This is a genomic window from Pelomonas caseinilytica, assembly GCF_021353235.1.
Taxonomy (GTDB): Bacteria; Pseudomonadota; Gammaproteobacteria; order Burkholderiales; family Burkholderiaceae_C; genus Pelomonas; species Pelomonas caseinilytica.
In genome coordinates this window covers 222,578-447,595 of record NZ_JAJTWT010000001.1, presented here as the reverse complement: position 1 = coordinate 447,595, position 225,018 = coordinate 222,578, and the positions used below count along the sequence as shown (strand labels likewise).

Genomic DNA, 225,018 nt, shown 5'->3' with positions numbered 1-225,018 from the left:
GTCGCCTGCAAAACCTCGCTGGGCAACTCGCCGCTGTCGATTCCCTACAAGCTGACGATCGCCCCAGGTGTGAGACTCGCCGACTCGTCACCCATCACGGTCGAGGTGCCGTTCGGCGCCGTCCTGGCGGATGCGTACGGCGCAAATGCGGTGAATCGGCCGGTCACGCTGAACGTTCCGTCGGACTTTGCCGGCGTCGGCAGCATCCCGCCGTTCGAAACCGACTGGTCGTCCGCCCAGGCGAACGCCCGGCTCGCCTTGCTCCAATATGGCGCCATCGTGCCGGGGCAGGCCGTTGCGGGCGCATTGCTGTTCCCGCCGGCACCCGTCGGCAACTACTCGGCCAAGCTGAAGCTGTCGTCCATCGTCGGAAACAGCTCCATCGCCGCGGAAAGCGCGGTCGACGTCAACTACGTCGTCAAGGATTCCGGCCAGCGGATGCTCTATCAGCCCTCCACCATGTCGGTCCAATCCTCGTCGAACGGTGACATAGGGCTGAGCGTCGTCGCCGCCGATGGCGCGAAATACACGCGGGTCGGCCACATCGCTTATTCGGCAAGCTCCGGCTCGGTCCGGTGGCTCTTCCTGCAGCCGGCGTCGGCCGGCGCGTTCTCCATGGGGACGGTGTTCCTCGTCTCGCCCGATGCCTGCGGCGTTGACTTGCCGAGGGTCAGTTGCCTGACGCGAGGCGCCTACACGGCGGATGTCTTCCTGGCGACGGATGCGGGCGTCGAAGCGCCCGTGCCGTATCGGGTCCAGCTGATGGTGCCCTGACGGCACCCCTCCTCAAGCTGCCAGAGCGATCACGCCCGCGCCGATCAGCGCCGCGCCGGCCAGCCGCCAGCCGCGTTCGCCTTCGCCCAGCAACTGCCCGCCCAGCAGCGCGGCGAACAGCATCGACACCTCGCGGGCGGGCGCCACGCGCGACAGCGGCGCCTCGCGCACGGCCAGCAGTACGAGGATGTAGGCGAGTGGGCCGAGGCCGGCGACGGCCAGCACGGCCCGCCACGAGCGGCGCAGCTCGGGCATGAAGCCGGCCGGGTCCCGTAGCACCACCGGCAGCTGCAGCGGCACGCGCAGCACGTTGCCGAAGTAGTCCATCATCAGCGGAGACACCGCCAGCATCTTCACGGCATAGCCGTCGAGCACCGTGTAGCCGGCGATCAGCGTGCCGGTGGCGGCGCCCCAGTACAGGCCGTGGCGCCGCCGCCGTGCGGTGGCGGCGTCATGCGCCACGCCGCGGCCGATGAGGCGCGGGCCCATGGTGATGAGCAGGATGCCGCCCACCACGCCCGCCAGCCCCAGCAGGCCGGCGGCGCCCAGCGTCTCGCCCAGCAGCAGCACGGCCGCCACGGCCGACAGCAGCGGGCCGCTGCCGCGGGCCACGGGGTGGACGACGGTCAGGTCGCTGGCCCGGTAGCCGGCCAGCAGGCAGTTGAAGTACAGCAGGTGGACCAGGGCGCTCGCGCCGACGCAGGCCCAGGCGGTGGCCGTCCAGTAAGGCAGTTCGGCGAAGCCCACCCATAGCACCGCGGGTAGCCACAACACCGTGACGCCGGCCGAACAGGCCAGGACGAAATGCGGTCCGCCGCCCCACTTCTTGGCGGCGAGGTTCCAGACGGCGTGCAGGAGGGCGGCGGCGAGGACGAGGGCGAGGGCCGACGCGGGCATCAGTAGATGAGGCGGTCCGGCCGGATGTCGCGCAGGATGGTCGTCGCGATCTCCTCGATGGACTTGTGCGTCGACGACAGCCACGAGATGCCCTCGCGCTTCATCATGGCTTCGGCCTCGTTGACCTCGTAGCGGCAGTTCAGCGCGTCGGCGTACTTGCTGCCCGGGCGGCGTTCGTTGCGGATGGAGGCCAGGCGCTCGGGGTCGATGGTCAGGCCGAAGCACTTGCGCTTGTGCGTGAGCAGCGGCGCCGGCAGCTTGCGGCGCTCGAAGTCTTCAGGGATGAGGGGGTAGTTGGCCGCCTTGATGCCGTGCTGCATGGCGAGGTAGAGGGAGGTCGGCGTCTTGCCGCAGCGGCTCACGCCCACCAGGATGACCTCGGCGGCATCGAGGTTGCGGGCCGACTGCCCGTCGTCGTGGGCCAGCGAGAAATTGATGGCCTCGATGCGGTCGTGGTACTCCTGGCTCTGCGCCACGTCGGAGAAGCGGCCGACGCGGTGGTTGCTCTTGATGCCGAACTCGTCCTCCAGCGGCTCGATGAAGGTGCCGAACATGTCCATCACCTTGCCCTGGCAGTGCTCGCGCACGATGCGCAGCACGTCGCGGTCCACCAGGGTGGCGAAGACGATGGGCCGCTGACCTTCGCGCACGGCCGTCTCGTTGATCTCGCCGACGACGGCGTGGGCCTTCTCGGCCGAGTCGATGAAGGGCCGGCGCACGTGGCGGGGCTTGATGGCGAACTGCGCGAGGATGGAGTTGCCGAAGGTTTCGGCGGTGATGCCGGTGCCGTCAGAGACGAAGTAGACGGTTCTGGCGGTCATGACGGTGTCCGTGGAGTCGAGGCGCGGCCATGATAGCGAGCGCCGCCCGCCCCCCGTGCCTGGGGGTGGTGGGCGCGGGGGCGGACATAGTGCACGGGCTGGCGCAGTTACACGCCGGTACGCAGCGCCTAGAATCGCCGCCAAATCCTCGCGACCCGCCCATGCGTGCCTCCCTCCTCCGACAAGAATCCAGAAATGGATGGAGCCGCGCCTGCCTTGAGCCCCCTGGCTCGGCGCCACCCTCCATGGGCACGGACGACGCGATGGCCCCGGTTTTTCAACCTCCTGGAGCTTTCCCATGTCCACCCTGTTCGAGGCGACCGCCCTGGTCGTACCGTTTGAGAACCTGAGGATGACCGACGTCGAGGTCGTTGGCGGCAAGAACGCCAGCCTCGGCGAAATGATCTCGCAGCTCGCCGCCAGCGGCGTGCGCGTGCCTGGCGGCTTCGCCACCACGGCGCATGCCTTCCGGCAGTTCCTGCGCCACGAGGGCCTGGACGCGCGCATCGCCTCGCGCCTGGCCACGCTCAACACCGACGACGTCCGGGCCCTGGCCGAGGCCGGCGCGGAGATCCGCGGCTGGATCGAACAGCAGCCCTTTCCGGCCGACCTGGAGGCCGAGGTGCGCGCCGCCTACGCCAAGCTCACGGCCGACAACCCCGACGCCACCTTCGCCGTGCGCTCCTCCGCCACCGCCGAGGACCTGCCCGACGCCTCGTTCGCCGGCCAGCAGGAGACCTTCCTGAACGTGCACGGCATCGACGAGGTGCTGCACAAGATGCGCGAGGTCTTCGCCTCGCTGTACAACGACCGCGCCATCAGCTACCGCGTGCACAAGGGCTTTGCCCACGGCGACGTGGCCCTGTCGGCCGGCGTGCAGCGCATGGTGCGCAGCGACCTCGGCTCGGCCGGCGTCATGTTCACCATCGACACCGAGAGCGGCTTCCCCGACGCCGTCTTCATCACCTCCAGCTACGGCCTGGGCGAGACGGTGGTGCAGGGCGCCGTCAACCCCGACGAGTTCTACGTCCACAAGCCCGCACTCAGGGCCGGCAAGCTGGCCATCATCCGCCGCAACCTCGGCTCCAAGCTCATCCGCATGGAGTTCGCGACGCCCGAGGAGAAGGCGGCCAGCGGCAAGCTGGTCAAGACCGTCGACACGGCGCCCGAGCAGCGCAACCGCTATTCGCTCAATGATGCGGAAGTGACCGAGCTGGCGAAGTACGCCCTCATCATCGAGGAGCACTACGGCCGCGCGATGGACATCGAGTGGGGCCGCGACGGCGTCGACGGCAAGCTCTACATCCTGCAGGCCCGCCCCGAGACGGTGAAGAGCCAGGCTGCCGGGCAGGTCGAGCACCATTACAAGCTCAAGGCCCACAGCGCCGTGCTGGCCGAGGGCCGTGCCATCGGCCAGAAGATCGGCACGGGCCCCGTGCGCCTGGTCGAGAGCGTGGCCGAGATGGAGCGGGTGCAGCCCGGCGACATCCTCGTCACCGACATGACCGACCCCAACTGGGAGCCGGTCATGAAGCGCGCCAGCGCCATCGTCACCAACCGGGGCGGCCGCACCTGCCACGCGGCCATCATCGCCCGCGAGCTGGGCATCCCGGCGGTGGTCGGCTGCGGCGACGCCACCGAGAAGCTCAAGGACGGCCAGCTCGTCACCGTGGCCTGCTCCGAGGGCGACACCGGCTACATCTACGACGGCCTGCTGGAGACCGAGATCAGCGAGGTGCACCGCGGCGAGCTGCCCTACTGCCCGATCAAGATCATGATGAACGTCGGCAACCCGCAGCTGGCCTTCAACTTCGCGCAGATGCCGTCCAGCGGCGTGGGTCTGGCCCGCCTCGAGTTCATCATCAACAACAATATCGGCGTCCACCCCAAGGCCATCCTGGACTATCCCAACATCGACGCCGACCTCAAGAAGGCCGTCGAGTCGGTCGCCCGGGGCCACGCCTCGCCGCGCGCTTTCTACATCGACAAGCTGGCCGAGGGTATCGCGACGATTGCCGCGGCCTTCTTCCCGCGGCCGGTCATCGTGCGGCTGTCGGACTTCAAGTCCAACGAGTACCGCAAGCTCATCGGCGGCACCCGCTACGAGCCGGACGAGGAAAACCCCATGCTGGGCTTCCGCGGGGCGTCGCGCTACATTAGCGGCGACTTCTCCGATGCCTTCGCGATGGAGTGCGAGGCCCTCAAGCGCGTGCGCAAGGACATGGGCCTGACCAACGTCGAGATCATGGTGCCCTTCGTGCGCACGGTGAAGCAGGCTTCGCGCGTGGTCGAGATGCTGGCCGAGCGCGGCCTCAAGCGCGGCCAGGACGGCCTGCGCGTCATCATGATGTGCGAGGTGCCGAGCAATGCCATCCTGGCCGAGCAGTTCCTGGAGCATTTCGACGGCATGTCCATCGGCTCCAACGACCTGACCCAGCTCACCCTGGGCCTGGACCGCGACTCGGGCCTGGAGCAGCTGGCCGGCGACTTCGACGAGCGCGACCCGGCCGTCAAGGCCTTGATCTCCCGCGCCATCCGCGCCTGCCGCGCCACCGGCAAGTACATCGGCATCTGCGGCCAGGGCCCCAGCGACCATGCCGACTTCGCCGAATGGCTGGCCGAGGAGGGCATCGTGTCGATCTCGCTGAACCCGGACACCGTCATCGACACCTGGCAGCGCCTGGCCGCCAAGTAAGCCTTCGCGCCTGACGGCGCCCGACCGGCCCGGGTTCTCCGCAGGAGAGTCCGGGCTTTTTGTTGCCGATGATCGCGGCTGTGCCTGTCCATCTTCCGCCCCGTCGCCTGCATCGCCGCTACGCGATCTTCGCGCTGAGCTTCATCGCCCTCGTCATCGGCCTGGCGCTGGCCGAGCGCCAGGGCCTGCCCAAGGCCTGGATCGGCTACACCTTCCTCGGCACGACAGTGGCCGTCTACGCCGTCATCGGCATCCTGTGCCGCACCACCGACCCGGCCGAATACTTCGTGGCCGGCCGGCGCGTGCCGGCGCTCTACAACGGCATGGCCGCGGGCGCCGACTGGATGAGCGCCGCCAGCTTCATCGGCCTGGCGGGCACCCTCTACGCCAGCGGCTACGCGGGCCTGGCCTATGTGCTGGGCTGGACGGGCGGCTTCTGCCTCGTGGCCCTGTGCATCGCGCCCTACCTGCGGCGCTTCGGGCAGTTCACCCTCGCCGACTTCCTGGCCGAGCGTTTCGGCGGCCGGGCCCTGCGCCTGGTCGGCGCGGCGGCGGCCATCCTGGTCTCCTTCGTCTACCTGGTCGCCCAGATCTACGGCGTTGGGCTGATCACCACCCGGCTCACCGGCCTGGGCTTCGAGGTGGGCGTCTTCGTTGGGCTGGGCGGCGTGCTGGTCTGCTCCTTCCTCGGCGGCATGCGGGCCGTCACCTGGACCCAGGTGGCCCAGTACCTCATCATGATCCTGGCCTATCTGGTGCCGGTGATCTGGCTCAGCGTCAAGCAGACCGGCTGGCCGCTGCCCCAGCTCGTCTACGGCCAGCAGCTGCACCAGCTGGCCCAGCGCGAGCAGGAACTGATCCACGACCCGGCCGAGCTGCAGGTGCGGGGCATCCACCAGCAGCGGGCCGATGCCGCCGCGGCCCGCCTGGCCGACGTGCCGCGTGCCCTGGCCGACGAGCAGGCCAAGGCAGCGGCCCGCGTTACGGCTCTCAAGACCGCCGACGCGCCCCTGGCCCTGATCCAGGCCGCCGAGAAGCAGCGCGCCGCCCTGCCGCGCACGCCCGCCGAGGCCGAGGACCGCTGGCGGCGCGAGCGCGACGGCGAGACCCAGCTCGCCCAGCCGCTGTCCGGCCTCGTGCCCCACATCCAGCCCTTCGCCGGCAACCCCGATGGCGGCCCCGCCGAGCGCGAACAGGCCAGCGCCGGACGACGCAACTTCATCGCCCTGGTGCTGTGCCTGATGATCGGCACGGCCGGCCTGCCGCACCTGCTGACGCGCTACTACACCACCCCCTCCGTCGCCACGGCGCGCGAGTCGGTGGCCTGGTCGCTCGTCTTCATCAGCCTGCTCTACCTGACGGCGCCGGCCCTGGCGGTGATGGTCAAGACCGAGGTCTTCAACAGCCTGGTGGGCAGCAGCTTCGACCAACTGCCCGGCTGGATACGCCAATGGCAGCGGGTCGACCCGGCGCTGCTGTCCGCCGTGGACCTCAATGGCGACGGCCGGCTGCAGCTCGGCGAGCTGCGCCTGCACCCCGACCTCGTCATGCTCGTCATGCCCGAACTTGGCGGGCTGCCCTACGTCATCTCCGGCATGGTGGCCGCCGGCGGGCTGGCGGCGGCGCTGTCCACGGCCGACGGCCTGCTGCTGGCCATCTCCAGCGCGCTGTCGCACGACCTCTACTACAAGGCCATCAACCCCGAAGCCTCGCGCACGCGGCGCGTGACCCTGTCCAAGGCGCTGCTGCTGGCCGCGGCGCTGGCGGCGGCGGCCATCGCTTCCAGCCGGCCGGCCGACATCCTGGCCGTCGTGACGGCAGCCTTCTCCATCGCCGGCTCGACCTTTTTCCCGGCCCTGGTGGCCGGCGTGTTCTGGCGCCGCGCCAACCGCGCCGGCGCCCTGGCCGGCATGCTGGCCGGCCTGGCCACCTGCCTGGCCTATCTGGCGGCGGCCCATCCCGGCCTGAGGGCGCTGGTGGGCCTGCCAGGGCCGCCCATGCTGATCTGGGACATCCAGCCGGCGGCAGCCGGCCTCTTCGGCGTGCCGGCCGGTGCGCTGGTCCTGGTGGTCGTCAGCCTGGTGACGGCGCCGCCCAGGCAGCGCGAACGCGAGTTCGTCGACACGCTGCGCAGCCGCCCGCCGCGCTGAAGCCGGCTGCCGGCGGGGCCCGAAGTCCACCGAGCCCCGCCCGATTTGGCCGTTTGCAGCTTCCGGGCTAGAATCCTGGGTTCCCCCTTGCCGCAACCACGTGTCGACGCCGTGGAGCGGCTTCCACAGACCCGGGAGTCCCCGGGCCTGGAATCCACAAGGAGTACTCATGCGTCACTACGAAATCGTTCTGCTGATCCATCCGGATCAAAGCGAACAGGTTCCGGCCATGCTGGAACGCTACAAGGGCCTGATCACCGCCGGTGGCGGTGTCGTGCACCGGGTCGAGGACTGGGGCCGCCGCCAACTGGCCTACCAGATCCAGAAGCTCGCCAAGGCCCACTACCTGTGCCTGAACATCGAAGCCAGCAAGGAAATCCTTGCCGAACTCGAGACCGGCTTCCGCTTCAACGACGCCGTGCTGCGCCACCTCACCGTGGTGCAGGACAAGGCCGTCACGACCCCCTCGGTCATGATGAAGGCAGTCGAGCGCGAAGAAGCCCGCAAGGCTCCGCAACAGGAAGCGGCCTGAGCACCGCCCATCGCTAGAACCAGGTTATCGAGCAGCAACGCACCGACGGCGTGAACCAGCTTTCACTGTCGGCGCAGATCCAGCAACTCGGTCAAGTCCGCTACACCCCCGCCGGGCTGATGGCCCTGGACGCGAGCCTCAAGGCCGAGTCCGAAGTCATCGAAGCCGGCAAGCCGCGCAAGGTCTCCCTGGAGATCAAGGCGGTCGCGGTGGGCGAGGTGGCCAAGGAGCTGCAGAAGCTGGGAGTCGGTGGCGTCGCGGTCTTCCGCGGCTTCCTGACCCACCAGCGCAATGGCCGGGGCTTCATCGCCCACGTCACCCTGATCGAACCCGCTGCCTGACGAGCCTGGATGTTTTGAATCCGGATAGATATTCAACAGAGGTCCACTATGCCCCCGCCCCGTGGTAAAGGTCGCTTCTCCAAGGACAAGAAGCCCAAGCGCAACCAACAGTCGCTGCTGTTCCGTCGCAAGCGTTTCTGCCGCTTCACCGTCGCCGGTGTCGAGCAGATCGACTACAAGGACATCGACACCCTGCGCGATTTCATCGCCGAAAACGGCAAGATCACGCCCGCCCGCCTGACCGGCACGCGCGCCTTCTTCCAGCGCCAGCTGACGGTCGCCATCAAGCGCGCCCGCTTCCTGGCCCTGCTGCCGTACAGCGACCAGCACAAGGTCTAAGGAGCTGACGACATGCAAGTGATCCTGCTCGAAAAAGTGGCCAACCTCGGCAACCTCGGCGACGTCGTCAAGGTCAAGGACGGCTATGCCCGCAACTTCCTGATCCCGACCAAGCAGGCGCGCCGCGCCACCGAGGCCGCGATCAAGGAATTCGAAGCCCGCCGCGCCGAACTCGAAAAGGCTGCCGCCGAGAAGCTGGCCGCCGCCCAGAAGCTGGGCGAGACCCTCTCCGGCAAGACCGTCCGCATCGCCCAGAAGGCCGGTGTGGACGGCCGCCTGTTCGGCTCGGTGACCAACGCCGACATCGCCGAAGCCCTGACCAAGGCCGGCACGCCGGTCGCCAAGGCCCAGGTGCGCCTGCCCAACGGCCCGCTGAAGGCCGTCGGCGAGTTCCCGGTCCAGGTCGCCGCCCACACCGACGTCGTCGTCGAGGTGACGGTCCAGGTGGTTGCCGAAGCGGAGTAACGCTTCCCCTGATGTGCGTCGCCGTCCGGCGCCGCAACATCGCTGAACGAAGGCCGAGGCCCCGAGGGTTTCGGCCTTCTGTCTTTCAGGCCCGCGTTTTCCACTGCTGCCCACCGGCTGCCCCCAGCCCGTCCACAGCCTTATCCACAAGCGATGTCCGCGATCTTTCCTGCCTCCTCATCCGCGCCGCAAGACGACGAGGTCGCGCGGCTGCGCGTACCGCCGCATTCGGTGGAGGCCGAGCAGAGCGTGCTCGGCGGCCTGCTGATCGACAACTCCGCCTGGGACCGGGCGGCCGACCTGCTGACCGACAGCGACTTCTATCGCTTCGAGCACAAGCACGTCTACACGGCCATCGGCAAGCTGGTCAATGCCGGCAAGCCGGCCGACGTGGTCACGGTCTTCGACGAGCTGACCTCGCTCGGCCGCGCCGAGGAGTGCGGCGGCCTGGCCTACCTCAACGCCTTGGCGCAGAGCGTGCCGAGCGCCGCCAACCTGCGCCGTTATGCGGAGATCGTCCGGGAGCGGGCCATCCTGCGCAAGCTCGTCGCCACGAGCGACGAGATCGCCACTGCCGCGATGAACCCGCAGGGCCGCGCCGTCACCCAGATCCTCGACGAGGCCGAGGGCAAGATCTTCCGCATCGGCGAAGAGGGCTCGCGCAGCCGCCAGGGCTTCCAGAGCATGGACCAGCTCGTCGTGCAGCTCATCGACCGCGTCAACGAACTGGCCGAGAACGGCGCCCAGGACGTGACCGGCGTACGCACCGGCTTCTACGACCTCGACCGCCAGACCGCCGGCCTGCAGCCTGGCGACCTCATCGTGCTGGCGGCCCGCCCCTCCATGGGCAAGACCGCCTTCGCCGTCAACATCGCCGAGAACGTCGCCATCAATGAAGGCCTGCCCGTCGTCATCTACTCGATGGAAATGGGCGCCTCCCAGCTCGCGCTGCGGATGGTGGGCTCCATCGGCCGCATCGACCAGAGCCACCTGCGCACCGGGCGCCTGGCCGACGACGAATGGGGCCGGCTGTCCGAGGCCGTCGACAAGCTCGGCAAGGCCAGCATCTTCATCGACGAGAGCCCCGGCCTCAGCCCCTCCGAGGTACGCGCCCGCGCCCGCCGCCAGGCCCGCATCTGCGGTCAGCTCGGTCTCATCGTCATCGACTACCTGCAGCTCATGACCGGCAACGGCGGCGGCAGCGAGGAGAACCGCGCCACCGTGCTCGGCGAGATCTCCCGCGGCCTCAAGGCCCTGGCCAAGGAGCTGAAGTGCCCCGTCATCGCCCTGTCGCAGCTCAACCGCTCCGTGGAACAGCGCCCCGACAAGCGGCCCATGATGTCCGACCTGCGCGAGTCCGGCGCCATCGAGCAGGATGCCGACATCATCATGTTCATCTACCGGGACGAGTACTACACCAAGGACGAGTGCAAGGAGCCGGGCGTGGCCGAGATCATCATCGCCAAGCAGCGTAACGGCCCGGTGGGTACGGTGAAGCTGGCCTTCCAGCGCATGCACACCAAGTTCGAGAATCTCGCGCCCGGCTATGTCGGTGTGGAGCGGGACGAGTACTAGCGGAGCCCCGCGGCGCTCAGCCCCATTTCATCTCGCCCTTGGCGACCTTGGCGCCGATCTCCAGCGCTGCAGCGAGCCCTGCCGAGGGGTAGCGCTGCTTCATGGCGGCGATCAGCGCGGCGGCGTCTGCCGCCTTCGCCAACTCCTGCTCGAAGGCCAGCAGATAGTCGCGCGTGTAGTTCACGGCCGCGACGCCCAAGGCGCCGTCCGGTGCGAGGTGCCCCGGCACAACCACCGCCGGCTGGCGGGCGGCGATGGCCTCGAGGTTGCGCACCCAGGCTGCGCGGGCCGCGGGCGTCGCGGTGTCGGCCGTCCACACGTGCAGGCCCGAAAACACCAGCACGCCGCCGAACACGGCCTGCAGCGAAGGCACCCAGAGGTAGCGCCGGTTCTCCAACCCTTGCGCCGGGACGATCTCTATGGCCTGGCCTTCGAGCTGCAGGGCCGGGCCGTCGAAGGGCTCGGGCATGACGATGTCGGCCAGGCTCTGCGGCCCGTTCTCCTTGAGCTGCGGGCCCCAGATGGCGATCTTCTTGGCCACGTTGGCCTGGATGGCGGCAATGGTGGCCGACGCGGCGATGACCCGGGCATCGGGGAAGGCGGCGCGGATCGGCCCGAGGCTGAAGTAGTAGTCGGGGTCGCTCTGGCTGATGTAGACGGTGGTCAGCGTCCTGCCCGAGGCCTTGATCGCCTCCACGGCGGCGCGACCATCCTGCAGCGAGAAGCCACCGTCGATGAGCACGGCCTCCTTCGCCCCGCTCAGCAGCACGGGCGCGCGGAAGAAGCCCCGCTCGCCAGCGGGCAGGTGCCGCCACTGCAGCGGGGCTGCCGCCTGACTGGCGGTGGAAGCAGTCACGGCCAGCGCGGCGGCGGTCTGGACGAAATCTCGGCGGGTCATCATGGGAATCCTTTCGGTGGGCAGGGGTGAGGAGGGAGGGGCCCGCTTTCAGGCCGCCATCAGTTGCGCCGCGAGGGCACCGGGGTCGCCATAGGCGCTGCGGCTGTCGAGCAACCGCTCGTGGCCGCCGGCTTCGCGGATGAAGGTCGGCACGCCGCGCGCACCGTGGCGTTGCATCAGGGCCCGCGCCTGGGCGATGCGGGCGTCGGCGGTGGCCTGGACGGCCGGGTCGGCGGCCTGGAAGCGCCGTGCCGCCTGGGTCAGGCCCAGGGCGGCCAGGGTCGCGGCCAGGACGTCTGGGCTGGTGACGTCCTGTCCGTCGACATAACGGGCACGCTGGATGGCCGCCAGCGCCTGCACCTCCTGCTCGGGCGCCGTCAGGGCGACGGCGCTCAGCGCCAGCGTCGCGGGGCCGCTGTCGAAGCGCTGCCGGCGGTCGGCCAGCACGCCGTCGCGGTAGCGCTGCGAGAAAAGCTGGCCCGTCAGGTGCTGGATGCGCTGGTCGTTGGACCAGGCGTAGGCGGCGAAGTTGTCGTCCATCGGGCGCGCACCGTCGCCCTGGAACAGGCCGCTGGGCAGCAGTCGGAGCTGGGCCGCGCCGGTGGCGGCGACGATCCCGACCGCCAGGCTGGCGCCATAGCACCAGCCGCAGAGCGGATCGAAGACGTAGTGGAGGGTGGGTTTCATGGGACGGCGATTCCTGTCTCGGATGCCCTCATCCTAGGAAGCGGAGATCACAAGAAAAATCCATACTCTGTAGACTTTCTGTATGCCAACAGCAAACAGTCGGCGGCCATCCGGCCATGCCAATCTGGCCAACCTGAAACGGCTGGCCTACTTCGCCGCCGTCGTCGAGGCCGGCGGCTTCACGGCCGCCGCCGAGCGCCTGGGCATCACCAAGGCCGTCGTCAGCCAGCAGGTGGCGCGGCTGGAGGCCGAGTTCGGCGCCCAGTTGCTGACCCGCACCACCCGCCGGGTCGTGCCGACCGAGGCCGGGCGGAGCTTCTACGAGCGCTGCGCGGTCATCCTGAGGGAGGCCGGCGATGCCTTCGACGAACTGGCCGGCGTGCCGACGGAGCCCACCGGCACCCTGCGACTGACGGCGCCGCTGGACTACGGCCTGACGACGGTGGTCGGCGTCGTCGTCGAGTTCTCGCGAGCCTATCCGCAGTGCAAGGTGGAGATGATGCTCAGCGACCAGTTCCTCGACCTGCACGCCGGCGAGGCCGAGCTCGCCATCCGCGTTGGCTGGCTGACGGACCTGGGGCTGCAGGCGCGGCAGATCGGCAGCTTCAGGCAGCTGCTGGTCGCAACGCCCGACTGGGCCCGCCGGCTCCACCGCTCGGGTGGGCCTGAGCAGGTGGCTGCGCTGCCCTTTGTCGCCAACTCGGCCTTGCGGGCGCCCGAGGACTGGGCGTTCACCGATGCGCATGGAAAGCAGTGCCGGGTGAAGGTCGACGCCGCCATCCGCCTGGACGCGACGCTGGCGGTGCGCGAAGCCGTCTGCCAAGGGGCCGGCCTGTCCGTCCTGCCCGACTACGCCGTGGCGGCGGACGTGGCGCAGGGCCGTCTCGTCCAGTTGCTACCCGAGTGGACCCTGGCGAGCGGTGGCGTCCACGTCGTCTATCCGGCGGCTCGCTTCCGGCCGGCCAAGGTGAGGCGCTTCGTCGAGATGCTGGCGGAGCGCCAGCGGGGCTGAGCGGGCCGACCCGCGCCGGCCCGCGGCGCCACGCTGAACGCCACATGAACGGCCGGTTCAGCAGGCGTTCAAGGGCGGTTTTCGATGATGGCTGCGCCTGCTCGAGGACTGCCCATGAGACTGAAACCTGCCCTTGCCCTGCTGCCTCTGCTGGCCGCCGCTGCGCTGCCGGCGCTCGCCCAGGCGACTTCGCCTGCCCGGCTGCAAAAAGCTTACGAAGCCGCCGCGGACGCGCCGGCCCAGGCCGAGCGTGGCCGCTCCTTCTTCATCAGCCGCCACGGCGCCGAGTGGTCCTGCGCCTCATGCCACGGCCAGCTGCCCGTCGATGCCGGGCGCCATGCCGTCACGGCCAAGCCCATCGATCCGCTGGCTCCCGCCTTCAACCCCAAGGCCTTCACCGACGAGCGCCGCGTGGAGAAGTGGTTCCGCCGCAATTGCAAGGACGTGGTGAAGCGCGAATGCACCCCGGCCGAGAAGGCCGACGTGCTGGCCTGGCTGCAGTCGCTGCGCTGAACCGGGGAGGCCGCGATGAACTTCCACACCTTCCTCTCCCGTGCCGCGCTCGCCCTGTCGGCCCTGCCGCTGAGCCCGGCGGTCCACGCCGATGATCACGAAGGCCGCACCGCCGTCGCCTGGCCCAAGGCCTACGTGCAGGAGTGCGCGGCCTGCCACGTGGCCTACCCGCCGCGCATGCTGCCCGCCGCATCGTGGGCCCGTTTGATGGGCGGGCTGGACAGGCACTTCGGCACCGACGCCTCGCTGGACCCGCAGGACGTCCAGCGCCTCGGCCAATGGCTGCAGGACAACGCCGGGCGCGACGCTCGCGCCACCGTGCCCGAGGACCGCATCACCCGCACAGCGCGGTTCGAACACAAGCACCGGCACATCGAGGCGGCCACCTGGCGCCTGCCCAGCGTCCGTTCGGCCGCGAACTGCATGGCCTGCCACAGCGGTGCCGACCAAGGCCGGTACAGCGAGCACGGCCTGCGCATGCCCGAAGGCCTCAGCGCCCGCCAGCGCGCGGCCTGGGACGACTGAACCCGATCACGGAGCCCTCCATGAGCCTCACGACCACCCCTGTCCCCGAAGCCGCGGGCCGCGCGGCCACCGCCCGCCCCGGGCGGCTGACGATCGACGCCCCGGTGCGGGCCTTCCACTGGCTGTTCGCGCTGAGCTTTGCCGGCGCCTGGATCACGGCCGAGTCCGAGCGCTGGCGCGGCGTCCATGTGACGCTGGGTTATGCCTTCGGCGGCCTGCTGCTGTTCCGGCTGGTCTACGGCCTGGTCGGGCCGCGCCAGGCCAGGCTGGCCCTGCTGTGGCACCGCGTCAGTGGCCTGGGCGACTGGCTGCGCAATGCCCGGGCCGGGCAGGTCGACCTGCCGCGTGCGGCCACGCTCGGCATGGGCGCGGCCATGGGTCTGCTGGTGCTCGTCGCGGCGCCGCTGGTGCTGGCCGGCTACGCGGGCTACATCGAATGGCTGGGTCTGGAGGACGCCTGGGAGGAGGTGCACGAGTTCTTCGCCAACTCGGCCATGGCCCTGGTCGTCGCTCACCTGGCCCTGATCGTCGTGCTGTCGGTCCTGCGACGCAGGAACCTCGCGGCCCCGATGCTGACGGGGCGCACGCCCGGCGCGGGTCCCGACCTCGTCAAGGCCAACCGCGCGTGGCTGGCCGGCCTGGTGGTCGCGGCCTACCTGGGCTTCGTGGGTTGGCAGACCCTGCAAGGCGGCACCGAGGGCACGTCGGCGACCCAGGGCGAACGCCGTGATGGGCATCACCGCGACCACCACCACGACGACGATGATTGAAGCCGGCGGCCGGCTGCTGCGCCAGGCGTTCAGCTCGGCTTCAGCCTGGGTGCGGACACTGGGCCGCCGACCTCACGCTGACCCGGCCGATGTCCAACGTGTTGCCCTACCTGGTGCTCGCTGCGCTCGCCGTCAGCCTGCACCTCTACCTTCGCCACCGCCGTGAGCGCAAGGGTGCCGCCGTCAAGGCCGAGGTGCTGGCCGCCGGCTTGAACGAACCCCCGTCCCTGCATCCCATCGTCGACCCCATCCGCTGCATCGGCTCGGGGGGCTGCACCCACGTCTGCCCGGAGGGCGCGCTGGGCATCGTGGCTGGCAAGGCCGAACTGATCAACGCCGCGGCGTGCATCGGCCATGGCGCCTGCGCGGCGGCCTGCCCGGTGGAGGCCATCCAGCTCGTCTTCGGCACCGAGCGCCGGGGCGTGGACATCCCGCGGGTGGACCCGCACTTCGAGTCCAACGTGCCGGGCCTCTTCATCGCCGGGGAGCTCGGCGGCATGGGGCTGATCCGCAAGGCGGCGGCCCAGGGCGTGCAGGCCGTGGACAGCATCCGGCGGCGGGGGCGGGCGCCGGCGGACCGCTACGACGTCGTCATCATCGGCGCCGGCCCGGCGGGCCTTGGCGCGGCGCTGGCCGCTCAGGCGCATGGCCTGCGCTACGTGGTGCTGGAGCAGGAGGACTCGCTCGGCGGCTCCGTCTACCACTACCCGCGCGCCAAGATCGCGATGACGGCGCCGGTCACGCTGCCCCTGGTCGGGCAGGTGCGCATGTCGGAGGTGTCCAAGGAGAAGCTGCTGGCCTTCTGGCAGGAGGTCGTGGAGCGCCACGGGCTCAAGCTCAGCTTCAAGGACGCCATGCAGCGCGTGGAGCCCGATGGCACCGGCTTCGTCGTGCATGCCACGCGGGGCGACTACCGCACGCAGTCGGTGCTGCTGGCCATCGGCCGGCGGGGCAGCCCGCGCAAGCTGGGCTGCCCGGGCGAGGAGCTGCCCAACGTTGTCTACCGCCTGATCGACGCCGAGCAGTACCGCGGCCGGCGCGTGCTGGTGGTGGGCGGGGGCGACAGCGCGCTGGAAGCCGCCGTGCAGCTGTCGGAGCAGCCCGGCACGACGGTGCGCCTGGCCTATCGCAGCGCGGCGTTCAACCGTGTCAAGGTCAAGAACCGCCAGGCCCTGGAGGCCGCGGTGGCCCGCGGGCGCGTGGCGTTGCACCTGAACACGGAGGTGGCATCCATCGACCTCGGCCACGTCTCGCTCAGCTCGGCAGGCACCGCCGAGACCGTGGACAACGACGACGTCATCGTCTGCGCCGGCGGGGTGCTGCCGACGCCGCTGCTGCAGGCCATGGGCATCGCCTTCGACACCAAGCACGGCACCGCCTGAAGGCGGCGTCAGCGCACGCGCGAGGCGATCAGCACGTCGAGGTCGCTGCGGCCCAGGGCCACGGCCTGCGTGGCGCCTTCCAGGTCGCCGGGCTGGGGCTGGGCCTGGCCCGAGCGGCTCACGCGGGCCGTCACCACCACGCGCTGGGCGCTGGAGAGGCGGGCCGCGGGGTTCATGGCCTGGCTGTCGTCCAGCTCGAAGCGCAGCGGCAGGTCGCGCACGCGGCGTTGCAGCAGCGCGAGCGGCATGCGTGGCCCCTCGGCGGCGCGGGCGAAGACGAAGACTGTGTCGTCGGGTCGGGCGTCGCGCGCCAGCTCGGGCGACAGGCGCACCGTGCCGCCCACCTTGGCCGCGGCCACCTGCTGCGCCTGGGCCGGCGCCGCCGGCACCGGGCTGGCCGCGCCGCCGCCTTGCGCCTTGCGGGCGTCGTCGAGGCCGTTGCGGGCCTGCTCGACCAGGCCGCTGCCCGCCGGGCCTGCGGCCACCACCTGCTCCCAGTAGCGGATCGCCGCGGCCATGTCCTGCCGGTCGAAGGCCTCGGTGCCGGCCAGCAGCAGGGCCTTGGGCTGGCGCGGGTCCTGGGCCAGGGCTTTCTTCACCCAGGCCAGCGGTTCGCCAGCGAGCCGGCGGCCCTGCTGCAGGGCCAGCGCGTCGGCGTAGTCGGCCATCAGCTCGGCGTCCTTGGGGGCCAGCTTGAGGGCCTGGGCATAGGCCGGCAGCGACGCGGCCACGTCGCCCAGCGTCGTGTACGAGCGGGCCAGCATGGCCCAGCCTTCGGCATCGTCGGGCTTGGCTTTCAAGCGCTCGGCCAGGGCCTGGACCATGCCGGCCATGGCGTCGTTGCCCAGGGCATGCGGCGCGGAGGCCGCGGCCTGCGGCGCTGCCGTCGGGGCCGGCCACGCGGCGGGCGCCGCCGCGCCGAGGCGGGGGCTGCCCTTCCAGGCGTAACCGGCGCCGCCGATGGCAAGGGCCACGGCGGCCAGTACCGCGCCCTGGCGCGTCGCCCAGCGGGTTCTCCGTGCGGGCGGTGGCGCCGCCGGCGTGGTCGGTGCGGGCCCCACCGCCGCCATCAGCAAGGCATCCAGGCGCTGGCGAGCCTCGGCATAGAGGTCCGCGGGCAGCACGCCCTGGCGGTGGGCTTGTTCGATCTGCTCGATCTGCGCGAGCACGCGTTGGAGTTCAGCCGACATGGGCGTCCTCGGAAGTCTCGGGGGTTTCGGGATCGGGCTCGAAGTCGGACTCGGCCCATTGCTGACGCCGGCGCAAATGCCACAGCAGGCCGGCCAGGCCGCCGAGGGCGAGCACCGCCGGCCCCGCCCACAGCAGCGCCGTGCGGCCCTGCAGCGGCGGGCGGTAGCGGACGAAGTCGCCATAGCGGTCCGTCATGTAGCGCATCACCTCGTCGTCGCTCGCGCCCTTGCGCAGCATCTCGCGCACCTGGTTGCGCAGGTCCACGGCCAGGGCGGCGTGGGAGTCGGCCACGGTCTGGTTCTGGCAGACGAGGCAGCGCAGCTCGGCGGTGAGGGCCAGCATGCGGGCCTCCAGCGCCGGGTCGTCGGCGGTGGGCTGGGCCTCTTGGGTCTGGGCCTGCGCCCGGGCTTGCAGCACCAGGCTGGCCAAGGCCAGCAGCGCGACGACTGCGGCGCGCAGCCACAGGGCCTGGCGGCCGGTGATCGCGGCCTTCATGGCGTGCCTCCGGCGGCTTCGGCCTGGAGCTGGGCGAGCAGGGGTTCGATGCTGTCCTTCAGCACCTCGGGCGTGACGGGCCCGATGTGCTTGTGCCGCACCACGCCGCGCGCGTCGATGATGAAGGTCTCGGGCACGCCGTAGACGCCCCAGTCCAGTCCCGCGCGGCCGTCCTCGTCGAAGGCGGAGGCCACGTAGGGGTTGCCCAGGCGGCGCAGCCAGTCCTGGCCGGCGTAGCGGGTGTCCTTGTAGTCCAGGCCGTAGATGGGCACGGCCTGGCGCTTGGCGAAGGCCACGAACATCGGATGCTCCTCGCGGCAGGCGCCGCACCAGCTCGCCCAGACGTTGAGCATCCACACCTTGCCCTTCAAGGCCTCGCCCGAGACGCGTGCGGCGGGGTCGTCCAGCCGGGGCAGCAGCAGCGGCGGCGCGGGCTTGCCGATGAGGGGGCTGGGCACCTCGCGCGGGTCGCGGTTCAGGCCCACGGCCAGCACGGCCACGAGGGCGCCGAACGCCACCAGCGGCAGCAGCACGGGCCAGAGACGGCGGCGTCGCGCGGTCATGCGAGTTCCTCCTTCAGCGGCATTGCCGCGGGCGCCGGCTGCGCGGCCCGGCGCCGCCGGCGGTAGCGGGCATCGCTCGCGGCCAGGGCGCCGCCCAAGGCCATCAGCAGGCAGCCGCCCCAGATCCAGTCGACGAAGGGCTTGACGTAGACGCGCAGCGTCCAGCCGCCGTCGGGCAGGGGCTCGCCGAGGGCGACGTAGAGGTCGCGCGTGAAGCCGGGGTCGATGGCGGCCTCGGTCATGGGGTTCTGCTGCACGCGGTAGACGCGCTTCTCGGGCGCGAGGAAGGCCACGGGCGCGCCGTCGCGCGTGACGCTGACCCCCGCCTGCACGGCCTGGTAGTTGGGGCCGGCCAGGTCGCGCGTGCCATCGAAGCGGAACTGGTAGCCGGCCATCGTCACGGTCTCGCCGGCATGCACGCGCACGTCCTTCTCGACCTCGTAGCCCTTGACCATGGTCACGCCGATGATGAACACGGCCACGCCGGCATGGGCCAGCGTCATGCCCCAGGTGGCGCGGCCGATCTGCCCCAGGTGGGTGGACAGGCGGCGCCAGCCGCCGTGGGCGGGCCACAGGTCGGCCGCGAGGTTCAGCAGGATCCAGCAGGCCGCCGCCAGGCCCGCAGCGCTGGCCCAGCCGATGCGGCCGGCCGCCCAGCTCGCGAGCACGCCGGTGGCGACGGAAACGCCCAGGGCCCAGCGCAGCCGGCGCAGCAGGGGCGCGGCCTCGGCCTGCTTCCAGCGCGCCAGCGGCCCCAGCGCCATCAGGAAGAGCACCGGCGCCATCAACGGCGCGAACACGGCCTCGAAGTAGGGCACGCCGACGGAGATCTTGCCCAGGCCCAGCGCGTCCAGCACCAGCGGGTAGAGGGTGCCCAGCAGCACCGCGCCGGCCGCGGCCAGCAGCACGACGTTGTTGACCAGCAGCAGGGTCTCGCGCGAGAGCAAGGCGAACCGCGCCCCCAGGCCCACCCTGGCCGCCCGCCAGGCATACAGCCCCAGCGCGCCGCCCACGGTGATGCCCAGCAGCGCGAGGATGAAGAGGCCGCGCTTCGGGTCCGAGGCGAAGGCGTGGACCGAGCTCAGCACGCCGGAGCGCACGAGGAAGGTTCCCAGCAGCGACAGCGAGAAGGCAAGGATGGCCATCAGCACCGTCCACGACTTGAAGGCGCCGCGCTTCTCCGTCACGGCCAGCGAATGCATCAGCGCCGTGCCCACCAGCCAGGGCATGAAGGAGGCGTTCTCCACCGGGTCCCAGAACCACCAGCCGCCCCAGCCCAGCTCGTAGTAGGCCCAGCCGCTGCCCAGGGCGATGCCCAGCGTCAGGAAGACCCAGGCCGCCGTCGTCCAGGGCCGCGTCCAGCGCGCCCATTGCGCGTCCAGCTCGCCACTGAGCAGCGCGGCGATGGCGAAGGCGAAGGCCACCGAGAAGCCCACGTAGCCCATGTAGAGCATGGGCGGGTGGATGACCATGCCCGGGTCCTGCAGCAGCGGGTTGAGGTCGCGGCCGTCCGGGGGCGCGGGCCACAGCCGCTCGAAGGGGTTGGAGGTCAGCAGCATGAACAGCAGGAAGCCGAGGGCCACCCAGGCCAGCACGGTCAGCAGCCGCGTCACCAGCGCCTCGGGCAGCCGCCCGCTGGCCAGCGCGACGGCCACCGTCCAGACCTGCAGCATCAGCAGCCACAGCAGCAGCGAGCCTTCGTGCCCGCCCCACACGCCGGCCACCTTGTAGGCCAGCGGCAGCGCCGTGTTGGAGTGCTCGGCCACGTAGAGCACCGAGAAGTCGTCCTGCACGAAGCACAGGGTCAGGCAGGCAAAGGCGAGCGCCACGAGTGCGGCGGTGGCGAAGGCCACCGGCCGCGTGAGGGCCAGCCAGTCGGCCTGCCGGCGGCGCAGGGCCCATAACGGCACGAACGCCTGCAGCGCGCAGGCGCCCAGGGCCAGCCACAGCGCGAGATGGCCGAGTTCCGCCGTCACGTGCGGCCTCCGCGGGCGGCCGAGGCCGCCTTCATGGCTGCCGCGGCTTCGGGCGGCATGTAGTTCTCGTCGTGCTTGGCGAGCACCTCCTGGGCGACGAACCGGCCGTCCACCAGGCGGCCCTGCGCCACCACGCCTTTGCCCTCCTTGAACAGGTCGGGGAGGATGCCCTCGTAGGCGACGGTCATCGTCCGCGCGGTGTCGGTGACGCGGAAGCTCACCTTCACGCCGTCGCGCTGCAGGCTGCCGGGCTCGACCAGGCCTCCCACGCGGAAGACGCGGCCGTTCGGTGCCTCGCCGGCGCTCACCTGGCTGGGCGTGTAGAAGAACACCAGGTTGCTGTTGAAGGCGCGCAGCACCAGCGCGGCGACGACGCCCAGCGTCAGCAGCAGGCCGGCGGCGGCGGCCAGTTTCCAGTGGCGGGGCTTCACGGCAGCTCCTGCGGCGCTCGGGTCGGGCCCCAGGCGGAGGCACCGTCGTCGTCGGGCTCGGTGGTGCGCCACTGTTGGCGGGCCAGGGCGCGCGCACGGGCCATGCGGCGGTGGATCAGCCAGGGCTCGGCCAGCATCCCGGCCAGCATGGCGGCATAGGCGGGCCAGACGTAGATGCCGTAGCCGTGCAGGTGCAGCAGCTCGGTCAGCGGGGAGGGGTTCATCGGCGGGACTCCGAATCCAGGTACTCGGCCACCCAGTGGTGGTCGGCATCGCGCTCGATCACCGCGGCGATGGCGCGCGCGAAGACCGCCGCGAAGGCGTAGGCCCAGCAGGCCAGGGTCATGAGCAGCATGGCCGTCAGCATGGTCGAGGCCATCTTGGGTGCGGCGGTCAGGCTGACCGAGGCGCCCTGGTGCAGGGTGTTCCACCAGCGCACCGAGAAATAGATGATGGGCACGTTGACGACGCCGACCAGCGCGAGCAGGGCCGAGGCGACGTCCGCGCGGCGCGGCTCCTCGAAGCTGGCGGCCAGGGCCATGAAGCCGACGTAGAGGAAGAGCAGGACCAGTTCGCTGGTCAGCCGCGCGTCCCACACCCACCAGGTGCCCCAGGTGGGCTTGCCCCAGCAGGCGCCCGTCCACAGCGCCAGCACCGTGAACAGCGCCCCGGTGGGCGCGATGGCCTGGGCCAGCACCGAGGCCATGCGCACCTTCCACGCCCAGCCGAGCACCGCCCAGAAGGCCATGGCCAGGTAGAGCACCATCGACAGCCAGGCCGCCGGCACGTGGATGTAGATGATGCGGTAGGCCTCGCCCTGGGTGGCATCGGTCGGCGCGACGACGAAGCCGACGTACAGGCCCGCCAGCGCCAGCAGGGCGCTCGACGCCCAGAGCGCCGGCAGCGCCCGCGCCAGCACGCGGCAGAAGGCCGCCGGGGAGGCGAGGGCGAAGGCCCGCCAGCGGTGCGTGGAAGCGGGGAGGGCAGGGGTGATGTCAGCGGCAGCCATGGGTCACTCGCAGGCAAGGCGCAGGGCCTTGGAAATCAGGAAGGGCGCCAGCCAGGCCATGACGAGCAGCTGGGCGGCGATCAGCCCCAGCGGCGCCAGCGGCGACTGGCCGGCCTGGGTGGCCTGCACGGCGCTGCTGCCGAAGACGAGCACCGGCACGGCCAGCGGCAGCACGATGAGCAGGATGAGGGCCGCGGCCTGGCGCAGGCCCACGGTCAGGGCCGCGCCCACGGCGCCCAGCAGGCTGAGCACGGGCGTGCCCAGCAGCAGGCCCAGGGCCAGCGTGAGGATGGCGCTGGCGTCCAGCCCGTAGAGCACGCCCAGCAACGGCGACATCGCTACCAGCGGCGCCCCCGCCCAGCACCAGTGGCCGGCGACCTTGGCGGTGGCCAGCAGCCAGAGCGGGGCGGGGCTGAGGCACATCTGGTCGAGGCTGCCGTCGGCCTGATCCTGCGCGAACAGCGCGGGCAGGGGCAGCAGAGCGGCCAGCAGGGCGGCCGACCAGATCAGGCCCGGCGCCACCTGGCGCAGCAGTGCCGGCTCGGGGCTCAACCCCAGGGGCTGCAACGCGGCGCTGACGAGGAAGAAGCCCAGCGGCAGCAGCGCCTCGCCGCGGCGGCGCAGGGCCAGCCGCCAGTCGCGCCGCCACATCGCCCGGGCCGCGCGCAGGGCCTGGTAGGCCCCGGCGTCGCCGCTGGCAGCGGGCGTGCGGGCCATCGCATGGCTCATGCGGCGGCTCCGCCGTCCAGCCACAGGGCCTGGACACCGTCCAGTTGTGCCGGCAGGCCCTGGTGGCTGCTGAGCACCCAGCCGCCCTGGCGCAGGCGGTGGCGCGTGAGGGCCTGGGCCAGCAGGGCCTGACCCTCGTCGTCGAGGGCGTCGAAAGGTTCGTCCAGCAGCCACAGCGGGCGGGCTGCCGCCAGGTCCAGCCGCGCCAGGCTGACGCGCCGGCGCAGGCCCTGGGACAGGCGTCGCGCCGGGTGGTGGCGCCGCTCCCACAGCTGCCAGCGCACCAGCGCCCCCTGCAGGGCCCGCGGGCGCGTCTCCAGGGCGCTCAGCTCGGCCAGGCATTCGAGGTTCTCGGCGACGCTGAGGTCGTCCTTCACCGCCAGCGTGTGGCCCACGTACAGCAGGCCCTCGGCGCCGTCGCGCCAGACTTCGCCAGCGGCCGGCTCGAGCAGGCCCGCCAGCGCCCGCAGCAGCGTCGTCTTGCCGGAGCCGTTGCGCCCCCTGAGCCAGAGCCCCGCGCCGCGCGACAGCGTGAGCCGCCGCAGCGACAGCACCCGCTGCCCGCCGCGGTCGCAGGCCAGGCCCTCGGCGCGCAGCAGCTCCTGGCCTTCAGAGGTCATAGCGCAATCCGACGTAGTAGAAGGTGCGGTGCGAGCTTTCGTTGCGGTTGGCGCTCTGCGACTTGCTGAACTCCATGCTGAGCTCGCTTTCGGCCACCCAGCGGGCCAGGAAGCGCTTGCTCGCGCGCAGGCCCGGGGCCCAGCGGCGCGTGCGCAGGCCGCTGTCCTCCGACTGCTGGTACAGGCGCAGCGACGGCTCCAGCAGCCAGCCTTCGCCGACGGCCGAGGCGTTGTTGTAGGAGAGCAGCTCGCCGTGGTAGGTCGGCCCGCGCAGCAGGGTCAGCAGCACGACGTGGGTGTCGCGGGCCGAGTACAGGTTGGTGCCGATCAGTTGCGCCCCCATGCTCCACACATTGCCGGTGCCGGGTTGGCCGTTGGGCAGGATGTCGGCCACGGGCGGCAGGGCGCCGACGTTGGTCAGGCGCAGGTCCGCGCCGGCCTGCCAGTGGGCGGTGACGGGGTGGGTGACGCTCACCATGGCCTGGGTGCTGAAGGCGGTGGTGCTGCGCACCTGCTGGCGCAGCACCGGCAGGCTCTGCGTGAGCAGCAGTTCGTACAGCGTGCGCGCCTGCACCTGGGCCACGGGGTTCTGGAAGAAGAGCGCGTTGCCCAGCATCAGCATGGGCGTGGCGCGGCGGTCGTAGAGGACGTTGACGATGGTGTTGTCCGCGCCCTGCCAGGTGCTCTGCGTGGAGACGATGTTCCAGCCCTTGAGCTGGGGGTCGTAGTCGAGCGAGCCCAGTGCGGTGAACTGGCCGGCCAGCAGGCGCAGCTCGGCGCCGAGGCCCCGGCGGTCCGACTGGCCGTCCAGGGTCTGCTGGATCCAGTACAGGCTGCCGCCGAAGCCCTTGGCGATCTCGTCGGCGTCGACGGAGACGCCCCAGAAGCGGCGCTTGGTGTCGAGCAGGGCGTCGGTGGGCGCGCCGGCCACGGCGTTGACGCGCCAGCGCGGCGCGAAGCGGTAGCCCGCCTGCACGCCGTCGAAGCGGCCCATCACGCCGCCGCCGGTGGGCGACTGCCGGCCCAGGCGCATCTGCACGCCCGGCGTCGTGAGCTTGTAGTCCACGTAGAGCGCGGTCAGCTTGTTGCGGCTCTTCTCGGGCCGCATCAGGTCGTTGGTCTTGGTGTCGCGCAGCACCAGGCGCAGGTCGCTGTCGGCGTCGCGGCGGCGCCAGTTCACGTCCACGCTGGAGAGGAGCTGGCGCTGGTCGGTGCCGGACAGGGTCGCGTCGTTGACGAGCTGGGGCAGGCCGCCGATCGGCGAGTCCTGGAACTCCTGGGTGCGGACCTTGGACTGGCCGCCGTAGTACATCAGCGCGAGCGAGCCGGCGAGGGTGGTCGTGACGGCCGTGCGGCCGGGCTCGCGGCCCGCCTGGATGGCGGCTTCCACCACGGGTGGCGCCAGCGTGAGCAGGGCTTCGCGCGCCCGCGCGGCGCCCGGCCCTTGCGGGTAGAGGGCCAGGTAGCGTTCGTAGTCGGCGCGCGCGCCTTCCGGGTCGCCCTGGCGCCAGCGCGCCGTGGCGCGCAGCTCCAGTGCGTCGATGCGGCCCTCGTGCGGCGGCAGGGCCAGCACTTCGTCCAGCCGCTCCAGCGCCTGGCCATGCTCGCCTTGCTCGATGAGCTGGCGCGCCGCCGCGAGCGCCACGCGGGAGCGTTCGCGCTCGGCGTCGGTCAGCGGGCGCGCCTCGGGCTCCGGGGCCACGGGCGTGGGCGCGGCGGCCGAGGCGGCAGCGGCCGGTGCCGGCGGCGACAGGGCCTCCGCCTGGTTGGCCAGCACCAGCTCGATGCTGCGGTTGCCCTGGCCGGGCCGGGCGGTGAAGGCCGTGGCCGTGCTGAAGCGCAGCACCAGCTTGCGGCTGCGCTCGGCGGTGCCGCTGGCTTCGTCGGTCAGCAGCACGAGGTAGCCGCCCCGGGGCAGGGGAACGCGGCGTTCGCTGGCCACGAGATTGAGCGCATCGCCCGTGGCGAGCACGTCGTAGTAGACCTGGGCGAGGTTGCCGTCGCGGGCCGACACCGTCCGCACCAGTTGCACCGGCGCCGCGAAGCGCACGGTGACGATGGCGTTGCGGCCCTCGCGCCGGGCCTCGACGTCGTCCAGCACCTGGGCCTCGGCCGGGAGCAGCGTGGCGCCAAGGAGGAGGGCCAGCGCGACGGCGTGCAGGCGGGAGCGGAAGGCGGCAGTGCCGCGGCCGGTGAAGTGCATTGTTGTCAGTCCCATTTCGTGTAAGGCGATCCCTTGCTGCCGAGCGGCCGGTGGCAGCCTGAGGTGGAGCAGTCGGTCGGTACCGGCGTCTTGGTGCGGTGGGTCAGCGACATGCGCTCCATCGACCCGAGGTAGTTGGTGCCCGAGGCATGACAGGCCTTGCACCAGCCGGCGCCGCTGCCCTGGCTGCCGTTGTGGTTCATCTTCTGGGCCCAACTGGTCACGCTGGTGTGGCAGGCGTTGCACTCCATGGCGGCGCCGTTGAGCAGCTGCGCCTCGGGGATGTGGTTGCTCGGCTTGGCGGTGGCGCCCTGCGAGGTGTAGCTGCCGCTGTGGCAGGTCTTGCACTGGCCGGTGACGCTCACGTTGGCGTGGAAGCGCCCGCCCGCCCAGGAGGCGTAGCCGGCCTTGTGGCAGCTGTCGCAGTTGGTGATGACGACGCCGGTGAGCGTCTGGTAGGGGATGTGGCCGGCCGGACGGCCGTCGGCCGGCGGGTAGGCGCCGCTGTGGCAACTGGCGCACTGGTTGGCCACGGGCAGCTGGGTGTGGTTCCACTTGGTGGGCTTCCAGGCCGTGGTGCTGTGGCAGGCGATGCAGTTGGTGGCGCCGACCGGCATGTGGCTGGCGGCCTTGCCCGTGGCCGCGCTGCCGTTGTGGCAGCTCGAGCAGTTGGTGGCGACGGTGAAGCTGCTGTGGTCGACCTTGGCGCCGGTCCAGCTCGTCGTGCTCTTGTGGCAGTTCTCACACACCGTCTGGCCCGCATGCACCGCGGTGGCTGGGCGCACCGAGAGGTGGCATGACGAGCAGCTCGTCGTCACCGTCACGCTGGCGTGCAGCCGGGCGGGCGTCCAGGACGTGTAGCCGGCCTTGTGGCAGCTGTCGCAGTTGGCCGAGGCCAGCGTCGCGACGAGCTGGTAGGGCGTGTGCGTGGCGGGCTTGCCGTCGGCCGGCGGATAGGCGCCGTTGTGGCAGCTGGCGCATTGGTTGGCCACGGGCAGCTGGGTGTGGTTCCACTTGGTGGGCTTCCAGCCCGTGGTGTTGTGGCAGCTGATGCAGTTGGTGGCGGCCACGGGAATGTGGGCCGAAGGCTTGCCGGTGGCGCTGCTGCCGTTGTGGCAGCTGGCGCAGTTGGTGGCGACGGTGAACGTGCTGTGGTCCACCTTGGCGCTCGTCCAGCTCGTGGTGCTCTTGTGGCAGTTCTCGCAGACCGTCTGGCCGGCATGGATGGCCGTGTTGGGCTTGATGCCGGCATGGCAGCTGGCGCAGCTGTTCACCACCGTCACGCTGGCGTGCAGCCGGGCGGGCGTCCAGGACGTGTAGCCGGCCTTGTGGCAGCTGTCGCAGTTGGCCGAGGCCAGCGTCCCGACGAGCTGGTAAGGCGTGTGCGTGGCCGGCTTGCCGTCGGCCGGCGGGTAGGCGCCGCTGTGGCAGCTGGCGCACTGGCCGGTGACGGGCAGCTGGGTGTGGTTCCACTTGGTCGGCTTCCAGCCCGCGGTGCTGTGGCAGCTGATGCAGTTGGTGGCGGCCACGGGGATGTGGGCCGCCGGCTTGCCGGTGGCGCTGCTGCCGTTGTGGCAGCTGGCGCAGTTGGTGGCCGCGGTGAAGGTGCTGTGGTCGACCTTGGCCGTGCTCCAGCTCGACGTGCTCTTGTGGCAGCTCTCGCAGACGGTCTGGCCGGCATGGATGGCGGTGTTGGGCTTGCTCGACGCGTGGCAGCTCGCGCAGCTGTCGACGACCGTGACGCTGGCGTGCAGTCGCGCCGGCGTCCAGGACGTGTAGCCGGCCTTGTGGCAGCTGTCGCAGTTGGCCGAGGCCAGCGTGGCCACCAGCTGGTAGGGCGTGTGCGTGGCGGGCTTGCCGTCGGCCGGCGGGTAGGCACCGCTGTGGCAGCTGGCGCACTGGCCAGTCACCGGCAGCTGCGTGTGGTTCCACTTGGTGGGCTTCCAGCCCGAGGTGCTGTGGCAGCTGATGCAGTTGGTGGCCGCCACGGGGATGTGGGCCGCCGGCTTGCCGGTGGCGCTGCTGCCGTTATGGCAGCTGGTGCAATTGGTGGCGGCGGTGAAGGTGCTGTGGTCGACCTTGGCCGTGCTCCAGCTCGACGTGCTCTTGTGGCAGCTCTCGCAGACGGTCTGGCCGGCGTGGATGGCGGTGTTGGGCTTGCTCGACGCGTGGCAGCTCGCGCAGCTGTCGACGACCGTGACGCTGGCATGCAGCCGGGCCGGCGCCCAGGCCGTGTAGCCGGCCTTGTGGCAGCTGTCGCAGTTGGCCGAGGCCAGCGTGGCCACCAGCTGGTAGGGCGTGTGCGTGGCGGGTTTGCCATCGGCCGGCGGGTAGGCGCCGCTGTGGCAGCTGGCGCATTGGCCGGTCACCGGCAGCTGGGTGTGGTTCCACTTGGTGGGCTTCCAGCCCGAAGTGCTGTGGCAGCTGAAGCAGTTGGTGGCGGCGCTGGGGATGTGGGTCGCGGGCTTGCCCGTGGCGCCGCTGCCGTTGTGGCAGCTGGCGCAGTTGGTGGCGGCGTTGAAGCTGCCGTGATCGACCTTGGCCGTGCTCCAGCTCGTCGTGCTCTTGTGGCAGTTCTCGCAGACGGTCTGGCCGGCGTGGATGGCGGTGTTGGGTTTGCTCGACGCATGGCAGGTCGCGCAGCTGCCGGTCACGGCCACGCTGGTGTGCAGCTTGGCGGGCGTCCAGGCGGTGTAGCCGGCCCTGTGGCAGCTGTCGCAGCCTAGCGAGGCCAGCGCGGTGACGCTGGTGTAGGGCGTGTGCGTGGCGGGCTTGCCGTCGGCCGGCGGGTAGGCGCCGCTGTGGCAGCTGGCGCACTGGCCGGTGACCGGCAACTGGGTGTGGTTCCACTTGGTGGGCTTCCAGCCCGAGGTGGCGTGGCAGGCCGCGCAGTTGGCGGCGCCCACGGGGATGTGGCTGCCGGGCTTGCCCGTGGCGGCATTGCCGTTGTGGCAGCTGGCGCAGTTGGTGGCGGTGGTGAAGCTGGCGTGGTCCACCTTGCCGCCGGACCAGCTCGTCGTGCTCTTGTGGCAGCTCTCGCACACCGTCTGCCCCGCGTGCACGGCGGTGTTGGGCTTGGTGGAGGCGTGGCAGGTCGCGCAGCTGTCCGTCACGTTCACGCTGGCGTGCAGCTTGGCGGGTGCCCAGGCGGTGTAGCCGGCCTTGTGGCAGCTGTCGCAGCCCAGGGAGGCCAGCGCCGAGACGTTGGTGTAGGGCGTGTGCGTGGCCGGCTTGCCGTCGGCCGGCGGATAGGCGCCGCTGTGGCAGCTGGCGCACTGGCCGGTGACCGGCAGCTGGGTGTGGTTCCACTTGGTCGGCTTCCAGCCCGAGGTGGCGTGGCAGGTCGCGCAGTTGGCGGCGCCCACGGGGATGTGGGCCGCGGGCTTGCCGGTGGCCGCGCTGCCGTTGTGGCAGCTGGCGCAGTTGGTGGCCGTGGTGAAGGCGGCGTGGTCGACCTTGGCGCCGGACCAGGCGGTGGTGCTCTTGTGGCAGCTTTCGCAGACGGTCTGGCCCGCGTGCACGGCGGTGTTGGGCTTGCTCGACGCATGGCAGGTCGCGCAGCTGTCCGTCACGTTGACGCTGGCGTGCAGCTTGGCGGGCGTCCAGGACGAGAAGCCTGCCTTGTGGCAGCTGTCGCAGGCGAGGTTGGCCAGCGAGGCGACGGCCGTGAAGGGCGTGTGGTTGGCGGACTTGCCGGTGGCCTTGACGCCGTTGTGGCAGCTCGCGCAGCTGCCGGGCACCACGCCCGCGTGGTTGAACCCGGAGGCCGGCTTCCAGGCGCTGGTGCGGTGGCAGCTGTCGCAGGATGCGGTGGTGGCGATGTGGTCGGCCGGCTTGCCGGTCGACATGACGCCGTTGTGGCAACTGGCGCAGCTGCCCGCGGCGATGCCCTTGTGGTCCATCTTGGCGCCGGTGAAGCTGCGCGTGCCGTGGCAGCTGTCGCAGCTCTGGCTGGTGGGAATGTGGGTGGCGGGCTTGACGATGTTGGTCTTGGCCAGGCGCGCGCCCGAGGTGTGACAGGACTCGCAGTCGCGCGGCGTGCCCTTGAAGACGCCGGCCTGGTGGCAGCTCTCGCAGCGCTGGTTCTGGTGGGCGCCCGTCAGTGCGAAGCCGGTCTTGAGGTGGTCGAACTCCGTGCCGCCGGTCGCGGCGTGTGCCACGCGGGATGCGTGCAGGCCCATCGCGAGCGCCACGAGCAGCAGCGCGGCGATGAGCCACGGGCGCAGGAGACCGAGGTGTCGTCTTGGCATCAGGAGGCTCCCACAGGGCGCGCGCTGCGGCGCGTGTCGAGGTCACGCCAGCCGCTGGGCTGGTGGCATTGGTCACAGCGCACGCCGAAGCTGCGCTCATGCACGTCGTCGCGGGCGTGGCAGGCCACGCAGATCGTGTCCAGAGGCGCGGCGCGCTTGCCGGCCGGCGCCGCTTGCGTGTGGCAGCTTTCGCAGGCGGCACTCAGGTGCCTGCCCTCCAGCACGTAGCGGGTTTCACGGGCATGGTCGAAGCGCCAGGTCTTCCAGCTGCGCGTGCCGTGGCAGGACTCGCAGGCCGTGCCGAAGCGGGCCTTGTGCCGGTCGTCCTTGAGGTGGCAGCCGACGCAGGCCCGCGGCGCGTCGCGGAAGCGCCGGCTGGCATGGCAGGCCTTGCACTCGGTGGTCTGGTGGGCGCCCGTCAGCGCGAAGCGGGCGCGGCGATGGTCGTAGTTCTCGACCTTCCAGCCCGTCTCGCCATGGCAGGCCTGGCAGCGCTCGCCCAGCTGGGCCTCGTGCTTGTCGTCCTTGCGGTGGCAGTCGATGCAGGCCGTCGGCGTGCCGCGGTAGCTGCGCAGGTCGCGGTGGCAGCTCTCGCACTTCAGCGTGGCGGCCGCGTGGGCGCCGCGCAGCGGGAAGCGGGTCTGGGCGTGGGAGAAGCGGCGTGCCGCCCAGTCGTTCTCGGTGTGGCAGTCGGCGCAGCGCTCGCCGAGATGACCCTCGTGCTTGTCGTCCTTCCTGTGGCAGCCGATGCAGGTGCCGGGGGCCTCCCGGTAGACCAGGCTCTGGTGGCAGTCCTTGCAGCCGGCCTTGACGTGGCGGCCCAGCAGCGGGAAGGCGGTGCGGTCATGGTCGAAGCGCCTCACCTCGCGCCAGCCGCGCTCGCTGTGGCAGCTGCTGCATTCGGTGCCGAGCGTCGCCTTGTGCTTGTCGTCCTTGCGGTGGCAGGCGATGCAGGCGGTCTCGAGCTTGTCGCGGTAGAGGTTGCCGGCGTGGCAGCTGGTGCACTTCACGTCGCGGTGCCGGTCCCGCAGGGGGTAGCGGGTGTCCACGTCGTGGCGGAAGGCGATGTCGCGCCAGCGCTTCTCGCCATGGCAGCTCTCGCACTTGTCGCCGAACTGGCCCTTGTGCTTGTCGTCCTTGCGGTGGCAGCCGACGCACTCGCGCGGCGTGTCCTTGTACTCGCGCGTGCGGTGGCAGTCCTCGCACTTGGCCGCGTCGTGGGCACCGAGCAGCGGGAAGCGCGTCGTCGAGTGGTCGAAGCGCGTCTCGCGCCAACCGCGCTCGTCGTGGCAGCTCTCGCATTTGGTGCCGAGCGAGGCCTTGTGCACGTCGTCCTTGCGGTGGCAGCCGTTGCAGTCCTGCGGTGCCGCGCTGTACTTGCGGCCGGCCGCATGGCACTTCGCGCAGTCGGTGTCGCGGTGCTTGCCGCGCAGGGCGTAGTCGGTCTGCGCGTGGTCGAAGGACTTGGTGTCGAGCGGGGCGATCCTCATGTCACGCCCCTTGTGCTCGGTGTGGCAGGAGCGGCAGCTCTGCCCGGCCTTCATGCGGCCGTGCAGGCCGGTCCGGGCCGACAGGTCGCGGCCGATGTCCTTGTGGCAGTCGGCGCAGAGCCGGTCCTGGTCCTTGCGGTCGAAGGGCGTGTGGCAGCTGCGGCAGGCGTCGTCCCACTTCGCATGCGCCTGGGTCAGCACGCCGGGCGACAGCGCGGACTCCATCGAGCCCGCGGCCAGCGCCGCCTGGCCGAGCCACAGCAGCGCCAGGGCGGCGGCCCAGCGCGCCAGGGCGCCGATGCGGCGGGCGAGCGCGCGCGGCGTCATCCGCGCCGTCCCTGGTGGAGGTGGGGTTGCCCATGGGCCATGGCCTCAATAGACGTGGACCGCCACGATGTGCACGACGGCGCAGACCACCATCAGGTACACGAAGGGGATGTGCAGCACATGCCAGAGCTCGAAGAGCCGCGTCGCGCGCCCGTACTGCGCCACGCGCAGCGCGCCGGCATAGGCCTCGGCGATGGCGGCCAGGCTGTGCGTCCTCTCGCCGCGGCGCTCCAGCCGGCGCAGCGCCTTGCGGACGGCATGCAGCTCAGCCCGCCGCCGCCAGGGCAGCAGCACGAAGGCCTCGAAATGACCCGCGAGGTCATGCCCCGGCCGTGCGGCGAGCTGCCGGGCGGACGTGGCGAAGCGGTGCAGCGGCGCGGTGACCGTGGGCGTGTCGCTCCAGACGGATTCCCCGCGGGCCTCCGCCACACCCAGGCCCTGCAGCAGGCGGCCGAGTTCCTCATGCTCGCCGTTCAGGCCGCGGTGGGTCAGCAGGTAGAGGAAGCGGCCGACGACGCCGCTGCCGGCCACGATGAGCATGCTCCACAGCGCCACGCCGGCGTTCAGTGAGCCGATGCGAAAGCCGGAGTGCAGCAGGATCAGCAGCGGCCCGGCCACGCCCAGCACCATGTGGACGACGAACCAGGGCTTGGCGGAGCCGAGCTGCTGCAGGGCGCGCACCCGTTTGCGCAGCGGATATGCAAAAAGTAACAACATCGCCACGCCGCCGGCGATGCCCAGGCCATAGCCCAGGTCCGAGGTCGCCTGCAGGTTTGCCAGCCGCACGACCACCCAGGCCGCGGCCACCAGCAGGGCGATGGCAAGGCTGATCCAGCCTTCGCCCAGGGAGTAGCGCCCACCGCGTGTTGCTCCGCCCGACTGGCGTGGGGAGCTTGTAGTTGTCATTTCCGCCATGCCTCAAGGGTGTCAGTGGCCTCTTATGGCCACATGAAGTACGTAATGAAATGTTGCTGCGCTTGAAATCTTGGGCGGACGTTGGCCGTCCCGGCTGAAGCCCGCCTTAAGCTGGCTGTCGGGAGCCTGCGAGCCTTCGGATTGCGCGAAGTTGCACCGGCTTGGTTCATGTCCGCTTAAGCCTCCCCGCCAAAGCTCGCGGCCCATGCGGACGAGCGGCGGACACCTCCTGATGCTGGCTGTGCACGGCATGCCGGCCGAGGCCTGCGCGCTGCTGAGGGCGTTGGCGGCCGCGCGCGGCTGGTACGTGCGTTGCGACGAGCGGCCCGCGCCGCGCGTGCAAAGCGGCGACGTGGTCGTGGCCATGGCCGCCCAATGGCAAGCTGCACCCCAGCGCCGCCGCCCGCGCGGCCTGCTGCTGCTGGCGCCGCCGCCGGGCGACGACGCGCAGCAGTTGCCGGAGCTGCCGGGCGACGTGCCCGGCGCCGTCCTGCCCTGGCCCTGCGAGGCCTCTGCGCTGCTGGACCAGCTGCTGCAGCTGCTGGCGCCCGCGCCGCTGCAGCTCGACGCCGCCAGGCGCGCGGTGTGCCACCGCGGCCAGACGGTGAGGCTCACCCCCAAGGAATGCCGCATCCTGCAGGTGCTGCTGGCCCACGCCGGCCAGGCGGTGGCCCGGGAGACGCTGGAGGCCGAGCTGCACGCCTGGGGCCAGGAGTTCGAGAGCAACACCCTCGACGTGCACGTCCATCGCCTGCGGCACAAGCTGCCCGATGCGGGCATCCGCGCGGTGCGCGGCTACGGCTACGTGCTCATCGCGCGGCGCTGAAGACGGCCGCAGACCTAACGACAAGAGTGCTTGCCTGCCCGGCCGCTTCCGCCGGGGCTTCAGCCGTGCTTAAGGGCTGGCTTCCACACTCGAATTTCCACCCCCTGATGCCACCGGACCGACCCGTTTGGCAGGCCGGCGCCGGCATCCCTGCCGAGCGCGACGCGGCAATCCAGGCCTGATTTGGAGTACGCCTGTGTTTTCTCTTCGTCGGCGCAGCATTTGGCTCGCCCTGGTGTCCGCCCTGGCGGGCGTGGCCGCATCCGCATCCGCGGCGCCAACAGCGGAATTCGCCGTCGACCCGGCGCAGTTGCAGGCGCTCGGCGTCGCCACGCAGAAGCTGACGGCGCCGTCGACTGCCGTCGGCGCGCCGTCGCCGGCCCGGGTCGTCCTGCCTCCCGAGCTGGACACCGTGGTCAGCGCCCCCGTCGACGGCGTCGTGACGCAAGTCCTGGTGAGCGCGCAGGACGCGGTCAGGCCGGGCCAGCCCCTGCTGCGCCTGACCAGCCCCGCCCTCGGCGAGATGCAGCTGCGCCTGATGGAGGCCGGCACCCGGCTCCAGCTGGCCCGGCAGACGCTCGACCGCGAACGCCGCCTGTTCGACGAAGGCATCATCCCGGAGCGGCGCGTGCAGGAGGCCCAGGCCGCGCAGCGCTCCGCCGAGGCGGGCCAGCGCCAGGCGGAGGCGGCGTTGCGCCTGGCCGGCGTGGGCGACGCGACGATCAAGCGCGTGGTGGCCGGCGGCCCGTTGGACGATGCCCTGACGGTGCCGGCGCGCGCCGCCGGCTGGGTGACGGCGCTGGAGGTGCGCCCCGGCCAGCGGGTCCGCGAGGCCGACGTGCTGGCGCGCCTGGCCAACCCGCGCGAGGTCTGGCTGGAGGCGCAGCTGCCGGTGGGCTCCGCGGTGGCGGCGGGCCAGCCTGTTGCCGTGGTGGGGCGCGACGTGTCGGCGGTGGCGCAGGCGCTGGGGCCGCTGGTGGGTGAAGGCCAGACGCAGACGCTGCGCGCCCGGGTCACCCGCGGCGCCTCGCTGCTGCGGCCGGGCGAGGTCGTCCAGGTCAACGTGTCGCGCACGGCTGGCAGCGGCTGGGCGCTGCCCCAGGCCGCCGTGGTCCATCACGAGGGCCAGGCCTATGTCTTCGTGCGCGGCGCGCGCGGCTTCGTCGCGACGCCGGTGCAGCTGCTCGGCGGCGCGGCCGGCGTCGCCCAGGTCACGGGCGATCTCAAGGCCGGCCAGGAGGTGGCCGTGCGCGCCGTCGTGGCGCTCAAGTCGGCCTGGCTCGGCCACGGCGGGGGCGAGTGATGCTGGCCGGTCTCGTGCAATTCGCGCTGTCGCAGCGCCTGTTCGTGCTGCTGGGTGCGGTGTTGCTGGGCGGCTTCGGGTGGTGGTCCTTCCGCGACCTGCCCATCGACGCCTTCCCCGACGTCTCCAGCACCCAGGTCAAGATCATCCTGAAGGCGCCGGGCATGACGCCCGAGGAGGTCGAGACACGCATCGCCGCGCCCATCGAGGTGGAGATGCTCGGCATCCCCCGGCAGAAGATGCTCCGCTCGGTCTCGAAGTACGGCATCGTCGACGTGACGGTGGACTTCGAGGACGGCGTCGACATCTACTGGGCGCGCCAGCAGGTGGCCGAGCGCCTGTCGGGCATCCAGGGTGAGCTGCCCGCCGGACTGAGCGGCGGCATGGCGCCGATCACGACGCCGCTGGGGGAGATGTACCAGTTCACCGTCGAGGCGCCCGACATGAGCCTGGAGGAGCGCCGCGCGCTGCTGGACTGGGTCATCCGCCCGGCCCTGCGCACCGTGCCCGGCGTCGCCGACGTGAATGCGCTGGGCGGCAAGGTCCGCGCCTTCGAGGTGGTGCCCGACCTGGCCCGGCTCGCGGCCCTGGGCCTGTCGACGGCGTCGCTCAAGACGGCCATCGAGCAGAACAACCGCAACGACGGGGCCGGCCGGCTCGGCGACGGCGACGAGGTGCTGCTGGTGCGCGCCGAAGGCAACCTGCGCACGGCCGACGACGTGGCGGCCACCGTGGTCACGCGGCGCAATGGCGTGCCGGTGCGCATCAGCGACGTCGCCGAGGTGCGCCTGGGCAGCCTGACGCGCTACGGCGTCGTCACCAAGGACGGCAAGGGCGAGGCCGTGGAGGGCCTGGTGCTGGGCCTGGCGGGCGCGAACGCGCGCAAGGTCGTCGAGGGCGTGGCCGGCAAGCTGGCCGAGCTGCAGGCCACCCTGCCCAAGGGCGTGGCGCTCAAGCCCTTCTACAACCGCGCCCAGCTCGTCGACAAGGCGGTGGGCACGGTCTCCAAGGCCCTGCTCGAGGCGACCGTGCTGGTGCTCGTGCTGCTGGGCGCCTTCCTGGGCAACCTGCGGGCGGCCGTCACCGTGGCCCTGGTGCTGCCGCTGGCCGCGCTGTGGACCTTCATCGCCATGCGGCTGTGGGGCATGTCGGCCAACCTGATGAGCCTCGGTGGCCTGGCCATTGCGCTGGGCATGCTGGTGGATGCGGCCGTCGTCGTGGTCGAGAACGTGGTGCAGCACCTGGCCCACGAGCCCGCGGCCGGCCGCCTCCCGCGCCTGCACGTGCTGCTGCGCGCGGTGCGCGAGGTGGCCTCGCCGGTGGCCGCCGGCGTGCTCATCATCGTCACCGTCTTCCTGCCGCTGCTGACGCTGCAGAACCTGGAAGGCAAGTTCTTCGTGCCGGTGGCCCTGACCATCGTCTTCGCGCTGGCCGGCTCGCTGCTGCTGTCGCTGACCGTCATCCCCGTGGTGGCGAGCCTGCTCATCCGCCAGGCCTCTCACGGGGAGCCCTGGCTGGTGCGCCAGCTGCAGCGCCTGTATGCCCCGGTGCTGGGCCTGGCCCTGCGGCGCGAGAAGGCGGTCTACCTGATCGCCGTGCTGCTGCTGGCGCTGGCCGCGGCCGTCTACCTGCGCGTGGGCAAGACCTTCCTGCCCACCATGGACGAGGGCGACCTCATCGTCGGCATCGAGAAGCTGCCGTCGATCGGCCTGGAGGAGTCGGCCGCGCTGGACCTCAAGCTGCAGCAGGCGCTGCTTGCCCGCATCCCGGAGATCCAGGGCATGGTGGCCCGCGCGGGCGCCGACGAGATCGGCCTGGACCCGATGGGCCTGAACCAGACGGACACCTTCCTCGTGCTCAAGCCGCGCCACGAGTGGCAGCTCGCCGACAAGGACGCGCTGATCGCCCGCATCCGCGAGGTGTTGGACGGCATGCCCGGCATCCGCTACGCCTTCACCCAGCCCATCGACATGCGCGTCTCCGAGATGATCCTCGGCGTGCGGGGCGACCTCGCGGTCAAGGTGTTCGGCCCCGATCTCACGGTGCTCAACGAGCTGGCGGGCCGCATCGAGACGGTGCTCAAGACCGTGCCGGGCAACCGCGACGTCTACACCGTGCGCAACGACGGCGTGCAATACCTGCGCGTGGTCGTCGACCGGCTCGCCGCCGGCCAGCACGGCCTGACGGTGGAAGACGTGCAGGACGCCCTGCGCGCCCAGGTCGAAGGCCAGCGTGCCGGCCAGTTGATCGAGGGGGTGAGGCGCACGCCCATCCTGCTGCGCGGGCCCGAGTCGGTGCGGCTGTCGCCGGCCGAGTTCGAGGCCCTGCAGATCGCCACGCCCGACGGGCGCTCGGTGCCGCTGCGCAGCCTGGCCACGCTGTCGCGCAGCGGCGGGCCGGTGCAGGTCAACCGCGAGCTCGGCAGCCGCTACAGCGTCGTCATCGCCAACGTGGAAGGCCGCGACCTGGTGGGCTTCGTGGAGGACGCGCGGCAGAAGGTCAGCGAGCAGGTCAAGCTGCCGACCGGCTACCGGCTGAGCTGGGGCGGCCAGTTCGAGAACCAGCAGCGCGCGGCGGCGCGGCTCGGCCTCGTCGTGCCGCTGGCGCTGGGCATCATCTTCATCATCCTGTTCTCCACCTTCGGCTCGTTGCGGCAGTCGCTGCTGGTGCTCAGCAACATCCCGTTCGCCCTGGTGGGTGGCGTCATCGGCCTGTGGGTCACGGACGAATACCTGTCGGTGCCGGCCTCGGTGGGCTTCATCGCGCTGCTGGGCATCGCCGTGCTGAACGGCGTCGTGCTCGTCAGCTACTTCAATCAACTGCATGCCGAAGGCCTGTCGCTGCAGGAGTGCGTCGTGCAGGGCTGCCAGCGGCGCCTCAGGCCGGTGCTGATGACGGCCTCGATCACGGCCTTCGGCCTGATCCCGCTGCTGCTGGCCACGGGCCCCGGCTCCGAGATCCAGCGGCCCCTCGCCATCGTCGTCATCGGCGGCCTCATCACCGCGACCGCGCTCACGCTGGTCCTGCTGCCCGTGCTCTACCTGCGCCACGGCAAGCCGGCCCCCGCCGGCCTCGCCACCCCGGAGATTGCCCATGAGTGACTGCTGCCTGCACCTGCTGTGCCCGCTGGCCGTCGAGGAACGTGTCGTCGACCTGCTGCTCGCCCTCGGCGAGTCCGGCGTCTTCACCAGCGCGCCCACCCATGCCCACGGCTTCGCCCACGGCCGGCTGAATGCGGCCGAGCAGGTGAGCGGCCGCAGCCGCGCCAGCCTGATCCACCTCGTGCTGCCGGCACGGGAGGTCGACGGCCTGCTGGCCGAGCTGAGCCGCGAGCTGCCCCACAGCGGCGTGCGCTACTGGGTGACCGAGGTGCAGCGCCAGGGGGAACTGGCATGAGGCGCATCCTCACGGCCGGCCTCGGCCTGCTGCTGTCCGCGGCGCTGCAGGCCCAGCCCGTCGCCACACCGGACTGGCTGCCGGGCACGGCCCAGGCGACGGCCTGGATCGAGGGCGATGCCAGCGTCGCCCTGGCACGCCATGGCACGGCGGCGGCAGGGCATGCGGCGCAGGCCCTGTCCGCGGGCCCGCATGAGTGGGCCCTGCGCCTGCAGGCCCAGCGCCGCCAGATGCAGGACGGCGGCTCGCCGTCGCGCGAATGGCAGGCGCACCTGGAGCGGCCGTTGCGCATCAACGGCAAGGCGGCGCTGGACACCCAGCTCGGCGACACCGAGCGCGAACTGGCCCGCGCCCTGCTCGGCGAGGCCCGGCATGAATCGGCGCGGGCCCTGGCCGAACTGTGGATCGGCGAGCTGGCCGCCCGCCGCCGCGAGGCCCTGGCCGCCGCCCAGGTGGGCCTGGCCGAGGCCAACCTCGCTGCCGTGCAGAAGCGCCGCCGCGCGGGCGACGCCGCCTTGCTGGACGAGCAGCAGGCCCGGGCCGACCTGGGCGAGGCGCAGCGCGAGCAGGCCCTGGCGCGCACCGTGCTGGCCAAGGCGCGTGCGGCGCTGTCCACCCGCTTCGGGGCCGAGTTGCCGGCCGATGCGGCCCTGGGCGAGGTCGGCGAGCCGGCGCTGCCCGAGGCGGCATGGCATGCCCGCGTCATGGAGGAGTCCGACGCGATCAAGGCACGCGAGGCGGAGCTGCGCCGCGCCCGGCTGACCGCCGCCCGCGCCCGGGCCGACCGGGTGGCGGACCCGGTCGTGGGCGTCTTCACCGCCAGCGAGGCGCGCGGCAACGAGCGGCTGCTGGGCCTGAGCCTGACGCTGCCGCTCGGCGGCACCCATCGCGAACAGCAGTCGCTGCGGATGGCCCGCGAGGCCGACATGGCTGAGGCCGCGCTGGAGCAGCTGCGGCGCGAGGTCGACCTGCAGGCCCGCGAGGCCTGGGCCGATGCCGAGGGCAGCCGCGAGCGCTGGCGCCTGAGCCGCGAGACGGCGCGGCTGGCTGGCGAGAACGCCCGCCTGGTGCAGCGCGCCTATGCCCTCGGCGAGGCCGACCTGCAGACCCTGCTGTCGGCCCGCCGCCAGGCCGCGCTCGGCATGACGGCGGCGCTGGAGGCCCAGGCCGAGGGGCTGCGCGCGCAGGCGCGGCTGCTGATCGACGCCCACCAGGTGTGGGACCTCGAGCATGACTGAGCGGGCGGCCGATGCAGGAACGACACTTCGGGGTGGCGTCGGGTGACGCCATCGCGATGAGGACGACATGCGTTTGCTTTTGCTAGAGGACGACGCCACGCTCGGCGAGGCGCTGAGCGGCTTCCTTCGACTGGAAGGCCATGTGGTGGACTGGTTCCAGCGCCTCGGCGATGCGCGGGCCGTGATGGGCGAGCCCTTCGACGTGCTGCTCATCGACTGGCAGCTGCCCGACGGCTCCGGCGTGGACTGGGTGCGCCAGCTGCGGGCGCAGGGCCGCACCATGCCCATCTTCGTGCTGACCGCGCGCGACCTGCTGCAGGACCGCATCCACGGCCTGGACAGCGGCGCCGACGACTACCTGGTCAAGCCCTTTCCCCCGGAGGAGCTGGTGGCGCGGCTGCGCGCGGTGCGCCGGCGGCAGCTGGCCCAGGGAGCGCCCCGCCTCGGCCTGCCCGGCGGCGTCAGCGTCGATCTGCCGGGCCGCGCGGTGTGGCGGGATGACGTCCAGGTCGAGCTGACGGCGCGCGAATGGTCGCTGCTGGAGGCCCTGGCCTCGCGCGCCGGTCGCGTCGTGACACGCTCCGAGCTGGAGTCGCTGTCCCAGGGCTTCGACGGCGACGCCAGCAGCAACGTGCTGGAGGTCCATGTGTCCAACCTGCGCCGCAAGCTCGGGCGGGACCTCATCGAGACCGTCCGCGGCCTGGGCTACCGAGTGCCGAAATGAGCGCAGCGCAGGGCCGCCCCCAGCAAGCTCGCTCCCGCCTGGCGGGAGTAAGCCCGGACTTGAGATGCCCTGAGGGCATCTCATGCCTGGCGAACGCCTGGCCGATCCGTCGGACAGGCAAGGCCGCAGGCCGAAGGGTGCCCCAATGACCACGCCCCGGGTCTTCCCTTCCTTGCGCAGGGAACTCCTGCGCGTGACCACCGCCGTCGCCATCGGCTGGCTCATCGTGCTCGGCTTCACCGTGACCTGGGCCGCCCGCCATGAAGTGGACGAACTGCTGGACGAGGCCCTGCGCGAAGCGGCCGAGGTCATGTACGGCGTGCTGACGACCGCGCCGCAGCTGGCGGACAGCGGCAGTTCGCTGCCGCAGGTGCTGCCCGCCCCGCCGCACGACGAGAAGTTCGTCTGGCAGCTCGTCGACGCCCGGGGGCGGGTCATCCGCCGTTCACACAAGGCCCCGGTCACCCCCCTCAGCGACGTGACGCGGACGGGCTGGTTCGACCATGCCGGGCAGTGGCGGGTGTACGGCGTGTCCGTGGGCGGGGAAGCGCCACAGATGCTCTACGTGGCCCAGGTCGGCGCGGAGCGCAACAAGGACCGCCTCGAAGCCATCAGCACCGTGCTGCTGGCCGCGCTGACGGTCAGCCTGCTCTGGGCCGCGCTGCTTCGCCAGCGCGTCGACCGCGCGCTGCGCCCGCTGGTGCAGCTGACCCGGCAGATCGAGACCTACGACCCGCTGCGGCCGGCGACCGAACCGGCGGCGGGCCACCGCGAGGAGACGGCGGCCATCTCGGAGGCGGTGCGCTCCCTGGGCCGCCGGCTCGCTCACAAGGTGAGGTTGGAGCAGGCCTTTGCCGCCTGCGCGGCGCACTCGCTGCGCACGCCCCTGGCGGGCATGGATGCGCAACTCGCGCTCGCCCAGCGCGAGCCGGCCGACGCCGTGCCGCAGCGCCTGGAACGCACCCGCGCCGCGCTGACGCGGCTGACGCGGGTGGTGCAGTCCCTGCTCGCGCTGTTCCGCGCCGGCGAGGACTGGGGCCTGGAACTGCGCCTGTGCCGGCTCTCGGAGCTGGTGGCCGAGATCCCGGTCGAGGGGCTGGCCGTCACCGTCGAGGCGGACGTCGACTTCATGGCCGACCCCAACCTCGTCACCATCGCCCTCGTCAACCTGCTGGACAACGCCGTGCGGTTCAACGCACGCCACGTGCGGCTCTACGGCTCGATCGACTTGCATAACGTCTGCCTGCGCATGCAGGACGACGGCACCGGCATGACGGAGGCGCGCTGGCAGGAAGTGCAGAAGGCGCTCAAGGCGGAGGAGGTGGGTTCCGGCCTCGGGCTGGGGCTGCGCCTGGCCACGCTGGTGGCCGAGGCCCACGGCGGGCAGCTCAGGCTGCCCCGGCCGCTGCCTGACCAACTGGGTTTTCTCGTCGAGCTCTGGTTGTCGACTCACCTTCCGGCCAACGCCGGCACCGAACGGGGCCAACCAGGCTGAAGCCGGCCGGTTCCGCGATTTTGGGGATGACCGGCGCCTGCCGGCTGCCTAGAGTGCGCCGCCATCACCAGACCGAAAGGGGCGGGCATGGCGTGGGTCGAGACGATGCTGGGCACCGGGCCCGCCATGGCGCAGGAAGACGACCGCGGGACCGAGGTCATGAGCTGGCTGGCGGGCGGCACGGTGCTGGTGGCCCTGGTGTTGTTCGCGCTGGCCCAGTCGCTGCGGCTGCCGGCGCACTTCGGCGTCGAGGATTGGCTGGGCTGGAAGAACCCGGCAACGCTGGCCCGCACGCTGGACGCCTGGCGCCTCGTCCACGGCCATGAGCGCATCCCCGCCGCCACCGCCTACCTGCTGATCGACACGGCCCTCTTCATGCCGTTGTATGGCCTGGCCCTGTTGTGGGCGACACGGCAGCTGCGGCAGACGCTCAAGGGCGGCGGCTTCGCGGGCTTCATCGACATCCTCTACGCCCTGGCGGTGCCGGCGCTGCTGGTGCTGTGGGGCCTGGACCTGATCGAGAACCTGGGCGGCTTCACCCGCCTGGGCGTGAGCATCGGCTGGGGCCTGGCCGCCCTGGCGGCGGCCCTGACGGCCTTCTGGCTGATGCGGCGCTGGGCCCGGGACCCGCAGACGGGCAGCGGCCTCGTGGCCATCGCCTGGCTGACCGTGGTGCTGCTGCTGGCGGGGTTCGCGTCCTATCACATCGATGCGGGGCAGCCGGCCACGCCGAGGCCTTTCGGCGGCTGGGCGCACGAGGGCAAGCGCTGGGCCACGCTGGCCGCCCTGGCGCCCCTGGCCGGCCTGTGGCTGGCCTGGTGGTTCGGGCTGGACCTCGATCCGCGTGCGGCCGACCGTCCCGGCGAGATCCGCTCCGCCTGCCGCCAGGTGGCGATGGGCGTCATCGGACGCAGCCGTTACGTCCTGGCCCTGCTGGGCCTGTTCGCGGCCTTCACGCTGATGCTGGATCAATGCCGGGACGTGCTGCTGGCCCTGGCGACGGCGGAGTTCAGCTGGTGGTGGCTGTTCATCATGGCCGTGGGCGCGATGGCGCTGGGGATGCTGTCGCACGCCTGCTGGCGCTGGGCGCGCCTGATCGGCCGCATCAAGCGCAGCGGTTACGACGTCTCGGGCCTGGATGGCGTCGCCGCCTGGGCCGGCGAGTGGGCACGGACCTGGGCACGGCTGCTGATGCTCCTGCCCCTGCTGCTGACGCTCACCCTCATCGCCAATGTCGCCGGCGATGCCGTCATCGCCGCCAAGGACCACGAGCCCCCCGGCGGCCTGCTCTGGACCCAGGCCAAGCTGGCCCTGTTCGCCCTGCTCATCGTCGCCTTCGCGCTGTGGCTGCTGCACCAGAAGCGCAAGAAGGCCCTGAAGCGCCCGCAGGACTACTACAACAGCGTGGAGGACGTGCGCATCCTGCTGCACGATCCCGACTGCCCGCCGACGGCCCTGCGGCGCGCAGCGCAGGCGCCGGCCGAGACCACGCCGCCACCCGAGGCGCCAGCCCCGGCATCCATCGCCCGGCTGCGCCATCCCGTGCGCCTGCTGGGCGAGGTCGTCGACGTGCTGGCGGCCCCCGTGCGCCAACCCCTGTTCGCGCTGGCCATGCTGGGCGTGGTGAGGGCCTGCATGCTGCTCGACCCTGACATGACGGCGGCCGCGCCGCCCGCCCTGGCCGTGCTGGCCCTGTCCATCGTGTGGTGGCTGGGGCCGCTGGGGCTGATCGCGATGTCGGAGCAGCGCGCGGTCTTTCCCTGGGGGTTGCTGCTCCTCCTGGTCGCCGGCCTGGTCGGCTTCTGGTCGGACAACCACACGCTGCCGGCGCTGGTCATCGACGATCTCGCCGCGGTGCAGCCGACGCTGCAGGCGCTCGCCCGCGTCGCGCTCGCCGGCTTCACGCTGCTGGCCGTGCTGGGCGGCCTGGCCTGGCTGATCCTGGCGCTGCGGTCGCGCGACCTGCTGCGGCTTCTGCGCCGGCGAGTCGACCCCGAACGCCGCCATCGCGTGGCGGACTACTGGCGCACCGGCCTGTGCCTGGGCTGCCTGGTCCTGCTCTGCGCCGGGCTGATCGGGCTCGACCGCTGGGCGGCCAGCGCCATGCCGCAGCCTGCCGCCACGGCAGCCGAAGGCGAGGCGGCGCTGGCGGCGCCCGGTGCCGACCCCGTGCTGCTGGTGGCCAGCGAGGGCGGCGGCGTGCGGGCCGCCTACTGGACGGCCATGGTGCTGGCCGAGGTGGCGCGCACCAACCCCGGCTGGGACGGCCGCATCGCGGCCATGAGCGGCGTTTCCGGCGGGTCCATGGGCATCGCCGTCTGGCGCGCCTGCGCCCGCGACCCCTCGCATGCGCTCGACAGCCAGGGCAGGCGCCCCGGCCTGGAGGACTGCATCAGGAAAGGCTTTCGCGACCTCGACCCCCTCTCGCCGCTGCTGGCCGGGCTGATGTTCGAGGACGTGTGGATGCGGCTGCTGCCGACCGACACGCTCTGCCATCCCGACAGCGGCTGCGGCATGCGCAGCCGGGCCATGGCCTTCGAGCGCGAGTGGATGCGCGCCTTCCAGGGCCTGGCCCAGCCGCTGGGCATGCGGCGGCCCGGCGAGCCCGACCTGCTGTTCAACAGCACTGTCGTCGAAAGCGGCAACCGCGGCGTGCTGAGCACCCACCGCTTCGATGGCAGCGGCCTGCCCGGCGCCGAGGACCTCCTCGCCTCGGGCCGCATCCCGCGCTCGCCGGCCCTCGTCACCGCGGCCCATACGTCGGCACGCTTCCCCGGCACCAACCCGCTGGCCTCGCTCCCGCACCAGGCTTCGGGTCCGGCGGCGGCCCATCTGGTGGACGGCGGCTATCACGACAACAGCGGCACGGCCAGCGTCGCCAACGTGCTGGCCCTGCTGCGTGCGACCGGCCCCGAGCGGCGTGTTCAGCTGGTGCTCATCCGCAACGGCCAGGTGCCCACGCGCTGCCTGCCCCAGGCCATCGAGGAGAACGGTGACGAGCCGCCGGAAACCTGCTTCGACCACAACAACTCCGACGACCGGGAGCTGCTGCCCCCTCGCGACGCCCAGCGGCTCAAGCTGTATGCCGACCTGTTCGGCCCCGCCGTGACCGTGCTGAACAACCTCGGCACCGGTGCCCACGGGCGCGAGCCCGTCGCGGCGCTGGCCGCCCTCGCCGCCAGCGCCCCGCTGCAAGGCGGCATGGGCTGCGGCCCGGCCTCGGCCGTCTGCCTGCTCGACCAGATGGAAGACGCCTCCCTCGTGCCGCTGGGCTGGTCGCTCTCCGAAGCGGCGCGCACGGCCATGGACACGCGCGCACGCGACCGAGCCGAGCAGGTGCGCTGCCGCCTCGCCGGCGGCTGCCCCGGGCAACCGTAGCGGCTTGCCGCGGCCCCTGGCGCGCTCAGGAGACGTGAGGGTGCAGCGCGTCTCTCTGCGCGAGCGCGGGGAAAAGCTTGAACCACAAAGCCACCACCGCCAGCACCCCGAAGCCGCCGAGCAGCACGGAGCCCACGGGGCCGAGCAGGGCGGCGGTGGCGCCCGATTCGAACTCGCCCAGCTGGTTGCTGGCGCCGATGAAGACCGAGTTCACCGCGCCGACGCGGCCACGCATCTCGTCGGGCGTTTCCAACTGCACCAGCGACTGGCGGATGACGACGCTGACCATGTCGGCCGCGCCGCTGACGGCCAGCACGACGAAGGCCGGCACGAAGGAGCGGCTCAGCGCGAACGCGATCATCGACAGGCCGAACACCGCCACGGCGCCGAGCAGCCACAGCCCGGCGCGGCCCGCGATGGGGCGGCGCGCCAGCCACAGGCCGACGCCCACCGCGCCCAGCGCCGGCGCCGAGCGCAGCAGGCCGAGGCCCGCCGGGCCGGTGCCCAGGATGTCGCGGGCGAAGATGGGCAGCAGGGCCGTCGCCCCGCCCAGCAGCACGGCGAACAGGTCCAGCGAGATGGCGCCCAGCACCACGGGCCGCTGGCGGATGAAGCGTATGCCCGCCGTGAGCTGGGCGAAGCCGGGCGAGGCCCGCCGTGGCGCCACCGGCCGGTGGCGGATGGTCAGCACCGCGAAGACCGCCGCTGCCAGCATCGACAGCGACACCCCGTAGACGACGGCGGCGCCCCAATGCGCGGCGGCGCCGGCCGAATCGCCCTGGCCCAGTCGTCGCGCCGTCCAGGGGCCTAGCGCGTAGAGCGCGCCGCCCAGGGCCGGGCCCGCGATGATGGCGGCCTGCATGGTGGAGCTGGCCGCGGCCACGGCGCGCGGCAGCAGGGCGGCCGGAACCAGGGCGGGCATCAGCGCCTGCTGGGCCGGCATCTGCAGGGCTCGGGCGCAGCCCAGCACGACGGACAACAGCAGGATCAGCGGCGCGCCGATCCAGCCGCCGCCGCTGGCCAGGCCCAGGCAGCCCGCCGTCAGCAGTTGCAGGGCCAGGCTCAGGCACAGCAGCAGGCGCCGGTCGTGCTGGTCGACGAGGTGGCCGGCCGGCAGGGTCAGCAGCAGGGCGGGCAGGAACTGGGCCAGGCCGACGAGGCCGAGGTCCCAGGCACTGCCCGTCAGGTCGTACATCTGCCAGCCCAGCGCCACCATCAGCATCTGGTTGGCCGCGCCGCCGGTGATGCGCGCGGCGAGCAGGCGCAGGTAGTCGTGCTGGTCGCGCAGCTGGAGCGCGGCGGAGGCGGGGAGGGCGGTGGTCATCGGCGGGGCGCAGGCCCGATTATCCCGGCCGGCGTCATTGGGATTGGTGGGTTAGCAAAATACTGTATATATTCACAGTATGTCGCCGTCCCCCACCCGCATCGCCGCTGCGCAGCCCGCCCTCGTCCCCGTCGACTCCATCAAGGGCCGCGGCAGCGCGACGGCCATGCCCCACCGCTTCGAGCAGCGCCAGCGCGAGCAGGTCGATGACGGCTGGGGTTCGCTCGACCAGGAAGCGGCCGAGGAGCACCTGCCGCCGGCCACCCAGGTCATCGAGGAGCTGGCGAAGAAGATCGTCACCACCAACCAGTCGCCCGACATCAGCTTCGACTACTCCGTCAACCCGTATCGCGGCTGCGAGCACGGCTGCATCTACTGCTTCGCCCGGCCCACGCACAGCTATCTCAACCTGTCGCCAGGGCTGGATTTCGAGACGCGCATCGTTGCCAAGGTGAATGCCGCCGAGCGCCTGCGCGAGACCCTGGCCTCGCCGCGCTACGAGCCGCGCTCGCTGGTGCTGGGCACGGCCACGGATGCTTACCAGCCGGTCGAGCGTAGGCTGGGCATCACGCGGCGCATCGTCGAGGTGCTGGCCGAGACGCGCCACCCCTTCTCGGTGGTGACCAAGTCCAGCGGCGTCGAGCGCGAGCTGGACCTGATCGCGCCCATGGCCGAGCAGGGGCTGGTGTCGGTCTACCTCTCGGTGACGACGCTGGACAACGAGCTGGCCCGCATCCTCGAGCCCCGCGCCGCGGCGCCCGCGCGGCGGCTGCGCACGATCAAGGCGCTCGCCGAGGCCGGCGTGCCGGTGGGGGTGAGCGTCTCGCCCGTCATTCCGTTCATCAACGAGCCTGAGCTGGAGCGCATCCTGGAGGCCGCCGCCGCCGCGGGCGCCAGCAGCGCCTTCAGCATCCCGGTGCGCCTGCCCTGGGAGGTCAACCCGCTGTTCCAGGACTGGCTGCAGCGCCACTTCCCGGACCGCGCCGACCGCGTCATGGCCCGCATCCGCGACATGCGGGGCGGCAATGACAACGACCCCCGCTTCGGCACGCGCTTCACCGGCGAGGGCGTGTGGGCCGAGCTGCTGCAGGCGCGGTTCGTTCGTGCGGTCAACAAGCTGGGGCTGCGCGACAAGCGGCGGCCGGTGCAGCTGGCCCTGTTCCAGCGGCCGGTCAGGCCCTCGGCCCAGGGCAGCCTGTTCTAGCCGCCCGCGCGGCAGCCGGCCAGCAAGTCCCACTCGGGCTTGTAGACATCCGCCCGCGCGCCGACCCAGCCCATCACGGTGTGGAAGAGGTTGTCGTGCGAGGCCGGCTTGTCGCGCAGGGCTGCCAGGCAGCCGGGCTTGAGCGACGCTGCCAGGCCGCCGCCCTCGGGCACCCACAGGATCATGGGCACGCGGGTCTGCTCGGCCGGCGCCATGGCGTAGGGCATGCCGTGCAGGAAGAGGCCGTTCTCGCCGAGCGACTCGCCGTGGTCGGAGACGTAGAGCATGCCGGGGTCGAAGCGCGTCGCCTGGCCCTGCAGCCAGGCGATGGAGCGGGCCAGCAGGCGGTCGGTCGTGGCGATGGTGTTGTCGTAGCCGTTGACGACCTGCTCGCGCGGGCACTGCTGCAGGGCGTTGCTGCGGCACTCGGGCAGGAAGGGCTTGAGGTCGGGCGGCGAGCGCTTGAAGTAGGCCGGGCCGTGGCTGCCCATCTGGTGCATCACGAGCACGACGCCGCGCTTGACGCGCTCGGGGTCGAGGGCGGCGATGCGCTTGTCCAGCCCGTGCAGCAGCGCCTCGTCGAAGCACTCCTCCTCGCCGAGCTCGTCCTTGGTGCACAGGCCCGGCGGCAGGGGCGCGGCGCCCTCGGGCAGGCGTGCGGTGGAGCTGTTGGGCACGCGGTCGCACAGGCCCTTGCAGCCGCTCTGGTTGTCCAGCCACAGCACGGCCAGGCCGGCGCGCTGCAGCACGTCGAGCAGGTTCTCCTGCGGGCCCTTGAGGTCGCCGAAGGCCGAGCGGCCCAGGGGCGAGAACATGCAGGGCAGTGAGGCGGCGGTGGCCGTGCCGCAGGACGTGACCTGGCGCAGGCTGAGCACCGGCAGTTTGGCCAGTTCGGGATTGGTGGGCCGCTCGTAGCCGTTGAGGCTGAAGTTCATCGCCCGTGCCGTCTCGCCGACGACGAAGAGCAGCAGGGGCGGCTTGGCGCCGGCGGGCTGAGGCAGCAGCCGGGCGTCGGCGCCGATGACGGCGGGCGGGCCGCTCGGCGCGGCCTGGCGGCGCGCACCGGCGCTGGCCAGCGAATAGACGGCGTTCAGCGGCGTGACCATGTAGCGGAGGGTCTTGTAGTTGCGCATGGTCGACGACAGCGTCGCGAACACGCTCAGCGCCAGCACCACCATCGCCACCAGCGCCAGGGCGAAGGCCGCGAGGTTGCCGCCCAGTCGCCGCGTCAGCGGCTGGGCCGGCGCGGCGGGGCGCCGCAGCAGCCAGGCGGCCGGCAGGGCGCCCAGCAGCAGCAGGCTGGCGAAGAGGCGCCAGCTGAGCAGGTCGCGCGTCTCGCGCACGTCGGTCTGCAGCATGTTCACGACCATGGTCGGGTCGAAGACGATGCCGTAGCTGCCGATGAAATGCGCCAGGGCGGCCGACGCGAGCAGCAGCACCACGAGCAGGCCCTTGATGAAGCGCGGCCAGGCCAGCAGGCTGAGCAGGGCGCCGGTGGCGGCGGTGACCATGCCGGCAAAGACCACGGCGAACCCCGGCCCCGCATCGGGCATGGAGGACAGCTGCCGCCACAGCGGCCAGTTCGCCAGCAAGCCCATCCAGAGGGCGGCGAGCCAGGCCTGGGTGAGCGGGCGGGTGGTGTCGGGGCGGAACCAGGTCAGCAGGCGCTTGGGCAGGGACATCGGAACGGTGGGCAAGGTCGGTGCAACCGCGCATTGTCGCGGGCAACCGCGGCCGGCGCTGGGCTGCGGGTTCAGGTGAGGGTCGCGCCGGTGCGCAGGGCGACACCGCCGGTCTCGCGCGACTTGGCGGGTCCGCCGCCCATGGGCTTGACGAAGCGGTTGTGCAGGGTCTCGATCTGCCCGGCCAGCGCCTCGGCGTCCTCGATCTTCTCGGCGTGGCGTTTCAGGACGAGGCTGGCCATGTCGATGAGCTTGGCGTTGCGGGTGGCTTCACCTTGCTGGATGAGCAGTTCGACGGCGGTGCGGGCGCTGCCGCGCATCGAATGGCGCATGGCGGTCTCGGCGACGTTGAAGATCTGGTGATGGCAGTCGCGGAACTGCTGGGCGGCGCCCGCATGCGCTTCGGCCATGGCCACGAGGATCTCGGTGCTGGCCTTGGTCGTGCAGAAGCGCAGGCCCTGCCTGCGCAGGACGGGCATCATCTCCTCGAGCTCGACCTCCTGGCTCGACAGGCGTATCCACAGCGCCGTCAGCAGCGAGGCGGCCTCCAGGTCGAAGTCGCCGGCCTCGGCATGCTCGGTGAACTCGCGCGCGACGACGAGGGCCTGGCCGACGCGGCGCTCCAGCAGGAAGGACAGGCCGCGGAAGACGAGGTCGAAGCGTTGCAGCCGGATGGAACGCGGGGCGCGCTCCAGCGCGCTGCCCACCGCGTCGTGGGCGTACTTGAAGCCCTTGTAGTCCTTGGCGTCGAAGCGCATCAGGCCGATGAGCACGAGGCTGAGCATGTCGAAGAGCTTGGAGCGCAGGCCCTGCGACATGGCCCGCTCCAGCATGCGCAGGGCTTCGGTGCGCTGGCCGGCGTAGAAGCCGAGCGTGCCGCAGCGCTGCAGGCGCAGCAGGCAGCCGGGCGTCAGGGCGGCGGCGGTCTGGTAGGTCTTGAGGGCCTCGGCGAGGTCCCCTTGCTCCATCTGCACATGGCCCATCAGGTCGTGCGAGTCCGCGTAGTCGGGCAGTTCGCCGATCAGGTTCTCCAGCGTGCGGCGGGCCTGCTGCAGGTTGCCGCTGGCGACCTCGGTGCGCGCCACGCCCAGCCGTGCCCAGGGGACGGTCTTGGCGGCGATGATGGCCTCGTACAGGCGCCTGGCGTCGGCGAATCGCTTCAGGCGCAGCAGCAGCTCGGCGCCGATGCGGGCGGCGTAGAGCCAGTATTTGTCCTTGGCCTCGAAGCGTGCCAGGCACAGGTTGGCGGCGGTCTCGAAGTCCTGGGCCTCGATGGCCTCGAAGATGTCCTTGAGGATGCGCTTGCGCTGGCGGGCGCTGGCCAGGCGCTCGCCGAGGTTGGCGCTGGTGTAAGGCTTGATGAGGTAGGCGTCCAGCGCCGCCTCGGCGGCCTCGGCCACCTTGGCGTAGGTGGCCTCGCTGGTCACCATGACGAAGACGGTGGAGTAGGGCAGCAGGCCTTCGCGGCGCAGTTCGTCGAGCAGGTCCTGGCCGGAGGAATCGCTGCTGTCGAAGTGGTAGTCGCACAGCACGATGTCGAAGGCCTGGTGCTCCAGCATCACGCGCGCGTCCTTGACGCGCGGCGTCTGGCGCACGGTGCCGACTCCGAGGTCACGCAGCTGGGCCGACATCAGGCTGCGCGAATTGGCGTTGCTGTCGATGATCAGCGCAGAGGCGTCCTGGATCTGATCGTCCATCAGGAACATGCGAACTCCCGCACCGGCGCGGTGGCGCCAGGATTGAGCGGAGGTCGCGGTTCGGGCATCACTTATGAGGCATGGCTGTGACAGTCCATGGACTTTAGGGTTTCCGAGTCGGAAAGGGAGGGGTGGTTTACGTGCGATGGGGCGGCGATCCGTGACGCTTTCCGCCGCGCGGCCTTCTGCGGCGGCCGGCGGGTGCCGGACGTGAAAAAGCCGCAGGCCCGGGCGGGCGCTGCGGCTTCGTGCGAGCGGGGACTTACTTGAAGAGGTCCTTGACCCGGTCCGTCCAGCTCTTGGCGTTGGGCGAGTGGCGTTCGCCGCCCTTCTTGAGCGACTCGTCCAGCTCCTTGAGCAGCTTCTTCTGGTGCTCGGTGAGCTTGACCGGCGTCTCGATGGCGATGTGGCAGTACAGGTCGCCCGGGTAGCTGGAGCGCACGCCCTTGATGCCCTTGCCGCGCAGGCGGAAGGTCTTGCCGTGCTGGGTGCCCTCGGGCAGTTCGATCTCGGCCTTGCCGCCGAGGGTGGGCACCTCGATGGTCCCGCCCAGCGCGGCCGTGACCATGGACACCGGCATCGTGCAGTGCAGGTCGTCGCCGTCGCGCTCGAAGATGTCGTGCTGCTTGATGCGGATCTCGATGTAGAGATCGCCGCTCGGGCCGCCGTTCACGCCGGGCTCGCCGTTGCCCGCGGAGCGGATGCGCATGCCCTCGTTGATGCCGGCGGGGATCTTGACCTCCAGCGTCTTCTGCTTCTTGACCTTGCCCTGGCCGTTGCAGGTGGTGCAGGGCTCGGGAATGATCTTGCCGGTGCCGTGGCAGTGCGGGCAGGTCTGCTGGATGCTGAAGAAGCCCTGGCGCATGTGCACCGTGCCCGAGCCGCCGCAGGAGCCGCAGGTCTTGGCGCTGGTGCCGGGCTTGGCGCCGGAGCCGCCGCAGGTCTCGCAGTTCTCCCAGCTCGGGATGCGGATCTGCGTCTCCTTGCCGCGGGCGGCTTCTTCGAGCGTGATCTCCATGGCGTAGCTGAGGTCGCTGCCGCGGTAGACCTGCTGGCCACCGCCGCGCCGGCCACCCCCGCCGCCGCCGCCGAAGATGTCGCCGAAGATGTCGCCAAAGGCCTCGGCGAAGCCGCCGAAGCCTTCCGCGCCCGGGCCGCCGCGGCCGGCGCCCATGTTGGGGTCGACGCCGGCATGGCCGTACTGGTCGTAGGCCGCCCGCTTCTGGGCGTCGGTGAGCATCTCGTAGGCCTCCTTGGCCTCCTTGAATTTCTCCTCGGCAGCCTTGGCCCCGTCACCCTGGTTGCGGTCAGGGTGGTATTTCATGGCCAGCTTGCGGTAGGCCTTCTTGATGTCCTCCTCGGTCGCGTTCTTGGCGACGCCGAGGACTTCGTAGTAATCACGCTTGGAAGCCATTGCTCTTCTCTTCAAGGGCAAAGGCCCGGCGACGCTACACGAGCGCCGCCGGGCCGGAACGTCGACGGCTTTACTTGCTGTCCTTGACTTCCTTGAACTCCGCGTCCACGACGTTGTCGTCGGCCGGGCGCTTGGCGTCGCCCTGCGGCGCCGCCTGTGGCTGCTCGCCGGCACCGGCCGCCGCGGCAGCAGCGGCCTGGGCCCCCTGCTGGTCGGCGTAGATCTTCTCGCCCAGCTTCTGGCTGGCCGTCATCAGGGCCTCGGTCTTGGCCTCGATCGCGGCCTGGTCGTCGCCCTTGATGGCTTCTTCCAGGTCCTTGACGGCGGCCTCGATCTTCTCCTTCTCGCCGGCTTCGAGCTTGTCGCCATGCTCGGAGAGCGACTTGCGTACGCTGTGCACCATGCCGTCGGCCTGGTTGCGGGCCTGCACGAGCTCGACCTTCTTCTTGTCCTCGGCGGCGTTGGCCTCGGCGTCCTTCACCATCTTCTCGATCTCGGCCTCGGAGAGGCCCGAGTTCGCCTTGATGGTGATCTTGTTTTCCTTGCCGGTGCCCTTGTCCTTGGCGCCGACGTGCAGGATGCCGTTGGCGTCGATGTCGAAGCTGACCTCGATCTGGGGCACGCCGCGCGGGGCCGGCGGGATGCCTTCGAGGTTGAACTCGCCCAGCGACTTGTTGGCCTGGGCCAGCTCGCGCTCGCCCTGGTAGACCTTGATGGTCACGGCCGGCTGGTTGTCCTCGGCCGTCGAGAAGGTCTGGCTGAACTTGGTCGGGATGGTCGTGTTCTTCTTGATCATCTTGGTCATCACGCCGCCCAGGGTCTCGATGCCCAGGGACAGGGGGGTGACGTCGAGCAGCAGCACGTCCTTGCGCTCGCCGCCCAGGACCTGGCCCTGGATGGCGGCACCGACGGCCACGGCCTCATCGGGGTTGACGTCCTTGCGCGGCTCCTTGCCGAAGAACTCCTTGACCTTCTCCTGCACCTTGGGCATGCGGGTCATGCCGCCGACGAGGATGACGTCGTCGATGTCGCCCACCGACACGCCGGCATCCTTGATGGCGATGCGGCAGGGCGCCATGGTGCGCTCGATCAGCTCGTCAACCAGGGACTCCAGCTTGGCGCGGGTCAGCTTGACGTTGAGGTGCTTGGGGCCCGAGGCGTCGGCCGTGATGTAGGGCAGGTTGACGTCGGTCTGCGAGCTGTTGGAGAGCTCGATCTTGGCCTTCTCGGCAGCTTCCTTCAGGCGCTGCAGGGCCAGCACATCCTTGGTCAGGTCGACGCCCTGCTCCTTTTTGAACTCGGTGACGATGTAGTCGATGATGCGCTGGTCGAAGTCCTCGCCGCCGAGGAAGGTGTCGCCGTTGGTGGACAGCACCTCGAACTGCTTCTCGCCGTCGACGTCGGCGATCTCGATGATGGAGATGTCGAAGGTACCGCCGCCGAGGTCGAAGACGGCGATCTTGCGGTCACCCTTGCCGTGCTTGTCCAGGCCGAAGGCCAGGGCCGCGGCGGTGGGCTCGTTGATGATGCGCTTGACGTCCAGGCCTGCGATGCGGCCGGCGTCCTTGGTGGCCTGGCGCTGGCTGTCGTTGAAGTAGGCCGGCACCGTGATGACGGCCTCGGTCACTTCCTCGCCAAGGTAGTCCTCGGCGGTCTTCTTCATCTTGCGCAGCACCTCGGCGCTGACCTGCGGGGGCGCCAGCTTCTTGCCACGCACCTCCACCCAGGCGTCGCCGTTGTCGGCGGCGGCGATGGTGTAGGGCATCAGGTCGATGTCCTTCTGGACTTCCTTCTCGCCGAACTTGCGGCCGATCAGGCGCTTGACGGCGTAGAGCGTGTTCTTGGGATTGGTGACGGCCTGGCGTTTGGCCGAGGCGCCGACGAGGATTTCGCCGTCTTCCTGGTAGGCAATGATGGACGGCGTGGTGCGTGCGCCCTCGGCGTTCTCGATCACGCGGGTGGTGTTGCCTTCCATGACGGCGACGCACGAGTTCGTGGTGCCCAGGTCAATGCCGATGATCTTTCCCATTGTTGTGCTCCTGATGAATGCTTGATGCTGTTCGATTTGTGGATAACTCGCCGCGCTTCAAGAGGCGGCGGGCTGTGAATTACTTCGGCGCACTGACGGTGACGAGGGCCGGGCGCAGCACCCGGTCGGCGATGAGGAAGCCTTTTTGCAGCACCGCGACGACGGTGTTGGGCTCCTGCTCCGCCGGCACGACCGAGATGGCCTGGTGCTGGTGGGGGTCGAACTTCGTGCCGGCGGCCGGGTTGACCTCGACGACCTTGTTGCGCTCCAGCGCGCTGGAGAGCTGGCGTCGCGTCGCGTGCACGCCTTCGAGCACGGTCTCGACGGCGGCGCCGGGCGTCGCGATGGCGGCCTCCAGGCTGTCCATCACCGGCAGCATGGCCTCGGCGAAGCCTTCGATGGCGAACTTGCGGGCCTTGGCAACGTCTTCCTCGGCACGGCGGCGGATGTTCTCCACTTCGGCCTTGGCACGCAGGTAGGCATCGCTCATCTCGGCCAGGCGGCCTTCGAGTTCGGCGATCTTGATCTCCGGGTTGAGGTCGGCGGCCGTGGGCTCGGAGGCACCGGCCGGATCTTCGGGCAGGGGGGTGTCGGTCGTCATGGCAGAAAAAAGGGCTATCGCGCGGACATGGGGCGCCATGCCCTGGTTTCAAGAGGGGAGATTCGAAAAGATGAAGGGATTCAGCCCGGTTCGTCGTCCAGGTCGTCGACCGAGGCGGACCAGCGGTCCCAGTCGGCCAGGCGGCGGCGGTCCTGCTTGGTGGGCCGGCCCTGGGTGATGGTAGCCGCCGGCTCGGGGGCCAGGCGGCGGGCCTCGGCGGCGGCTTCGCGGGCCGTGATGCTGGCCGGCGTCTCGGCGTAGAGGGCCTGGGCCTGGGGCGCCGGGCCGCGCTGGTTGGACAGTCCCTTGACCTCGACCTCGCGGACCAGGGGGCCGATGCGCACGCTGATCAGGTCGCCGACCTTCACGTCCCGCGCCGGCTTGACCGGCTGGCCGCCGATGCGCACCCGGCCGAGGTTGATCTCCTCCACGGCCAGGGCGCGGGTCTTGTAGAAGCGTGCCGCCCAGAGCCATTTGTCCAGGCGCATGCTGGCCGGCGCCTCGCTCATTCGCGGGCTCCGGCGGCCAGGGCGCGCTGGCGTTGCAGGGCCAGGGTGTCGGCATGGGGCGCGTCCGTCGGCCAGCCCTGCAGGTGGCGCTCGGCCAGGGCGGCGATGGCGCGGATGCCGGCGGGATGGTCGTTGAGGCAGGGGATGTAGGCGAAGCGCTGGCCGCCGGCGGCGAGGAAGGCGTCGCGGGCCTCCTGGGCGATCTCCTCCAGCGTCTCGAGGCAGTCCGCCGCGAAGCCGGGGCAGATGACGTCCACCGACTTGGCGCCGCCCCGGGCCAGGGCGACCAGGCTGGGCTCGGTGTAGGGCTGCAGCCACTTGGCCCGGCCGAAGCGGCTCTGGAAGCTCACCAGCCAATCCCCCTCCTTCAGGCCCAGCGCCTCGGCCAGCAGGCGGCCGGTCTTGAGGCACTCGCAGTGGTAGGGGTCGCCCAGGTGCAGGGTGCGCTCGGGCATGCCGTGGAAGCTCATCACCAGCTTCTCGCCGCGGCCGTCGCGCTGCCAGTGCTCGCGCACGGTCTGGGCGAGGGCGGCGATGTAGCCGGCGTCGTCGTGGTAGCGGTTGACGAAGCGCAGCTCGGGCAGGTGGCGGGTCTTGAGGGCCCAGCGGGCCACGTCGTCGACGACGCTGGCCGTCGTGGCGCCCGAGTACTGCGGATAGGCCGGCAGCACCAGCACGCGCCGCACGCCTTCGCGCTTGAGGGCGTCGAGCGTGGCCGCGATGGCGGGCTGGCCGTAGCGCATGGCGCAGGCCACGCGCACGCGCAGGCCGCGCTCGCCGAGCAGGCCTTGCAGCAGCTTGGCCTGGCGTTCAGTCCAGACCTTGAGCGGCGAGCCCTCGGGCGTCCAGACGGTGGCGTACTTGGCGGCCGACTTGGCCGGCCGCACGCGCAGGATGATGCCGTGCAGGATGAGCGCCCAGACGAGCCGGGGGATCTCGACGACGCGCGGGTCCGACAGGAACTGGGCGAGGTAGCGGCGCAGCGCCGGCGCGGTGGGGGCGTCGGGCGTGCCGAGGTTGCACAGCAGGACGGCCACGTCGGTGGCCGTGGAGGCGGCGCCGTGGCGCTGCGGCGGTTCGGGCAGAAAAGGCATGTCAGTTGTTGATGTTTGCGGGCTGAGCGCTGGGCCGCTCCCGAGCCGGCCCGCACGGGCGATGTGCCTGCGGCTCGACGCCGCGGGCATCGCCGTCCCCTCGGGGGCTGAGGCCGGACACGGCAAGTCCAGTGGACTTGCCGTGCCTGCCGAAGGGCAGTCGCTCTGTCGGCTGCGCGGCCTGCAAGGCCGGCCAAGGTACTCCTTGGACGAGGGGCTCCATCTCTAGCGCCGCGAGCGCGGGCTGCCGAAGGGCTGGGGTTCGGTGTCGGCGAAGTGCAGCACCTCGAAGCGCACGATGGGCGACTGCTCATCGCTGGGCAGGCCGCCCAGGCTGATGATGCCGCTGCCGTGCAGGGTGCAACTGCCCCGCTTGAGGCTGAGCAGCTCGCCCGAATCGCCGAAGCGCACATAGGTGCCGTTGTAGGAGAGGTCGGTCAGCTCGAAGCTGCTGCCCTGCCAGTCGATGCGGGCATGCGAGCGCGAGACCCGGGCGTCGGTGATGCAGTAGGTGGCCTGTACGCTGCGGCCGAGGATGATGGGCATGGCGTCGATGTCGAAGACGCGGTCCAGGTCCTGCCAGATCAGCCGCATGCCGTCGGGCTCGACCGAGCGCATGGGTTCGCCGAACTGCGTGGCCGCCGCATCGGCGCTCATCAGCGGCGCGGCGTCCAGCCGGTAGACGTGCACGGGCTCGACGCGGCCGCGCACCGAGATGCGGTCCAGGCTGCGGAAGCGCCCCTTGGAGGCGTGGTGCAGGCCGGCCAGCACCTCGGCGGTGATGAGGATCTCGCCATCGCCCGCGTGGTCGATGAGCCGGGCGGCGACGTTGACGGCGTCGCCGAAGCAGTCGCCGTTGAGCTCGACGACCTCGCCGCGCGCCAGCGCCACCTGCAATCGCATGGCCAGCATCGCGGGGTTGTTGAGGCGGCGGGCGCGCTGCACGGTGCGCTCGAGCAGTTCCTGCATGCGCTGCGCGGCGCGCACGCCGTCGCGGGGCGTCTCGAAGGCTGCCATCAGGCCATCGCCGAGGGTCTTGATGAGCTGGCCGCCGCTCTCCAGCACGGCCTCGCTGATCTGCCCGACCGTCTGCGTCACCAGGGCGCTCGCCTCGGCATTGCCCAGGGACTCGTAGAGCCCGGTGCTGCCACGCAGGTCGGCGAAGAGGACGGTGCGCTCGCGGATCGCGGTCATGGGGTCAGTGTAGGACGTCAAAAAGGCCGGAGTGGCCGGCCTTTGCGTGGGTTCGCGCGCAATTTGTGCCGTGCCTCGCTGAGCGAGTCACGGCGCAAACTCCGTGCAGGCTGCTGCGCAGCCCGCGCCGCCTTGCGGCGGCCATGTTCATGGCCAACCTTACAGGTTGTCCAGGTACGTGCGGAGTTTGTCACTCCGGCTCGGGTGCTTGAGCTTGCGGATGGCCTTGGCCTCGATCTGGCGGATGCGCTCGCGGGTGACGTCGAACTGCTTGCCGACTTCCTCCAGCGTGTGGTCGCTCTGCATCTCGATGCCGAAGCGCATGCGCAGCACCTTGGCCTCGCGCGGGGTCAGCGAGTCGAGGATGTCCTTCACCACGTCGCGCAGGCCGGCCTGCATCGCCGCCTCGATGGGCGCCGTGTTGTTGGTGTCCTCGATGAAATCGCCCAGGTGGCTGTCGTCGTCGTCGCCGATCGGCGTCTCCATGGAGATCGGCTCCTTGGCGATCTTCATGATCTTGCGGATCTTGTCCTCGGGGATCTCCATCTTCTCGGCCAGCGTGGGCGCATCGGGCTCGTAGCCGAACTCCTGCAGGTGCTGGCGCGAGATGCGGTTCATCTTGTTGATCGTCTCGATCATGTGAACCGGGATGCGGATGGTGCGGGCCTGGTCGGCGATGGAGCGCGTGATGGCCTGACGGATCCACCACGTGGCATAGGTCGAGAACTTGTAGCCGCGGCGGTATTCGAACTTGTCGACCGCCTTCATCAGGCCGATGTTGCCTTCCTGGATCAGGTCCAGGAACTGCAGGCCGCGGTTGGTGTACTTCTTGGCGATGGAGATCACGAGGCGCAGGTTGGCCTCGATCATTTCCTTCTTGGCGTCGCGCGAGGCCTTCTCGCCCTCGTTCATGCGCTTGTTGATCTCCTTGAGATCGTCCAGCGGCACGACGGCCTTGGCCTGGATGTCGATGAGCTTCTGCTGCAGCTCCTGTACGGGCGGCAGGTTGCGGCTGAGGATGACGCTGTAGGGCTTGCCCGCGGCGACTTCCTTCTCCGACCACTTCAGGTTCAGCGCATTGGGCGGGAAGGTCTTGATGAAGTGCTCTTGCGGCATGCCGCACTTGTCCACCACGATCTTGCGCAGTTCGCGCTCGTAGCGGCGCACGTCGTCCACCTGGCTGCGCAGGATGTCGCAGAGCTTCTCGATGGTCTTGACCGTGAAGCGGATGGTCATCAGCTCGCTGCTGATGGCCTGCTGGGCCTTGTTGTAGGCGGGCGACTTGTAGCCTTCCTTCTCGAAGGCCTTGCGCATCTTGTCGAAGCTGGCGGTGATGAGGTCGAACTTCTCCAGCGCCGCGGTCTTGAGCTCCTCGAGCTTCTTGGTCAGGGCCTTGGAGCCGCCGTTGCCGTCGTCGTCGTCTTCCTCGTCGAACTCGTCGAAGTCTTCCTCGGCCACGTAGTCGTCGGCCTCGTCCTCGGCCACGAAGCCGTCGACGACGTCGGAGATCTGCATCTCGCCGGCGCGGATCTTGTTGGCCATCTCCAGGATGTGGGCGATGGTCGTGGGCGAAGCCGAGATGGCCAGCATCATGGCCTGCAGGCCACCTTCGATGCGCTTGGCGATCTCGATCTCGCCCTCACGCGTCAGCAGCTCGACCGTGCCCATCTCGCGCATGTACATGCGAACCGGGTCGGTCGTGCGGCCGAATTCCGAATCCACCGTGGACAGCGCGGCTTCGGCGGCTTCCTCGGCCTCCTCCTCGGTGGAGGTGGTGGTCGTGTTGCCCTGGATCAGCAGCGTCGCGGCGTCAGGTGCCTGCTCGTAGACGGCGATGCCCATGTCGTTGAGCATGGACACGATGGCCTCGAGGATTTCCTCGTTGACCAGCTTCTCGGGCAGGTGGTCGTTGATTTCCTGGTGGGTCAGGAAGCCGCGCGTCTTGCCCATCTTGATGAGGGTCTTGAGCTCCGTGCGGCGCTTGACGGCCTCCTCTTCGGTCAGGGCGGTCTCTTCCAGGCCGAACTCGCGCATCAGCGCGCGCTCCTTGGCGCGGCTGACCTTCATGCGCAGCGGCTTGGCCTTGACGGCTTCCTCTTCGACCGCGACCACCTCCTCGGCTTCGGGCTCCTCGCCCCCGACCTCGGCGTCGATGTCGGAGAAGTCCTCTTCTTCCTCTTCGGTCGCCTTCTTGCCGGCCTTCTTGTTCTCGGTGGCGGCCTTGGGCTTGCGGCCGCGCTTGGGCTTGTCTTCCTCGGTGGCGGCCGGCTTGGCAGCCTTCGCCGCGGGCTTGGCCGCAGCCGCCTTGGTGGCCTTGACCGGCGCTTCGGCGGCGGACGCCTTGGCGGCAGGCTTCTTCTTGGGCTCTTCGGCGGGAGCGGGGGCGGCCTTGGGCGCGGTCTTCTTGGCGGTCATGCAGGTCCTTCGAGGGGTTTGCGCGGTCAATTCACAAATGCAGCAGCCACCGCTGCCGGCCCGGGCTCGGCGTCAAGCCGGCGGGGCTGGGGGCGGTGGCTTTCGTCGCCAGGTATCACTCGATGATCGGGCGAGGGACCGGGCGTGGCGCGAACAAGCTGGCGTGATCGTTTGGAGTGCAGAGGTGGCGGATGGTTTGGCCTTCAAAACCTGTTCGGTTGCCCAGTGTCGCTGGGTGGCCGGGCCCGGCATCTCTCTGCCGTCACTCTTGTTGACGCGCGCGGAAAACGTTGAATTATCTGCCAAATTCATCGGCAGGTCAAAAATGGCCCCCAAAAGAGCCGATCAGGCTGCCTTGGCGCCACCCCGGCCCCGGAGCTCGTCGGCACGTTCGCGCAGTTGGCGGTAACGCTGCCGGTCGGCATCGCCGAGCGACGGCCGGGCCAGAAGGGCGGCGATTTCGGCCTCGATCTGGGCCAGCCAGAGCTGGCGCATCACCGCGGCCAGCTCGCTGGCGGGCTCGGCTTCGCCGCCGAGGTCGCGGGCAGGGCGCATCAGGCGGGCCGCCGTGTCGGCCAGGCCGTCGGCGGCCAGGCCCGCCTCGACGGCCGCCCAGGGCGTGGCGCCGTGGTGGGTGAGCTGGCGTTCCAGCCAGTGGATGAGTTCTCCATGGCTGCCGCTCAGGTCGTGCAGGAGGGCGTGGTCTTCGGCGGGCAGGCCTTCCCACAGTTCGCTGTGGAGCAGCAGCAGCCGCACGGCATGGTCGGCCGCGGTGGCGGGCGTGGCGCGCGGGCCGGCGGGGCGTTCCTCCTCGTCGCGGCGCTTCCATCCGCCCTTGCCCTTCCACTCTCCCTTGGGCTTCCATTCGCCCTTGGGTTGCCAGCGGGGTTTCTCGGGCGGCGGGGGGGCGGCGGGTGCTCCCGCGGACGGAGCCGGCGCGGCAGCCTCGCCCAGCCACAGGCCCTGTAACTCGCCTTCGGGCATCTGGCCCTGGCGGGCGATCTCGCCGAGCAGCTGGCGGCGCAGCAGGCCGGCCGGAAGCAGGGCCCACAGCGGCCGGGCCTGGTTGAGCATGCGGGCGCGGCCCTCCGGCGTGCCGAGGTCGCAGCCCTCGCCGGCGACGGCGATGAGCTGGCGCGACAGCGGCACGGCGCCCTCCACGCAGCGCTCGAAGGCCTCGGCGCCGAGCTCGCGGACGTAGGAGTCGGGATCGTGCTCCGGCGGCAGGAAGAGGAACTTGACGGTGTGGGTCTCCGTCGCGTGCGGCAGGGCGGCCTCGAGCGCGCGCACGGCGGCGCGGCGGCCGGCGGCGTCGCCGTCGAAGCTGAACACCACGCTGTCCGTGAAGCGGAAGAGCTTGTGCACGTGGTCGGCCGTGCAGGCGGTGCCGAGCGTGGCCACCGCATTGCCGAAGCCGTGCTGGGCCAGGGCGACGACGTCCATGTAGCCCTCCACCACCAGGGCGTAGCCGCGCTGGCGCAGGGCCTGGCGGGCTTCGTACAGGCCATAGAGCTCGCGGCCCTTGCTGAAGACGGGCGTCTCGGGCGAGTTCAGGTACTTGGGCTCGCCCTTGTCGAGCACGCGCCCGCCGAAGCCGATGACTTCGCCCTGCACGTTGCGGATGGGAAACATTACCCGGTCGCGGAAGCGGTCGTAGCGTTTGCTTTCCTGACCTGGCTCGGCCTCAGGCGCAATGACCAGGCCCGACTCGACCAGCTGCGGGTCGTCGTAGGACGGGAAGCCGCTGGCGAGCGACCGCCAGCCCTCCGGGGCGTAGCCCAGGCCGAAGCGGGCGGCGATCTGGCCCGTGAGGCCGCGGCCCTTCAGGTAGGCGACGGCGCGGGACGACTTGCGCAGCTGGGCCTTGTAGAACTCCGCCGCCCGGGCCAGTACCTCGGTGAGGCTCTGCTGCCTGGCCTTCTCGGCCTGGGCGCGCTCGCGCTGCTCGGGGCTGCGCTCGTCCTGCGGCACCTGCATGCCGACCTGCTGGGCCAGGTCCTCCACGGCCTCGACGAAGCCGGCGCCGGTGTGCTCCATCAGGAAGCCGATGGCGTTGCCGTGGACGCCGCAGCCGAAGCAGTGGTAGGTCTGGCGGCTCGGGCTGACGATGAAGCTCGGCGACTTTTCGCCGTGGAAGGGGCACAGGCCCTTGTGGTTGATGCCCGCCTTCTTCAGCTCCACATGGCGGCCCACCACGTCGACGATGTCGACGCGGGACAGCAGGTCATGGATGAAGCCTTGGGGAATCACCCCGGGAGTTTACGGATTCACCCGCGACGGCGCCTTCAGCTGCTCCGCCCAGTCGCTGCCGGCGAAGGACTCGATCCAGCCGGGCAGGGCCTTGGCCGGCATCGCCGCCCCGATGCCATTGCCCTGGCCCAGCCGGCAGCCCAGGCGCAGGAGTTCGCGCGCATGGGCGCGGCTCTCGACGCCCTTGGCCAGCACGGCGCAGCCGATGTTGCGCCCCAGGCCGATGACGCTCTCCACCAGCGACAGGTCCTGGGCGTCGCCGAGCATGCCCTGCACGTAGCTGCGGTCGAGCTTGAGGGTGTCGACCGGCAGCTGCTTGAGAGAGGACAGCCGCGAGTAGCCGGCGCCGAAATCGTCCAGTGCGACGCCGACGCCCAGCGCCAGGCAGCGCTGGATCAGCGCCTGCGCGGCCAGGGTTTCGGCCAGGGCGTCGGACTCCAGCACGTCGAGCTGCAGCAGATGAGCGATCTCGGGCGGCTGGCGCTGGATGAGCTCCTGCAGGCGCTGCGGGAAGTCCGGGCGGCTCAGCTGGCGGGCGGCCACGTTGACGCTGATGGGCAGGCCGCGGCCACCGTTGAGCCCCTCCTGCCGCCAGACCGCCGCCTGCACCAGGGCCTGCTCGATGACCCAGTCGCCGATCTGGACGGTCAGGCCCGTCGCGGCGATCAGCGGCAGGAAATGGGCCGGCGCCAGCAGGCCGCGATCCGGGTGCTGCCAGCGCAGCAGCGCCTCGGCGCCCACGACCTGGCCGGTGCGCAGGTCGATCTGGGGCTGGTAGTACAGCAGCAGCTCGTCGTGGTCCAGGGCCCGCTGCAGCCGGGCGACGGCGATCAGGCCGGCCTCGTCGCGCTGGTCCAGCGCCGGGTCGTGGAATTGCACGGCCCGGCGGCCCGCATGTTTGGCGCGGTAGAGGGCGTGGCCGGCGTGGCGCAGCAGCGTTTCGGGATCGGCATCGTCCAGCGGATACAGCGTCGCGCCCATGCTGGCGCCGACCTCGAGCGCCAGGCCGTTGCCGATCCGGCTTTCGCGGATGGCCACCGGCGTGGACAGCAGGCCCAGCAGGCGGTCCACGGCGCGCTGGGCTTCCTCGGGCGTCTGCACGCGCAGCAGCACGGCGAATTCGTCGCCGTGCAGCCGTGCGAGGTGGTCGGCCGTGTCGGGCCAGGCGCCGCGCGCGCCGCGCAGCGTGGCCTGCAGCCGGCCGCTGAGCTGCTGCAGCACGGCGTCGGCCACCAATTGGCCGTGCTCCGAATTGACGCGGCCGAAGTCATCCAGGTCGATGACGCCCACGACGAGCTTGAAGCCGTCACGGTTGGCCGCTGCCATCGCCTCCTGCATCAGGCGCATGAATTCGTCCCGGTTGGGCAGGCCGGTGGTGATGTCGTAGCGCAGGCGGCGGCGCAGCAGCTCCTGCTGGCGCAGGGTCTCGCCGAGGTCGGTGAGGCTGAGCACGCGCCAGCGCGGGCTGGCGGCGTCCGGCTCGGGCACGGGGCTGAGCTTGGCCGCGAAGACGTGCCGGCCGCCATCGTCCAGCTCCACCTGCAGCTGGCCGCTCCACGGCTGGCCGGCATTCAGCTCGGCCTGCAGCTCGGCCGGGTCGAGGCCGCTGCGCTGCAGGTTGGCCAGGCTGAGCGGCGCGGCGGCGCGGCCGATCAGGGCTTCGCGCGAGGCGTGCACGATCTCGCAGTAGGCCGGGTTGACCTCGACGATGCGCCATTGCGTATCGATGACCGCCAGGCCCTCTCCGGCCTGCTGGAAGAGGGTGGCCGACATGCGCTCGCGCTCCTCGGCCATGTGGCGCCAGCTGACGTCGGCCAGGGTGGCGACGAGGCTGCGCGCGCGGCCCCGGCGGTCGCGTTGCGGGACGTGGGCCTGCAGCTCGTGCCAGCGCCAGTCGCCACCGTCGGCGGCGATGCGCAGTGCCAGGCCGAGCTGGTCCTGCCCCGGCCGGGCGAGCAGTTCGCGCAGGGCACGGCGCACGGTCTCGCGGTCGCGCGGGTGGGCGACGCGGACCCAATCCAGCGGCGCACTGCCGGCGCGGGCGGCCGGGTCGACGGGGGTCGTCAGCGCGAGCCAGCGTGCCGAGGCGTGGCGGCGGCCCTCGGGCAGGCGCCATTCCGCCAGCGCCAGGCCCAGGGCCTCCAGGGCGATGCGCCAGCCGTCGCGCTCGCGCACCTGGTGGCGCGTCAGCGCGATGAAGGCCAGCGGCAGCAGAGCCAGCAGGGCGCCGGCGCCAACGGCAGCGGGCTCGGCCGGTGCGCCCAGGGCCCACAGCGCCAGCAGGCCGGCGCCGAGCCGCGCGTTGTGGCGGGGCGTGGCCTGCAAAGCGTGCAGGCACAGCAGCAGATGGGGTGCCAGCAGCAGGTCGCCCGCGGCGGGCCGCCACGCCAGGGCGGCCTGCGTGGCGAGGGCGGCGACGGCGATCAGCCGGGCGGCCCAGCGACCGTTGCGCCGCGGGCGCTGAGTGCTGGCCTGCAGGGCGGTGCCGGCGCTCAACAGGGCCAGGGACCAGGCGCCGGCCAGTTCGAGCGCGCCAGCCACGGCGCCGGACCGCGTCAGGCCCAAGGCCAGCAGCACGCCCACGGCCAGCAGGCCCGCCAGCACAGGCGCGGCCACGCCTGCCAGCAGCGCAAAGCCGGCGATCTCCCGGCGGCTGGCCAGGCGGCCCGGCAGCCCGAGGCGGCGCATCAGGCCGCGGTTCAGCACAGCGGCCAGCAGGGGCAGGGCCAGGGTGCTCAGCAGAGGCGCCGAGGCGAGCAGGTCCAGCGGGTCGGCCCGGGGGTCCAGCAGCAGCGGCACGCCGCAGCCCAGCAGCAGGCCTGCCATCACCAGCGGCAGCACCCAGGCGCTCAGCCGCCACAGGGCCGCCAGGCCGATGGCGGCCAGCAGCAGGGGCATGAAGAGATCCGTGGCCGGGATGGTGCCCGCGGGCTGCGGCAGGCGCAGCCAGGCCGGCAGCGCCGGGCCCGTCAGGGCCCAGGCGGCCACGCCACCCCCGGCCAGGCCGGTCAGCCCCGCCAGCAGGACGCGGCGCATCCGCCGCCAGCCGCGTCGGTCATGGATGCGGCGCGGCCCAGGCGGCAGGGTCGTGGAGGGGGGCGGATCCGCGGAGAGCCCGGAGGTGGTGGAGCGGGCGTCGAGGGCGTCCGTCGCCGCAGTGTTCAGGCCCATGGCTTGGCCCGTGCCGCAAGGCCCGGCCCGCGTGCGCTCGGGCGGCAGGGGCGGCGATGCGGGGACATGCCCCGAATCTCGCGGCAGGCCGGCAGCGCCAAGCCTGGGTCAAACCCGGGGCGATGGGGGCTGGACGGCGTGGCGACGGGCATGCGCCGAGTTTAGGCGGCGAGCCGGCGATAAAAGAAAAGGGCCATCCCGGGGATGGCCCTGATTTGAGGGGAGGCCGCGCAGCCAGCCGCCATTTGGCGGCTGGCGGGTTTAGACGGCGAAATCGGTCAGCTTGGCGCCGCCGGCAATCGCGGCCTTCAACCATTTGGGCTGCAGGCCACGGCCGCTCCAGGTTTCGCCGGTGGCCTGATTGCGATACTTGGCCGCCACCTTGGACACCTTGGCCGGCTTGGGCGTGCGCATGCTGAGGTCGGCCACGGTCAGGCCATATTCGCTCATCAGGGATTTGACCTTGGCCACGGCCTCGGAGCGTTCGCGCTCCTTGGTTTGGTTGATCTGTTCATCCAGCGCGGCGCGTTGGGCCAGGAGTTCCTTGAGACTGGACATGCTGCTATTCCTCTTGCGATTTGGGCGTTGAGACTCGCGGCTCGGCGGCTGCGGCCTCGGAGGCTCCAGGGGCGACGCGCCCGCGAGTATCTCCGTGGCCGAATTAAAACGCGGCCGGTGGGTTTGATGCAAGAGTTTTCGTTGGCGGGTTGCGACGAGTTTCAATCCGGCCCGCCTCAAATTGACTATTGGCCCGCTGGCCGGCCCTGTGGCAAGAGTGCCCCGCCCATGTGGCAAGGGCCGGCGACTGGCGTCCCGGCCCTGGGCTAATTCGTGTCCGAATGCGCGTTTGGCGCGCTGTTAATTCGGTCGGCGTTCCCGTGGCTCGGGGTTTTACCCGAGATCGCGCTCAGGCCGTGGGCGGGACATAGCCCGCCACCGTTTCGGCGCCGGCGCCGAAGAAGAATTGCTCGGCCTGACGCATCAGGTATTGGCGGGCGCGCAGGTCGGCGAGGTTGAGGCGGTTTTCATTGACCAGCATGGTCTGGTGCTTCATCCAAGCGGCCCAGGCTTCCTTGCTGACGTTTTCCCAGACCTTCTTGCCGAGTTCGGTGTGGACGGGATAGGGCGGGAAGTCCAGCCCTTCGGCTTCCTTCTTGAGATAGGCGCATTGGACGATGCGGGGCATGACGGACTCCTGGAAACGCGGGAAATGAAAACAGCCGGCACTTTAGCGCGCCGGCCGTATCGACAGGCCCGTGGGGCCAAGGGAGGGTCTGCAAAACCCCTGTGGGCCGCGGCGAGGTCTTTGCCGGATGCTGGGCAAGGCGCGGACCGCCGCCCAGGCTCGTGCCTGGTCCAGGTTCGCAACGCCGCCCAGCGCCGGCAAAGCCACGCCCCTACGGGTTTGCGAGATAACCGGCCCGCCAGGGTGTTGCGTCGCAAAGCTGGGGCGGCAAGCCCCAGCTTCACGCCACGCCTACTTGCGGGCCGGTTCTCTCGCAAACGCGACCCGCAGGGGTTTTGCAGACCCTCCCCGGCAGGTTCAATTGAATTTCTTGACCAGCACCAGCGAGCGGCGGTCCCAGTTGTATTTGCGCTTGCGCTCCTCGGGCAGCCATTCGGGGTCGACCTGCTGGAAGCCGCGCTTGATGAACCAGTGCATGGTGCGCGTGGTCAGCACGAAGATGCTGTCCAGCCCCATGGCCTTGGCGCGCTGCTCGATGCGCTTGAGCAGCCGGTCGCCGTCGCCCTGGCCCTGCACCTCGGCCGACACCGTCAGCGCCGCCATCTCGGCCGTGCGCGCCTCGACGTAGGGGTAGAGGGCCGCGCAGCCGAAGATGACGCCGTCGTGCTCGATGACGGTGTAGGCCTCGATGTCGCGCTCGATCTCGGTGCGGCTGCGCTTGACCAGGGTGCCGTCGCGCTCGAAGGGTTCGATCAGCTTGATGATGCCCGCCACGTCGTCGGAGCTGGCCTCGCGCAGGCTCTCCAGCTTCTCGTCGACGACCATGGTGCCGATGCCGTCGTGGGTGTAGACCTCCTGCAGCAGCGCGCCGTCCACGGCGAACGGGATGATGTGGGAGCGCTCCACGCCGGCCCGGCAGGCCTCGGCGCAGTGGCGCAGGTAGAAGGCGGCGTCGGTGGGCGCGGGGTAGGGCGTGGCCTTGGCCAGCATGCGCTCGGCGTCGGCCAGGGCCAGTTCGGTGTCGATGCCGCTGTCGGGGTCGTCGGGGTTCTCCAGCACGCCGGCCGATTCGCAGACGAAGAGCAGCTTGTCGGCCTGCAGGGCGATGGCCGTCGACGTGGCCACGTCCTCCATGCCCAGGTTGAAGGCCTCGCCGGTGGGCGAGAAGCCGAAAGGCGACAGCAGCACGATGGCGCCGATGTCGATGGCGCGCTGGATGGCGGCGCCGTCCACCTTGCGCACCAGGCCCGAATGCTGGAAATCGACGCCGTCGACGATGCCGACCGGCCGGGCGGTCAGGAAATTGCCGGAGACGACCCGCACCGTGGCATTGGCCATCGGCGTGTTGGGCAGGCCCTGGCTGAAGGCGGCCTCGATCTCGAAGCGCAGCTGGCCGGCGGCCTCCTGGGCGCAGTCCAGGGCCACGGCGTCGGTGATGCGCCGGCCGTGGCTGAAGCGCGGCGTCTGGCCCTTGGCGGCCAATTGCTCGTTGACCTGGGGCCTGAAGCCGTGCACCAGCACGATCTTGATGCCCATGGCGTGCAGGATGGCCAGGTCCTGCACGAAGGCGTTGAGCTTGCCCGCCGCGATCAGTTCGCCCGGCATGCCGACGACGAAGGTCTCGCCGCGGTAGGCATGGATGTAGGGCGCCACGGCGCGGAACCAGGGCACGAAGGTGTGGGGAAAGACGAGGCCGGTCATGCCCGGATTGTCGCCGTGACCGGGCGCACTTGACGCTGTCATCGTGGCCGCTGACCATGGCCGCCCCACCACCCCCCGGAGACCGCGATGCAGGACTACAACGACGTCTACATGACCCCCGGCGCCTTCAGCTGGAACGAGCTCTCCAGCCCCGATCCCAAGGCGGCCTGCGACTTCTACCGCAGCCTCTTCGGCTGGAGTTTCGACACGATGAACATGGGCCAGGGCGACTACCACGTCATCAAGGTCGGCGAGACCGCAGTCGGTGGCGTCATGACTCAGCAGCAGCCCGGGCCGGCCATGTGGGGCGCCTACGTGACGGTCGAGTCCTGCGACGCCAGCGTCGAGAAGGCCAAGGGCCTGGGCGCCACGGTCTGCGCGGGCCCCTTCGACATCCCGACGGTCGGCCGCATGGCCGTGCTGCAGGACCCCCAGGGCGCGGTCATCCAGGTCATCAGCTACTTCCCGCGCACCGAGTAGAGGCTTGCGGGACAATCCCGCCGCAATGACAGCTTCGCATCCCGAGAGCCGGCGCCAGCCGGCTCTCTCCATTTCGTTTCCCGAAAGCCTGCCGGTCTCCGCCCGCCGCGACGAGATCATGGCGGCCATGGCCGAGCACCAGGTCGTCATCGTCTGCGGCGAGACCGGCTCGGGCAAGACCACGCAGCTTCCCAAGATCGCGCTGGCCCTGGGCCGCGGCCGGCTCAACGGCGGCGGCCTGATCGGCCACACCCAGCCCCGGCGCATCGCCGCCAGCAGCGTGGCCAAGCGCATCGCCGAGGAGCTGGACACGCCGCTGGGCGAGGTCGTCGGCTACAAGGTCCGCTTCCAGGACCGCCTCTCCCGTGACGCCTCGGTCAAGCTGATGACCGACGGCATCCTGCTGGCCGAGACCCAGAGCGACCCGCTGCTCAAGGCCTACGACACGCTGATCATCGACGAGGCCCACGAGCGCAGCCTCAACATCGACTTCCTGCTCGGCTACCTGCGCGAGCTGCTACCGCGCCGGCCGGACCTGAAGGTCGTCGTCACCTCGGCCACCATCGACGCGGAGCGGTTCGCGAAGCACTTCGAATCGGCCAAGGGGCCGGCGCCGGTGTTGATGGTCAGCGGCCGGCTCTACCCAGTCGAGCAGCGCTACCGGCCCTTCGAGGAAAGCCGCGAGTACGACCTCAACAACGCCATCTGCGACGCCGTGGACGAACTCTGGCGCGAGGGCGGCGGGGACGTGCTCGTCTTCCTGCCCGGCGAGCGCGAGATCCGCGAGGCGGCCGAGGCGCTGCGCAAGCACCACCCGCCGGGGGTGGAAATCCTGCCGCTGTTCTCGCGCCTGTCGGAGGCGGAGCAGAACAAGGTCTTCGAGCCCCACGGCGCGCGCCGCATCGTGCTGGCCACCAACGTGGCCGAGACCTCGCTCACGGTGCCCGGCATCCGCTACGTCGTCGACCCGGGCCTGGCCCGCGTCAAGCGCTACAGCTACCGCAACAAGGTCGAGCAGCTGCTCATCGAGAACATCAGCCAGGCCGCGGCCAATCAGCGCGCCGGCCGCTGCGGCCGGGTCAGCAACGGCATCTGCGTGCGCCTGTACAGCGAGAAGGAGTTCAACGAGCGCCCGCGCTTCACCGACCCCGAGATCCTGCGCAGTTCGCTGGCCGGCGTCATCCTGCGCATGAAGGCCCTGCACCTGGGCGAGGTGGAGCGCTTCCCTTTCATCGAGGCGCCCCGACCCAAGGCCATCGCCGACGGCTACCAGCTGCTCAACGAGCTGGGCGCCACTGACGACGCCAACGAGCTGACACCGCTCGGCCGGGAACTCGCCCGGCTCCCGCTGGACCCGCGGGTGGGCCGCATGATCCTGGAGGCGCGCCAGCGCCAGGCGCTGACCGAGGTGCTGGTCATCGCCTCGGCGCTGTCGGGCCAGGACGTGCGCGATCGCCCGCAGGAGCAGGCCCAGGCCGCGGACGAGAAGCACAAGAAGTTCGACGACGAGAAGTCGGAGTTCATGGGCTATCTCAAGCTCTGGAAGTGGCTGGACGAAAGCCGCGGCGGCCATGGCACCGAGCACCGCCTGTCCCACCGCAAGCACGAGCAGCTGCTGCGCGAGAACTTCGTCAGCCCGCGCCGCGTGCGCGAGTGGCGCGACGTGCACTCCCAGCTGCAGACCGTCGTCGCCGAGCACGGCTGGAAGCCCAACGCCAGCCCGGCCACCTACGAGCAGGTCCACCTCTCTATGCTGGCCGGCCTGCTGGGCAACATCGGCCAGAAGAGCGACGACGAGGACTGGTATCTCGGCGCCCGCGGCATCAAGTTCTGGCGCCACCCCGGCGCCCACCTGAGCAAGAAGCCCGGCCGCTGGATCGTCGCGGCCGAACTCGTCGACACCTCGCGCCTGTACGGCCGGGGCCTGGCCAACATCGAACCGCAGTGGCTGCCGCCCATCGCCGGCCACCTGATCAAGACCCAGCTGCTGGAGCCCCACTGGGAGAAGAAGGCCGCCGAGGTCGTCGCGCTGGAGCGCGCGACGCTCTACGGCATCGTGCTCTACAGCAACAAGCGCGTGAACTTCGGCCGTGTCGACCCCAAGGCCGCGCGCGAGATCTTCATCCGCGAGGGCCTGGTGGACGACGAGCTGCCCGAAGACCTGGTGCGCCAGCTGCCCTTCATCGGCCACAACCGCCGCCAGATCGCCAAGGTCGAGTCGCTCGAACACAAGTCGCGCCGCCAGGACGTGCTGGTGGACGACGAGCTCATCTACGCCTTCTACGACGACAAGCTGCCCGCCCACGTGTTCTCCGGCGCCACCTTGCTGAAGTGGTGGCGCGAGGCGAGCAAGGCCGACGACAAGCTGCTGCAGCTCAGCCAGGACGAGCTGATGCGCCACGAGGCCGCGGGCGTGACGAGCGAGGCCTTCCCCAAGGTCATCCGCCTGGGCGGCGTGGACTGCGCCGCGAACTACCTGCACCAGCCCGGCGACGCCCGCGACGGCCTGACGGTGACCGTGCCCATCTTCGCGCTCAACCAGGTCAGCGAGGAACGCGCCGAATGGCTGGTGCCGGGCATGCTCGCCCAGAAGGTGACCGCCTTGCTCAAGAGCCTGCACCAGAAGCCGCGGGCGCGCCTCACGCCACTGCCCGACTTCGTGGCCGAGTTCATCGAGCTCAACCCCTTCGCCCAGGGCAGCCTGATGGACGTGCTGCTGAAGGCCGTGCGCGACCGCACCCAGCTCGCCGTGCAGCGCAACGACTTCAAGCTCGAGCAACTGGCGCCCCATCTCTTCATGAACTTCCGCGTCGTCGACGAGCATGGCCGCCAGCTCGGACAGGGGCGCCAGCTCGCGGCGCTGAAGGCCGAGCTCGGCGGTCAGGCACGCTCGGCCTTCCAGGCGCTGGCGGCGCTCAAGCTGCCGGCCGCCGAGGCGCCCAAGGCCGCGCCCGCGCCCGTGGCCGGCAAGGGCGTGCGGGCCGAGGTCGTGAAGAAGGCAGAGCCGGTGCGGGACGCTGCCCAGGCCTACACCGACTGGACCTTCGGCGAACTGCCCGAGCTGCTAGAGGTGAGGAAGGGCGGCCAGACGCTGATCGGCTTCCCGGCCCTCATCGACAAGGGCGCTCACGTCGAGATCGAGGTCTTCGACGAGCCCGAGGTGGCTGCGGCGAAGCACCGTGCCGGCCTGCGCCGGCTGATCGCCCTGCAGCTCAAGGAGCCGCTCAAGTTCCTCGAGAAGAACATCCCCGACCTGCAGCGCATGTCGGTGCTCTTCATGGGCCTGGGCACGGCCGAGGAACTGCGCGACCAGGTCATCGGCGTGGCCCTGGACCGGGCCTTCCTGGCCGACCCGCTGCCCACCGATGCGATGTCGTTCAAGAAGCGCATCGAGGAAGGCCGCAGCCGGCTCAACCTGATCGCCCAGGAGGTCGCCCGCGCCGTGCACGCCGTGCTGCAGGAACTGGCCAACGCCACCCGCAAGCTCAAGGACTCGCGGCCGGCCAAGGACGTCGCCGACGACATCGCCGCTCAGCTGCAGCGCCTCGTGCCCAAGCGCTTCGCCCTTGAGACGCCCTGGGGGCAGCTCCAGCACCTGCCGCGCTATCTGAAGGCCATCACGGCGCGGCTCGACAAACTGCGCGCCGATGCCGCGCGCGATGCCAGGCTGATGGCCGAGATCCGCCCGCTGGAGCAGCGCTACACGCGCCGGCTTGCGGAACTCAAGGGCGTGCGCGATGCTCGCCTCGATGATTTCCGCTGGCAGCTGGAAGAACTGCGGGTCAGCCTCTTCGCCCAGGAACTGCGCACGCCGCAGCCGGTGAGCGTGAAGCGGCTGGACAAGGTCTGGGCACAGATCGTGAGTTGATGCACGCCGGCAGGAGCTTCCAGCGCCCCGGCCTGGAAATCCGTCGCATTTCGACGTTTGGCAGCAAGCTCGGCCCCGCTAGGCTGGGGTCCAATGCAGGGATTACAACTGTTACAGCCCCGTTAGCGCCGCCGTGCCTGATCCCACCCCCGCCGCCACACCGCTGAGGAGTTTTGGCCGCTTCGAGCTGCGTGCCCTGCTGTCCAAGAGCAGCCGCAGCCTGATCTGGCGCGTCTTCGACGCACGCCATGGCCAGGAGCTGCTGCTGTGCATGCCGCGCGACAAGCCCAACAGCCCCGCCGCGCTGGAGCACTGGCTGCGCATGGCCCAGGCCGGCGCGCGGGTGCAGCATCCCAACCTGGCCGCGGTCTTCGAGGTCGGCCAGGTCGAAGCCTGGCCCTACGTTGCCTATGACCGCGCCCTGGGCGAGACCCTGGACGAGCGTCTGGCCCGCCAGCCTGCGCCCCTGCCCATCGACGCCGCCGGCTGGGTGGCCCAGCTGCTCGAGGGCCTGGCCTTCGCCCACGAGGCCGGCCATGCGCACCGCGACATCCAGACCGCCAGCGTCCTCATCGACGCCGCCGACAAGGTGCGCCTGATCGGCCTGGAAGTGGCCCAGGAGGTTTTCCCCGCCAACGTCGACTACAGCACCGTCACGCGCCGCGCAGTGCGCGAGTCGGCTGAGGAGGACGTGCTCTGTGTCGGCCTGCTGCTCAACCGCCTGCTCGGCGGGCGGCCCGTGCTGGAAGAGAACGACCTGCAGCTGGTGGTGCAACAGATGCAGCCGGTCGGGCGCGAGATGGTGCGCCTGGGCTGGGAGACGCCCCACCCCATTCCCGATCCGCTGCGCGCCATCTCCAACCGCGCGACCGACCGCCAGACCCGCCAGCGCTACCACCTCGCGCGCAGCTTCTGGCGCGCGCTGGACGGTTGGCGGCAGGCCGCCTCCTACGACGACGGCGGTCCCGTCGTGCTGCTGCTGGACAAGCTGCAGCGCGTCGGCCACCTGCCCACCACGACGACGGGCATGCACCGCTTCACCGGCGGCTCGGGCCTGGAGGCCCAGCATGCGAGCGCGTTGTCCGAGCTGGTGCTGAAGGACATGGCCCTGAGCCTGGAACTGGTCCGCCGCGTGAACAACGCGCTGAGGCAGGCCGGCCACCAGGGCGGCACCATCCTGAACATGCAACGGGCCGTCCAGATGATTGGCCTGGAGGGGCTGCAGCAGGCGGCCAACGCCCTCAAGCCCTGGCCCGGCCCGCTGCAGCCGGTGGCCGCCGAGATGCTGCGCCAGCTGATGGCCCGCGTGACCCAGGCGGCCCGTGTCGCCCAGGCCCTGCGGCCGGCGGGTTATGACGAGGAGGTGGTCTACCTCATCACCATCATGCAGAACCTCGGCCGGCTGCTGCTGCAGTACCACTTCCCCGACGACGCCCAGCAGATCCGCCAGCTGATGCAGCCGCCGGAACCCACCGAGGAGCAGCCCAACCCGCCCTCGATGAGCGAGCAGGCGGCGGCCTACGCCGTGCTCGGCTGCGACCTGGACGCCCTCGGCGCCGCCGTGGCCCGGCATTGGGGCCTGGGCGACGAACTGCTGCAGATGATCCGCCGCCAGCCGCTGGACGCGCCCGTGCACACGCCGCGCAGCGACACCGACACCTTGCGGCTGACCTGCAGCCTGGCCAACGAACTGGTTGATGCCCTCGGCCTGCCTGAGCACCGCCGGCGGGCCGGCGTGGAGGCCGCCACGCGGCGCTACGCCAAGGCCCTCGGGGTCGGGCTGCGCGAGGTGATGGACGCAATCAACCCCGGCGCCCAGCGGCCAGCGGGGGGCGGCGCGCCAGCCCCCCAGTCCGAGCCTGCTTCGTCGTCGCTGCGTGAGCGGCTGTCGGGCCGCGGCCCGTCGTCGTCCTGATCGCTGACGCATGGCCGAAGACCTGCCCCCCCAGCTCGGCCGCTTCCGGCTGCTGCAGCGCCTGGGCGAAGGCGCGCAGGCCACGGTCTGGCTGGCCCACGACCCCCTCCTGGACCGTGAAGTCGCCGTCAAGCTGCTGAAGGCGGCCAACGAGCCCGGCAGCGTGGACGAATGGCTGCACGAGGCCCGGGCCGTCAGCCGGCTCACCCATCCCAACATCGTCCCCGTCTTCGAGGCCGACACCCAGGGCGGTCGCTCCTACCTCGTCTTCGAATACGTCAGCGGCGGCACGCTGAGCCAGCGCCTGCGCGCAGGCCCCCGGCTGACGGCCGCCGAAGCCGTGCGGCTGATGCTCGGCGTGCTGGACGGGCTCACCGCCGCCCATGCGGCCGGCCTGGTGCACCGCGACCTCAAGCCCAGCAACATCCTGCTCGACGCCCGCGGCCGGCCGCGGGTGATGGACTTCGGCATCGCCGCCCGGGTCGTGCCCGGTTCCGACACGCCTTCGCGCATCGTCGGCACACCGGGCTACATCTCGCCGGAGGCCGCGCGCGGCGCGCCGCCGCATCCGCAGATGGACGTGTTCGCCGCCGCCGTGATGCTGGCGGAGATGCTGTCCGGCCAGCGGCTCAACCATGACCCCGACCCCTGGCGGGCCATCCAGCGCGTGCAGACCACCGACCTCGTCCTGCCCGAAGGCCTGCCGGCCGACGTGGACGACGCCCTGCGTGCCATCGTGCAACGCGGCCTGGCGCGCGAGCCCGCAGCGCGCTGGCCCAGCGCCGCGCTGATGCACGATGCCCTGGCCGCCTGGCTGCGCCCCGTCACCGAGCCCGACGCCGAAGCCCAGGACGCGCCGGTGCTGGACTTCCTGCTGCGCCGCATGCGCCACAAGAGCGACTTCCCGGCGCTGTCCGACGCCATCACCCGCATCCAGCGGCTGACGCAGTCCGAGCACGAGAGCCTGGCCAGCCTGTCCAACGAAATCCTCAAGGACGTGGCCCTCACGCAGAAACTGCTGCGCTTGGTGAACACGGCCGCCTACCGGCATGCCAGCGGCGGCCAGAGCGGTGCCGGCATCAGTACCGTGTCGCGGGCCGTGGCCGTCATCGGCTTCGCCGGCATCCGCAACCTGGCGTTGTCCCTGGTGCTGCTGGAGCGCATGGAGAACAAGGGCCATGCCCAGCGCCTGCGCGAGGACTTCCTGCGCTCGCTGATGGCCGCGTCGCTGGCGCGCGAGCTGTGCCTGAATGCGCGCGACGCCGAGGAGGCCTTCCTCGGCGCCATGTTCCATCACCTCGGCCGCACCCTGACCGAGTTCTACTTCCCCGAGGAGGCCGAGGCCGTGCGCCGCCTCGTCAGCCCCGCGGACGACGGCCCGCCCGCGTTGAGCGAGGCCGCCGCCTCGGCCCAGGTGCTGGGCATGAGCTACGAGGCCCTGGGCCTGGGCGTGGCCCGCCAGTGGGGCCTGCCGGAGAGCCTGCAGCGAGCCATGCGCCGGCCGGTGGGCGAGGCGCCGCCCAAGCTGATCGAGGACGCCGGCGAGCGCCAGCGCTGGCTGGCCCGCGCGGCCAACGACATGGCCGACCTCATCCTGCAGACCCCGCCCGAGCGGGCCCATGCCAAGGTGAGGGCCCTGGCCCAGCGGAATGCCCGCGCCCTGGGCATCAGCGCCGATGCTTTCGAGCATGCCGCCGACACCGCGCGCCAGCGCCTGGCGCAGATGACCGAGGCGCTGGAGCTGCGCCTGCCCCAGCACTCGCGCGCCCGGCGCCTGCTGGCGCCTCTGGCCCCGTCGGTCGGCGACTCCCTCACGGCCCATGAACTCGCGCCGACTCTGGTGTTGGAACGCACCGACTCCGCGGGCGCCGTGCCCGGCCCCGCCCAGGCCAGCGAAATCCTGGCAGCCGGCATCCAGGAGATCACCGACGCCATGGTCCAGAACGCCCAGCTCAACGGCGTGCTGCGCATGATCCTCGAGACCATCTACCGCGCCCTCGGCCTGCGCCGGGTGATCTTCTGCCTGCGCGATGCCCGCGGCCAGACCCTCACCGGCCGCCTGGGTGTGGGCGACGACGTCGAGCGCCTGGCGCCGCTGCTGCGCGTGGACCTGACCCAGCAGCCGCCCGACCTTTTCGCCGCCGTCTGCCTCAAGGGCGCGGACACCCTCATCCAGGATGCCCGCGCCGCCAACATCGCGGCCCGGCTGCCGGCCGCGTTCAAGGGCGAGCTGCAGGCCCAGAGCTTCCTGCTGCTGCCGCTGATGCTCAAGGGCGCGCCCCTGGGTCTCATCTACGCGGACCATCCCAGGGCCGGCGCCGTGCAGCTCGACGACAAGCAGCTCTCGCTGCTGCGCACGCTGCGCAACCAGGCCGTCATGGCCTTTCGCCAGGCCGCCGGCTGATGTCCTCGGGCCGCCTACCGAAGGTGTAGGGCGAATCCCACAACGCGTGGTGCCGGGCGCTGACCGGGCGGTCCTGCGGCCTCTGACCGGCCGCCCGCCGGCCGTGGCGAATACTGGTTTGGCATCCTGAAAAACAACCGGGTTCCGGCGAGGCGCATGCGCTGCTGCCGGGGCCAAGCCAAACCACAGGAGTCCGTGATGAATCCGCATTCGTTGAAGGGTCGGGCCGCTCTCTCGATGGCCGCCGCACTCGCCTTGGCGGCCTGCGCCTCGACCGGCGCCCCGAAGGAACAGATGGCAGTCGCCACGTCCGCCGTCGACCAGGCCACCGGCACCGCCGCCGATGCGCCTGCCGAGCTGGCTACCGCGCGCGACAAGCTGGCTCGCGCCAACCAGGCCATGGCCCGCAAGGACTACGTGCAGGCCCGGCAGCTGGCCGACGAGGCCGCCGCTGACGCCGCCCTGGCCCAGGCCACGGCGCGTTCGGCGCGCTCCAGCCGTGCGCTGTCGGAGGTGCGCGAAAGCATCCAGCAGCTGCAGTCCCAGCTCAACCGTTCCTGATCGCCCGTGATCGCCGAAAGGACCGCCATGCGAACCACTGCCTCCCTGTCCGCACTGGCCGCTGCCGCCCTGCTCGCGGCCTGCGCCAGCGCCCCCACCGTCACGCCCGGCCTGCAGCAGGCCCGCTCCACTGTGCGCAGCGCCGAGGCCGATCCGGCCGTCGTCAAATACGCGCCGCTGGAGCTGAAGAAGGCCTCCGACTCTTTGCGCCGTGCCGATGAACTGAGCGTCAAGCGCGAATCACCGGCCGACATCGACTCCGCCGCCTACGTCGCCGCGACGCAGGCCAAGACCGCCATGGCCCTGGCCAAGGCGCAGAGCGACGAAGAAGCCATCAAGGCCGCCGAGGCCGACCGCGAGCGCGTGCGTGCCGACGCCAACGCCGCACGCGCCAACGCCGCCCAGGCGCAGGCCGCCAACGCCAGTGCCGACGCCAACGCGGCTCGCGCCCAGGCCGCTGTCGCGCAAGCCGATGCGGCCAGCGCCCAGGCCCAGGCCGCGGCGCTGCAGCGCGAACTCAACGACATGCAGGCCCGCCAGACGGACCGCGGCATGCTCGTGACCCTGGGCGACGTGCTGTTCGAGTTCGGACGCGCCGAGATCAAGCCCAACGCGCAGGGCGCCATCGCCAAGCTCGCCCACTTCCTCAATGAGCACCCCGATCGCCGCGTGCTGATCGAAGGCTTCACGGACAGCGTGGGCAGCGACGCCGCCAACCTGGCGCTGTCGCAGCGCCGCTCGCAGGCCGTCGCCGACGCGCTGCGCGCCCAGGGTGTCGATCCGACGCGCATCGCCACGCGCGGCTACGGCGAGCAATACCCGGTGGCGAGCAACGCCAGCACCTCCGACCGCGCCATGAACCGCCGTGTGGAGGTCTACATCTCCAACGACAACCAGCCGGTCCGAGCCCGCAGCTGAACGAGGAGAACGACATGAGCTTCCAACGCACCCATCGACGTCGCGCCGCCGGCGCCTGGCTGGCTGCCGGGCTGCTGGCCCTGGCCGGCGCGGCCCAGGCCGTCGGCCCCGCGGCCCGCAACGTCGACCCGCTGCGCCTGCAGTACGAGCGCGAGAAGGCCGACTGCCTGACCGGCCGCACGGCCGAGCCCCGCAACGTCTGCCTGCGCGAGGCCGCTGCCGCCTACGCCCAGGCCCGCCAGGGCAAGCTGGTCTCACGCGACGACCGGCCCGAGGTGTGGGCGGCCAACGCCCTCAAGCGCTGCGACGCCCAGCATGGGGAGGACCGCGACCTCTGCCGGCAGCGTGTGGAGCACGGCCACACGGACGGCAGCGTTGCCGGTGGCGGCCAGATCACCTCACTGACCGTGCGGTCCACCGATGTCCCGGCGTCGCCGGGACGCTAATCCTCGAATCGGCCGGGGCCTTCCCGGTCGGCCCGGTACCGCCGGGTGCCCGGAAACTCCGGGAGCCAGGCTTCGCGCCGCGTGCACCAGAGCTCGTAGGTGGGCTTGAACTGGTCGGGCGCGTCCAGCGCGCCGAGATTCACCTCGACCTCATCGCCGCTTCGTCCGAACACCGACGAGCCGCAGCGCGGGCAGAAATGCCGCCCGGCATAGGCGCCGGTCTCGCCGGTGACCGTGACGGCGTCCTCCGCAAAGATGGCCGAGGCATGGAACAGGGCGCCGTGGTGCTTGCGGCAATCCAGGCAGTGGCAGATGCCGACGCGATAGGGCCGTCCCGTGGCGACGATGCGCACGTCACCGCACAGGCAGCCACCGGTGAATCGGTCCATGGATGCCTCCGGCTGGAGGGAGAAGGGAGAGGGGAGGGTGACGAGCCTGACCCCGGCACTGGTTGCAACGCTTAGGGCTGCTTGGTTCCCCACCTGACCCGGTTGGGCGCGCTTCCATGCGGGGAGGCCCGTCGAGCGTGATTCTAACCGGGGCGGTAGACCCTGCCCGCCGCGGGCCTAACCCGGCAGGAACTGGCGGTTGATCGACAGGTCCATCGCCAGCGCAAGCAGGGCGACGGCGGTGAGATAGCCCAGCAGGTGCAGGCGCGATTGGCTCATGGCCCAATGGCCGCAGGCCACGTAGCCGACGAGGGCGACCAGCTTGACGCCCAGCCACCAGTCGCGCAGCGGGTTGTAGCCCAGCGATCCCCACAGGCTCAGCCCGGTGACGACGAGGCAGGCGTTGATGCCGAAGACCAGCACCATCAGGCGAGCGTCCTTGGCGATCTCCTGCAGCCGCGGGGCGCCGAACTGGAACATCAGGCCGCGCGTGAAGAAGATGGCCACGCTGCACCAGGCGAGCAGCACGTGCCACTCGAGCATCTGGGTGTAGAACCACGTCATGGAGCCCCTCGTCCGGTCTCGCACTGCTGAACGCAGGCGAGCCCAGCCGGTCCCCCGAGGGGACGGCGATGCTTGCGGCATTGAGCCGCAAGCACATCGCCAACGCGGGCCGGCTCGGGAGCGGCCCAGCGCTCGGCCCGCGAAGGCAATGCGGATTGCAGACGTGACATCAGCGCAATGCGAGGTCGTCTTCGCTGAAGCGGATGCCCAGCGGCTCGATCAGCAGCTGCTTTTCGCCGGCCTCGACCGAGCCGGCCACCCAGGCCTGGACGCCGCAGTCGCGGGCCACCTGGGCGGTGCGCTCGGCGTCTTCGGCCTTGACGAAGATGGCGAAGCCCGCGCCCATGTTGAGCGTGGAGTAGGCCTCGCGGTCGTCCTGGCCCGCCTGCTGCTGGATGAAGGCCAGCACCGCCGTCTTGGGCGGCACGGTGTGGATGCGGTAGGTCAGGGCGCTCGGGTGGCGCAGCAGCTTGCGCCAACCGTGGCCGGTGATGTTGGCGCAGTAGTGGGGTGCGATGCCCGCCTTCCACAGTGCTTCCGTCACGGGAGAGTAAAGGGCCGTCGGCGCGAGCAGGGCCTCGCCGTAGGTCAGGCCGGGCTCGATCTCGGTGAGGTAACCCTGCGGCAGCCGCTCGGCCAGTTTGCGGGCCAGGCTCAGGCCGTTGGCGTGGATGCCGCTGGACGCCAGCAGCACGATGGCGTCGCCCGGGCCCAGCTTGTCGCCCACCGACAGGCGTTCCTTGGGATTGACGAGGCCGGTGCAGGAGGCGGCCAGGTCGATGCGGCCGTCTTCCACGATGCCGGCCAGGGCCGGCGTCTCGCCGCCGCCCCAGGCCACCTGGCAGGTGTCGCAGGCCGCCTTCCAGCCGGCCACCAGGGCCTGGGCGCGCTGGGCGTCGCCGAACCAGTCGCTGCCGCCGGCGGCCCAGTAGGCCTGTACGACCAGGGGCGTGGCGCCCACCGTGATCAGGTCGTTGATCGCCATCGCGATGGTGTCCTGCGCAATGCCGGCGAAGAAGCTCCTGCCGGTCAGCTTGGCCATCTCGTCAGCGACCAGGGTCTTGGTGCCCAGGCATTCGACGATGGAGGCCATGTAGAAGGGCCCCACGTCGACGACGTAGGCCGACTCGCCGCGTGAGGCCTTGACCTCGCTGAACCCATAGCCGGCAAGGTGGGCGGCGGTGGCGGCGGCGGCGCGCTGCGCGGTGACTTTGAGCGGGTCGATCAGGTCGTAGTTGACACCGGCCTGGTCGTAGGTGAGGGGGGCTTGCGAGGTCATGGGGCGGGATTATCCCCGGCAGCCCACCCATAGAATCGCCGCCCATGAGCTATCAGGTCCTGGCCCGCAAATACCGCCCGCAGAGTTTCGAGCAGCTCGTCGGCCAGGAGCATGTCGTGAAGGCGCTGGCGAACGCGCTGACCCAGGGCCGGCTGCACCATGCCTACCTGTTCACCGGCACCCGCGGCGTGGGCAAGACGACGGTGTCGCGCATCCTCGCCAAGAGCCTGAACTGCACCGGCCCCGACGGCAGCGGCGGCATCACCGCCCAGCCTTGCGGCGTCTGCGCGGCCTGCCGGGACATCGACTCCGGCCGCTTCGTCGACTACGTCGAGCTGGACGCCGCCTCCAACCGCGGCGTGGAGGAGATCTCACAGCTGCTGGACCAGGCCGTCTACAAGCCGGTGGTCGGCCGCTTCAAGGTCTACATGATCGACGAAGTGCACATGCTCTCGAACACCGCCTTCAACGCGATGCTCAAGACGCTGGAGGAGCCGCCCGACTACCTCAAGTTCGTGCTCGCCACGACCGACCCGCAGAAGGTGCCGGTCACCGTGCTGTCGCGCTGCCTGCAGTTCAACCTGCGCCCCATGGCGGCGGCCGACGTGCAGATGCACCTGGGCAATGTGCTGGGCGCCGAGAGCGTGCCGGCCGAGCCCGGCGCGCTGCGCCTGCTGTCCCGCGCCGCGCGCGGCTCCATGCGCGATGCGCTGTCGCTCACCGACCAGGCCATCGCCTTCGGCGCCGGCTCGCTGACCGAAGCCGGCGTGCGCCAGATGCTGGGCAGCGTGGACCGCGGCCACGTCGTGGCTATCGTCGACGCGCTCGCGGCGGCCAGCGGCGAGGCCGTGGTGGCCCAGGCGGATGCGCTGCGTGGCGCCGGCCTGTCGGCCGCCGGCACGCTGGAAGACCTCGCCACCCTGTTCCAGCAGATGGCCCTGGCCCAGGCCGCGCCGGCGGCCCTGGACGACGCCGATGCCGAGACCGCGGAGATCCGCCGCCTGGCGGCCCTGCTGCCGGCCGACGAGGTGCAGCTGATGTACAGCATGGCCCTGCACGGCCGGGCCGAGCTGCACCTGGCGCCCGACGAATACGCCGGCCTGCTGATGGTGCTGCTGCGCATGCTGGCCTTTCGCCCTGCGGGCACACAGCCCAAACCGATGAAGGCGGCGGCCCTGGTTCGTCCGCCGGCCGTGGCCAAGGCCGTGGTGGCCGTGCCCCTGCCCAAGGTGGCACCCCCGGCACCCGTGGCGGCGCCTGCAGTGGCACCCGTGGAGGCACCCGTGGAGGTGGCCACGCCCAAGGCGGCGGTGGCGGCGCCGGCCGTGGTGTCCCGGCGGGCCGCGCCGGCCGAGCCTGGCACCGCCAGCTTCAGCGACCGTCTGCGCCCCCGCCCCGTCGAGCACGCCAGCGCCGATGACGAGGACATGGCCTTCGCCGACGGCCCGCCGCCCGACGATGCGCCGCCGCCCTGGATGGACGCCGACGACGTGCCCGCGGTGTCGCCCGGTGCCGCCGCCGCCCGTGAGCCCGAGGTGCCGCGCCGCGCCGCGCTGCGCGAGACGCCCGAGGGCGCCGAGTGGGCCGAGCGCATCGCTGCGCTCAATCTCGTCGGCATGACCGGTGAGCTGGCCCGCCAGGCCCAGGCCCTGTCCCGCCGCACGGTGGACGGGCGCGAGGCCTGGACGCTGCGCGTCGAGCGCGAGTCGCTGCGGGCGCCGGCCCTGGTGGCCAAGCTCGAGGCCGCGCTCGACGCCCGGCTCGACATCGAAGCCGGCATCGCCGAAGACTCCATCGCCCTGCGCGCCATCGCCCGCGCCGAGGCCCAGCAGCGCGCCGCGGAGGAGCTGGCCGCCCAGCATCCGATGACGCGCACACTGCTCTCGCAATTCCCGTCGGCACGCATCCTGCCGGGCTCCGTGCAGCCCGTGCTGACGCCACCCTCACCCTGACAAGGACACGATCATGATGAAAGGCCAACTCGCCGGCTTGATGAAGCAAGCCCAGGCGATGCAGGACAACCTGAAGAAGGCGCAGGAGGAACTCGCCAACATCGAGGTCGAGGGCCAGAGCGGCGCCGGCCTCGTCAAGGTCGTCATGACCTGCAAGAACGAGGTCCGCCGCGTCACCATCGACCCCAGCCTCCTTGCCGACGACAAGGACATGCTGGAGGACCTCGTGGCCGCCGCCTTCAACGACGCGGCCCGCCGCGCCGAGGCCACCAGCGCCGAGAAGATGGGCAAGCTGACCGCCGGCATGCCGCTGCCCCCTGGCATGAAATTCCCCTTCTGATCGCCAAGCCTTGATCGACGGCACAAGAACAAAGCCACAGAGGCACAGAGGCACAGAGGCGCTGCTCCCGGTGCCGCCTCTCTGTGTCTCTGTGCCTCTGTGGTCGTGTTGTTCAACGCGGCGAGTGGGGCCATGTCGTTGAACGCCCTCGATTCCCTCATCGAGACGCTCAAGCGCCTGCCCGGCGTGGGCCAGAAATCGGCCCAGCGCATGGCCTACCACCTGCTGCAGCATGACCGGCTGGCCATGCCGCGGCTGGCCGAAGCGCTGACGGCGGCGGCCGAGCGCATCAAGCACTGCGAGCGCTGCCACACCTTCAGCGAGACGCCGCTGTGCGCCGTCTGCGCCGACCCGCAGCGCGACGGCCGGCTGCTTTGCGTCGTCGAGACGCCGGCCGACCAGGCGGCGCTGGAGCGCACCGGCTCTTACAGGGGCTACTACTTCGTGCTGCTCGGCCGGCTGAGCCCGCTCGACGGCGTGGGCACGCGCCAGATCGGCGTGGCCGAGCTGCTGGCCCGGGCCGCCGAGCCGGGCGTGGAGGAGGTCATCCTCGCCACCAGCTTCACCGCCGAGGGCGAGGCCACGGCCCATGTGCTGACCGAGGCGCTGAAGGCCCGCGGCATCACGTCGACGCGCCTGGCCCGCGGCGTGCCCGTGGGCAGCGAACTCGAATACGTAGACCTGGGCACCATCGCCCATGCCCTGACCGACCGCCGCTGAAGGAGGCCTTGTCCGATGACCATCGCCCAGATCTGCCTGCTCGTGGCCTGCCTGCTGCCCATCGGCTGCGCCGGCCTGGCCAAGTCCCGCGGCTTCGGCAAGCGGCGCCGCGACGGCGGCTTCGACAACCACCGCCCGCGCGAGTGGCTGGCGGCGCTGGAGGGCTGGCAGGCCCGCGCCAACGCCGCCCAGGCCAACAGCTGGGAGGCGCTGCCGGTCTTCATCGCCGGCCTCGTCGTCGCCCACCAGCACCAGGCCGCCCAGGCCACGGTGGACGCCCTGGCCCTGGGTTTCGTGGCCGCGCGGCTGGTGTTCATCGCGCTGTACGTGGCCGACAAGGCCTCGCTGCGCTCCCTGGTGTGGATGGCCGGGCTGGCGGCCTGCGTGGCACTCTTCTTCGTGCGCTGAACCGCGCCGTCAGGGCGTGGCCGCAGCGATGACGGTACGGCCCTTGCCGCCCTTGGCCTTGGCCGCCGGCCGGGCGGCCGCCTTGGCCAAGCGCGCGGTCCGGGCCGGGGCCTGGGCTTGCGGCGCCGCGGCCCTGGGCGTGAAGGCGGTGTAGACGACGATGGCCTGGCCGGGCTTGAAGCGTGCGCTGCTGCCGACCTTGTTCCACTGCGCCACCTGCTCGGCACGCACCTTGTAGCGCGCCGCGATGGCGGCCACGGTGTCGGCCTTGCCGGCCTTGAGGCTGACGCGGCGCAGCGGCGGCGCGTCGGGCGCGAGGTTCAGGCTGGCGGAGTCGGCCAGGCGTTCGGAGACGTCGTCGCGCACGTGCTCGCCACGCGGCACCAGCAGGGTCGAGCCGGCCTTGACCAGCATCTTGGGCGGGATCTTGTTGACGTCGCGCAGCGAGGCCTCGCTCATGCCGGTGCGGCGGGCGGCCTCGGCCGGGCTCATGGTCTTGGGCACGACCCAGGCCGTCCAGCTCGCCATCGGGCCGTTGTGGCTGGCCAGGTTCTCGGCGAAGGCGCTGGCCTGGTCGTAGGGCAGCAGCACCTGCGGCGTCGCGGCGGCCAGGATGACCGGCTTGTTCATCTGCGGGTTGAACTGCTGGAAGGTCTCCAGCGACAGGCCGGCCAGGCGTGCGGCGAGCTCGACGTCGATGTCGCGCTCGATCTTCACGCTCAGGAAGTAGGGATGGTTGGCCACCGGCGGCAGGCTCAGGCCGAAGCGGTCGGGCGCGAAGACGATGTTCTTCACGGCCTGCAGCTTGGGCACGTAGTAGCGCGTCTCGTCGGGGATCCTGAGGCTTTCGTAGTCGATCGGCAGGCCGGCCCTCTGGTTGCGCGCGATGGCTTTCTGCACGTTGCCCGGGCCCCAGTTGTAGGCGGCCAGCGCCAGGTGCCAGTCGCCGAACATCTTGTAGAGCCGGCCGAGGTAGTCGAGCGCGGCGCGGGTGGAGGCCAGTACGTCGCGGCGGTCGTCGCGGAAGATGTTCTGCTTGAGGTCGAAGTCCCGCCCCGTGGCTGGCATGAACTGCCACATGCCGGTCGCCTTGGCGGTGGAGACGGCATGCGTGACGAAGGCGCTCTCGATGAAGGGCAGCAGCGCCAGCTCGCTGGGCATGCCGCGCTTCTCGACCTCTTCGAGGATGTGAAAGAGGTAGCGGCTGCCGCGCGTGGTCATGCGCTCGACGTAGTCGGGCCGGGCGGCGTACCAGGCCTCGGCCTTGCGCACCCAGTCGTCGTCCAGGTCTTCGAGCTGGAAGCCCTGGCGCACGCGGGCCCAGAGGTCTTGCTTCACGTCCGGGGCGTCCAGGTCGACCTTCTCGCCGGGGCGCAGGTTGTCCTCCAGCAGCGTGGAGGCGGCCTCGCGCACCTGCGGCGTCGTCAGTGCGACGGGGGCGGCAGGCGGGGCGGTTTCGGTGGCGGCGGGCGGCGGGGAGGGAAGTGGGGCCGGGGCGGGTGCCTCGGCAGGCGGGGCGGTGGTGGCGCAGGCGGCCAGCAGCACGGCGGCGGCCAGCGGCGAAAGGCGGTGGAGCAGGGTCATCGGAATCCGTTCTTCCATTCGCGCAGGGTCGCGAACACATCGACCGGGCTGGGCTCGGCCGGGAGTTTCAGGGGCGCGTGGCGCCGGGCGGCGTCGCGCAGAGCGGCTTCGGTACAACGCAGGAAAGGGTTGATGCGGACCTCAGTGCCGATGCGGCCCGGCAGCGTCGGCCGGCCGGCGGCGCGTTCGGCCTCGCACCAGGAGGCGTAGGCGGCGAGGGCGGCGTTGGCCGGGTCCACCTCGCGTGCGAAGCGCAGGTTGGACAGGGTGTACTCGTGGGCGCAGCAGACGCGGGTCTCGGGCGGCAGGGCCGCCAGCGACTGCAGCGAGGCATGCATCTGCGCCGGGCTGCCTTCGAAGAGGCGGCCGCAGCCGGCGCTGAACAGAGTGTCGCCGCAGAAGAGCAGCGGAGCGTCGCCGGGAACCTCGGCGGCAAAGTAGGCGATGTGGCCGGCGGTGTGGCCCGGCACATCCAGGACGGCGAACTTGAGGCCGAGCAGCTCGATGCTGTCGCCGCCGTGCAGGCGCTGCACCGGCTCGGGCATCTTCTCGTGGGCGGGACCGTAGACGGGCCCCCGCAGCCGCGGGCGCAGCGCGTCGACGCCGCCCACGTGATCGCCGTGGTGATGCGTCAATAGAATGCCCGCCAGCGTCAGGTCCCGGGCATCGAGCGCCGCAGCCACCGGCGCGGCGTCGCCCGGATCGACGACCAGGGCCTCACGGCCGTTGTCCAACAGCCAGAGGTAGTTGTCGTCGAATGCGGGAACAGGCGTGAGCGTCAAACTGAGCGTCAATGCGTCGCCAACCCATGACAGATAAAGGTCAGAGTATAGGTTTGGCGGCCTGGTTGCAGACGCCTCCCGGCCGTTATCTGCTGGCCTGGGAACAGGCCCAGGTCGAGGCCGCCGTGCCCGACCTCTTCGGCTTCCACGCCCTGCAGCTGGGCCTGCCCGAACTCGACGGTCTGCAGACCAACCGCATGCCCCACCGCTGGCTGGCCGGGCGCGACCTGCTCTGCGACTTCGACGCCCTGCCTTTCGAGAGCGCCAGCCTCGACCTCGTGCTGCTGCCTCACGCGCTGGAGCTGGCCTCCGACGCCCATGCCCTGCTGCGCGAGGTCGAGCGCGTGCTCAGGCCGGAAGGGCGCCTCATCGTCTTCGGCCTCAACCCGGCCAGCCTCTGGGGGCTGCGCCAGAAGCTCGGGCGGCTCAAGTCACGGGGCGAGCCCTATCTGCCGCGCGATGGCGAGTTCATCGGCTACTGGCGCATGCGCGACTGGCTCAAGCTGCTGAGCTTCGAGGTCGAGGCGGCGCGCTTCGGCATCTACCGCCCGCCGCTGCGCAGCGAGGCCTGGCTGCAGCGCTGGCAGTGGATCGAGGGCGTGGGCTCGCGCTGGTGGCCGGTGCTCGGCGCCGTCTATTACATCCAGGCCATCAAGCGCGTGCACGGCATGCGCATGATCGGCCTGGCCCGGAACACGCGGCTGGCGGCCAAGAAGGCTCCGGCCGTCGCCTTGAACCATCACCAGAAAAAGAATGACTGACACCCCATCCAAGCCCGCCGCCATCAAGCGCCCGCAGGTCACTATCTACACCGACGGTGCCTGCAAGGGCAACCCCGGCCCCGGCGGCTGGGGCGCCTGGCTGTCCAGCGGCGGCCACGACAAGGAGCTTTTCGGCGGCGAGGCCAGCACCACCAACAACCGCATGGAGCTGACGGCCCCCATCGAAGCCCTCGCCTCGCTCAAGCGCAGCTGCGACGTGGTCATCTACCTCGACAGCGAATACGTCCGCAAGGGCATCACCGAGTGGATCGTCAACTGGCAGCGCCGCGGCTGGAAAACGGCCGAGGGCAAGCCGGTGAAGAACGCCGACCTCTGGCAGCGGCTGGACGCTTTACGCAAGCTGCACCACGTCGAATGGCGCTGGGTGCGCGGCCATGCCGGCGACCCCGGCAACGAGCGCGCCGACGCCCTCGCCAACCGCGGCGTGGCCTCGATCAGTAAAGTGCGCGCCACCTGAACCCAGGGAGAAGTCCTTGAAGCTGCCCCTCCTGCTGGCCGCGCTGTTAGCGGCGACCGCCCAGGCCCAGACCTACACGGTGCTCTGCGCCCGCGCCGAATGCGGCCAGCTCAAGGTCTCCGAGGCGCCGGGGCGGGTGGAGGTGGACTACCGCTACCGCAACAACGGCCGCGGCCCCGAGCAGAAGGAAGTGCTGGAGTTCGCTGCCGACGGCAGCTGGACGGCCTACCGGACCGAAGGCGTCTCGACCTACGGCGCGCGCATCGACGAGAGCTTCGAGCGCCAGGCCGACGGCCGCGTGCTGTGGCGCTCGCCCGTGGACCGCGGCGAGCGGCCCGACGCGCCCCGCGAGGCCGTCTTCCTGCCGGTGCAGGCCAGCCCCGCCTGGGCCGGCCGGCTCGCGCAGAGCCTGCTGGCCCGCAAGGCAGCGCACACGCCGGCATTGCCCGTGGGGCAGCTGTCCGTCGACAAGGTGGGCCGCCTCGCCCTGCCGGGCCGCGGCCTGGAGGTCGGCCTCTATGCCATCCAAGGCCTGGACCTGCAGCCCAGCTATGTCTGGCTGCGCGAGGACGACCACGCCTTCTTCGCCAAGGTCGACCCCGGCTGGGGCGGCACGGTGCTGCAGGGCTTCGAGGCCGATGCCGACCGCCTGGGCGAGGCGCAGAAGGCGGCCGAGCTGGCCCGGCTGCAACGCCTGGCACGCGAGCTGCCGCGGCCGCTGCCGGGGCTGACCGTCATCGAGGGCGTCCGCTGGTTCGATGCGAACGCCGCGGTCATGCGGGGGCCGTCCGACGTCTACCTCTTCGAAGGCCGCATCGCCGCCATCACGGCGCCGGGCCGCTTCAAGAACGCAGCGCCGGCCCAGCGCATCAGCGGCCGGGGCCGCAGCCTGCTGCCCGGCCTGGTCGACATGCATGCCCACCTCGGCGCGGGCGACCTGCTGCTGGACCTCGCCTCGGGCGTGACGGCGGTGCGCGACGTCGGCAACAGCAATGCGGAGCTGGCCGAGCTGCGCGGGCGCATCGAGCGCGGCGAGGTGCTGGGGCCGCGCGTCGCCGCGAACGGCTTCATCGAGGGCAAGAGCCCGTTCTCGTCGCAAGCCGACTTCGTGCCGGACAACCTGCCGGACGCGCTGGCCGCCATCGACTGGTACGCCGCCCACGGCTACCGCCAGCTCAAGCTCTACAACTCCATCCGGCCCGAGTGGGTGAAGCCCATGGTGGCCCACGCCCGCGAGCTGGGCCTGCGCACCGGCGGCCACGTGCCGGCCTTCATGACGGCGCGCCAGGCCGTGGAGGCGGGCTTCGACGAGCTGCACCACATCAACCAGGTCACGCTGAATTTCCTCGTCGGCAAGGGCGACGACACGCGCACCCTGCTGCGCTTCAACCTCGTCGGCGACAAGGCGGCCGACCTCAAACTCAACGACCGCCGCACCCAGGACTTCATCGCCCTGCTGAAGAAGCGCGGCACCGTCGTCGACCCGACCATGACCGCCTTCGAGGCCCAGTACACCCAGCGCCAGGGCCAGCCCAACCCCAGCTACGACATGGTGGCCGCCAACCTGCCCGCCGTCGTGCAGCGCAGCCTGCTGTCCGCCGAGGTGGACATGGACGACGCCAAGGCGCGCCGCTGGGGAGCGAGCTGGCAGGTCATGATGGAGCTGCTGCGCCGGCTGCATGCGGCCGGCGTGCCCCTGGTCTCCGGCACCGACGCCACCGCGGGCTTCGCCCTGCAGCGCGAGCTGGAGCTCTACGTGAAGGCGGGCATCCCGGCGGCGCAGGCCCTCAAGATCGCGACCTGGAACGGCGCCAAGTACAGCGACCGCCTGGCCGAGATCGGCAGCATCGAGCGCGGCAAGCGCGCCGACCTGGTGCTGGTGGACGGCGACCCCGTCGCCGACATCCGCGCCATCCGCCGCGTGGCGCTGGTGATCCAGGGCCGCGACGGCCAGGCGCACGCCCTCTCGCCCGCCACCCTCTACCAATCCATGGGCATCTTGCCTTTCGTTCCTGCTGCGGATATCCGATGACCCGCTTCTCCGCCCTTTTCCTGGCCCTGCCCCTGCTGGGCGCCTCGACGATGGGGCAGGCCGACACCACGCTGCGCTTCTGCGCCGCGGGCAGCCCCAAGACCTTCGACCCCGCGATGACCGACAGCGGCATCGACCACGTCACCCATCTGCCCATCTTCGGCACCCTCGTCGAGGTCAAGCGCGGCAGCGACCAGCTCGTGCCCGGCCTGGCCAGCAGCTGGAGCGTCAGCGCCGATGGCCTGGCCTACACCTTCGAGCTGCGCCGCGGCGTGCGCTGGCAGTCGGTCGAGGGCTTCAAGCCCACGCGCGAGTTCAATGCCGACGACGTGCTCTTCACCTTCGGCCGCCTGCTCGACCGCGGCGAGGGCCTGGGCGGGGCCTTCGCCAAGGCCGTGCCGGGCGTGTCGCCCTACGTGGTCTCGCTCGGTTGGGAGAAGCTCATCCGCAAGGTCGAGAAGCTGGGCGACCACCAGGTACGCGTCACGCTCGCGGAGCGAGACGCTTCCTTCCTGTCCGCGCTGACCTTCGTCTTCGCGGCCATCGAGTCGGCCGAGCTGGGCGAGCAACTGCTCAAGGCCGGCACGCCCCAGCGCATCGCCCAGATGCCCGTCGGCACGGGGCCCTTCCAGCTCAAGAGCTTCCGGCCCGACGCCGTCATCCGCTACACCCGCCACCCGGGCTGGTGGCGCGACAAGGAGGTGCCGCGGGCCGACCAGCTCGTCTACGCCATCACGCCGGACGCCAACGTGCGCGCCCAGCGCCTCAGGCGCGACGAGTGCGACATCGCCGCGCCCGTGGGCCCGGCGGAGCTGGCCGAGCTGAAGAAGGACCCGGCCATCAAGCTCGCGACGGCGCCGGGCCTGAACATCGGGCTGCTGGCCTACAACACCCGGCGCCCGGCGCTGGCCAAGGTCGAGGTGCGCCAGGCCCTGGACATGGCCATCGACAAGGCGGCCATCCTGCGCACCGTCTACGGCGGCGCGGGCGTGGTGGCGAGCAGCCCCATCCCGGCGGCCAACTGGGCCCACGATGCCACGCTCAGGCCCACGCCCTACGACCCGGCGCGCGCCAAGGCCCTGCTGCAGAAGGCGGGCGTGCTGCCCCTGGACCTCACGCTCTGGGCCATGCCCGTCGTGCGCAACTACAACCCCAACGGCCAGCTGATGGCGCAGATGATCCAGGCCGACTGGGCCAAGGTCGGCGTCAGCGCCCGCATCGTGACCTACGAGTGGGGCGAGTATCTGCGGCGCATCGACGCGGGCGAGCACGACGCGGCCCTGTCGGGCTGGAACGGCGACCCCGAACCCGCCAACACGGCGGGCCAGCTCGCCTGCGGCGCCGCCAGCGGCAGCTTCTGGTGCAATCCGGCCTACGACAAGCTGCTGGCCCAGGCACGCCAGGCCCTGAAGCAGGACGATCGCAAGGCGCTCTACGTCAAGGCCCAGCGCCTGGCCATGCAGGAGATGCCCTGGTCGCCCATCGCCTACGGCCAGCTCGCCGTACCCACCCGCGCGAGCGTCAAGGGCTTCGTGGTGGAACTCGACGGCAGCACCTATTTCGACGGCGTCCTCCCCCGGTAGAAGGAAAAAGAGATGAGCATCAAGAGCGACAAATGGATCCGCCGCATGGCGGAGCAGCACGGCATGATCGAGCCGTTCGAGCCCGGCCAGGTGCGCGAGCGCGACGGCCACAAGATCGTCAGCTACGGCACCAGCAGCTACGGCTACGACATCCGCTGCGCGCCCGAGTTCAAGGTCTTCACCAACATCCACAGCACCGTGGTGGACCCGAAGAACTTCGACGAGAACAGCTTCGTCGACGTCAACAAGGACGTCTGCATCATCCCGCCCAACAGCTTCGCGCTGGCGCGCACGGTGGAGTACTTCCGCATCCCGCGCAACGTGCTGACCGTGTGCCTGGGCAAGAGCACCTACGCCCGCTGCGGCATCATCGTCAACGTGACGCCCTTCGAGCCCGAGTGGGAAGGCTATGTGACGCTGGAGTTCAGCAACACCACGCCTCTGCCGGCCAAGATCTACGCCGGCGAGGGCTGCGCCCAGGTGCTGTTCTTCGAGAGCGACGAGGTCTGCGAGACGAGCTACAAGGATCGCGGCGGCAAGTACCAGGGGCAGGTGGGGGTGACGCTGCCGAAGGCTTGAGCCGGGCCTGCAGCGCCGCTAGGCGGCCTGCAACAGGAACTCGACCTTGACGGCGTCGTAGGGAAAGACAACGCCGCCTCCCTCGGCCCGGTCGAGGACGCCGGCCGCCAGCAGTGCCGTGATGTCGCCGTGAACAGCCTTCACGTCCCGCTCGACCCGCCGCGCGGCCTCACGAATGGAAACCGGACCGGCGCCGCACAAGGCCTTGAGCAGCTCCCAGCGTTTGGCGGTGAGGACCTTCCACAGCAGTTCCGGCGTCGCGAAGCTGATGCGGGACGTCCGCTCCGCCTTGCCCGCCCGCCAGGATTGGGCAAAGGCGTCCAGGGATTCCTTCGCCTGGCGTACTTCAAGAATCACTGTTTTCACGGTTCCACCTCGCGATGTCCTGTTCAAAGGCGGCAACGAGTGCTTCCGGCGTGGTGAAGGCGTAGCCGGATTCCTTGTCGCCGACATGGCGGTGATCGCCCTTGCCGGCCTCGTTGTCGTAGCGCACCACGCAGACGCCGTCGACCACGTAGGCGAGCCGGTACTTGAACGAGTGCGCCGACCCAGCCAGCGGTGAGGGAAGCGCCCAAAGTACCAGTTCGGCGAAGGCGTTCTCGGCGTAGACGATCCGGGTCCGGGCGACAAGCCTCGCTTTCATGCCGAGATGATGGTCAGATCTTCTGATGTTGTCAAATTGTCCAACGGTTTGTGTCGAACCCGGGGCCGTCTCACATCCGGCACTTGAGCCGCATCAACGGCGGATAGCCCGGCCTTTTCGGGCTTTATCCGGCCTTCGCCCGGCCGAGGCCCCGGCACCATGGCGGCACACGCCAGAAGTCCGCCGAGGCCCGCCATGCTCATCCCCCTGCACCTGATTCCCGTCCCCGCCGACGAGCCGCGTGGCATGGGCGAGCCCGGCCATGTTCCGAGCGTCCTCAAGATCGCCGAGGGCGTGCACCTGGGCGACATCCGCGCTCTCGGCTTGACCGTGTCGGGTGCGGCCAACGGCGCCGTCAGCACGGGCGAACTGCTGCGCTTCGGCCAGCTGATGAACGATGCCGGCCTGGCCATCAACCCGACCCGCATGCTCTACGACCGCCACTACGCCTACGAGCGCCTGGCCGAGGGCTTCGGCAGCGACCATCCGGGCCTGCGCGAGCTGGCGCTGGACCTGTTCGAGGGCTACCAGTCGGCCGGCGAGTGGATCGGCCTGGCGCATTGACGCCGCGGGCCTGAGCCTGGGGCTTTCCCGAGGCCGAAGCCTGCCTTTCCTCACCCAGGGTTTCGGGCCACCCCGGGTTACGCTTGCGGTTTCGCGTTTTCACCGAACCGCTCCATGACACGTCATTCCCTTTCGCTGCTGGGGGCCGCCGCCCTGGCGACCCTGGCCGCCACGTCCGTGCATGCCGATGAAGGCATGTGGATGCCCAAGCAGCTGCCGCAGATCTCCAAGGCCCTGAAGGCCGGTGGTCTGGCCCTCGACCCCGCCGCCCTCAAGGACCTGACGGCCTTCCCGATGGGGGCCGTCGTCTCGCTGGGCGGCTGCTCGGCCAGCTTCGTCTCGCCGCAGGGCCTGGTGGTCACCAACCACCACTGCGCCTACGGCAGCCTGCAGTTCAACTCCACGCCCCAGCGCGACCTGCTGAAGAACGGCTTCTACGCGGCCACGCTGGCCGATGAGCTGCCGGCCGCCCCGGGCAGCCGCATCTACGTCACGGTCGACATGAAGGACGTCAGCGCCGAGGTGCTGAACGACAAGACCCGCGCTTTGGCCGGCAAGGCCCGCACGGACGCCATCGAGGCCACCGAGAAGCAGCTCGTCGCCGCCTGCGAGGCCGACAAGGGCCATCGCTGCAACGTCTATTCCTTCTTCGGCGGCCTGCAGTTCCAGCTGATCAAGCAGCTCGAGATCCGCGACGTGCGCCTGGTGCACGCCCCGTCCACCGGCGTGGGCCTGTTCGGCGGCGACGCCGACAACTGGATGTGGCCGCGCCACACCGGCGACTACAGCTTCTACCGCGCCTACGTCGGCGCGGACGGCAAGCCGGCCGACTTCAGCAAGGACAACAAGCCCTACGTCCCCAAGTACCACCTCAAGATGGCGTCCAGCCCGCTCAACGAGGGCGACTTCGTCATGGTCACCGGCTATCCCGGCCGCACCAACCGCCACCGGCTGCCCACCGAGGTGGACTTCGCCTTCGGCTGGGAGCAGCCGGCGCGCATCAAGTCCATGGGCGAATCCATCGACATCATCAAGGCCGAGACCGCCGGCCGCCGCGACGGCGAGATCAAGATGGCCGCCCGGATGCAGGGTCTGCAGAACTACTTCAAGAACCTGAGCGGCCAGCAGCAGAGCTGGGACGGCAGCGACATCCTCGCCCGCAAGCAGGCCGAGTTCGACAAGCTCAAGGCCTGGGTCGACGCCTCGCCCGAGCGCAAGGCCCGCTACGGCGCCGACATGGCCGCCACGGAAAGCCTGATCGCCGAGCGCCAGGCCACCGCCAAGGCCGAGCATCTGCTGCCCTTCATGGCCCCGGCCATGCTCAACGCGGCGCGCCAGCTGCTCGAGACCGCCGACCAGCGCGCCAAGCCCGACGCCGAGCGTAAGACCGGCTTCCAGGACCGCGACCTGCCGCGCCTGCGCGCCGCCCAGCAGCAGCTCGACCGCCGCTACGACGAGCCCACCGACAAGCGCCTGGCCGCCCATTTCCTGGCCCGTTATGTCGCCCAGCCCGCGGACACGCTGAACCCGGCCTGGCTCAACGCCCTGGGCGTGAAGCCGGGCATGGATGAGGCCGCCATCCGCGCCCAGCTCGACAAGCTCTACGCCGGTAGCAAGCTCGCCGACACGGCCACCCGCATGGCCTGGATGGACAAGGACGTCGCGGCCTTCAAGGCCAGCGACGACGCCTTCATCAAGGCCGCCGTGGCCCTGCACGACGACGACCAGCGCCGTGAGAACCGCGACAAGGAGCTGGCCGGCAAGCTGCAGAAGGCCTATGCCGGTACGCAGCAGGCCCTCATCGACTACCACGCCAGCCGCGGCGAGGTGGTCTACCCCGACGCCAACAGCACGCTGCGCATCAGCTTCGGCAAGGTCGAGGGCCGCAACCCGGGCAGCGACGGCACGACCTGGACGGCCTTCACGACGCTGCGCGGCATCGTCGCCAAGCACAAGGGGCCGGACGAAGCCGGCGGCGAGTTCAATGCGCCGGCCAACGAGCTGGCCGCCATCAAGGCCCGCCAGTTCGGCAACTACTACATGAAGAGCCTGGACTCCGTGCCGGTCAACTTCCTGGCCACGCTGGACACCACCGGCGGCAACTCCGGCTCGCCGGTGTTGAACAAGAAGGGCGAGCTCGTCGGCCTGCTCTTCGACGGCACGCTGGACGCCGTCATCTCCGACTGGGACTTCAACCCCAAGACCGTGCGCAGCATCTGCCTGGACGCCCGCTACATGCTCTGGCAGATGAGCGTCGTCGACAAGGCCACGCGCGTCCTCGACGAAATGGCTGTGAAGTAGCCCACCCCCTACCGGCTTCGCCGGCCCCCTCAAGGGGGCTGAGCCCGGACACAAACAGCCCTGAGGGCTGTTTGTGCCTGGCGAAGAGTCGCGCCACTGGCGCGGCGCGGCCTGCAAGGCCTGCCAGTGGCCCGGCAAAGCCGGTTCCACGGCTGCCGCTGGAGGAGAAGAACGGCAGCATTTCGCTGCCGTTCTTCGTTTTGGCCTCTATTCCTTGGCGATGGCCTCGACCTGGATGCGCAACTGCACGTCCATCTTGAAGCCCCAGTCCTTGCCGGCCGCGAGGCCGAACTCGTCGCGGTTGAAGCTGCCCGACGCGTCCGCGCCGCACAGCTCGCGCTTGAAGACGGGATGGGGGATGCACTTGAGCTGGCGGATGGCCAGGGTCACCGGCCGGGTCTGGCCGTTGAGCGTCAGTTCGCCCACCACCCGGGCCGGCACGCCGCCGCTGCCGCCCTCGAAGCGGCCCGTGTAGCGCGCGCTGGGGTGCTTGGCCACGTCGAAGAACTGCTCGCCGCGGGCCCAGGCGTTCAGCGCGTCGAGGCCGAAGTCGATGCTGGCGAGGTCCATCTCCACGTCGACCTTGCCCGTGCCGTCGGCCTTGTCGTACACGATGCGGCCGGTGCTGTGGTTGAGCTTGCCGCGCCAGACCGAGAGGCCGCCCATGTGGTCGGCCTCGAAGCTGGGATAGGTGTGCGTGGGGTCGATGTCGTAGGTGGTCGGCGCGGCCTGGGCGAGGCCGGCGGCGAGGAGCAGGAGGCAGAGCAGGGCGGCGGGCTTCATCGGGGGTCCTGTGTCAGTGGATGTGGAAGTTCGGGCGGCAGTATCGGGATGCCTGACACTACGACGATCCAGGCGCGGCGATTTCGACAGCCGCCTTTGAACCCGATGCCATGAAGTTCCGCCTGCCGCTCGCCCTGCTGACGCTCGCCCTGGCCGCCTGCGCGCCGCTCAAACCCCAGCCTCCCGCCGAAAAGCGCTACGCCGCCGCTGAACTGCTGGCCCTGCAGCCCGGCGCGCTGTCTTGGCCGGCCGCGTCGACGGAGGGCGAACGCGCCCGGCGCGAGGCGGCGGTGGCCGGCATCCGCGCCCGCATCGCCCTGCCGCCCGGCCCCGGGCGCGACGCGGCCCTGCCGGCCCTCTTCGAGGCGGTGGCCCAGTACAACGCCGAGGCCGACGCGGCCCGGCCCCTGCTGCTCGACGCCCTGCCCACGCTCGGCGGGCGCGACCCCGAGTTCCAGCGCGCCCTGCTGACCGCCGCCCACACCCTCTATCCGGCCGAGTCGGCGCCGCTGCTGTGGCCGCTGCTGCCCCAGCTCACGGCGAGCAAGCCCTTCGCCATCGCCGCCTACACCCTGCTGCAGGCCGCCCCCGGCGCCGCGCCGCGCCTGCTCGCCCTCGTGCCGCAGCAGTTCCCGGCCTGGGCCGACGACCCGCGGCTCACCGCCCTGATGCAGCGCCTGCAGCCCTCGCCGCTGGCGCCGCCGCCGCTGGCCGAACTGCTGGCCGCACCGCTGCGGCCGGGCTTCCCGGCCATCGTCAGCCTGCAGCGGCCGGGCCGCCAGCAGATGGGACTGGCCCTGGTGCGCGGCGCCGACGGCCGCTTCGTGCGCGAGGCGTCGGGGCGGCTGTTCGCGTCGCCGCAACTGGCGCTGGCCCGCAGCGGCCTTCCCGGCATCCTGACCAATGGCAACACGCCGCAGGGCCTGTTCACCATCGTCGGCGCGGGCACGGCCACCAACCCCAACATCGGGCCCACACCCTACCTGCACAGCAAGCTGCCCATCGAGGCGACGCCAGCCGAGTTCGAGCACGTCGACGCCACTGGCGCGGCGGACTGGACCCAGGCCTTGTACGAGAGCTATCTGCCGCCGTCCTGGGCGGGCTGGCCGCCGTTCAAGGAGGCCTGGCTCGCCGGCCGTGCCGGCCGCGACGAACTCCTGGTGCACGGCAACACCTTGAACCCGGCCTACTACGCCGGCGCCAGCTACTTCCCCGGCGCGCCGCAGCAGGGCTGCCTGATCTCCAGCGAGGACTGGGACCCGGCCACGGGCCGGCTGCTCGCCAGCGGCCAGCTGCGCCTGGCCCAGGCCTACGCCGCACAGGCCCGGCCGGACCTGGCGGGCTATCTCATCGTCGTCGAGCTGCCGGGCGACGGCCCCGTCAGGCCCGGCGAAGCCGAGGCCGCCGTGGCTGCCGCCGGGCGTTGAACACCATGCGAAGACCACTTGCCCTAACGCTCATCCTGCTCGCCCTGGCGGCTCTGCCCGCCGCGGCCGACGAGGCCCCGCGCCTGACGCCCAGCGCCGATGGCCGCGAACTGATCGACCCGACGGCAGGCCTGGCCTGGTCGCGCTGCGTGGAGGGCATGGACTGGGATGGCCGGCGCTGCACCGGCACGCCCCGGCTGGCCACCCATGCCGAAGCCCTGGCGATGGGGCGGGCGCGCGCCGGGGCCGAGGGACGTGCCTGGCGGGTCCCGCGCGTCACCGAGCTCAGGCGGCTGTTCGAGCGCCTGGCCCATGGCAAGTCCGCTGAAAGCCTGGCGCCCGCGGCACCGGCCGGCTGGTACTGGACGAGCACCACCCGCATCGAAAGCGAGAAGGTCAACGCCTACAGCTATCGCAACGTCGAGCGCGGCCTCACGCAACGCCAGGTCGACCGCCTCGTCGTGCAGTCGGGCTGGGCCGTGGAGCAGCCCGGCGCGGACGTGCGCGGCGACGTGGCCAAGCGCGAGAAGCTGGCGGTGCGCCTGGTGCGCACCCTGGACCCCGCCCCCGCGCCGTGATCCATCTGCTGCCGCCCACGCCCGAGGTCGCGGACGAGTTGCTGCGCTTCGAGACCGACAACCGCGCCTTCTTCGAGGCCCGCATCAATGCCCGGCCGCCCGGCTACTACTCGCCCGAGGGCGTGCGCGCCGCCATCGAGCTGGCCCTGCGCGAGGCGAAGGAGGACAAGGGCTACCAGTTCCTCGTGCGCGACGCTGCCGGCGAGCTGGTCGGCCGCGTCAACCTCATCGGCGTCAAGCGCGCCCATTTCCATTCGGCCGAGCTCGGCTACCGCATGGCCGAGAGCGCCTGCGGCAAGGGCCACGCGAGCGAGGCGGTGCGCCAGGTGCTGGCCAAGGCCTTCGGCGAACTCGGCCTGCGGCGGCTGGAGGCCAACGCCCGCGTGGACAACGAAGGCTCGGTGCGGGTGCTGCTGCGCAACGGCTTCAGCGTCTACGGGCGCTCCACCAAGAGCTTCGAGCTGGGCGGCGTCTGGCACGACCGCCTGCATTTCGAGCGCCACGCCTGACGGCGCCGGCGGCCTCAGCCCAGGCGGCGCAGCGCCTTCTGCAGCGGTGCCAGCCAGGCCTCGCGGCGCGTGGCGTCGTCGAGGTCCAGCACGCCGGCCAGCAGCGGCCACAGGAATTCCCGCAGGTTGTGCAGGTCGGTCAGCGCGGCCTCGTCCCACTGCCGTGCCTCCTGGAGCGGGCGCAGCAGGTTGTCCAGCCAGGCCTGCCAGCCGGCGGCGTCGGGCTCCAGGCGCAACTGCAGCTGCAGCGCCGCGCGCGCCAGCCGGGCGCCTTCGCCGAAGCGATAGGCATGGCGGTGGTCCGCCATCACCTGGGCGGACACGGCCGCGAGCAGGCGCAGGCGCTGGGGAGCGGTCAGCGCGGCATTCATGCCGAGCTGCAGGGCCAGGTCGGCGCCATGGGCCACGCCATGGCGCCAGCCCTCGCCGGGCGTGAAGCCGCGGTAGTCGCGCACGCCGGCCAGGAAGCGCGCCGCATGCTCCACCAGGTCGGCACGCTGCGCCGGCGTCAGCCAGGGCTTGAGCCGGTCGGTGCGCGCGACTTCGGCCAGCGTCAGGGCCGCAAAGGGCGGGTGCACGCCGGCCGGGTCGGGGGCGGCGTCGAGCACGGCGACCAGCTCGGTGCGCAGGCGCTCCAGCGTGGCGGGGGTGAGCCGGTCGCCGCGCGCCCAGGTGGAGAGCTGGTTGAAGGCGAGGTCGTCGCGCAGGTGTGGATCGGGGCTGGCCAGGCAGGGCAGCAGTTCGACGGCGAGCTGCTGGATGCGCGCGGCGTCGGTCTCGTCCTTCAGGCCTTGCGGGGGTGAACAGGTCCCGGCGCAGGCGCCGGCGGTGCAGAGCAGCCAGGAGAGGCAGGCGAGGGCGGGCTTCATGCGGCCAGTAGCGCACGGCCCGCGCCGGCGGGCGAAAGTCACCGCGGCGGGGGGCGCTGGCGCGGCGGCTCAGGCCGTCGGGAAGGTGCCGGGCACGAGGATGTCGCGGGTGACGTTGGTGAGCCGGGTGTGGCCGCAGAAGGCCATGGTCACGTCCAGCTCCTTGTGCAGGATCTGCAGCGCCTTGGTCACGCCTTCCTCCCCCATGGCGCCGAGGCCGTAGGCCATGGCCCGGCCGATCATCGTGCCGCGGGCGCCCAGGGCCCAGGCCTTGAGCACGTCCTGGCCGGAGCGGATGCCGCCGTCCATCCAGACCTCGATCTTGTCGCCCACCTCGGCCACGATGGCCGGCAGGGCGTGGATGCTGCTGGGCGCGCCGTCGAGCTGACGGCCGCCGTGGTTGCTGACGACCAGGGCGTCGGCGCCGGACTGCACGGCCAGCTTGGCGTCCTCGACGTCCATGATGCCCTTGAGGATGAGCTTGCCGCCCCACTGCTCCTTGACCCAGGCGATGTCCGCCCAGGACAGGCGCGGGTCGAACTGCTCGTTGGTCCAGGCGGAGAGCGAGCGCATGTCGCTGACGCCCTTCACGTGGCCGACGAGGTTGCGGAAGGTGTGGCGCCGCGTGCCGGCCATGCCCAGGCACCAGCGCGGCTTGGTCATGAGGTTGAGGATGTTGGCCAGCGTGGGCCGCGGCGGCGCGGTCAGGCCGTTCTTCAGGTCCTTGTGGCGCTGGCCGATGACCTGCAGATCCAGCGTCAGCACCAGGGCCGAGCACTTGGCGGCCTTGCAGCGCTCGATCATGCGCGCCATGGCCTCGCGGTCCCGCATCATGTAGAGCTGGAACCAGAAGGGCTGGCTGGTGTGCTCGGCGATGTCCTCGATGGAGCAGATGCTCATCGTCGACAGCGTGAAGGGGATGCCGAACTTCTCGGCCGCGCGGGCCGCGTGGATCTCGCCGTCGGCGTGCTGCATGCCGGTCAGGCCCACGGGCGCGATGGCCACGGGCATGGCGGCGTCCTGGCCCACCATCTTCACGGCGGTGCTGCGGCCCTCCATGTTGACGGCCACGCGCTGGCGCAGCTTGATGGCCTGGAAGTCGCTTTCGTTGGCGCGGTAGGTGGTTTCGGTCCAGGAGCCGGAGTCGGCGTAGTCGTAGAACATGCGCGGCACGCGCTTTTCGGCGAGCTGGCGCAGGTCTTCGATGCAGGTGATGACGGGCATGGCGCAGGGGCGTCGGAAGGATGGCCGCGATGCTAGGGCCGGCGCGGCCGGCGCGCCCCGGAAAAAACCTCAGTGGGCGGCGGAAAGGTTTTCCGCTTCCAGCGCGCGGCAATGGCCGTGCAGCCAGGCCGCGAAGGCTTCGGCCGCGGGGCTTGGGCGGTGGCGCACGAGGCCGTAGTGGCGGTCTGCCTGCACGGCGAGCGCGAAGGGCTGCAAGAGCCGCCCCTCGACCAGTTCATGGCGGGCCAGGCTGAGCCGGGCCAGCACCACGCCCTGCCCGGCGAGGGCGGCGGCCAGCGTGAGGCCGAGGTCCACGAAGCGGGGGCCCGCATCGGGCTCGGCGGCGTCGGCCAGGCCGGCGGCGGCCAGCCAGGGCGCCCAGGGCTGCAGCGGCGTGCGCAGCAGCGGCAGCGCGAGCAGGTCGGCGGGCTGCTGCAGCGGTGGGAAGCGCTCCAGCAGCGCCGGCGCCGCCAGCGGCGTGAGCCGGTCGCGCAGCAGGACCTGGGCCGGGGAGATCTCGTCGGGGACCGCGCCGTGGCGGATCTCTAGGTCTGCACCCGCGTCGCCCTCGGCCAGCAGCGGCACGGAAAGGGTCAGCTCCAGTTCCACTTCGGGGTGCGCCGCGGTGAAGTCGGGCAGGGCCGGCACCAGCAACTGCCGGGCGAAGGTGGGCGTGGAGCTGATGCGCAGGCGCTCGCGCCTCTGGCTGGCGCGCTGGTGCAGCGGCATGGCTTGCAGCAGCGCCAGGGCCTGGCGCACCTGGGGCAGGTATTCGTGCCCCGCGGCGGTCAGGCCGAGGCCGCGCGGTCCGCGGGTCAGCAGCGGCTGGGCGAGGCGGTCTTCCAGGCCGGCCAGGCGCTTGGCGACGGCGCTGGCCGTCAGGGCCAGTTCGGCGCCCGCCGCCTCGAAGCTGCCCAGGCGGGCGCAGGCCTCGAAGGCGAGAAGGGCATCGAGGGAGGGAAGGCGGGCACGGCTCATGGCAGGCCAGAATGTGCCATCGATGACGGAGCCGGACCCGCCTGGCCCTCGGCGTGGAGATCAGAAGCTGAGCGTCGTCGGTCCGGCATCGCTGGACGGGGGCCGCAGATAGCCGCCGAGCGTGCCCGCCACGGCGGCGACCACGCCCACGGCCAGGCGGCCGGCCTGGCGCAGCGGCTGGGGCTTGTCGGCCTTGCGGCGCTGCTCGATGCGGGGCTGCACGACGGCCTGCACCAGGGCCAGTTCCTGCTGGCGCTCGCCGATGAGGAAGGCCAGGCGGCGTGGGTCGGCGAAGCGGTGGGCCAGCGTCCGGACGGCCTTCAGCTCGCGCTTGTGCACCAGCACGCCTTGCGGGCGCAGGGCGCAGCCGAGGTTGCGGCTGCGCAGGTAGAGGGCCTTGGCCGCCAGGCGGTCGGGCAGGCAGCCCACGCCGGCGTACAGGCAGTTGGCGAGGTTGAAGGTGGCTTCGGCATGGCCCATGGCGGCGGCGGACACATAGGCCGACAGGCCGCGCGCCTCGTCGGCCGGGCCGCCGCGCCCGGTCATCAGCACACGCCCGAACTGGAAGCGGCCGATGGCACTGCTGCGTGCCGCGGCGCGCTCCAGCAGGGCGCGGGCCTGGACCGGGTCGGCCGGCATGCCCAGGCCCTCGAGCTGGCACAACCCCAGCATGGCCAGGCCGTCACCGTCGCCGCTCTCGGCGGCGGCGCGGAACCAGCCCACGGCGCGGGCGTAGTCGGGCGGCGTGGCCTGGAACAGGGCCAGGCCCTGCTGCAGCGGGTTGACGGCGGCGGTGGTGACGGCCACGGTGTCCGGGGCGGCGCCGGGGTGTGGGGACTTCATGGGCGGGAAAGGCGTCTTCCTGCATTCTCGCGGAGGAGGACGGGCCCGCCCCGGCCGCCTGGCCGGCGAGCACAGCGCCTCTCGTCGCCGGGTGTGGCGGGACCGTGAGGATTTCACGAATCGCCGCGGCCGGGCGCGGTGGCCGCTAACTGTCTATCGAGGCGTACCGAAGTCCTGCGTCCAGTAGCTGCGGTAGGGGGTGCCGGCATTGCCGGCGACGCAGGCCACGCCGATGTCGCGGAAGGCCGCGTTCATCAGGTTGGCGCAGTGGCCGTCGCTCTTCATCCAGCCGTCCACCACCTCGGCGACGCTGGACTGGCCGGCTGCGATGTTCTCGCCCCAGCCGCGCCAGGGGTAGCCGGCGGCCGTCATGCGGTCGCCGGGGCTGCTGCCGTCGCTGCCGGTGTGGTCGAAGAAGTTGCGCGCGACCATGTCGTCGCTGTGCGCGACGGCGGCCTGGGTGATGGCGGCGTTCCAGGCCAGGTCGGGAGCGGCCGGGAAGCTGCCGCGCGTGCCGCAGCTGGCGCCGGCGCGGCGGCGCGCGTTGACGGCCGCCAGCATCTCGGCCTCGAAGTTGGGCAGGTTGCAGGTGATGCGGGTGCCCGCGGTGCTGGTCGGCTGCGAAGCCGAGGAGGCCGGCGCGGAAGGCGTGGCCGGCGCAGTGGCGCTGGAGCCGCCGCCGCCACCGCAGGCGGCGAGGATGGTCAGGCTGGCGAGCAGGGCGGTGGACGCGAGGCGGGATGCCGTCGGGCGGGTGAGGGCTGTGGCGGGGAAGCGGCGCATGCCGCCAGCGTCGCATGGGCCCCGTCGGCGCCGGTTACCGGGTGCAGCCGGGGCTGACGGCGGGCAACATCCCCACACAACTGCCCTCGGCCACCGCGGCGCTTCGTGACTTAAGCCGCATTCAGAGCTGCCACCAGGCCGGCAGCAGCGCGCGCACCTCGGGCCGGCGGTAGCGCCGATCCAGCAGCCAGACCCAGCCGCGGTCGTCCACCGAGCGCAGCACGCGCCCGGCCGCCTGCACGACCTTCTGCATGCCGGGCACGAGGTCGGCATAGCCGTGGTCGGCGCCGAAGAGGCCGTCCAGCCGCTCGCGGATCTGCTCCTGCAGCGGCGACACCGGCGGCAGGCCCAGCGTGGCGATGAAGGCGCCGATCAGGCGCGTGCCGGGCAGGTCCACGCCCTCGGCGAAGGCGCCGCCCAGCACCGCGAAGCCGATGCCGCGGCCGTCCGGCACGAAGCGGTCGAGGAAGGCCCGCCGCGCCGCCTCGCCCATCGCGCGGGACTGGCTCCATTGCGGCACGCTGGGGTGGCGCCGGGCCAGGCGGGCCGCGGCCTTGTCGAGGTAGTCGAAGCTGCTGAAGAAGGCGAGGTAGTTGCCCGGGTGCTCTTCGAACTGCCGCGCCAGCACGGCCACGAGGGCGTCGAGCGAGGCCTCGCGGTGCTCGTAGCGCGTGGACAGGCGGTCGGCCACACGCACGCTCAGGTGCTCGGGCGGAAAGGGCGCAGGCACGTCGATCCAGGCGGTGTCCTCCGGCAGGCCGAGCAGGTCGCGCTGGTAGTCGGCCGGGCCGAGGGTGGCGGAGAAGAGCGTCGCGCTGTGCAGGCCCTCGAAGCGCTGCCTCAGGAAGGCGCCGGGCACGATGTTGCGGATGGAGAGCAGCACGTCGGCTCCGTCGGGCAGCGCGGGCCCGGTGTCCTCAGCGTGGTCCGGGTCGTCGTCGAGCAGCGAGAGGTTGACCGGCACGGCGGCGCGGGGCTCGGCCGGTGCGGCGGCCCGCGCCGTGGCGGCGCCGCGCTCCAGGTCGCACAGCGAGTGCTCGCCGAACTTGTCGAGGACCCGCTGCAGGGACAGGGTCTCGAAATAGAACTGCATCAGCGGCCCGTTCTCGAGCGGATGGTTCTGCATGTGCTCGCCCAGGGCGGCGTTGACGAGCTGCAGGGCGTCGGCCAGGGCCTCGGGCACCTCGGCGAAGGCCTGGTAGGCGGCCGGCTGGGCGCCGGCCAGGGTGGCCAGTTCACGCGCCAGCCGGCGCAGCGTCGGGCGCATGGGCTTGGGCGCCTGGGGCAGGGTGTCGCGCACGCTTTGCAGGCTCAGCGTGGCGCTGTACATGGCGCGGGCGCGGTCGACGAGGTTGTGGGCCTCGTCCACCAGCAGCGCGAGGCGCCAGTCCTGGGACTGGGCGAGGTTGAAGAGCTGGCCATGCGGATCGAAGGCATGGTGCACGTCGCCGACGACCACGTCGGCCCAGCGCAGCAGCTCCTGGCCGAGGTAGTAGGGGCAGATGCCGTGCTGCAGGGCGATGCGGCGCTGGGCGGACGGGTCCAGCCAGGCGGTGCGGACCGCCTCCTCGCGGGCGGCGGGCAGGCGGTCGTAGAAGCCGCGGGCCAGGGGGCAGGCGTCGCCATGGCAGGCCAGGGTCGGGTGCTCGCAGGCCTGCTCCTTGGCGACCAGCGTGAGCGCGCGCAGGTGGCGCCCCGGCGTCGCTTCGCGCAGGGCCTGCAGGGCGTCCAGGGCCATGATGCGGCCGGTGCCCTTGCAGGTCATGTAGCCGATCTTGTCGAGCTGCCGGGACGGCATGGCGCGCAGCAGCGGGTAGAGGGTGCCCAGGGTCTTGCCGATGCCCGTGGGCGCCTGGGCCAGCAGGCAGCGGCCGTGGGCGGTGGCGCGGTAGACGGCCTCGGCCAGCAGGCGCTGGCCGGGGCGCAGTTCGCCCAGCGGGAAGGGCAGTTGCGCCAGCGCCTCGTCGCGCGCGGCGCGGTGGCCCGCCTCCTGGGCCGCCCAGGCCTCGAAGGCTCGGCAGCGGGCCTCGAAGGCGGCCTGCAGCGCCGGGGCCGCCACGGTCTCGCGCAGCACGGTCTCGTGCTGGGTGTCGGCATCCACGTAGACCAGGGCCAGCTCCAGCTCGGCCAGGCCACGATCGGCGGCGATGAGGGCGCCGTAGGTCTCGAGCTGCGCCCAGTGCAGGGCGCGGCGGTTTTCCGGAATGATCTCTACCGGGCCGCGGATGGTCTTGATCTCTTCCAGCCGGTTCACGTCGGCTTCGAAGCCGTCGGCCCGGCCGCGCACGCGCAGGTGGCCGTGCTGGCCCTGCAGCGGCAGCTCGGTCTCATAGCCTGGCGAGCGTCGGGCGATGACGGCCATCTGCCCGGCCTGGCCTTCGAGGGCGGTGGCCGAGGGCGTGAAGCGGCGGTCGAGGTCGCCGCGTTTGGCGGTGAACTCGCACAGGCTGCGGACCGAGACGGTGTAGGTCCAGGAAGAAGGCTCGGGCGACGTCATCAGAACAGCGAGAGATTCTCCCGCTCGGGCGCCTTGGCGCGCTCCGCGGCCGGCACGGCCGGCGGCACCTCGCTGGCATGGACGAGGTTGCCGATGCGCACGCCCATCAGCCGCAGCCGCTTGTCGAACTTGACGCGCTTCAGGCACAGGCCCGCGGCATGGCGGATGTCGGCGGCCGTGAGGATGGGCGTTTTCAGCGTCTGGTCGCGCGTGACGGTGACGAAGCCCTCGAAGCGCAGCTTGATGCCCACCGTCTTGCCGGCGTAGCGCTTGCGGGCGAGGTCCTGCGCCAGGCGTTCGCAGAGCTCGTCCATGATGCCGCCGAGCAGGGCCTTGTCGTGCACGGCGTGCAGGTCGCGCTCGAAGGTGGTCTCGCGGCTGATGGAGACCGGCTCGCTGTGCGTGACGATGGGGCGCGAGTCGCGGCCGTGCGCGGCGTTGTGCAGCCAGTGGCCGTAGCTTTCGCCGAACTGCTCGATAAGCCAGCGCGGGTCGGCGGCGGCGATGTCGCCCACCGTCTGCAGGCCGAGCTTGACGAGGCGGTCCCCCGCCTTGGGGCCGATGCCGTTGATCTTGCGCACGGCCAGCGGCCAGATGCGCGCCGGAATGTCCGCCAGGGTCAGCACGGTGATGCCGTCAGGCTTGTCGAGTTCGCTCGCGATCTTGCTGAGCAGCTTGTTGGGCGTGATGCCGATGGAGCAGGTCAGGCCCGTGGCCCGCCAGACGGAGTTCTTGATCTCCCGCGCCACGGCCTTGACGCCGCCGAGCGGGTCGTGGCCGACGGCGTCGCGCACGCCGGGCACGTCCGTCAGGTCGATGTAGATCTCGTCGATGCCGCGGTCCTCGATGACGGGCGCCACCTCCGCGACGGCGGCTTTGAACAGGCGCGAGTACTTGCGGTAGCTGTCGAAGTCAGCCGGCAGCAGGATGGCGTCGGGCGCGCGCAGCGCGGCCTTCATCAGGCCCATGGCCGAGAACACGCCGAGGTCCCGGGCGGCGTAGGTGGAGGTGGTGACGACGCCGCGGCCGGTGTAGTCGCGCAGCCGGGCGTACTGCCAGGAGCCGTCTTCGCGCTGCCGCGGCGCATCGGCCCGCCGCCCGCCGATGACGACGGCCTCGCCCTTGAGCTGCGGATAACGCAGCAGCTCGACGGACGCGTAGAAGGCGTCCATGTCGAGGTGGGCGATCCAGCGGTCGGGCTGCGGCATGGCCGGGATTGTCCGGCCAGGCGGGTCAGGCCCTGGCAGCAGGCCCGGTCACCACAGCGCGTGCACCTGCGGCGCGATGCGGCGGCGGTAGAGGTCGGCCAGGGCCTGCATCAGCGGCGCGGGCAGGGCGGCCAGGTCGGCGGCGCTGACGTTCTCGTCCACCTGCTCGGGCGTGCGTCCGCCGGGGATGGCGGCGGTCACGGCCTCGTGCATCAGGATCCAGCGCAGGGCCAGGCGGGCCATGCTCACGCCGGGCGGCAGCAGGCCGCGCAGCTCCTCGACGGCGGCCAGGCCCTGCTCGTAGTCGACGCCGGAGAAGGTCTCGCCCTTGTCGAAGGCTTCGCCCTGGCGGTTGAACTTGCGGTGGTCGTCGTCGCTGAAGCGGCTCTGCCGCGTGAACTTGCCGCTGAGCATGCCGCTGGACAGCGGCAGCCGGGCCAGCACGCCGACCCGGGCCGCCTGCGCCGCGGGCAGGAAGGCTTCGGCGGGCCGCTGGCGGAAGAGGTTGAAGATGATCTGCACGGACTGCACGCCAGGGTAGGCGAGGGCCGCCATGGCCTCGTCAATGCGCTCGACGCTGACGCCGTAGTGGCGCAGCTTGCCCTCGCGGACGAGGTCGTCCAGGGCGTCGAAGACCTCGGGCATGGCGTAGACGGCGCTGGGCGGGCAGTGCAGCTGCAGCAGGTCCAGCGCCTCGGTCTCGAGGTTGGCGAGGCTGCGCTCGACGAAGGGGCGCAGGTCGCGGTAGCCCTCGGCGACATGCGGGTTCAGGCGGCGGCCGGCCTTGGTGGCGACGTGGAAGGCTTCGCCGGGCCGCTCACGGCGCAGCCGGGCGAGCAGCCGCTCGCTGTGGCCGTCGCCGTAGACGTCGGCGGTGTCGAAGAAGTTCACGCCGCGGTCCAGGGCGTGGTGCAGGGCCGCAATGGCGGCCGTGTCGTCGGTGTCGCCCCAGGTGCCGCCGATGGCCCAGGCGCCGAAGCTGATGGCGGAGACGTTCCAGCCGGTGCGGCCGAGAGGACGGTAGATCATGGCGAACAGCGGGAAGTGGGAGGCGCATTGTCGTTGATGGCGCTCCCATCCCGCTTGCCGGGGTTTCGCCCGGCCCTGGCTTTGTCAGGCCTTCTTTTCCCAGGCGTTGCACCAGCCCTTGGCCAGCACGTCCTTGCCGTAGAAGAGGCCGCAGCCGCCGCTGGGCTTGTCGCCGTCCGGGGCGTAGAGGCTGCAGTTGGCGCAGGTCTGGCCGGGGGCGTACTTCGGCGACTTGGCGCGGTCCACCTTGGCGGCGTCGGCGTGGTAGTCCACGGCCTTGGCTTCGTCGTCGCCTTCCTGGAGCAGCGGCTGGGACTGGGCGCGGGCCAGCCCGGCGCCCAGCAGCGGCACGAGCTGGATGAGCCGGCGGCGCGACAGAGTGCCCACGCGCCGCGCCCTCACAGGACCTCGGAGGCGAAGTCCGCCAGCCGCGAACGCTCGCCGCGCGCCAGGGTCACGTGGCCGCTGTGGGCCCAGCCCTTGAAGCGGTCCACCGCGAAGGTCAGGCCCGAACTGCCCTCGGTGAGGTAGGGCGTGTCGATCTGCGCGAGGTTGCCCAGGCAGACGATCTTGGTGCCGGGGCCGGCGCGGGTGATGAGGGTCTTCATCTGCTTGGGCGTGAGGTTCTGGGCCTCGTCGATGATGACGAACTTGTTCAGGAAGGTGCGCCCGCGCATGAAGTTCAGGCTCTTGATCTTGATCTTGCTGCGCACCAGGTCGTTGGTGGCGGCGCGGCCCCACTCGCCAGCGGAGGAGTCGCCCTTGGCCAGCACCTCGAGGTTGTCGTCGAGCGCGCCCATCCAGGGGCCCATCTTCTCTTCCTCGGTGCCGGGCAGGAAGCCGATGTCCTCGCCTACGGGCACGGTCACGCGGGTGACGATGATCTCGCTGTAGCGGCGGTCGTCGAGCACCTGCGACAGGCCGGAGGCCAGGGTCATCAGCGTCTTGCCGGTGCCGGCCGTGCCCGTGAGGGTGACGAAGTCGCACTCAGGGTCCATCAGCAGGTTGAGGGCGAAGTTCTGCTCGCGGTTGCGGGCCGTCACGCCCCAGACGGCGTTCTTCTGGTGGCCGTAGTCCTTCAGCGTCTTGAGCACGGCCGTCTTGCCGGTGATCTCGGTGACCTTGGCGTACAACGGCGTGGCGCCGGGGGCTTCGAGGTAGACCAGTTCGTTGACGAGCAGCGTCGGCACCAGCGGCCCGCTGATGCGGTAGAAGGTGGTGCCGCCCTGCTGCCAGCTCTCCATGGTCTTGCCGTGGCGCTCCCAGAAGTCCGCCGGCAGGGCCTGGACGCCGGTATAGAGGAGGTCGGAGTCCTCCAGCGTCTTGTCGTTGCGGTAGTCCTCCGCCGGCAGGCCCAGGGCGCGGGCCTTGATGCGCATGTTGATGTCCTTGGACACCAGCACGACCTCGCGGCCCGGGTGCAGGCCCTTGAGCGCCTGCACGACGCCGAGGATCTGGTTGTCGGCCTTGCCCTGGGGAAGGCCCTGGGGCAGAGGCGTGTCGATCAGCTCGGTCTGGAAGAAGAGCTTGCCCTCGGCCTCGCGGTGGCCGGTGCCGGCCAGCGGCAGGCCCTTGGCCATCTCCTCGATGCTGCTGCTCTTGAGGCTGGCGGCGAGCTGGTCGAGCTCGCGGCTGACCTGGCGCACGTTGCGGGCGACCTCGGTCATGCCCTTCTTGTGCCCGTCCAGCTCTTCCAGCGTGATCATGGGCAGGAAGATGTCGTGCTCCTCGAAGCGGAACAGGGACATCGGGTCGTGCATGAGGACGTTGGTGTCCAGCACGAAGAGCTTGGCGGCCTCGGCGGCCTTGCGGCTGCGCTTGGGCGCGGCCGAGCGGGCCGGGGCCTTGGCGGCCTGCCGGGGCGCGGCCTCAGGCCTGGCGCCGGAGGGCGGGGTGGCGGGCGACGAGGGGGTGGGAAGGCGCAGCACCTCGGCGCTCGGGGCGGAGGCGGCTGGAGTGGCGGTGGGCACCGGCGCCGCGGGGCGGGCGCCGGGTTTGCTGGGGGTCAGAGTGGCCGAATAAGCGGTGGCATCGAGGCGGCTGGCGCGTTGTGCAGGAGGCTTGGGCAGTGGCATGTACGGCGGGTCGACAGGAAGTGAACCCCATGCGAACCAGGCACCAGAAAGCAAAAAGCCGCACAGGATGAGTGCGGCTTTGCAGTCTGAGACAAGGATGCGACCCGGGGCATGGGTTGATTATGCACACCCCGCGGGCCCCCGCGATGTCGGAGAACAACGCGTCCTGCGGACGCTCAGGCGGCTTCCTTCTTGAGACCCTTGACGGCCTTCAGCACTTCGTCGACGTGGCCGGCGACCTTGATGCCACGCCACTCGCCGACCAGCACGCCGTTCGGGGCGATCAGGAAGGTGGAGCGCTCGATGCCCTTGACCTTCTTGCCGTACATGATCTTGTTCTTGACCACGCCGAACATGTGGCAGAGCTTCTCTTCGGTGTCGGCGATCAGCTCGAAGGGCAGCTCCAGGGCCTGCTTGAACTTCTCGTGCGAGGCCATGTTGTCGCGCGAGACGCCGAACACGACGGCGCCGGCCTTCACGAAGTCCTTGTGGCGGTCGCGGAATTGCATCGCCTCGGTGGTACAACCGGGCGTGTTGTCTTTCGGGTAGAAATACAGCACGACCGACTTGCCCAGGAAGGCGTTGCCGGTGAACTTCACGCCGCCGGTGGCTTGAGCCTCAATTTCCGGCAGGGGTTTGTTGAGCGCAGGCGTCATTGGGGGGTGCGGCAAGTTGGGCTCGCGGGGTCCCCGGCTCGTGACCCGCTGCGGTGTGCAGCTTGTCACGCGGGCGCCCGCAGGCAATAGCCAGCAATTATAAGGCCGCGGCGCCCCCGCCCCTGGCCCGAAGGTCATCCCTCGATCAACAATGCCGCCAGCACGTTGCGGCCCTCGCTGGCCAGCACGTTGTACGTGCGGCAGGCGGCGGCGATGTCCATGACTTCGAATCCGATGCGCGACTCCACCAGCCCGCGCCACAGCGCCGGGCTCGGGAAGCGCAGCCGCGCGCCGCTGCCGAAGATCACCAGCTCCGGCTTCAGCGCCTTGATGGCTTCGAAATGCGCGGGTTGAAGTTCCTCGAAGCGCGAAGGTGGCCAGGCCACCACCTCGCCCTTCCAGGGCACGAGGACGCTGGCCCTGTGGGGCTGGCCGTTGACCCAGACGCCCTGGGTGTCATGGCGGGAAATGCTGTTGCCGCCTTGCGGCTCGTCGAGCTGGAACTTCATCGGGAACGGGGCTGCGGGCCGGGAAGGCCGGGCGCGAGTGTCGCCCAGAACGGCAGACCGCGTTCCCGCCCCTTGCTTAAACTCCGAGATCCCCCTTATTGCACTGCAGCAACCCCTGCGTCGGAGCCCCTCTTGAAGCCCATTGCCAAGTCCAGCAAGCTCGCCAGCGTCAGCTACGACATCCGTGGCCCGGTGCTGGACAAGGCCCGCCAGATGGAGGAAGAGGGCCAGAAGATCATCAAGCTCAACATCGGCAACACGGCGGTGTTCGGGCTGACGCCGCCCGACGAGATCGTGCAGGACATGATCCGCAACCTCGGCGACGCCGGCGGCTACACCGACAGCAAGGGCCTGTTCGCGCCGCGCAAGGCCGTGGTGCACTACACGCAGGAGAAGGGCGTCAAGGGCGTGACGGTGGACGACGTCTACCTCGGCAACGGCGCCTCCGAGCTGATCCAGATGGCGATCAACGCCCTGGTCAACGACGGCGACGAGATCCTGATCCCTGCGCCCGACTTCCCGCTCTACACGGCCGTCGTCGGCCTCTCCGGCGGCCGGCCGGTGCACTACCGCTGCGACGAGGGCGCCGGCTGGCTGCCCGACCTGGCGGACATCGAATCCAAGATCACGCCCCGCACCCGGGGCATCATGGTCTGCAACCCCAACAACCCGACCGGGGCGCTGTACCCGACCGACCTGCTGCTCGGCATCATCGAGCTGGCGCGCCGCCACCAGCTCGTCGTCTTCGCCGACGAGATCTACGACAAGACGCTGTACGACGGCAACGTGCACACCAGCATGGCGTCGCTGGCGGACGACGTGCTTTTCATCACCTTCAACGGCCTGTCCAAGAACTACCGCTCCTGCGGCTACCGTGCCGGCTGGATGGTGGTGAGCGGCGAGAAGCGCCATGCCCGCGACTACATCGAGGGCCTGAACATGCTGGCCTCGCTGCGCCTGTGCTCCAACACGCCGGGTCAATTGGCGATCCAGACGGCCCTGGGCGGCTACCAGAGCATCAAGGACCTCGTCGCGCCCACCGGCCGCCTGTGCCACCAGCGCGACCTGGCCTACGAGCTGCTCACGCAGATCCCGGGCGTCAGCGTCGTGAAGCCGAAGGCGGCGCTCTACATGTTCCCGCGCCTGGACCCCAAGCTCTACCCCATCGCCGACGACCAGCAGTTCGCCTACGAACTGCTCGCCGAGGAGAAGGTGCTCATCGTCCAGGGCACCGGCTTCAACTGGCCCGAGCACGACCACTTCCGCCTCGTCTTCCTGCCCAATGTGGACGACCTGCGCGAGGCCGTCGGTCGCATCGAACGCTTCCTGGCGGGCTACCGCCGCCGCCATTCCGCCTGAATTTCCTTCCTGTCCTGAGAGAGCTGCGATGAACGCGATCAAAGTCGGCCTGATCGGCCTCGGCACCGTCGGTGCCGGCACCTTCCACGTCCTGCAGCGCAACCAGGCCGAGATTCGCGGCCGGGCCGGCCGGGGCATCGAGATCGCCATGGTGGCCGCACGCAACCCCGAGCGTGCCAAGGCCTTCCAGGCCATCGTCGGCGACGGCGTGCCCTGCGTCGGCGATCCCCAGCAACTGGTGGCCAATCCCGACATCGACATCGTCGTGGAACTCATCGGCGGCATCGAGCCCGCGCGCAGCCTGGTGCTGCAGGCCATCGCCAACGGCAAGCACGTCGTCACCGCCAACAAGGCCCTGCTGGCCCTGCACGGCACCGAGATCTTCGAGGCCGCGCGCGAGAAGGGCGTCGTCGTCGCCTTCGAGGCGGCCGTGGCCGGCGGCATCCCCATCATCAAGGCGCTGCGCGAGGGCCTGACGGCCAACCGCATCGAGTGGATCGCCGGCATCATCAACGGCACCACCAACTTCATCCTGTCGGAGATGCGTGGCAAGGGCCTGGACTTCGCCACCGTGCTGAAGGAAGCCCAGCGCCTGGGCTACGCCGAGAGCGACCCCACCTTCGACATCGAGGGCGTGGACGCCGCCCACAAGCTGACCCTCATGAGTGCCATCGCCTTCGGCGTGCCGGTGCAGTTCGACAAGGCCCACGTCGAGGGCATCAGCAGCCTGCAGGCCACCGACATCAAGTACGCCGAACAGCTCGGTTATCGCATCAAGCTGCTGGGCATCACGCGGCGCCGCCCGGGCGGCATCGAGCTGCGCGTGCACCCGACGCTGATCCCGTCCAGCCGCCTCATCGCCAACGTCGAAGGCGCGATGAACGCCGTCGTCGTGCAAGCCGATGCCGTCGGCACGACGCTGTACTACGGCAAGGGCGCGGGCGCCGAACCCACGGCCTCGGCCGTCGTCGCCGACCTGGTGGACGTGACCCGCCTGGCCACGGCCGACCCCGACCATCGCGTGCCCCACCTGGCCTTCCAGCCCGACGCCATCAGCGACACGCCCATCCTGCCGATGGCCGAGGTCCACACCGCCTTCTACCTGCGCCTCGTGGTGGCCGACCAGCCGGGCGTGCTCTCGCGCATCACCACCATCCTGGCCGAGCACGACATCTCCATCGACGCGGTGCTGCAGCGCGAGTCGGCCGAAGGCGAGCGCCAGACCGACCTCATCATCCTGACCCACGACACCGTCGAGGGCCGCATGAACGAGGCCCTGGCCAAGATGCAGGGCCTGCCGACGGTGCTGGCGCCCATTGTGCGCATCCGCAAGGAAGAACTCGCGTGATGGCCCACCCCCGAAGCGCTTCGCGCCTCCCCCTCAAGGGGGCGCAGCCGGTGGCCCGGCAAAGCCGGTTCCACGGCTGCCGCTTGACCAATCCATTGGATGCCGCGAGCGGTTTGCTCACGGTGAAAGCATCATGAAGTACATCTCCACCCGCGGCGACCAGACCGAGCGCGGCTTCTCTGACATCCTCCTCGAAGGCCTCGCCCCCGACGGCGGCCTCTACCTGCCCAAGGCCTACCCCAAGGTGGACGACGCCACGCTCACGCGCTGGCGCGGCCTGGCCTATGCCGACCTGGCCTTCGAGATCCTGTCCCTCTACATCGACGACATCCCGGCCGACGACCTGCATGCGATCACGCGCAAGGTCTACACCGAGCAGGTGTTCGGTACGAAGGAAATCACCCCGCTGACCTGGCTGGGCGAGCGCATCGCCCTGCAGGGCCTGTCCAACGGGCCGACGCTGGCCTTCAAGGACATGGCCATGCAGCTGCTCGGCGCGCTGTTCGAGTACGAGCTCGGCCGCCGCGGCGAGACGCTGAACATCCTGGGCGCCACCTCGGGTGACACCGGCAGCGCGGCCGAGTACGCCATGCGCGGCAAGAAGGGCGTCAGCGTCTTCATGCTCAGCCCGAACGGGCGCATGAGCCCCTTCCAGCAGGCACAGATGTTCAGCCTGCAGGACGCCAACATCCACAACATCGCCATCGAAGGCGTGTTCGACGACTGCCAGGACATCGTCAAGGCCGTCTCCAACGACCTCGCCTTCAAGCGCCAGCACCGTATCGGCACGGTCAACTCCATCAACTGGGCGCGGCTGCTGGCCCAGGTCGTCTACTACTTCGCAGGCTATTTCCAGGCCACGAAGACGAACGCGGAGAAGGTCAGCTTCACCGTGCCGTCAGGCAACTTCGGCAACGTCTGTGCCGGCCACGTGGCCCGGCAGATGGGGCTGCCCATCGACAAGCTGGTGGTGGCCACCAACGAGAACGACGTGCTCGACGAGTTCTTCCGCACCGGCGCCTACCGTCCGCGGGGCACGGCCGACACGCACGAGACCTCCAGCCCGTCGATGGACATCTCCAAGGCCAGCAACTTCGAGCGCTTCGTCTTCGACCTGCTGGGCCGCGACGGCGCGCGGGTGAAGCAGCACTTCACCGTGCCGCAGTTCGAAGTGGCAGCCGGCGAGCATGCCGGCATCGCGGGCTTCGGCTTCACCTCCGGCCGCAGCACGCACGCCGACCGCGTGGCGACCATCCGCCGCTGCCATGCGGAGCACGGCGTGGTCATCGACCCCCACACGGCCGACGGCCTCAAGGTCGCGCTGGAGAAGCGCGACCCCGCCGTCACGATGCTGGTGCTGGAGACGGCCCTGCCGGCCAAGTTCGCGGCCACCATCCGAGAGGCGCTGGCCATCGAGCCGCCGCGGCCGGCGGGGCTGGAAGGCATCGAGAACCTGCCCAAGCGCGTCAAAGTCATGGCGGCGGATGTGGAAGCCGTGAAGGCCTACATTCACGCCCATGTCTGATGCCGCGAAGAAACCTGCCCTGACTCCCCTGGACGACGCGCTGGCCACGCTGCTGGCGCAGGTCCAGCCCCTCGCCGGGCGCGAGACCCTGCCCACCACGGCCGCCCGTGGCCGCGTGCTGGCCGCGGACCTGGTCTCCCCCGTGGACGTGCCGCCCGCCGACAACTCGGCCATGGACGGCTATGCCCTGCGCGCCGCGGACGCGGGCGGGGCGCTGCCGGTCACCCAGCGCATCCCCGCCGGCAGCGTGCCGCAGCCCCTCGCGGCCGGCGAGGCGGCCCGCATCTTCACCGGCGCCCAGGTGCCGCCCGGCGCCGACGCGGTCGTCATGCAGGAGCACACCGAGCTCGTGGACGGCCGCGTGCGCGTGACCCAGCCCGTCAGGCCGGGCCAGCATGTGCGCCTGCGCGGTGAGGACGTGAAGGCCGGCGGCGTCGTGCTGCCCGCCGGCACGCGGCTGGATGCCGTGGCACTCGGCCTCGCCGCCACGGCCGGCGCCGCCGAGCTGACCGTCACCCGCCGCCCGCGCGTGGCCCTGTTCTCCACGGGCGACGAACTCGTCATGCCCGGCGAGCCCCTGCCGCCCGGCGCCATCTACAACTCCAACCGCTTCACCTTGCGCGCCCTGCTGGAAGGCCTCTCCTGCGAGGTCATCGACCTGGGCATCGTGCCCGACCGGTTGGACGCCACCCGAGCCGCGCTGCGTGAGGCGGCCGCAAAGGCGGACGTCATCGTCACCTCGGGCGGCGTGTCCGTCGGCGAAGAAGACCACCTCAAGCCCGCCGTGCAGGCCGAGGGGCACCTGGACCTCTGGGCCATCGCCATCAAGCCCGGCAAGCCCTTCGCCTGCGGGCGAGTCGGCCAGGCCCACTTCATCGGCCTGCCTGGCAATCCGGTGTCCAGTCTCGTGACCTTCTGCGTGCTGGTGCGGCCCTTCCTGCTCAAGCTGCAGGGCGCGGCCCGGCTGGCGCCGCGCGGCTACCGCATCCCCGCCGGCTTCGACTGGCCCAAGCCCGACAAGCGCCGCGAGTTCCTGCGCGTGCGCCTGGACGAGGCCAGCGGCCTGGCCTTGTTCGGCAACCAGAGCAGCGGCGTGCTGACCTCGGCCTTCTGGGCCGACGGCCTGCTGGACAACCCCGCCGGCCAGGCCTTCGCCCAGGGCGAGCTGGTGCGCTTCATCCCGTTTTCGGAGCTGCTGTCGTGATCACGGTGAAGCTCAGGTTCTTCGCCTCGCTGCGGGAGAAGCTCGGCGAGGCCGGGACGCTGCAGCTCCCGGAGGGCAGCACGGTCGCCGCGGCGCGCGAGGCCCTGATGGCCCGGGACGACCGGCATGCCCAGGCGCTGGCGCGCGGCCGGGCCGTGCGTTCGGCGCTCAACCAGAAGATGGCGCCCGAGACCGCCGTGCTGGCCGAGGGCGACGAGCTGGCCTTCTTCCCGCCCGTGACCGGCGGCTGAGCCCATGCAGGGCCTGCACCTGACGGCCGACCTGCGCGGCGTCGACCCGGCGCTGGCGCTGATGACCGACGCGGCGCGGCTGGCCGCGGTCTGCCGCGAGGCCGTGCGAACCGCCGGCCTGAGCGGCGTGGCCGAGCTGATGCACCGCTTCGGCCCGGCCGATGGCCAGGCCGGCATCACCGGCGTCGTGCTGCTGGCCGAGTCCCACATGGCGGTCCACACCTGGCCCGAGCTGGGCGGCGTGACGCTGGACGTCTACGTCTGCAACTACGGCAGCGACAACAGCGACAAGGCGCGTGCGCTGCTGGAGGCGTTGATTGCCTCCTTCCAGCCCACCGAGGTCCGCCGCCAGCAGCTCCTCAGAGGCTGAGCCGGGCCGCGGCCTCGATGCCGGCCGTGTAGGCCTCCTCGAACACCGAATACCCCGCCAGGTCGCTGTGGGCGAAGACGACACGCCCGCGCTGGGCATGGAGCGCGGCGAGCGCGGCGGACCCGCGCAGGCCCGGCGTGGGGATGCTCATCGCGTGGCCGAAGCGGCAGAGGTCGATGCGCTCGAGCTTGTCCGGCAGGTCGGGGTGGGTGAGGGCGAGGTCGGCCGTCGCGGCCTGCGCCCAGTGCTGCCAGGGCTTCGCCAGCAGCTCCGCGCGGCTGGCCTGGGGCAAGGCGAGATAGGCCGTCAGCCGTGGCGGCCGGGGCGTCGGGTCGAGGTCCTGGTGGCGGGCGTCGACGTAGCCCAGGGCCGCGGAGCCGTAGCGCACGTTGTCCCAGGACGGCGGCGCGCCGGGGCGCGCCAGCAGCGGCTCGCGAAGCGCGAGGTTGGCGGTCAGCCAGGGGGCGTGGGCCTGCTTCAGGGCCCGCAGCGCCTCGGGCGGTGCGGCCAGCAGCCGGGCGGCGACGAAGAGGGGCGTGGCCAGCACGACAGCGCGGGCCGCCCAGCGCTCGGGGGCGCCGGCGGCCTCGTTCCAGGCCAGCAGCTCCACGCCGCTGCGTTGCTCGGTCACGCGCAGCACGGTGCGGCCGAGATGCAGGCGCTCGCGCAGCGGCTCGGCCAGGCGCCGGGACAGCCAGCCGTTGCCCTCGGGCCAGGTCAGCACGGGTTCGCGCTCGGCCGTCTCGTCGCCGGGGGCGTGGAAGCCGTGGCGGCTGGCGAAGTAGTGCAGGCCGGCCCAGGCCGACACAGTGTGTGAGTCGGCGCCGTAGTCGTCGCGGCAGCAGTAGTCCAGGTACCAGCGCAGCCGTGCGTCGGAGAGGCGGTGGCCGTCCAGCCAGGCGGCAAACGACAGGGCGTCCAGTGCGGCATGGGCGGGCGTCCAGGGCGCGCGGTGGCTGGGCATGGCGAAGCCCAGCTCGCCCTGAGCCCGGGCGACGAGGTCGGCGAAGCGCCGGTACTGGGCCAGCGACGCCGCGCCGTCGGGCGGCGGCAGCAGGCCGTCGCGCCATTCGCCGTCGATGAAGAGGCGCTCCTGCGGGCTGTGGCAGAGGTGGCGCTCGTCCCAAACCGTGCGACCGGACTCCTCGCGCGCCAGGCCCAGGTCGTGCAGCAGCTCCGCCACCTCGCGGGCCTGCGGGCCCGGCAGGGGGAGGTAGTGGGCTCCCAGCGGGCAGGCCACGCCGCCCAGCTCGTGGCCGCGGCTGTTGCCGCCAGCCTGGTCTTCCAGGTCGAGCAGGGCGATGTCGTCGACGCCGCGCCGCGCGAGCTGGCGCGCACAGGCCAGGCCCGCGATGCCGCTGCCGACGACGATCACGCCGGCTCGTCGCAGCGGCCCGCCGGCCGCCGGCAGCTCCCCGGCGCGCAGACGATGGGCGCGCTCGGGGTGGGTGCCGACCCAGCCGCCCTGCCAGGCCGGCGCGTCGGGGCTGCAGCCGCTGGCCAGCAGGCCCAGCAGCAGCGTGCGGCGGCTCGGGCCGACCGGCGAGGCGGCGGCGCAGGCGGCAGGAGAGGGGGCGGAGGCAGGTGGGCGCAAGGGCGGCAGCGTACCAGCGCCGCCCTCGCGCGGCGCTCAGGAGGCGCGCTTGGGCGTGGCGCTGTCGTCGCCGCAGGGCGAACGCCATTCGCGCAGTTCGGCGGCCAGCACCGGGTGGTTGTCGGCCTCGGCACGGCGGATAAGTTCCTCGACGTTGTCGTCGGTTACGTGCTCATGCCCCACGCCGTGGACGAGGTTGCGGTAGACGCTGTCCAGGTCGTGGGCATCGGTGTTGGCCGGCGTGGTCGGCACGTCGGCCTGGGCGAGGGAGGCATCGGGTTGCATGGGCGGCTCAGTGCACCTTGCCCCACTCGGCCTCGAACTCCTGCACCAGCACTTGGTTGGACAGGCGGTTGACCTCGGTCGGCACGCGCGCCATGTCGGGCGGGAAGTCCAGCAGCGCCGGCAGGCTTTGCGGGCTCAGGAAGCGCAGGCCGGCCGGCAGCGCGGCGGGCACCCGGAAGGGCCGGTGCGAGGCCAGCACGAAGCCCCATTCGCCGAAGCTCGGCACGTGGGCGTGGTAGGGCGTGGCGGTGAGGCCGACCGACTCCAGCGTCGTGACGACCGTCCAGAAGCTGCGCCGGGCGATCAGCGGCGACGTGGTCTGCACGACGGCGTAGCCCGCGGCGCTCAGATGCTGGTCCACCAGCTCGTAGAAGCTCGCCGTGTAGAGCTTGCCGAGGGCGAAGTTGGAGGGGTCGGGGAAGTCGATGACGATGACGTCGAAGACGTCCGGGTGCTGTTCCAGCCAGCCGAAGGCGTCGGCATTGACGATGCGCAGCTTGGGGTTGGACAGCGAATGCCCGTTCAGGGCGGCGAGCTTGGGCGTGTCGGTGAACAGGCGCGTCATCAGCGGGTCCAGCTCGACGAGGGTGACCTGCTCGACGCTCGGGTACTTCAGGACCTCGCGCACGGCCATGCCGTCGCCACCGCCGAGCACCAGCACCCGCTTGGGTGCCCCGTGGGCGGCCATGGCGGGGTGGACGAGGGCCTCGTGATAACGGTATTCGTCGCGCGAGTGGAACTGCAGGTTGCCGTTGAGGAAGAGCCGCGTGCCGCCGCCGCCGTCGGTCACGACGATGCGCTGGTAGGCGCTGCTCTGGCGCAGCATGATGTGCTCGCCGTAGAAGCGCTCCTCGGACCAGCGCGTGAGCTGCTCGGCGCCGAGCAGCGCGGCCAGCAGCAGCACGGCCGACACCGCGCAGGCCACGGCCTGGCTGCGCCGCGCCCGCAGCTCTGCGCGGAAGATCCACAGCGCCCACACGGCCACGCCGACGTTGAGCAGGCCGAAGGCGATGCCGGTGCGCACCAGCCCGAGCTGCGGCACCAGCACCAGCGGGAAGGCCAGGGCCACCAGCAGGGCGCCGAGGTAGTCGAAGGTGAGCACCTGCGAGACCAGGTCCTTGAGGCCGTAGCGGGCGCTGAAGTGGCGCTTGAGGATGCGCATCACCAGCGGGATCTCCAGGCCCACCAGCGCGCCCACCACCAGCACCAGGGCGTAGAGCAGGGTGCGGAAGGCCGCGCCCTCGCCCGGCGGCAGCAGGCTGTGCACGGCGAAGAGGCCGGCCGGCATCAGCCCGCCGACCACGCCCACCAGCAGCTCCACCTGCAGGAAGACGCCCACCAGCTGGCGCTCGACGAAGCGCGACAGCCACGAACCCAGGCCCATGGCGAAGAGGTAGACGCCGATGACCGTGGAGAACTGCAGGATGGAGTCGCCGAGCAGATAGCTCGCCAGCGCCCCGGCCGCCAGCTCGTAGACCAGGCCGCAGGCGGCGATGACGAAGACGCTGGCCAGCAGCAGCAGCTCGGCCAGGGACACGCGCGCGGCGGGCGGCGCGGGCGTCACGGCTGGCGCAGCACCGACAGGGCCAGGCGCTTGCCGTCGGGGCTGACGGCGAGGGTGCGGATGGCGCCGCCCAGCCCCGGCACGTCCGCCAGGGGGCGGAAGCTCCCGCCGGGCTGGCCGTCCCAGCGCAGCAGCCGGGCGCCGTGCGCCATCAGCAGCGAGCCGTCCGGCAGCGCGGCGAAGTAGGCGCTGCGCTGAGACTCCTTTTCGCCCGCGGCCGGGGCCGGCGTCTCCACCAGGACTTGCGGTTTGGCATCGCCCGCGCCCATGGCGGCGATGACCCAGTGCGCGGGGTCGGTCTGGTCGACGAAGAGGGCGCGCTTGCCGTCGGCCGTGCGGCCCAGCGAGCGGCCGGGCTTGTCGGTCAGCAGCGTCTGCCGACCGGTGGTGCGACTGATGAGCACGGCTCGGTGGGCATTGCGGTCGGGCACGTCGTCGACGAGGAAGGCGGCGACGAGGTCGGGCGTGATCCAGGCGTGGTAGCCGATGCGCTTGACCGGCACGACCGGCGCGGCGGGTTTGCCGTCCCAGCCGAAGAGCCAGAGCGAGGGCAGGTTCATCTCGATGCCGTAGGCCGGGTCGGCCGTGACCACGCGGATGGCCGAGAAGCCGCTGCTGTCGGCCAGCGGCGTGGGCGAGTACAGGTTCTCGGTCGTCGCGGTGACGGCCGTGGTCGTGCCCTGCGCCAGGTCGTAGCGGTAGACGTTGTTCGAGCCCGTGCGGCCCGAGGTGTAGACGACGGCCTTGCCGTCGGGCGTGAAGGCCGGCTGGAAGCTGCTGCCCTTGCCGGGCGTGATGTCGCGCACCTCGCTGACCGTGGCGGCCTCGAGGTCGAGGCGGGCGACGAAGACGGCGATGTCGGGCGGGGCGTCGGCGGCCGAGGCGGCCCCGGCGAGGAGGAGGGTCAGGGCCGTGGCGAGGCGGCGGACGGAAAAAGTCATGGCTGGCCTGTGCGGTCGTTCATCGACGCGCGAGTGTCCACCGGAAAGGCGGGGCCGGCACCTTGGCTGCCCCCGTGGCGGACAGGGGCATCAGCCGTGGATGGCCGCGGCGACGATGTTGCCGATGGACAGGCACATCGCGCCGACGACGATGGCCAGGGCCACGTTCTTGTGCTCGACGAGTTCCTCCCACAGCTTGTAGGGGGTGATCTTGTCGACGATGACGAACGAGACCCAGAAGATGACGACGCCGATGACGGCATACATCGTCGAGCCGAGGATCACTTCGGGCCTGAGCCAGTCGAGGGTCATGGGGTTCTCCTTGGGAGCAGTGAGCTTACTTGTGGCCGCCGCCGCCGCTGCTGTAGCCGCCGTAGCTGCCACCGCCGCTGCCGACGTAGCCGCTGCTGCCGCTGCGCAGGTTGGCGCGGCATTGGCGGTATTCGTTGCTGTTCTCGCCGAAGCTGTCCTTGTAGGGCTGACAGTCGTCGCCGGAGCAGGCGCGCAGCAGGGCGAAGAGCAGCACGACGAGGAAAAGGCCGATCACGATGTTGCGCAGCAGCGTGTTGCCACTCTTGAAGGCCGAGGCGTCGCGCTCGAAGGGCACGGCCGGCCCGACCAGGCCGAAGGCCTTGCGGACGGTCTCGGCCGGCAGCACGCCGCCGCCGCTCCAGGTGACCTCCGGCCCCTGCTGCTCGCGGCTGAGCAGGTATTGGCCGTCGCGGCTGGCGAAGTCGGTGACCTGGACGCGGTCGTCCAGGCGCACGGGCCAGTAGAACTCGCCGAGCACGTGGGTCGTCTTGGCGCCGTAGGTCCAGCGCTGGGTGTAGTCCCGCCCCTGCCAGCTGACCCCGCCGCGCGCGGGCGCCGGCGCGCCGGTCAGCGTGCGCACCAGGCTCCAGCCCTCGCGGGTGTCGACGAGGAAGGCGAAGCCGGCCAGGCGGTTGTAGAGCAGGTATTCGCGCCAGAAGCTCTGCTCGTCGTCGGCGTCTTCGGGGATGTCGCAGCGCTCCTGGTAGCCGACGACGGTCCAGGCTTCGGGCTTGCCGTCGACGGCCAGCGTGCCGGTGCGGCCCAGCGGAATCAGCGGCGGCAGGCCGCGGTCCTGGGGCGTGAAGCCCAGGGCCTTGGACTCCCCCTCGGGCAGGTCGGCGACGGCGCTGCACTGGGCGCAGACCATGCTCTTGGACTGCGCGAGCTTGGGTTCCAGCGGTGCGCCGCAACTGGGGCAGGCGATTGCCCTGCCCTTGAACTTCGCCTCGGCGACGGACTCGCCCTCGGCCGTGGTGCGCAGGCCTTCCAGGGCCAGGTCGGCCAGGGCCACGCTGCGCCCTATCGACCAGACCGGCGGCTGGCCCACGCGGTATTCGAGGCTGCCGACCTCGCCCTGGGCGTTGCGCAACTCGACGACGCGGCCGGCCTTGGGCGGGCGGGGCAGTTCGCCTTCGGCGGCGCGCAGGGCGGCCTCGACGACGGCGGCGACCTGCCAGCGCTGGCCCGCCACCGTGATAGGCAGGCCCACGCCGGGCGCCTCAGGGGGCGCTTCCGCGAGCGGCGCCTCCAGGCTGATGACGAACTGGCCGTTGTCCTCGCTGAGCCAGGCGACGCGCGGCGTCTCCGGGCCGGCGTCGAAGAGCAGATGCCATTCGTTCCAGTTGCCGAGTTCAGAGCCGCGCTGCACCCGGCCGACCACGGCGAAGCCGCGGCCCATGTAGCGGCCGGTTGCGCCCAGCTGCAGGGGTGAATAGTCCTCGAAGATTTCGGCGCTCTGGCCGATCTGGCTCAGCGCCTCGCCGTCGCGCAGCAGCGTGCTGCGGCAGAAGCCGCAGACGGCCGTGGTCGACGCTGCGCTGGCGAACTCGACCGGCGCGCCGCAGTTCGGGCAGGCGGCGCGCCAGCGGCGCTGCGCGGCTGGCGCCTGGTCAGCCAAGTTTCTTCAGGAGGTCCGCTTTTTTGGCGGCGAATTCCTCGTCGGTCAGGATGCCCTTGGCCTTGAGGTCGCCGAGCTTCTCCAGCAGGGCCACGATGTCGTCGGGCTTGCTGGCCGCCGGGGCCGGGGCGGCGGTGCCGACGCCGGCCAGGCCCTGGCCCAGGGTCTGCGCCAGCGTCTGGCCCAGGGCCACGCCGGCACCCAGGCCGACGGCCTCGCCCGCGATGCCGCTGCCGCCGCTGCCCACGCCCTTGGCCATCTCCGGCAGGGCCTGGGCGGCCTGGTACTGCATGAACTGGCCCATGTTCTGGCCGATGATGCCCATGCCGATGCGCTGGTCCAGGATCTTCTGCAGCTCTTCCGGCAGGGAGACGTTCTGCATCGTCACCGTCACCAGCTCCAGGCCGAGGGCGGCGAAGGCGGGCGCGGTGGCGTTCTTGAGGGCGGCGGCGAACTCCACCTGGTTGGCGGCCAGGTCCAGGAAGGGCGTGCCGCTGCTGGCGACGGCGTCGCTGATGTGCTGCAGCATCAGCCCGCGCAGCTGGCCTTCCAGGTCCTGTACCGTGTAGCGCTCGCGGGTGCCCGAGACCTGGCTGTGGAAGGTCTTGGGGTCCTGGATGCGGTAGGCGTAGTTGCCGAAGGCGCGCAGGCGCACGGCGCCGAAGTCCTTGTCGCGGATGGCGACCGGCTGGCTGGTGCCCCAGCGCTGGTCGATCTGCTGGCGGGTGCTGAAGAAGTAGACGTCGCTCTTGAAGGGCGACTCGAAGAGCTTGTCCCAGTTCTTCAGGTAGGTCAGGACCGGCAGCGTCTGGGTCGTCAGGCGGTGGGTGCCGGGGCCGAAGACGTCGGCCACCTGGCCCTCGTTGACGAAGACGGCCACTTGAGACTCGCGCACCACCAGCTGGCCGCCGTTCTGGATTTCCATGCCGGCCATCGGGAAGCGCCAGGCCAGGGTCCCGTCGCCGTCCTCCGTCCACTGGATGATGTCGATGAACTGTTTCTTGATGAAATCCATCAGGGCCATGTCGTTTCCCGCATGCGGTCAGAAGAAATGGGCCGCAGTATCCGGCCGCGACCGGGCGCCGGACGTCCCAAACAGGTGAATCTCACCGCGCGCCGCGGTGACAATCCGTGCCATGCCGAGAGTGTGCATCCAGACGGAGGATTTCGACCTCCATGCCGAAACGACCGCCCTGCGCCTTGGGGATGGCGGGGTGGGCGCCGTCGTCGCCTTCGTGGGCACCGTGCGCGAGCTCAGCGGCGGCCAGGCCGTGACCGGCATGGAGCTCGAGCACTACCCCGGCATGACGGAGGCGGCCATCGAGGCCATGGTGGACGAGGCCTTCGCGCGCTTCGACATCCGCGCCGCTAAGGTCATCCACCGCGTCGGCCGCCTGGAGGCGCGGGACCAGATCGTCCTCGTCCTGGTGGCCAGCGCCCACCGCGGCCAGGCCTTCCAGGCCTGCGAATTCCTGATGGACTACCTCAAGACCCAGGCTCCGTTCTGGAAGAAGGAGCACACGCCGGACGGCGCCCACTGGGTGGATGCCCGCACGAGCGACGACGAGGCCCTGGCCCGCTGGGGCATCGCCGGGAGCAACGCCCGATGAACGCCCTGGCCGTGTCCATCGGCGCCGCCCTGGGCGCCCTCACGCGCTGGCAGGCCGGCCTGCTGTTCAACACCCGCTGGGCAGGCTTTCCGCTCGGCACCCTGCTGGTGAACCTGGTGGGTGGCTTGCTGATCGGCATGGCGCTGGAGTGGTTCGGCCGCCAGCCCAACGAGCTGCTCAAGTTGCTGCTGGTGACGGGCTTCCTGGGCGGACTGACGACCTTTTCGGCGTTTTCCGGCGAATCGCTGGCGCTGCTGCGGCATGGCGAGCTGGGCATGGCCCTTGCCCATACCTTGGCTCACGTTCTAGGCTCCCTGCTGGCCGCCTGGCTGGGCATGCGACTGATCCAGGCCTTGATTTAGCGCAACTTGAAAAGCGCCGCCAGGCGCCCACTTGTCTCGCAACCGGAGGATTACCACCATGCGTGCCGACAAGTTCACCACCCGCTTCCAGGAGGCCCTGGGCGATGCCCAGAGCCTGGCCCTCGCCCGCGACAACCCCTACATCGAGCCCGTCCACGTGCTGGCCGCCATGCTGGCCCAGGACGAAGGCCCCCGCGCCCTGCTGGAGCGTGCGGGCGTCAATGCCGGCGGCCTGCGTGCGGCACTGGACGGCCTGATGGCCGGCCTGCCCCAGGTCAGCGGCTCGGGGCAGACGGTGCAGGCCGGGCGTGACCTCGTCGCCCTGCTGCAGGCCGCCGAGAAGGAGGCCACCAAGCGCGGCGACCAGTTCATCGCCAGCGAGATGTTCCTGCTGGCCCTGGCCGACGCCAAGACCGACCTGGCCGGCGTCGTGCGCGGCCACGGGCTGACGCGCAAGTCGCTGGAGGCGGCCATCGAGGCCGTGCGCGGCGGCCAGAAGGTGGAATCCGCGGAGGCCGAAGGCCAGCGCGAGGCGCTCAAGAAATACACGCTCGACCTGACCGAGCGCGCCCGCCTGGGCAAGCTCGACCCCGTCATCGGCCGCGACGAGGAGATCCGCCGCGCCATCCAGGTGCTGCAGCGCCGCAGCAAGAACAACCCCGTGCTCATCGGCGAGCCGGGTGTGGGCAAGACGGCCATCGTCGAGGGCCTGGCCCAGCGCATCGTCAACGGCGAGGTGCCCGACAGCCTGAAGAACAAGCGCGTGCTGGTGCTGGACATGGCGCTGCTGCTGGCCGGCGCCAAGTACCGCGGCGACTTCGAGGAGCGCCTGAAGGGCGTGCTCAAGGAAGTCGCCCAGGACGAGGGCCGCACCATTCTCTTCATCGACGAGATCCACACCATGGTGGGCGCCGGCAAGGCCGAGGGCGCCATCGACGCGGGCAACATGCTCAAGCCGGCGCTGGCGCGCGGCGAACTGCACTGCATCGGCGCGACGACGCTGGACGAATACCGCAAGTACGTCGAGAAGGACGCCGCGCTGGAGCGCCGCTTCCAGAAGGTACTGGTGGACGAACCCAGCGTGGAGGCGACCATCGCCATCCTGCGCGGCCTGCAGGAGAAGTACGAGGTCCACCACGGCGTGGAGATCACCGACCCGGCCATCGTCGCCGCGGCCGAGCTGAGCCACCGCTACATCACCGACCGCTTCCTGCCCGACAAGGCCATCGACCTCATCGACGAGGCCGCGGCCAAGATCAAGATCGAGATCGACTCCAAGCCCGAGGCCATGGACCGCCTCGACCGCCGCATGATCCAGCTCAAGATCGAGCGCGAGGCGGTCAAGAAGGAGAAGGACGAGGCCTCGCAGAAGCGCCTGGGCCTGATCGAGGACGAACTGCTCAAGCTGCAGCGCGAGTACGACGACCTGGAGGAGATCTGGACGGCCGAGAAGGCCCAGGCCCAGGGCTCGGCCCAGGTCAAGGAAGAGATCGACCGCATCCGCCAGCAGATCGAGGACTGGAAGCGCAAGGGCGACTTCAACAAGGTGGCCGAGCTGCAGTACGGCAAGCTGCCCGACCTCGAGAAGAAGCTCAAGGAAGCCCAGGACAAGGAGAACGCCAAGGGCAAGACGGGCGACCGCCCGCAGCTGCTGCGCACCCAGGTCGGCGCCGAGGAGATCGCCGAGGTCGTGGCGCGTGCCACGGGCATCCCGGTGTCCAAGCTGATGCAGGGCGAGCGCGAGAAGCTGCTGCAGATGGAAGCCAAGCTGCACGAGCGCGTCGTCGGCCAGGACGAGGCCATCCAGGCCGTGTCCGACGCCATCCGCCGCTCGCGCGCCGGCCTGTCCGACCCCAACCGCCCGCTCGGCTCCTTCCTGTTCCTCGGCCCGACGGGCGTGGGCAAGACCGAGCTGTGCAAGGCGCTCGCGGGCTTCCTGTTCGACAGCGAAGACCACATGGTGCGCATCGACATGAGCGAGTTCATGGAGAAGCACTCGGTCAGCCGCCTCATCGGCGCGCCTCCGGGCTACGTCGGCTATGAAGAGGGCGGCACGCTGACCGAAGCCGTGCGCCGCAAGCCCTACTCGGTGCTGCTGCTCGACGAGGTCGAGAAGGCCCACCCGGACGTGTTCAACGTGCTGCTGCAGGTGCTGGACGATGGCCGCCTGACCGACGGCCAGGGCCGCACCGTGGACTTCAAGAACACCGTCATCGTGATGACCTCCAACCTCGGCTCCCAGCACATCATGGCGCTGTCTGGGCAGGGCGAGGACGTCATCCGCGACGCGGTGTGGACCGAGGTCAAGAGCCACTTCCGGCCGGAGTTCCTGAACCGCATCGACGAGACCGTGATCTTCCACGCCCTGGGCGCGGACAACATCAAGGCCATCGCCAGGATCCAGCTGCGCCAGCTCGAGGCGCGCCTGGACAAGCTGGAGATGAAGCTCGACGTGTCCGATGCCGCGCTGGACGAACTCGCCAAGGTCGGCTTCGACCCGGTCTTCGGCGCGCGGCCTCTCAAGCGGGCCATCCAGCAGCGCGTCGAGAACCCGCTGTCCAAGCTCATCCTCGAAGGCCGGTTCGGGCCCAAGGACGTGATCCCGGTCAACGTCTCGGGCGGCGAGTTCAGCTTCGGGCGGGTGGTGCACTGACCCGCGGCAGCCGCCGCGCTCAGAGCGTGGTGGCGGCGTCGTGGGCGGTGTCGACTTCCACCCGGTTGCGGCCCGCTGACTTGGCGCGGTAGAGGGCCGCATCGGCGCGCTTGAAGGCGCGTTGCGCGGAGGTGCCGGGCGGCGCCAGCGCCACGCCGAAGCTGGCGGTGATGCCGAAGCGGCCCTTGGCGTCGATGCAGGAGCTTTCAATGCTTTCGCGGAGCTTCTCGGCGAGGTGGGCAGCGTCCTCGACATGCTGGCCCTGGCAGGCGATGAGGAACTCCTCGCCGCCCCAGCGGCCGATCACGTCGCGGGCGCGCAGGTTGGCCGCGACGATCGCCGCGACCCGCCGCAGCACCTCGTCGCCGGCGGTGTGGCCCCAGCGGTCGTTGATGCGCTTGAAGTGGTCGATGTCCAGCAGCACCAGCGCCACGCCCTGGGGTTGGCTCTCCAGGTCTTCCAGGGCCGCTTCGAGGCCGCGGCGGTTGAGGACGCCGGTCAGCTCGTCGATGGTTGCCAGCCGGCGCAGGCGGTCCTGCTCCTCGCGCAGTGCGCTGGTGCGCGCCGTCAGCGCGTCGATCTCCCGCTGCTGGCTCCGGTAGCGCCGGCGCAGTGCGGTGCCCCGATGCACGGCGATGGCCGCGGCGCCCAGCATCCACGCGCAGACCACGGCCAGGTAGGCGACGTCGCGATTGAACCAGTCGCCGCGCAGCACGAGGCGGCGCAGCTCCAGGTCCTGCTCGTGGCCGGCCAGTTCCGAGGGCAGGTCGATGGTGATCGAGGTGGCGTTGTCCAGCCGCGCGCGGTTGAACTCCCGCGGCAGGTTGTACTGGGCGATCCACCATTCCGGCACCGTCAGCTCCGCCAGGTCCAGCACCACGGGTTGCTGGACGTCGCGGCTGCGCAGGTGGATGGTGTGGATGCGCGGGCTGTTGGCGTCTTCCGCGCGCGAGAAGCGCGTGTCGAAGTTGCGGATGGCCACGCGCACATGCGGCGAACTGCCGCGGTAGGCCAGGTCCAGCTCCAGCGTGCGCAGGCGCGTCAGGTCGACGCCCCGCGCCGGGTCCTTGCCCGAAAGCATCAGCGTGATGCCGCAGGGCTCGTAGGGCGCCGGCGCCGTGTAGTGGCAGCGCCAGTGCCGGCGGCGGGCGTCGACCCACTGCACCGGGGAACCGGCTCCCGCGGGGGCCGGCGAGGCGAGGAAGAGGTTGTGGACAGCGCCCGGCGCCAGCAGGTCCAGCTGGCGGTCCGGCATGAACTCCAACCCCAGGATCGCCAGCAGGCTCAGCGCCAGGGCAGCGATCAAACCTCGGAGGTGGAGTTCATGTGGCACGGTGGCAGCGGTTCATCCCATGCACCGGATTGGCGCAGCCCGACACTGTACCCAGCCGTAGTCACCACCGCGAGGCGTGATCCTCGGTGACGCCAAGCAAGTCACACACCGGGCGCGGTGTCGCGTCCGGGGATTCCCTGACGATGCCCGAAAACCTGCCGATGGGCTGCACGTAGCGGCTCGCGGCGATGCCCAGGTCGCGGTTCTGGGCGCGTGCGCCCTCCGGCGTGAAGACGAGGTCCAGCAGGCCATCGTCGGTCTGTACTCGCCAGGGCTGCAGCGGCTGCGCCGCGTCGAAGGCGAAACTCGCCGCCCCGAGGGGGATGGGTCGGCCGTCCAGCCACAGCAGGTTTTCCTGGCCACCGAAATAGCCCTGCTGCAGGTTGAAGCCGATGTCCGGCGCATGCGCGCTGGCCCAGCGCCACGCGGTCTTGCGGGCGAGCAGGCCGTTGGAGGCGTCGATGGCGGCCCAGGCGCCGCCCAGGTCGAAGCGCTCGCCGCCTGCCTCGGCCCAGCCCTGCACCGGCAGGGCCGTGGTCTTCTGCGTGGCATGGGCCAGGCCGCCCTCGATGGGGCCGACGGCCAGCAGGGGCGGCGCCATCGAGCCCAGGTCGAGGACGGCCTCCAGGTGCAGGCCGCGCACGGCCACCGCCAGGGCGAGGGTGTCTGGCGCGGCGCTGTGGACGAGGCTCAGCCGCGCACCGGGGCCGCGGAACCAGCTGTGGGCGCCGGCCAGCGGCTCGTCCGACACGCCGGCCTGCAGCCGCGGCAGGCCGTCCTGGCTCCAGTCGGCCAGCAGGCTGCGGCGGCGGCGGTCGAAGAGGTAGGCGAAGGCCGTGCAGGTCCAGCCGACGTCGACGATGGCCACGCCGATGAAGAGTTGCTCGTTGCCCAGTCCCACGTAATGCCAGCGCTTGTGGTGCAGCCAGCGCCACAGCCGGCCACGGGGCGCCCGGAGTGGCCCCCAGTCGATGCGGGTGATGCGGCCGGCGTAGCGGCCGTGGGCGGGCGCGCCCTGGGTGACGACGTGGTCGGGGGCAGGGGTCATGAGGCTTGCCGGTGGCGGCGCCATTGCCGCGGTGCCTGGCCGGTCCACTGCCGGAAGGCGCGCGTGAAGGCGCTCTGTTCGGAATAGCCCAGCAGCAGGGCCACCTCGGCCAGCTCGACGTTGGCGTCGCGCAGATAGGCCTCGGCGAGCTGCTGGCGTGTCTGGGACAGCAAGGCCTGGAAGCTATGCCCCTGCGCGGCCAGGCGGCGCTGCAGGCTGCGGGGGCTCATCTGCAGGCTCAGCGCCAGGTCGGGCAGCGAGGTCCGGCCGCTGCGGATCAGCCCGACCAGGGCCTGGCGCCAGACGCCCACCGGCTCGGCCACGGCCGCGGCCTCCTGCAGCAGCCGTTCGGCCTGGGCGTCGAGCAAGGCCAGCAGGGCGGGGTCGGCGCCGCGCAGCGGCAGGGCCAGGTCGCGCGGCGACAGCACCACCCGCGTGCTCGGCTGGCCGAAGCGCACCGGGCCGCCGAAGAAATCCTCGTAGGGGCGCAACTCGGCCGGCCGCGGATTGACGAAGTCCACGGCCAGCGCCCGCACCGGCCGGCCGGTGAACTCGCGCGTGAGCTGCACGAAGGCGGCGATGGCCGTCTCGTCGACGAGGGCACCGGGCCGGCCGCGCTCCACGCCCCACTCGATGCACAGGCCCTCGGCGCAGGGGTGGACGTGGGCCGCGTTCACGTCGTAGACCGAGCGGTGGTAGCGCTCCAGCCGTTGCAAGGCCTCGCCCAGCGTGCCGCAGGCCAGGGCCGCGAAGCCAACCACGCCGAAGTGCCGCGGCGCGATGCCCCGCGCCAGCCGCAGCGTGAAGGTGGCCTTGGGGCCGGGGTCGAGGTCGCGGGCCTTCTGCAGCAGCGCCTGCCAGCGCCTGAGCGCGACGAAACCCTCGGACGGCGCCGGCGGCGGCCCCAGCGCGTCGGCACGGCCCAGCGCGGCCATGTGCTCGAAGAGCAGCTGGACATAGCTGGCGGCGACGCGGGTCTCATCCATGGGCGGCGCATGATGCCCGAGCCCGCCGGGCCGGCGCGGCGGGAATAACGCCAGCATTGGCGTGATTTGTCAAAAACCCGGGCTCGGCCGTCAAGCCGCCGGGCCCGGATCGGCGCACCATGGCGGCTTGGCCATGGATGCGTCGCCGATGGACCTGCTGCTCGATCTCTACCACCGCCATTTCGACTGGCGCGACCTCACCCTCCTGATGCTGTCGCCCGTCTTCGCCGTCTTCCTGGCGATGGAAGCCTGGCGCCTGCGCCACAAGGGCGTTTTCGACTGGCGCGACAGCTTCGACAGCCTCAACAGCGGCGGCAGCTATCTGGTCACCGACCTCGTCCTGCTGATCGTGCTGGTGCTGCCGGCCATGGGCTGGGTCTACGACCATCGCCTCTTCACCATCGAGGTCACGCCGCTGCGCTTCCTTGGGCTCTTCCTGTTCGTGGAGTTGCTGTACTACGGCTTCCACCGCGCCAGCCACCGCATCCGCTGGTTCTGGTGCGCCCACGTCGTGCACCACGGCTCCGAGAAGATGAACTTCGGCACGGCGCTGCGGCAGAGCTGGTTCTACCCAATAGCCGGCAACTGGCTGTTCTACCTGCCGGCGGTGTGGCTGGGCTTCGAGCCGCGCTGGGTGCTGTTCGCGCTGTCGCTCAACCTCGGCTACCAGTTCTTCGTCCACACGACCTGGGTGGACCGCATGCCGCGCTGGTTCGAGTTCGTCTTCAACACGCCCTCGCACCATCGGGCCCACCACGGCCGCAACCCGCAGTACATGGACCGCAACTTCGGCGGCACGCTCATCGTCTTCGACCGCCTCTTCGGCACGTTCGTGCCCGAGGAGGAGCCGGTGGACTACGGCCTGGAGCACCCCTTCCCGACGCACAACCTCTTCTGGCTGAATGCGCACGAATGGCGGGCCATGTTCCGCGACATGGCCCGGGAGAAGACCTGGGGCCTGCGGCTGGCCCACCTGTGGAAGCCGCCGGAGTGGCGGCGGCATGGGAACGGCTTCAAGGGTTGACCCGCCCGGCGGTCACTCCTTCAGGTGCCTGGCCAGGAAGGCCTCCATGCGCTGGGCGAAGTCGATGCGGTTCTTGAGCACGCCGAAGCCATGGCCTTCGCCGGGGTAGGTGACCCAGTCCGGCTCGTTGCCCGCCTCCCGCAGCGCCTTGCGCAGGCGCTCGCCATGCACCAGCGGCACGCGCCGGTCGGCCTCGCCGTAGGCCAGCATCAAGGGGGCCTTGATGCGCGACGCCTGCCGCAGCGGTGAGTTGGCGGCGATCATGTCGGCGTCCTTCTCGCGGTCGCCGATCATCTCGGGCAGGGTGTACTTGCGTGCCGAGCTGCCGGTGTCGTCGTCGACCCACCAACTCCCGGCCAACATCAGCTCCAGGTCGGCGACGGCCAGCCAGGCGACGCCGCAGCGGTAGAGCTCGGGGTCGCGTACCAGTCCCATCAGCGTGCTGTAGCCGCCGTAGCTGGCGCCCGCGATGCAGGCCTTGTCGCTGGCGATGCCCTGCCGCCGGGCCCAACGCAAGGCGTCGGCCACGTCGTCCTGCATGGCCTGGCCCCACTGCTTGAAGCCGGCGCGGAAATGCACGTCGCCATAGCCGGTGCTGCCGCGGAATTCCGGCTCGATGACGACGTAGCCCCGCGAGGCGAGGAACTGCGCCATGGAATGCCAGCCCCAGACGTTGCCCCGCACCCAGGGGCCGCCATGGACCAGCACGACGGCGGGCAAGGGGCCTTCGGGCGGCGGCCCGCGGGTGATCCACACCGGCAGGTCGCGGCCATCGCGGGCGGCGATGCGCTGCAGGTCCTGGCGAGCCATGTCGGCCGGAACGACGTCGGGGCGCACGCGGCCGACCGGGCGCCATGCCGGCTCGCCCTCGGGCTGGGCCTGGTAGAGCCATAACTCGCCCGGCTCGCGGTCGTTGTAGGAGAGCACCAGGGCCACCATGTCGGCCGCGCCGCAGCGCCGGCAGGTGATCCGGTTGACGCGCCCGGGCAGGCGCTCGTCCGCCGCCTTCTGCAGGGCCTGCATGCCGGCATGGCGCCAGACCGTGGTCTCGGCGTCCGTGAAGGCGCGCACGCCCAGCGCCTCGCCGGCTGCGTCCGCCAGCACCCCGCCCTGGAAGTCGAAACCCGGTGTGACGACCAGGGGTTCCGCGGCGGGCGCCTTGCGCTCGAAGTCATAACGGCTCAGCACCCGCTCGCCAGCCGGGCCCTGGGTCCGGGTCACGTAGAGGTTGCCGGCATCGTCCACCGCGTGCACCGCGAAGGGCTGGTCGAGTACGCCGCTGTCGAACAGGGGCTGCCACGCCTGGGCGCCGGGTGTCCGCCACAGGGCGCCGCGCCGTCCGGCATGCGCGGTCAACGCGACACGCAGTTCGCCGCGCCCATCGGTCAGCCAGCCCACCGTGTCGGGCGGGATGTCGACCCCGGTCGACCGGGTGCGGCCCGTGCGGGTGTTCAGCCACAGCGGCCTCTGGTAGTGATGCTCGTCGAGGGACACGTTGGCGATCAGCACCTCCTCGTTGGCCGCGCCGCTCTGAGGCCGCGGCACTCGCAGCAGGCGGTGGTTCCAGTCGAGGGTGCGGTCCTCGCGCCCGTCGGTGATGAAGGGCCGGCCCTGCCGGCGCACCAGGAGCCGCATGTTCTCGCCGTTTGGATCGACGGCGAAGAGGCCCGGGGCGCCATTCGGGCGGCCGCTGCCGTCGGACAGGTCGACGACGCTGAAGAGCAGCCGGTCGTCGTTCACCCAGTGCACCTGCGACACATCGCCGTCGCGGAACTGGGCGGTGCGCGACGGCTTGCCGCCGGGCCCGAGGTCGACGACGGCAAGGCCGATGCGGGCCTGGCCGAACGTGCTCCTGATCGCCAGCTTGCGGCCCGACGGCGACAGGACGGCGTCGGCGATGGCGGCGTCCTTGAAGAAAACCTCCGCCGGCGGTGGTGCGGCGTGGGCGGCCAGCGCCCACAGCAGGCTGGCGAGGGCGGCTGCGCGAGCGCAGAGCGTGCTCATGATGTCTCTCCCTGCGGGCGGTGTCCCCCGCCCGGCGCGCAGCATAGCGTTCAGCGGGGGGCGCGAAGCAGCAACGCCGCCAGCCGCAGGAAGTCCGGCACGTCGTCCTGGTGGTAAGGCCGTTCGGCCGGCTCGATGGCGTCGACGAAACGCTGGTAGATGACGGCGCGGCGCAGGGCGGCCAGGGGCTCGACCAGGCGGGTGGCGGCCTCGATGTCGGCCCCCGGGTGGCGCCGCCGCCAGGCCGCGGCCCAATGGGCTCGCAGCCGCCGTTCGCTGGCGCTGGACTGCGGCGTCAGCATGGCGGACTGGTCCAGCAGCGGATGGCCGATGCCGGCGTCGCCCCAGTCCAGCAGGGTCAGCCGCCGGCCGTCGCCGACGAAGTTGCCGGGGTGGAAGTCGCCATGCAGCAGGGTGTCGGGCAGGCCGCAGGCGGCCAGGCGCGCGAAGTGGGCGGGCAGGGCCGCCGAGAAGGCGGCGAGCGTTGCGCGGTCTTCCGCCGGCAGGGCGATGCGCGGCAGCAGCTCGGCGAGCGCGCGGCCGAAGGCCTGGGCGCGCCAGTCGGGCAGGCCCAGGGCCAGCAGTTCGTCCAGGCGTGGCGCCCAGCGGTGCTGCAGGTCGACGAGGAGGTCGATCATGGCCTCGCACTCGTCGGGCGGCGCGCCGTAGCGGTCCTCGCCCGCGGCGGGCGCCAGCAGCAGCCGGCCGGCGTCATGGGCCACCAGCCGGGGCACGGCCTCGGCCTGCAGCGCGGCCAGCAGCGGGCCCTCGTGGGCGAAGAAGGGCGGCACGGCCTTGAGCCAGTACGGTGGCAGCCGCCAGACGCTGGAGAGGTTCCAGCTGCGCAGTTGCCGGGGCTCGCCGTCCGGGGCCAGGCCTTGCCGGCGCAGGGCGGCTACCGCCCAGTCGAGATCGGCCCGCGGGCCGCCGGGCCGTGCCCAGCGCATGCGCAGCGGCTGCTCGTCCAGCCCGCCGTCCCACGGAGCCAGCGCGTCCGGCGCGCCGCCGTCGCATTCGGCCAGGTAGCTGACGGCGCCACCAGGCGGATGGTGGCGCTCGGCGCGGAGCAGGCGCAGCACCGTGACGCGCAGGCCATGGCGCTGCGCCGCGGCCTCCACCAGGGGCTCGACGTGGTTCCACCACGGCGTGGCGGCCTCGAAGGGCGGCAGGGCGCCGAGCAGGCGGCCACTGGCGTCCAGCAGCACCAGGGTGGCGATCCGGGGAGGGAAGGGCGTCGTCATGGCAAATCCGGGCCGGCATTGTGCGGCCTCGCGTGCAGGACAATGCCGGGCCATGACTGCAGCCCCCCCGCTTGACGCCCCGGTCGTCATCATTGGCGCCGGCCTGGCCGGCCTCACCGTCGCCCTGCACCTGGCCGATACCGTGCCCGTGGTCGTGCTGGCCAAGCGCCAGCTCGACGAAGCCGCCACCGCCTGGGCCCAGGGCGGCATCGTCGGCGTGCTGGGCAGCGACGACTCCATTGAGAGCCATGTGCGCGACACCCAGGAAGCCGGTGCCGGCCTCGTCGACGAGGCGGCGGCCCGCTTCATCGCCGAGCGCAGCGCCGCGGCCGTGGGCTGGCTCGTCGGGCAGGGCGTGCCCTTCACGACCGACGACACCGGGCCGCTGGGCCTGCACCTCACCCGCGAGGGCGGCCATGCCGTGCGGCGCATCGCCCATGCGGCCGACGCCACGGGCAAGGCCATCCACGACCAGTTGCTGTCGCTGGCCCGCCAGCATCCCAACATCAGCCTGCGCGAGCGCTGGATGGCGGTGGACCTGATCACCTCGCGCCACGTGCAGCGCGACGAGCCGTCGCGGGTCTATGGCGTCTACGCGCTGGACATCGACGCCCAGCGCGTCGAGACCCTGGCCGCGCGGGCCGTCGTGCTGGCCACGGGCGGGGCCGGCAAGGTCTACCGCTACACCACCAACCCCGACACCTCCACCGGCGACGGCATCGCCATGGCCTGGCGGGCGGGCTGTCGGGTGGCCAACATGGAGTTCATCCAGTTCCACCCGACCTGCCTGTACGTGCCCAACGCCCATCCGCAGGACCGCGGCTTCCTGATCACCGAGGCCTTGCGCGGCGAAGGGGGCCACCTCAAGCTGCCCGATGGCACGCGCTTCATGGCCGCGCACGACGCCCGCATGGAGCTGGCGCCGCGCGACATCGTCGCCCGTGCCATCGACTTCGAGATGAAAAAGCACGGCCTCGACCACGTGTGGCTGGACGCCACCCACCTGGGCGAAGCCTTCCTGGTCGAGCATTTCCCGACCATCCACGCGCGCTGCCTCAAGCTCGGCATCGACATCGCCAGGCAGCCCATCCCCGTGGTGCCTGCCGTGCACTTCACCTGCGGCGGCGCGGTGACCGACCTGAACGGCCGCTGCGACCTGCCGGGCCTGTATGCCGTCGGCGAGACGGGCTACACCGGCCTGCACGGCGCCAACCGCCTGGCCAGCAACTCGCTGCTGGAATGCGTGGTGCTCGGCCAGACCTGCGCCCGCGACATCCTCGAGCTGACGCCCCAGCCCGCCGCCCCGCTGCCGGCCTGGGACGAGAGCCAGGTGGAGAACGCCGACGAGCAGGTCGTCATCGCCCACAACTGGGACGAGCTGCGCCTGCTGATGTGGAACTACGTCGGCATCGTGCGCACCACCAAGCGGCTGGAACGCGCCCTGCACCGCATCAAGCTGCTGCGTGGCGAGATCGACGACTACTACGGCAGCTTCCGCGTGACGCGCGACCTGCTCGAACTGCGCAACCTGGTGGAGTGCGCCGAACTCATCGTGCGCTCGGCCCTGATGCGCCACGAAAGCCGCGGCCTGCACTTCAGCCGCGACTATCCCCAGACCCTGCCGGCCAGCTTCCCGACAGTGCTGATCAGCAAGACGCGGCGGCGCTGAGGATCAGCCGTCGCCCTCGGCCGCCTCGTTCGGCGGCCGGCCACGGCGCGGCGTAGGGCTGGCGGCCGGCTTGATGCCGCGCCGCGCCAGCGCCTCGCGCAGCAGCAGTTCGATCTGCGCGTTGGCCGAACGCAGCTCCTGCGCCGCCAGGCGCTCGATCTGGGCCCACAGCGCCGGGTCCAGCCGCAGCGCAAAGGCCTTCTTGTCAGGGCTGGCCATGCCGGATGAAGCTCATGCGTAGAGCGTGCCGGCGTTGACGATGGGCTGGGTGTCCTTGTCCGAGCACAGCACGACGAGCAGGTTGGACACCATGGCGGCCTTGCGTTCGTCGTCCAGCACGACGATCTCGCGCTCGGACAGGCCGCGCAGCGCCTCTTCCACCATGGTCACCGCGCCCTGGACGATCTTCTTGCGTGCGCTGATGATGGCCTCGGCTTGCTGGCGGCGCAGCATCACCTGGGCGATCTCGGGGGCGTAGGCCAGGTGGGTGATCTTGGCGTCGAGCACCGCCACGCCGGCTGGAGCCAGGCGAGCAAGGAGCTCTTGGATCAGGCTTGCCGACACTTCGTCCTGTCCGGCCCGTAGCGTGGTCTCATCGGCGGCGAGGTCCTCACCTTCGTCGTAGGCGTATTGCGAGGCCAGATGCCGGATTGCTGCCTCGGCCTGGACATTGACGAAGGTCTCGTAGTTGTCGACGTCGAAGACGGCGCAGGCAGGATTGCCCACGCACCAGACGACCGCGGCACTGATCTCGACGGGGTTGCCCCGTTTGTCGTTCACCTTGATGGGGGGCGCGTTGAGATTGCGTGCCCGCTGGGAGATGAGCCGGCGGACCATCAGCGGATTGCTCCAGCGCAGCCCCTCGCTGCGGTCTGTGCCCGTGTACTTGCCGAAGAGGGTGAGCACCATCGCCTGGTTGGGCTGCAGGATATAGAAGCCGCGAAGCACCGCCATCTCGACGAGGCCCAGCGCGATCGACAGCAGGAACGATAGCTTGCCGATGGCTTCTACCCAACTCGCCAGAGTGGCGAGGACGGCGATGGCAAGGGCCACGGGGATGATGGATAGTCCGTTCACGCTGCGCGCGACGGTCTCCTTGCGGATAGTGATGGATTGCATGTCTCCTCCCTAAAAGGTGATATCACTTTAAAGGGTGGAGGCCGCATTGGCAAGGGGCGTCACGGGAGGCGCCCCTGCCCCGGGGCTGTGCTACTTGCGTGCCCGCAACGCCGTCCTCGCCTGCACGAAGTTGAAGGCATAGCCCACCGCCTCGGTGATGGCGTTGTCGATCTCGAGGCGCTCGTGCTCGGTCAGGTAGAAGCTGAAGTCCACCTCGTGGCGGATGTAGCGCGGGGGCAGGCGGTTCAGGGCCACGCAGGCGACGTCGCAGAGCAGGTCGTTGCTGGCGGCGATCTCGGGGTAGTCCTTGGAGGCGTCCAGCACCGCGGCGAAGACTTCGCGCTCGTGGTGGTTGTAGAGGGAGCTGAAGTCGGCATTCATCGCGGGGCCTCCTCGGAACGTGGCGTGGTCGTGGCGCGTTTATAGCGCCATCAGGCGGCACCGATGCCTGGCGTCATTCCGGTGACCGCCGCCTTGCGTGCGGCCGTGAAATCCAGCATGCGGTTGATGCAGCGCTGCGCCTTGACGCGGATGTCCTCCTCGACCTGGATCTCGGGCCGGCCGTTTTCCAGGCATGCCACCAGGTTGGTGAGGCCGTTCATGGCCATCCACGGGCAGTGGGCGCAGCTCTTGCACGTGGCGCTGTTGCCGGCGGTGGGCGCCTCGATCAGCGTCTTGTGCGGCGCGAGCTGGCGCATGCGGTGCAGGATGCCGTTGTCGGTGGCGACGATGTAGGTCTGGGCCTGGCCCTCGACGACGGCCTTGATCAGTGCCGACGTCGAGCCGACGACATCGGCCTGCTCGACCACGGACTTGGGCGACTCCGGGTGCACCAGCACCAGCGCCCCCGGGTGCTGCTCGCGCAGCAGCTCCAGCTCCAGGCCCTTGAACTCGTCGTGGACGATGCAGGCGCCGTTCCACATCAGCATGTCGGCGCCGGTCTGCTCCTGGATGTAGCGGCCGAGGTGCCGGTCGGGCGCCCAGAGGATCTTCTGGCCCCGGGCGTGCAGGTCGGCCACGATCTCCAGCGCGCAGGAACTCGTCACCATCCAGTCGGCACGCGCCTTCACGGCGGCGCTGGTGTTGGCGTAGACGACGACCTGGCGGTCGGGATGCGCGTCGCAGAAGGCGGCGAAATCGTCGGCGGGGCAGCCCAGGTCGAGCGAGCAGGTCGCGTCGAGGTCGGGCATGAGCACGCGCTTTTCGGGGCTGAGGATCTTGGCCGTTTCGCCCATGAAGCGCACACCGGCCACGACCAGGGTGCGGGCCGGGTGGTCGCGGCCGAAGCGGGCCATCTCCAGGGAATCGGCCACGCAGCCGCCGGTGGCCAGGGCGAGGTCCTGCAGGGCGCCGTCCACGTAGTAGTGGGCGACGAGGACGGCGTCATGCTGGCGCAGCAGTTCAGCGGCGCGCTCCGCCTGGGCGCTGCGCTCCGAGGGCGTCAGCATGGGCGGCACCTTGGCCCAGGCATGGGCGGTGGAGCAGGCGCCCGCGGCGTCCTGCCTGGTGTAGTCGAAAAGCGTCTGGGACATCGTGGCGGCGGCCCCGGTGGCCGCTGGCAGTTGCAGCCTCAAGTGTCGCGCACCGCGGGCCGCCACGCCCCGCCGCCCGGGCAAGGCCCCGGTGCCGGCGGGGAGGCGCCGGATTCAGGGCAGGCGCAGACGGTCGCCTTCGCGCACGCGCACCGTGTTGACCGGCCCGTTGCCCAGGCGGAAGCTGACGGTGAGCAGCTTGCGCTGGCCCGGTGCGGGGTCATAACCGACCAGCTCGTTGCTCACCTCGGCCTCGAAGCGGTCGCCGCGCGCCTGGGCGCGCAGGGCCTGCGTCGCGTCGATCCAGCGGTTGTCGCTGCCGTAGCTCGCGCTTTCGATGACGAGGCGGTCGCCTGGCCGGCCAGGCCCGTAGTCGCCACCGCGGCCCCAGTCGCCGCGGCCCCAGCCGACGAACTGGGCGCCGTCCACGGTGTCGTACTCGCGGTACTCGAAGCTGCGCTCCCGGCCGCCGCGGTCGCGGGCGACGATGCGCAGCCGCTTGGTCTGGCCCGGGTCGGGGTCCATGCCGAAGACCTCGTTGCCCAGGCGGAAGCGCTGGTCGCGCCGGGCCAGCTCGCGCAGGCGGTCGGTCACGTCCACTTCACGCCGGGAGGTGCCGTAGGTGGCGTAGAGGATGGTGAACTCGCCGCTGTCGCGGCCCTCGTCCCGCGGCGGGCCGCCGTGCCAGCCGCGCGACCACTCGCCCTCGCCCCAGCGCCCGCCGCCCCAGCCGATGAACTGGGCGCCGTCCACGGTGTCGTACTCGCGGTAGTCGAAGCTGCGGTCGTGGCCCTGGCGGTCGCGGGTGAAGATGCGCAGCGTCTTGGTGCGGCCCGGGTCGGGATCGACGCCGAAGACGTCGTTGGTCAGGCGAAAGCGCCGGTCCTGGCGCGCCAGCTCGCGCAGCCTCTCGGTGACGTTGACGTTGCGCTCCTCCGTGCCGTAGCGGGCGTGCAGGATGAGGAATTCGCCGTCGTCGTCGTCCCGCGCCAGCGCGGGCCGGGACAGGGCGGTGGCCAGCAGGGCGGCCAGGGCCAGGGTGCAGTGACGTCGTTGCATGTTGTTCTCCTTGTTGTCGGGCGGCTTCATGTCGGGCGGCTTCATCCTCGCACGGGGCGCCGCCGCTCCTGCCCCAGGCCGTCAACGCCGGGCGATGGCCGCGCGCGGACCGCCGCAACCACGCAAGGTTTGCGAGTTGTGAGCCGCGTAACCGGGCGTCAGGCCGCCGCGAAGAAGCGGCTCGGCGGCATGCCGACCGTGCGGGTCACCATGGCCGTGAACGCGCTGGCGCTGGCGTAGCCGAGTTCGGCGGCGATATGGCTCATGGGCCGGCCGCGGGCCGCGAGGGTCAAGGCGTGGGCCAGCAGCAGCTGCGAGCGCCACTGCGCGAAGCTGGTGCCGAGCTGCTCGCGGAAGAGCCGGCTCAGCGTGCGCGGGCTGGCCCCGGCTTCGGCCGCCCATTCCTCGAGGCCGGCGTGGCGGCCGGGCTCGCGCAGCATGGCCTCGCACAGCCGCCGCAGGCGCGCGTCCTGCGGCAGGGTGACGCCCAGGGCCAGCGTGCGGGCGCGCCTGAGTTCGGCCAGCACCAGGCCCTCGATGCCGCGCCGGCGCTCGGCGTCCTCCGCGTCTTCGGCGGGCACGGGGTCGGGCGTGGAGGGCAGGGCGAGCACCAGCTCGCGCAGCAGCGGCGACACCTCCAGCACGCGGCCGGCGCTCCAGGCCTCGCCCGGCAGCAGGCCGGGGCCGAGGTAGAGGGTGCGCAGGTCGCACTGCTCGATGGCCGTCACCGCATGGACCTTGCCCGGCGGGATCCACACCGCCCGCGACGGCGGCACGATGTAGGTCGAGGCCTCGGTGTTGACGCGCACGGCGCCCGTCATCGAGAAGACGAGCTGGCCCCAGTCGTGGCGGTGGGGCTGGATGTCGGTCTGGTGCTCCAGTGCACGAGCCTTGGCGCGCAAGGGCCGCTCGGCCGTGGGCGCAAAGCGTTCGGGCGAGAAGGCGGGCACGCTGGTTCGAGAGGCCATGGCTGGTTTTCGACAGAACTTGACGAACCATCGTAACTGCGCCGTCGCCTGGCTACCTACAGTGCGGCCGATGAACACCGCCCTCGCGTCCTCCTTCGACGCCGGCCTGCAGCGCCGGCGCGACGTCGCCACCATCTCCACCATCGGCATCGCCCATGGCACGTCGCACTTCTTCCACATGCTGCTGCCGCCGCTGTTTCCGGCCTTCATCCAGGCCTTCGGGCTCAGCTACTCGGAGCTGGGCCTGCTGGTGACGACCTTCTTCGTCATCTCGGGGGCGGGCCAGGCCCTGGCGGGCTTCGTCGTCGACCGCATCGGCGCGCGGCCGGTCCTCTTCGCCGCCATGGCGAGCTTCTTCCTGGCGTCGGTGGCGGCGGGGCTGGCGCAGGGATTCGGCGGGCTGATGCTGGCGGCGGCCCTGGCGGGCGTCGGCAACGCGCCCTTCCACCCGGCGGACTTCACCATCCTGAACAAGCGGGTCTCGCCGCCGCGGCTGGGGCACGCCTTCTCGGTGCACGGCATCAGCGGCAACCTCGGCTGGGCGGTCGCGCCGGTGTTCTCCATGGGTATCGCCAACGCCACCGGCAACTGGCGCATGGCCTACCTCGGCACCGCGCTGGTGGCACTGGCCGTCATCGGGCTGCTGTTCCTGCAGCGCGCGGCCATCGACGACCGGCAGGGCAGTTGGGGCCATGCCAAGCCTGCTGTCGGCGCCAAGCCCGAGCACCCCATGGCCTTCCTCAAGCTGCCTTCGGTGTGGCTGTGCTTCTCCTTCTTCTTCTGGAGCACGGCGGCGCTGTCGGCCATCCAGAGCTTCGCCAGCCCCGCGCTGCACCAGATCTACGGCCTGCCGCTGGCGCAGACGGCCTACGTCGTGACCGGCTACATGCTGGCGGGGGCGGCGGGCATGGTCTGCGGCGGCTTCCTCGTCGCGCGGGCGCAGCGGCTGGAGCGCACCATCGCCTTCGCCATGGCCTTTGCTGCCGCCCTGTTGCTGCTGGCGGCGACCGGCTGGCTGCCCGGCGGCCTGGCCGCGGCCGTGGCGGCCTGCGCCGGCTTCGGCACCGGCCTGGCCGGGCCCTCGCGCGACATGCTGATCAAGCGCGCCGCGCCCCCCGGCGCGACGGGCCGGGTCTACGGCACGGTGTATTCCGGGCTGGACATCGGCTTCGCCATCGCGGCGCCGGTGTTCGGCGCCATCCTCGACCACGGCATGCCGCGCGGCGTGTTCGCGGGGTCGGCGGCGGCGCTGCTGATGGGCATCGCCTCGGCGGGCATGGTGGGGCTGGGCGTGTCGCGGCGTCCGGCCGCGGTGGCGGCGGCCTGACGCGACGGTCGGGCGCCGTGGCGCCGGGGTCCGCCGGCGCGGGCCTTACGATGGGCTTCCGCCCCGGGTGACCTGAACGCGCCGCATGAAATTCAAGACCTTCATCACCTCGCCGGCCTTCGAGCACAAGGCCTTCGTGGCGCTGATGATCGCGGTCAGCCTGGCCTTCCTGTGGATCCTGCAGCCCTTCGCCGGCGCGGTCTTCTGGGGGGCGGTGATCGCCATCCTCTTCGCGCCCGTCCAGGCGCGGCTGCTGCGCCGCTGGAAGGACAGGCGCACGCTGGCGGCGCTGGCCACGCTGTCCCTGGTCGTGCTCATCGTCGTGCTGCCCATGACGCTGCTGGCCGGCATGCTGCTGAAGGAGGGGGCGGCGCTGTACCAGCGCGTGCAGTCGGGCGAGACCAACTTCGCCCGCTACTTCGAGCAGGTCGTGGCGGTCACGCCGGCCTGGCTGCACGACCTGCTGGAACACTTCGGGCTGACCGACTTCAAGGACCTGCAGGCCCGCATCGCGGAGGCCGTTGGCCGCGGCAGCCAGTGGATCGCCGGGCAGGTCTACAACGTCGGCCAGAACGCGCTCGACCTCGTCGTCAGCTTCTTCGTGATGCTCTACCTGGCCTTCTTCCTGCTGCGCGACGGCGCGGCCCTGAGCCAGCGCATCCGCGCCGCCGTGCCGCTGGCGCCGGAGCACCGCCGCCGCCTGGCCGAGAAGTTCATCACCGTCATCCGCGCCACCGTCAAGGGCAACATCCTCGTGGCCGCAGCCCAGGGCGCGCTCGGCGGCCTGGCCTTCTGGTTTCTCGGCATCAAGGGCGCGCTGCTGTGGGCGGTGGCCATGGGCTTCCTGTCGCTGCTGCCGGCCATCGGCGCCGGGCTGATCTGGCTGCCCGTGGCGCTCTTCTTCCTCGTCACCGGCGCGATCTGGCAGGGCGTGGCGCTGATCGCCTACGGCGTGCTGGTGATCGGCCTGGTGGACAACGTGCTGCGTCCCATCCTCGTCGGCAAGGACACCCGCATGCCCGACTACCTGGTGCTCATCTCCACCCTCGGCGGCATGGCCGTCTTCGGCATCAACGGCTTCGTCATCGGCCCGGCCATCGCGGCCTTGTTCGTGGCGGTGTGGGACCTGTTCATCGAGGCCCGGGAGGCGGAGGCTCAGCCCGCGGTTGCCCGGGAGGGACGCGATGGGGGAGAGGGCGGGGCGGCTGGGGAGTGAGGCGGCCCAAGAGGGCCGGGTTGATGGGGAGCTTTCGACCCTTTGCGGTCTTTCGATCCATGGAATTCGCGGTCTGAAAGCAGTCACTCAACGGCTTGATGCCGAGGACGCTGTAGGGCGGCTACGGCCCGCCATCGACCTGATCGATGGTCCCATGCATCGGCCGGGATGGGCGCGGGCAGCGGGGCGGGCCTGATGCTTCGTGTCCCCCGGCCCGCTACGCGGGCCTCCTCCTTTACCTTCGCATCAGGCCCGCCCCACTGCCCGCTCAACAAGCGCCCGGCTTCTTCGTCGAGAACACCGGAAGGTGCCGCAGTGGGATGCGGGGCGACGCAATTGCGAAGGTAAAGGAGGAGGGCCGCGCAGCGGCCCGGGGGACACGTAGCAATTGCGTCGCCCCGCGTCCCACTGCCATCCGGCTGCCAGCAGACATCGAAAGCTGACTTTGGCGGCCGATCGCTCCTGGCCGAAAGGAGACGCAAGCTCGCCCGACCTCCCAGCTACAGTCTCCACATGACTAGACAAGCTCCCACCCCCCGCCTGGCCGGCCATGCGCTGGTCGAGGCGCTGATCGCCCAGGGCGTCGACACCGCGTTCGGCGTGCCCGGTGAGTCCTACCTCGCCGTGCTCGACGGCTTCCACGAGCATCGCGACAGGATCCGCTTCGTCGCCTGTCGCCAAGAGGGCGGCGCCGCCTTCATGGCGGAGGCGCAAGGCAAGCTGACGGGCCGTCCCGGCATCTGCTTCGTCACGCGCGGCCCCGGGGCGACGAACGCCAGCATCGGCCTGCACACCGCCTTCCAGGACAGCACGCCGATGATCCTCTTCATCGGCCAGGTCGCCAGCGACCAGCGCGACCGCGAGGCCTTCCAGGAGGTGGACTACCGGCAGATGTTCGGCCCCGGCACGCTGGGCATGGCCAAGTGGGTCGGCGAGGTGCACGACGCGGAGCGCCTGCCCGAGTACGTCGCCCGCGCCTTCCACACCGCCATGCAGGGCCGCCCCGGGCCGGTCGTGCTGGTGCTGCCCGAGGACATGCTGACCCAGGCCATCACCGCGCCGGTCGTCGCCCCCGCACGCATCGCGGAGGCCGCGCCCACGCCGGCCGCGCTGGCCGAACTGCGCGATCGCCTGGCAGCGGCCAGGCGGCCCCTGGTCATCGCGGGCGGTGGCGGCTGGACGAGCGAGGCAACGGCGGCGCTGCAGCGCTTCGCCGAGGCCTGGAAGCTGCCGGTCGGCTGCGCCTTCCGCTTCCAGGACCTGTTCGACAACGGCCATCCCAACTACGCCGGCGACGTGGGCATAGGCATCAACCCCAGGCTGGCGGCGCGCGTGAAGGAGGCTGACCTCATCCTCGCCGTCGGGCCGCGCCTGGGCGAGATGACGACCGGCGGCTACACCCTGCTGCAGGCGCCGCGGCCTGCGCAGCAGCTCATCCACATCCACGCCGGCGCCGAGGAGCTGGGCCGCGTCTACACCGGCGAGCTGCTCATCAATGCGAGCATGAGCCAGGCCGCGCCCGCGCTGGCCTCGCTGGCGCCGCCGGCCGAAACGCCCTGGCAGGCCTGGACCGAGGCGGCCCGCGCTGACTACGAAGCCAACCTCGTGCCCACACCCGTCGCGCCGCTGGACATGGCCGAGGTCATCCGCCTCATCGATGCCAGGCTTCCCGAAGGCACCATCTTCACCAACGGCGCCGGCAACTACAGCGGCTGGCTGCACCGCTTCCACCGCTACACGGCCCTGCACCGCTTCGGCAAGAACCAGCTGGCGCCGACCTCGGGCGCGATGGGCTATGGCGTGCCGGCGGCCGTGGCGGCCGCGCTCCTGCAGGACCGCTGGGTCGTCAACATCGCTGGCGACGGCGACTTCCTGATGACGGGCCAGGAGCTGGCGACGGCCACCGGCTATGGGGCGAAAAAGCTGCTGGTGGTCGTCGTCGACAACGGCACCTACGGCACCATCCGCATGCACCAGGAGCGCGAGTACCCCGGCCGCGTCTCGGGCAGCGACCTCTTCAACCCCGACTTCGCCAAGCTGGCCGAGGCCTTCGGCTTCGCGGCCTTCAAGGCCGAGAGCACCGCGCAGGCCGCCACCGCGCTGGACGCCGCCATCGCGGCGGGCCGGCCGGCGCTCATCCACCTGCGCCTGTCCAGCGACGTGAGCACTTCGCGCACGACGCTCACCGCCATCCGCGAAGCCGCTCAGAAAGCCCGCCATGCTTGAACTGACCCTGCGGGGCGACTACATCGAACTCGACAAGCTGCTCAAGGCCCTGGGCCTCGTCGAAAGCGGCGGGCGGGCGCGCATGGTCATCGCGGCCGGCGAGGTGACGGTGGACGGCCAGGTCGAGCTGCGCAAGACGGCCAAGATCCGTGCCGGGCAGGTGGTGGGTTATGCGGGCCAGGACGTGCGCGTCCTGGCCCCGGCCTGAGGCTCAGCCCGCGAAGAGCTCCAGCAGCCGGTCCAGGCCGCCCTCGTTGATGGCCACGCGGGCCTGTTCGCGCACCTTGGGCTTGGCGTGGTAGGCGACCGACAGGCCGGCGGCGCCCATCATGGGCAGGTCGTTGGCGCCGTCGCCGACGGCGATGGCCTGGTCGGGCCGGCAGCCGATGGCCTCGCAGCTTTGCAGCAGCATGCGGCGCTTCTCGGCGCCGTCGCAGATGTCGCCCCAGTCCTGCATGACGACGCGGCCGGTGAGGGCGCCGTTCTCGATCTCCAGTTCATTGCTGCGCACGAAGTCCATGCCCAGCTCGGCCGCGACATGGCGCGTGAAGAAGGTGAAGCCGCCGGAAACGAGCACCAGCTTCAACCCGGCGGCCTTCAGCGCCGCGCACAACTCGCGGGCGCCGGGGTTGAACGTCAGCCGCTCGGCCAGCACGCGGTCCAGCACCGTGGCGGGCACGCCGGCCAGCAGGGCCAGGCGGCGGCGCAGGCTGTCCTTGAAGTCGGTGATCTCGCCGCGCATGGCGGCCTCGGTGATGGCGGCCACCTCCGCGCCCTTGCCGGCCAGGGCGGCGATCTCATCGATGCACTCGATGCTGATCAGCGTCGAGTCCATGTCGAAGGCGGCGAGCTTGAAGTGGGAGAGCGGGGGCAGGGCAGCACCCTTGAGAACGAGAGAGGCCATGGCGGAATTCAAAGTGCTGGCGAGCCAGCTTTCGTGACAAGTTGAGTGTTCGTGTGGTCGTACACCATGGGGCGCAATGCTGCCTGAAGGATGAGAGAGGTCATGGTGCCTTCCGCTCAGAGGCTTCGCCAGCGGCTGGAATCAGGCCCAACGCGGCAGCCGTCTTGCGCGGCAGCCGAAACGTCAGCGAGGAGCGACCGGAGCCGAGCGTTTCAAGCTGCACGTTCAGGACGCCATCGAGCTGGACGTAGACGTCGGGCTCGTCGGTGCCCAGGCCTTCGAGCGCGTCGTCATAGATATGGATGCGCGGCTCGTTGTCGGTTGGTTCCCGATAAAAGATGGTGCATTTGGTGCTCATGCCTTGGCTTCCCTGTTGGCTCAATTACCGGGGCGTTGTCGGCTGCCCCAGCAGTCTCAGCACCTCGCGCACCGCCTGGGCGCGGTCCTGCGGGTTGCTGAGCATTTTTTCAACGCGCAACTTCTCGTTGCCGACCAGCTTGATGTTGCGGTTCTTCTGCACCAGCTCGATGACGCGCAAGGGGTCGATGGGCGGGTTGGGCCGGAAGTTGATGTTGATGACGGCCGGCGAGGCGTCCACCTTGATGACGCCGTAGGGCTTGGCCAGCACGCGCAGGCGGTGGGTGTCGAACAGGGTCTGGCCTTGCGCCGGCAGCTTGCCGAAGCGGTCGGTGATCTCCTCCAGCATGGCGTCGATCTGCTCGGGCTTCTCGGCCGTGGCCAGGCGCTTGTACAGGCTCAGCCGCACCTGCACGTCGCCGCAGTAGGCGTCGGGCAGCAGGGCCGGGGCGTGCAGGTTGATCTCGGTGGTGGCCGACAGCGGCGAGAGCAGGTCGGGCTCGCGGCCGGCCTTGAGCGAGCGCACGGCCTCGGCCAGCATGTCGTTGTAGAGCTGGAAGCCCACTTCCATCATGTTGCCGCTTTGGTTCTCGCCCAGCACCTCGCCGGCACCGCGGATCTCCAGGTCGTGCATGGCCAGGTAGAAGCCCGAGCCCAGCTCCTCCATGGCCTGGATTGCGTCCAGGCGCTGCGTCGCCTGCTTGGTCAGGCCTTGCAGGTCGGGCACCATCAGGTAGGCATAGGCCTGGTGGTGGCTGCGGCCCACGCGGCCACGCAGCTGGTGCAACTGCGCGAGGCCGAACTTGTCGGCCCGGCTGATGACGATGGTGTTGGCCGAGGGCACGTCGATGCCGGTCTCGATGATGGTGGAGCACAGCAGCAGGTTGTGCTTGCCGGCCACGAACTCGCGCATCACCCGCTCCAGTTCGCGCTCGGGCATCTGGCCGTGGGCGACGACGATGCGTGCCTCGGGCAGCAGCTCCTCCAGCTTCTGGCGCCGGTTCTCGATGGTCTCCACCTCGTTGTGCAGGAAATAGACCTGGCCGCCGCGCTTCAACTCGCGCAGCACGGCCTCGCGGATGGTGCCGCTGCTCTCCGCGCGCACGAAGGTCTTGATGGCCAGGCGCCGCTGCGGCGCGGTGGCGATGACGGAGAGGTCGCGCAGGCCTTCCAGCGCCATGCCCAGGGTGCGGGGGATGGGCGTGGCCGTGAGCGTGAGCACGTCCACCTCGGCGCGCAGGGCCTTCATGGCCTCCTTGTGGCGCACGCCGAAGCGGTGCTCCTCGTCGATGACGAGCAGGCCCAGGCGCTTGAACTTGACGTCGCTGGACAGCAGCTTGTGGGTGCCCACGACGATGTCGATGGAGCCGTCGGCAATGCCCTCCATCGCGGCCTTGATCTCCTTGGCCGAGCGGAAGCGGCTCATCTCGGCCACCTTCACCGGCCAGGCGCCGAAGCGGTCGGCGATGTTCTGGTAGTGCTGCTCGGCCAGCAGGGTGGTGGGCGCGAGGATGGCCACCTGCTTGCCGCCCATCACCGCCACGAAGGCGGCGCGCAGGGCCACCTCCGTCTTGCCGAAGCCCACGTCGCCGCAGACGAGGCGGTCCATGGGCTTGGGGCTGATCATGTCCTGGATGACGGCGTGGATGGCGGCACGCTGGTCGGGCGTCTCCTCGAAGCCGAAGCTCGCGGCGAAGGCCTCGTAGTCGTGGCCCGAGTACCGGAACGCGTGGCCTTCTCGCGCAGCTCTGCGGGCGTAGAGATTGAGCAGCTCGGCGGCGGTGTCGCGCACCTGCTCGGCGGCCTTGCGCTTGGCCTTTTCCCACTGGCCGGAGCCCAGCTTGTGCAGCGGCGCTTCTTCCGGCGAGACGCCGGTGTAGCGGCCGATCAGGTGCAGCTGCGACACCGGCACGTAGAGCGTGGCCTTGTCGGCGTATTCCAGGTGCAGGAACTCGCTTTTCTCGCCATCGCCCAGGTCGATGTTGACCAGCCCCTGGTAGCGCCCGATGCCGTGGTTGATGTGCACGACGGGGTCGCCCACCTTCAGCTCGGAGAGGTCCTTGATCAGCGCGTTGACGTCGCTGGCCTGCTCCTGCTTGCGGCGCCGCCGGGTGGTGGGCGTCGTGGCGAACAGCTCGGTCTCGGTGATGAGCTGGACCGGGCGCTGCGGATCGTTCCAGAAGAAGCCGGCGGCCAGCGGGGCCGCCGTGATGGCGTATTTCTCGTCGCCCTCCCAGAATTCGGCCAGGCTGGCCACCGAGGGCGGGTCGATCTTGTGGTCGCGCAGCTGCTCCAGCAGGCTTTCGCGCCGGCCTTCGCTCTCGGCCAGCAGCAGCACGCGGTGGGGCGTGGCCGCGAGGTGGGCCTCCAGGCGGGCCAGCGGCTCCTGGGCGCCGCGCTCGACGCTGACGTCGGGCAGGGGCCGGGCGAAGTCCACCGGCTCGTCGCCGCGTACCGACAGCACCGCGTGCGGCCGGGCCAGGCCGAAAAAGTCCTCGGCGGTCAGGAAGATCTCGCCGGGCGGCAGCAGCGGACGCTCCGGGTCGTGCTGCAGGAAGCGGTGGCGCTCGCGGGTGTCGGTCCAGAAGCGCTGGATGGCTTCGTCCACCTCGCCGTGCAGGGCCAGGCCAGCCTCGCCACCCAGGTAGTCGAAGACGGTGGCCGTCTGCTCGAAGAAGATGGGCAGGTAGTACTCGATGCCGCCCGCGGCGATGCCCTCGCCGATGTCGCGGTACAGGCGCGACTTGGTCGGGTCGCCGTCCATCTTCTCGCGCCAGCGTTCGCGGAACTTCTTGCGCGCCGCCTCGTCCATCGGGAACTCGCGCCCGGGCAGCAGGCGCACCTCGGGCACGGGGTAGAGGCTGCGCTGGCTGTCGGGGTCGAAGGTGCGGATGGAGTCGACCTCGTCGCCGAACAGGTCCACGCGGTAGGGCACGGCCGAGCCCATGGGGAAGAGGTCGATCAGGCCGCCGCGCACGGCGTACTCGCCGGGCTGCACCACCTGGCTCACGTTCGTGTATCCCGCCAGCGTCAGTTGCGAGCGCAGCGAAGCCTCGTCCAGGCGCTGCTTCTGTTTGAAGTTGAAGGTGGTGCCGGCAAGGAAGCTCGGCGGCGCCAGCCGCACGAGCGCGGTCGAGGCGGGCATCAGCACCACGTCGATGCTCCTGCTCTTCTTCGCCTGCAGCAGCTCCCACAGCGTGGCCAGCCGCTCGGAGATCAGGTCCTGGTGGGGGCTGAAGCTGTCGTAGGGCAGGGTCTCCCAATCGGGGAAGACGGCCACCTTGAGTTCGGGCGCGAAGAACTTGAGCTCGTCCTCCAGGCGCTGGGTGTCGCCCGGCTCGGCCGTGAAGATGGCGGCGAGGCGGCCGGCGTCGCGCTGCTGCTGCACGAAGCGCGCGAGCAGCAGGGCGTCGGCGGAACCGAGGGGGCGGGGGTGGGTGAATTTCCTGCCCGGTGCGATGACCGGCAAAGAGGGCAACGTCATGCGGACCTACAAACGACAACAGCCCCAAGACGGGGCTGAGGCGGATTCTATGGACGGCATGGCCTTTGGCCGGAGGTCAGGGCATGGCTAGCATGACGGCTCTTCCCCACGGAGACCCCATGCGCCGTCGCCACGCCCTCAGCCTGCTCGCCACCTCCCTTGCTGCCAGGGTCCCCGCCTGGTCGGCCCCGACGGAGAGCGAACGCTTCCATCGCTGGCTCGACGCGCAGTGGGAGCTGACCCTGCAGCGCGACCCCATCCTGGCCACCTCGCTGGGCGACCCGCGCTACAACGGCCGCCTCGTCGACACGACGACGCCGGCCTGGCGGGCCCAGGCCCGCCGCGAGCTGCGCCAGAAGCTCAAGGCCCTGGCCGGCTTCGACAAGGCCCGGCTGGAGCCCAGGGACCGCGTCTCCTGGAGCATGCTCAAGCTCGACCTGGAGCAGGAACTGGCCGGCGAGCGCTTCCCGGCCTGGATGCAGCCCATCAGCCAGATCGGCGGCCTGCCGAGCTTCCTCGCCCAGATGGGCACGGGCCAGTCCATCCAGCCCTTCAAGACGACGCGGGACTACGACGACTGGCTCCAGCGCCTGGCAGCGGCCGTGCCCGTGCTGGACGGCACCGTCGCCAACATGCGCCAGGGCCTGAAGGCCGGCGTGACCCAGCCGCGCGCCGTGATGGAAAAGGTGCTGCCCCAGCTGCAGTCCCTGGCCGTCGCCGACCCCGAGAAGAGCCTGTTCTGGGGGCCCTTCAAGGCCTTCCCCGACGCCGTGCCCCCCGCTGACCGCGAGCGCCTCACGGCCGCGATGCGCCAGCTGCTCGCGACCCGGGTGCTGCCCGCCTACGGCCGGCTGCTGGCCTTCGTGCGCGACGACTACCTGCCGCGGGCACGCCGCACGACGGCCTGGTCCGACCTGCCCGACGGCAAGGCCTGGTACGCGTGGCGGGTGCGCCAGTCCACCACGCTGGCACTCACGCCGGACGAGATCCACGAGATCGGCCTCAAGGAGGTCGCCCGCATCCTGGGCGAGATGGAGGGCGTGCGAAAGCAGGTCGGCTTCGACGGCGACCTCAAGGCCTTCTTCAAATACCTCCAGGACGACCCCAAGTTCTATTTCACCAAGCCCGAGGACCTGCTCGATGGCTACCGGGCGCTGCAGAAGAAGATCAACGGCCTCACGCCCAAGCTCTTCGACATCCAGCCCAAGGCGGACTACGAGGTCCGCGAGGTCGAGGCCTTCCGCGCCGAGAGCGCCGCGGGGGCGTCCTACGAGCAGCCGGCGGCCGACGGCTCGCGTCCCGGCGTCTTCTACGTGAACACCTTCAACCTCAAGGCCCAGCCCATCTTCGGCATGGAGACCCTGTCCCTGCACGAGGCGTCGCCCGGCCACCATTTCCAGATCTCCATCGCCCAGGAAGACCAGACCCTGCCCAGCTTCCGCCGCTTCGGCAGCCACTACACCGCCTACGTCGAAGGCTGGGCCCTGTACGCCGAGAGCCTGGGCAAGGAGCTGGGCCTCTTCACCGACCCCTACCAGTGGTACGGGCGGCTGTCCGACGAGCAGCTGCGCGCCATGCGCCTGGTGGTGGACACCGGCCTGCACGCCAAGGGCTGGACGCGCGAGCAGGCCATCCGCTACATGCTGGACAACTCCTCCATGGCCGAGAGCGACGTCGTCTCCGAGGTCGAGCGCTACATCGTCTGGCCCGGCCAGGCCCTGGGCTACAAGATCGGCCAGCTGGAGATCACCCGGCTGCGCGCCGAGGCCGAGGCGGCGCTGGGCCCGAAGTTCGACGTCAAGGGCTTCCACCGCGTCGTGCTGACGGCCGGCCAGGTGCCGCTGCCCGTGCTGCGGGAACTGGTCTTGGCCTGGGTGACCGAGCGCAAGCGGGCCTGACCCGGCCTGACCCGGCCATCAGGCGGCGCTGCAGCCTGTGCCCGCCGGGGCGCAGCCTGTCGCGCCCGCCTCGCGCCCGGCGCCGCCACCGCCTAGTCTCGTGGCCGGATGCACTTCCCGGAGACCACGATGCACAAGCGCCTCGGCCTGATCGGCCTGGCCCTCACGCTGGCCGCCTCGGCCGCCCTGGCCGGCGACGACAAGGAATTCAGCCTGGGCCTGCAAGGCAATGCCCGCACCGAGCCGGCCGACGTCGGCCTGCCCGTCTACGCCGGCGCCGTGCCCTACCGCGAGAGCGAGGACGACAAGTCCGCCGTCAGCCTGGGCGCCTGGGCCGGCGGCTTCGGGTTGCAGATCCATGCGCTCAAGTACCGCACCGCCGCGGCCCCCGAGCGCGTGGCGGCCTTCTACGTCAAGGCGATGGGCCGTTATGGCGAGGTGCTGGACTGCCGCGACCCGGCCGCCCGCGTCAAGCCGCCCAAGGGCTCCGACAAGCTCAGCTGCGAAGCCAGCGCTCCCAAGCCGGGCGAGTACGAGTACCGCGTCGGCACGGCCAGGAGCTTTCGCGTGGTCAGCGTGAAGGCGGAGGGCGAGGGCAGCCGCTTCGACATGGCGCGTATCGATTTGCGGCTCTAGTGTTCAAGCGTTCCAATTAAATGCCGAATCGACGATCAGGTAACCGCCCGCGATCGTCCAGAGTGGAACGCCTGGCAGCATGAGTACGCCCAAGGCAATGGAGCCATACCGGGCCCAGGCCTTCTCCTTCAGAGCGCCTTGGTACATGGCGAAGAAGACCGGAAGCGGCAGGCTTGAAAGAACAAGGAGCTCCCAGGGCATCCGGTCCATCCACAGTAGCCCCACGAGAAGGCACAGGACTGACAGGGCAATGTGGAGGAACATCAGCGCGAGGTAGGCCTTGGCGATCCGGCGTCGGGCAGGGGGGCGATGCGCGGCGGACTCAAAGAATGGCGTCGACATGCGGGAGCTTCCAGGACTGGGTGCCGCATTGTGTCCGTGCAACGGCGGGATGTCGCCGTTGCCTGCGGCGGAAAGCCGCCAGACGGGCGGCTCGGCGGAGGTTCGCCTCTTGGTGGGGCCGACCTGCACGACGATGGCACGCAAACTGCTCCTCCCTGGGGCACACAACCCAGGAGACAGCATGTCCGCGACCCCATCCATGGCGGCACCGGCCGTCACGGCGCCGGCTTCCGACCGTATCGAGTTCAAGCGCATCAAAGCCATCTTCGTCGGCTCCGTCGGCAACCTCGTCGAGTGGTACGACTTCTACTGCTACGCGGCCTTCTCGCTCTACTTCGGCTCGTCCTTCTTCCCGTCGAGCGACCCGGTGGCCCAGTCCTTGTCCACCGCGGCCATCTTCGCGCTGGGCTTCTTCATCCGGCCCATCGGTGGCCTGCTGTTCGGCTACATCGGCGACCGCCACGGCCGGCGCCTCGCATTGATGACCTCGGTCATGCTGATGTGCGGCGGCTCGCTGCTCATCGCCTGCTCGCCCACCTACGCCGCGGTGGGCGTCTGGGCGCCGGTCATCCTGCTGGTGGCCCGGCTGCTGCAGGGCCTGAGCCTGGGCGGTGAATACGGCTCCAGCGCCACCTACCTGTCCGAGATGGCCACGTCGAAGCATCGAGGCTTCTATTCCAGCTTCCAGTACGTGACCCTGATCGGCGGCCAGCTCACGGCCCTGGTCGTGCTGCTGGTGCTGCAGAACTTCGTGCTGGACGCGGCCGAGCTCAAGGCCTGGGGCTGGCGCATCCCCTTCTTCATCGGTGCGCTGCTGGCGGTGGTGGCGCTCATCATGCGTTCCGACCTGCCCGAGACCCAGGCCTTCGAGGCCCAGCGCAACAAGCACGGCAAGGACCGCATGGGCGGCTTCAAGCTGCTGCTGCAGCATCCGCGCGAATGCCTCATCGTCATCGGCCTGACCATGGGCGGCACCCTGGCCTTCTACGTCTACACCACCTACATGCAGAAGTTCCTGAAACTGTCGGTGGGCCTCACGGACGCGCAGACCACGGCCGTCTCCGCCGCCACGCTGGTGTTCGCGGCCCTGCTGCAGCCGCTGTACGGCGCGCTGTCCGACCGCATCGGCCGCAAGCCGCTGCTGCTGGGCTTCGCCGTGCTGGGCACGATCTTCACCGTGCCGCTGCTCACGGCCATCCGCCACGCACAAGGGCCCTGGGAGGCCTTCGGCCTGATCGCCTGCGCCTGGCTCATCGTCAGCGGCTACACCTCCATCAACGCGGTGGTGAAGGCCGAGCTCTTCCCCGCCTCCATCCGCGCCACCGGCGTCGGCGTGCCCTATGCCATCGCGGTCTCGGTCTTCGGCGGCAGTGCCGAGTACGTGGCGCTGTGGTTCAAGCAGGCCGGCATGGAGAGCGGCTTCTATTGGTACGCTACCGCGGTGATCGCCTGCTCCCTGATCGTCTATCTGCTGATGCGGGACACGCGCCGGCATTCGAGGATTGATGCTGAAACGTGAGCCCCTCGCCCGGTCTCGCCCGGCTGGACGCGGGCGAGCCCAGTCGGTCTTGCAGACCGCGCAGCCGACAGAGCGGCTGCTCTTCGGCAGGCACGACAAGTCCACAGGACTTGTCCTGTCCGGCCTCAGCCCCCGGAGGGGACGGCGATGCTTGCGGCATCAAGCCGCAAGCACATCGCCCGGCGGGCCGGCTTGGGAGCGGCCCGGCGCTCGGCCCGAATGCAAAACCTCGTGTTCATGCGTGAAGCGGTGAAGCGCCCCCGTTGGCCACGCAGCCTCGCGCTGCTGACCCTGGCGCTGCTGGGCGGCGTGGCGGTGGCGGCAGCGACCTGGAAGCTGTCGCTGGACGCCGCCCTGGCCCAGACCCGCGACGACGCCCAGCGCCACCTGCGTTTCGTCGCCCACGAACTGACCGGTGCGCTGGACAAGTACGAGGCCCTGCCGCAGGTGCTGGCCCGTCACCCGGCCCTGGCCGCGCTGCTGGCCGACCCGGGCTCGGCGGCCCGGCGGGCCGAGGTGGATGCCCTGCTCGAAGACGTGGCCCACGACGCCGCGGCAGCCGCCATCTTCCTCGTCGATGCCCGCGGCCTGACGCTGGCCTCCAGCAACTGGCGCGACGCCCAGACTTTCGTCGGCCAGAACTACGCCTACCGCCCCTATTTCCGTGACGCCATGGCCGGCGGCAGCGGCCACTTCTATGCCCGCGGCTCCACCACCGGCACGCCGGGTTATTTCATCGCCCACCGGCTGGCCGGGCCGGCCACGGGCGTCGTCGTGCTCAAGGCGTCGCTGGACGAGATGGAGGCCAACTGGGCGCGCAGCGCGGGTGAACTGATGCTGGCGGACGCGCGCGGCGTGGTCTTTCTGGCCAGCCGGCCCGAGTGGAAGTACCGCACGCTGGCGCCGCTGCCGCAGGCCGCGCGCGCCGAGCTGCGCGACACCCAGCAGTACGGCGACCTGCCCCTGGCCCCGCTGGCGCGCGAGCCGGCACAAAGCCTGACGGCGCTGCGCGTGGAGCGCATCGGCACCGCTTCGGCGCGGCTGCGCGCCCTGGTCACCGAGCAGCCTGTGCAGGGGCGCGGCTGGACGCTGCTGTCCTTCACCGAGATCCGCGGCGCCGAGCAGATCGCCGCCGGGCGCGCCTGGGCCGCGGCCCTGGGCTGGGCGCTGCTGCTGCTGACCCTGGCCTACCTGCAGCTGCGGCGCCGCCGCGCCCGCGAGCGCCTGGCCGCGCAGGGCGCGCTGCGCGCCGCGCACGACAGCCTCGAGGCCCGCATCGCCGAGCGCACCCGCGAGCTGCAGGCCCGCGTCGACGAACTGCACCGCACCGAACTGACGCTGCGCGCCACGCAGGACGACCTCGTGCAGGCCGGCAAGCTGGCCGTGCTGGGCCAGATGGCCGCCAGCATCACCCACGAGATCAACCAGCCGCTGGCGGCGCTGCGGGCGCTCAACGACAACGCCCGCGTCTTCCTGGAGCGCGGCATGCAGGCCGATGCCGAGGGCAACCTCGCCGCCATCGACCAGCTCACCCAGCGCATCGCCGCCATCGTGGCCCAGCTCAAGGGTTTCGCGCGGCGCGACGAACTGCGCGTTCAGCCGGTGCCCGTGGCCGCGGCCTTCCAGGCGGCGGTGGCCCTGGTGAGCGCCGAGGCGCGCCGACAGCGGGTGACCCTGGACTGCCCGCCCGTGCCCGAGGGCCTGGCGGTGCTGGGCCAGCAGGTGCGCATCGAGCAGGTGCTCGTCAACCTGCTGCGCAACGGCATCGACGCGAGCGCCGAGCAGGGCGGCGGCACGGTGACGCTGAGCGCCGAGGTGGAGGGCGGCGAGGCGCTGCTGCGCGTGGCTGACACCGGCGCGGGGCTGAGCGACGAGGTGCTGGCCCGGCTCTTCGAGCCCTTCTTCACCACCAAGCGGCGTGGCGACGGCCTGGGCCTCGGGCTGTCCATCTCGGCCTCCATCGCCAACGCGCTGGGCGGTTCGCTGCAGGGCGTGAACCGACCGGGGGGTGGGGCGCAGTTCACTTTGCGCCTGCCGCTGGCGTCGAGCTGACCACGGCTGGAATGCCCATGCCGCAGAACAAGGCCACGGAGGCACAGAGGCACAGAGAGGATGGTGGTGCCTCCGTGCCTCTGTGGCTGTGTTTGCTTTTCGTGAAGTCGACAATCTCCTGATGGCCCGACCCGAATCCATCGAAGTGCTGCTCGTCGAGGACGACGAGCATGTGCGCCTGGCGACAACGCAGAGCCTGAAGCTCGCGGGCCTGGGCGCTCAGGGCGTGGACTCCGCCGAGGCTGCGCGTGCCTGGCTGACGCCTGGATTCGCCGGTGTCGTCGTCTGCGACGTGCTGCTGCCCGGCGACAGCGGCCTGCAGCTGCTGCAGACGCTGCGCGAGCAGGACCCGGAGCTGCCCGTCATCCTCGTCACCGGCCATGGCGACGTGGGCATGGCGGTGGAGGCCATGCGCGACGGGGCCTGGGACTTCATCGAAAAGCCCTTCTCGGCCGAGCATCTCGTCGAGGTGGTGCGCCGCGCGCTGGCGCAGCGCCGCCTCGTGCTGGAGAACCGCCGCCTCAAGGCCCAGCTCGGCGCCGGCCCGGCCGACGGCCTGCTCGGCACCAGCGCCGCGATGGAGCAGGTGCGCACCCTCATCGGCACCCTCGGCCCGGCGCGCGTCGACGTGCTCATCCACGGCGAGACCGGCTCGGGCAAGGAGGTCGTCGCGCGGGCCCTGCACGCGGCCAGCGGCGCACGCGGGCCCTTCGTGGCCATCAACTGCGGAGCCCTGCCCGAGAGCGTCTTCGAGTCGGAGATCTTCGGCGCGGAAGCCGGGGCCTACACGGGGGCGAGCAAGCGCCGCATCGGCAAGCTGGAGTTCGCCGGCGACGGCACCGTCTTCCTCGACGAGATCGAGTCCATGCCGCCGGCCTTGCAGGTCAAGATGCTGCGGGTGCTGCAGGAGCGCAGCGTCGAGCGACTGGGCGCCAACACGCCGGTGCCGCTGGGCTGCCGCGTGGTCGCCGCCACCAAGGTCGACCTGCTGGCGCTGGCCAGGCAGGGGCGCTTCCGCGAGGACCTGTTCTACCGCCTGGACGTGGCCAGCATCGCCCTGCCGCCGCTGCGCCAGCGGCGTGAGGACATCCCGCTGCTGCTGAGCCGCTTCTGCGCCCAGGCCGCCGAGCGGCTGCAGCGGCCCGTGCCCGGCTGGACGGCCGCCCAGCTGGCCGACTGGCAGTCGCGCGACTGGCCCGGCAATGTGCGCGAACTGCGCAACTTCGCGGAGCGCTGGGTGCTGGGGCTGGTGGCCGAGGCGCCGCCATCCGCGCCGGCCGTGCCGGCAGGAACCACGCTGCCCGCGGCGCCGCTTGACGAGGCGCTGGCCGCCGTGGAGCGGCAGTGGATCGTGCAGGCCCTGAGCGAGAGCGGCGGCAACGTCGCCAAGGCCGGCGAGCGCCTCGGCCTGGCCCGCAAGACCCTGCACGACCGCATCCGCCGGCTGGGGCTGGACGTGGAGGCCTACCGCTCCGGCTGAGCGGCAGGGCCTCGGGCGGCTTCAGTCTTTGCCGCCGTCCAGGAGGGCGTCGCGCAGGTGCACGTCGGCCGGCGAGTCGCCGAACCAGATGCGCAGCACCAGGGTGAAGAACTCGTCGTCGCCCACCGGCTCGCCCTGGGGCTGGCCCTGGATGTAGAACTGCGTGCCCTTGCCGGGCACGAAGTCCATCGCGAAGCTGTCGCCGGGCATGAGCTTGGCCTTGCCGGAGAAGACCTCGATGAGGCGGGTGGTGGCCAGCGTGTGGCGGGTCATCTGCGCCGCCGGCGTGTTGTCGCTCATGCCGCGCAGAAAGAGGCGGCCCAGCTCCGTGCCCGGCAGTTCGCGCAGGGCGGTGAACTGCAGCCGCTTGGGGCCGGGCAGGGCCAGCAGCTCGGCCGGCGTGCTGACGCGCCGGGGCGTGTACAGCGCCATGTCGTAGGCCTTGAACACCAGGCGCACGCGCGTGCCCTTGCCGTTGAGCTGCAGGGTGCTGCCGCCGAGCTGGGCGCTGGGCTCGAACTTGTTGACCGTGGGGGCGGCTCCCGCCTGCTGGGCCAGGGCCAGGCCTGCGGCCAGTGCGGCGATGCGGGCGCTGGCGGCCAGCGCTCGAAGTTGAATCATGTCTCCTCCAGGGGTGTCTTCTCGCCGCGGCCGGGCAGCCGCAGCGGCCCCGGCGATTCTGCGCAAGGGCGCTGGCAGCGTTGTCACCGATGGAGGGGTCAGCGAGCAGTATTCACGCGTGAATCCTCACCACCCGGCCGGGCCGGCCCACGGCCTCGCGGGCGCGCAGCTGGCCGCAGCCGCCCTCCACGTCCTGGCCGGCGGAGTCGCGCAGCTTGGTCAGCACGCCGCGGGCGCACAGCTCGGCGGCGATGGCCCGGGCGCGCTCCCAGCTCGGCCGCGCGAAGGGCAGGCCGGGTGCGCTGTTGAACGGGATCATGTTCAGCAGGCCGTAGCGGCCCCGGAGCAGGCGCACGATGCCGTCCAGCTCCTCGGGGCCGTCGTTGACGCCGTCCAGCAGCGTCCATTGGTACTGGATGGGGTAGCCGCTGGCGCGGGCGTAGGCGTCGGCGGCCTCCACCAGCTGCTCGGGCGCCAGGCGCGGTGCCCGCGGCAGCAGCTCGGCGCGTTTGGCGGCGTCGGTGGTGTGCAGGGACAGGGCCAGCGCGGGCTTGACCTCGGCCTCGTTCAGCGCCGCGAAGGCGCGCTCGTCGCCGACGGTCGAGAACACCAGCTGCTTGTGGGCGAAGCCGCCCTCGCGGCCCAGCAGGGTGATGGCGTCCAGCACGCTCGCGAGGTTGTGCGAGGGCTCGCCCATGCCCATGAACACGACCTTGCGCAGCGCCGGCCGCTTGCGGCGGGCCAGCACCACCTGGGCGACGATCTCGGCGCTGCCGACCTGGCGGATCAGGCCCTCGGTGCCGGTCATGCAGAAGGCGCAGCCCACCGCGCAGCCGACCTGGCTGGACACGCAGACGCCCTCGCGGGGCAGCAGCACGGTCTCCACCGTCTGGCCGTCCGCCAGCCCCAGCAGCAGCCGCGCCGACTGGCCGTCGCCGCCTGCGTGCTCGCTGCGCAAGGCCACCAGACCGTCCAGTTCGGCCATCAGGGCGGGCAGGGCCTCCATCACGGCCTTGGGCAGCCAGCCCTGCAGCGGCTGCTTGCCGGCGTCCAGCGGCAGGACCTGCACCCAGTGGCGCAGCACGCGGCTCTCGTGGGCGGGGTTGGCGCCGAGGGCGCGCAGGCGCTGGTGGAGGTCGGAGATCAGCATGGCGGCGCGATTGTCCCCGCAGCCGCCGAGGCGACACAGCCCCCACGGCGCTGGGACTATGCTGCCCCGGCCCTCTTTCACGGCATCACAGGAGACGCCATGGCCCAACCCGCCCACATCGGCCCCGAGGAATGGGCCGCCCGCTGCGACCTCGCGGCGCTGTACCGGCTGGCCGCCCTGCACGGCTGGGACGACCTCATCTTCACCCACATCTCGGCCCGTGTGCCGGGGCCGGAGCACCACTTCCTCATCAACCCCTACGGGATGATGTTCGAGGAGATCACGGCCAGCAGCCTCGTCAAGGTGGACCGTGCCGGCGAGAAGGTCGCGCCGAGCGACTACGACGTCAACCCGGCCGGCTTCATCATCCACAGCGCCGTGCACGAGGCCCGCGAGGATGCGAAGTTCGTCATGCACCTGCACACCGTGGCCGGCGTGGCCGTCAGCGCCCAGCGCGAGGGCCTGCTGCCGCTGTCGCAGCACAGCCTCTTCCCGCTGGCCAGCCTGAGCTATCACGACTACGAGGGCGTGGCCCTCAACCCCGACGAGAAGGCCCGCCTCGTCGCCGACCTGGGCCGCGCCTCGCTGATGATCCTGCGCAACCACGGCCTGCTGACCCTGGGCCACAGCGCCGCCGACACCTTCCTGAAGATGTTCATGCTGCAGCGGGCCTGCGAGATCCAGATCGGCGCGCAGGCCGGCGGCGGCGAGCTGATCCGCATCCCGGCGCCCATCCTCGCCGGCATCCGCGCCCAGAGCGAGAAGGTCATGCGCGGCTCGGGTGCCGAGCTGGCCTGGCCCGGGCTGCTGCGCCGGCTGGCGCGGCAGAACCCGGGGCACGACGCGTGACCGGCTGGCCCAGCGTCGAAGCCTGGGCGGCGGCGGGGCGCCACTTCGATTTCCGCGGCCATGCGGTGTTCCTGCGCACCGACGGTCCCGCCGATGCGCCGCCGCTGCTGCTCATCCACGGCTTCCCGACGGCGAGCTGGGACTGGTGCAAGCTCTGGCCCGGCCTGGCGCAGGACCACCGGCTCGTCGCGGCCGACATGCTGGGCCTGGGCTTCTCGGCCAAGCCGCGCGGGCACCGCTACACCGTCGCCGAGCAGGCCGATCTCTTCCTCGCCGCCCTGGCCGAGGCCGGCGCCCGGGAATGCGCCGTGCTCGCCCACGACCTCGGCGACACGGTGGCCCAGGAGCTGATCGCCCGCCAGCTCGACGGCCGCCTGCCCGTGCGACTGCGCGGCGTCATCCTGCTCAACGGCGGGCTCTTTCCCGAGACCCACCGGCCGGTGCTGATGCAGAAGCTGCTGTTGTCGCCGCTGGGGCCGCTGGTGGCGCGCCGCTCCAGCCGCGCGCGCCTGGGCGCCAACCTGAGCGCCATCGCGGGCGACGTCAAGCCCACGGCCGCCGAGGTGGATGCCATGTGGCACCTGATGAGCCGCGATGGCGGCCTGGCCGCGCTGCCGGGGCTGATCCGCTACATGGTCGAGCGCCGCCAACACCGCGAGCGCTGGGTGGGGGCCCTGCAGCGCTGCCCCGTGCCGCTGACGGTGGTGAACGGCAGCGCCGACCCCGTCTCCGGCGCCCACATGGTGGCGCGGCTGCGCGAACTGGCCATCCCGGCGGACATCGTCGAGCTGCCGCGCGTGGGCCACTACCCGCAGATCGAGGCGCCCCAGGCCGTGCTCATCGCCGTGCGCCATGCGCTGGCGAAAATGCCGGGATGACGCCTCCCCCGAGACTCTTCGCCCTCGTGCCTGCCGCCGGTGTCGGCGAACGCTCAGGCGCCGGCATGCCCAAGCAGTACGTGGACATCGCCGGCCGTCCCATGCTGGCCCACACGCTGGCGGCGCTGGCTGCCGTGCCGCGCCTGGCGCAGACGCTGGTGGTGCTGTCGCCGCAGGACGACCGCTTCGAGGCCGCCGTGCCCGGCTACGCGGGCTGGCTGGCGCGCGTCGGCGGCGCCAGCCGTGCGGAGAGCGTGCTCGGCGGCCTGGCCGAACTGCGCCGCCGCGGGGTAGGCGAGGGCGACTGGGTGCTGGTGCACGACGCCGCCCGCTGCCTGCTGCGGCCCGAGTGGGTGGACGCCCTCATCGACGCCTGCCTCCCCGACGCGGTCGGCGGCCTGCTCGCCCAGCCGGTGGCCGACACGCTCAAGGCCGGCGATGCCCAGGGCCGCGTCGCCGCCACCATCGACCGCCGCGACAAATGGGCGGCCCAGACGCCGCAGATGTTCCGCCTCGGCCTCGTCGAACGCGCCTTGACGGCCATGGGGGCCGCCGCCACCGACGAGGCCAGCGCCGTCGAGGCCCTGGGCCTTGCGCCCCAGCTGGTGCGCGCCTCGATGGCCAACTTCAAGGTGACGTGGCCGGAGGACTTCGCCCTCGCCGGGCGCCTGCTTCAGCCTGGCTGCCTCGCGTAGAACGCCTCTCGCCGCGGGGCCTGGGCGCTCGCCGGCGCGGCCGGGCCGTCGAGGCGGAAGAAGGACATCATGTCCAGCAACTGCGTGCCCTGGCCTTGGCCTGGTCGACCTGGTCGCGGTCGGCGTCGATCAGGAATTCCTGTCCGGTCACCGGCGTGTTCAGTCGCATGGCATCTCCTGGTCAGCTGCGAGAGGGTGGGCCTGCCGGCCGGGTCAGCGTGCCGCGACGGCGGCCACCGGTGCGCGGCCGATCCTGAAGAAGGCCATCAGCGTCTGCAGCTGCGTGGCCTGGGCACTCAGCGCTTCCGCGGTCGCCGCGAGTTCCTCGGCGGCGCCTGCGCTGTGCTGCGTCGTCCGGCTCAGCTGGACCATGGCCGCGTTGATCTGCCCGACGCCCGAGGCCTGCTCCTGCGACGCGGCAGCGATCTGCTGCACCAGCTCCGAGGTCTTCTGGATGCTGGGCACCATCGCGCCCAGCAGCTGGCCCGCATGCTCGGCCTTCTCGACGGAGTTCCCCGCCAGCTCGCCGATCTCCAGCGCCGCCACCTGGCTGCGCTCGGCGAGCTTGCGCACCTCGGCCGCCACGACGGCGAAGCCCTTGCCGCTTTCCCCGGCGCGTGCGGCTTCGATGGCCGCGTTCAGGGCCAGCAGGTTGGTCTGGTAGGCGATGTCGTCGATGATGCCGACCTTGGCGGCGATGCTCTTCATCGCCCCGGTCGTCTGCGCCACGGCCGCGCCGCCCTCGGCCGCCTGCCGGGCCGCCCTGGCCGCCATCTCGTCCGTCACGCCGGCGTTCCCGGTGTTCTGCGCGATCGACGCGCTCATCTGCTCCACCGATGCCGAGGTCTCTTCGACGCTGGCGGCCTCCTCCGACACGGTGCGGGAGATGGACTGCGCCATGCCGGCGACCTCGCCGCCCGCCGTCAACAGCTCCTGTGCCGCGCTGCGGACCTGCGCGACGATCTCCCTCAGCTTTTCAGCCATGCCGTTGAAGCTGGCCGACACCCGGGCCAGTTCGTCATTGCCGAGCTCGCGTGCGCGGGCCTCGAGGTCGCCGGCGGCCATGCCCTGCGAGGCGTCTTCCAGGCTGTGCACCACCTGCATCACCGAAAGGTAGAACGACACGTAGAGGTAGGCCACGAAGAGCAGGGCCAGGGCCACCAGGCCCAGCATGGCCGAACGCTTCCAGGCCAGCTTGTCGATGCGCTCGCCCAGCATGCGGTCCAGTTCGGGTGCGAGCAGGTCGTCCAGCCGGTAGATGCCGGCGATGGTGGCGGTCGCCGCGTCGAAGTAGTCCCTGGCGGTGACGGTGATCTCCGGCGCGCGGATCAACTGGCTGTCCAGCCGGTCGAGGAAGGCCTGCACGGACGCGTCCTGCTCGGCTGCGGCGGCCTGCAGCCGGGTCTTCAGCGGGCCGTTCGCGTTCATCGCGATCCTCAGGCCGCGGTTCGCGCCCTGCAGAGTGGCGCGCACGGTGCCGTGCAGGCCGCTCAGCCGCGCCCGCTCCTCGACGGTGGCGCCATGGCGGGCCGCCGCGGCCGCGCCCAGGGCCCGCGCCTGGCCCAGGCTCTCGGTCATGGCCGGCAGCCGGCTGACCACCGCATCCATGACGTAGTAAGTGCCCAGGTCCGGGTCCAGCGTCAGGTTGGAGGCGTCGGCCGCGTCGGTGAGCAGGCCCATCAACCGGGAAATGCAGGCGGTATGCAGCGCGAAGCTCTCGGCCGGGCTGGTGTGGGCCGCCGTGGCCGCCACGTTGGCCCATTCCCGCGCAAGGGCCTGCAGGCGGTCGGACAGGTTGAACTCCGGGTGGCGCGCGTCCGTGGCCTGCGCCCGCTCCAGCACTTGCGCGATCTGGCGCTCCTTCTCGGCCAGCCGGCCCTCGAACGATGCGTCGCCGCCCAGGTAGGCGCCGGCCATGCCGCGGTGCTGCTGCATGTGTTCCAGCAGTTCCCGCAGGGGCTGGACGTACTCGACGCCGTCCCGCTCCGCCTGCGTGAACGCGATGCTGGCTTGCGTCTCCTGCGCCAGCAGAACCACCAGCGCCACGATGGGCAGGGCGAAGAACAGGCTCACGAGCCCGAGCTTGTAGGGGTACTTCATCGCGTGAAGCACCTTGATCGCGGGGCTGAACGGGTTCATGGGCGGGGCTCCTGTCGGCGTGGTTGCTCTCAGACGTGGGTTGCGGCTTGGCGTTGCGGCGGATTCATCGCCGACTCGCCGACCTTGAAGTACTCCATCAGCTGCTGCAACTGCGCGGCCTGGGCGCTGACCTCTTCCGCCGTGGTCGCGAGTTCCTCGGACGCCGCTGCGTTGTGGTGGGTGGTCTCGTCCAGCCGCGACATGGCCGTGGCGACGTGCTCGACGCTGCCTGCCTGCTGCCGGGCCGCCGACGCCATGTCACGGACCACGGCTGCAGCGTCCTGGATGCGGGGCACCACGTCGCCGATCAGCTGGCCGGCGCGATCGGCCAGCTTCAACGAGTCGTTGGCCAACTGGCTGATCTCCTGGGCCGCGGCCTGGCTGTGTTCGGCCAGCTTGCGAACCTCGGCCGCCACCACGGCGAAGCCCTTGCCGTGTTCGCCGGCACGGGCCGCCTCGATGGCGGCGTTGAGTGCCAGCAGGTTGGTCTGGTAGGCGATGTCGTCGACCACGCCGATCTTGGTCGCGATCGACTTCATCGCCTGCACGGTGTGCGACACGGCATCGCCACCGTCGCGGGCGTCGAGCGCCGCCCGGTTCGCGGTCTCATAGTTGGCCGCGGCCTTGTCGGCGCTGGCCGCCGCCGCTTCCCGCATCTGCACGATTTCCGATGCCGCGGCTTCCACGGCGGCCGACTGCGCGCTCGCACCCTGGCTGAGGTGCTGCGCCGTGGCGCTGACCTCCTCGGAAGCCGAACTCAGCGTGTCCGCGGCGCCGCGGACCTCGGCGACCACCGGCGCCAGGCGCGACACCATGGTCTGCATGGCCTCGATCAGCTGGCCCGTCTCGTCGTTGGAGCGCACCTCCATGCGCACCGTCAGGTCGCCTTCGGCCAGCCGGTTGGCCGCATGCACGGCAAAGCCCAGCGGCCGGGTGATGGAGCGAGCCAGCAGGAGGATGGCAACGACGGCCGCGACCAGCAGCGGCAGGGCCAGGCCGGCCGCCTTCAGCAGCGCGCTGCGCACGGCGGCGTCCGCCTGCGCCAGCGGCTTGATGATCTCGAAGGCGCCATGCATGTCCCCGGCCTTCTTGCCCTCCATCGGGTAGCCCAGCACGTCGCGGCCATCGTCGCGGTTCCACAGCGTTCGCGCCGTGGCTGGCTCGCCGTGGCAGATCAGGCATTGCTGGCCCAGGCGCACGGGCCGGAAATAGCGCACCGCGTTGATCTGCGGGTCGACCATCGAGTACTCGCTGGAACCGGGGTTGGCGGCGAGCCATTCGAGGGCCACCCGCTCCTGGGCATCGGGCTCGTTGTCGCGGTTGCGCGCGCCGGCCCGGGGGGTGCGGAACTCGAAGCCGCCCTCGGCCGCCTTGGCCTTGGCGGCTTCCCAGGCCGTCACGACCGGCACCGTGGCGAGGATCTTCTCGCGCCGCAGCGTCGGGTCGTCCAGCTTGGCGAGCTCGCGCAGTTGCTCGACCGAGAACAGGCCCTTCTCCCACTTGGCGCCCATGCCCTGCCGGATGGCTTCGCTCATCAGGATGAGGGAGCGCGCGGATGCGACTTCGCTGGCGATCGCTTCGTCGCGCTGGTTGCGGCCGTAGGCCACGAACAGCACCGACACCAGCGCCAGCATCAGCCCGATGGTGATGGTGCCGATCTTGAGTCCCGTGGTCAGTCGCATCAGTTCTGCCCCTCTGGCGTTGCGGCGCTCGCGGCCCCGGCCAGCGTGGCCATCTCGTCCATGGACAGCACGCGCTGGACGTCCAGCAGGATGACGAAGCGGCCATCGACCTTGGCCATGCCGGCGATGAAATCGGTGCGGATGCGGGTGCCGAAGCTGGGCGGCGGCTCGATGTCCGACCGGCCGATCTCCAGCACGGCGCTGACCGCGTCCACGACGGCGCCGAGCACGCGCGCCTGGCCGTCGGCGAACTGCAACTCCACGATCACGATGCAGGTCTTGCGGGTGACCGCCGAGGCCTGTCCGCCGAAGCGGCTGGCCAGGTCGATCACGGGCACCACCGCGCCGCGCAGGTTGATCACGCCGCGCACGAAGCCCGGCATCATCGGCACCGCCGTCGGCGTGCCGTACTCGATGATTTCCTTGATGTGCAGGATGCCGATCCCGAACATCTCCGTACCCAGCGCGAAGGTCAGGTACTGGCCTGTTTCCGGCGGCTCGGCCGGCCTGCCGGCATGGGGCATCACAGCGAGGGCTGGTGGGTTCATCGTCGCCTCCTTCTCAGAATCGGACGAACTCGCCCACCGGCATGGCGGGGCCGATGGGGCGGCTCGTCTTTGCACGGCCGCCACCATAGAAAGGTCCGGCACCGCCTCCAATAGGGAAGGGTGCAAGATCGCCCCAGGGGATGCTGACTCGTTGTCGGGATCGCCTGACGAGCCGTCAGGGCTGGCGGCGAGGCGTCGGCGTGGCTCGGCCCCGGGGCATCACCAGGTGGGCCCGAGCAGCAGGTAGGCCGCCGTCTCGCCGCCGCGCGTGGCGCCCAGGGCCAGGAAGAAGGGGCCGAAGCGGGTGTCCACGCTGAGGAAGCCGCTGGCCGCCTGCTTCCAGCCGTTGCGCGGCAGGTTGGACAGCTTCAGGCCCGCGCCGTCGCCGACGGCGCCGGTCTCCAGCGAAAACCCCACGCGCACGGCGCCGCCCAGGCCCACCGGCATCTCGCCGATGCGCCGCGCCATCACGACGCGCACCAGCGTCATGTTCTCGCCCACCAGGGAGGCGTCCGGCGTGCCCGACAGGCGCAGGTAGCCGCCGAGCGACCGCGTCTGGCCGCGCTCGGCGTGGGCCGCTTCGCCATAGAGCTGGCCGGCCCATTCGCCAAGGCGGAAGGCGCTGAGGCCGATCAGCGAGGCGTTGATGACGCGGTCCTCGCGGCGCGGCTTGAGCCATTCGATGCGTGCCGTCAGCCATTGGCCGCGGCTGGGGAAGGCCAGCGAGTCCAGGGTGTCGGTGTGGAGCTCGAAGTACTGCTGGTCATAGAACTGCGAACGCGTGCCGCCGCCCGGCGGCGCCGGCAGGATGACCTCGTCGGCCGCGCGCAGCTTGCCCAGGCCGAAGCGCAGGTCGCCGAGGCCGGCGACGCGCCGGCCGAGTTCGAGCTGGGCCTCGGTGAGGCTGCTGGACAGGCGCAGCGAACGCTGGCCCTGGTTGAAGACGTCGTTGCTGCCGGCCTCGTAGCCCAGCTTGGCGCTGGCGAACCAGCGCGAGCCGGGGCCGATGGGTTGGTAGAACTCGGTGTTCAAGCCGCGCGTGGAGCCGATGCGGGCGATGGAGCGCAGCTCGGCGCCCCAGCTGTTGAGCCAGTCGGCGACGTGCATGCCGACCAGGGAGTAGCGGTTGGCGTCGGCGAAGTTACTGTAGAGCTCCAGGCCCAGGCGTAGCTTGCTGGCGGCCCAGTCGGCCTCGGTGAGCTTGAGGCCCACGCTGCGGCGGCCGTCGCGGTCGTCGATGGCCATCTCGATGCGTTCGAGGTCGCCGGTGCCGTCGAGCTGCTCCACCACACGGTTGAGTTCGGCGCGGCCGACCGGAGCGCCGGGCTTGAGGGCCAGCTCGACGCGCAGCGCCTCGGGGTTGAGCCGCCGGGTGCCTTCGATGGTGAGCTCGGCCAGAGGCAGGGCCTGCATGGCCGACTCGGGCGGCGCCAGGCGGTGGGCCTGCAGCGCGGCCTGGGCGGCGGGCGCCGCCAGGGCCTGCAGCCGCGAGACGGCAGCCAGGGCGGCGCGGCGGCCGGTGGCCATGGCCTCGTCGGCCCGCGAGAAGTCCATGAAGCCCATGCCGGGCAGGTCCGGGTCGATGACGATGTCCTGGGGGCGCAGTTCGCGCAGCGAGCGCTGCACGTTCTGCTCCGTCAGGATCTGCAGCATCTGGTCGGCCACCGCCACGGCGCTGGTGATCTCGCGGTCTTCGAGCAGCGGCGTGCCGACGTTGACGGCGATGATGACGTCGGCGCCGAGCTGGCGCGCCAGGTCCACCGGCAGGTTGCGCACCAGGCCGCCGTCCACGAGCGGCCGGCCGTTGACGCGCAGCGGCGCGAACACCCCCGGCACGGCCATGGAGGCGCGCAGGGCCTGGAAGAGGGGCGTGTCGGCCTGGTCGAGCATGGCCCCCGACAGCAGGTCGGTCGCCACGGCACGGAAGGGGATGGGCAGCTTCCTCAGCGGCTCCTCGGCGCGCAGGGCCGGCAGCAGCGAGGACAGCGTCGCCTCCAGCTGGCCGTTGGCGGCGGCGCCGCTGGGCAGCATGGCGCCGTGCTGCAGGTCGAAGCCGAACTCGATGCGCGAGGGCAGGCGCTCGTCGTCTTCGCGCCGGCGGATGGAGAGACGGTCGCGGGCCGGGCGGTCGGCCAGGATGGAATTCCAGTTGGCGCCCTTCACCAGGGCCTCGAGCTCGTCGACGCTGCGGCCCGAGGCGTAGGCGCCGCCGACGACGGCGCCCATGCTGGTGCCGACGATGAGGTCCACCGGTACCCGCAGCTCCTCCAGCACCCGCAGCACGCCGATGTGGGCCAGGCCGCGCGCGCCGCCGCCGGAGAGCACCAGGCCTATCCTGGGCCGCTGCGGCGGTCCCGGTTCGGCGGGCTGGGCGTACACGAGCTGGCACAGCACCAGCAGGGAGGCGAGGGCGAGTCGTTTCATGGCGGGGCGCACCATAGCAGCGTCCGCGAGAATCCGCCCATGCCTGCTCTGCCTTCCCTCCCACCGCTTCGCATCGGCGAAGGCTGGGACACCCACCAGCTCGTCACCGGCCGCCCCCTCGTCCTCGGCGGTGTCACCATCCCGCACAGCCACGGGCTGCTCGGCCACTCCGACGCCGACGCCCTGGCCCATGCCATCACCGACGCCCTGCTCGGCGCCGCGGCCCTGGGCGACATCGGCAAGCTCTTCCCGGACACGGCTGCCGAGTTCAAGGGGGCCGACTCCATGGTGCTGCTGGCCGAGGCCTACCGCCGCGTGTGCGAGGTGGGCTGGCGGATCGTGAACGTGGACGCCACCATCGTCGCCCAGGCGCCCAAGATGGCGCCGCACATCCCGGCCATGCGCGCCCGCCTGGCCGAGGTGCTGGGCGTGGAGGTGGGTCAGGTCAACGTCAAGGCCAAGACGGCCGAGAAGATGGGCCCCGTGGGCGAGGGCCGCGCCATCGAGGCGCGGGCGGTCTGCCTGCTGGCAGGCTAGGCTCCCAGTCGTTGATGGTCGGCTGCACGCAGAGCACGAAACGCCGGTATTGCGGGCCGAGCGCTGGGCCGCTCCCAAGCCGGCCCGCGCTGGCGATGTGCTTGCGGCTCGATGCCGCAAGCATCGCCGCCCCCTCGGGGGGCGGACTGGACCCGCGCCGCGTTCAGCGCGTGGGGCCGGGCCGGGGGCTTCCAGTCACCCGGCCTGGAGCTTGAGTACGGTGACCAGGCCGCCGCCCTCGGCATTGCTGATGGACAGCTGGCCACCCAGCCGCTGGACCGACTTCTCGACGATGGCCAGTCCCAGGCCCGCGCCGCTGGCGGCGGTGCGCGCGGCATCGCCGCGGTAGAAGGGCGTGGTCAGCCGGGCCAGGCGGTCGGGCGGCACGCCGGGGCCGTGGTCGCGCACGCGCAGCTCCACCCACGAGCCCTGGCGCGTGGCGCTCACGTCCACCCGCGCGGGTTCGCCGGGCCCGTGGCCGTAGCGCCGGGCGTTCTCGAAAAGGTTGAGCAGCACGCGGCCCAGCTCCGTGTCGTCCACGAAGACCTTGAGGGCTGAGCTGACCTGCACGCGGAAGCGGATCTGGTCGGGGTCGCGGAAGCCCTGCACCTCGCGCTCGACGACGTCGGTCAGCCGGGTCTCGCGCAGCTGGGTCTCGTTGGGCCGCGCATAGTCCATGAACTTGCTGATGATGGCGTCGAGCTGGTCGATGTCCTGGGCCATGAAATGGCGCGCCTGCTCGTCCTGCACGCTCATCTCGGTCTCCAGGCGCAGCCGGGCCAGTGGCGTGCGCAGGTCGTGGGAGATGCCGGCCAGCATGACGGCGCGGTCTTCCTCCAGCTTGGCCAGTTCGCGCGCCATGCGGTTGAAGCCCATGTTGACCTCGCGGATCTCGCTGGTCATGGTGGTCTCGTCCAGGCGCGAGTCGTACTCGCCCTCGCGGATGCGGCCGGCGGCCTCGGCCAGCTCGCGCAGCGGCTGGTTGATGAGACGGGCGATCAGCGCCGAGCCCACCACGGTCGCCAGCAGGGCGATGAGCACCCACCACCAGTTGCTCGTCAGCGAGATGGACAGCGGCGTGGCGCTGGTCTTGAGCCAGAAGGCGTCCTCGCCGACGATGTAGCGCACCCATAGGCCCGGCACGTCGTTGACGCTGCGGGCGACGACGGTGTCGGGGCCCAGGGTCTGGCGCAGTTCGGCGGCCAGGCGCTTGGCGAAGGGGCTGGTGTCGTAGGGCAGCCAGCGGTCGCGCGTCTCGGCCACGCGCACCTGAACGACGTCGCCGCTGGACATCGAGGTGATGACGGCGACGCGGTTGATCGGGTCGGTGTGCTCCAGCGCGATGCGGCTGAGCTTGACCAGGCCGGCCAGCTGCTCGGCCGACTCCAGCGCGCGCGGCTCGGCCTCCAGCAGCTTGAAGGTCTGCTGCCAGGCCAGCACCGCGCCGGCCAGCAGCAGGGCCAGCCAGGCGAAGGTGCGCCAGAAGAGATTGAGCGCCAGGTGCGGACGAGCCATCAGCGGGACCAGTGTCTTGGGGCCGAGCGCCGGGCCGCCCCAAGCCGGCCCGGAGGAAGCAGCTGGCGGCTCGACGCCGCGAGCTGCTTCGTCCCCACGGGGGACCGGCCAGGCTTGACCGCGTTCAGCGGGTCAAGGTTGGACGAGGGGCTCACGTACTACGAGTTTTCGTCGGGGACGAACACGTAGCCGACGCCCCAGACCGTCTGGATGTAGCGCGGCTGGGCCGGGTCGGCCTCCAGCATCTTGCGCAGGCGCGAGATCTGCACGTCCAGGCTGCGGTCGAAGGGCTCGAACTCGCGGCCACGCGCGAGCTGGGCCAGCTTGTCGCGCGACAGCGGCTGGCGCGGGTGGCGCACCAGGGTCTTGAGCATGGAGAACTCGCCCGTCGTCAGCGGCAGCTGCTCGCCGTTCTTGGTCAGGCGGCGCAGCGCGAGGTCGAACTCGAAGGGGCCGAAGGTGACCGTCATCGGCTCCTTGCTGGGGGCGCCCGGGGCCTCCGGCGGCGGGCGACGGCGCAGCACCGCGTTGATGCGGGCCAGCAGCTCGCGCGGGTTGAAGGGCTTGGCGAGGTAGTCGTCGGCGCCGACCTCCAGGCCGACGATGCGGTCCACGTCCTCGACCTTGGCCGTCAACATGATGATGGGCGTCTGGTCGTTGGCGGCCCGCAGGCGGCGGCAGATGGTCAGGCCGTCTTCGCCGGGCAGCATCAGGTCCAGCACGATGAGGTCCACCGTTTCGCGGGTCAGCTGCTTGTTCAGCGCGCGGCTGTCTTCGGCCAGCAGCACGTCGAAGCCTTCCTGCGTCAGGTAGCGGCGCAGCAGGTCACGGATGCGGGCGTCGTCGTCGACGACGAGGATGCGGTTCTGGCGGGGATTCGCGGCGCTGTTCATCGCAGGTCCTGAATTTGTAACAGCGGCATTGTGTGCAGGTTTGAAACCGCGGTTTGTAGGACAGCAGGCGGCAGTTACAGCTGGTTGCGACTTCGCGCGGCTAAGCTGGTCTTCCCGACTTGAAAGGAAGTTCCATGCGTGCAGTCCTCGCCCTCTCCTTGGTTGCCGCCAGCCTCGCCGCCCAGGCCGCCAGCGATGCCCCGCCGCGCGAGCGCCTGAGCCTGGCGGCCAGCGCCAGCGCCGAGGTGACGCGCGACATCCTCGGCGTCACCTTCTCCACCAGCCGCGAAGGCGCCGATGCGGCCGGCGTGCAGTCCGCGCTGAAGCAGGCCCTGGACGCGGCCCTGGCCGAGGCCCGCAAGGTGGCCAGGCCGGGGCAGGTGGACGTGCAGACGGGCGGCTTCTCGCTCGCGCCGCGCTACGACCCCAAGAGCGGCAAGATCAACGGCTGGCAGGGCAGCGCCGAGCTGATGGTGGAGGGGCGAGACGCCACGGCCATCGCCCAGTTGGCCGGGCGCATCGGCACGCTGACCATCGCCCGGGTGGGCTACAGCCTGTCGCGCGAGGCGCGTGAAAAGGCCGAGAGCGACATCTCGGCCCAGGCCATCGGGCGCTTTCGCGCCAAGGCGGCGGATTACGCCCGCCAGTTCGGCTACGGCGGCTACGTGCTCGGCGAGGTCAACGTCTCCAGCGACGAGCCCGGCCCCCGGCCGGTGATGGCCCTGATGCGCGCCAAGGCCGCGCCCATGGCCGACGAGGCCCTGCCGACCGAGGCCGGCAAGGCGACCGTGACGGTCAACGTCAACGGCAGCGTGCAGCTCACGCGCGAAGCCGCGCCGCGCTGAGCCTCCCTCGGCGCGGTCAGACGGCGGTCCAGCCGCCGTCCATGGACCAGGCCTGGCCGCGCACGTTGAAGGCGGCGTCCGAGCACAGGAACACGGCCAGCGCGCCGAGCTCGTCGGGCGTGGTGAACTGGAGCGACGGCTGCTTCTCGGCCAGCAGGCGGCGCTTGGCTTCGTCGTTGGAGACCTGCTCGCGCTCGGCCAGGGCGTCCACCTGCTTCTGCACCAGCGGCGTCAGCACCCAGCCGGGGCAGATGGCGTTGACGGTGACGGGCGACGTGGCCGTCTCGAGCGCCACGGCCTTGGTGAATCCGACGAGGCCGTGCTTGGCCGCCACGTAGGCCGACTTCTGGGCCGAGGCCACCAGGCCGTGCACCGAGGCGATGTTGAGGATGCGGCCCCAGCCGCGCTGCAGCATGCCGGGCAGGGCCAGCCGCGTGGTGTGGAAGGCGGAGCTGAGGTTGATGGCGATGATGGCGTCCCACTTCTCGGGCGGGAAGTCCTGCACCGGCGCGACGTGCTGGATGCCGGCGTTGTTGACGAGGATGTCGATGCCGCCGAACTCGGCGTCGGCATAGGCCACCATGGCGGCGATGTCCGAGGGCTTGCTCATGTCGGCACCGTGGTAACCCACCTTGACGCCCAGCGCCGCCACCTCGGCCTTGGGGCCTTCCACGTCGCCGAAGCCATTGAGGATGAGGTTGGCACCCTGGCGGGCCAGCGCGAGGGCGATGCCCAGGCCGATGCCGCTGGTGGAGCCGGTGACGAGGGCGGTCTTGCCTTTCAACATGATGGGTCCTTTAGGGTTGCTACGATGGTTTTAAAGGATTGCATCATGACCCAACCGGAACTGCGCTTCGTCAATTGCCTGGACAGCACCGGCCTGCACCGCATGGCCTACTGGGAATGGGCAGGGCCGGCGCCCGACGCGCCGGTGCTGGTGTGCGCCCACGGGCTGTCGCGGCAGGGCCGTGACTTCGATGCGCTGGCCCGTGCCCTGCAGCACCGCTACCGCGTGATCTGCCCCGACGTGGTCGGCCGGGGCCGCTCCGACTGGCTGCGCCAGCCGGCGGGCTACCAGATCCCGGCCTACGTGGCCGACATGGTCACGCTGCTGGCCCGGCTGGACGTCGACCAGGTGGACTGGGTCGGCACCTCCATGGGCGGCCTGATCGGCCTGGGCCTGGCCTCGCTGCCGCGGCCGGAGGGCGTGGCCAGTCCCATCCGCCGCCTGGTGCTCAACGACGTCGGGCCGGCCATCCAGTACGAGGCCCTGCAGCGCATCGGGCGCTACCTGGGCAATGCGCCGCAGTTCGCGTCGCTGGCCGAAGGCGCGGGCTATCTGCGCAGCATCTCGGAAGGCTTCGGCCCGCACACCGACGAGGAATGGCTGGCCCTGTGCGAGCCCCTGTTCCGCGAGGAGGACGGCCCGGCCGGCAAGACCTGGAAGCTGCGCTACGACCCGGCCATCGCGATGCCCTTCGGCGCGGTGACGCCCGAGATCGCCGCCGCCGGCGAGGCCGCGCTCTGGGCGGCCTACGACACCCTGCGCTGCCCGACGCTGCTCATCCGCGGTGCCGAGTCCGACCTGCTCAGCGCCGAGACCGCGCGCGCCATGACGCAGCGCGGGCCTGGCGCCCGCCTCGTCGAGCTGCCCGGCGTGGGCCATGCACCGACGCTGATCCATGCCGACCAGGTCGCCATCGTGAGGGACTTCCTCGGTTCATGAAAACCGGCGTTCTGCAAGAGGGCGCGGCCAGCTCGCCCATCGTCGCCTTGCTCGACGCGGGCGCCGCCCACTCGGGCGCGGAGGTGGTGCGCGCCCGCGCCGTGGCCGAGCCGCTGCTGGCGGCCGAGGTGCTGGACACCGGCGAGAACGCGCTGTCGCATGCCGACGGCGTGGCGGCCATCCTGCAAGGCATCGGTGCCGCGCAGGAGCTGCAGGCGGCGGCCTACCTCGTCTATGCCGGCGACTTCCTCAACAAGCCCGAGGAGGTGGTGGCCAAGGCCTTCGGCGAGAGCTACGCCAGCCTCGTCACCCACACGCGACGCCTCGTGCAGCTGCAGCGCACGACCCGCGGCGCCCGGGTCGGCGACGACAAGAAGCCCGACCTGAGGGCGGAGCAGACCGAGCGCGTGCGCAAGATGCTGCTGGCCTTCTCGCGCGACCTGCGCGTGGTGCTGCTGCGCCTGGCCTCGCGGCTGCAGACGCTGCGCTGGTACGCGGCCAGCAAACGGCCTTGTCCGGCGGAGCTGGCGGCCGAGTCGCAGGCCGTGTTCGCGCCGCTGGCCAACCGGCTGGGCATCTGGCAGATCAAGTGGGAGATGGAGGACCTGGCCTTCCGCTTCCGCGAACCCGAGGCCTACAAGGCCCTGGCCAAGGCCCTGCACGAGACCCGCGTCGAGCGCGAGCAGCGCGTCGAGGCGGCCCGCGCGGCGGTGCAGGCCGACCTGTACGGGCAGGGCATCGCCGCGGAGGTGCAGGGCCGGCCCAAGCACCTCTACAGCATCCACCGCAAGATGCAGGGCAAGCAGCTGTCGCTGGACCGCGTCTTCGACCTGCGTGCGCTGCGCGTCATCGTCGCCAGCGTGGCCGACTGCTACGCGGCGCTGGCGCGGCTGCACGAGGTCTACACGCCGGTGCCCGGCGAGTTCGACGACTACATCGCCAAGCCCAAGCCCAACGGCTACCAGTCGCTGCACACCGTCGTCCTCGGGCCTGACGGGCGGCCGATGGAGGTGCAGATCCGCACCCGCGAGATGCACGACCGCGCCGAACACGGCGTGGCCGCGCATTGGGCCTACAAGGAGGCCGGCGCACGAGGCTATGCCGGTGTCAGCGCGGTCGGGGAGTTCGAGGAGCAGGTGGCGCGGGCCCGCAAGGCCGTGCTCAACCAGCTGCTCGCCTGGGAGCGCGACGCCGTCCAGGGCGAGGGCGGCCCGGGCGGCGACGGGTTCAGCGACCGCATCTACGTCTTCACCCCGCAGGCGACCATCGTCGAGTTGGCCGCCGGGGCCACGCCGGTGGATTTCGCCTACGCCGTGCACACCGACCTCGGCCACCGCTGCCGCGGCGCGCGCATCGACGGCCAGATGCTGCCGCTGAACACGCCGCTGCACAGCGGCCAGACGGTGGAGATCATCGCGGCCAAGGAGGGCGGGCCGTCGCTGGACTGGCTCAACCCCGAACTCGGCTACCTGCAGAGCCAGCGTTCGCGGGCCAAGGTGCGGGCGTGGTTCAACGCGCTGCAACAGGCCCAGACCATCGCCAAGGGGCGCGACCTCGTCGAGAAGCTGCTGCAGCGCGAAGGCCGCACGGCCCTCAAGCTCGAGGAGCTGGCCGCGAGGCTGGGCTTCAAGAGCGCCGACGCCCTCTTCGAGGTGGTGGGCAAGGACGAGTACTCCCTGCGCAACATCGAGCTGCTGCTGCGCCCGCCCGAGCCCGTCGCCGACGAGGACGAACTGCTCGCTCAGAAGCACACCCGCAGTGCCAGCGGCGGCACGGGCGGGCGCGGGGGCGTGCTCGTCGTCGGCATTGACTCGCTGCTGACGACGCTGTCGCGCTGCTGCCGGCCGGCACCGCCGGATGCCATCCAGGGCTTCGTCACGCGCGGCAAGGGCGTGGCCATCCACCGGGCCGACTGCAGCAACCTCGCCGAGATGAAGCGGCGATCACCGGAACGCGTCATCGCCGTCGAATGGGGCGGGGCGGAGCCGTCGGGCAAGGGCGCGCCGGTCTATCCGGTCGACGTGCTCGTGGAGGCCGGCGACCGCCAGGGCCTGCTGCGCGACGTGCTGGAGGTCTTCGCCAAGGAGAAGATGAATGTCGTGGCGGTGAACACGCAGTCGCTGCAGGGCGGTGCCGCCAGGCCCAGGACGGGCGGCGGCGACACGGCCTGGATGAGCTTCACGCTGGAGCTGTCCGACGCGTCGCGCCTGGCCAAGGTGCTGCGTGAGCTGTGCGCCATCTCCGGCGTGCGCTCGGCGCGACGCAAATGAGCTATTCAATGGGACTGGCGGAGCCCTGAAAAACCATGCTATAGTGCGCAGCTCTTCAGGCGCGTAGCTCAGCTGGTTAGAGCACCACCTTGACATGGTGGGGGTCGTTGGTTCGAGTCCAATCGCGCCTACCAAATTCTGAAGATGGAACGGCACCTGGCGGCGACGCCAGGTGCCTTTTTCTTGCTCATGCACGGCGCGTGGGTCATGCCCTTGCCGCGCTGAACACCCATCCCGCCACCGGCTGCCCCGCTTCCTGGCGCAGCGTCGCGCCCTCGGCTTCGACGGCATGCCAGCCTACCTGTGCGAGCCAGTCTTCGACGGCTCCGCGCGCATGCGCGTAGCGGCCATGGGGCCGCAGCACGCAGGCCTGCGCATCGCCTTCCAGCGCCTCGACGGTGAAGACGAGCAAACCTCCCGGTCGCATGGCGCGGTGCGCCGCCGTGAGCACGGCTTGCAGGGGCCCGAAGTAGCAGAGCGTGTCGGCGCTGACGATGGCGTCGAAGCGGCCGGGCGAGGTGTCCATCCAGGCGGCGAGTTCGGCCTGCACGAGCTGGTCGTAGCTGCCGCGGGCGCGAGCGCGGTCGAGCATGGCGGCGGAGAGGTCCAGCCCCACCAGTTCGGTGGCCAGCGGGCGCAGCAGGGGCCCGCACAGGCCGGTGCCGCAGCCGGCGTCGAGCACAGCCCTGCGGCGGCCCGCGGCGCGCCGCCGCAGGGCCTCCGCGCACAGCGCCGGAGCGGCGTATTGCAGGTGGGCCAGCTTGGCGTCGAAGCTCGCCGCGAAGCGGTCGAAGACCTCGGTGACGTAGGCGTCGCAAGCGCGCTCGGGCACGCCCTGGCCGGTGACCGCGGCCAGGTGGTGCAGGGCCTCGGGGTCGCCCGGCGAGCGGGCCAGCCAGCGGCGGTAGACCTGTTCGGCGACGTCGAGCCGACCTGCCTGCGCATGCAGCAGGCCCAGCAGGCGATGGTTGCGCGTGACCTCGGGCGCCAGCTCCAGGGCGCGGGCGCCGGCCTCGCAGGCTTCGGCGGCCCGCCCCTGGGCGGCGAGCACCAGGGCCAGGTGGGCCTGGGCATCGGCGAAGTCGGGCGCCTGCATCAGCAGTCCGCGCAGCAGGGTTTCGGCCTCGGCGAGGCGGCCGGTCATGCGCAGCAGGCAGGCGAGGTTGTTGCGCACCTCGACATGGCCGGGCTCGAGGGCGAGGCAGCGTTGGTAGGCGGCTGCGGCGGCCTCCACCTGCCGTTGGTCGAGCAGCATGTTGCCGAGGTTGTTGTGCCAGGCGGCCACCTGATCGTCGAGGGCGATGGAGCGCCGCACCGCGGCCACCGCCTCGTCGAGCCGGTGGCGTTGGTAGAGCAGCACGCCGTGGAAGTGCACGAGGTTGGGTTCGTCCGGCAGCAGCTTCAGCAACTGGCCGTACAGCGCCTCAGCCTCGTCGAGGAGGCCGGCACGGTGCAGGGCCATCGCCCGCTCGACGGCGGGGCGCCAGGCGGCGCGGGCCTGTGCCGCACGGGCAAGGGCGGCGGGGCGGTAAGCCACGGCGCTTCAGCCGGAGGCGGGCGGGGCGCCGCGCCGTCGCCAGCGGGCGGGCAGGGCCAGGGTTGCCAGGCCGGCCGCGAACAAGGCCCAGGTCGAGGGCTCGGGCACGCTGTTCACGAAGTTGAGCGTGCCGCCGGCCTGGGCGAGGCCTTCCAGCACCGTCGCGTCGCCCGTGAACGCGGCGTGATTGCCGCTGAGCGTGAAGCTGCCGTCGTAGCAGGTGCCGCTGCCGCCGGTGTAGCTCTGCCTGCAGTAGTGCATGGCGATGCCGCCGTAGCGCACGGCCGCGTCGACGATGACGGTGTTGGTGGCGGTGCCGTGGCTGCTGAGCGATGCGACGTGGACGTCGGTCAAGGTCATGCGGAAGAACTCGAACTGCGACTGGCCGCTTCGGCGCACCGTGAGCAGGGCGCTGGCGAAGGGGCTGTCGTTGACCAGGCCGAGGAACAGCGGCACGAAGCTCGAGTCCATCTGCTGTTCCCACGTGAACGGTTCGAACACGCTGCCCGCGCCGTTGTTGCTGACGCCCCAGGCCCAAGACATCACGTCGATTTCGTTCTTGTGCTTGCTGTCGGCGCTGTCGCCGGCCGCGCCGGGAATCTTCAGGAAGTAGTCGAGCGCGGTCTGGGCCTGCAGCGGCGCCGCGGCGGCCAGCGCGACGGCGGCGCAGGCGAGCTTGTTGACCATGATGGAACACTCCTCGTGGCTGTTGCGGCCACACGGCCGCGCCGAGCCATTCTTGGCCGCTTGCCATCCCGGTCTTTGCGCTGCGTCATGCCGCCCGCAGCCGGGCTGGTCACGGCCAGCTGCAAGTTAGGGGGTGGTCAGCGCGGCTGCGGCGTGGCCAGCCGGCGCTTGAGTGCCCGCATCAGCAGGCCGAGCAGCGGCAGCTTGGCGTAGAGCTCCTCGGCGGCGTCCCAGTAGTCGCGGTGCATCCGCACGAGGCCGGCGGGCGAGTAGTGGATGTGCGAGGCGCCGCGGATGGCCATGGCCTGGCCGCTGCCTTGGCGCTTGAAGTGCAGTTCCCACGTCAGGAAGGCGTGCTCGCCCTCGCTGGCCGCGACCTGCACGGCGAAGCGCGGCTCGCGCAGTTCCTCGAACATCTGCCGGAAGATGCGGCCGATGGCCGCCCGGCCGCGCACATCGTTGAAGGGGTCCTTGAAGGCGGCGGTGTCGTCGTAGAGGGCGAGCAGCTCGGGCAGGCGCTCGGGGGTCAACCGTTCGTAGGCGTCGACGAGGCGGGTGGTGCGGGCATCGGGCATGGTCAGGCTCCGGTGGCGCGGCGCACGGCCGCGAAGTAGCAGGCGTCGGGCAGGCAGCGCAGCAGGCGCATCCAGGCCGTGAAGCGCCGCGGGAAGTTCATCTCGAAGCGGCCCCGCGCCCAGCCCCGCAGGATGTGGCCTGCAGCCTCCTCGGGAGAGATGAGGGCCGGCATGGGGAAGGCGTTGTGCGCCGTCAGCGGGGTCTCGACGAAGCCGGGGTTGACGATGGACACGCCGACGCCGAGGGGATGGAGGTCGAGGTAGAGGCTCTCGGCCAGGTTGTTCAGCGCCGCCTTGGTGGGCCCGTAGGCCAGCGACAGCGGCAGGCCACGGTAGCCCGCCACGCTGCCCACCAGGCTGAGGTGGCCGCCGCCGGCGGTGGCCAGCATGGGCAGCACGGCGTCCAGCAGATGCAGCACGCCGCCGTAGTTGACGGCCAGGTGCCTCTGCATCTCGGTGAGGTCGAATTCGGTGGCGCGCTGCGGCCGGTAGTGGCCGGCGCAGTACATCACCAGGGCGGGCGCCCCGCCGGCATGCGCCCGCGCGGCCTGGGCTGCGGCGTGGACGGCCTGGAGGTCGGTGACGTCCAGGGGCAGGGCGATGCTGCCGGCGTGTTCCTGCGCAAAGGCGTCGAGCGCACCGGCCTGGCGCGCCGAGACGATGACGCGCGCGCCTGCGGCGTGCAGCGCAGCCGCCGTGGCGCGGCCAATGCCCGAGGAGGCGCCCACCACCCAGGCCCAGCGGCCCTGCCAGTCGCGCAGCGGCGGGTTCAGGGGGGCGCCCGGCAGCGGCATGGCGATCAACCCTGCCCGCCGCGGGTGATGACCAGGGTCACGTCGCCGAGGTGCAGGCCCAGCTTGCTCATGGCCGAGCGGTTGAGGACGGTGCCCTCGTCCACGAGGAACATCCAGTCGTCCAGGGTCACGTGCCAGACGCGACCGTCCACCGGCAGCGCGAGGGTGTAGGCCCAGCGGAAGGCGTTGCCGGCGCTCTCGCCGAGGGCCTCGCCGACGACATCGTCGGCCGTGCCGCGGTAGCGCCCGTCGCCCAGGGCCTCGAGCCGCCAGACCCGCCTCTGTGTGCTGCCGTCGCTGTAGGTGAAATGCTCGTCCAGCACGCCTTCGTCGCCCTTCCAGTGGCCGTTCATCCTCACGACGAAGCGCTTGACGACGCGGCCCGCACGGTCGGTGAACAGGCCCTTGGCCGTGAGCTCGCCGTCGAAGAAGCGGCGCAGATCGAACGGTGGCTGCTCGCGGGCGTAGTCCTGCACGCTGGGGCCGGCGCAGCCGGCAAGGGCGAGGGCGGCGGCCGTGCCCAGCAGGGCGCGGCGTGTGCGCAGGGGGCGTGGTGTCATTCGCGGTCCTTCCAGTCGGGGTGGCGTCGTTCGGCCCGCCACAGCGCGGCGGCCGCGGCCAGCTTGAGCAGGCAGGGCAGGCCGCCATAGGCCCAGGCCAGGGCCTGCAGGCCGGCGGCGTCGGAGGTGCCGCTGCGGTAGCCGGCCGCGGCCAGCAGGGGCAGGGCGAGGCCCGCGGCCAGCGCGAGGTTGAGCTTGGTCGCGCAGGTCCACCAGCCGAGGTAGGCGCCCTCGTCGCGGCCCCCGGCGCCGCCGCGGTGGATGACGCCGGTCAGCAGGGCGCCGGGCAGGGCGAGGTCGGCGCCCAGCGCCAGGCCGCTGCACAGGCAGACGAGGGCGAAGGCGGCGCCGTCGCCCGCGGCCAGCCAGGGCGTGGCGGCGAAGGCCAGCACGCTGGCCAGCATGCCGGCCCGCCAGGTGGGGGCCACGCCCCAGCGGCCGGCCGCCCGCACCCAGGCCGGCAGGCCGATGACCGCGGCGCCGAAATAGGCCAGCAGCAGCGGCGCCTGCCAGGCGGGGGCCTCCAGGCGGTCGGCGATGAAGAAGGGCAGCAGGGTGGCGGGCACGGCGTTGGCGATGCCGTTGAGCATGAACACGGCGAGCAGGCGCCGGAAGGCCGGCTGGCGCCAGGCCGAAGGGCCGCCGGTGGGCTCGGCCGCGGCGGCGGGCACGGGCGTGAGGACCGGTGCTTGCAGGCGGTACAGGCCGGCCAGGCCCAGGGCCAGCAGCACGGCCAGGGCGAGGCTGGTGGCCGGCCAACCCAGCCAGGCCGGCAGCACGGCGGCCAGCAGCACGCCGGCCAGCGTGCCGCCTTCGCGCCAGCCGGCCACGCGTGCCCGCAGCGCCGGGCCGCCGCCCCAGCGCGTGCCCCAGCTCTGATGGAGGATGCCCACGGTGCTGTAGGCCAGCGTGCAGGCCAGCAGGGTCGCGGCCAGCCAGGCCGTGGCCCGGGCAGCTTCGCGCCAGGGCGGCTGCCACAGGGCGGCGAACGCGAGGGCGAGCAGGGCCGAACCGACGGCCATGGCCCGCCAGGCCGGCCCCGTGCCGCGCCGCAGCAGCCGGTCGGCCAGGCGCCCGAGGGCGGGGTCGATGAAGGCGTCGAGGGCGCGCACGCCGAGCATCACGGCGCCCAGGGCCGGCAGCGGCAGGCCGAGCACCGTGGCGTAGTGGTAGGGGAGGTTGACGTAGAGCGGCAGCGAGACGAAGGCCAGCGGTGCGGCCAGGCTGCCGTAGGCCAGGCCGCCGCGCCAGCCGAGGGCCTGTGGTGGGGCGTGCAGGGCGGCTGCGGCCACGGGTCAGCCGCCCGTGCCAAGCAGGGCCTGGCGCAGGGCCGGCGCCGAGGTCTGGGGCGCCAGCCAGATGCCGAAGAAGAGCCGTGCGTAGTCGGCATCGACGGTCTGGGCCGTCTCCCGGCCGTTGTGGAAGAAGCGCACCTCGCCCTGGCCATCGCTCAACCCGGTGAGGCGGTCGGTGGCGGCGACGTCGGGGAAGGCCTGCTTCATCAGCGCCAACCAGCGCTTGGCGCGCGCCTCGTCGAAGCTGCCGATGCGCCGCATCTCGGCCACCGAGCGCTCGGCGATGGCCGCGCCTTCGAGCCGGCGGTCGTAGACCAGCTCCAGCGCGAAGGGCTGGCGGGCGTAGTCGTCGGGCTGGAAGCCGGGCGAGGTCCACAGCCGCGCCTCGTAGACGCGCAGGCCGAAGAAGCGCAGCACGCCGGTGCCCCGCAGCTGGGCCCGTGGCAGGGCCGTGGCCAGTTCGGCGGGGGTGGGCGGGACGGCGGGGGCGGCGAGGGCTGGGGTCATGGCATGGGGCGTGAGGAAGGCGGCCAGCGCCAGGCGGGCCAGCACGAGGCGTCGGGCCGCGGGCCGGGCGGTCATGGGCCGGGCCTGCGAAGGGTGAACTGGATGACGTCGGTGTTGCCGGCGTCGAAGGCGGCTTCGCAGTAGGCCAGATAGAAGCCCCAGATGCGCTGGAAGCGGCGGTCGAAGCCCTGGCGCTGGGCTTCGTTCAGACGGGCCTCGAAGGCCGTGCGCCAGCGCCGCAGCGTCTCGGCGTAGTCGCGGCCGAAGGCCAGGCGGTTCTCGACGACGAAGCCCGCGCGGCGCGCCTCGGCCTCGAAGGCCGACGGGCTGGGCAGCAGGCCGCCGGGGAAGATGTATTGCTGGATGAAGTCGGTGGACTTCACGTAGCGGGCAAAGAGGTCGTCGCGGATGGTGATGGTCTGGATGCACGCCCGGCCGTCCGGCTTGAGGCAGGCGGCGAGGGCGCGGAAGTAGCCGGCCCAGTATTCGCGCCCGACGGCTTCGAACATCTCGATGGAGACGACGGCGTCGAAGGGCTCTGCCGCATGGCGGGCGGGCAGGTCGCGGTAGTCGAGGTGCTGGAGCTCTACCTGGCCGTCGAGGCCGGCGTCCTCGATGCGCTGGCGCCCCCAGCGCAGTTGCTCGGCGGACAGGGTGATGCCCGTCACCTTCGCGTCGAAGTCGCGCGCCGCGACCTCGGCGAGGTAGCCCCAGCCGCAGCCGATCTCCAGGACCCGCTTGCCCGGAGCCACGCCCGCCTCGCGCAGGGCCCGGCGCGTCTTGGCGAGCTGGGCGCAGGCCAGGTCGACGTCGTGAGGGTCGCGGCCCTCGAACCACGCGGCGCTGTAGCTCATGCCCGGGTCCAGCCAGAGGCGGTAGAAGTCGTTGCCGAGGTCGTAGTGGGCGTGGATGTTGCGGGCGCTGCCGACGCGCGAGTTGCGCCGCAGCAGGTGGCGCAGCCGGTAGGCCAGGCGGCCCCACCAGCGGCCGTAGACCAGGCTCTCGATGTGGTCGCGGTTGGCCAGGCACAGCCGCAGCAGGGCGGCGAGGTCGGGGCTGTCCCACTCGCCGTCGATGAAGGCCTCGGCGAAGCCGATGTCACCGGACTGCAGCGTTCGCTCGAACACCGCCCAGCTGCGCAGGTGCAGCGTGGCGCGCGGTTCGGCCGGGGCGGCGGTGGGGAGTTGCAGCAAGGCGCCGTCGGGCAGGCGCAGCTCCAGCTGGCCCACGGGCAGCCGCTCCAGCAGCCGCAGCAGGCGACGGGCCGCCGCGGGAGGCGAGGGACGACGGGCCGCGGGGGTGAGGGCGGGGAGGATGCTCATGCTCATCGGCTGACGAAGCGCTCGGGCGCTCGGGGTTTGTTGAAGACGGGCACGCGCTTGGCCCACAGCCGCAGCGCCTGCCAGTGGATGCGGGCCACGACGCCCAGGGTCATGAGGGGCAGGCCCCAGAAGGCGCGGCGGGCGCTGGCGGCGGTCAGCGGCTGCAGGCGTCCGCCGACGTGGGTCTGCAGCAGTGGGCCGTCGTGGTCGTGCAGATCGACCCGTGCGCTCAGCCGGGTGGGGCTGCCGGCGAGGGCTTGCTGCTCGAAGCGGAAGCGGTACTCGCCCTGCACGCCGCAGAAGGGTGAGACGTGGAAGACCTTGCGCGCGGCCTGCTCCACGCCCCAGTCCAGGTCCGGCCCAGCCAGGAGGTAGGCATGGCGCTCGCCGAAGGTGTTGTTGACTTCGGCCAGCACGGCGGCCAGCGACCCGTCGGCGCGGTGGGCGTACCAGAAGCTCACCGGCTTGAACGCATAGCCCAGCACGCGCGGGAAGGTCTGCAGCCAGACTTCGCCGTCGGCATCGACGATGCCCTCGCGGCGCAGCAGTTGCTCGAACCAGGCGAGGGCGTCGTCGCCGCCCTCGCCGTGGTCGCGGTCATGGAAGCTCAGCCAGCCGCGCCGGTTGCGGTGCAGGGCCGCGCAGGGCTGGCGGCGCAGGCTGCGCAGCGGCAGCATCAGGAAGTAGCTCGGGTAGCGGAACTCGTGCGCCGCCGGCCGCATCCGCCGGTGCCACACGTGGCCGAAGCCGATCAGCGCTGCCGCGGTCAAGCCCATGCTGCGCTCGCCTCGCGCTGTGGCGCCACGGCGGCCAGGGCCTCGCGCAGGCCATCGGCGGCGGCCAGGCCCGCCTGCAGGCCGTCCTCGTGGAAGCCGTGGCCGCACCACGCGCCGCAGAACCAGGTGCGGTTGCGGCCCTGCAGCTCGCCCAGGCGCTGCTGGGCCTTGACGGCGGCCAGGTCGAAGACCGGGTGGCTGTACTCGATGCGCCGGTGCACCAGGGTTTCGTCCACCTGGCGCGCGGGGTTGAGCGACACGATGACCGGCTGGCGCCAGGGCAGGGGCTGCAGGCGGTTGAGCAGGTAGTGCAGGCAGACCCGGGCCTGCTCCTGGGCCTCGTCGTCGGCGCGTTCATAGTTCCAGGCCGCCCAGGCGGCGCGGCGGCGTGGCAGCAGCGTGGTGTCGCTGTGCAGTACCGCCAGGTTGGGCTGGTAGCGGATGGCGCCCAGCACCTCGCGCTCCTGGGGGCTGGCGCCCTCGCCCAGGAGGGCCAGCGCCTGGTCGCTGTGGCAGGCGAGCACGACGGCATCGAATGATTCGGCGCCCTCGCGCGTCAGCAGCCGGACCTGTTGCCCCGAACGCTGCAGGCCCAGCACCGGCGTGTTCAGCCGGGCATCGGCCAGCCGCTCGACCATGCGGCGCACGTACTCGCGAGAACCACCCCGCACCGTGTACCACTGCGGGCGGTCGGTGACCTGGATGAGGCCGTGGTTGTGGCAGAAGCGCACCAGCGTGGCGAGCGGAAAACGCAGCATCTGATCGGTGGGGCAGGACCAGATGCAGCCGATCATGGGCAGCAGGTAGTGGCGCCGGAAGCCCTCGCTGAAGCGGTGCTCGTCCAGGAAGTCTCGAATGGAGCCCTGCAGCGCTTCGGCCGGCCCGTCTGCCGCCAGGGCCATGGCCAGGCGGTTGAAGCGCAGGATCTCGCCCAGCATGCGCCAGAACCCCGGCCGCAGCAGGTTGCTGCGCTGGGCGAAGACGGTGTTGAGCGAAGTGCCGCTCCACTCCAGGCCGCCGCGGCCGTCCGGCTGGGGCACTTGCACCGAGAAGGACATGTCCGAGGGGGCGGACTCGACGCCCAGTTCGGCGAACAGGCTCACCAGCCCGGGGTAGGTCCGCCGGTTGAAGACCAGGAAGCCGGTGTCGACGCCGTGGGTGAGGCCCTCCAGGCCCAGGTCCACGGTATGGGCATGCCCGCCGAAATGGTTGCCCGCTTCCAGCAGCGTGACGCGCCAGTCCCCTGGCGAATTGGCCAGTCGCCAGGCGGCGGCGAGCCCGGCGATCCCTGAACCGACGACGGCGATGCGACGCATGACGACCTCCATGAACTGTTCAGGACAAACATTGAACTGATGAGTTCAAACGATAACTCATTAGTTCAAAATTTGCACCATGGCGTTTTTGCAACGGCCTCGGCGGTCTAGAATCCGCCCATGGGAGCCCGACCATCCATCCGTGACCAGATGCAGCGCGTCCGCCAGGACGCCATCGTCGGCGCCGTGAACCGCCTGCTCGCTGCCAAGGGCTACGACGCGATGACGGTGGACGAGGTCGCGGCCGAGGCCGGCCTCGCCAAGGCCAGCCTCTACAAGCTCTTCACCTCCAAGGAGGAACTGGCGGCGGCGGCCATGGTGGGCGCGCTGGACCGGGCGCTGGCCTGGGTCGACGAACTGCGTGGCCGGGCCGAGCAGGCGGCCGAGGGCGGCCAGCCGGTGCCGGCCCTGGAGCAGCTCAAGGCCGTGGCGCGCTGGGCCATGGAGACCCAGTTGGGCGGCGAGATGCCCTCGCTGCCCGCGCACAACTCCAGCCTGAGCGCCTCGTTGCAGTCCAACGATGCCTACATGGACCGGCTCATCGCCCTCAGCAACCGGTTGAGCATCTGGATCACCGAAGCCCAGACAGGCGGGCAACTGAACGCGGCGCTGCCGCCGGAGCTCGTGCTCTACACCCTCTTCGCCCGCGCCTGCGATCCGGTCGTGGCCATGCTCAAGGCCTCGGGCCAGTACACCGACGAGCAGATCGTCGCCTGGGTCACCTCCACCACCTTCGACGGCCTCGCCACTCGCCAGCCCCAGCCGGCCACGTCCTGAACCGCCGGCGTGCCGTGTTGCAGCCCCAGGTAAACCCGCGCGGGGCCGGCGGTCCGGGACTGCCTAGAATTTGCTGCACTGCACAGGAGACACACGCATGGCGACTGCCCGCAAAAAGCCGGCTTCCCCCGAAGGCACCGCGGCCAGCGACGCCAAGCCCGGGCTACGCATCCTCAAGAAGTACCCCAACCGCCGGCTCTACGACACGCAGACCAGCAGCTACATCACGCTGGCCGACGTCAAGCGCATGGTGCTGGACGGCGTCGACTTCGAGGTGCACGACGCCAAGACCCAGGAGGACCTGACGCGTTCCATCCTGCTGCAGATCATCCTGGAGGAGGAGACCGGCGGCGTGCCGATGTTCTCGACCGCGTCGCTGGCCCAGATCATCCGCTTCTACGGCCATGCCATGCAGGGCGTGATGGGCGGCCTGCTCGAGCGCCAGATGCAGGCCTTCACCGACATGCAGCAGCGCTTCACCGAGCAGACGCCGGGCATGCCCTTCAGCCCCGACGCCTGGACCGGCCTGATGGGCGGTTATGCCGAGCAGTCCAAGGCGCTGATGAACCAGTGGCAGGAACAGTTGAAAAATGCCGGCGTGATCTTCCCGTTCGGCCCCAAGAAGTAGGCGCCGGGCCACATCGCCGAAAATGCGGCGATGAATGAAACGACTTCCGCCGCCCCCAAGATCGGCTTCGTCAGCCTGGGCTGCCCCAAGGCGCTGACCGATTCGGAGCTCATCCTCACCCAGCTCCGCGCCGAGGGCTACGAGACCTCCAAGACCTTCGCCGGGGCCGACCTGGTGATCGTGAACACCTGCGGCTTCATCGACGACGCCGTCAAGGAGAGCCTGGACACCATCGGCGAGGCCCTGGCCGAGAACGGCAAGGTCATCGTGACGGGCTGCCTCGGTGCCAAGGCCGGCCAGGCCAGCAGCGACGCCGGCAGCCTGGTGCGCGAGATCCACCCCAGCGTTCTCGCCGTGACGGGCCCGCACGCCACGCAGGAGGTCATGGATGCGGTGCACACCCACGTGCCCAAGCCCCACGACCCCTTCGTCGACCTCGTTCCCAGCTTCGGGGTCAAGCTCACGCCCAGGCACTACGCCTACCTCAAGATCAGCGAGGGCTGCAACCATCGCTGCTCCTTCTGCATCATCCCGAGCATGCGCGGCGACCTGGTCTCGCGCCCCATCGGCGACGTGCTCAACGAGGCGCGGGCCCTGTTCGAGAGCGGTGTGAAGGAACTGCTCGTCATCAGCCAGGACACCTCGGCCTACGGGGTGGACGTGAAGTACCGCACCGGTTTCTGGGACGGCAAGCCCGTCAAGACCCGCATGCTGGACCTGGTGGCCCAACTGGGCGAACTTGCCAGGCCCTACGGTGCCTGGGTTCGCCTGCACTACGTCTACCCCTATCCCCACGTCGACGAGGTGCTGCCGTTGATGGGAGAAGGCCTGGTGCTGCCCTATCTGGACGTGCCCTTCCAGCATGCCCATCCCGACGTGCTCAAGCGCATGAAGCGCCCGGCCAACGGCGAGAAGAACATGGAGCGCATCCTGCGTTGGCGCGAAGCCTGCCCCGAACTGGTCATCCGCTCGACCTTCATCGCCGGCTTCCCCGGCGAGACCGAGGCGGAATTCCAGTACCTGCTGGACTTCATGGCCGAGGCCAGGATCGATCGCGCCGGCTGCTTCGCCTACTCGCCCGTCGAGGGCGCCAGCGCCAACGACATTCCCGGTGCCCTGCCCGACGAGGTGCGCGAGGAGCGCCGCGCGCGCTTCATGGCCGTGGCCGAGCAGGTGTCGGCCGCCAAGCTGCAAAGCCGTGTGGGCCAGACGATGCAGGTGCTGGTCGACGCCGCGCCAGCCCTCGGCCGCAAGGGCGGCGTGGGCCGCAGCTATGCCGACGCGCCCGAGATCGACGGCACCGTCAAGATCCTGCCGCCCGAGAAGGCCAGCCGGACGATGAAGGTCGGCGACTTCGCCCGCGTGCGCATCGTGGCCGCCGACGGGCACGACCTGGTCGGGAGCCTCGTCTGATGGCCAAGCGCGGACCCGCCACGACGCTCATCCACCACCCCTACCGCCCGCCGGAGGGCTGGGATGCCGTCCCCGTGCCGGTCGCCAAGGCCTCGACCGTGCTCTTCAAGGACACGGCCGACCTGCACCGGCCGCGCCCGCGCGACGGCCTGACCTACCGCTACGGCCTGCACGGCACGCCCACCAGCTACACCCTGGCCGCGCGCCTGGCGACGCTGGAGCACGCCGAGCACTGCCTGCTCGTACCCAGCGGCCTGGCCGCCGTGACGCTGCCGTCGCTGGCCATGCTGCGCCCCGGCGACGAGGTGCTGGTGCCGGACAACGTCTACGGACAGAACCGCTATCTCACCGAGTCGTGGCTGCCGCAGTGGGGCGTGACGCACCGGTTCTACGACCCGCTCACCGTGCCGGAGCTGCGCGAGAACACCCGCCTCGTCTGGCTGGAGGCTGCGGGCTCCATCACGCTGGAGTTCCCCGACCTGCTCGGCACGCTGGCTGCCTGCCGCGCCGCGGGGGTCACGACAGCCCTGGACAACACCTGGGGCGCGGGCCTGGCCTTCAACGGCTTCGAGCCGGCGCCCACCACGCACCCCGGCCTGGGCGCCGACATCGTCATGCAGGCCCTGACCAAATATCCGAGCGGCGGCGCCGACGTGCTGATGGGCTCCGTCTGCACCCGCGATCGCGCGCTGCACGACCGCCTCAATTACGCCCACGAGCACCTGGGCTATGGCCTGGGGCAGAACGACGTCGAGCTGGTGCTGCGGGGGCTGCCGACCATGCCCCTTCGCTACGCGGCCCAGGACCGCGTGACCCGCGAGCTCGCCAGCTGGATGGCCGGCCGGCCGCAGGTGGCGCGCGTCTTCCACCCGGCACTGCCCGGCTCGCCGGGCCACGAGCACTGGCTGCAGGTGGGCGCCGTGCCGGGCCAGGCCGGCGCGGCCTGCCTGTTCTCGGCGGTCTTCCGGCCCGAGTACGGCCCGGCGCAGGTCGATGCCTTCGTCGACGCCCTGCAGCTCTTCGGCATCGGCTACTCCTGGGCCGGCCCGATGAGCCTGGCCGTGCCCTACGACATGAGCCGCAGCCGCGACCTGCCGCTGCCTTTCGACGGTGGCACGCTGGTGCGATTCGCGATCGGGCTGGAAGACGGCGCCGACCTCAAGGCCGACATCGAGCAGGCGCTGGCCGTCCTGGCCTAGCCCTTGGATGAGACCTTGTGTCTCATCAACTGGCCACGTTGGCGAAACTTGCAGAGGTCCGCTGCGCGTCCCTCAGGCCTTGCGGCCTGTCGATGCGTGCCGCATCAATTGCCCCTTTTTGGCGAAAGTGGCAACGAGCCGCTGGGCGTCTCGTCAGGCCTTGCGGCCTGTTGATGCGTGCCGCATCAGCTGCCCCTTTTCTCTCTCCCAGTCTCGCTTCTTCTCGGTCTCGCGCTTGTCATGCTGGGCCTTGCCCTTGGCCAGGGCGATGTCGGCCTTCACGCGGCCGCCCTTGTAGTGCAGGTTCAGCGGCACGAGGGTGAAGCCGCGCTGCTCGACCTTGCCGATCAGGCGCTTGATCTCGGCCTTGTGCATCAGCAGCTTCTTGGTCCGGTCGGCCTCGGGGTTGACGTGGGTGGAGGCGCTGCGCAGGGCGTTGATGCGACAGCCGATGAGGAAGAGCTCGCCGTTCTTGATGAGCACGTAGCCATCGGTGAGCTGCACCTGGCCGGCGCGGATGGCCTTGATCTCCCAGCCGGAGAGCACGACACCGGCCTCGAACTGCTCTTCGATGTGGTAGTCGTAACGGGCGCGGCGGTTCTCGGCGATGGACATGGGTGCGGCAGTTGGGGCCGAAACCCCTCAATACAATCCGTGGATTCTATGAAGCAGGTCAAGAAGTCCGTGCTGCTCTGGCACACGCCGCGCGAGATGTACGAACTGGTCACCGCGGTGGAGCGTTATCCCGAGTTCCTGCCCTGGTGCAGTCAGGTCGATGTGCTGGAGCGCGAAGGCGAGACGGTGACCGCGCGTCTGCACCTGGCCTATGCCGGCGTGCGGCATGCCTTCACCACCCGCAACCGCAACGAGGACGGCCGCGGCGTGCGCATGGAGCTGGTGGACGGCCCCTTCTCGCACCTCGACGGCGTGTGGCAGTTCCTGCCCCTGAACAAGCCCGGCTCGACGGCCGAAGCCACGGCCTGCAAGATCGCCTTCGACCTGAGCTATGCCTTCAGCAGCAGCGCGCTGGAAGCCGTGGTGAGCCCCGTGTTCGACCGCATCGCCAACACCTTCGTCGACAGCTTCGTGCAGCGCGCCGAGGCCCTGTATGGCTCGCGTTGAACTGGTGTGGAGCCCCGCCCGGGGCGACGTGCGCCAGCGCTGGCTGGAGGTGGAGGAGGGCGCCACGCTGGAGTCGGCCCTGCGCGGCTGCGCCGAATTCATGGCCACGCAGGTCCGGCCCCTCGGCGAGTTGCGCCTGGGCATCTGGGGGCGGGTACGGCCGCTGGATACGCCGCTGCGCGAACGCGACCGCATCGAGGTCTACCGGCCGCTGACCGTCGACCCCAAGGAGGCGCGGCGCCAGCGCTATGCCAAGCGGGGCGAGCGCATCGTGTCGCGGCACCGGCCCAAGGCCGGCATTGGCGAGACGCGCTGACGCCTTAGCGGCACTCGCTGGTGACGATCTGGCGGGTCCGCTCTATCTCGGCCTGGCGCTGGGCGTCGTCCATGAAGACGCGTTCGCCCTTGTCGTTGGTGCGGGTCAGGCGCAGGCCGCTTTGCAGGTCGCGCAGGCTGGCCTGGGCGCGCGAGCAGTTCTCGCGCCGCTGCTCGGCCAGGCGGCGCTCCTCTTCCTTCTGTTTGGCGGCCTCGCGGTCCTGGTCCTGCTTCTGGCGGGCTGTGGCGTCCTGTTCGGCCTTGCTCGGCGAACTGGCGGCCGGCTTGGGCACCGAGGCTGCGGCGCTGGCGGCTTGGCCGGCGGGCACGACCACGATGGCGCGCGCGGCAGCCGCGGGGCGTTGCAGGATGTCCTTCTCGGGCACGCCGGGCGGCGGCGGCATGTCGCTGTACTGGACGTTGCCACGGGCGTCGCGCCATTTCCACTGCGCCTGGGCAGCGCCGGCGACGACGAGGCAGAGCAGGGCAGCGAGGGCTTGGCGGGAGGCTTTGCGAGGCATGCGGTCAGTGTATCCGTGCGACCTCCGTATAATGCCGCTTTGCGTCTGGAGCTTTCCTCATGCGCCTTCTCGGCAAAGCGCTCACCTTCGACGACGTTCTGTTGGTGCCAGCGTTCTCCCAGGTGTTGCCCCGCGACACCAGCCTTGCGACCCGCCTGTCGCGCAACATCCCCCTGAACCTGCCGCTCGTGTCCGCCGCGATGGACACCGTGACCGAGGCGCGTCTGGCGATCGCCATCGCCCAGGAAGGCGGCATCGGCATCGTGCACAAGAACCTGAGCGCCGAAGCCCAGGCACGCGAGGTGGCCCGGGTGAAGCGCTATGAGAGCGGCGTCGTGCGCGAGCCGCTCACCATCGGCCCCGACGCTTCCGTGCGCGACGCCGTCGAGCTGACGCGCCTGCACGGCTTCTCGGGCTTTCCCGTCGTTGAGGGCAAGCGCGTCGTCGGCATCGTCACCGGCCGCGACCTGCGCTTCGAGACCCGCATGGACGCCAAGGTCCGCGAGATCATGACGCCGGCCGACAAGCTCATCACCGTGCGCGAGGGCGCGTCACTTGATGAAGCCAAGGCCCTCATGCACAAGCACAAGCTGGAGCGGGTCGTCGTCATCAACGACGCCTTCGAGCTGCGCGGCCTGATGACGGTGAAGGACATCACCAAGCAGACCAGCTTCCCCAACGCCGCCCGCGACAGCCACGGCGGCCTGCGCGTCGGCGCAGCGGTGGGCTTCGGCGAGGACACCGAGCAGCGCGTCGAGCTGCTGGTCAAGGCCGGCGTGGACGCCATCATCGTCGACACCGCCCACGGCCACAGCGCCGGCGTGCTGGAGCGCGTGCGCTGGGTCAAGCGTGCCTATCCGCAGGTCGACGTCATCGGCGGCAACATCGCCACGGGCGCGGCGGCGCTGGCCCTCGTCGAGGCGGGCGCCGACGGCGTCAAGGTCGGCATCGGCCCCGGTTCCATCTGCACGACCCGCATCGTCGCAGGCGTCGGCGTGCCGCAGATCACCGCCATCGACAACGTCGTGACGGCGCTCAAGGGCACGGGCGTCCCGGTTATCGCCGACGGCGGCATCCGCTACTCCGGCGACGTCGCCAAGGCCATCGCCGCCGGTGCCGACTGCGTCATGATGGGCGGCGCCTTCGCAGGCACCGAGGAAGCTCCGGGCGAGACCATCCTCTACCAGGGCCGCACCTTCAAGAGCTACCGCGGCATGGGCTCCATGGGCGCCATGGCCAAGGGCAGCGCGGACCGCTACTTTCAGGCCGAGTCGGGCAACAACCCCAACACTTCCAAGCTGGTGCCCGAGGGCATCGAGGGGCAGGTGCCCTACAAGGGCTCGGTCGTGCAAGTCATCTTCCAGATGGCCGGCGGCCTGAAGGCGTCCATGCACTACTGCGGCTGCGGCAGCATCGCCGAGATGCAGAACAAGGCCGAGTTCGTCGAGATCACGACGGCGGGCATGCGCGAAAGCCACGTGCACGACGTGCAGATCACCAAGGAAGCGCCCAACTACCGCAGCGAGTGAACGTCACGAGCGCAAACGGGGCGAACGCGAGTCGCCCCGTTTTGTTTTCAAGGCAGGCATGACCGACTCCCCCACCCCCCAGCGCGTCGCCGGCATGGGCTTCATCATGGTGACGGTGCTGATCGACATGATCAGCATCGGCCTCATCGTGCCCGTGCTGCCGCACATCGTCGGCCTCTTCACCCAGAGCAACGACGAGCAGACCCTCGGCTTCCTGATGCTGACGCTGGCCTTCGGCATCGCCAACTTCTTCGGCTCGCCGGTGCTGGGCGCGTTGTCGGACCGTTATGGCCGCCGCCCGGTGCTGCTCATCGGCTTCGCCGGCCTGGCGCTGAGCTTCTTCGTGACGGCCATGGCGCCGGCGCTGTGGGTGCTGGTGGTGGTGCGCCTGTTCTCCGGCGCCATGCAGGCCAACATCGCCATCGCCAACGCCTACGTCGCCGACATCAGCGCGCCGCAGGACCGCGCCAAGCGCTTCGGCCAGCTCGGCGCGATGTTCGGCCTGGGATTCATGCTCGGCCCCGTCATCGGCGGCCTGCTGGGCGACCACGACGTGCGCCTGCCCTTCTACGTGGCCGGCTCGCTGGCCATCGTCAACTGGTGCTACGGCTTCTTCGTGCTGCCCGAGTCGCTGCCGCTGGAGCGCCGCCATGCCATCGAGCTCCGCAAGATGAACCCGGTCGCCGCCCTGCGCGGCCTGGCCGGTCTGAAAGGCGTGGGGCCGCTGGTCGTCGTGCTCGCGCTGGCCTCCCTCGCGCAGTTCATGCTGCATACGAGCTGGGTGCTCTACACCAAGTTCAAGTTCGGCTGGGGGCCGGGCCAGGTGGGCCTGTCACTGCTCGCGGTGGGCGTGGTGTCGGTCATCAGCCAGGGCCTGCTGCTCAAGCCCCTGCTCAAGCGCTTCTCGCCTCAGAAGCTGGCCATCGCCGGCATGACCTCGGGGGCGCTCGCCTACCTCGGCTTCGGCCTGGCCAGCCAGGGCTGGATGATGTACGCCGTCATCGGTGCCAACCTGCTCGGTGGCGTGGCGGCGGCGGCCATGCAGAGCATCATCTCCAACGCCACCGACCCGACGATGCAAGGGCGCACGGCGGGCGCGGTCTCGTCGCTGAACAGCCTGATGGCGGTCTGTGCGCCGGTCGTGGCGCTCGAGCTGCTGCGCTGGGTCTCGCACCGTCCGCCCGGCGACATCCTGATCGGCCTGCCCTTTTTCACCTGCGCCGCGCTGCAAGCGCTGGCCATGCTCATCACGCTGCGCTTCTTCCGCCGGCAGCCGCCCGCGCCGCAGCCCGTCCAGCCCGCCTGAAAGACCGCCCATGCAACACGACAAGGTCCTCATCCTCGACTTCGGCTCCCAGGTCACCCAGCTCATCGCCCGCCGCGTGCGCGAGGCGGCGGTGTACTGCGAGATCCATCCGAACGACGTGTCGGACGACTTCGTCCGCAGCTTCGCGCCCAAGGCCATCATCCTGAGCGGCAGCCATGCCTCCACCTACGAGGACCACGAGCTGCGCGCCCCCCAGGCCGTCTACGAACTGGGCGTGCCGGTGCTGGGCATCTGCTACGGCATGTTCACGATGACCGTGCAGTTGGGCGGCCAGGTCGAGGCCAGCGAGCACCGTGAGTTCGGCTACGCCGAGGTGCGCGCCCATGGCCACACCCAACTGCTGGACGGCATCCAGGACTTCGAGACGCCCGAGAAGCACGGCATGCTCAAGGTCTGGATGAGCCATGGCGACAAGGTGACCTCGCTGCCCCCGGGCTTCAAGCTGATGGCGTCCACGCCGAGTTGCCCCATCGCCGGCATGGCTGACGAGTCGCGGCGTTTCTATGCCGTGCAGTTCCATCCGGAAGTGACCCACACCCTGCAGGGCGAGGCGCTGCTGCGCCGCTTCGTGCGCGACATCGCCGGCTGCAAGGGCGACTGGCAGATGGGCAGCTACATCGACGAGGCCGTGGCCCGCATCCGCGAGCAGGTGGGCAGCGAGGAGGTCATCCTCGGCCTGTCGGGCGGCGTCGATTCCAGCGTCGCCGCGGCCCTCATCCACCGCGCCATCGGCGACCAGCTCACCTGCGTCTTCGTCGACCACGGCCTGCTGCGCCTGAACGAGGCGCAGATGGTGATGGACATGTTCGCCGGCCGCCTGCACGCCCGCGTGGTGCACGTGGACGCGAGCGAACAGTTCCTCGGCAAGCTGGCCGGCGTGACCGACCCCGAGCGCAAGCGCAAGATCATCGGCGCCGAATTCGTCGAGGTCTTCCAGGCCGAGGCCAAGAAGCTCACCAATGCGAAGTGGCTGGCCCAGGGCACCATCTATCCCGACGTGGTGGAGAGCGGCGGTACCAAGACCAAGAAGGCCACCACCATCAAGAGCCACCATAACGTGGGCGGCCTGCCCGAGACCCTGGGCCTGAAGCTGCTGGAGCCGCTGCGCGAGCTGTTCAAGGACGAGGTCCGCGCGCTCGGCGTCGCCCTCGGCCTGCCGCCCGACATGGTCTACCGGCATCCCTTCCCGGGGCCGGGCCTGGGGGTGCGCATCCTCGGCGACATCCGCAAGGAGTACGCCGACCTGCTGCGCCGCGCCGACGCCATCTTCATCGAGGAACTACGCAACACCATCGATCCGGCGACGGGCAAGAGCTGGTACGGGCTGACCTCGCAGGCCTTCGCCGTCTTCCTGCCGGTCAAGAGCGTCGGCGTCATGGGCGACGGCCGCACCTACGACTACGTCGTGGCCCTGCGCGCCGTGCAGACCAGCGACTTCATGACCGCCGACTGGGCCGAACTGCCCTACGCCCTGCTCAAGAAGGTCTCCAGCCGCATCATCAACGAGGTGCGCGGCATCAACCGCGTGACCTACGACGTGTCGAGCAAGCCGCCTGCGACCATCGAGTGGGAATGATTCCACTCTGACGGTATCGAACGGGGCGGGCAGGCGGTGCGCCCGTCCCGACGTGCGTGCCGGAACTCGGCACGGACAATTTTCCTTGTCGCCGGCTCGGCGCATCGGATGACGCACCTGCGTCCAAAGGAAAAACGGGTTAGCGGCCTGAGCTGCTAACCCGTTGATCTACTTCAATAAAAATGGTCGGGACGGCGGGATTCGAACTCGCGACCCCTTGCACCCCATGCAAGTGCGCTACCAGGCTGCGCTACGCCCCGACTGAGCCAAGCAGTATAACCGAATTTTTGGCGCTCAGGACCGAATTTAGCGTCCGCTCAACCAAGAAGACTGGCGCGGATGGCCAGCAGCTCCGCGCGGACCTGGTCGAGCGAGGTAACGGGCTCGACGACACGCACCGGCAGGGTCAGCGAGACTTCGGCCGCCTTCAGCGGTTGGGCGTGCGAGGCCACAGGCCGGGCGGAGACGGGCAGGGTGGCGAGTTCGACGGCAACATCGGCGTCGTCGTCGGCCTCGAAGCTGCTGTCCATGGCATCCAGGGCCTGGGCGGCTTCCGCCTCGTCGCGGAAGTTCTGCACTGCCGATGGCGGCAGGCCTTCGCTGAGCTGGTTGCGCGCGCCGCTGATCGTGAAGCCCTGGTCGTAGAGCAGGTCACGGATGCGGCGGATGAGCAGCACCTCGTGGTGCTGGTAGTAGCGGCGGTTGCCGCGCCGCTTCATGGGCTTGAGCTGGGTGAACTCCTGCTCCCAGTAGCGCAGCACGTAGGGCTTCACGCCGCACAGCTCGCTCACTTCACCGATCGTGAAGTAGCGTTTGGCGGGGATGGCGGGAAGCGCCTTTTCCATTGCGAATCAAGGAGTTCGAGAGGGGAGGGCAGACTCTACTCGAAGTCTTCGCCGGTGGGCGCATCGCCCTGCACCAACCCCTTGAGTTTGTGGCTGGCGTGAAAAGTCACGACGTTGCGGGCCTTGATGGGAATGGACTCGCCGGTGCGCGGATTGCGGCCCGGGCGGGGGGCCTTGCGGCGGATGTTGAAGTTGCCGAAGCCGGAGAGCTTCACGTCCTGGCCCTTCACGAGGCTGTCGTGCAGGATGTCGAAGAAGGCTTCGACCATGTCCTTGGACTCGCGCTTGTTCAGGCCGAGTTTGTCGAACAGGAGCTCGGCCAGTTCCGCCTTGGTAAGGGTGGGCGTTTCCAGGCTGCCGATGACGACCGCCGGGGCCTCTTTCTTGACGTCGTTCGCGTCCATGGTTTGTGTTCCTCCTCCGACTGGGGTCAGCCGCGCAGCCGCGCGCCGAGCTGGCTTGCCGCCGCGGCGACGATGCCTGCCACGGCGGCTTCGATGCGTTCGTCGGTCAGCGTGGCCTCGTCGTCGAGCAGTTCCAGCCGCACGGCCAGCGAGCGCTCGTCGGGCTGCAGGTCGGTGCTGGTTCCGGCGGCCGGCTTGAAGACGTCGAACAGTCGCGCCGAGCGCAGCAGGGCGCCGCCCGCGGTCTGGATGACGCCGATCAACGCGTCGTGGCTGACGCCGTCCTTGACCACCAGGGCCAGGTCGCGCTGAGCGGCCTGCTGGCGCGGCAGGGGCTGGCCGTGCGGCAGGCTGCGGCCCAGTGCGGCGTCGAGGTCCAGCTCGAAGACGACGGGCGCGCCGCCGCTGATCTCGTAGGCCTGGCGCCAGCGGGGATGCAGTTCGCCGACGATGCCGATGGCCTGGCCGTCGAGCTTCACGCGCGCGCTGCGGCCGGGGTGGAGGGCAGGGTGTTCGGCGGCTTCGAAGACCAGCGTCTGCGGCGCGAACAGGGCTTCGAGGTCGCCCTTCACGTCGAAGAAATCGACCGCGCGGTCTTTCTGGCTCCACTGCTGCGTGTCGGCCGGGCCCCAGGCGAGGCCGCCCAGGCGCAAGGGCTGCTCGATGCCGGCGACGGACAGCGGGCCGTTCGCCACGGCCGTGTCGCGCTTGAACACCCGGCCCAGCTCGAAGACGCGCACCCGCGTCGCGCGACGGGCCTGGTTGTGGCGCAGCACCTGGACGAGGCTGCCGATCAGGCTGGTGCGCATCACCGACAAAGGCGCGGCGATGGGGTTGAGCAGCTTGATGGGATCGGCCTCGCCCGCCAGTTCGCGCTCCCAGCGCTCCTCGACGAAGCTGAAGTTGATGGTCTCGAAATAGTCCCGGGCGGCCACGGCGCGGCGCAGGGCGTGGGCCGACTGGCGGCTTTCCGAACGCACACGGCCGACGATGGGGGCCAGCGGCGCGGTCGACGGCAGTGTCGGGTAGCCCATCACGCGGATGACTTCCTCGATCAGGTCTTCCTCGATCTGCAGGTCGAAGCGCCAGCTCGGCGGCGTCACCGTGATCACGCCGTCAGCAGCCGTGAAGGGCAGGCCCAGCCGCGTGAAGACGCGCTCGCAGTCCGCCTGGGTGACGGGCATGCCGATGACCTTGGCGGCGCGTGCCACGCGCAGCGCGACGGGCTGGCGCACGGGGACGTTGGGCGACTGGTCGTCCATCGGGCCGACGCGGGTGTCGGGCGTGCCGCAGATGTCGACGATGAGCTGGGTGATGCGCTCGATGTGCTCCACCGTCTGCGCCGGGTCGACGCCGCGCTCGAAGCGGTGGCCGGCGTCGGTCGAGAAGTTGTAGCGCCGGCCCCGGCCCATGACGGCCTCGGGCCACCAGAAGGCGGCCTCGACGTAGACGTTCTTGGTGTCGTCGGACACGGCGGTGTGGTCGCCGCCCATGATGCCGGCCAGGGACTCGACCTCGCGGGCATCGGCAATGACGCCGACCTTCTCGTCCACGGTGATGGTGTTGCCGTTGAGAAGCTTGAGCTGCTCACCCGCGCGGCCCCAGCGAACGACCAGCTCGCCGCTGATCTTGTCGAGGTCGAAGATGTGCGAGGGGCGGCCGTACTCGAACATCACGTAGTTGGAGATGTCGACGAGGGCCGTGACCGGCCGCTGGCCGCAGCGCTCCAGGCGCTGGACCATCCAGGCCGGCGTGCTGGCCTTGGTGTCGATGCCCTTGACGACGCGGCCCGAGAAACGGCCGCAGAGGTCGGTGGCCTCGATGCGCACGGGCAGCCTGTCGTCGATGGTGGGCTTGACGGGCGGGAAGCCGGCCTGGAGCAGCGGCGAGCCGGTCAGTGCGGCGACCTCGCGGGCGACGCCGTAGACGCTCAGGCAGTGGCCGAGGTTGGGCGTGAGCTTGAGCGTGAAGAGGGTGTCGTCGAGGTTCAGGTGCTTGCGGATGTCCTGGCCGACGGGCGCATCGGATGCCAGTTCCAGCAGGCCGCCATGGTCTTCGCTGAGCTTGAGTTCGCGGGCCGAGCACAGCATGCCGTAGCTCTCCACGCCGCGCAGCTTGCCCACGCCGATCTTGAAGGCCTTGCCGTCCTCCCCCGGGGGTAGCTCGGCGCCGACGGTGGCCAGCGGCACCTTGATGCCGGCGCGGGCATTGGGCGCGCCGCAGACGATCTGCAGCGGCTCTGCACCACCGGCATCGACCTTGCAGACGCGCAGCTTGTCGGCGTTGGGGTGCTGCTGGGCTTCGAGGATCTCGGCGACGACGATGCCGTGGAAGGGCGGCGCGACGGGGCGCAGCTCCTCCACCTCCATGCCGGACATGGTCAGCAGTTCGGCGAGCTGCGTGGTGTTGAGCGGCGGATTGCAGAACTCGCGCAGCCAGGACTCGGGGAATTGCATAACGGTCGGTTTACTTGAACTGAGCGAGGAAGCGGAGGTCGCCGTCGAAGAAGGCGCGCAGGTCGTTGACGCCGTAGCGCAGCATGGCCAGGCGGTCGATGCCCGAGCCGAAGGCGAAGCCGATGTAGCGCTCGGGATCGAGGCCCATGTTGCGGATGACCTGCGGATGGACCTGGCCCGAGCCGGACACCTCCAGCCAGCGGCCCTTGAGCGGGCCGCTCTCGAACATGATGTCGATTTCGGCGCTGGGCTCGGTGAAGGGGAAGTAGCTGGGGCGAAAGCGCAGCTGCAGCTGGTCGGTCTCGAAGAAGGCGGTGATGAAGTTGAGGTAGACCGCCTTCAGGTCCTTGAAGGAGATGTTCTCGCCCACCCACAGGCCTTCGACCTGGTGGAACATGGGCGAGTGCGTGGCGTCGCTGTCCACGCGGTAAGTGCGGCCCGGCGCGATGACGCGGATCTCGGGCATGTGGTCCTGCCCCGCGTAGCGCTTGGCGTGGGCCTGCGCGTAGCGGATCTGCATCGGGCTGGTGTGCGGGCGCAGGTTGAGCCAGGCGCCGTTCTCGTCCTTCATGTCGACGTAGAAGGTGTCCTGCATCGAGCGGGCCGGGTGGTTCTCGGGGTTGTTCAGCGCCGAGAAGCTGTACCAGTCGGTCTCGATCTCGGGGCCGTCGGCCACGTCGAAGCCCATGGAGCCGAAGATGGCCTCGATGCGCTCCATGGCGCGCGTGATGGGGTGCAGGCCGCCGGTGCCGCGCCGGCGGCCGGGCAGGGTGACGTCCAGCGCCTCGGCCTTGAGCTGCTTCTCGAGCTCGGCGGCAGCCAGGGCCTCGCGGCGGGCGGTCAGCGCCGCCTCGATGGCGACCTTGCACTGGTTGATCTCGGCGCCGCGGGTCTTCTTCTCCTCGATGCTGAGGGCGGAAAGGCCCTTCATCAGTTCGGTCACGCGGCCGGACTTGCCAAGGAAGCGGGCCTTGGCGTTTTCCAGTTCGGCGGGCGTGGGGGCGGCGGCAAAGTCGGCTCGGGCCGCTTGCAACAGGTTTTCGAGATCAGTCATGCGGACAGGCAAGAAAAACGCAACCACAGAGGCACGGAGACACAGAGAGAACACGTCCTCTGAATTCCTCTGTGCCTCCGTGCCTCTGTGGTTGCATTTCGCGAATGAAAAAGGGCCGACCCAGTGGGCCGGCCCTCAAAAGTTGCGTGCTCCGGTGTGAGCCGGAGCGGGTCGCAATCAGGCGAGCGCGGCCTTCACCTTGGCGAAGATGCTGGCAAAACCAGCCGGGTCATTGACGGCCAGATCGGCGAGGACCTTGCGGTCGATCTCGATCTGGGCCTTCTTCAGACCCGCCACGAACTTGCTGTAGGACAGCCCCAGGCCGCGCGAGGCGGCATTGATACGGGCAATCCAGAGCTGACGGAAGACGCGCTTCTTGGTGCGGCGGTCACGGTAGGCGTATTGGCCCGCCTTCATCACCGCCTGCTTGGCGATGCGGAAGACGTTCTTACGACGACCGCGGAAGCCCTTGGCCAGGGCCAGGACCTTCTTGTGACGGGCGCGAGCGGTAACACCACGTTTGACGCGAGGCATGTGTTTCTCCTTCTAGTCTTGGTGGATTACAGGCCGGCGAACGGCAACATCTGGGCCATGTGGCCCATGTTGGTCTCGTGCACGGTCACGGCGCCGCGAAGCTGACGCTTGTTCTTCGTGGTTTTCTTGGTCAGGATGTGGCGCTTGAACGCCTGACCGCGCTTGACGGTGCCACCCGGACGAACGCGAAAACGCTTTTTCGCGCTGCTCTTGGTCTTCATTTTGGGCATGTTGATGCTCCTTCTAAGGTGTCCCTGGGGCGATGCCGGAAGAGCCCGGCATGCTTGTTGGCCTCAGGAGACTTGTGGACCGGCCGGCGACCAAACCCGCCGGTCTAACTTCAAAAGACGCTTACCGCTTCTTGGGGGCCAGCACCATGATCATCTGGCGGCCCTCGAGCTTCGGCATGTTCTCGACCACCGCCACGTCGGCCAGTTCGTCGCGGATCCGTTCCAGGAGGCGCATGCCGATTTCCTGGTGGGTGATCTCGCGGCCCCGGAAGCGCAGCGTCACCTTGCCCTTGTCGCCGTCTTCGGCGATGAAGCGGCGCAGATTGCGCATCTTGATCAGGTAGTCGCCCTCGTCGGTGCCGGGGCGGAACTTCACTTCCTTGATTTCGATGATCTTCTGCTTGGCCTTGGCTTCGGCGGCGCGCTTTTGCTCTTGGTACTTGAACTTGCCGTAGTCCATCAGCCGGCAGACCGGTGGATTGGCGGTGGCGGAGATCTCGACCAGGTCCACGTCCAGGTCGCCCGCCATTCGCAGGGCCTCCTGGATGCTGACGATCCCGATGGGTTCGTTCTCGGGGCCGTTCAGGCGGACTTCGGGAGCCATGATTTCGCGGTTCAACCGGTGCTTGCGCTCCGGAATCGCACGACGGTCGGCAAACGTAGCGATGGTGTGGACCTTTCAGCGGGCCCCAGGCGAAGAGGGCCCAAACAAAACAAATCGCGCCCTGGTGGCCTTCAGACCTTGTTGGTGATGTCCGCGGAGATCCGATCGAGGAAGTCCTGCAGAGGCATCACGCCGAGATCCTGGTTGCCACGGGCGCGGACCGCAACGCTGCCATTCGCCTTTTCCTTGTCACCCACGACGAGGATGTACGGCAGCTTTTGCATGGAATGCTGGCGGATTTTATAGGTGATTTTCTCGTTGCGCAAATCGGCCTGGGCCCTAAGCCCTTGTTTTTGCAGCGATTTCACAATTTCAGACACGTAATCCGCCTGGGCGTCCGTGATATTGGCGACGACGACCTGCGTTGGCGCCAGCCAGACGGGCAGGGCGCCGGCGTGCTGTTCGATGAGGATGCCGATGAAGCGCTCCAGGCTGCCGACGATGGCCCGGTGCAGCATCACGGGGTTCTTGTGCTGGCCGTCCTCGTCGACGAACTCGGCGCCCAGCCGCCCCGGCATGGAGAAATCGACCTGCATCGTGCCGCACTGCCACTGGCGGCCGAGGGCGTCCTTGAGCGTGTATTCGATCTTCGGGCCGTAGAAGGCGCCGTCGCCAGGGGCGATCTCGAAGTCCACGCCCGAGGCGCGCAGGCTTTCCATCAGGGCGTGCTCGGCCTTGTCCCAGATCTCGTCCGAGCCGATGCGGGCGTCCGGGCGCGTCGCCACCTTGTAGATGATGTCGGTGAAGCCGAAGTCCTGGTAGACCTTCTGCAGCAGGGCCGTGTAGGCCACGCATTCCGGCAGGATCTGGTCTTCCGTGCAGAAGATGTGCCCGTCGTCCTGCGTGAAGCCGCGCACGCGCATGATGCCGTGCAGCCCGCCCGTGGGCTCGTTGCGGTGGCACTGGCCGAACTCGCCGTAGCGCAGCGGCAGGTCGCGGTAGCTCTTGACGCCGTGCTTGAAGATCAGGATGTGGCCCGGGCAGTTCATCGGCTTGAGCGCGTAGTCGCGCTTCTCCGACTCCGTCGTGAACATGTTCTCGCGGTACTTGTCCCAGTGGCCCGTGGCCTCCCACAGCGTCTTGTCGAGCAGCTGCGGGCCCTTGACCTCCTGGTAGCCGTTGTCGCGGTAGACGCGGCGCATGTACTGCTCCACCTCCTGCCACACCGTCCAGCCCTTGGGATGCCAGAAGACCACGCCCGGAGCGTGCTCGTCGATGTGGAAGAGGTCGAGTTCCTTGCCGAGCCGCCGGTGGTCGCGCTTCTCGGCCTCCTCCAGCATCGTCAGGTACTTCTGCAGGTCGTCCTTGGTCGCCCAGGCCGTGCCGTAGATGCGTTGCAGCATCTCGTTGCGGTGGTCGCCGCGCCAGTAGGCGCCGGCCACCTTCATCAGCTTGAAGTGCTTGAGCTTGCCCGTGGACGGCACGTGGGGGCCGCGGCAGAGATCCTCGAAGGCGCCTTCGCGGTACAGGCTCACGTCCTCGTTGCTCGGGATGCTGCCGATGATCTCGGCCTTGTAGGCCTCGCCCAGGCCCTTGAAGTAGCTGACGGCCTCGTCGCGCGGCAGCACGCGCCGCTCGACCTTCTCGTCCTTCTTCGCGAGCTCGTGCATCTTGGCCTCGATGGCGGCCAGGTCCTCGGGCGTGAAGGGGCGCTTGTAGGAGAAGTCGTAATAGAAGCCGTTCTCGATGACCGGGCCGATGGTGACCTGGGCGTCGGGATAGAGCTCCTTGACGGCGTAGGCCAGCAGGTGGGCCGTCGAGTGGCGGATCAGGTCCAGGCCGTCGGCGTCCTTGTCGGTGACGATGGCGAGGCTGGCGTCGTGGTCGATGCGGTGGCCGAGATCGACGAGCTTGCCGTCGACCTTGCCGCCCAGGGCCGCCTTGGCCAGGCCGGCTCCGATGCTGGCGGCGACGTCGCCCACCGTGAGCGGCGCCGGGTATTCACGGCGCGAGCCGTCGGGAAGTTGGATGGAAATCATGGGGTGCTCCGAGAGCGACAAACAAAAAAGCGCGGCCACTTGCCGCGCTTGATTGGTGAAGTCCGAAAGGGACTGGCGTGACGAGCCGCGGCCGACTAGGTACCGGTGAAGGTGGTCGTAGTTCGCGGTGTCATAACCAGGGTGCCTTTCTCGCTCTTGTGAGGGGAGGGAGCCGGCATTCTAAAGGGGCAGCGCGTGGAGGGTGTCGCGCGCGGTCAACGCCGCGAATTCGTCGGCCAGCCGCTGGCTCTCGGCCACGGCCACGCGCCAGCGGCGGCGGCGCTCCTGCGGCTCCAGGGCCATGAAGTCGTTGCGGTCCGGCAACTTGGCGCCCGGCAGGCTGGCGATCCATTGCGGCGACGGGCACAGCAGCACGACGTTGTCGAGGAAGGCGGTCGAGCGGTGGCGGTGCTTGAGCGCTTTGTCGAGCCAGCCGGGCACGACCTGGCGCTGGAAGTGCGGGTAGAGCACCAGCGGGTGGCCCGAGGCCTGCAAGGCGCGGTAGTCGAGGTGGAGGTGGTAGTCGGTGATGCCACCGTCCCAGTAGGCGCCGCGCGGGGCGCCGGGCAGGTCGTGCTGGGCCTGCAGCCAGAACGGGATGGAGCAGCTCGCCAGCAGGGCGGCGCGCAGGTTGGCGCGCGACAGATGGACCTCGCGGCTGGTGAAGTCGTTGAGCCTGAGCGGCAGGCGGTCGCGCGGATCGGAGAACACCACACGCTCCAGGAAGCGTCCGAGCAGCGGGCGCGACACCGCATTGGCCGCGAAGGCGCCCAGGTAGCCCAGCGGCGTGCGCAGCCGCCCCTCGCGCGCCAGCAGGCCGGCCCGCCCGCGCGAGGTGACGACGTGCAGGCGCAGGCGCGGGTGCGACAGCACGTCGGCCTCCCGGCCCTCGAAGATGGCGGCCAGGATCTCGCCGAAGCGCCGGCTCACGCCCTCGGGCCGCGGGCGCTTCTCGCCGGGCAGCACGTCGTATTCCTGCGTGACGTAGGCCTCGGCCATGGCGTCGAAGGCCTCAGCGACGTCGCGGTGGGCGAGGGCGGCCGTCGCCATGCGCCAGGCGCCGATGCTGGCGCCGACGAGATGGACGGTTTGCTGGCCGCGGGGCAGCCAGTCGCCGAAGACGAAGCGGTCCAGGCCGTTGAGGATCAGGCCCTTGGGGCCGCCGGCCGCGGCGGGCACGAGGCCGACGTCCTCGGCCCGCAGGCCGCGCTCGGCCAGGCGCGCGCGGGCGGCCGGGCCGGCGAGGATCTGCAGGGCGCCGGAACTCATGCCGGGAAGATAGCCTGGATCAGAATTTGTGTTCCCAGTTCACGGCCCACCAGGCCACCGGCTTGCGTTCGCTGAGCGTGAAGTCCTGCAGGTCGGCGAAAGTCACCCGCGTGCCCTGCCTGGGCTGGAACAGGCCGTTGGCGCTCAGGCGCACGCTGTCCTGCTTGCTGACCTGCATCGCTGCGAAGGCATCGAGCGAGCGCGAGGCGAGGGTCTCCTGGCTCTGCAGCGCGCTCTGGCGCACGTCGAAGTCCGGCGCGATCTGAGCGCTGAAACCCATGGTGATGGGCAGGCTCTTCATCCGGTAGTCGGCGCCGAAATTGAACTGCCAGGGCTGCTGGCCTTCCAGGCGGTTGTTGGGGCCGGGAATGTCGCCCACCGAGGATCGATAGAGGTTCAGCGAGGCACGCAGGCTCAGCGCCGTCGTCGGTTCGAACAGGCTGGGGAAGAGCTCGCCGGCGCGACCCTTGACCTCGATCTCCAGGCCCTGCGTCGTGGCCTTGCTGAGGTTGATCTGCGTGATGACCCAGCGCTGCGTCGGCGCCCAGGGCACGGTCATCAGCTGCGGCTGGTCGGTGCGGATGAGGTTGGTGATGCGCCGGTGGAAGACACCCACCGACACCAGACCGCCCGCGGGCAGATAGCTCTCGTAGGCGATGTCCAGGCCGGTGGCTAGCTCGGGCTTGAGGTTGGGGTTGCCGACCCGGTCGGGCGTCGTGCGGGTGTTGCCCGAGGTCAGCGGCTCCGTCGTGTTGATGGAGGGCCGGTTGATGAGCTGCTGAACGTCGGGCGCCTTGTAGCTGCGCGTCAGGCTGGCGCGCACCAGGTCGCGGCCCTTGGGATCGGGCTTGTAGTTCAGGTGCAGCAGCGGCGTGGTGACCTTGCTGGTGCTCTGGAAGTCGCTGCTGCCGGCGAAGTCGGAGCTGCCTTCGCTCTGCGTCTTGATCTGCTCGTGGCGCACGCCGAAATAGGCCGACCACTGCTTGTTGATCTCCCACTCGTCCTGGCCGTAGACGGCCGTGCGCGTGATGGTGGCGTTGAAGGGCTGGCCCTCGATGCCCGGCAGCAGCTCGACGCCGTTTTCCAGCGTGCGGCGGTTCTCGTCGCGCACGCGGCGCTCGATCTCGCCGCCGGCCGTGAGGGTGTGGGCCTCGCCAGCGTACTGGCTGTACTTGCCGCCCAGCGTCGCCTGGTGGTTGCGGTTGTGGCCGGTGGTCGTGCGGCTGATGGGCACGGCCCCGCCGCGGCCTTCGAAATCGAAGTCGAAGTCGGCCCCGCCCGAGCCAGCACCGGCGCGTAGCTCCACCCGGCGGTCCTCGTTGAAGCGGTTGTTGTATTGCAGGTTGAGGCGCTGGGCGGAGAAGGTGCCGTGGTTGCGCGTCGTCTCGTCCAGCGTGCGGGGCAGGTAGGCCGGGTCGTTGTCGGCCAGCCGGGTGACGGTGTTGTCCCCTTCGGTGCGGAAGCGGTTGTCGACGAAGAAGCCCTGCAGGCTCAGCGTCTCGTCGTCGCCAAGCTTCCAGTTCAGGCGCGGCGAGACGTTGAAGCCACGGCCGTGGGAGCGGTCGCGGCCTTCGCTGGCCACATGCTGGCGCAGTTGCCCGGGCTGCGGCTCGGCGTTGGTCAGGCGCTCGCCATCGAGTTCGTTCTTGAAGTTCCAGTTGTAGACCGAGATCGGCAGCACGAAGCCCAGGCCGCCGACGACGCGGTCACCATAGGTGAAGCCGGCGTTGACGACGGGCTTCTCGCTCGCATAGGCCAGGCCCAGGCGCAGGTCCTTCTGCACCACGCGCGGCGCGTCCTTGAGGATGATGTTGAGCGTGCCCGCGATAGCCTGGGCGCTCTGGTCGGCCGTGGGCGCCTTGGTCACCTCCAGGCGCTCGACCTGCTGCGGGTTGAGGTTGTCCAGGCTGAAGCCCGGGGGCGCCGGCTCGCCGTTGACGAGGATCTGCGTGTAGGCGCCGCCGAGGCCGCGCATGCGCAGCTGGCCACCCGAGACGTTGATGCCCGGCAGGCGCTTGAGCACGTCGGAGAGCTGGGTGTCGCCGTACTTGTCCAGCTCCTCGCGGCCGTAGAGCTGCTTGGCCACCGGCTCGCGGCGGCGCAGGTCGGTGTCGGTCTGCTGGCGCGTGACCGAGACGCGCTCGAGCTGCTGGTTGCCCGGCGTGGGCGAGGCGTTCTGGGCGCGGTCGACCTCCTGCTGGGCCAGGACCAGGGCGGGGCAGAGCAGCAGCAGCGACGCGAGGGCGGGGGTTTTCAAACGGGACTCCGGAGGTTCGAGGCGGCGCGCACGATAAAAGTGCTGGGCCGGCGGCGCAGCGGCGCTGCGACCGGCTGCCAGTTCAGCGGCGCCAATCGACGGCAGGCGGCGCGGGCCGCGATCATGACAGCGCAGTCGAGCGGTGACTAAGGTCAGTGCGACGTTTTCAGCGTTTCGTCTGCAATTTCGCGAAAGCCGCTGCCATCGCATTGCCGCCGGCGGGCTGCGAGTCGCGCGCGCCACCGCCCTGGCGCTCGTGCCGCGCCGCCGGCCGGAAGCCGTTGTCCTGCCTCGGGCCGCGCGGCGCCTGGGCGTCCAGCTTCATGGTCAGCGAGATGCGCTGGCGAGCCAGGTCCACCTCCAGCACCTTGACCTTGACGATGTCCCCCGTCTTGACCACCTGCCGGGCGTCGCTCACGAACTTGTTGGACAGCTGGCTGACGTGGATCAGCCCATCCTGGTGGACGCCCAGGTCGACGAAGGCACCGAACTGCGCCACGTTGCTGACCGTGCCTTCCAGCAGCATGCCCGGCTGCAGGTCCTTGACGTCCTCCACGCCCTCGTTGAAGCGGGCGACCTTGAAGTCCGGCCGCGGGTCGCGCCCCGGCTTTTCCAGCTCGGCCAGCACGTCCTTCACGGTGATGAGGCCGAACTTGTCGTCGGCCAGTAGCTCGGGCTTGAGGCTGCGCAGCACCTCGCTGCGGCCGATGACCTCGTCGGCCGGGCGCTTCAGCAGGGCCAGGGCCTTCTCCACCAGCGGATAGGTTTCGGGGTGCACGCCGCTGAAGTCCAGCGGGTTGTCGCCGCCGCGGATGCGCAGGAAGCCCGCCGCCTGCTCGAAGGTCTTGGGCCCCAGGCCCGTCACGTCCAGCAACTGCTGGCGGTTGCGGAAGGCGCCGTGGGCGTCGCGCCAGCGCACGATGCTGGCCGCGACCGAGGCCGACAGGCCCGACACGCGGGCCAGCAGGGCGCTCGATGCGGTGTTCAGGTCCACGCCCACCTTGTTCACGCAGTCCTCGACGACGGCGTCCAGCGCGCGCGCCATCTCGCTCTGGTTGACGTCGTGCTGGTACTGGCCCACGCCGATGCTCTTGGGGTCGATCTTGACCAGTTCGGCCAGCGGGTCCTGCAGCCGGCGGGCGATGGAGACGGCGCCGCGCAGGCTCACGTCCAGGTCGGGCAACTCCTTGGAGGCGAACTCCGAGGCCGAGTAGACCGAGGCGCCGGCTTCGCTGACGACGACCCGGTCGATCTTGACGTTCGCGTCCAGCGCCTGCAGCTTCTTGACGAGCTCGCCGGCGAGCTTGTCGGTCTCGCGGCTGGCCGTGCCGTTGCCGATGGCGATGAGGTTGACGCCGTGGGTGGCGCAGAGCTTGGCCAGCGTGTGCAGGCTGCCCTCCCAGTCGCGCCGCGGCTCGTGCGGGTAGACGGTGGCGGTGTCCAGCACGCGGCCGGTGTCGCTCACCACGGCCACCTTCACCCCGGTCCGGATGCCCGGGTCCAGCCCCATGACGACGCGCTTGCCGGCCGGCGCGGCGAGCAGCAGGTCGCGCAGGTTCTCGGCGAAGACCTTGATGGCCGTCGCTTCGGCCGCCTCGCGCAGCCGGGCGAACAGGTCGCGCTCCAGGCTCAGCGAGAGCTTGACCTTCCACGTCCAGGCGATGGTCTTGCGGATCAGGTCGTCGCCCGGGCGGTTGGCATGGCGCCAGCCCAGGTGGGTGGCGATGCGGCCCTCCGCCAGGCCGGGCTTGCCGGCCACGGGTTCTTCGTCCAGCACCAGCTTGGCGTCCAGCAGCTCCAGCGTGCGGCCGCGGAAGACGGCCAGCGCCCGGTGCGAGGGCACGGTGCGGATGGGCTCCGCGTAGTCGAAGTAGTCGCGGAACTTGGCGTGGTCCGGCGTGTCCGGGCTCTTGCCGTCCATGATCCTGCTCTGGAACAGGCCTTCGGCCCACAGCCATTCGCGCAGCTTGCCCACCAGCACGGCGTCCTCGGCCCAGCGCTCGGACAGCAGGTCGCGCACGCCGTCCAGCACGGCGAAGGCGTCGGCGAAGCCCGCCTCGGCGTTGATGAACCGCGCCGCTTCGTCCACGGGCACGAGCGACGGGTCGGCGAAGAGCAGGTCGGCCAGCGGCTCGAGGCCGGCCTCGCGGGCGATCATGCCCTTGGTGCGGCGCTTGGGCTTGTAGGGCAGGTAGAGGTCTTCCAGCTCCTGCTTGGTCGGCGCGGCCTCGATGGCGGCCTGCAGCTCGGGCGTGAGCTTGCCCTGCTCGGCGATGCTCTTGAGCACGGCCTCGCGGCGCTCCGCCAGTTCGCGCAGGTAGGCCAGGCGGGCGTCGAGTTCGCGCAGCTGGACGTCGTCCAGGCCGTCGGTGGCTTCCTTGCGGTAGCGGGCGATGAAGGGCACGGTGGCGCCGCCATCCAGCAGCTCGACGGCGGCCTGCACCTGGGCGGGCCGCACCTTCAGTTCGGCGGCAATCTGGGAAACGATCAGCTTGTTGTCCAACACGGCTCTGGAAATCCGACGAAAAGCCTGCGAGTTTCCCACAGGGGTTTTCCTGAAGCGGCCATCCGCAGGCCCGCGCGCGGTTTCTGCGGGTTACCCAGGGTTTGCCGCTTTTGACCCCTCAATACAGTGGCGCCCGCAGTAGCAGCCAACAACAGGAGACAAGGATGCGGAAGATGTTTTTCTCTCGCCGGTATCTGATGGTTCTCGGTGCCGCGCTGGCGGCCGGGGCCGCGTTCGCGACGAACTATTCGCTGTGGGTCAACGGCCGCACCGGCGGCGGCGTGGCCGGCAACTACGCCGACTTCACCTACTGGGGGCCGGCCAGCACGGCGGCCGGCGTCAACAAGAAGGCCGTCAACTGGGACGGCTACAACCACATCTCCGACCAGAACTACCTGGTCCGCAACGCCCTGGACTGCTATTGCACGGGCGCGAACTGGTGCTATGTGGCCGCCCACAGCGCGGGTGACCTGATGATCGGCTACACGCTGTCCCTGTACGGCGGCAGCACCCGCTACAAGAAGAACGCTTCGCCCGGCCCGGACGGCGCCTGCGCCAACAGCGACGGCAGCACCCAGACGGGCTGGAACATCAAGTGGGTGGACGTGGCGGCCGGCGCCGGCGGCGGCAGCGAACTGGCCAACGCCGGTGACTGGGCGCTGTCCGAGCCGCTGGTCAGCGACCTCAAGACCGGCACGGCCCGCGCGCTCTACGACCACAACAACACGCGCGCCAAGATGTTCTACATGTGGGCCGGCGCCAAGGGTACGCTCTATTCCTTCGTGCTGCCGGGCCAGGACGACGAGGCGGTGGCTTACCACTCGGCCGGCGGCGTGTCGGGCTCAGGCGGCGGCAGCTACTGCAACCCCAGCGACTGGTTCTGCAACGACCTCACCCTGGGCACGGCGGCCACCGAGGGCGGCAGGGCCAAGTGGGCCAACCACTCGGTGGTCTTCCGCGATGACGCCGAGGCCTACAACCACTACACCAACGGCAACTGGCAGGGCACGGTGGGGCTGGTGCGCGCCGACATGGTCAATTACGCCAAGTGAAGCCCTGGCCCTGGCTGGCCGGCGCCGCGCTGGCCAGCCTCGTCGCCTGGTGGGCCTGGCCAGGCGGGGCGCCCGCGCCGGCCACGGTCGCCGAGGCGTCGGGGCGAAGCCACCTCGAGCTGCCTGCGCCGGCGGCGTCTGCCGCCGCGTCGCGCGCCCTGGGCTCGCCCTTCACCGACGCGGCCCTGCGCGAGCGACTGGCCCAGCGCCAGTCGTTGCTGCAGCGCCTGGAGCGCGCCAAGCTCACGCTGGCCACCTACCGCGAGCAGACCCGCTACCCGCACGAGTCGCGGCCCATCGCCGAGCACCCCGACCAGGTCCATCCCTTCGTGCCCATCCGCGAGAGCCTGCCGTTGCGCTTTCCCGGCAGCAAAGCGGCGGTGCCGGGTGTGCGCATCGTGACGAGCCAGGACCGCGTCTTCATGAGCGGCGACGAGACCGTCAGCGTCGGGGTGTCGGCCCAGGACGATGCTGGCCGCCCCTTGCCGCTGACGGTGGTGCGCGCCGTCGCCTTCGACCTGCCCGACCCTCGCCACGCGGCTGGCCGCCCGCAGATGGCGCTGGATTTCACGCCCGCCGGCGACGGCGCCTACACGGCCCGCTTCCAACCTTCGGCCACCGCCTTCGCGGACTTCTCCGGCACGCTGCGGCTGCAGTTCACGCTGAGCCAGGACGGGCATCAGGGCGTCGTCAACTTCGACGTCGTCTACGAGCCTCTCGTGCCGGCCGAATGGGGCAGCATCCGTGACCGCGTGGCCGAGGGCTCGCTGGACTTCCTCGTCGGGCTGGACGTGAGGAAGGCAGGGCGCTACGTGGTGACCGCGCGGGTCGACGACGCGGCCGGCCGGCCCTTCGCCCTGGTCAGCTTCAACGAGCCGCTCGGCAGCGGCGCCCAGGTGGCACGGCTGCGCGTCTTCGGCAAGCTGCTGCGCGACGCGGCCCCCGCCATGCCGCTGCAGCTGCGCGACCTGCAGGGCTTCCTGCTGATGGAGGACCGCTTCCCCGACCGCGCCATGCTGCCAAGGCGCGAGGGCGTGGTTCACCGCAGCGGCAGTTATGCGCTCAAGGGCTTCTCTGACGCGGAGTGGACGAGCGAGGAGCGCGACCGCTACCTGGCCGAGCTGGGCCGCGACGTCAGCCAGCTCGAGGCCCAGCTCGACGGGCGGCGGCCCTGATCTATCACCTCAAGCGGCGGCGCACCAACAGGCCGCAGACGCCCGCCGCCCACAGCAGCGCCGTCGACGGCTCGGGCACGGCCGATACGGCCTGGAAGGGCAGGGCCGCGCCGCCGTCCACCGAGATGGCGCTGACCTGCAGGCTGTGCGAGAAGTCGGCGAGGCCGCCGTTCTGCGCGCCGGTGAAGAGCAGCACGTTGAAGAGGTAGAAGTAGCGGCCACAAGCGGGCGAACTGAAGGAGCCGTCGCACTTCACCTCGGTGCCCTGGGCCGTGACGTGCAGGGTCGTGTCGACGTCGGTCCAGGGGTGGGCGGTGTCGGCCTGGGCGCCGAAAGCGTCCAGGTGCGTCTGGGTGCTGGACTTGAGCGTGCTGAGCTGCTGCAGCAGGACCTCCTCGCTGGCGTCGGGCGAGAGGCCGGCCGCCGCGAACACCGCGCGCTGGCTCTCGTCTGTCATGTCGGCCTGGGAGCCGTAGGCGAGCGCGGCGACGGCGGCGCCGGACGCGTCGGGCCCGGTGGCGCGCTCGCCGAGCGTGCGCAGCTGGCCATCGAGCTTGAGGTCGAAGCGGATGCTGGTGTCGCGGTCGAGCACCGCGGCATAGGACACCATGGCGTAGCCCACCGAGCCTGTCCAGGTGCTGGCCGGATCGAGCGGGTCGCGGGCCGAGGCGCTGGCGCCGACGCCGGTGGCCGACACGCGGGCGAAGGCCGAGGCCAGCTTGCTGCCGGAGGCCTGCGAGGTCTGCACCTCACGGCTCAGCTCGCTGCCGAGCGGGAATGGCTGGAGCCCACCCTCCTGCGTCAGCTTGCCGTCGATGCTGGTGCCGGCGCTGGCCTGGTTGGCGAAGACGAACCACTGGTTGAGTTCCAGCCCGTAGAGGTTGGGCAGGCCCGGGGTGCCCAGCGGCAGCGGCGTGTCGGCACGGGCCGGGGCTGCGGCGAGGGTGGCGGCGGTGAGGAGACCGAGGACGAGGGAGGCGGGGCGCAGTGCAGGCATTCGAGAACAGGGGGTGGTTCGACCGGCGCGCAGTCTAGGAGGGGGCCCCATGCGCCCCGGCCCGCCGCCGTCCCCAAGGCGTGGGATAGCTCCGCGCCCGATTGCAACAGCCTGTGACGGCGCCGCTCAGTCGCCCAGCCAGCGGTGCAGGCCCAGGGCCGCTGCGCGGCCGCTGGCCATGCTGGCGGTCAGCAGGTAGCCGCCCGTCGGCGCCTCCCAGTCGAGCATCTCGCCGGCGACGAAGACGCCGGGCAGGGCCTTCGCCATCAGGCCGTCGTCCAGCGCCTCGAAGCGCACGCCGCCGGCCGTGCTGATGGCCTCCTCCACCGGCCGCGCGGCGCGCAGCACCAGGGGCAGGTGCTTGAGGGCGGCGGCCAGGGTGGCCGTGTCGAGCATCTGCTCGCGCGTCAGCAACTCATGCAGCAGGCCGAGCTTGAGGGGGCCCAGGTGGAGGCGGCTCTTGAGATGGGAGGAGAGCGAGCGGCTGCCGCGTGGATGCTTCACCTCGGCGGCCACGCGCTCTGCGCTGAGTTGGGGCAGCAGGTCGAGGTGGAGGGTGGCGTGGCCGTCGCGGTCGATGGCCTCGCGCAGCGCGCGGCTGGCGGCATAGACCAGCGAGCCCTCGATGCCCGTGGCCGTGATGACGAATTCGCCCGGCCGGCGCTCGAAGCCCTCGGCCTGCAGCGCAACCGGCTTGACCGGCTGGCCTGCGAATTCGCCGGCGAAGCGCTCGCTCCAGCCGGGGCCTTGCGGGTGCGCTGCCGTGGGTCCGACATCGAAGCCGCAGTTGGCCGGCCGCAGCGGGGCGACGTCCACGCCCCGCGCCGCCAGCCAGGGGGGCCAGGCGCCGTCCGAGCCGAGCTGCGGCCAGGAGGCGCCGCCGAGGGCCAGCAGCGTTGCCCGGGGCGTGACCAGGCGCTCACCGTCGGGCGTGGCGAAGCGCAGTGCCCCGTCGCCTGACCAGCCGGTCCAGCGGTGGCGCATCGCGAACTTCACGCCGCCGGCGCGCAGGCGATGCAGCCAGGCGCGCAGCAGCGGCGCGGCCTTCAGGTCGCGAGGGAAGACGCGGCCCGAGGTGCCGACGAAGGTCTCCACGCCGAGGCCGGCGGCCCACGCCCTCAGGGCGTCGGCATCGAAGCCGCGCAGCAGCGGCTCGATCTGCCCGGCACGCTCGCCGAAGCGGCCGATGAAGGGCTCGAAGGGCTCCGAGTGGGTGAGGTTCAGCCCGCCTTTGCCGGCCAGCAGGAACTTGCGGCCGACGCTGGGCTTGGCGTCGAACACGGTGACTGCATGGCCGGCACCGGCCAGGACTTCGGCGGCCATCAGGCCTGCGGGGCCGCCGCCGATGACGGCGACTTCGATCGGGGAACTCATGCCCCGATTGTCCCTGCCGTCAGTCGGCCCGCAGCTTGGCCCTCAGCGCGGCGCCGATCTCCGGCTTGTCGGCGAACGGGTCGGTCGGGTTGCGCAGCAGCATCACATCCTCCAGCCGCGTCTGCACGCCGGCCAGGGCCTGGGGGTGGCTGAAGATGTAGAACTTGTCGTGGTCGATGGCGTCGAAGACCAGTGCGGCCACGTCCGCCGCCGTCAGCTTGCCCGAGGACACGGCCTTGTCGGTCTGTGCCTGGGAGATGAGCTGGCTCTTGGTGGGCTTGGCCATGGGCATGTCGGCCGGCCGGTTGCGATGGCTCTGGCTGATGCCGGTTGGCACGAAGAAGGGGCAGAGCACCGAGGCGTGGACCTGGTCGGTGACGAGGGACAGGTCCTGGTAGAGGGTCTCGGACAGCGACACCACCGCGTGCTTGGACACGTTGTAGACGCCCATGTTGGGCGGGTTGAGCATGCCGGCCATGGAGGCGGTGTTGACGATGTGGCCGCTGTAGCCCGGGTCGGCCTTGGCGGCTTCGAGCATCATGGGCGTGAACAGGCGCACGCCGTGGACGACGCCCATCAGGTTGACGCCCAGCACCCATTCCCAGTCGCTGAGGGCGTTCTCCCAGATCAGGCCGCCGGAGCCGACGCCGGCGTTGTTGAAGACGAAGTGGGGCGCGCCGAAGCGTTGCTTCACGGCTGCCGCCAGCTCCTCCATCGGGCCGGCCTTGGCCACGTCGACGACGCGGGACAGGACCTGCACGTCCTTGAACTCCGCCGCCGCCTTTTCCAGCGCGTCGGCCTGCACGTCCACGAGGACGAGGTTCATGCCGCGGCCGGCGGCGATGCGGGCCGTCTCCAGGCCGAAGCCGGAGCCGGCGCCGGTGATGACGGCGGTCTTGCGGGTCATGCGGATGTCTCCTTGCGCATTTCGATGTGGGGGATGCCGTCTTCCACGTAGGGCTCGCCGACGGGGGTGAAGCCGAAGCCGGCGTAGAAGCGTTCGAGGTGGGCCTGGGCGTGCAGGGTGATGGCCTGGCCCGGCCACAGGCGGGCGCATTCCGCGACGGCCTGGGCCATCAGCGCTCGCCCGCTGCCGCCGCCGCGGGCGAGCGGCGCCGTGACGACGCGGCCGATGAGGGCGCCAGGCCCCTTGAGCCCGGGAGGGATGAGGCGGGCATAGGCCTGCAGTCGGCCGTCGGCTCCATGGCCGAGGAGATGCCAGGTCTGCGGGTCGAGGCCGTCGATGTCGAGGAAGACGCACTGCTGCTCGACGACGAAGACCTCCGAGCGCAGGGCCAGCACGTCGTAGAGCTGCTGCACGCCCAACTCGGCGAAGGGCAGGCAGGTCCAGCGCATCAGACCAGCTTGACGAGCTGCTTGCCGAAATTGCGGCCCTTGAGCAGGCCCATGAAGGCCTCGGGCGCGGCGGCCAGGCCCTGGGCGACGGTCTCGCGGTACTTGAGCTTGCCGGTGGCCACCAGCGTGCCGAGTTCCTTCAGCGCCTCGGGCCAGACTTCCATGTGCTCGGAGACGATGAAGCCCTCGATCTTCATGCGGTTGACCAGGATGAGCTGGGGCGCCGCCATCGGGATGGGCTGGCCGTCGTAGCCGGAGATCATGCCGCACATGGCCACGCGGCTGAAGGCGTTGGCGCGCAGCAGCACGGCGTCGAGGATGTAGCCGCCGACGTTCTCGAAGTAGCCGTCGATGCCGTCCGGGCAGGCGGCCTTGAGTGCGGCGGACAGGGACTTCACGTCGCCGTGCTGCTTGTAGTCGATGCAGGCGTCGAAGCCGAGCTCCTCGGTGACATAACGGCATTTGTCGGCGCCACCGGCGATGCCCACGGCCCGGGCGCCGCGTGCCTTGGCGAGCTGGCCCACGGCCGAGCCCACGGCGCCGCTGGCGGCGCTCACCACGACGGTCTCGCCCGCCTTGGGATTGATGATCTTGACGAGGCCGTACCAGGCGGTCACGCCGGGCATGCCGACGGCGCCGAGGTAGGCGGACAGCGGGATGTGGGTGGTGTCGACCTTCTGCAGCACGCCGCGCTGGCTGGCGTCGACGGTGACGTACTCCTGCCAGCCGCCCATGCCGACGACCTTGTCGCCGACCGCGAAGTGGGTGTTCTTCGACTCGACGACTTCGCCGACCGTGCCGCCGATCATCACCTCGCCCAGGGGCTGGGCGGCGGCGTAGCTCTTGCTCTCGTTCATGCGCCCGCGCATGTAGGGGTCGAGGCTGAGGAAGTGGTTGCGCACCCGCACCTGGCCGTCGGCCAGCGGCGCCAGCGGCACCTCGACGAGGCGGAAGTTGTCGGGCGTGACCTCGCCCTGGGGGCGCGAGGCGAGGAGGATCTGGTGGTTGACGGTGGTCATGGCGGCTGTCCGTGGAGACAAAACAGCCGACATTGAAGCACCGCCACGGGCGGCTGCGCGTCCCAGGGGCGACAAGGCCGCCCGGACCGCCCTCAGGCCGGGATGGGGTACCTGGAGCAGCCCAGCTTTTCGGAGATGTCGCGGCTGGCGGCCTGCAGCAGCCGCACGACCTCGGGCGCCTTGGCCTCGTCGAAGCGGAAGGTGGGGAAGGACACGCTCATGCCGGCGATGGGCTGGCCCAGCCGGTCGAAGATGGGCACGCCCAGGCAGCGGATGTGGTCGTCGAACTCCTCGCGGTCCTCGCCGTAGCCCTGGGCCTTGACGGTCTCCAGCTCGGCCAGGAAGGCGGCGCGGTCGGTGATGGTCTTGTCGCGGAAGCGCTTGAACTCGGCGCCGTCGAGGATGCGGTCGCGGCGTTCGGGGTGTTCCCAGGCCATCAGCACCTTGCCGATGGCCGTGCAGTGCAGCGGCGCGCGGCGGCCGATGCGCGAGTACATGCCCAGCATGTGGCGCGAGTCGACCTTGTGGATGTAGATGATCTCGCTGTCGATGAGGCTGCCGAGGTGGACGGTCTCGCCGGTGGCGTCGGCCAGCATCTGCATGTGGTGCTTGGCCAGGTCGACCAGCTCGGGCGACGGCAGGGCCTTGGCACCCAGTTCGAACATGCGCATGGACAGGCCGTAACGCTCGCTGTCGGCCTCCTGGCGCACATAGCCCAGGCTCTTCATGGTCTGCAGGAAGCGGTAGACGGTGGCCTTGGGCATGGCCAGCCGCACGGACAGGTCGGTGATGCCGATGTCGCTGCGCTCGCCGAGGGCGTTCAGGATGGCGAACACCTTGAGCACCGCGGCGACCGACTCCGGCTGCTTCGAATCACCAATGTCGTCGTCCATCGTTTCGATTCTTTCGGGCGCTTGTTCCAGGTGTGGATTCTCACTCAGGCCCGGCGGGGCCCCGCGCCGGCGCGGATTTGCTCAGCAAGATGAGCGGGATCGGCCGGCCGCAGCGCGGCGGCCGGGTAGGCCTCGTCGGGGTGCCAGCCGGCGTCGGCCGTCAGGGCCTCGCCCGGGTGGGCCGCCTGCCAGGCCGCGAGCACGTCGACCGGCTGGCCGTTGAGCCGGCTGTCGCGGTCGAAGAAGGCGCTGCCCTTGAGGCGGCGGATGAGGCGGTCCGCCGGAACCGAGGGCGGCAGTTCCCAGCGGTTGTGCTCGCTGAACAGGCGCGAATGCCAGCCCACGCCGAGGGAGTAGCCGAAGTCCTCGGCGCGCTCGGCGCTGAAGAGGTTGGCGACGACGTGGACCCGGCCATAACGCACCCGTGGCGTGCGCTCCTTGCAGCCGTGGAAGTGGTTGTGGTGCAGGGTCACGCGCAGCCGGCCCTCGTCGCCGGCCTTGCCGTCGCCGCTGCCGATCAGCATGGTCTTGTCGTGGGCCTGGAAGCGGCACCAGGACACGGTGACCAGGTCACTGCCGTTGGTGATGTCGAGCAGGCCGTCGTGGTGCTGCACGCGCTGGCCCAGGCGCACGGGCTCCAGCCGGTCCGGCCGGCGGCCGTCGTCGAAGTGGCAGTGGTCCACCCACACCCGCTCGGCGCCGCGCAGCGACACGTTGTCGTACTCCGAGTTCCACTCGCCGTGGCCGTTGTCGCGCGGCTGCCATTCGGGGAAGTCGTCGTAGGCGTCGGAGAAGCGCAGGTCGCGGATGACGATGTTGGCGACCTTGTCCAGCAGCAGGCCCCCGCGCTCGAAGCCGGCCCCCGGGGCGGCGCCCACCAGGGTGGTGTTGGACGGCAGGCGCAGCTGGGCGGCCTCGGCCTGGCGCCGGGCCGAGCGGCGGCGGGCCTCCTCGAGCGGGCCGCGCGGGTCGTCGCGGCCCCAGGTGGCGGGGTCGTAGGCGCGGTCGAAGGCGTCGAAGTCGAAGGCCGGGTCGCGGAAGGCCTCCGGTCCGTCGGGGCAGAGGTCGATGAAGCGGTGCACGCGGATGATCTTGGGCGTGTCGCCCAGGCGCAGGGCAGCATCCAGGCCGGCGCGGTCATGCACGTCGAAGACGTGTTCGGCCCGCGCGCCCGCGCCCCCCGTCGTGGGACCGATGCCGGCCCAACCGAGCGGAGCCTCGCCCGCCGGAGCCGGCGTGGCGCAGCCGTTCAGCCACAGGGGCGCGGTGCCGGCGAGGGCGAGCAGTTGGCGGCGCGTGGGGCTGGGGTTCATGGGCGGGTGTTGTCCTGTTCGCTCAGGCGGTTGACGGTGGGGTCGAAAGGCCGGCGCGAGGTGCTGGCGGCCCAGGGGCCGATGTGGGCGCCGAGTTCGCAGTCGCGCACCAGGGCCTGGCCGTTGGGGCTGCTGCCGGCCTGCCAGGTGCCGGGCTTGACGCCGGCATCCCAGGCGCGGCCCAGGGCCACGCTGTCGGGGGCGAGGCCGGGCTCGGCGACGAAGCGGCTGTGGGTGACGAGGAAGCCGTGCGGCTCGGCCGGCGCGGTGCTGGGCGCCAGCACGATGCCGCCATAGCCGGGCGTGCGCCGGCCTGCGCGGCTCAGCACGGTGCTGTGCTCGATGACGAGGCTGGCGTCGCCGAAGATGAAGTCCACGTCTCCGGCGACGAGGCTGTGGCGGATGAGCTGGCGCCCCGGCGCCTCGGGCGTGCGGCGGCGCGCGAACAGGGTGTCCTGGTGCCCCAGCAGGCGCACGCCTTCGAGCTGCAGGCGGTCGCCGGACAGGGTCAGCGCCACGGCCTGGGCGCCGCCGCTCTCGCCGGCTCCTTCGCCGTAGCCCCGGCCGTCGCGCACGCCGTCCATGGCGTCGTTGGCGATGGTGAGGTGCAGCAATTGCACGTCGTCGCTGAAGACGGCGACCGTCGTGCTGGCGGCCGTGCCGACGCCGGGCTTGCCCAGCTCGGGCACGCAGGGGTGGGCCGCCTGCGATGGGTCCTTGGACTGGCCTGCATGGCGGCCATCGACCAGCACGACGGCGGCGGCGTCCAGCGGCGAGCCGACGAGGGCGAGCGGCGCCTTGTCGCGGATGCACAGCGGACCGCGGTAGACGCCGGGCCTGATCTGCACGACCCAGCGCCGGCCCGCGGGCGCCTGGCCGGCGGCGGGCAGGGCGTCGATGGCGGCCTGCAGCGAGTCGCCGGGGCTGACGACGACGTCGGGCGGCGTCGCGGCGAGGTCGGCCAGCGGCGGTGGCCGCCAGTCGCCGAGCCAGGCGGCGGTCTGCGCCCTTGCCTGCGCCGTCATGGCGAGCATCAGCAGCAGGGCCGCCAGCCAGCGCATGGTCAGAGCTCGGCCAGGTAGAGGGCCGGCTCGGCGCCCTGGGCGCGTTCGGCGTCGCAGCTGAACAGTACCTGCCTGCCGTCGGGCGTGAAGCTGGGGTGCGGGTGGGTGACCTGGCGGCTGTCCTTGTAGACGCCCCAGCTGCTGTCATGGCGGGCGATCCGGCGGGTGGCGGGGCCCTGGGGGCCGGCCTTGAGGTCGAAGAGGTGGAGGTAGGGGTCGCCCACCAGCATCTCGTTGCTGGCGCTGCTGTCGTTGCTGACCTGGCCGCAGCCGTCGCCGACGATGAGGCTGCCGTCGAAGTTGCTCATCAGGTGGGAGCACTGCGGCATGCTCATCACGACGCGGTTCTCCAGCGTGACCGGGTCCAGGCTGCAGATCCAGCGCTCCGGCGAATCGTGGCGGTAGCTCACGTAGATCATGGCGCTGCCGTCGGGCACCCAGAACTCGTGGGTGCAGCTCTCGCCCGGCTCGTGGGCCTTGCCGCAGCGGCGGTTGCCGCCGTCCTCGTCGATGAACCACATGCGCGCGTCGATGAGGTCGTGCGGGCCTTCGTGGCAGTAGGCGACGGTGCGGTCGTCGAAGGGACGGTACTGCGGATGGCCCAGCCAGCCGCGCTGCTCAAGGATGACGCTGCGTTGGCCGGTGCGCAGGTCCACGCTGAAGAGGCGGCACAGCGGCTTGCTGTGGAACATCTCGTTGAACTTCTGCCAGGTGTTCAGCGGGAACCAGTCGGCGGCGGCGATCTCGATGCCGACCATCTTGGTGCAGGCGCTGTTGGCCACCCAGGTGCCGTAACCCACCCAGCCCTCGGGCACGACGTAGGCGACCTCTTCCTGCAGCGTGGCCAGCTCCAGCCGGATGAGGTTGCGGTCGCTGCGCACGAAGTACACGAAGCGGTCGTCGGGGCTCATGAAGGCGCCGAAGGTGTTCTCGCGTGCGCCGTCGGTGAGCTGGATGGCCGTCTGCGTGGGCAGGTCCAGCAGGTGCAGGTTCCAGTTGGGGCTGGGCTCGGGGCCGAACTCGCCACCGAACATCAGCTTCGTGCCGTCGTTGGTGAAGCACTTCTGGTAGAAGTAGTTGCGATGGCAGGTGACGTCGGGCGGCGTGAGCCGCGTGACGCGGGCGGCGGTGTCGGGGTCCTCGTGCGTGACGAAGTTGAACTTGCGCTCGGTGGATTTCATGCTGAGTTAAGCGTGCTGAGGTTTGGCGGGCGCCTTGGGCGCTGGTGCGGAGAGCAGGGCGGCGTCGGGCTGCGGCTGGGCGCAATCGCTTCGTGTCCCCCGGCCCGCTGCGCGGGCCTCCTCCTTTACCTGCGCGATTGCGCCCAGCCACATCCCGACGCGGGCGGCAGGAGTTTTCTGCGTGGAAGGACGGCGGCGCAGCGCGAGAGCGCGGGTGGGCCTGATGCGAAGGTAAAGGAGGAGGGGCGCGCAGCGGCCCGGGGGACACGAAGCATCAGGCCCACCCGTGCTCTCGCGCCCATCGAGTTGCCGCGCCATCACTGAATCCTCGACAACAACGCATTCCCCTCATCCACCAGCCGGCGTGCAGCTTCGGCGTCGGTGGTCTTGCCGTAGGCGATGGTCTCGAAGACCTCGCGCATGAACTTCTGGAAGCGGGCGTGCTCGAACAGCGGCGCGGGCCGGATGAGGCGGCCGGCGTCGCGCTGGGCCTGGATCTGGTC

The 225,018-nt window shown here is 70.8% G+C and carries 196 protein-coding genes, 2 tRNA genes, 1 other RNA gene and 1 pseudogene (2 of these 200 only partly in view); 82 read left to right on the top strand and 118 right to left on the bottom strand.

What is annotated here, in order from left to right; translation table 11 throughout:
• Nucleotides 1-774, top strand: partial view of a hypothetical protein gene (locus tag LXT12_RS02060; protein ID WP_233388966.1) — the 3' portion only. 393 nt of this gene lie to the left of the window's left edge; 774 of the gene's 1,167 nt are visible here — the last part of the coding sequence; its start codon lies off the left edge, out of view; its stop codon occupies nucleotides 772-774.
• 12 nt (nucleotides 775-786) lie between these two features.
• Here LXT12_RS02060 and LXT12_RS02055 read toward each other — a convergent pair whose 3' ends face one another.
• Together LXT12_RS02055 and ppsR are read right to left on the bottom strand one after the other, a co-directional pair.
• A complete protein-coding gene (locus LXT12_RS02055; protein ID WP_233388965.1) occupies nucleotides 787-1,671 on the bottom strand; it encodes an EamA family transporter in 885 nt (294 codons plus the stop codon).
• Nucleotides 1,671-2,492 carry a posphoenolpyruvate synthetase regulatory kinase/phosphorylase PpsR gene (gene ppsR, locus LXT12_RS02050; protein ID WP_233388963.1) on the bottom strand — a complete coding sequence of 274 codons (822 nt, stop codon included), beginning with the start codon at nucleotides 2,490-2,492 and terminating at the stop codon, nucleotides 1,671-1,673. The genes LXT12_RS02055 and ppsR overlap by 1 nt, the downstream gene beginning before the upstream one ends.
• Before the next feature lie 298 nt (nucleotides 2,493-2,790).
• On the opposite strand from ppsR, the gene ppsA reads away from it, so the two are divergent.
• The 7 genes from ppsA to dnaB all read left to right on the top strand — a co-directional run bounded on the left by ppsA (nucleotide 2,791) and on the right by dnaB (nucleotide 10,589).
• The gene (gene ppsA, locus LXT12_RS02045; RefSeq protein ID WP_233388961.1) at nucleotides 2,791-5,187 is read left to right on the top strand and encodes a phosphoenolpyruvate synthase; all 2,397 of its coding nucleotides are present in this window, start codon (nucleotides 2,791-2,793) and stop codon (nucleotides 5,185-5,187) included.
• A gap of 80 nt (nucleotides 5,188-5,267) precedes the next feature.
• Nucleotides 5,268-7,337 carry a sodium:solute symporter family protein gene (locus LXT12_RS02040; protein WP_233388959.1) on the top strand — a complete coding sequence of 690 codons (2,070 nt, stop codon included), beginning with the start codon at nucleotides 5,268-5,270 and terminating at the stop codon, nucleotides 7,335-7,337.
• Between the two features lie 169 nt (nucleotides 7,338-7,506).
• The gene (rpsF, locus tag LXT12_RS02035; protein ID WP_233388957.1) at nucleotides 7,507-7,869 is read left to right on the top strand and encodes a 30S ribosomal protein S6; all 363 of its coding nucleotides are present in this window, start codon (nucleotides 7,507-7,509) and stop codon (nucleotides 7,867-7,869) included.
• 50 nt (nucleotides 7,870-7,919) lie between these two features.
• Nucleotides 7,920-8,210, top strand: coding sequence for a primosomal replication protein N (priB, locus tag LXT12_RS02030; RefSeq protein WP_233388956.1), 291 nt, complete (start codon nucleotides 7,920-7,922; stop codon nucleotides 8,208-8,210).
• 48 nt (nucleotides 8,211-8,258) lie between these two features.
• A complete protein-coding gene (gene rpsR, locus LXT12_RS02025; protein WP_233388954.1) occupies nucleotides 8,259-8,549 on the top strand; it encodes a 30S ribosomal protein S18 in 291 nt (96 codons plus the stop codon).
• 12 nt (nucleotides 8,550-8,561) lie between these two features.
• Entirely contained in the window at nucleotides 8,562-9,014 is a 453-nt protein-coding gene (gene rplI, locus LXT12_RS02020; protein ID WP_233388952.1) for a 50S ribosomal protein L9, read from the top strand.
• 153 nt (nucleotides 9,015-9,167) lie between these two features.
• On the top strand, nucleotides 9,168-10,589 hold the full coding sequence (gene dnaB, locus LXT12_RS02015; protein ID WP_233388951.1) for a replicative DNA helicase: 1,422 nt from the start codon (nucleotides 9,168-9,170) through the stop codon (nucleotides 10,587-10,589).
• Between the two features lie 16 nt (nucleotides 10,590-10,605).
• Here the strand turns inward: dnaB and LXT12_RS02010 are convergent, their stop codons facing one another.
• Entirely contained in the window at nucleotides 10,606-11,490 is an 885-nt protein-coding gene (locus LXT12_RS02010; RefSeq protein ID WP_233388949.1) for an MBL fold metallo-hydrolase, read from the bottom strand.
• A gap of 45 nt (nucleotides 11,491-11,535) precedes the next feature.
• Nucleotides 11,536-12,174, bottom strand: coding sequence for a DsbA family protein (locus LXT12_RS02005; protein ID WP_233388947.1), 639 nt, complete (start codon nucleotides 12,172-12,174; stop codon nucleotides 11,536-11,538).
• 82 nt (nucleotides 12,175-12,256) lie between these two features.
• Here LXT12_RS02005 and LXT12_RS02000 point away from each other — a divergent pair, with 82 nt between their 5' ends.
• The 5 genes from LXT12_RS02000 to LXT12_RS01980 all read left to right on the top strand — a co-directional run bounded on the left by LXT12_RS02000 (nucleotide 12,257) and on the right by LXT12_RS01980 (nucleotide 16,376).
• Nucleotides 12,257-13,186, top strand: a complete 930-nt coding sequence (locus LXT12_RS02000) for a LysR family transcriptional regulator (RefSeq protein WP_233388945.1) — start codon at nucleotides 12,257-12,259, stop codon at nucleotides 13,184-13,186.
• A gap of 114 nt (nucleotides 13,187-13,300) precedes the next feature.
• The gene (locus LXT12_RS01995; protein WP_233388943.1) at nucleotides 13,301-13,699 is read left to right on the top strand and encodes a DUF1924 domain-containing protein; all 399 of its coding nucleotides are present in this window, start codon (nucleotides 13,301-13,303) and stop codon (nucleotides 13,697-13,699) included.
• Between the two features lie 15 nt (nucleotides 13,700-13,714).
• Nucleotides 13,715-14,224, top strand: coding sequence for a diheme cytochrome c (locus LXT12_RS01990; RefSeq protein ID WP_233388941.1), 510 nt, complete (start codon nucleotides 13,715-13,717; stop codon nucleotides 14,222-14,224).
• A gap of 20 nt (nucleotides 14,225-14,244) precedes the next feature.
• Nucleotides 14,245-14,994 carry a cytochrome b/b6 domain-containing protein gene (locus tag LXT12_RS01985; protein WP_233388939.1) on the top strand — a complete coding sequence of 250 codons (750 nt, stop codon included), beginning with the start codon at nucleotides 14,245-14,247 and terminating at the stop codon, nucleotides 14,992-14,994.
• 89 nt (nucleotides 14,995-15,083) lie between these two features.
• On the top strand, nucleotides 15,084-16,376 hold the full coding sequence (locus tag LXT12_RS01980; RefSeq protein ID WP_233388938.1) for an FAD-dependent oxidoreductase: 1,293 nt from the start codon (nucleotides 15,084-15,086) through the stop codon (nucleotides 16,374-16,376).
• An 8-nt stretch (nucleotides 16,377-16,384) separates the two neighbouring features.
• Here LXT12_RS01980 and LXT12_RS01975 read toward each other — a convergent pair whose 3' ends face one another.
• Genes LXT12_RS01975 through LXT12_RS01910 form a run of 13 tightly spaced genes read right to left on the bottom strand, consistent with a single transcriptional unit; the run spans nucleotide 16,385 to nucleotide 32,575 of the window.
• Nucleotides 16,385-17,566 (bottom strand): tetratricopeptide repeat protein, encoded by a 1,182-nt coding sequence (locus LXT12_RS01975; protein ID WP_233388936.1) that lies wholly within the window; start codon nucleotides 17,564-17,566, stop codon nucleotides 16,385-16,387.
• Nucleotides 17,556-18,062 (bottom strand): cytochrome c-type biogenesis protein, encoded by a 507-nt coding sequence (locus LXT12_RS01970; protein ID WP_233388934.1) that lies wholly within the window; start codon nucleotides 18,060-18,062, stop codon nucleotides 17,556-17,558. Before LXT12_RS01970 ends, LXT12_RS01975 begins: the two co-directional genes overlap by 11 nt.
• Nucleotides 18,059-18,625, bottom strand: coding sequence for a DsbE family thiol:disulfide interchange protein (locus LXT12_RS01965; protein ID WP_233388932.1), 567 nt, complete (start codon nucleotides 18,623-18,625; stop codon nucleotides 18,059-18,061). The genes LXT12_RS01970 and LXT12_RS01965 overlap by 4 nt, the downstream gene beginning before the upstream one ends.
• Nucleotides 18,622-20,601 carry a heme lyase CcmF/NrfE family subunit gene (locus LXT12_RS01960; RefSeq protein ID WP_233388930.1) on the bottom strand — a complete coding sequence of 660 codons (1,980 nt, stop codon included), beginning with the start codon at nucleotides 20,599-20,601 and terminating at the stop codon, nucleotides 18,622-18,624. Before LXT12_RS01960 ends, LXT12_RS01965 begins: the two co-directional genes overlap by 4 nt.
• Nucleotides 20,598-21,032 (bottom strand): cytochrome c maturation protein CcmE, encoded by a 435-nt coding sequence (ccmE, locus tag LXT12_RS01955; protein ID WP_233388928.1) that lies wholly within the window; start codon nucleotides 21,030-21,032, stop codon nucleotides 20,598-20,600. Before ccmE ends, LXT12_RS01960 begins: the two co-directional genes overlap by 4 nt.
• Nucleotides 21,029-21,256: a heme exporter protein CcmD gene (locus LXT12_RS01950; RefSeq protein WP_233388926.1), complete on the bottom strand. Its 228-nt coding sequence runs from the start codon at nucleotides 21,254-21,256 to the stop codon at nucleotides 21,029-21,031. The genes ccmE and LXT12_RS01950 overlap by 4 nt, the downstream gene beginning before the upstream one ends.
• Nucleotides 21,253-22,041 (bottom strand): heme ABC transporter permease CcmC, encoded by a 789-nt coding sequence (gene ccmC / locus LXT12_RS01945; RefSeq protein ID WP_233388924.1) that lies wholly within the window; start codon nucleotides 22,039-22,041, stop codon nucleotides 21,253-21,255. The genes LXT12_RS01950 and ccmC overlap by 4 nt, the downstream gene beginning before the upstream one ends.
• Before the next feature lie 3 nt (nucleotides 22,042-22,044).
• Nucleotides 22,045-22,770, bottom strand: a complete 726-nt coding sequence (gene ccmB, locus LXT12_RS01940) for a heme exporter protein CcmB (protein ID WP_233388922.1) — start codon at nucleotides 22,768-22,770, stop codon at nucleotides 22,045-22,047.
• Nucleotides 22,767-23,390, bottom strand: a complete 624-nt coding sequence (gene ccmA, locus LXT12_RS01935; RefSeq protein ID WP_233388920.1) for a heme ABC exporter ATP-binding protein CcmA — start codon at nucleotides 23,388-23,390, stop codon at nucleotides 22,767-22,769. Before ccmA ends, ccmB begins: the two co-directional genes overlap by 4 nt.
• Nucleotides 23,380-25,608: a tetratricopeptide repeat protein gene (locus LXT12_RS01930; protein ID WP_233388918.1), complete on the bottom strand. Its 2,229-nt coding sequence runs from the start codon at nucleotides 25,606-25,608 to the stop codon at nucleotides 23,380-23,382. The genes ccmA and LXT12_RS01930 overlap by 11 nt, the downstream gene beginning before the upstream one ends.
• A complete protein-coding gene (locus tag LXT12_RS26860) occupies nucleotides 25,599-29,843 on the bottom strand; it encodes a cytochrome c3 family protein (protein ID WP_304622745.1) in 4,245 nt (1,414 codons plus the stop codon). The genes LXT12_RS01930 and LXT12_RS26860 overlap by 10 nt, the downstream gene beginning before the upstream one ends.
• The gene (locus LXT12_RS01915; RefSeq protein WP_233388916.1) at nucleotides 29,843-31,660 is read right to left on the bottom strand and encodes a cytochrome c3 family protein; all 1,818 of its coding nucleotides are present in this window, start codon (nucleotides 31,658-31,660) and stop codon (nucleotides 29,843-29,845) included. The genes LXT12_RS26860 and LXT12_RS01915 overlap by 1 nt, the downstream gene beginning before the upstream one ends.
• Nucleotides 31,661-31,705: 45 nt before the next feature.
• Entirely contained in the window at nucleotides 31,706-32,575 is an 870-nt protein-coding gene (locus LXT12_RS01910; protein WP_233388913.1) for a hypothetical protein, read from the bottom strand.
• Nucleotides 32,576-32,807: 232 nt separating this feature from the next.
• On the opposite strand from LXT12_RS01910, the gene LXT12_RS01905 reads away from it, so the two are divergent.
• From LXT12_RS01905 to LXT12_RS01870, 8 genes are all read left to right on the top strand, one after another.
• Nucleotides 32,808-33,401 (top strand): winged helix-turn-helix domain-containing protein, encoded by a 594-nt coding sequence (locus LXT12_RS01905; RefSeq protein WP_233388911.1) that lies wholly within the window; start codon nucleotides 32,808-32,810, stop codon nucleotides 33,399-33,401.
• A gap of 235 nt (nucleotides 33,402-33,636) precedes the next feature.
• Nucleotides 33,637-34,704 carry an efflux RND transporter periplasmic adaptor subunit gene (locus tag LXT12_RS01900; RefSeq protein WP_233388909.1) on the top strand — a complete coding sequence of 356 codons (1,068 nt, stop codon included), beginning with the start codon at nucleotides 33,637-33,639 and terminating at the stop codon, nucleotides 34,702-34,704.
• Entirely contained in the window at nucleotides 34,704-37,805 is a 3,102-nt protein-coding gene (locus LXT12_RS01895) for an efflux RND transporter permease subunit (protein ID WP_233388907.1), read from the top strand. The genes LXT12_RS01900 and LXT12_RS01895 overlap by 1 nt, the downstream gene beginning before the upstream one ends.
• On the top strand, nucleotides 37,798-38,100 hold the full coding sequence (locus LXT12_RS01890; RefSeq protein ID WP_233388906.1) for a DUF3240 family protein: 303 nt from the start codon (nucleotides 37,798-37,800) through the stop codon (nucleotides 38,098-38,100). The genes LXT12_RS01895 and LXT12_RS01890 overlap by 8 nt, the downstream gene beginning before the upstream one ends.
• On the top strand, nucleotides 38,097-39,338 hold the full coding sequence (locus LXT12_RS01885) for a TolC family protein (protein WP_233388904.1): 1,242 nt from the start codon (nucleotides 38,097-38,099) through the stop codon (nucleotides 39,336-39,338). The genes LXT12_RS01890 and LXT12_RS01885 overlap by 4 nt, the downstream gene beginning before the upstream one ends.
• 67 nt (nucleotides 39,339-39,405) lie before the next feature.
• Nucleotides 39,406-40,062 (top strand): response regulator transcription factor, encoded by a 657-nt coding sequence (locus LXT12_RS01880; protein WP_233388902.1) that lies wholly within the window; start codon nucleotides 39,406-39,408, stop codon nucleotides 40,060-40,062.
• A 193-nt stretch (nucleotides 40,063-40,255) separates the two neighbouring features.
• Nucleotides 40,256-41,557 (top strand): sensor histidine kinase, encoded by a 1,302-nt coding sequence (locus LXT12_RS01875; RefSeq protein WP_233388899.1) that lies wholly within the window; start codon nucleotides 40,256-40,258, stop codon nucleotides 41,555-41,557.
• Between the two features lie 87 nt (nucleotides 41,558-41,644).
• Nucleotides 41,645-44,935, top strand: coding sequence for a hypothetical protein (locus tag LXT12_RS01870; protein WP_233388897.1), 3,291 nt, complete (start codon nucleotides 41,645-41,647; stop codon nucleotides 44,933-44,935).
• Nucleotides 44,936-44,960: 25 nt separating this feature from the next.
• Here LXT12_RS01870 and LXT12_RS01865 read toward each other — a convergent pair whose 3' ends face one another.
• On the bottom strand, nucleotides 44,961-46,259 hold the full coding sequence (locus LXT12_RS01865) for an MFS transporter (RefSeq protein ID WP_233388895.1): 1,299 nt from the start codon (nucleotides 46,257-46,259) through the stop codon (nucleotides 44,961-44,963).
• Nucleotides 46,260-46,338: 79 nt separating this feature from the next.
• On the opposite strand from LXT12_RS01865, the gene LXT12_RS01860 reads away from it, so the two are divergent.
• Nucleotides 46,339-47,463 carry a PA0069 family radical SAM protein gene (locus LXT12_RS01860; protein ID WP_233388894.1) on the top strand — a complete coding sequence of 375 codons (1,125 nt, stop codon included), beginning with the start codon at nucleotides 46,339-46,341 and terminating at the stop codon, nucleotides 47,461-47,463.
• On the opposite strand, the gene LXT12_RS01855 is transcribed toward LXT12_RS01860, so the two are convergent.
• The 14 genes from LXT12_RS01855 to argA form a co-directional block, all read right to left on the bottom strand.
• Complete coding sequence (locus tag LXT12_RS01855) at nucleotides 47,460-49,145, bottom strand: phosphoethanolamine transferase (protein WP_233388892.1); 1,686 nt, start codon at nucleotides 49,143-49,145, stop codon at nucleotides 47,460-47,462. The genes LXT12_RS01860 and LXT12_RS01855 overlap by 4 nt on opposite strands.
• Nucleotides 49,146-49,216: 71 nt before the next feature.
• Nucleotides 49,217-50,842, bottom strand: coding sequence for a response regulator (locus LXT12_RS01850; RefSeq protein WP_233388890.1), 1,626 nt, complete (start codon nucleotides 50,840-50,842; stop codon nucleotides 49,217-49,219).
• A 262-nt stretch (nucleotides 50,843-51,104) separates the two neighbouring features.
• On the bottom strand, nucleotides 51,105-52,256 hold the full coding sequence (dnaJ, locus tag LXT12_RS01845; protein ID WP_233388888.1) for a molecular chaperone DnaJ: 1,152 nt from the start codon (nucleotides 52,254-52,256) through the stop codon (nucleotides 51,105-51,107).
• A gap of 70 nt (nucleotides 52,257-52,326) precedes the next feature.
• A complete protein-coding gene (gene dnaK / locus LXT12_RS01840; RefSeq protein WP_233388886.1) occupies nucleotides 52,327-54,285 on the bottom strand; it encodes a molecular chaperone DnaK in 1,959 nt (652 codons plus the stop codon).
• Between the two features lie 79 nt (nucleotides 54,286-54,364).
• The gene (gene grpE / locus LXT12_RS01835; RefSeq protein ID WP_233388884.1) at nucleotides 54,365-54,886 is read right to left on the bottom strand and encodes a nucleotide exchange factor GrpE; all 522 of its coding nucleotides are present in this window, start codon (nucleotides 54,884-54,886) and stop codon (nucleotides 54,365-54,367) included.
• An 80-nt stretch (nucleotides 54,887-54,966) separates the two neighbouring features.
• Nucleotides 54,967-55,395 carry an RNA-binding S4 domain-containing protein gene (locus LXT12_RS01830; RefSeq protein WP_233388882.1) on the bottom strand — a complete coding sequence of 143 codons (429 nt, stop codon included), beginning with the start codon at nucleotides 55,393-55,395 and terminating at the stop codon, nucleotides 54,967-54,969.
• Nucleotides 55,392-56,489: a ferrochelatase gene (gene hemH, locus LXT12_RS01825; protein WP_233388880.1), complete on the bottom strand. Its 1,098-nt coding sequence runs from the start codon at nucleotides 56,487-56,489 to the stop codon at nucleotides 55,392-55,394. Before hemH ends, LXT12_RS01830 begins: the two co-directional genes overlap by 4 nt.
• Before the next feature lie 225 nt (nucleotides 56,490-56,714).
• Nucleotides 56,715-57,683: an adenylate/guanylate cyclase domain-containing protein gene (locus LXT12_RS01820; RefSeq protein WP_233388878.1), complete on the bottom strand. Its 969-nt coding sequence runs from the start codon at nucleotides 57,681-57,683 to the stop codon at nucleotides 56,715-56,717.
• 159 nt (nucleotides 57,684-57,842) lie between these two features.
• On the bottom strand, nucleotides 57,843-60,098 hold the full coding sequence (gene rpoD, locus LXT12_RS01815) for an RNA polymerase sigma factor RpoD (RefSeq protein ID WP_233388876.1): 2,256 nt from the start codon (nucleotides 60,096-60,098) through the stop codon (nucleotides 57,843-57,845).
• 345 nt (nucleotides 60,099-60,443) lie between these two features.
• Entirely contained in the window at nucleotides 60,444-62,348 is a 1,905-nt protein-coding gene (gene dnaG / locus LXT12_RS01810) for a DNA primase (RefSeq protein WP_233388874.1), read from the bottom strand.
• 9 nt (nucleotides 62,349-62,357) lie between these two features.
• Nucleotides 62,358-65,384, bottom strand: a complete 3,027-nt coding sequence (locus LXT12_RS01805) for a putative bifunctional diguanylate cyclase/phosphodiesterase (RefSeq protein ID WP_233388873.1) — start codon at nucleotides 65,382-65,384, stop codon at nucleotides 62,358-62,360.
• 396 nt (nucleotides 65,385-65,780) lie between these two features.
• Nucleotides 65,781-66,077: an H-NS histone family protein gene (locus LXT12_RS01800; RefSeq protein ID WP_233388871.1), complete on the bottom strand. Its 297-nt coding sequence runs from the start codon at nucleotides 66,075-66,077 to the stop codon at nucleotides 65,781-65,783.
• A gap of 349 nt (nucleotides 66,078-66,426) precedes the next feature.
• Nucleotides 66,427-66,705 (bottom strand): oxidative damage protection protein, encoded by a 279-nt coding sequence (locus LXT12_RS01795; RefSeq protein ID WP_233388869.1) that lies wholly within the window; start codon nucleotides 66,703-66,705, stop codon nucleotides 66,427-66,429.
• Nucleotides 66,706-67,062: 357 nt separating this feature from the next.
• Complete coding sequence (gene argA / locus LXT12_RS01790) at nucleotides 67,063-68,406, bottom strand: amino-acid N-acetyltransferase (protein ID WP_233388868.1); 1,344 nt, start codon at nucleotides 68,404-68,406, stop codon at nucleotides 67,063-67,065.
• 87 nt (nucleotides 68,407-68,493) lie between these two features.
• On the opposite strand from argA, the gene LXT12_RS01785 reads away from it, so the two are divergent.
• The 7 genes from LXT12_RS01785 (at nucleotide 68,494) to LXT12_RS01755 (ending at nucleotide 78,998) form a co-directional block, all read left to right on the top strand.
• A complete protein-coding gene (locus tag LXT12_RS01785; protein WP_233388866.1) occupies nucleotides 68,494-68,886 on the top strand; it encodes a VOC family protein in 393 nt (130 codons plus the stop codon).
• Between the two features lie 25 nt (nucleotides 68,887-68,911).
• Complete coding sequence (gene hrpA, locus LXT12_RS01780; RefSeq protein ID WP_233388865.1) at nucleotides 68,912-72,754, top strand: ATP-dependent RNA helicase HrpA; 3,843 nt, start codon at nucleotides 68,912-68,914, stop codon at nucleotides 72,752-72,754.
• Nucleotides 72,755-72,887: 133 nt separating this feature from the next.
• Entirely contained in the window at nucleotides 72,888-74,669 is a 1,782-nt protein-coding gene (locus LXT12_RS01775) for an HDOD domain-containing protein (protein ID WP_233388863.1), read from the top strand.
• Between the two features lie 10 nt (nucleotides 74,670-74,679).
• On the top strand, nucleotides 74,680-77,073 hold the full coding sequence (locus LXT12_RS01770) for a serine/threonine protein kinase (RefSeq protein WP_233388861.1): 2,394 nt from the start codon (nucleotides 74,680-74,682) through the stop codon (nucleotides 77,071-77,073).
• 237 nt (nucleotides 77,074-77,310) lie between these two features.
• Nucleotides 77,311-77,634 (top strand): DUF4398 domain-containing protein, encoded by a 324-nt coding sequence (locus LXT12_RS01765; RefSeq protein WP_233388859.1) that lies wholly within the window; start codon nucleotides 77,311-77,313, stop codon nucleotides 77,632-77,634.
• A 27-nt stretch (nucleotides 77,635-77,661) separates the two neighbouring features.
• Entirely contained in the window at nucleotides 77,662-78,552 is an 891-nt protein-coding gene (locus LXT12_RS01760) for an OmpA family protein (RefSeq protein WP_233388857.1), read from the top strand.
• A 14-nt stretch (nucleotides 78,553-78,566) separates the two neighbouring features.
• The gene (locus LXT12_RS01755) at nucleotides 78,567-78,998 is read left to right on the top strand and encodes a hypothetical protein (RefSeq protein ID WP_233388855.1); all 432 of its coding nucleotides are present in this window, start codon (nucleotides 78,567-78,569) and stop codon (nucleotides 78,996-78,998) included.
• On the opposite strand, the gene LXT12_RS01750 is transcribed toward LXT12_RS01755, so the two are convergent.
• From LXT12_RS01750 to LXT12_RS01735, 4 genes are all read right to left on the bottom strand, one after another.
• Nucleotides 78,995-79,387, bottom strand: coding sequence for a GFA family protein (locus tag LXT12_RS01750; RefSeq protein ID WP_233388853.1), 393 nt, complete (start codon nucleotides 79,385-79,387; stop codon nucleotides 78,995-78,997). The genes LXT12_RS01755 and LXT12_RS01750 overlap by 4 nt on opposite strands.
• A gap of 36 nt (nucleotides 79,388-79,423) precedes the next feature.
• An RNA gene (gene ffs / locus LXT12_RS01745) (signal recognition particle sRNA small type) lies at nucleotides 79,424-79,520 on the bottom strand.
• A gap of 44 nt (nucleotides 79,521-79,564) precedes the next feature.
• A complete protein-coding gene (locus LXT12_RS01740) occupies nucleotides 79,565-79,951 on the bottom strand; it encodes a SirB2 family protein (RefSeq protein WP_233388851.1) in 387 nt (128 codons plus the stop codon).
• A 169-nt stretch (nucleotides 79,952-80,120) separates the two neighbouring features.
• Complete coding sequence (locus LXT12_RS01735; protein WP_233388849.1) at nucleotides 80,121-81,230, bottom strand: AIR synthase-related protein; 1,110 nt, start codon at nucleotides 81,228-81,230, stop codon at nucleotides 80,121-80,123.
• 44 nt (nucleotides 81,231-81,274) lie between these two features.
• Here LXT12_RS01735 and dnaX point away from each other — a divergent pair, with 44 nt between their 5' ends.
• From dnaX to LXT12_RS01715, 4 genes are all read left to right on the top strand, one after another.
• Complete coding sequence (gene dnaX, locus LXT12_RS01730) at nucleotides 81,275-83,182, top strand: DNA polymerase III subunit gamma/tau (protein ID WP_233388847.1); 1,908 nt, start codon at nucleotides 81,275-81,277, stop codon at nucleotides 83,180-83,182.
• 13 nt (nucleotides 83,183-83,195) lie between these two features.
• Nucleotides 83,196-83,522 carry a YbaB/EbfC family nucleoid-associated protein gene (locus LXT12_RS01725; RefSeq protein ID WP_233388845.1) on the top strand — a complete coding sequence of 109 codons (327 nt, stop codon included), beginning with the start codon at nucleotides 83,196-83,198 and terminating at the stop codon, nucleotides 83,520-83,522.
• A 132-nt stretch (nucleotides 83,523-83,654) separates the two neighbouring features.
• Nucleotides 83,655-84,242, top strand: a complete 588-nt coding sequence (recR, locus tag LXT12_RS01720; RefSeq protein ID WP_233388843.1) for a recombination mediator RecR — start codon at nucleotides 83,655-83,657, stop codon at nucleotides 84,240-84,242.
• A gap of 15 nt (nucleotides 84,243-84,257) precedes the next feature.
• Nucleotides 84,258-84,650: an MAPEG family protein gene (locus LXT12_RS01715; protein ID WP_233388841.1), complete on the top strand. Its 393-nt coding sequence runs from the start codon at nucleotides 84,258-84,260 to the stop codon at nucleotides 84,648-84,650.
• 9 nt (nucleotides 84,651-84,659) lie between these two features.
• Here the strand turns inward: LXT12_RS01715 and LXT12_RS01710 are convergent, their stop codons facing one another.
• Nucleotides 84,660-86,234 (bottom strand): transglycosylase SLT domain-containing protein, encoded by a 1,575-nt coding sequence (locus LXT12_RS01710; RefSeq protein WP_233388839.1) that lies wholly within the window; start codon nucleotides 86,232-86,234, stop codon nucleotides 84,660-84,662.
• A complete protein-coding gene (gloB, locus tag LXT12_RS01705; protein WP_233388837.1) occupies nucleotides 86,231-87,016 on the bottom strand; it encodes a hydroxyacylglutathione hydrolase in 786 nt (261 codons plus the stop codon). The genes LXT12_RS01710 and gloB overlap by 4 nt, the downstream gene beginning before the upstream one ends.
• 53 nt (nucleotides 87,017-87,069) lie before the next feature.
• On the opposite strand from gloB, the gene LXT12_RS01700 reads away from it, so the two are divergent.
• From LXT12_RS01700 to dcd, 5 genes are read left to right on the top strand one after another with little or no spacing between them, the layout of a single operon-like run.
• On the top strand, nucleotides 87,070-87,777 hold the full coding sequence (locus LXT12_RS01700; RefSeq protein WP_419964758.1) for a class I SAM-dependent methyltransferase: 708 nt from the start codon (nucleotides 87,070-87,072) through the stop codon (nucleotides 87,775-87,777).
• Nucleotides 87,770-88,255, top strand: coding sequence for a ribonuclease HI (rnhA, locus tag LXT12_RS01695; protein ID WP_233388833.1), 486 nt, complete (start codon nucleotides 87,770-87,772; stop codon nucleotides 88,253-88,255). Before LXT12_RS01700 ends, rnhA begins: the two co-directional genes overlap by 8 nt.
• A 16-nt stretch (nucleotides 88,256-88,271) precedes the next feature.
• Nucleotides 88,272-90,287 (top strand): amidohydrolase family protein, encoded by a 2,016-nt coding sequence (locus LXT12_RS01690; RefSeq protein ID WP_233388831.1) that lies wholly within the window; start codon nucleotides 88,272-88,274, stop codon nucleotides 90,285-90,287.
• Nucleotides 90,284-91,870 carry an ABC transporter substrate-binding protein gene (locus LXT12_RS01685; protein ID WP_233388830.1) on the top strand — a complete coding sequence of 529 codons (1,587 nt, stop codon included), beginning with the start codon at nucleotides 90,284-90,286 and terminating at the stop codon, nucleotides 91,868-91,870. The genes LXT12_RS01690 and LXT12_RS01685 overlap by 4 nt, the downstream gene beginning before the upstream one ends.
• Nucleotides 91,871-91,882: 12 nt before the next feature.
• Entirely contained in the window at nucleotides 91,883-92,449 is a 567-nt protein-coding gene (dcd, locus tag LXT12_RS01680) for a dCTP deaminase (RefSeq protein ID WP_233388828.1), read from the top strand.
• Between the two features lie 18 nt (nucleotides 92,450-92,467).
• Here dcd and LXT12_RS01675 read toward each other — a convergent pair whose 3' ends face one another.
• Nucleotides 92,468-92,815, bottom strand: a complete 348-nt coding sequence (locus LXT12_RS01675) for an HVO_A0114 family putative DNA-binding protein (RefSeq protein ID WP_233388826.1) — start codon at nucleotides 92,813-92,815, stop codon at nucleotides 92,468-92,470.
• Nucleotides 92,796-93,092: a toxin-antitoxin system TumE family protein gene (locus LXT12_RS01670; protein WP_233388824.1), complete on the bottom strand. Its 297-nt coding sequence runs from the start codon at nucleotides 93,090-93,092 to the stop codon at nucleotides 92,796-92,798. The genes LXT12_RS01675 and LXT12_RS01670 overlap by 20 nt, the downstream gene beginning before the upstream one ends.
• A gap of 195 nt (nucleotides 93,093-93,287) precedes the next feature.
• Here LXT12_RS01670 and LXT12_RS01665 point away from each other — a divergent pair, with 195 nt between their 5' ends.
• Complete coding sequence (locus LXT12_RS01665; protein ID WP_233388822.1) at nucleotides 93,288-93,656, top strand: hypothetical protein; 369 nt, start codon at nucleotides 93,288-93,290, stop codon at nucleotides 93,654-93,656.
• 114 nt (nucleotides 93,657-93,770) lie between these two features.
• On the top strand, nucleotides 93,771-95,957 hold the full coding sequence (locus LXT12_RS01660; protein WP_233388820.1) for a S46 family peptidase: 2,187 nt from the start codon (nucleotides 93,771-93,773) through the stop codon (nucleotides 95,955-95,957).
• A 207-nt stretch (nucleotides 95,958-96,164) separates the two neighbouring features.
• Here LXT12_RS01660 and LXT12_RS01655 read toward each other — a convergent pair whose 3' ends face one another.
• Complete coding sequence (locus tag LXT12_RS01655) at nucleotides 96,165-96,740, bottom strand: YceI family protein (RefSeq protein WP_233388819.1); 576 nt, start codon at nucleotides 96,738-96,740, stop codon at nucleotides 96,165-96,167.
• A gap of 110 nt (nucleotides 96,741-96,850) precedes the next feature.
• Between LXT12_RS01655 and LXT12_RS01650 the strand changes: the two genes are divergently transcribed.
• The 3 genes from LXT12_RS01650 to LXT12_RS01640 are packed head-to-tail and all read left to right on the top strand — an operon-like array spanning nucleotide 96,851 to nucleotide 99,254.
• Nucleotides 96,851-98,167, top strand: coding sequence for a hypothetical protein (locus LXT12_RS01650; RefSeq protein WP_233388817.1), 1,317 nt, complete (start codon nucleotides 96,851-96,853; stop codon nucleotides 98,165-98,167).
• A 5-nt stretch (nucleotides 98,168-98,172) separates the two neighbouring features.
• On the top strand, nucleotides 98,173-98,745 hold the full coding sequence (locus LXT12_RS01645; RefSeq protein ID WP_233388815.1) for an Lcl domain-containing protein: 573 nt from the start codon (nucleotides 98,173-98,175) through the stop codon (nucleotides 98,743-98,745).
• A complete protein-coding gene (locus LXT12_RS01640) occupies nucleotides 98,742-99,254 on the top strand; it encodes a GNAT family N-acetyltransferase (RefSeq protein ID WP_233388813.1) in 513 nt (170 codons plus the stop codon). The genes LXT12_RS01645 and LXT12_RS01640 overlap by 4 nt, the downstream gene beginning before the upstream one ends.
• A 14-nt stretch (nucleotides 99,255-99,268) precedes the next feature.
• Here LXT12_RS01640 and LXT12_RS01635 read toward each other — a convergent pair whose 3' ends face one another.
• From LXT12_RS01635 to LXT12_RS01580, 12 genes are all read right to left on the bottom strand, one after another.
• Nucleotides 99,269-100,123 (bottom strand): DUF2785 domain-containing protein, encoded by an 855-nt coding sequence (locus tag LXT12_RS01635; RefSeq protein WP_233388812.1) that lies wholly within the window; start codon nucleotides 100,121-100,123, stop codon nucleotides 99,269-99,271.
• A 69-nt stretch (nucleotides 100,124-100,192) separates the two neighbouring features.
• Nucleotides 100,193-101,347, bottom strand: coding sequence for an alpha-hydroxy acid oxidase (locus LXT12_RS01630; protein WP_233388810.1), 1,155 nt, complete (start codon nucleotides 101,345-101,347; stop codon nucleotides 100,193-100,195).
• A 69-nt stretch (nucleotides 101,348-101,416) separates the two neighbouring features.
• The gene (locus tag LXT12_RS01625; protein ID WP_233388808.1) at nucleotides 101,417-102,325 is read right to left on the bottom strand and encodes a LysR substrate-binding domain-containing protein; all 909 of its coding nucleotides are present in this window, start codon (nucleotides 102,323-102,325) and stop codon (nucleotides 101,417-101,419) included.
• 60 nt (nucleotides 102,326-102,385) lie between these two features.
• On the bottom strand, nucleotides 102,386-103,168 hold the full coding sequence (locus tag LXT12_RS01620) for a tetratricopeptide repeat protein (protein ID WP_233388806.1): 783 nt from the start codon (nucleotides 103,166-103,168) through the stop codon (nucleotides 102,386-102,388).
• Between the two features lie 153 nt (nucleotides 103,169-103,321).
• Nucleotides 103,322-103,951, bottom strand: coding sequence for a CAP domain-containing protein (locus LXT12_RS01615; protein WP_233388803.1), 630 nt, complete (start codon nucleotides 103,949-103,951; stop codon nucleotides 103,322-103,324).
• 121 nt (nucleotides 103,952-104,072) lie between these two features.
• Nucleotides 104,073-106,448: an ATP-dependent DNA helicase gene (locus tag LXT12_RS01610; protein ID WP_233388801.1), complete on the bottom strand. Its 2,376-nt coding sequence runs from the start codon at nucleotides 106,446-106,448 to the stop codon at nucleotides 104,073-104,075.
• Nucleotides 106,448-107,656 carry a DNA polymerase IV gene (dinB, locus tag LXT12_RS01605; protein ID WP_233388799.1) on the bottom strand — a complete coding sequence of 403 codons (1,209 nt, stop codon included), beginning with the start codon at nucleotides 107,654-107,656 and terminating at the stop codon, nucleotides 106,448-106,450. The genes LXT12_RS01610 and dinB overlap by 1 nt, the downstream gene beginning before the upstream one ends.
• A gap of 48 nt (nucleotides 107,657-107,704) precedes the next feature.
• Nucleotides 107,705-108,685 (bottom strand): aldo/keto reductase, encoded by a 981-nt coding sequence (locus LXT12_RS01600; RefSeq protein ID WP_233388797.1) that lies wholly within the window; start codon nucleotides 108,683-108,685, stop codon nucleotides 107,705-107,707.
• A gap of 84 nt (nucleotides 108,686-108,769) precedes the next feature.
• Nucleotides 108,770-109,072 (bottom strand): high-potential iron-sulfur protein, encoded by a 303-nt coding sequence (locus tag LXT12_RS01595; RefSeq protein WP_233388795.1) that lies wholly within the window; start codon nucleotides 109,070-109,072, stop codon nucleotides 108,770-108,772.
• A gap of 11 nt (nucleotides 109,073-109,083) precedes the next feature.
• Nucleotides 109,084-110,760: a PhoH family protein gene (locus LXT12_RS01590; RefSeq protein ID WP_233388793.1), complete on the bottom strand. Its 1,677-nt coding sequence runs from the start codon at nucleotides 110,758-110,760 to the stop codon at nucleotides 109,084-109,086.
• Nucleotides 110,761-110,936: 176 nt separating this feature from the next.
• Nucleotides 110,937-111,416 carry a peroxiredoxin gene (locus LXT12_RS01585; RefSeq protein ID WP_233388791.1) on the bottom strand — a complete coding sequence of 160 codons (480 nt, stop codon included), beginning with the start codon at nucleotides 111,414-111,416 and terminating at the stop codon, nucleotides 110,937-110,939.
• Nucleotides 111,417-111,550: 134 nt separating this feature from the next.
• Nucleotides 111,551-111,925, bottom strand: a complete 375-nt coding sequence (locus tag LXT12_RS01580) for an Mth938-like domain-containing protein (RefSeq protein WP_233388789.1) — start codon at nucleotides 111,923-111,925, stop codon at nucleotides 111,551-111,553.
• A 132-nt stretch (nucleotides 111,926-112,057) separates the two neighbouring features.
• Between LXT12_RS01580 and LXT12_RS01575 the strand changes: the two genes are divergently transcribed.
• From LXT12_RS01575 to speD, 6 genes are all read left to right on the top strand, one after another.
• Nucleotides 112,058-113,284: a pyridoxal phosphate-dependent aminotransferase gene (locus tag LXT12_RS01575; RefSeq protein WP_233388787.1), complete on the top strand. Its 1,227-nt coding sequence runs from the start codon at nucleotides 112,058-112,060 to the stop codon at nucleotides 113,282-113,284.
• A gap of 28 nt (nucleotides 113,285-113,312) precedes the next feature.
• Nucleotides 113,313-114,632, top strand: coding sequence for a homoserine dehydrogenase (locus LXT12_RS01570; RefSeq protein WP_233388785.1), 1,320 nt, complete (start codon nucleotides 113,313-113,315; stop codon nucleotides 114,630-114,632).
• Between the two features lie 133 nt (nucleotides 114,633-114,765).
• A complete protein-coding gene (gene thrC, locus LXT12_RS01565; RefSeq protein ID WP_233388782.1) occupies nucleotides 114,766-116,157 on the top strand; it encodes a threonine synthase in 1,392 nt (463 codons plus the stop codon).
• Nucleotides 116,150-117,361 carry a molybdopterin molybdotransferase MoeA gene (locus LXT12_RS01560; RefSeq protein WP_233388780.1) on the top strand — a complete coding sequence of 404 codons (1,212 nt, stop codon included), beginning with the start codon at nucleotides 116,150-116,152 and terminating at the stop codon, nucleotides 117,359-117,361. The genes thrC and LXT12_RS01560 overlap by 8 nt, the downstream gene beginning before the upstream one ends.
• Nucleotides 117,361-117,612: a molybdopterin converting factor subunit 1 gene (moaD, locus tag LXT12_RS01555; protein WP_233389672.1), complete on the top strand. Its 252-nt coding sequence runs from the start codon at nucleotides 117,361-117,363 to the stop codon at nucleotides 117,610-117,612. The genes LXT12_RS01560 and moaD overlap by 1 nt, the downstream gene beginning before the upstream one ends.
• 4 nt (nucleotides 117,613-117,616) lie before the next feature.
• A complete protein-coding gene (gene speD, locus LXT12_RS01550) occupies nucleotides 117,617-117,982 on the top strand; it encodes an adenosylmethionine decarboxylase (protein ID WP_233388779.1) in 366 nt (121 codons plus the stop codon).
• Here the strand turns inward: speD and LXT12_RS01545 are convergent.
• The 7 genes from LXT12_RS01545 to LXT12_RS01515 all read right to left on the bottom strand — a co-directional run bounded on the left by LXT12_RS01545 (nucleotide 117,972) and on the right by LXT12_RS01515 (nucleotide 125,320).
• Nucleotides 117,972-119,576 (bottom strand): flavin monoamine oxidase family protein, encoded by a 1,605-nt coding sequence (locus tag LXT12_RS01545; RefSeq protein WP_233388777.1) that lies wholly within the window; start codon nucleotides 119,574-119,576, stop codon nucleotides 117,972-117,974. The two genes, speD and LXT12_RS01545, sit on opposite strands and share 11 nt — an antisense overlap.
• Before the next feature lie 36 nt (nucleotides 119,577-119,612).
• Nucleotides 119,613-119,861 (bottom strand): hypothetical protein, encoded by a 249-nt coding sequence (locus LXT12_RS01540; protein WP_233388776.1) that lies wholly within the window; start codon nucleotides 119,859-119,861, stop codon nucleotides 119,613-119,615.
• Between the two features lie 7 nt (nucleotides 119,862-119,868).
• On the bottom strand, nucleotides 119,869-121,425 hold the full coding sequence (locus tag LXT12_RS01535) for a polyamine aminopropyltransferase (RefSeq protein ID WP_233388774.1): 1,557 nt from the start codon (nucleotides 121,423-121,425) through the stop codon (nucleotides 119,869-119,871).
• Complete coding sequence (locus tag LXT12_RS01530) at nucleotides 121,422-122,366, bottom strand: hypothetical protein (protein ID WP_233388771.1); 945 nt, start codon at nucleotides 122,364-122,366, stop codon at nucleotides 121,422-121,424. The genes LXT12_RS01535 and LXT12_RS01530 overlap by 4 nt, the downstream gene beginning before the upstream one ends.
• 90 nt (nucleotides 122,367-122,456) lie before the next feature.
• On the bottom strand, nucleotides 122,457-122,678 hold the full coding sequence (locus tag LXT12_RS01525) for a DUF350 domain-containing protein (protein WP_233388770.1): 222 nt from the start codon (nucleotides 122,676-122,678) through the stop codon (nucleotides 122,457-122,459).
• Nucleotides 122,679-122,703: 25 nt separating this feature from the next.
• On the bottom strand, nucleotides 122,704-124,296 hold the full coding sequence (locus LXT12_RS01520; protein ID WP_233388768.1) for a DUF4178 domain-containing protein: 1,593 nt from the start codon (nucleotides 124,294-124,296) through the stop codon (nucleotides 122,704-122,706).
• Nucleotides 124,289-125,320 carry an SPFH domain-containing protein gene (locus tag LXT12_RS01515; RefSeq protein WP_233388765.1) on the bottom strand — a complete coding sequence of 344 codons (1,032 nt, stop codon included), beginning with the start codon at nucleotides 125,318-125,320 and terminating at the stop codon, nucleotides 124,289-124,291. The genes LXT12_RS01520 and LXT12_RS01515 overlap by 8 nt, the downstream gene beginning before the upstream one ends.
• A 112-nt stretch (nucleotides 125,321-125,432) precedes the next feature.
• Here LXT12_RS01515 and LXT12_RS01510 point away from each other — a divergent pair, with 112 nt between their 5' ends.
• Genes LXT12_RS01510 through clpB form a run of 3 tightly spaced genes read left to right on the top strand, consistent with a single transcriptional unit; the run spans nucleotide 125,433 to nucleotide 128,921 of the window.
• Entirely contained in the window at nucleotides 125,433-125,906 is a 474-nt protein-coding gene (locus tag LXT12_RS01510) for a molybdenum cofactor biosynthesis protein MoaE (protein WP_233388764.1), read from the top strand.
• On the top strand, nucleotides 125,903-126,268 hold the full coding sequence (gene crcB, locus LXT12_RS01505) for a fluoride efflux transporter CrcB (RefSeq protein ID WP_233388762.1): 366 nt from the start codon (nucleotides 125,903-125,905) through the stop codon (nucleotides 126,266-126,268). Before LXT12_RS01510 ends, crcB begins: the two co-directional genes overlap by 4 nt.
• A gap of 58 nt (nucleotides 126,269-126,326) precedes the next feature.
• Nucleotides 126,327-128,921 (top strand): ATP-dependent chaperone ClpB, encoded by a 2,595-nt coding sequence (gene clpB / locus LXT12_RS01500; protein WP_233388760.1) that lies wholly within the window; start codon nucleotides 126,327-126,329, stop codon nucleotides 128,919-128,921.
• Nucleotides 128,922-128,940: 19 nt separating this feature from the next.
• Here the strand turns inward: clpB and LXT12_RS01495 are convergent, their stop codons facing one another.
• From LXT12_RS01495 to LXT12_RS01485, 3 genes are all read right to left on the bottom strand, one after another.
• A complete protein-coding gene (locus LXT12_RS01495) occupies nucleotides 128,941-130,227 on the bottom strand; it encodes a GGDEF domain-containing protein (RefSeq protein ID WP_233388758.1) in 1,287 nt (428 codons plus the stop codon).
• Nucleotides 130,228-130,315: 88 nt separating this feature from the next.
• On the bottom strand, nucleotides 130,316-131,302 hold the full coding sequence (locus LXT12_RS01490) for a DUF2804 domain-containing protein (RefSeq protein WP_233388756.1): 987 nt from the start codon (nucleotides 131,300-131,302) through the stop codon (nucleotides 130,316-130,318).
• Nucleotides 131,299-132,288: an AraC family transcriptional regulator gene (locus tag LXT12_RS01485; RefSeq protein ID WP_233388754.1), complete on the bottom strand. Its 990-nt coding sequence runs from the start codon at nucleotides 132,286-132,288 to the stop codon at nucleotides 131,299-131,301. Before LXT12_RS01485 ends, LXT12_RS01490 begins: the two co-directional genes overlap by 4 nt.
• Nucleotides 132,289-132,421: 133 nt before the next feature.
• Between LXT12_RS01485 and LXT12_RS01480 the strand changes: the two genes are divergently transcribed.
• A complete protein-coding gene (locus LXT12_RS01480) occupies nucleotides 132,422-133,312 on the top strand; it encodes a sterol desaturase family protein (protein ID WP_233388753.1) in 891 nt (296 codons plus the stop codon).
• 12 nt (nucleotides 133,313-133,324) lie between these two features.
• Here the strand turns inward: LXT12_RS01480 and LXT12_RS01475 are convergent, their stop codons facing one another.
• Together LXT12_RS01475 and LXT12_RS01470 are read right to left on the bottom strand one after the other, a co-directional pair.
• Nucleotides 133,325-135,316, bottom strand: coding sequence for an alpha/beta hydrolase family protein (locus LXT12_RS01475; RefSeq protein WP_233388752.1), 1,992 nt, complete (start codon nucleotides 135,314-135,316; stop codon nucleotides 133,325-133,327).
• Between the two features lie 50 nt (nucleotides 135,317-135,366).
• Nucleotides 135,367-136,557 (bottom strand): aminoglycoside phosphotransferase family protein, encoded by a 1,191-nt coding sequence (locus LXT12_RS01470; protein ID WP_233388750.1) that lies wholly within the window; start codon nucleotides 136,555-136,557, stop codon nucleotides 135,367-135,369.
• A 52-nt stretch (nucleotides 136,558-136,609) separates the two neighbouring features.
• Here LXT12_RS01470 and nadB point away from each other — a divergent pair, with 52 nt between their 5' ends.
• Nucleotides 136,610-138,226: an L-aspartate oxidase gene (gene nadB, locus LXT12_RS01465; RefSeq protein WP_233388748.1), complete on the top strand. Its 1,617-nt coding sequence runs from the start codon at nucleotides 136,610-136,612 to the stop codon at nucleotides 138,224-138,226.
• A gap of 3 nt (nucleotides 138,227-138,229) precedes the next feature.
• Here the strand turns inward: nadB and LXT12_RS01460 are convergent, their stop codons facing one another.
• The 6 genes from LXT12_RS01460 to LXT12_RS01435 form a co-directional block, all read right to left on the bottom strand.
• Nucleotides 138,230-138,445 (bottom strand): type II toxin-antitoxin system antitoxin, encoded by a 216-nt coding sequence (locus tag LXT12_RS01460; protein ID WP_233388746.1) that lies wholly within the window; start codon nucleotides 138,443-138,445, stop codon nucleotides 138,230-138,232.
• Between the two features lie 12 nt (nucleotides 138,446-138,457).
• Entirely contained in the window at nucleotides 138,458-139,345 is an 888-nt protein-coding gene (locus LXT12_RS01455) for an SPFH domain-containing protein (protein ID WP_233388744.1), read from the bottom strand.
• 90 nt (nucleotides 139,346-139,435) lie between these two features.
• Nucleotides 139,436-139,726, bottom strand: a complete 291-nt coding sequence (locus LXT12_RS01450; RefSeq protein WP_233388742.1) for a late competence development ComFB family protein — start codon at nucleotides 139,724-139,726, stop codon at nucleotides 139,436-139,438.
• A gap of 50 nt (nucleotides 139,727-139,776) precedes the next feature.
• Complete coding sequence (nadA, locus tag LXT12_RS01445) at nucleotides 139,777-140,877, bottom strand: quinolinate synthase NadA (protein WP_233388739.1); 1,101 nt, start codon at nucleotides 140,875-140,877, stop codon at nucleotides 139,777-139,779.
• 114 nt (nucleotides 140,878-140,991) lie between these two features.
• Nucleotides 140,992-141,936 carry a DnaJ-like protein C-terminal domain-containing protein gene (locus LXT12_RS01440; RefSeq protein WP_233388737.1) on the bottom strand — a complete coding sequence of 315 codons (945 nt, stop codon included), beginning with the start codon at nucleotides 141,934-141,936 and terminating at the stop codon, nucleotides 140,992-140,994.
• Between the two features lie 158 nt (nucleotides 141,937-142,094).
• Nucleotides 142,095-142,904 carry an AraC family transcriptional regulator gene (locus LXT12_RS01435; protein WP_233388736.1) on the bottom strand — a complete coding sequence of 270 codons (810 nt, stop codon included), beginning with the start codon at nucleotides 142,902-142,904 and terminating at the stop codon, nucleotides 142,095-142,097.
• 70 nt (nucleotides 142,905-142,974) lie between these two features.
• On the opposite strand from LXT12_RS01435, the gene LXT12_RS01430 reads away from it, so the two are divergent.
• The 4 genes from LXT12_RS01430 to LXT12_RS01415 all read left to right on the top strand — a co-directional run bounded on the left by LXT12_RS01430 (nucleotide 142,975) and on the right by LXT12_RS01415 (nucleotide 147,881).
• Nucleotides 142,975-144,231, top strand: a complete 1,257-nt coding sequence (locus LXT12_RS01430; protein WP_233388734.1) for an MFS transporter — start codon at nucleotides 142,975-142,977, stop codon at nucleotides 144,229-144,231.
• 85 nt (nucleotides 144,232-144,316) lie between these two features.
• Nucleotides 144,317-145,447, top strand: coding sequence for an AI-2E family transporter (locus tag LXT12_RS01425; protein ID WP_233388732.1), 1,131 nt, complete (start codon nucleotides 144,317-144,319; stop codon nucleotides 145,445-145,447).
• A 513-nt stretch (nucleotides 145,448-145,960) separates the two neighbouring features.
• Nucleotides 145,961-147,673, top strand: coding sequence for a thiamine pyrophosphate-binding protein (locus tag LXT12_RS01420; RefSeq protein WP_233388730.1), 1,713 nt, complete (start codon nucleotides 145,961-145,963; stop codon nucleotides 147,671-147,673).
• Entirely contained in the window at nucleotides 147,666-147,881 is a 216-nt protein-coding gene (locus LXT12_RS01415) for an RNA-binding S4 domain-containing protein (RefSeq protein ID WP_233388728.1), read from the top strand. The genes LXT12_RS01420 and LXT12_RS01415 overlap by 8 nt, the downstream gene beginning before the upstream one ends.
• A gap of 3 nt (nucleotides 147,882-147,884) precedes the next feature.
• Here LXT12_RS01415 and serB read toward each other — a convergent pair whose 3' ends face one another.
• The 3 genes from serB to mfd form a co-directional block, all read right to left on the bottom strand.
• Complete coding sequence (serB, locus tag LXT12_RS01410) at nucleotides 147,885-148,577, bottom strand: phosphoserine phosphatase SerB (RefSeq protein ID WP_233388726.1); 693 nt, start codon at nucleotides 148,575-148,577, stop codon at nucleotides 147,885-147,887.
• Nucleotides 148,578-148,677: 100 nt separating this feature from the next.
• The gene (locus LXT12_RS01405) at nucleotides 148,678-148,935 is read right to left on the bottom strand and encodes a hypothetical protein (protein ID WP_233388724.1); all 258 of its coding nucleotides are present in this window, start codon (nucleotides 148,933-148,935) and stop codon (nucleotides 148,678-148,680) included.
• Between the two features lie 24 nt (nucleotides 148,936-148,959).
• Nucleotides 148,960-152,418: a transcription-repair coupling factor gene (gene mfd, locus LXT12_RS01400; RefSeq protein ID WP_233388722.1), complete on the bottom strand. Its 3,459-nt coding sequence runs from the start codon at nucleotides 152,416-152,418 to the stop codon at nucleotides 148,960-148,962.
• Nucleotides 152,419-152,537: 119 nt separating this feature from the next.
• Here mfd and LXT12_RS01395 point away from each other — a divergent pair, with 119 nt between their 5' ends.
• Nucleotides 152,538-154,316 carry a DUF885 domain-containing protein gene (locus tag LXT12_RS01395; protein WP_233388720.1) on the top strand — a complete coding sequence of 593 codons (1,779 nt, stop codon included), beginning with the start codon at nucleotides 152,538-152,540 and terminating at the stop codon, nucleotides 154,314-154,316.
• Nucleotides 154,317-154,445: 129 nt separating this feature from the next.
• Entirely contained in the window at nucleotides 154,446-154,952 is a 507-nt protein-coding gene (locus LXT12_RS01390) for a hypothetical protein (protein WP_233388718.1), read from the top strand.
• A gap of 3 nt (nucleotides 154,953-154,955) precedes the next feature.
• Here the strand turns inward: LXT12_RS01390 and LXT12_RS01385 are convergent, their stop codons facing one another.
• Nucleotides 154,956-155,438 carry a hypothetical protein gene (locus tag LXT12_RS01385; protein WP_233388716.1) on the bottom strand — a complete coding sequence of 161 codons (483 nt, stop codon included), beginning with the start codon at nucleotides 155,436-155,438 and terminating at the stop codon, nucleotides 154,956-154,958.
• A 37-nt stretch (nucleotides 155,439-155,475) separates the two neighbouring features.
• On the opposite strand from LXT12_RS01385, the gene LXT12_RS01380 reads away from it, so the two are divergent.
• The 3 genes from LXT12_RS01380 to LXT12_RS01370 all read left to right on the top strand — a co-directional run bounded on the left by LXT12_RS01380 (nucleotide 155,476) and on the right by LXT12_RS01370 (nucleotide 160,345).
• On the top strand, nucleotides 155,476-156,813 hold the full coding sequence (locus tag LXT12_RS01380) for an MFS transporter (protein WP_419964755.1): 1,338 nt from the start codon (nucleotides 155,476-155,478) through the stop codon (nucleotides 156,811-156,813).
• A 249-nt stretch (nucleotides 156,814-157,062) separates the two neighbouring features.
• The gene (locus LXT12_RS27010) at nucleotides 157,063-158,865 is read left to right on the top strand and encodes a sensor histidine kinase (protein ID WP_233388714.1); all 1,803 of its coding nucleotides are present in this window, start codon (nucleotides 157,063-157,065) and stop codon (nucleotides 158,863-158,865) included.
• 121 nt (nucleotides 158,866-158,986) lie between these two features.
• Nucleotides 158,987-160,345: a sigma-54-dependent transcriptional regulator gene (locus tag LXT12_RS01370; RefSeq protein WP_233388712.1), complete on the top strand. Its 1,359-nt coding sequence runs from the start codon at nucleotides 158,987-158,989 to the stop codon at nucleotides 160,343-160,345.
• A gap of 21 nt (nucleotides 160,346-160,366) precedes the next feature.
• Here LXT12_RS01370 and LXT12_RS01365 read toward each other — a convergent pair whose 3' ends face one another.
• On the bottom strand, nucleotides 160,367-160,966 hold the full coding sequence (locus tag LXT12_RS01365) for a chalcone isomerase family protein (RefSeq protein WP_233388710.1): 600 nt from the start codon (nucleotides 160,964-160,966) through the stop codon (nucleotides 160,367-160,369).
• 112 nt (nucleotides 160,967-161,078) lie between these two features.
• On the bottom strand, nucleotides 161,079-162,116 hold the full coding sequence (locus tag LXT12_RS01360; protein WP_233388708.1) for an RNA methyltransferase: 1,038 nt from the start codon (nucleotides 162,114-162,116) through the stop codon (nucleotides 161,079-161,081).
• A gap of 99 nt (nucleotides 162,117-162,215) precedes the next feature.
• Between LXT12_RS01360 and LXT12_RS01355 the strand changes: the two genes are divergently transcribed.
• The 3 genes from LXT12_RS01355 to ispD are packed head-to-tail and all read left to right on the top strand — an operon-like array spanning nucleotide 162,216 to nucleotide 164,538.
• Complete coding sequence (locus LXT12_RS01355; RefSeq protein WP_233388706.1) at nucleotides 162,216-162,965, top strand: class II aldolase/adducin family protein; 750 nt, start codon at nucleotides 162,216-162,218, stop codon at nucleotides 162,963-162,965.
• Nucleotides 162,962-163,843 (top strand): alpha/beta fold hydrolase, encoded by an 882-nt coding sequence (locus LXT12_RS01350; protein WP_233388704.1) that lies wholly within the window; start codon nucleotides 162,962-162,964, stop codon nucleotides 163,841-163,843. The genes LXT12_RS01355 and LXT12_RS01350 overlap by 4 nt, the downstream gene beginning before the upstream one ends.
• Nucleotides 163,840-164,538, top strand: a complete 699-nt coding sequence (gene ispD / locus LXT12_RS01345; RefSeq protein WP_233388702.1) for a 2-C-methyl-D-erythritol 4-phosphate cytidylyltransferase — start codon at nucleotides 163,840-163,842, stop codon at nucleotides 164,536-164,538. Before LXT12_RS01350 ends, ispD begins: the two co-directional genes overlap by 4 nt.
• A gap of 213 nt (nucleotides 164,539-164,751) precedes the next feature.
• Here the strand turns inward: ispD and LXT12_RS01340 are convergent.
• From LXT12_RS01340 to LXT12_RS01325, 4 genes and pseudogenes are all read right to left on the bottom strand, one after another.
• A pseudogene (locus LXT12_RS01340) lies at nucleotides 164,752-166,476 on the bottom strand (methyl-accepting chemotaxis protein); the annotation flags it as partial.
• Nucleotides 166,477-166,706: 230 nt separating this feature from the next.
• Nucleotides 166,707-168,359 (bottom strand): methyl-accepting chemotaxis protein, encoded by a 1,653-nt coding sequence (locus tag LXT12_RS01335; protein ID WP_233388699.1) that lies wholly within the window; start codon nucleotides 168,357-168,359, stop codon nucleotides 166,707-166,709.
• On the bottom strand, nucleotides 168,359-168,907 hold the full coding sequence (locus tag LXT12_RS01330; protein WP_233388697.1) for a chemotaxis protein CheW: 549 nt from the start codon (nucleotides 168,905-168,907) through the stop codon (nucleotides 168,359-168,361). The genes LXT12_RS01335 and LXT12_RS01330 overlap by 1 nt, the downstream gene beginning before the upstream one ends.
• Before the next feature lie 219 nt (nucleotides 168,908-169,126).
• Entirely contained in the window at nucleotides 169,127-171,331 is a 2,205-nt protein-coding gene (locus LXT12_RS01325) for a patatin-like phospholipase family protein (protein WP_233388695.1), read from the bottom strand.
• 39 nt (nucleotides 171,332-171,370) lie between these two features.
• Between LXT12_RS01325 and ispF the strand changes: the two genes are divergently transcribed.
• The gene (gene ispF, locus LXT12_RS01320) at nucleotides 171,371-171,868 is read left to right on the top strand and encodes a 2-C-methyl-D-erythritol 2,4-cyclodiphosphate synthase (protein WP_233388694.1); all 498 of its coding nucleotides are present in this window, start codon (nucleotides 171,371-171,373) and stop codon (nucleotides 171,866-171,868) included.
• A gap of 195 nt (nucleotides 171,869-172,063) precedes the next feature.
• Here the strand turns inward: ispF and LXT12_RS01315 are convergent, their stop codons facing one another.
• Both LXT12_RS01315 and ompR read right to left on the bottom strand, forming a co-directional pair.
• Nucleotides 172,064-173,383, bottom strand: coding sequence for an ATP-binding protein (locus LXT12_RS01315; protein WP_233388692.1), 1,320 nt, complete (start codon nucleotides 173,381-173,383; stop codon nucleotides 172,064-172,066).
• 158 nt (nucleotides 173,384-173,541) lie between these two features.
• Complete coding sequence (ompR, locus tag LXT12_RS01310; RefSeq protein ID WP_233388690.1) at nucleotides 173,542-174,276, bottom strand: osmolarity response regulator transcription factor OmpR; 735 nt, start codon at nucleotides 174,274-174,276, stop codon at nucleotides 173,542-173,544.
• Between the two features lie 134 nt (nucleotides 174,277-174,410).
• Here ompR and LXT12_RS01305 point away from each other — a divergent pair, with 134 nt between their 5' ends.
• Nucleotides 174,411-175,121, top strand: coding sequence for an SIMPL domain-containing protein (locus LXT12_RS01305; RefSeq protein WP_233388688.1), 711 nt, complete (start codon nucleotides 174,411-174,413; stop codon nucleotides 175,119-175,121).
• A gap of 16 nt (nucleotides 175,122-175,137) precedes the next feature.
• Here LXT12_RS01305 and LXT12_RS01300 read toward each other — a convergent pair whose 3' ends face one another.
• Nucleotides 175,138-175,908, bottom strand: coding sequence for a 3-hydroxybutyrate dehydrogenase (locus LXT12_RS01300; protein WP_255763416.1), 771 nt, complete (start codon nucleotides 175,906-175,908; stop codon nucleotides 175,138-175,140).
• A gap of 45 nt (nucleotides 175,909-175,953) precedes the next feature.
• On the opposite strand from LXT12_RS01300, the gene LXT12_RS01295 reads away from it, so the two are divergent.
• The 3 genes from LXT12_RS01295 to LXT12_RS01285 all read left to right on the top strand — a co-directional run bounded on the left by LXT12_RS01295 (nucleotide 175,954) and on the right by LXT12_RS01285 (nucleotide 179,251).
• Nucleotides 175,954-176,847, top strand: a complete 894-nt coding sequence (locus LXT12_RS01295; RefSeq protein WP_233388686.1) for an alpha/beta fold hydrolase — start codon at nucleotides 175,954-175,956, stop codon at nucleotides 176,845-176,847.
• Nucleotides 176,844-179,117, top strand: a complete 2,274-nt coding sequence (locus tag LXT12_RS01290) for a RelA/SpoT family protein (protein ID WP_233388684.1) — start codon at nucleotides 176,844-176,846, stop codon at nucleotides 179,115-179,117. The genes LXT12_RS01295 and LXT12_RS01290 overlap by 4 nt, the downstream gene beginning before the upstream one ends.
• Nucleotides 179,118-179,174: 57 nt before the next feature.
• Nucleotides 179,175-179,251, top strand: a tRNA-Val gene (locus LXT12_RS01285).
• A 71-nt stretch (nucleotides 179,252-179,322) separates the two neighbouring features.
• On the opposite strand, the gene LXT12_RS01280 is transcribed toward LXT12_RS01285, so the two are convergent.
• The 10 genes from LXT12_RS01280 to LXT12_RS01235 form a co-directional block, all read right to left on the bottom strand.
• Entirely contained in the window at nucleotides 179,323-180,654 is a 1,332-nt protein-coding gene (locus LXT12_RS01280) for a tetratricopeptide repeat protein (RefSeq protein WP_233388683.1), read from the bottom strand.
• A 6-nt stretch (nucleotides 180,655-180,660) separates the two neighbouring features.
• A complete protein-coding gene (locus tag LXT12_RS01275) occupies nucleotides 180,661-181,341 on the bottom strand; it encodes an Hcp family type VI secretion system effector (protein WP_233388681.1) in 681 nt (226 codons plus the stop codon).
• Nucleotides 181,342-181,478: 137 nt separating this feature from the next.
• On the bottom strand, nucleotides 181,479-181,916 hold the full coding sequence (locus LXT12_RS01270; protein ID WP_233388679.1) for a nuclear transport factor 2 family protein: 438 nt from the start codon (nucleotides 181,914-181,916) through the stop codon (nucleotides 181,479-181,481).
• A gap of 2 nt (nucleotides 181,917-181,918) precedes the next feature.
• On the bottom strand, nucleotides 181,919-182,710 hold the full coding sequence (locus tag LXT12_RS01265) for an SDR family NAD(P)-dependent oxidoreductase (RefSeq protein ID WP_233388677.1): 792 nt from the start codon (nucleotides 182,708-182,710) through the stop codon (nucleotides 181,919-181,921).
• A gap of 5 nt (nucleotides 182,711-182,715) precedes the next feature.
• Nucleotides 182,716-183,270, bottom strand: a complete 555-nt coding sequence (locus tag LXT12_RS01260; protein ID WP_233388675.1) for a DUF3833 domain-containing protein — start codon at nucleotides 183,268-183,270, stop codon at nucleotides 182,716-182,718.
• Nucleotides 183,267-184,562: an MFS transporter gene (locus LXT12_RS01255; protein WP_233388673.1), complete on the bottom strand. Its 1,296-nt coding sequence runs from the start codon at nucleotides 184,560-184,562 to the stop codon at nucleotides 183,267-183,269. The genes LXT12_RS01260 and LXT12_RS01255 overlap by 4 nt, the downstream gene beginning before the upstream one ends.
• Nucleotides 184,563-184,565: 3 nt before the next feature.
• Nucleotides 184,566-185,147, bottom strand: coding sequence for a chalcone isomerase family protein (locus LXT12_RS01250; protein ID WP_419964754.1), 582 nt, complete (start codon nucleotides 185,145-185,147; stop codon nucleotides 184,566-184,568).
• On the bottom strand, nucleotides 185,144-186,400 hold the full coding sequence (locus LXT12_RS01245; protein ID WP_233388671.1) for an SAM-dependent methyltransferase: 1,257 nt from the start codon (nucleotides 186,398-186,400) through the stop codon (nucleotides 185,144-185,146). The genes LXT12_RS01250 and LXT12_RS01245 overlap by 4 nt, the downstream gene beginning before the upstream one ends.
• On the bottom strand, nucleotides 186,397-187,164 hold the full coding sequence (locus LXT12_RS01240; protein ID WP_233389665.1) for a DUF1365 domain-containing protein: 768 nt from the start codon (nucleotides 187,162-187,164) through the stop codon (nucleotides 186,397-186,399). Before LXT12_RS01240 ends, LXT12_RS01245 begins: the two co-directional genes overlap by 4 nt.
• Entirely contained in the window at nucleotides 187,161-188,486 is a 1,326-nt protein-coding gene (locus tag LXT12_RS01235; protein ID WP_233388669.1) for an NAD(P)/FAD-dependent oxidoreductase, read from the bottom strand. Before LXT12_RS01235 ends, LXT12_RS01240 begins: the two co-directional genes overlap by 4 nt.
• 120 nt (nucleotides 188,487-188,606) lie before the next feature.
• Here LXT12_RS01235 and LXT12_RS01230 point away from each other — a divergent pair, with 120 nt between their 5' ends.
• From LXT12_RS01230 to LXT12_RS01215, 4 genes are all read left to right on the top strand, one after another.
• Nucleotides 188,607-189,263, top strand: coding sequence for a TetR/AcrR family transcriptional regulator (locus LXT12_RS01230; protein ID WP_233388667.1), 657 nt, complete (start codon nucleotides 188,607-188,609; stop codon nucleotides 189,261-189,263).
• A 97-nt stretch (nucleotides 189,264-189,360) separates the two neighbouring features.
• Nucleotides 189,361-189,891: a polyhydroxyalkanoate synthesis repressor PhaR gene (gene phaR, locus LXT12_RS01225; RefSeq protein ID WP_233388665.1), complete on the top strand. Its 531-nt coding sequence runs from the start codon at nucleotides 189,361-189,363 to the stop codon at nucleotides 189,889-189,891.
• Between the two features lie 30 nt (nucleotides 189,892-189,921).
• Entirely contained in the window at nucleotides 189,922-191,304 is a 1,383-nt protein-coding gene (rimO, locus tag LXT12_RS01220; protein ID WP_233388663.1) for a 30S ribosomal protein S12 methylthiotransferase RimO, read from the top strand.
• Complete coding sequence (locus LXT12_RS01215; protein WP_233388661.1) at nucleotides 191,304-192,503, top strand: PLP-dependent transferase; 1,200 nt, start codon at nucleotides 191,304-191,306, stop codon at nucleotides 192,501-192,503. Before rimO ends, LXT12_RS01215 begins: the two co-directional genes overlap by 1 nt.
• Before the next feature lie 153 nt (nucleotides 192,504-192,656).
• Here LXT12_RS01215 and smpB read toward each other — a convergent pair whose 3' ends face one another.
• Nucleotides 192,657-193,118, bottom strand: coding sequence for an SsrA-binding protein SmpB (smpB, locus tag LXT12_RS01210; RefSeq protein ID WP_233388659.1), 462 nt, complete (start codon nucleotides 193,116-193,118; stop codon nucleotides 192,657-192,659).
• Nucleotides 193,119-193,166: 48 nt separating this feature from the next.
• Here smpB and LXT12_RS01205 point away from each other — a divergent pair, with 48 nt between their 5' ends.
• The gene (locus tag LXT12_RS01205; protein WP_233388657.1) at nucleotides 193,167-193,625 is read left to right on the top strand and encodes a type II toxin-antitoxin system RatA family toxin; all 459 of its coding nucleotides are present in this window, start codon (nucleotides 193,167-193,169) and stop codon (nucleotides 193,623-193,625) included.
• Entirely contained in the window at nucleotides 193,612-193,941 is a 330-nt protein-coding gene (locus tag LXT12_RS01200) for an RnfH family protein (protein ID WP_233388654.1), read from the top strand. The genes LXT12_RS01205 and LXT12_RS01200 overlap by 14 nt, the downstream gene beginning before the upstream one ends.
• A gap of 4 nt (nucleotides 193,942-193,945) precedes the next feature.
• Here the strand turns inward: LXT12_RS01200 and LXT12_RS01195 are convergent, their stop codons facing one another.
• Nucleotides 193,946-194,461 (bottom strand): DUF4124 domain-containing protein, encoded by a 516-nt coding sequence (locus tag LXT12_RS01195; RefSeq protein WP_233388652.1) that lies wholly within the window; start codon nucleotides 194,459-194,461, stop codon nucleotides 193,946-193,948.
• 59 nt (nucleotides 194,462-194,520) lie between these two features.
• Here LXT12_RS01195 and guaB point away from each other — a divergent pair, with 59 nt between their 5' ends.
• Genes guaB through guaA form a run of 3 tightly spaced genes read left to right on the top strand, consistent with a single transcriptional unit; the run spans nucleotide 194,521 to nucleotide 198,893 of the window.
• On the top strand, nucleotides 194,521-195,990 hold the full coding sequence (gene guaB, locus LXT12_RS01190) for an IMP dehydrogenase (RefSeq protein WP_233388650.1): 1,470 nt from the start codon (nucleotides 194,521-194,523) through the stop codon (nucleotides 195,988-195,990).
• 58 nt (nucleotides 195,991-196,048) lie between these two features.
• The gene (locus tag LXT12_RS01185; protein WP_233388649.1) at nucleotides 196,049-197,296 is read left to right on the top strand and encodes an MFS transporter; all 1,248 of its coding nucleotides are present in this window, start codon (nucleotides 196,049-196,051) and stop codon (nucleotides 197,294-197,296) included.
• 10 nt (nucleotides 197,297-197,306) lie between these two features.
• Nucleotides 197,307-198,893 (top strand): glutamine-hydrolyzing GMP synthase, encoded by a 1,587-nt coding sequence (gene guaA, locus LXT12_RS01180; RefSeq protein ID WP_233388647.1) that lies wholly within the window; start codon nucleotides 197,307-197,309, stop codon nucleotides 198,891-198,893.
• Nucleotides 198,894-199,076: 183 nt separating this feature from the next.
• Here guaA and LXT12_RS01175 read toward each other — a convergent pair.
• From LXT12_RS01175 to LXT12_RS01120, 12 genes are all read right to left on the bottom strand, one after another.
• Nucleotides 199,077-199,153, bottom strand: a tRNA-Pro gene (locus LXT12_RS01175).
• Nucleotides 199,154-199,210: 57 nt separating this feature from the next.
• Nucleotides 199,211-199,738, bottom strand: a complete 528-nt coding sequence (locus LXT12_RS01170; protein WP_233388645.1) for a MerR family transcriptional regulator — start codon at nucleotides 199,736-199,738, stop codon at nucleotides 199,211-199,213.
• A 35-nt stretch (nucleotides 199,739-199,773) separates the two neighbouring features.
• Complete coding sequence (locus LXT12_RS01165) at nucleotides 199,774-200,142, bottom strand: integration host factor subunit alpha (RefSeq protein WP_233388642.1); 369 nt, start codon at nucleotides 200,140-200,142, stop codon at nucleotides 199,774-199,776.
• Between the two features lie 26 nt (nucleotides 200,143-200,168).
• Nucleotides 200,169-202,598: a phenylalanine--tRNA ligase subunit beta gene (pheT, locus tag LXT12_RS01160; protein WP_233388640.1), complete on the bottom strand. Its 2,430-nt coding sequence runs from the start codon at nucleotides 202,596-202,598 to the stop codon at nucleotides 200,169-200,171.
• Nucleotides 202,599-202,608: 10 nt separating this feature from the next.
• Nucleotides 202,609-203,652, bottom strand: a complete 1,044-nt coding sequence (gene pheS, locus LXT12_RS01155; protein WP_233388638.1) for a phenylalanine--tRNA ligase subunit alpha — start codon at nucleotides 203,650-203,652, stop codon at nucleotides 202,609-202,611.
• A 177-nt stretch (nucleotides 203,653-203,829) separates the two neighbouring features.
• On the bottom strand, nucleotides 203,830-204,186 hold the full coding sequence (gene rplT / locus LXT12_RS01150; RefSeq protein ID WP_025564000.1) for a 50S ribosomal protein L20: 357 nt from the start codon (nucleotides 204,184-204,186) through the stop codon (nucleotides 203,830-203,832).
• Nucleotides 204,187-204,212: 26 nt separating this feature from the next.
• Nucleotides 204,213-204,416, bottom strand: coding sequence for a 50S ribosomal protein L35 (gene rpmI, locus LXT12_RS01145; protein WP_132570089.1), 204 nt, complete (start codon nucleotides 204,414-204,416; stop codon nucleotides 204,213-204,215).
• Between the two features lie 121 nt (nucleotides 204,417-204,537).
• Entirely contained in the window at nucleotides 204,538-205,083 is a 546-nt protein-coding gene (infC, locus tag LXT12_RS01140; RefSeq protein ID WP_327573549.1) for a translation initiation factor IF-3, read from the bottom strand.
• Nucleotides 205,084-205,151: 68 nt separating this feature from the next.
• Nucleotides 205,152-207,059 (bottom strand): threonine--tRNA ligase, encoded by a 1,908-nt coding sequence (gene thrS / locus LXT12_RS01135; RefSeq protein WP_233388634.1) that lies wholly within the window; start codon nucleotides 207,057-207,059, stop codon nucleotides 205,152-205,154.
• 180 nt (nucleotides 207,060-207,239) lie between these two features.
• Entirely contained in the window at nucleotides 207,240-208,328 is a 1,089-nt protein-coding gene (locus tag LXT12_RS01130) for a patatin-like phospholipase family protein (RefSeq protein ID WP_233388633.1), read from the bottom strand.
• A 19-nt stretch (nucleotides 208,329-208,347) separates the two neighbouring features.
• Complete coding sequence (locus LXT12_RS01125) at nucleotides 208,348-210,585, bottom strand: TonB-dependent receptor plug domain-containing protein (RefSeq protein WP_233388630.1); 2,238 nt, start codon at nucleotides 210,583-210,585, stop codon at nucleotides 208,348-208,350.
• A gap of 166 nt (nucleotides 210,586-210,751) precedes the next feature.
• A complete protein-coding gene (locus LXT12_RS01120; protein ID WP_255763415.1) occupies nucleotides 210,752-213,088 on the bottom strand; it encodes a Tex family protein in 2,337 nt (778 codons plus the stop codon).
• Between the two features lie 167 nt (nucleotides 213,089-213,255).
• Between LXT12_RS01120 and LXT12_RS01115 the strand changes: the two genes are divergently transcribed.
• A complete protein-coding gene (locus LXT12_RS01115; protein ID WP_233388627.1) occupies nucleotides 213,256-214,143 on the top strand; it encodes a hypothetical protein in 888 nt (295 codons plus the stop codon).
• Nucleotides 214,140-215,318: a hypothetical protein gene (locus tag LXT12_RS01110; RefSeq protein ID WP_233388624.1), complete on the top strand. Its 1,179-nt coding sequence runs from the start codon at nucleotides 214,140-214,142 to the stop codon at nucleotides 215,316-215,318. Before LXT12_RS01115 ends, LXT12_RS01110 begins: the two co-directional genes overlap by 4 nt.
• 4 nt (nucleotides 215,319-215,322) lie before the next feature.
• Here LXT12_RS01110 and LXT12_RS01105 read toward each other — a convergent pair whose 3' ends face one another.
• From LXT12_RS01105 to LXT12_RS01060, 10 genes are all read right to left on the bottom strand, one after another.
• Nucleotides 215,323-216,315, bottom strand: coding sequence for a PEP-CTERM sorting domain-containing protein (locus LXT12_RS01105; RefSeq protein WP_233388623.1), 993 nt, complete (start codon nucleotides 216,313-216,315; stop codon nucleotides 215,323-215,325).
• A gap of 126 nt (nucleotides 216,316-216,441) precedes the next feature.
• Nucleotides 216,442-217,689, bottom strand: a complete 1,248-nt coding sequence (locus LXT12_RS01100) for a BaiN/RdsA family NAD(P)/FAD-dependent oxidoreductase (RefSeq protein ID WP_233388621.1) — start codon at nucleotides 217,687-217,689, stop codon at nucleotides 216,442-216,444.
• Nucleotides 217,690-217,708: 19 nt separating this feature from the next.
• A complete protein-coding gene (locus tag LXT12_RS01095; protein WP_233388619.1) occupies nucleotides 217,709-218,596 on the bottom strand; it encodes an SDR family oxidoreductase in 888 nt (295 codons plus the stop codon).
• Nucleotides 218,593-219,045 (bottom strand): GNAT family N-acetyltransferase, encoded by a 453-nt coding sequence (locus LXT12_RS01090; RefSeq protein ID WP_233388617.1) that lies wholly within the window; start codon nucleotides 219,043-219,045, stop codon nucleotides 218,593-218,595. Before LXT12_RS01090 ends, LXT12_RS01095 begins: the two co-directional genes overlap by 4 nt.
• Nucleotides 219,045-220,064 carry an NADP-dependent oxidoreductase gene (locus LXT12_RS01085; RefSeq protein WP_233388615.1) on the bottom strand — a complete coding sequence of 340 codons (1,020 nt, stop codon included), beginning with the start codon at nucleotides 220,062-220,064 and terminating at the stop codon, nucleotides 219,045-219,047. Before LXT12_RS01085 ends, LXT12_RS01090 begins: the two co-directional genes overlap by 1 nt.
• A gap of 92 nt (nucleotides 220,065-220,156) precedes the next feature.
• Nucleotides 220,157-220,957 carry a DNA-binding transcriptional regulator KdgR gene (gene kdgR / locus LXT12_RS01080; protein ID WP_233388613.1) on the bottom strand — a complete coding sequence of 267 codons (801 nt, stop codon included), beginning with the start codon at nucleotides 220,955-220,957 and terminating at the stop codon, nucleotides 220,157-220,159.
• Between the two features lie 44 nt (nucleotides 220,958-221,001).
• Complete coding sequence (locus tag LXT12_RS01075; RefSeq protein ID WP_233388612.1) at nucleotides 221,002-222,270, bottom strand: pectate lyase family protein; 1,269 nt, start codon at nucleotides 222,268-222,270, stop codon at nucleotides 221,002-221,004.
• On the bottom strand, nucleotides 222,267-223,331 hold the full coding sequence (locus LXT12_RS01070; RefSeq protein ID WP_233388610.1) for a pectinesterase family protein: 1,065 nt from the start codon (nucleotides 223,329-223,331) through the stop codon (nucleotides 222,267-222,269). Before LXT12_RS01070 ends, LXT12_RS01075 begins: the two co-directional genes overlap by 4 nt.
• Nucleotides 223,332-223,333: 2 nt before the next feature.
• Nucleotides 223,334-224,515, bottom strand: coding sequence for an oligogalacturonate lyase family protein (locus tag LXT12_RS01065; RefSeq protein WP_233388608.1), 1,182 nt, complete (start codon nucleotides 224,513-224,515; stop codon nucleotides 223,334-223,336).
• Nucleotides 224,516-224,832: 317 nt separating this feature from the next.
• Nucleotides 224,833-225,018 carry the final stretch of an ABC transporter substrate-binding protein gene (locus LXT12_RS01060; protein WP_233388606.1) on the bottom strand. The gene runs 1,104 nt beyond the window's last position, so only the last 186 of its 1,290 coding nucleotides appear in the window; the start codon falls outside the window, past its right edge — the gene reads right to left on this strand; it ends in the stop codon at nucleotides 224,833-224,835.

Coding starts and splice junctions, on each gene's coding strand:
- LXT12_RS01655 (WP_233388819.1), bottom strand. CDS start 96,740: ATGAAGCCCGCCGCCCTGCTCTGCCTCCTGCTCCTCGCCGCCGGCCTC.
- LXT12_RS01735 (WP_233388849.1), bottom strand. CDS start 81,230: ATGACCTCGCAAGCCCCCCTCACCTACGACCAGGCCGGTGTCAACTAC.
- LXT12_RS01740 (WP_233388851.1), bottom strand. CDS start 79,951: ATGACGTGGTTCTACACCCAGATGCTCGAGTGGCACGTGCTGCTCGCC.
- LXT12_RS01600 (WP_233388797.1), bottom strand. CDS start 108,685: ATGATCTACCGTCCTCTCGGCCGCACCGGCTGGAACGTCTCCGCCATC.
- LXT12_RS01885 (WP_233388904.1), top strand. CDS start 38,097: ATGAGGCGCATCCTCACGGCCGGCCTCGGCCTGCTGCTGTCCGCGGCG.
- LXT12_RS01710 (WP_233388839.1), bottom strand. CDS start 86,234: ATGACCCTGCTCCACCGCCTTTCGCCGCTGGCCGCCGCCGTGCTGCTG.
- pheT (WP_233388640.1), bottom strand. CDS start 202,598: ATGCAATTCCCCGAGTCCTGGCTGCGCGAGTTCTGCAATCCGCCGCTC.
- LXT12_RS01365 (WP_233388710.1), bottom strand. CDS start 160,966: ATGATTCAACTTCGAGCGCTGGCCGCCAGCGCCCGCATCGCCGCACTG.
- guaB (WP_233388650.1), top strand. CDS start 194,521: ATGCGCCTTCTCGGCAAAGCGCTCACCTTCGACGACGTTCTGTTGGTG.
- LXT12_RS01460 (WP_233388746.1), bottom strand. CDS start 138,445: ATGGCCAGCCCTGACAAGAAGGCCTTTGCGCTGCGGCTGGACCCGGCG.
- LXT12_RS01560 (WP_233388780.1), top strand. CDS start 116,150: ATGTCTGATGCCGCGAAGAAACCTGCCCTGACTCCCCTGGACGACGCG.
- LXT12_RS01230 (WP_233388667.1), top strand. CDS start 188,607: ATGGGAGCCCGACCATCCATCCGTGACCAGATGCAGCGCGTCCGCCAG.
- LXT12_RS01170 (WP_233388645.1), bottom strand. CDS start 199,738: ATGGAAAAGGCGCTTCCCGCCATCCCCGCCAAACGCTACTTCACGATC.
- LXT12_RS01645 (WP_233388815.1), top strand. CDS start 98,173: ATGCGAAGACCACTTGCCCTAACGCTCATCCTGCTCGCCCTGGCGGCT.
- LXT12_RS01525 (WP_233388770.1), bottom strand. CDS start 122,678: ATGACCCTCGACTGGCTCAGGCCCGAAGTGATCCTCGGCTCGACGATG.
- LXT12_RS01295 (WP_233388686.1), top strand. CDS start 175,954: ATGACCCAACCGGAACTGCGCTTCGTCAATTGCCTGGACAGCACCGGC.
- LXT12_RS01130 (WP_233388633.1), bottom strand. CDS start 208,328: ATGAGTTCCGGCGCCCTGCAGATCCTCGCCGGCCCGGCCGCCCGCGCG.
- rplI (WP_233388952.1), top strand. CDS start 8,562: ATGCAAGTGATCCTGCTCGAAAAAGTGGCCAACCTCGGCAACCTCGGC.
- LXT12_RS01755 (WP_233388855.1), top strand. CDS start 78,567: ATGAGCTTCCAACGCACCCATCGACGTCGCGCCGCCGGCGCCTGGCTG.
- phaR (WP_233388665.1), top strand. CDS start 189,361: ATGGCGACTGCCCGCAAAAAGCCGGCTTCCCCCGAAGGCACCGCGGCC.
- LXT12_RS01235 (WP_233388669.1), bottom strand. CDS start 188,486: ATGCGTCGCATCGCCGTCGTCGGTTCAGGGATCGCCGGGCTCGCCGCC.
- LXT12_RS01665 (WP_233388822.1), top strand. CDS start 93,288: ATGCTCATCCCCCTGCACCTGATTCCCGTCCCCGCCGACGAGCCGCGT.
- LXT12_RS01485 (WP_233388754.1), bottom strand. CDS start 132,288: ATGGATGAGACCCGCGTCGCCGCCAGCTATGTCCAGCTGCTCTTCGAG.
- LXT12_RS01995 (WP_233388943.1), top strand. CDS start 13,301: ATGAGACTGAAACCTGCCCTTGCCCTGCTGCCTCTGCTGGCCGCCGCT.
- LXT12_RS01685 (WP_233388830.1), top strand. CDS start 90,284: ATGACCCGCTTCTCCGCCCTTTTCCTGGCCCTGCCCCTGCTGGGCGCC.
- LXT12_RS01950 (WP_233388926.1), bottom strand. CDS start 21,256: ATGAACCCCTCCCCGCTGACCGAGCTGCTGCACCTGCACGGCTACGGC.
- mfd (WP_233388722.1), bottom strand. CDS start 152,418: ATGACGTTGCCCTCTTTGCCGGTCATCGCACCGGGCAGGAAATTCACC.
- LXT12_RS01615 (WP_233388803.1), bottom strand. CDS start 103,951: ATGCGCCGCTTCCCCGCCACAGCCCTCACCCGCCCGACGGCATCCCGC.
- dcd (WP_233388828.1), top strand. CDS start 91,883: ATGAGCATCAAGAGCGACAAATGGATCCGCCGCATGGCGGAGCAGCAC.
- LXT12_RS01450 (WP_233388742.1), bottom strand. CDS start 139,726: ATGAATGCCGACTTCAGCTCCCTCTACAACCACCACGAGCGCGAAGTC.
- ppsR (WP_233388963.1), bottom strand. CDS start 2,492: ATGACCGCCAGAACCGTCTACTTCGTCTCTGACGGCACCGGCATCACC.
- LXT12_RS02000 (WP_233388945.1), top strand. CDS start 12,257: ATGCCAACAGCAAACAGTCGGCGGCCATCCGGCCATGCCAATCTGGCC.
- LXT12_RS01115 (WP_233388627.1), top strand. CDS start 213,256: ATGCGGAAGATGTTTTTCTCTCGCCGGTATCTGATGGTTCTCGGTGCC.
- rpmI (WP_132570089.1), bottom strand. CDS start 204,416: ATGCCCAAAATGAAGACCAAGAGCAGCGCGAAAAAGCGTTTTCGCGTT.
- nadA (WP_233388739.1), bottom strand. CDS start 140,877: ATGTCCCAGACGCTTTTCGACTACACCAGGCAGGACGCCGCGGGCGCC.
- LXT12_RS01585 (WP_233388791.1), bottom strand. CDS start 111,416: ATGACGCCTGCGCTCAACAAACCCCTGCCGGAAATTGAGGCTCAAGCC.
- LXT12_RS01205 (WP_233388657.1), top strand. CDS start 193,167: ATGAAGCAGGTCAAGAAGTCCGTGCTGCTCTGGCACACGCCGCGCGAG.
- LXT12_RS02010 (WP_233388949.1), bottom strand. CDS start 11,490: ATGATGACCCGCCGAGATTTCGTCCAGACCGCCGCCGCGCTGGCCGTG.
- LXT12_RS01215 (WP_233388661.1), top strand. CDS start 191,304: ATGGCCAAGCGCGGACCCGCCACGACGCTCATCCACCACCCCTACCGC.
- LXT12_RS01090 (WP_233388617.1), bottom strand. CDS start 219,045: ATGCGCTGGACCTGCCTGCCCTTCGCCGAGTTGGGCGTGCAGCAGCTC.
- LXT12_RS26860 (WP_304622745.1), bottom strand. CDS start 29,843: ATGCCAAGACGACACCTCGGTCTCCTGCGCCCGTGGCTCATCGCCGCG.
- LXT12_RS01820 (WP_233388878.1), bottom strand. CDS start 57,683: ATGACCGCGATCCGCGAGCGCACCGTCCTCTTCGCCGACCTGCGTGGC.
- LXT12_RS01930 (WP_233388918.1), bottom strand. CDS start 25,608: ATGGGACTGACAACAATGCACTTCACCGGCCGCGGCACTGCCGCCTTC.
- LXT12_RS01620 (WP_233388806.1), bottom strand. CDS start 103,168: ATGAAGTCCCCACACCCCGGCGCCGCCCCGGACACCGTGGCCGTCACC.
- nadB (WP_233388748.1), top strand. CDS start 136,610: ATGACTGCAGCCCCCCCGCTTGACGCCCCGGTCGTCATCATTGGCGCC.
- LXT12_RS01760 (WP_233388857.1), top strand. CDS start 77,662: ATGCGAACCACTGCCTCCCTGTCCGCACTGGCCGCTGCCGCCCTGCTC.
- LXT12_RS01795 (WP_233388869.1), bottom strand. CDS start 66,705: ATGCCCCGCATCGTCCAATGCGCCTATCTCAAGAAGGAAGCCGAAGGG.
- ppsA (WP_233388961.1), top strand. CDS start 2,791: ATGTCCACCCTGTTCGAGGCGACCGCCCTGGTCGTACCGTTTGAGAAC.
- crcB (WP_233388762.1), top strand. CDS start 125,903: ATGAACGCCCTGGCCGTGTCCATCGGCGCCGCCCTGGGCGCCCTCACG.
- LXT12_RS01610 (WP_233388801.1), bottom strand. CDS start 106,448: ATGACGTCGCCCGAGCCTTCTTCCTGGACCTACACCGTCTCGGTCCGC.
- hrpA (WP_233388865.1), top strand. CDS start 68,912: ATGACAGCTTCGCATCCCGAGAGCCGGCGCCAGCCGGCTCTCTCCATT.
- thrS (WP_233388634.1), bottom strand. CDS start 207,059: ATGATTTCCATCCAACTTCCCGACGGCTCGCGCCGTGAATACCCGGCG.
- recR (WP_233388843.1), top strand. CDS start 83,655: ATGTCGTTGAACGCCCTCGATTCCCTCATCGAGACGCTCAAGCGCCTG.
- LXT12_RS01395 (WP_233388720.1), top strand. CDS start 152,538: ATGCGCCGTCGCCACGCCCTCAGCCTGCTCGCCACCTCCCTTGCTGCC.
- serB (WP_233388726.1), bottom strand. CDS start 148,577: ATGGCCTCTCTCGTTCTCAAGGGTGCTGCCCTGCCCCCGCTCTCCCAC.
- dnaX (WP_233388847.1), top strand. CDS start 81,275: ATGAGCTATCAGGTCCTGGCCCGCAAATACCGCCCGCAGAGTTTCGAG.
- hemH (WP_233388880.1), bottom strand. CDS start 56,489: ATGCCTTTTCTGCCCGAACCGCCGCAGCGCCACGGCGCCGCCTCCACG.
- LXT12_RS01315 (WP_233388692.1), bottom strand. CDS start 173,383: ATGGCTCGTCCGCACCTGGCGCTCAATCTCTTCTGGCGCACCTTCGCC.
- LXT12_RS01470 (WP_233388750.1), bottom strand. CDS start 136,557: ATGACGACGCCCTTCCCTCCCCGGATCGCCACCCTGGTGCTGCTGGAC.
- LXT12_RS01305 (WP_233388688.1), top strand. CDS start 174,411: ATGCGTGCAGTCCTCGCCCTCTCCTTGGTTGCCGCCAGCCTCGCCGCC.
- clpB (WP_233388760.1), top strand. CDS start 126,327: ATGCGTGCCGACAAGTTCACCACCCGCTTCCAGGAGGCCCTGGGCGAT.
- grpE (WP_233388884.1), bottom strand. CDS start 54,886: ATGACGACCGACACCCCCCTGCCCGAAGATCCGGCCGGTGCCTCCGAG.
- LXT12_RS01915 (WP_233388916.1), bottom strand. CDS start 31,660: ATGACGCCGCGCGCGCTCGCCCGCCGCATCGGCGCCCTGGCGCGCTGG.
- LXT12_RS01275 (WP_233388681.1), bottom strand. CDS start 181,341: ATGGTCAACAAGCTCGCCTGCGCCGCCGTCGCGCTGGCCGCCGCGGCG.
- LXT12_RS01265 (WP_233388677.1), bottom strand. CDS start 182,710: ATGCCGCTGCCGGGCGCCCCCCTGAACCCGCCGCTGCGCGACTGGCAG.
- dnaK (WP_233388886.1), bottom strand. CDS start 54,285: ATGGGAAAGATCATCGGCATTGACCTGGGCACCACGAACTCGTGCGTC.
- LXT12_RS01860 (WP_233388894.1), top strand. CDS start 46,339: ATGTCGCCGTCCCCCACCCGCATCGCCGCTGCGCAGCCCGCCCTCGTC.
- LXT12_RS01245 (WP_233388671.1), bottom strand. CDS start 186,400: ATGAGCATGAGCATCCTCCCCGCCCTCACCCCCGCGGCCCGTCGTCCC.
- LXT12_RS01195 (WP_233388652.1), bottom strand. CDS start 194,461: ATGCCTCGCAAAGCCTCCCGCCAAGCCCTCGCTGCCCTGCTCTGCCTC.
- LXT12_RS01975 (WP_233388936.1), bottom strand. CDS start 17,566: ATGTCGGCTGAACTCCAACGCGTGCTCGCGCAGATCGAGCAGATCGAA.
- LXT12_RS01530 (WP_233388771.1), bottom strand. CDS start 122,366: ATGACTTTTTCCGTCCGCCGCCTCGCCACGGCCCTGACCCTCCTCCTC.
- LXT12_RS01630 (WP_233388810.1), bottom strand. CDS start 101,347: ATGCCCGTCATCACCTGCATCGAAGACCTGCGCCAGCTCGCCGAAAAG.
- LXT12_RS01830 (WP_233388882.1), bottom strand. CDS start 55,395: ATGAGCGAGGCGCCGGCCAGCATGCGCCTGGACAAATGGCTCTGGGCG.
- ccmB (WP_233388922.1), bottom strand. CDS start 22,770: ATGAGCCATGCGATGGCCCGCACGCCCGCTGCCAGCGGCGACGCCGGG.
- LXT12_RS01270 (WP_233388679.1), bottom strand. CDS start 181,916: ATGCCCGATGCCCGCACCACCCGCCTCGTCGACGCCTACGAACGGTTG.
- LXT12_RS01065 (WP_233388608.1), bottom strand. CDS start 224,515: ATGAAATCCACCGAGCGCAAGTTCAACTTCGTCACGCACGAGGACCCC.
- rpoD (WP_233388876.1), bottom strand. CDS start 60,098: ATGACCGCCAAGAAGACCGCGCCCAAGGCCGCCCCCGCTCCCGCCGAA.
- LXT12_RS01105 (WP_233388623.1), bottom strand. CDS start 216,315: ATGCCTGCACTGCGCCCCGCCTCCCTCGTCCTCGGTCTCCTCACCGCC.
- LXT12_RS01290 (WP_233388684.1), top strand. CDS start 176,844: ATGAAAACCGGCGTTCTGCAAGAGGGCGCGGCCAGCTCGCCCATCGTC.
- LXT12_RS01660 (WP_233388820.1), top strand. CDS start 93,771: ATGACACGTCATTCCCTTTCGCTGCTGGGGGCCGCCGCCCTGGCGACC.
- smpB (WP_233388659.1), bottom strand. CDS start 193,118: ATGTCCATCGCCGAGAACCGCCGCGCCCGTTACGACTACCACATCGAA.
- LXT12_RS01490 (WP_233388756.1), bottom strand. CDS start 131,302: ATGACCCCTGCCCCCGACCACGTCGTCACCCAGGGCGCGCCCGCCCAC.
- LXT12_RS01580 (WP_233388789.1), bottom strand. CDS start 111,925: ATGAAGTTCCAGCTCGACGAGCCGCAAGGCGGCAACAGCATTTCCCGC.
- LXT12_RS01970 (WP_233388934.1), bottom strand. CDS start 18,062: ATGAAGGCCGCGATCACCGGCCGCCAGGCCCTGTGGCTGCGCGCCGCA.
- LXT12_RS01715 (WP_233388841.1), top strand. CDS start 84,258: ATGACCATCGCCCAGATCTGCCTGCTCGTGGCCTGCCTGCTGCCCATC.
- LXT12_RS01910 (WP_233388913.1), bottom strand. CDS start 32,575: ATGGCGGAAATGACAACTACAAGCTCCCCACGCCAGTCGGGCGGAGCA.
- LXT12_RS01480 (WP_233388753.1), top strand. CDS start 132,422: ATGGATGCGTCGCCGATGGACCTGCTGCTCGATCTCTACCACCGCCAT.
- LXT12_RS01250 (WP_419964754.1), bottom strand. CDS start 185,147: ATGACCGCCCGGCCCGCGGCCCGACGCCTCGTGCTGGCCCGCCTGGCG.
- LXT12_RS01420 (WP_233388730.1), top strand. CDS start 145,961: ATGACTAGACAAGCTCCCACCCCCCGCCTGGCCGGCCATGCGCTGGTC.
- LXT12_RS01855 (WP_233388892.1), bottom strand. CDS start 49,145: ATGTCCCTGCCCAAGCGCCTGCTGACCTGGTTCCGCCCCGACACCACC.
- LXT12_RS01985 (WP_233388939.1), top strand. CDS start 14,245: ATGAGCCTCACGACCACCCCTGTCCCCGAAGCCGCGGGCCGCGCGGCC.
- LXT12_RS01440 (WP_233388737.1), bottom strand. CDS start 141,936: ATGCAACGACGTCACTGCACCCTGGCCCTGGCCGCCCTGCTGGCCACC.
- LXT12_RS01850 (WP_233388890.1), bottom strand. CDS start 50,842: ATGGACGATCAGATCCAGGACGCCTCTGCGCTGATCATCGACAGCAAC.
- LXT12_RS01870 (WP_233388897.1), top strand. CDS start 41,645: ATGGCGTGGGTCGAGACGATGCTGGGCACCGGGCCCGCCATGGCGCAG.
- rimO (WP_233388663.1), top strand. CDS start 189,922: ATGAATGAAACGACTTCCGCCGCCCCCAAGATCGGCTTCGTCAGCCTG.
- LXT12_RS01785 (WP_233388866.1), top strand. CDS start 68,494: ATGCAGGACTACAACGACGTCTACATGACCCCCGGCGCCTTCAGCTGG.
- ccmA (WP_233388920.1), bottom strand. CDS start 23,390: ATGACCTCTGAAGGCCAGGAGCTGCTGCGCGCCGAGGGCCTGGCCTGC.
- rpsF (WP_233388957.1), top strand. CDS start 7,507: ATGCGTCACTACGAAATCGTTCTGCTGATCCATCCGGATCAAAGCGAA.
- argA (WP_233388868.1), bottom strand. CDS start 68,406: ATGACCGGCCTCGTCTTTCCCCACACCTTCGTGCCCTGGTTCCGCGCC.
- dnaJ (WP_233388888.1), bottom strand. CDS start 52,256: ATGGCTTCCAAGCGTGATTACTACGAAGTCCTCGGCGTCGCCAAGAAC.
- LXT12_RS01070 (WP_233388610.1), bottom strand. CDS start 223,331: ATGCGCTGGCTGGCGGCCCTGCTGCTGATGCTCGCCATGACGGCGCAG.
- LXT12_RS01075 (WP_233388612.1), bottom strand. CDS start 222,270: ATGAACCCCAGCCCCACGCGCCGCCAACTGCTCGCCCTCGCCGGCACC.
- LXT12_RS01370 (WP_233388712.1), top strand. CDS start 158,987: ATGGCCCGACCCGAATCCATCGAAGTGCTGCTCGTCGAGGACGACGAG.
- LXT12_RS01095 (WP_233388619.1), bottom strand. CDS start 218,596: ATGACCCGCAAGACCGCCGTCATCACCGGCGCCGGCTCCGGCTTCGGC.
- LXT12_RS01980 (WP_233388938.1), top strand. CDS start 15,084: ATGTCCAACGTGTTGCCCTACCTGGTGCTCGCTGCGCTCGCCGTCAGC.
- LXT12_RS01300 (WP_255763416.1), bottom strand. CDS start 175,908: ATGTTGAAAGGCAAGACCGCCCTCGTCACCGGCTCCACCAGCGGCATC.
- LXT12_RS01905 (WP_233388911.1), top strand. CDS start 32,808: ATGCTGGCTGTGCACGGCATGCCGGCCGAGGCCTGCGCGCTGCTGAGG.
- ccmC (WP_233388924.1), bottom strand. CDS start 22,041: ATGGCTGCCGCTGACATCACCCCTGCCCTCCCCGCTTCCACGCACCGC.
- LXT12_RS01800 (WP_233388871.1), bottom strand. CDS start 66,077: ATGTCCAGTCTCAAGGAACTCCTGGCCCAACGCGCCGCGCTGGATGAA.
- LXT12_RS01635 (WP_233388812.1), bottom strand. CDS start 100,123: ATGAAGCCCGCCCTCGCCTGCCTCTCCTGGCTGCTCTGCACCGCCGGC.
- LXT12_RS01670 (WP_233388824.1), bottom strand. CDS start 93,092: ATGAAAGCGAGGCTTGTCGCCCGGACCCGGATCGTCTACGCCGAGAAC.
- LXT12_RS01330 (WP_233388697.1), bottom strand. CDS start 168,907: ATGAACCCACCAGCCCTCGCTGTGATGCCCCATGCCGGCAGGCCGGCC.
- LXT12_RS01965 (WP_233388932.1), bottom strand. CDS start 18,625: ATGACCGCGCGACGCCGCCGTCTCTGGCCCGTGCTGCTGCCGCTGGTG.
- LXT12_RS01990 (WP_233388941.1), top strand. CDS start 13,715: ATGAACTTCCACACCTTCCTCTCCCGTGCCGCGCTCGCCCTGTCGGCC.
- LXT12_RS01405 (WP_233388724.1), bottom strand. CDS start 148,935: ATGAGCACCAAATGCACCATCTTTTATCGGGAACCAACCGACAACGAG.
- dinB (WP_233388799.1), bottom strand. CDS start 107,656: ATGCCGCAGCCCGACCGCTGGATCGCCCACCTCGACATGGACGCCTTC.
- LXT12_RS01880 (WP_233388902.1), top strand. CDS start 39,406: ATGCGTTTGCTTTTGCTAGAGGACGACGCCACGCTCGGCGAGGCGCTG.
- LXT12_RS01865 (WP_233388895.1), bottom strand. CDS start 46,259: ATGACCACCGCCCTCCCCGCCTCCGCCGCGCTCCAGCTGCGCGACCAG.
- LXT12_RS01590 (WP_233388793.1), bottom strand. CDS start 110,760: ATGCCACTGCCCAAGCCTCCTGCACAACGCGCCAGCCGCCTCGATGCC.
- rnhA (WP_233388833.1), top strand. CDS start 87,770: ATGACTGACACCCCATCCAAGCCCGCCGCCATCAAGCGCCCGCAGGTC.
- LXT12_RS01570 (WP_233388785.1), top strand. CDS start 113,313: ATGAACGCGATCAAAGTCGGCCTGATCGGCCTCGGCACCGTCGGTGCC.
- dnaB (WP_233388951.1), top strand. CDS start 9,168: ATGTCCGCGATCTTTCCTGCCTCCTCATCCGCGCCGCAAGACGACGAG.
- speD (WP_233388779.1), top strand. CDS start 117,617: ATGCAGGGCCTGCACCTGACGGCCGACCTGCGCGGCGTCGACCCGGCG.
- LXT12_RS01650 (WP_233388817.1), top strand. CDS start 96,851: ATGAAGTTCCGCCTGCCGCTCGCCCTGCTGACGCTCGCCCTGGCCGCC.
- LXT12_RS01750 (WP_233388853.1), bottom strand. CDS start 79,387: ATGGACCGATTCACCGGTGGCTGCCTGTGCGGTGACGTGCGCATCGTC.
- ompR (WP_233388690.1), bottom strand. CDS start 174,276: ATGAACAGCGCCGCGAATCCCCGCCAGAACCGCATCCTCGTCGTCGAC.
- LXT12_RS01085 (WP_233388615.1), bottom strand. CDS start 220,064: ATGACCACCGTCAACCACCAGATCCTCCTCGCCTCGCGCCCCCAGGGC.
- LXT12_RS01805 (WP_233388873.1), bottom strand. CDS start 65,384: ATGCGCCGCGTCCTGCTGGCGGGGCTGACCGGCCTGGCCGGGGGTGGC.
- LXT12_RS01380 (WP_419964755.1), top strand. CDS start 155,476: ATGTCCGCGACCCCATCCATGGCGGCACCGGCCGTCACGGCGCCGGCT.
- thrC (WP_233388782.1), top strand. CDS start 114,766: ATGAAGTACATCTCCACCCGCGGCGACCAGACCGAGCGCGGCTTCTCT.
- LXT12_RS01425 (WP_233388732.1), top strand. CDS start 144,317: ATGAAATTCAAGACCTTCATCACCTCGCCGGCCTTCGAGCACAAGGCC.
- LXT12_RS01475 (WP_233388752.1), bottom strand. CDS start 135,316: ATGAGCACGCTCTGCGCTCGCGCAGCCGCCCTCGCCAGCCTGCTGTGG.
- guaA (WP_233388647.1), top strand. CDS start 197,307: ATGCAACACGACAAGGTCCTCATCCTCGACTTCGGCTCCCAGGTCACC.
- LXT12_RS01890 (WP_233388906.1), top strand. CDS start 37,798: ATGAGTGACTGCTGCCTGCACCTGCTGTGCCCGCTGGCCGTCGAGGAA.
- LXT12_RS01540 (WP_233388776.1), bottom strand. CDS start 119,861: ATGCAACCCGATGCCTCCCTCGCCCAGGCCGACGTGCCGACCACGCCG.
- ispD (WP_233388702.1), top strand. CDS start 163,840: ATGACGCCTCCCCCGAGACTCTTCGCCCTCGTGCCTGCCGCCGGTGTC.
- ispF (WP_233388694.1), top strand. CDS start 171,371: ATGCCTGCTCTGCCTTCCCTCCCACCGCTTCGCATCGGCGAAGGCTGG.
- LXT12_RS01625 (WP_233388808.1), bottom strand. CDS start 102,325: ATGAGCCGTGCCCGCCTTCCCTCCCTCGATGCCCTTCTCGCCTTCGAG.
- LXT12_RS01260 (WP_233388675.1), bottom strand. CDS start 183,270: ATGACACCACGCCCCCTGCGCACACGCCGCGCCCTGCTGGGCACGGCC.
- LXT12_RS01515 (WP_233388765.1), bottom strand. CDS start 125,320: ATGGCCCTGATGGATTTCATCAAGAAACAGTTCATCGACATCATCCAG.
- LXT12_RS01895 (WP_233388907.1), top strand. CDS start 34,704: ATGCTGGCCGGTCTCGTGCAATTCGCGCTGTCGCAGCGCCTGTTCGTG.
- LXT12_RS01725 (WP_233388845.1), top strand. CDS start 83,196: ATGATGAAAGGCCAACTCGCCGGCTTGATGAAGCAAGCCCAGGCGATG.
- rpsR (WP_233388954.1), top strand. CDS start 8,259: ATGCCCCCGCCCCGTGGTAAAGGTCGCTTCTCCAAGGACAAGAAGCCC.
- kdgR (WP_233388613.1), bottom strand. CDS start 220,957: ATGGACGACGACATTGGTGATTCGAAGCAGCCGGAGTCGGTCGCCGCG.
- LXT12_RS02055 (WP_233388965.1), bottom strand. CDS start 1,671: ATGCCCGCGTCGGCCCTCGCCCTCGTCCTCGCCGCCGCCCTCCTGCAC.
- LXT12_RS01200 (WP_233388654.1), top strand. CDS start 193,612: ATGGCTCGCGTTGAACTGGTGTGGAGCCCCGCCCGGGGCGACGTGCGC.
- LXT12_RS01415 (WP_233388728.1), top strand. CDS start 147,666: ATGCTTGAACTGACCCTGCGGGGCGACTACATCGAACTCGACAAGCTG.
- LXT12_RS02005 (WP_233388947.1), bottom strand. CDS start 12,174: ATGAAACCCACCCTCCACTACGTCTTCGATCCGCTCTGCGGCTGGTGC.
- rplT (WP_025564000.1), bottom strand. CDS start 204,186: ATGCCTCGCGTCAAACGTGGTGTTACCGCTCGCGCCCGTCACAAGAAG.
- LXT12_RS01335 (WP_233388699.1), bottom strand. CDS start 168,359: ATGCGACTGACCACGGGACTCAAGATCGGCACCATCACCATCGGGCTG.
- LXT12_RS01390 (WP_233388718.1), top strand. CDS start 154,446: ATGCACAAGCGCCTCGGCCTGATCGGCCTGGCCCTCACGCTGGCCGCC.
- LXT12_RS01360 (WP_233388708.1), bottom strand. CDS start 162,116: ATGCTGATCTCCGACCTCCACCAGCGCCTGCGCGCCCTCGGCGCCAAC.
- LXT12_RS01355 (WP_233388706.1), top strand. CDS start 162,216: ATGGCCCAACCCGCCCACATCGGCCCCGAGGAATGGGCCGCCCGCTGC.
- LXT12_RS01765 (WP_233388859.1), top strand. CDS start 77,311: ATGGCCGCCGCACTCGCCTTGGCGGCCTGCGCCTCGACCGGCGCCCCG.
- LXT12_RS01430 (WP_233388734.1), top strand. CDS start 142,975: ATGAACACCGCCCTCGCGTCCTCCTTCGACGCCGGCCTGCAGCGCCGG.
- LXT12_RS01435 (WP_233388736.1), bottom strand. CDS start 142,904: ATGGCCTCTCGAACCAGCGTGCCCGCCTTCTCGCCCGAACGCTTTGCG.
- LXT12_RS01165 (WP_233388642.1), bottom strand. CDS start 200,142: ATGGACGCGAACGACGTCAAGAAAGAGGCCCCGGCGGTCGTCATCGGC.
- LXT12_RS01510 (WP_233388764.1), top strand. CDS start 125,433: ATGCCGAGAGTGTGCATCCAGACGGAGGATTTCGACCTCCATGCCGAA.
- LXT12_RS01325 (WP_233388695.1), bottom strand. CDS start 171,331: ATGAAACGACTCGCCCTCGCCTCCCTGCTGGTGCTGTGCCAGCTCGTG.
- pheS (WP_233388638.1), bottom strand. CDS start 203,652: ATGACTGATCTCGAAAACCTGTTGCAAGCGGCCCGAGCCGACTTTGCC.
- LXT12_RS01455 (WP_233388744.1), bottom strand. CDS start 139,345: ATGCAATCCATCACTATCCGCAAGGAGACCGTCGCGCGCAGCGTGAAC.
- LXT12_RS01185 (WP_233388649.1), top strand. CDS start 196,049: ATGACCGACTCCCCCACCCCCCAGCGCGTCGCCGGCATGGGCTTCATC.
- LXT12_RS01100 (WP_233388621.1), bottom strand. CDS start 217,689: ATGAGTTCCCCGATCGAAGTCGCCGTCATCGGCGGCGGCCCCGCAGGC.
- LXT12_RS01770 (WP_233388861.1), top strand. CDS start 74,680: ATGGCCGAAGACCTGCCCCCCCAGCTCGGCCGCTTCCGGCTGCTGCAG.